At 58.4% G+C, this 228,593-nt stretch carries 222 protein-coding genes, 3 tRNA genes, 1 other RNA gene, 1 pseudogene and 1 riboswitch (1 of these 228 running past the window's edge); of the genes and pseudogenes, 128 read left to right on the top strand and 99 right to left on the bottom strand.

The window, feature by feature from the left end; translation table 11 throughout:
- Positions 1-176 carry the 5' end (the start) of a 16S rRNA (cytidine(1402)-2'-O)-methyltransferase gene (rsmI, locus tag AC1DCP_RS01135; RefSeq protein ID WP_065688389.1) on the bottom strand. Its footprint begins 766 nt before the window's first position, so the window shows 176 of its 942 coding nt (coding positions 1-176); the start codon lies at positions 174-176; its stop codon lies beyond the left edge, outside the window.
- Positions 177-443: 267 nt separating this feature from the next.
- Here rsmI and dnaN point away from each other — a divergent pair, with 267 nt between their 5' ends.
- From dnaN to AC1DCP_RS01105, 6 genes are all read left to right on the top strand, one after another.
- Complete coding sequence (gene dnaN, locus AC1DCP_RS01130; protein WP_003514704.1) at positions 444-1,562, top strand: DNA polymerase III subunit beta; 1,119 nt, start codon at positions 444-446, stop codon at positions 1,560-1,562.
- Positions 1,563-1,759: 197 nt separating this feature from the next.
- On the top strand, positions 1,760-2,353 hold the full coding sequence (gene pmtA / locus AC1DCP_RS01125) for a phospholipid N-methyltransferase PmtA (protein WP_003514702.1): 594 nt from the start codon (positions 1,760-1,762) through the stop codon (positions 2,351-2,353).
- A 95-nt stretch (positions 2,354-2,448) separates the two neighbouring features.
- Positions 2,449-3,045: a histidine phosphatase family protein gene (locus tag AC1DCP_RS01120; protein ID WP_476774112.1), complete on the top strand. Its 597-nt coding sequence runs from the start codon at positions 2,449-2,451 to the stop codon at positions 3,043-3,045.
- Between the two features lie 4 nt (positions 3,046-3,049).
- A complete protein-coding gene (gene pyrF, locus AC1DCP_RS01115; protein WP_065688391.1) occupies positions 3,050-3,757 on the top strand; it encodes an orotidine-5'-phosphate decarboxylase in 708 nt (235 codons plus the stop codon).
- A gap of 20 nt (positions 3,758-3,777) precedes the next feature.
- Positions 3,778-4,065, top strand: a complete 288-nt coding sequence (locus tag AC1DCP_RS01110; protein ID WP_003514697.1) for a DUF1330 domain-containing protein — start codon at positions 3,778-3,780, stop codon at positions 4,063-4,065.
- Between the two features lie 121 nt (positions 4,066-4,186).
- The gene (locus tag AC1DCP_RS01105) at positions 4,187-5,167 is read left to right on the top strand and encodes a complex I NDUFA9 subunit family protein (RefSeq protein WP_003514695.1); all 981 of its coding nucleotides are present in this window, start codon (positions 4,187-4,189) and stop codon (positions 5,165-5,167) included.
- A 605-nt stretch (positions 5,168-5,772) separates the two neighbouring features.
- Here the strand turns inward: AC1DCP_RS01105 and AC1DCP_RS01100 are convergent.
- Positions 5,773-6,579 carry an undecaprenyl-diphosphate phosphatase gene (locus AC1DCP_RS01100; RefSeq protein ID WP_065659806.1) on the bottom strand — a complete coding sequence of 269 codons (807 nt, stop codon included), beginning with the start codon at positions 6,577-6,579 and terminating at the stop codon, positions 5,773-5,775.
- A gap of 157 nt (positions 6,580-6,736) precedes the next feature.
- On the opposite strand from AC1DCP_RS01100, the gene AC1DCP_RS01095 reads away from it, so the two are divergent.
- The 14 genes from AC1DCP_RS01095 (at position 6,737) to AC1DCP_RS01030 (ending at position 21,060) form a co-directional block, all read left to right on the top strand.
- Positions 6,737-7,429: a glutathione S-transferase family protein gene (locus AC1DCP_RS01095; RefSeq protein ID WP_003514689.1), complete on the top strand. Its 693-nt coding sequence runs from the start codon at positions 6,737-6,739 to the stop codon at positions 7,427-7,429.
- Between the two features lie 79 nt (positions 7,430-7,508).
- Positions 7,509-8,660, top strand: coding sequence for a tRNA epoxyqueuosine(34) reductase QueG (gene queG / locus AC1DCP_RS01090; RefSeq protein WP_075807508.1), 1,152 nt, complete (start codon positions 7,509-7,511; stop codon positions 8,658-8,660).
- A 3-nt stretch (positions 8,661-8,663) separates the two neighbouring features.
- A complete protein-coding gene (locus AC1DCP_RS01085; protein WP_038489593.1) occupies positions 8,664-9,536 on the top strand; it encodes an SDR family oxidoreductase in 873 nt (290 codons plus the stop codon).
- Between the two features lie 427 nt (positions 9,537-9,963).
- Complete coding sequence (locus AC1DCP_RS01080; protein ID WP_013635343.1) at positions 9,964-10,332, top strand: septal ring lytic transglycosylase RlpA family protein; 369 nt, start codon at positions 9,964-9,966, stop codon at positions 10,330-10,332.
- Between the two features lie 61 nt (positions 10,333-10,393).
- Entirely contained in the window at positions 10,394-11,683 is a 1,290-nt protein-coding gene (locus AC1DCP_RS01075; protein ID WP_065688393.1) for an RsmB/NOP family class I SAM-dependent RNA methyltransferase, read from the top strand.
- A gap of 155 nt (positions 11,684-11,838) precedes the next feature.
- Positions 11,839-13,116 (top strand): imelysin family protein, encoded by a 1,278-nt coding sequence (locus tag AC1DCP_RS01070; RefSeq protein WP_003514680.1) that lies wholly within the window; start codon positions 11,839-11,841, stop codon positions 13,114-13,116.
- 41 nt (positions 13,117-13,157) lie between these two features.
- On the top strand, positions 13,158-14,690 hold the full coding sequence (locus tag AC1DCP_RS01065; protein WP_065688394.1) for a di-heme oxidoreductase family protein: 1,533 nt from the start codon (positions 13,158-13,160) through the stop codon (positions 14,688-14,690).
- Positions 14,690-15,811, top strand: a complete 1,122-nt coding sequence (locus AC1DCP_RS01060; protein ID WP_065688395.1) for an imelysin family protein — start codon at positions 14,690-14,692, stop codon at positions 15,809-15,811. Before AC1DCP_RS01065 ends, AC1DCP_RS01060 begins: the two co-directional genes overlap by 1 nt.
- Before the next feature lie 4 nt (positions 15,812-15,815).
- Entirely contained in the window at positions 15,816-16,910 is a 1,095-nt protein-coding gene (locus AC1DCP_RS01055; RefSeq protein WP_112682635.1) for a DUF1513 domain-containing protein, read from the top strand.
- 51 nt (positions 16,911-16,961) lie between these two features.
- Complete coding sequence (locus tag AC1DCP_RS01050) at positions 16,962-17,414, top strand: TspO/MBR family protein (protein ID WP_065688397.1); 453 nt, start codon at positions 16,962-16,964, stop codon at positions 17,412-17,414.
- Between the two features lie 80 nt (positions 17,415-17,494).
- On the top strand, positions 17,495-17,944 hold the full coding sequence (locus tag AC1DCP_RS01045) for a PaaI family thioesterase (protein WP_003514669.1): 450 nt from the start codon (positions 17,495-17,497) through the stop codon (positions 17,942-17,944).
- Complete coding sequence (locus AC1DCP_RS01040; protein ID WP_065688398.1) at positions 17,941-18,579, top strand: 5'-methylthioadenosine/S-adenosylhomocysteine nucleosidase; 639 nt, start codon at positions 17,941-17,943, stop codon at positions 18,577-18,579. Before AC1DCP_RS01045 ends, AC1DCP_RS01040 begins: the two co-directional genes overlap by 4 nt.
- A gap of 82 nt (positions 18,580-18,661) precedes the next feature.
- A complete protein-coding gene (gene guaA / locus AC1DCP_RS01035) occupies positions 18,662-20,239 on the top strand; it encodes a glutamine-hydrolyzing GMP synthase (protein ID WP_065661458.1) in 1,578 nt (525 codons plus the stop codon).
- A gap of 104 nt (positions 20,240-20,343) precedes the next feature.
- Complete coding sequence (locus tag AC1DCP_RS01030) at positions 20,344-21,060, top strand: 2'-5' RNA ligase family protein (RefSeq protein WP_065661459.1); 717 nt, start codon at positions 20,344-20,346, stop codon at positions 21,058-21,060.
- Positions 21,061-21,120: 60 nt separating this feature from the next.
- Here the strand turns inward: AC1DCP_RS01030 and AC1DCP_RS01025 are convergent, their stop codons facing one another.
- The gene (locus AC1DCP_RS01025) at positions 21,121-21,288 is read right to left on the bottom strand and encodes a hypothetical protein (RefSeq protein WP_003503889.1); all 168 of its coding nucleotides are present in this window, start codon (positions 21,286-21,288) and stop codon (positions 21,121-21,123) included.
- A 211-nt stretch (positions 21,289-21,499) separates the two neighbouring features.
- Between AC1DCP_RS01025 and AC1DCP_RS01020 the strand changes: the two genes are divergently transcribed.
- The 3 genes from AC1DCP_RS01020 to AC1DCP_RS01010 all read left to right on the top strand — a co-directional run bounded on the left by AC1DCP_RS01020 (position 21,500) and on the right by AC1DCP_RS01010 (position 23,662).
- Positions 21,500-21,847, top strand: a complete 348-nt coding sequence (locus AC1DCP_RS01020) for an ArsC family reductase (protein ID WP_065688469.1) — start codon at positions 21,500-21,502, stop codon at positions 21,845-21,847.
- Positions 21,848-21,859: 12 nt separating this feature from the next.
- The gene (ybaK, locus tag AC1DCP_RS01015) at positions 21,860-22,336 is read left to right on the top strand and encodes a Cys-tRNA(Pro) deacylase (RefSeq protein ID WP_065688399.1); all 477 of its coding nucleotides are present in this window, start codon (positions 21,860-21,862) and stop codon (positions 22,334-22,336) included.
- A gap of 87 nt (positions 22,337-22,423) precedes the next feature.
- Entirely contained in the window at positions 22,424-23,662 is a 1,239-nt protein-coding gene (locus tag AC1DCP_RS01010) for an aminopeptidase (RefSeq protein ID WP_065688400.1), read from the top strand.
- A gap of 1 nt (position 23,663) precedes the next feature.
- On the opposite strand, the gene pecM is transcribed toward AC1DCP_RS01010, so the two are convergent.
- Positions 23,664-24,530 (bottom strand): 4-hydroxybenzaldehyde efflux transporter PecM, encoded by an 867-nt coding sequence (gene pecM, locus AC1DCP_RS01005; protein WP_065688401.1) that lies wholly within the window; start codon positions 24,528-24,530, stop codon positions 23,664-23,666.
- Positions 24,531-24,611: 81 nt separating this feature from the next.
- Here pecM and AC1DCP_RS01000 point away from each other — a divergent pair, with 81 nt between their 5' ends.
- The 3 genes from AC1DCP_RS01000 (at position 24,612) to AC1DCP_RS00990 (ending at position 27,191) form a co-directional block, all read left to right on the top strand.
- Positions 24,612-25,112: a MarR family winged helix-turn-helix transcriptional regulator gene (locus AC1DCP_RS01000; RefSeq protein WP_065688402.1), complete on the top strand. Its 501-nt coding sequence runs from the start codon at positions 24,612-24,614 to the stop codon at positions 25,110-25,112.
- 114 nt (positions 25,113-25,226) lie between these two features.
- Positions 25,227-25,934 (top strand): FadR/GntR family transcriptional regulator, encoded by a 708-nt coding sequence (locus AC1DCP_RS00995; RefSeq protein WP_019564469.1) that lies wholly within the window; start codon positions 25,227-25,229, stop codon positions 25,932-25,934.
- Positions 25,935-25,988: 54 nt separating this feature from the next.
- A complete protein-coding gene (locus AC1DCP_RS00990; protein WP_003514648.1) occupies positions 25,989-27,191 on the top strand; it encodes a mandelate racemase/muconate lactonizing enzyme family protein in 1,203 nt (400 codons plus the stop codon).
- Here AC1DCP_RS00990 and xseA read toward each other — a convergent pair whose 3' ends face one another.
- Positions 27,192-28,796: an exodeoxyribonuclease VII large subunit gene (xseA, locus tag AC1DCP_RS00985; RefSeq protein ID WP_025592194.1), complete on the bottom strand. Its 1,605-nt coding sequence runs from the start codon at positions 28,794-28,796 to the stop codon at positions 27,192-27,194. It lies immediately after the preceding gene.
- Between the two features lie 190 nt (positions 28,797-28,986).
- On the opposite strand from xseA, the gene AC1DCP_RS00980 reads away from it, so the two are divergent.
- Together AC1DCP_RS00980 and AC1DCP_RS00975 are read left to right on the top strand one after the other, a co-directional pair.
- A complete protein-coding gene (locus AC1DCP_RS00980; RefSeq protein ID WP_003514644.1) occupies positions 28,987-29,229 on the top strand; it encodes a hypothetical protein in 243 nt (80 codons plus the stop codon).
- Between the two features lie 11 nt (positions 29,230-29,240).
- Positions 29,241-29,612, top strand: a complete 372-nt coding sequence (locus tag AC1DCP_RS00975; RefSeq protein ID WP_065688403.1) for a hypothetical protein — start codon at positions 29,241-29,243, stop codon at positions 29,610-29,612.
- Here the strand turns inward: AC1DCP_RS00975 and AC1DCP_RS00970 are convergent.
- A complete protein-coding gene (locus AC1DCP_RS00970) occupies positions 29,609-30,592 on the bottom strand; it encodes a Gfo/Idh/MocA family protein (protein ID WP_065688404.1) in 984 nt (327 codons plus the stop codon). The two genes, AC1DCP_RS00975 and AC1DCP_RS00970, sit on opposite strands and share 4 nt — an antisense overlap.
- Before the next feature lie 180 nt (positions 30,593-30,772).
- Here AC1DCP_RS00970 and AC1DCP_RS00965 point away from each other — a divergent pair, with 180 nt between their 5' ends.
- The 4 genes from AC1DCP_RS00965 (at position 30,773) to AC1DCP_RS00950 (ending at position 33,823) form a co-directional block, all read left to right on the top strand.
- On the top strand, positions 30,773-31,333 hold the full coding sequence (locus tag AC1DCP_RS00965) for an isochorismatase family protein (protein WP_025592191.1): 561 nt from the start codon (positions 30,773-30,775) through the stop codon (positions 31,331-31,333).
- Positions 31,333-32,316, top strand: a complete 984-nt coding sequence (locus AC1DCP_RS00960; RefSeq protein WP_065688405.1) for a GlxA family transcriptional regulator — start codon at positions 31,333-31,335, stop codon at positions 32,314-32,316. The genes AC1DCP_RS00965 and AC1DCP_RS00960 overlap by 1 nt, the downstream gene beginning before the upstream one ends.
- 111 nt (positions 32,317-32,427) lie before the next feature.
- Entirely contained in the window at positions 32,428-33,378 is a 951-nt protein-coding gene (locus AC1DCP_RS00955; RefSeq protein WP_003514634.1) for an aldo/keto reductase, read from the top strand.
- A 1-nt stretch (position 33,379) separates the two neighbouring features.
- Positions 33,380-33,823: a GNAT family N-acetyltransferase gene (locus tag AC1DCP_RS00950; protein ID WP_003514632.1), complete on the top strand. Its 444-nt coding sequence runs from the start codon at positions 33,380-33,382 to the stop codon at positions 33,821-33,823.
- Here the strand turns inward: AC1DCP_RS00950 and AC1DCP_RS00945 are convergent, their stop codons facing one another.
- Positions 33,824-34,714: a LysR family transcriptional regulator gene (locus AC1DCP_RS00945; RefSeq protein WP_065659798.1), complete on the bottom strand. Its 891-nt coding sequence runs from the start codon at positions 34,712-34,714 to the stop codon at positions 33,824-33,826.
- 117 nt (positions 34,715-34,831) lie between these two features.
- Between AC1DCP_RS00945 and AC1DCP_RS00940 the strand changes: the two genes are divergently transcribed.
- A complete protein-coding gene (locus AC1DCP_RS00940) occupies positions 34,832-35,833 on the top strand; it encodes an aldo/keto reductase (RefSeq protein WP_025592182.1) in 1,002 nt (333 codons plus the stop codon).
- Between the two features lie 55 nt (positions 35,834-35,888).
- Here AC1DCP_RS00940 and pheT read toward each other — a convergent pair whose 3' ends face one another.
- The 6 genes from pheT to infC form a co-directional block, all read right to left on the bottom strand.
- Entirely contained in the window at positions 35,889-38,312 is a 2,424-nt protein-coding gene (pheT, locus tag AC1DCP_RS00935) for a phenylalanine--tRNA ligase subunit beta (protein WP_003514627.1), read from the bottom strand.
- 24 nt (positions 38,313-38,336) lie between these two features.
- Positions 38,337-39,419, bottom strand: a complete 1,083-nt coding sequence (gene pheS / locus AC1DCP_RS00930) for a phenylalanine--tRNA ligase subunit alpha (protein WP_003514626.1) — start codon at positions 39,417-39,419, stop codon at positions 38,337-38,339.
- Entirely contained in the window at positions 39,412-40,290 is an 879-nt protein-coding gene (locus AC1DCP_RS00925; RefSeq protein WP_065688406.1) for a lipopolysaccharide kinase InaA family protein, read from the bottom strand. Before AC1DCP_RS00925 ends, pheS begins: the two co-directional genes overlap by 8 nt.
- Before the next feature lie 165 nt (positions 40,291-40,455).
- Entirely contained in the window at positions 40,456-40,860 is a 405-nt protein-coding gene (gene rplT, locus AC1DCP_RS00920) for a 50S ribosomal protein L20 (RefSeq protein ID WP_003514622.1), read from the bottom strand.
- 40 nt (positions 40,861-40,900) lie between these two features.
- The gene (gene rpmI, locus AC1DCP_RS00915; RefSeq protein ID WP_003493355.1) at positions 40,901-41,104 is read right to left on the bottom strand and encodes a 50S ribosomal protein L35; all 204 of its coding nucleotides are present in this window, start codon (positions 41,102-41,104) and stop codon (positions 40,901-40,903) included.
- A gap of 194 nt (positions 41,105-41,298) precedes the next feature.
- Complete coding sequence (infC, locus tag AC1DCP_RS00910) at positions 41,299-41,835, bottom strand: translation initiation factor IF-3 (protein WP_060641871.1); 537 nt, start codon at positions 41,833-41,835, stop codon at positions 41,299-41,301.
- A 187-nt stretch (positions 41,836-42,022) separates the two neighbouring features.
- On the opposite strand from infC, the gene AC1DCP_RS00905 reads away from it, so the two are divergent.
- On the top strand, positions 42,023-42,811 hold the full coding sequence (locus tag AC1DCP_RS00905) for an alpha/beta hydrolase (protein WP_065688407.1): 789 nt from the start codon (positions 42,023-42,025) through the stop codon (positions 42,809-42,811).
- A 118-nt stretch (positions 42,812-42,929) separates the two neighbouring features.
- A complete protein-coding gene (locus tag AC1DCP_RS00900; protein ID WP_065688408.1) occupies positions 42,930-43,544 on the top strand; it encodes a transglutaminase-like cysteine peptidase in 615 nt (204 codons plus the stop codon).
- 63 nt (positions 43,545-43,607) lie between these two features.
- Here AC1DCP_RS00900 and mbfA read toward each other — a convergent pair whose 3' ends face one another.
- Entirely contained in the window at positions 43,608-44,591 is a 984-nt protein-coding gene (gene mbfA, locus AC1DCP_RS00895) for an iron exporter MbfA (RefSeq protein WP_003514615.1), read from the bottom strand.
- Positions 44,592-44,730: 139 nt separating this feature from the next.
- Between mbfA and AC1DCP_RS00890 the strand changes: the two genes are divergently transcribed.
- Complete coding sequence (locus AC1DCP_RS00890; RefSeq protein WP_065688409.1) at positions 44,731-45,204, top strand: group III truncated hemoglobin; 474 nt, start codon at positions 44,731-44,733, stop codon at positions 45,202-45,204.
- 138 nt (positions 45,205-45,342) lie between these two features.
- Positions 45,343-46,446: a TRAP transporter substrate-binding protein gene (locus tag AC1DCP_RS00885; RefSeq protein WP_476774111.1), complete on the top strand. Its 1,104-nt coding sequence runs from the start codon at positions 45,343-45,345 to the stop codon at positions 46,444-46,446.
- 3 nt (positions 46,447-46,449) lie between these two features.
- On the opposite strand, the gene AC1DCP_RS00880 is transcribed toward AC1DCP_RS00885, so the two are convergent.
- Entirely contained in the window at positions 46,450-47,538 is a 1,089-nt protein-coding gene (locus tag AC1DCP_RS00880; protein ID WP_065688410.1) for a helix-turn-helix transcriptional regulator, read from the bottom strand.
- A 143-nt stretch (positions 47,539-47,681) separates the two neighbouring features.
- Between AC1DCP_RS00880 and AC1DCP_RS00875 the strand changes: the two are divergent.
- Positions 47,682-48,758: pseudogene (locus AC1DCP_RS00875) on the top strand (alpha/beta hydrolase family protein).
- 10 nt (positions 48,759-48,768) lie between these two features.
- Here the strand turns inward: AC1DCP_RS00875 and AC1DCP_RS00870 are convergent.
- The 3 genes from AC1DCP_RS00870 to AC1DCP_RS00860 all read right to left on the bottom strand — a co-directional run bounded on the left by AC1DCP_RS00870 (position 48,769) and on the right by AC1DCP_RS00860 (position 50,388).
- On the bottom strand, positions 48,769-49,287 hold the full coding sequence (locus tag AC1DCP_RS00870; protein ID WP_065659789.1) for a GNAT family N-acetyltransferase: 519 nt from the start codon (positions 49,285-49,287) through the stop codon (positions 48,769-48,771).
- A 22-nt stretch (positions 49,288-49,309) separates the two neighbouring features.
- Positions 49,310-49,891, bottom strand: a complete 582-nt coding sequence (locus AC1DCP_RS00865) for a helix-turn-helix domain-containing protein (RefSeq protein ID WP_065659788.1) — start codon at positions 49,889-49,891, stop codon at positions 49,310-49,312.
- Between the two features lie 95 nt (positions 49,892-49,986).
- The gene (locus tag AC1DCP_RS00860) at positions 49,987-50,388 is read right to left on the bottom strand and encodes a ketosteroid isomerase-related protein (protein ID WP_003514602.1); all 402 of its coding nucleotides are present in this window, start codon (positions 50,386-50,388) and stop codon (positions 49,987-49,989) included.
- A 73-nt stretch (positions 50,389-50,461) separates the two neighbouring features.
- Between AC1DCP_RS00860 and AC1DCP_RS00855 the strand changes: the two genes are divergently transcribed.
- The 3 genes from AC1DCP_RS00855 (at position 50,462) to lepA (ending at position 53,836) form a co-directional block, all read left to right on the top strand.
- Positions 50,462-51,070 carry an acetyltransferase gene (locus AC1DCP_RS00855; RefSeq protein ID WP_065659787.1) on the top strand — a complete coding sequence of 203 codons (609 nt, stop codon included), beginning with the start codon at positions 50,462-50,464 and terminating at the stop codon, positions 51,068-51,070.
- Positions 51,067-51,936 carry a carbon-nitrogen hydrolase family protein gene (locus AC1DCP_RS00850; protein ID WP_065688412.1) on the top strand — a complete coding sequence of 290 codons (870 nt, stop codon included), beginning with the start codon at positions 51,067-51,069 and terminating at the stop codon, positions 51,934-51,936. Before AC1DCP_RS00855 ends, AC1DCP_RS00850 begins: the two co-directional genes overlap by 4 nt.
- 61 nt (positions 51,937-51,997) lie before the next feature.
- Positions 51,998-53,836, top strand: coding sequence for a translation elongation factor 4 (gene lepA / locus AC1DCP_RS00845; RefSeq protein ID WP_025592156.1), 1,839 nt, complete (start codon positions 51,998-52,000; stop codon positions 53,834-53,836).
- 71 nt (positions 53,837-53,907) lie between these two features.
- Here lepA and AC1DCP_RS00840 read toward each other — a convergent pair whose 3' ends face one another.
- Positions 53,908-54,315 carry a DUF2000 family protein gene (locus tag AC1DCP_RS00840; RefSeq protein WP_003514594.1) on the bottom strand — a complete coding sequence of 136 codons (408 nt, stop codon included), beginning with the start codon at positions 54,313-54,315 and terminating at the stop codon, positions 53,908-53,910.
- Positions 54,316-54,409: 94 nt separating this feature from the next.
- Between AC1DCP_RS00840 and AC1DCP_RS00835 the strand changes: the two genes are divergently transcribed.
- On the top strand, positions 54,410-55,192 hold the full coding sequence (locus AC1DCP_RS00835; RefSeq protein ID WP_065688413.1) for an AraC family transcriptional regulator: 783 nt from the start codon (positions 54,410-54,412) through the stop codon (positions 55,190-55,192).
- Here AC1DCP_RS00835 and AC1DCP_RS00830 read toward each other — a convergent pair whose 3' ends face one another.
- Complete coding sequence (locus AC1DCP_RS00830; protein ID WP_065688414.1) at positions 55,193-56,080, bottom strand: NAD(P)/FAD-dependent oxidoreductase; 888 nt, start codon at positions 56,078-56,080, stop codon at positions 55,193-55,195.
- 150 nt (positions 56,081-56,230) lie between these two features.
- Between AC1DCP_RS00830 and AC1DCP_RS00825 the strand changes: the two genes are divergently transcribed.
- Positions 56,231-56,689: an Rrf2 family transcriptional regulator gene (locus AC1DCP_RS00825; protein WP_065688415.1), complete on the top strand. Its 459-nt coding sequence runs from the start codon at positions 56,231-56,233 to the stop codon at positions 56,687-56,689.
- 70 nt (positions 56,690-56,759) lie between these two features.
- On the opposite strand, the gene AC1DCP_RS00820 is transcribed toward AC1DCP_RS00825, so the two are convergent.
- Both AC1DCP_RS00820 and AC1DCP_RS00815 read right to left on the bottom strand, forming a co-directional pair.
- Positions 56,760-57,077, bottom strand: a complete 318-nt coding sequence (locus AC1DCP_RS00820) for a hypothetical protein (RefSeq protein ID WP_038489500.1) — start codon at positions 57,075-57,077, stop codon at positions 56,760-56,762.
- An 88-nt stretch (positions 57,078-57,165) separates the two neighbouring features.
- Positions 57,166-58,563 (bottom strand): aminotransferase-like domain-containing protein, encoded by a 1,398-nt coding sequence (locus tag AC1DCP_RS00815; protein WP_065688416.1) that lies wholly within the window; start codon positions 58,561-58,563, stop codon positions 57,166-57,168.
- Positions 58,564-58,679: 116 nt separating this feature from the next.
- On the opposite strand from AC1DCP_RS00815, the gene AC1DCP_RS00810 reads away from it, so the two are divergent.
- The gene (locus tag AC1DCP_RS00810; RefSeq protein WP_065688417.1) at positions 58,680-59,555 is read left to right on the top strand and encodes a DMT family transporter; all 876 of its coding nucleotides are present in this window, start codon (positions 58,680-58,682) and stop codon (positions 59,553-59,555) included.
- Positions 59,556-59,566: 11 nt separating this feature from the next.
- Here the strand turns inward: AC1DCP_RS00810 and AC1DCP_RS00805 are convergent, their stop codons facing one another.
- The 4 genes from AC1DCP_RS00805 to AC1DCP_RS00790 form a co-directional block, all read right to left on the bottom strand.
- Positions 59,567-60,652 carry a glycoside hydrolase family 25 protein gene (locus AC1DCP_RS00805; protein WP_035251997.1) on the bottom strand — a complete coding sequence of 362 codons (1,086 nt, stop codon included), beginning with the start codon at positions 60,650-60,652 and terminating at the stop codon, positions 59,567-59,569.
- Positions 60,653-60,829: 177 nt separating this feature from the next.
- The gene (locus tag AC1DCP_RS00800; protein WP_003514584.1) at positions 60,830-61,018 is read right to left on the bottom strand and encodes a YegP family protein; all 189 of its coding nucleotides are present in this window, start codon (positions 61,016-61,018) and stop codon (positions 60,830-60,832) included.
- Between the two features lie 86 nt (positions 61,019-61,104).
- Positions 61,105-61,803, bottom strand: a complete 699-nt coding sequence (locus AC1DCP_RS00795; protein ID WP_065688418.1) for a type 1 glutamine amidotransferase — start codon at positions 61,801-61,803, stop codon at positions 61,105-61,107.
- A gap of 138 nt (positions 61,804-61,941) precedes the next feature.
- Complete coding sequence (locus AC1DCP_RS00790; protein ID WP_003514571.1) at positions 61,942-62,391, bottom strand: DoxX family protein; 450 nt, start codon at positions 62,389-62,391, stop codon at positions 61,942-61,944.
- Positions 62,392-62,536: 145 nt separating this feature from the next.
- Here AC1DCP_RS00790 and AC1DCP_RS00785 point away from each other — a divergent pair, with 145 nt between their 5' ends.
- Positions 62,537-62,842: an Rdx family protein gene (locus AC1DCP_RS00785; protein ID WP_003514570.1), complete on the top strand. Its 306-nt coding sequence runs from the start codon at positions 62,537-62,539 to the stop codon at positions 62,840-62,842.
- Between the two features lie 120 nt (positions 62,843-62,962).
- Positions 62,963-63,049 (top strand) — tRNA-Leu (locus tag AC1DCP_RS00780).
- A gap of 240 nt (positions 63,050-63,289) precedes the next feature.
- Here AC1DCP_RS00780 and AC1DCP_RS00775 read toward each other — a convergent pair.
- Positions 63,290-63,673 carry a pilus assembly protein N-terminal domain-containing protein gene (locus tag AC1DCP_RS00775; protein WP_065688470.1) on the bottom strand — a complete coding sequence of 128 codons (384 nt, stop codon included), beginning with the start codon at positions 63,671-63,673 and terminating at the stop codon, positions 63,290-63,292.
- Positions 63,674-64,118: 445 nt separating this feature from the next.
- Here AC1DCP_RS00775 and AC1DCP_RS00770 point away from each other — a divergent pair, with 445 nt between their 5' ends.
- The 9 genes from AC1DCP_RS00770 to AC1DCP_RS00730 all read left to right on the top strand — a co-directional run bounded on the left by AC1DCP_RS00770 (position 64,119) and on the right by AC1DCP_RS00730 (position 73,131).
- On the top strand, positions 64,119-64,307 hold the full coding sequence (locus AC1DCP_RS00770) for a Flp family type IVb pilin (protein WP_038489495.1): 189 nt from the start codon (positions 64,119-64,121) through the stop codon (positions 64,305-64,307).
- Positions 64,308-64,410: 103 nt separating this feature from the next.
- The gene (locus tag AC1DCP_RS00765) at positions 64,411-64,923 is read left to right on the top strand and encodes an A24 family peptidase (protein ID WP_065688419.1); all 513 of its coding nucleotides are present in this window, start codon (positions 64,411-64,413) and stop codon (positions 64,921-64,923) included.
- A 125-nt stretch (positions 64,924-65,048) separates the two neighbouring features.
- Entirely contained in the window at positions 65,049-65,855 is an 807-nt protein-coding gene (gene cpaB, locus AC1DCP_RS00760) for a Flp pilus assembly protein CpaB (RefSeq protein ID WP_065688420.1), read from the top strand.
- The gene (locus tag AC1DCP_RS00755) at positions 65,852-67,435 is read left to right on the top strand and encodes a type II and III secretion system protein family protein (protein ID WP_065688421.1); all 1,584 of its coding nucleotides are present in this window, start codon (positions 65,852-65,854) and stop codon (positions 67,433-67,435) included. Before cpaB ends, AC1DCP_RS00755 begins: the two co-directional genes overlap by 4 nt.
- 56 nt (positions 67,436-67,491) lie before the next feature.
- On the top strand, positions 67,492-68,184 hold the full coding sequence (locus AC1DCP_RS00750) for a CpaD family pilus assembly protein (protein ID WP_065688422.1): 693 nt from the start codon (positions 67,492-67,494) through the stop codon (positions 68,182-68,184).
- A gap of 34 nt (positions 68,185-68,218) precedes the next feature.
- Positions 68,219-69,505: a CpaE/TadZ family protein gene (locus tag AC1DCP_RS00745; RefSeq protein WP_065688423.1), complete on the top strand. Its 1,287-nt coding sequence runs from the start codon at positions 68,219-68,221 to the stop codon at positions 69,503-69,505.
- A gap of 33 nt (positions 69,506-69,538) precedes the next feature.
- Entirely contained in the window at positions 69,539-71,011 is a 1,473-nt protein-coding gene (locus AC1DCP_RS00740; protein ID WP_003514561.1) for a TadA family conjugal transfer-associated ATPase, read from the top strand.
- Positions 71,012-71,129: 118 nt separating this feature from the next.
- Complete coding sequence (locus AC1DCP_RS00735; protein WP_013635295.1) at positions 71,130-72,134, top strand: type II secretion system F family protein; 1,005 nt, start codon at positions 71,130-71,132, stop codon at positions 72,132-72,134.
- A gap of 10 nt (positions 72,135-72,144) precedes the next feature.
- Complete coding sequence (locus AC1DCP_RS00730; protein ID WP_013635294.1) at positions 72,145-73,131, top strand: type II secretion system F family protein; 987 nt, start codon at positions 72,145-72,147, stop codon at positions 73,129-73,131.
- A gap of 99 nt (positions 73,132-73,230) precedes the next feature.
- On the opposite strand, the gene AC1DCP_RS00725 is transcribed toward AC1DCP_RS00730, so the two are convergent.
- Positions 73,231-74,055 carry a tetratricopeptide repeat protein gene (locus AC1DCP_RS00725; protein ID WP_065688424.1) on the bottom strand — a complete coding sequence of 275 codons (825 nt, stop codon included), beginning with the start codon at positions 74,053-74,055 and terminating at the stop codon, positions 73,231-73,233.
- 142 nt (positions 74,056-74,197) lie between these two features.
- Between AC1DCP_RS00725 and AC1DCP_RS00720 the strand changes: the two genes are divergently transcribed.
- On the top strand, positions 74,198-75,592 hold the full coding sequence (locus tag AC1DCP_RS00720; RefSeq protein WP_097172735.1) for a leucyl aminopeptidase family protein: 1,395 nt from the start codon (positions 74,198-74,200) through the stop codon (positions 75,590-75,592).
- 64 nt (positions 75,593-75,656) lie between these two features.
- Here the strand turns inward: AC1DCP_RS00720 and pncB are convergent, their stop codons facing one another.
- From pncB to AC1DCP_RS00680, 8 genes are all read right to left on the bottom strand, one after another.
- Positions 75,657-76,961: a nicotinate phosphoribosyltransferase gene (pncB, locus tag AC1DCP_RS00715; RefSeq protein WP_003514549.1), complete on the bottom strand. Its 1,305-nt coding sequence runs from the start codon at positions 76,959-76,961 to the stop codon at positions 75,657-75,659.
- 158 nt (positions 76,962-77,119) lie between these two features.
- The gene (locus tag AC1DCP_RS00710) at positions 77,120-77,479 is read right to left on the bottom strand and encodes a hypothetical protein (protein WP_035251992.1); all 360 of its coding nucleotides are present in this window, start codon (positions 77,477-77,479) and stop codon (positions 77,120-77,122) included.
- Positions 77,480-77,573: 94 nt separating this feature from the next.
- Positions 77,574-78,425, bottom strand: coding sequence for a C40 family peptidase (locus tag AC1DCP_RS00705; RefSeq protein WP_013635290.1), 852 nt, complete (start codon positions 78,423-78,425; stop codon positions 77,574-77,576).
- A 17-nt stretch (positions 78,426-78,442) separates the two neighbouring features.
- Positions 78,443-78,787 (bottom strand): MarR family winged helix-turn-helix transcriptional regulator, encoded by a 345-nt coding sequence (locus AC1DCP_RS00700; RefSeq protein WP_003514544.1) that lies wholly within the window; start codon positions 78,785-78,787, stop codon positions 78,443-78,445.
- Between the two features lie 368 nt (positions 78,788-79,155).
- Positions 79,156-80,262 carry a DUF475 domain-containing protein gene (locus AC1DCP_RS00695; RefSeq protein ID WP_065688425.1) on the bottom strand — a complete coding sequence of 369 codons (1,107 nt, stop codon included), beginning with the start codon at positions 80,260-80,262 and terminating at the stop codon, positions 79,156-79,158.
- A gap of 307 nt (positions 80,263-80,569) precedes the next feature.
- Complete coding sequence (locus tag AC1DCP_RS00690; protein WP_003514540.1) at positions 80,570-81,490, bottom strand: DMT family transporter; 921 nt, start codon at positions 81,488-81,490, stop codon at positions 80,570-80,572.
- 116 nt (positions 81,491-81,606) lie between these two features.
- Positions 81,607-82,488 (bottom strand): LysR family transcriptional regulator, encoded by an 882-nt coding sequence (locus AC1DCP_RS00685; RefSeq protein WP_065688426.1) that lies wholly within the window; start codon positions 82,486-82,488, stop codon positions 81,607-81,609.
- Positions 82,485-82,799 carry a putative quinol monooxygenase gene (locus AC1DCP_RS00680; RefSeq protein WP_065661492.1) on the bottom strand — a complete coding sequence of 105 codons (315 nt, stop codon included), beginning with the start codon at positions 82,797-82,799 and terminating at the stop codon, positions 82,485-82,487. The genes AC1DCP_RS00685 and AC1DCP_RS00680 overlap by 4 nt, the downstream gene beginning before the upstream one ends.
- Before the next feature lie 174 nt (positions 82,800-82,973).
- Here AC1DCP_RS00680 and AC1DCP_RS00675 point away from each other — a divergent pair, with 174 nt between their 5' ends.
- Positions 82,974-84,470, top strand: a complete 1,497-nt coding sequence (locus AC1DCP_RS00675) for a CoA-acylating methylmalonate-semialdehyde dehydrogenase (RefSeq protein ID WP_003514535.1) — start codon at positions 82,974-82,976, stop codon at positions 84,468-84,470.
- A gap of 78 nt (positions 84,471-84,548) precedes the next feature.
- Here AC1DCP_RS00675 and AC1DCP_RS00670 read toward each other — a convergent pair whose 3' ends face one another.
- Positions 84,549-85,598, bottom strand: a complete 1,050-nt coding sequence (locus tag AC1DCP_RS00670) for a Fe(3+) ABC transporter substrate-binding protein (protein ID WP_025592125.1) — start codon at positions 85,596-85,598, stop codon at positions 84,549-84,551.
- 173 nt (positions 85,599-85,771) lie between these two features.
- On the opposite strand from AC1DCP_RS00670, the gene rirA reads away from it, so the two are divergent.
- From rirA to AC1DCP_RS00635, 7 genes are all read left to right on the top strand, one after another.
- Positions 85,772-86,242, top strand: a complete 471-nt coding sequence (rirA, locus tag AC1DCP_RS00665) for an iron-responsive transcriptional regulator RirA (RefSeq protein WP_003514531.1) — start codon at positions 85,772-85,774, stop codon at positions 86,240-86,242.
- A gap of 170 nt (positions 86,243-86,412) precedes the next feature.
- The gene (locus AC1DCP_RS00660; protein WP_003514529.1) at positions 86,413-87,459 is read left to right on the top strand and encodes an AbrB family transcriptional regulator; all 1,047 of its coding nucleotides are present in this window, start codon (positions 86,413-86,415) and stop codon (positions 87,457-87,459) included.
- A gap of 141 nt (positions 87,460-87,600) precedes the next feature.
- Complete coding sequence (gene osmF, locus AC1DCP_RS00655) at positions 87,601-88,512, top strand: glycine betaine ABC transporter substrate-binding protein OsmF (RefSeq protein WP_013635286.1); 912 nt, start codon at positions 87,601-87,603, stop codon at positions 88,510-88,512.
- An 87-nt stretch (positions 88,513-88,599) separates the two neighbouring features.
- Complete coding sequence (locus AC1DCP_RS00650) at positions 88,600-89,766, top strand: ABC transporter permease (protein WP_013635285.1); 1,167 nt, start codon at positions 88,600-88,602, stop codon at positions 89,764-89,766.
- A complete protein-coding gene (locus AC1DCP_RS00645) occupies positions 89,763-90,701 on the top strand; it encodes an ABC transporter ATP-binding protein (protein WP_003514521.1) in 939 nt (312 codons plus the stop codon). Before AC1DCP_RS00650 ends, AC1DCP_RS00645 begins: the two co-directional genes overlap by 4 nt.
- Entirely contained in the window at positions 90,698-91,438 is a 741-nt protein-coding gene (locus AC1DCP_RS00640) for an ABC transporter permease (protein ID WP_003514520.1), read from the top strand. The genes AC1DCP_RS00645 and AC1DCP_RS00640 overlap by 4 nt, the downstream gene beginning before the upstream one ends.
- Positions 91,439-91,546: 108 nt before the next feature.
- Complete coding sequence (locus tag AC1DCP_RS00635) at positions 91,547-92,035, top strand: gluconokinase (protein WP_003514519.1); 489 nt, start codon at positions 91,547-91,549, stop codon at positions 92,033-92,035.
- Here the strand turns inward: AC1DCP_RS00635 and AC1DCP_RS00630 are convergent.
- The 7 genes from AC1DCP_RS00630 to AC1DCP_RS00600 form a co-directional block, all read right to left on the bottom strand.
- A complete protein-coding gene (locus AC1DCP_RS00630; RefSeq protein ID WP_003514518.1) occupies positions 92,032-93,333 on the bottom strand; it encodes an NAD(P)/FAD-dependent oxidoreductase in 1,302 nt (433 codons plus the stop codon). The genes AC1DCP_RS00635 and AC1DCP_RS00630 overlap by 4 nt on opposite strands.
- 1 nt (position 93,334) lies before the next feature.
- Complete coding sequence (locus AC1DCP_RS00625; RefSeq protein ID WP_003514517.1) at positions 93,335-94,696, bottom strand: glutamine synthetase family protein; 1,362 nt, start codon at positions 94,694-94,696, stop codon at positions 93,335-93,337.
- Between the two features lie 235 nt (positions 94,697-94,931).
- Positions 94,932-96,179, bottom strand: coding sequence for an NAD(P)/FAD-dependent oxidoreductase (locus AC1DCP_RS00620; protein ID WP_065688427.1), 1,248 nt, complete (start codon positions 96,177-96,179; stop codon positions 94,932-94,934).
- A 102-nt stretch (positions 96,180-96,281) separates the two neighbouring features.
- Positions 96,282-97,922 (bottom strand): ABC transporter ATP-binding protein, encoded by a 1,641-nt coding sequence (locus tag AC1DCP_RS00615; protein WP_034501848.1) that lies wholly within the window; start codon positions 97,920-97,922, stop codon positions 96,282-96,284.
- Positions 97,923-97,927: 5 nt separating this feature from the next.
- A complete protein-coding gene (locus tag AC1DCP_RS00610; RefSeq protein WP_003514514.1) occupies positions 97,928-99,073 on the bottom strand; it encodes an ABC transporter permease in 1,146 nt (381 codons plus the stop codon).
- On the bottom strand, positions 99,073-100,167 hold the full coding sequence (locus tag AC1DCP_RS00605; protein WP_003514512.1) for a microcin C ABC transporter permease YejB: 1,095 nt from the start codon (positions 100,165-100,167) through the stop codon (positions 99,073-99,075). Before AC1DCP_RS00605 ends, AC1DCP_RS00610 begins: the two co-directional genes overlap by 1 nt.
- A 142-nt stretch (positions 100,168-100,309) precedes the next feature.
- A complete protein-coding gene (locus tag AC1DCP_RS00600; protein ID WP_065688428.1) occupies positions 100,310-102,154 on the bottom strand; it encodes an extracellular solute-binding protein in 1,845 nt (614 codons plus the stop codon).
- A gap of 206 nt (positions 102,155-102,360) precedes the next feature.
- On the opposite strand from AC1DCP_RS00600, the gene mepA reads away from it, so the two are divergent.
- The 4 genes from mepA (at position 102,361) to dapB (ending at position 105,882) form a co-directional block, all read left to right on the top strand.
- On the top strand, positions 102,361-103,410 hold the full coding sequence (gene mepA, locus AC1DCP_RS00595) for a penicillin-insensitive murein endopeptidase (RefSeq protein WP_013635279.1): 1,050 nt from the start codon (positions 102,361-102,363) through the stop codon (positions 103,408-103,410).
- Between the two features lie 101 nt (positions 103,411-103,511).
- Positions 103,512-103,895: a methylglyoxal synthase gene (locus tag AC1DCP_RS00590; RefSeq protein ID WP_003514504.1), complete on the top strand. Its 384-nt coding sequence runs from the start codon at positions 103,512-103,514 to the stop codon at positions 103,893-103,895.
- 21 nt (positions 103,896-103,916) lie between these two features.
- Positions 103,917-104,939 (top strand): glucokinase, encoded by a 1,023-nt coding sequence (locus AC1DCP_RS00585; protein WP_003514502.1) that lies wholly within the window; start codon positions 103,917-103,919, stop codon positions 104,937-104,939.
- A gap of 115 nt (positions 104,940-105,054) precedes the next feature.
- Positions 105,055-105,882 (top strand): 4-hydroxy-tetrahydrodipicolinate reductase, encoded by an 828-nt coding sequence (gene dapB / locus AC1DCP_RS00580; protein ID WP_003514501.1) that lies wholly within the window; start codon positions 105,055-105,057, stop codon positions 105,880-105,882.
- Positions 105,883-105,904: 22 nt separating this feature from the next.
- On the opposite strand, the gene phnF is transcribed toward dapB, so the two are convergent.
- Positions 105,905-106,642, bottom strand: a complete 738-nt coding sequence (gene phnF / locus AC1DCP_RS00575; RefSeq protein ID WP_065688429.1) for a phosphonate metabolism transcriptional regulator PhnF — start codon at positions 106,640-106,642, stop codon at positions 105,905-105,907.
- Positions 106,643-106,724: 82 nt separating this feature from the next.
- Between phnF and phnG the strand changes: the two genes are divergently transcribed.
- From phnG to AC1DCP_RS00495, 16 genes are all read left to right on the top strand, one after another.
- Positions 106,725-107,186, top strand: coding sequence for a phosphonate C-P lyase system protein PhnG (gene phnG / locus AC1DCP_RS00570; protein WP_003514497.1), 462 nt, complete (start codon positions 106,725-106,727; stop codon positions 107,184-107,186).
- A complete protein-coding gene (gene phnH / locus AC1DCP_RS00565; protein ID WP_003514495.1) occupies positions 107,186-107,794 on the top strand; it encodes a phosphonate C-P lyase system protein PhnH in 609 nt (202 codons plus the stop codon). Before phnG ends, phnH begins: the two co-directional genes overlap by 1 nt.
- A gap of 1 nt (position 107,795) precedes the next feature.
- The gene (locus AC1DCP_RS00560) at positions 107,796-108,905 is read left to right on the top strand and encodes a carbon-phosphorus lyase complex subunit (RefSeq protein ID WP_065659762.1); all 1,110 of its coding nucleotides are present in this window, start codon (positions 107,796-107,798) and stop codon (positions 108,903-108,905) included.
- A 133-nt stretch (positions 108,906-109,038) separates the two neighbouring features.
- A complete protein-coding gene (locus tag AC1DCP_RS00555) occupies positions 109,039-109,941 on the top strand; it encodes an alpha-D-ribose 1-methylphosphonate 5-phosphate C-P-lyase PhnJ (RefSeq protein WP_003514490.1) in 903 nt (300 codons plus the stop codon).
- Positions 109,938-110,714 (top strand): phosphonate C-P lyase system protein PhnK, encoded by a 777-nt coding sequence (gene phnK / locus AC1DCP_RS00550; protein ID WP_003514488.1) that lies wholly within the window; start codon positions 109,938-109,940, stop codon positions 110,712-110,714. The genes AC1DCP_RS00555 and phnK overlap by 4 nt, the downstream gene beginning before the upstream one ends.
- A 4-nt stretch (positions 110,715-110,718) precedes the next feature.
- Entirely contained in the window at positions 110,719-111,426 is a 708-nt protein-coding gene (gene phnL / locus AC1DCP_RS00545; RefSeq protein ID WP_065659761.1) for a phosphonate C-P lyase system protein PhnL, read from the top strand.
- A complete protein-coding gene (locus tag AC1DCP_RS00540) occupies positions 111,423-112,040 on the top strand; it encodes a transferase hexapeptide repeat family protein (RefSeq protein WP_003514484.1) in 618 nt (205 codons plus the stop codon). Before phnL ends, AC1DCP_RS00540 begins: the two co-directional genes overlap by 4 nt.
- A 237-nt stretch (positions 112,041-112,277) precedes the next feature.
- Positions 112,278-113,138: a phosphonate ABC transporter ATP-binding protein gene (phnC, locus tag AC1DCP_RS00535; RefSeq protein WP_003514481.1), complete on the top strand. Its 861-nt coding sequence runs from the start codon at positions 112,278-112,280 to the stop codon at positions 113,136-113,138.
- An 85-nt stretch (positions 113,139-113,223) separates the two neighbouring features.
- On the top strand, positions 113,224-114,129 hold the full coding sequence (phnD, locus tag AC1DCP_RS00530; protein ID WP_003514479.1) for a phosphonate ABC transporter substrate-binding protein: 906 nt from the start codon (positions 113,224-113,226) through the stop codon (positions 114,127-114,129).
- A 69-nt stretch (positions 114,130-114,198) separates the two neighbouring features.
- Positions 114,199-115,185: a phosphonate ABC transporter, permease protein PhnE gene (gene phnE / locus AC1DCP_RS00525; RefSeq protein WP_046205506.1), complete on the top strand. Its 987-nt coding sequence runs from the start codon at positions 114,199-114,201 to the stop codon at positions 115,183-115,185.
- Positions 115,185-116,534, top strand: a complete 1,350-nt coding sequence (gene phnE, locus AC1DCP_RS00520; protein WP_038489427.1) for a phosphonate ABC transporter, permease protein PhnE — start codon at positions 115,185-115,187, stop codon at positions 116,532-116,534. The genes phnE (AC1DCP_RS00525) and phnE (AC1DCP_RS00520) overlap by 1 nt, the downstream gene beginning before the upstream one ends.
- Positions 116,535-116,800: 266 nt before the next feature.
- Positions 116,801-117,499, top strand: coding sequence for a DUF1045 domain-containing protein (locus tag AC1DCP_RS00515; protein ID WP_019564525.1), 699 nt, complete (start codon positions 116,801-116,803; stop codon positions 117,497-117,499).
- Positions 117,496-118,632: an alpha-D-ribose 1-methylphosphonate 5-triphosphate diphosphatase gene (locus tag AC1DCP_RS00510; RefSeq protein WP_003514474.1), complete on the top strand. Its 1,137-nt coding sequence runs from the start codon at positions 117,496-117,498 to the stop codon at positions 118,630-118,632. Before AC1DCP_RS00515 ends, AC1DCP_RS00510 begins: the two co-directional genes overlap by 4 nt.
- Complete coding sequence (gene phnN, locus AC1DCP_RS00505; protein ID WP_038489421.1) at positions 118,629-119,240, top strand: phosphonate metabolism protein/1,5-bisphosphokinase (PRPP-forming) PhnN; 612 nt, start codon at positions 118,629-118,631, stop codon at positions 119,238-119,240. Before AC1DCP_RS00510 ends, phnN begins: the two co-directional genes overlap by 4 nt.
- Positions 119,241-119,327: 87 nt before the next feature.
- A complete protein-coding gene (locus AC1DCP_RS00500; RefSeq protein ID WP_013635267.1) occupies positions 119,328-120,368 on the top strand; it encodes an AraC family transcriptional regulator in 1,041 nt (346 codons plus the stop codon).
- 383 nt (positions 120,369-120,751) lie between these two features.
- Positions 120,752-120,997, top strand: coding sequence for a helix-turn-helix domain-containing protein (locus AC1DCP_RS00495; RefSeq protein ID WP_003514469.1), 246 nt, complete (start codon positions 120,752-120,754; stop codon positions 120,995-120,997).
- A 223-nt stretch (positions 120,998-121,220) separates the two neighbouring features.
- Here the strand turns inward: AC1DCP_RS00495 and AC1DCP_RS00490 are convergent, their stop codons facing one another.
- From AC1DCP_RS00490 to AC1DCP_RS00455, 8 genes are all read right to left on the bottom strand, one after another.
- Positions 121,221-122,210 carry an Ldh family oxidoreductase gene (locus AC1DCP_RS00490; protein ID WP_019564530.1) on the bottom strand — a complete coding sequence of 330 codons (990 nt, stop codon included), beginning with the start codon at positions 122,208-122,210 and terminating at the stop codon, positions 121,221-121,223.
- Positions 122,211-122,396: 186 nt separating this feature from the next.
- Entirely contained in the window at positions 122,397-123,323 is a 927-nt protein-coding gene (locus AC1DCP_RS00485; protein ID WP_038489418.1) for a TonB family protein, read from the bottom strand.
- Positions 123,320-123,805: a TonB system transport protein ExbD gene (exbD, locus tag AC1DCP_RS00480; protein WP_038489415.1), complete on the bottom strand. Its 486-nt coding sequence runs from the start codon at positions 123,803-123,805 to the stop codon at positions 123,320-123,322. The genes AC1DCP_RS00485 and exbD overlap by 4 nt, the downstream gene beginning before the upstream one ends.
- A gap of 6 nt (positions 123,806-123,811) precedes the next feature.
- Positions 123,812-124,975 (bottom strand): tonB-system energizer ExbB, encoded by a 1,164-nt coding sequence (gene exbB, locus AC1DCP_RS00475; protein WP_038489411.1) that lies wholly within the window; start codon positions 124,973-124,975, stop codon positions 123,812-123,814.
- Between the two features lie 193 nt (positions 124,976-125,168).
- Positions 125,169-125,906, bottom strand: a complete 738-nt coding sequence (gene hutC, locus AC1DCP_RS00470) for a histidine utilization repressor (protein WP_019564534.1) — start codon at positions 125,904-125,906, stop codon at positions 125,169-125,171.
- Between the two features lie 35 nt (positions 125,907-125,941).
- Entirely contained in the window at positions 125,942-126,727 is a 786-nt protein-coding gene (locus tag AC1DCP_RS00465; protein ID WP_013635262.1) for an ABC transporter ATP-binding protein, read from the bottom strand.
- The gene (locus AC1DCP_RS00460) at positions 126,727-127,500 is read right to left on the bottom strand and encodes an ABC transporter permease (protein ID WP_003514452.1); all 774 of its coding nucleotides are present in this window, start codon (positions 127,498-127,500) and stop codon (positions 126,727-126,729) included. The genes AC1DCP_RS00465 and AC1DCP_RS00460 overlap by 1 nt, the downstream gene beginning before the upstream one ends.
- A gap of 141 nt (positions 127,501-127,641) precedes the next feature.
- Positions 127,642-128,583: an ABC transporter substrate-binding protein gene (locus tag AC1DCP_RS00455; RefSeq protein ID WP_065688438.1), complete on the bottom strand. Its 942-nt coding sequence runs from the start codon at positions 128,581-128,583 to the stop codon at positions 127,642-127,644.
- Positions 128,584-128,787: 204 nt separating this feature from the next.
- Between AC1DCP_RS00455 and AC1DCP_RS00450 the strand changes: the two genes are divergently transcribed.
- Positions 128,788-129,498, top strand: a complete 711-nt coding sequence (locus AC1DCP_RS00450; RefSeq protein WP_065688439.1) for a YoaK family protein — start codon at positions 128,788-128,790, stop codon at positions 129,496-129,498.
- Positions 129,499-129,510: 12 nt separating this feature from the next.
- Here the strand turns inward: AC1DCP_RS00450 and AC1DCP_RS00445 are convergent, their stop codons facing one another.
- Entirely contained in the window at positions 129,511-130,029 is a 519-nt protein-coding gene (locus AC1DCP_RS00445; RefSeq protein WP_065688440.1) for a hypothetical protein, read from the bottom strand.
- Positions 130,030-130,106: 77 nt separating this feature from the next.
- Here AC1DCP_RS00445 and AC1DCP_RS00440 point away from each other — a divergent pair, with 77 nt between their 5' ends.
- Positions 130,107-130,745: a trimeric intracellular cation channel family protein gene (locus AC1DCP_RS00440; protein WP_003514444.1), complete on the top strand. Its 639-nt coding sequence runs from the start codon at positions 130,107-130,109 to the stop codon at positions 130,743-130,745.
- Between the two features lie 622 nt (positions 130,746-131,367).
- Here the strand turns inward: AC1DCP_RS00440 and irrA are convergent.
- The gene (irrA, locus tag AC1DCP_RS00435; protein ID WP_003507276.1) at positions 131,368-131,787 is read right to left on the bottom strand and encodes an iron response transcriptional regulator IrrA; all 420 of its coding nucleotides are present in this window, start codon (positions 131,785-131,787) and stop codon (positions 131,368-131,370) included.
- Between the two features lie 316 nt (positions 131,788-132,103).
- Here irrA and fabA point away from each other — a divergent pair, with 316 nt between their 5' ends.
- From fabA to AC1DCP_RS00410, 5 genes are all read left to right on the top strand, one after another.
- Positions 132,104-132,619, top strand: a complete 516-nt coding sequence (fabA, locus tag AC1DCP_RS00430) for a 3-hydroxyacyl-[acyl-carrier-protein] dehydratase FabA (RefSeq protein ID WP_003514441.1) — start codon at positions 132,104-132,106, stop codon at positions 132,617-132,619.
- A gap of 75 nt (positions 132,620-132,694) precedes the next feature.
- The gene (gene fabB / locus AC1DCP_RS00425) at positions 132,695-133,918 is read left to right on the top strand and encodes a beta-ketoacyl-ACP synthase I (protein WP_003514438.1); all 1,224 of its coding nucleotides are present in this window, start codon (positions 132,695-132,697) and stop codon (positions 133,916-133,918) included.
- Positions 133,919-133,923: 5 nt separating this feature from the next.
- Positions 133,924-134,730 carry an enoyl-ACP reductase FabI gene (gene fabI / locus AC1DCP_RS00420; protein ID WP_003514436.1) on the top strand — a complete coding sequence of 269 codons (807 nt, stop codon included), beginning with the start codon at positions 133,924-133,926 and terminating at the stop codon, positions 134,728-134,730.
- 189 nt (positions 134,731-134,919) lie between these two features.
- A complete protein-coding gene (locus AC1DCP_RS00415; protein ID WP_065688441.1) occupies positions 134,920-135,516 on the top strand; it encodes a TadE/TadG family type IV pilus assembly protein in 597 nt (198 codons plus the stop codon).
- Positions 135,513-136,106 (top strand): TadE/TadG family type IV pilus assembly protein, encoded by a 594-nt coding sequence (locus tag AC1DCP_RS00410; protein WP_003514432.1) that lies wholly within the window; start codon positions 135,513-135,515, stop codon positions 136,104-136,106. Before AC1DCP_RS00415 ends, AC1DCP_RS00410 begins: the two co-directional genes overlap by 4 nt.
- A gap of 19 nt (positions 136,107-136,125) precedes the next feature.
- Here the strand turns inward: AC1DCP_RS00410 and AC1DCP_RS00405 are convergent, their stop codons facing one another.
- The 3 genes from AC1DCP_RS00405 to AC1DCP_RS00395 form a co-directional block, all read right to left on the bottom strand.
- A complete protein-coding gene (locus AC1DCP_RS00405) occupies positions 136,126-137,892 on the bottom strand; it encodes a sulfite reductase subunit alpha (protein ID WP_081308564.1) in 1,767 nt (588 codons plus the stop codon).
- Positions 137,889-143,393, bottom strand: coding sequence for a glutamate synthase-related protein (locus AC1DCP_RS00400; protein ID WP_111799214.1), 5,505 nt, complete (start codon positions 143,391-143,393; stop codon positions 137,889-137,891). The genes AC1DCP_RS00405 and AC1DCP_RS00400 overlap by 4 nt, the downstream gene beginning before the upstream one ends.
- 407 nt (positions 143,394-143,800) lie before the next feature.
- A complete protein-coding gene (locus tag AC1DCP_RS00395) occupies positions 143,801-145,129 on the bottom strand; it encodes an MFS transporter (RefSeq protein ID WP_476774110.1) in 1,329 nt (442 codons plus the stop codon).
- 306 nt (positions 145,130-145,435) lie between these two features.
- Between AC1DCP_RS00395 and cyoA the strand changes: the two genes are divergently transcribed.
- The 9 genes from cyoA (at position 145,436) to AC1DCP_RS00350 (ending at position 154,274) form a co-directional block, all read left to right on the top strand.
- The gene (cyoA, locus tag AC1DCP_RS00390; RefSeq protein ID WP_003514421.1) at positions 145,436-146,509 is read left to right on the top strand and encodes a ubiquinol oxidase subunit II; all 1,074 of its coding nucleotides are present in this window, start codon (positions 145,436-145,438) and stop codon (positions 146,507-146,509) included.
- Positions 146,510-146,585: 76 nt separating this feature from the next.
- On the top strand, positions 146,586-148,589 hold the full coding sequence (cyoB, locus tag AC1DCP_RS00385) for a cytochrome o ubiquinol oxidase subunit I (protein ID WP_003514419.1): 2,004 nt from the start codon (positions 146,586-146,588) through the stop codon (positions 148,587-148,589).
- 5 nt (positions 148,590-148,594) lie between these two features.
- Entirely contained in the window at positions 148,595-149,221 is a 627-nt protein-coding gene (cyoC, locus tag AC1DCP_RS00380; protein WP_003514417.1) for a cytochrome o ubiquinol oxidase subunit III, read from the top strand.
- Positions 149,221-149,616: a cytochrome o ubiquinol oxidase subunit IV gene (gene cyoD, locus AC1DCP_RS00375; protein WP_003514416.1), complete on the top strand. Its 396-nt coding sequence runs from the start codon at positions 149,221-149,223 to the stop codon at positions 149,614-149,616. The genes cyoC and cyoD overlap by 1 nt, the downstream gene beginning before the upstream one ends.
- A gap of 195 nt (positions 149,617-149,811) precedes the next feature.
- A complete protein-coding gene (locus AC1DCP_RS00370; RefSeq protein ID WP_065688472.1) occupies positions 149,812-150,582 on the top strand; it encodes an SURF1 family protein in 771 nt (256 codons plus the stop codon).
- Positions 150,583-150,696: 114 nt separating this feature from the next.
- Positions 150,697-151,917 carry a phosphopentomutase gene (locus AC1DCP_RS00365; protein WP_065659752.1) on the top strand — a complete coding sequence of 407 codons (1,221 nt, stop codon included), beginning with the start codon at positions 150,697-150,699 and terminating at the stop codon, positions 151,915-151,917.
- On the top strand, positions 151,914-152,891 hold the full coding sequence (locus AC1DCP_RS00360; RefSeq protein WP_065688443.1) for an adenosine deaminase: 978 nt from the start codon (positions 151,914-151,916) through the stop codon (positions 152,889-152,891). The genes AC1DCP_RS00365 and AC1DCP_RS00360 overlap by 4 nt, the downstream gene beginning before the upstream one ends.
- Positions 152,892-152,987: 96 nt before the next feature.
- Positions 152,988-153,617, top strand: a complete 630-nt coding sequence (gene upp / locus AC1DCP_RS00355) for a uracil phosphoribosyltransferase (RefSeq protein WP_003493096.1) — start codon at positions 152,988-152,990, stop codon at positions 153,615-153,617.
- A 135-nt stretch (positions 153,618-153,752) separates the two neighbouring features.
- Entirely contained in the window at positions 153,753-154,274 is a 522-nt protein-coding gene (locus tag AC1DCP_RS00350; protein ID WP_013635250.1) for a TIGR02281 family clan AA aspartic protease, read from the top strand.
- On the opposite strand, the gene deoA is transcribed toward AC1DCP_RS00350, so the two are convergent.
- The 10 genes from deoA to AC1DCP_RS00300 form a co-directional block, all read right to left on the bottom strand.
- Complete coding sequence (gene deoA, locus AC1DCP_RS00345; RefSeq protein ID WP_081308565.1) at positions 154,267-155,583, bottom strand: thymidine phosphorylase; 1,317 nt, start codon at positions 155,581-155,583, stop codon at positions 154,267-154,269. The genes AC1DCP_RS00350 and deoA overlap by 8 nt on opposite strands.
- Positions 155,580-156,353, bottom strand: coding sequence for a deoxyribose-phosphate aldolase (deoC, locus tag AC1DCP_RS00340; protein ID WP_003514408.1), 774 nt, complete (start codon positions 156,351-156,353; stop codon positions 155,580-155,582). Before deoC ends, deoA begins: the two co-directional genes overlap by 4 nt.
- Before the next feature lie 2 nt (positions 156,354-156,355).
- Positions 156,356-157,156: a purine-nucleoside phosphorylase gene (locus AC1DCP_RS00335; protein ID WP_003514406.1), complete on the bottom strand. Its 801-nt coding sequence runs from the start codon at positions 157,154-157,156 to the stop codon at positions 156,356-156,358.
- The gene (locus AC1DCP_RS00330; RefSeq protein ID WP_019564546.1) at positions 157,156-157,545 is read right to left on the bottom strand and encodes a cytidine deaminase; all 390 of its coding nucleotides are present in this window, start codon (positions 157,543-157,545) and stop codon (positions 157,156-157,158) included. Before AC1DCP_RS00330 ends, AC1DCP_RS00335 begins: the two co-directional genes overlap by 1 nt.
- A gap of 19 nt (positions 157,546-157,564) precedes the next feature.
- Positions 157,565-158,536 carry an ABC transporter permease gene (locus tag AC1DCP_RS00325; protein ID WP_003514401.1) on the bottom strand — a complete coding sequence of 324 codons (972 nt, stop codon included), beginning with the start codon at positions 158,534-158,536 and terminating at the stop codon, positions 157,565-157,567.
- A 6-nt stretch (positions 158,537-158,542) separates the two neighbouring features.
- Positions 158,543-159,646: an ABC transporter permease gene (locus tag AC1DCP_RS00320; protein WP_003514397.1), complete on the bottom strand. Its 1,104-nt coding sequence runs from the start codon at positions 159,644-159,646 to the stop codon at positions 158,543-158,545.
- Positions 159,647-159,653: 7 nt separating this feature from the next.
- A complete protein-coding gene (locus AC1DCP_RS00315; protein ID WP_003514394.1) occupies positions 159,654-161,159 on the bottom strand; it encodes an ABC transporter ATP-binding protein in 1,506 nt (501 codons plus the stop codon).
- Positions 161,160-161,242: 83 nt separating this feature from the next.
- A complete protein-coding gene (locus tag AC1DCP_RS00310) occupies positions 161,243-162,235 on the bottom strand; it encodes a BMP family lipoprotein (RefSeq protein WP_003514392.1) in 993 nt (330 codons plus the stop codon).
- A gap of 214 nt (positions 162,236-162,449) precedes the next feature.
- Positions 162,450-163,100 carry a peptide-methionine (S)-S-oxide reductase MsrA gene (gene msrA, locus AC1DCP_RS00305; protein WP_019564547.1) on the bottom strand — a complete coding sequence of 217 codons (651 nt, stop codon included), beginning with the start codon at positions 163,098-163,100 and terminating at the stop codon, positions 162,450-162,452.
- 77 nt (positions 163,101-163,177) lie between these two features.
- The gene (locus tag AC1DCP_RS00300) at positions 163,178-163,495 is read right to left on the bottom strand and encodes a hypothetical protein (RefSeq protein WP_065688473.1); all 318 of its coding nucleotides are present in this window, start codon (positions 163,493-163,495) and stop codon (positions 163,178-163,180) included.
- A 220-nt stretch (positions 163,496-163,715) separates the two neighbouring features.
- Here AC1DCP_RS00300 and AC1DCP_RS00295 point away from each other — a divergent pair.
- The 3 genes from AC1DCP_RS00295 (at position 163,716) to dnaJ (ending at position 167,218) form a co-directional block, all read left to right on the top strand.
- Positions 163,716-163,805 (top strand) — tRNA-Ser (locus AC1DCP_RS00295).
- Between the two features lie 287 nt (positions 163,806-164,092).
- The gene (gene dnaK, locus AC1DCP_RS00290) at positions 164,093-165,994 is read left to right on the top strand and encodes a molecular chaperone DnaK (RefSeq protein WP_003514373.1); all 1,902 of its coding nucleotides are present in this window, start codon (positions 164,093-164,095) and stop codon (positions 165,992-165,994) included.
- Between the two features lie 90 nt (positions 165,995-166,084).
- Entirely contained in the window at positions 166,085-167,218 is a 1,134-nt protein-coding gene (gene dnaJ, locus AC1DCP_RS00285; RefSeq protein ID WP_003514371.1) for a molecular chaperone DnaJ, read from the top strand.
- 67 nt (positions 167,219-167,285) lie between these two features.
- Here dnaJ and AC1DCP_RS00280 read toward each other — a convergent pair whose 3' ends face one another.
- From AC1DCP_RS00280 to polA, 10 genes are all read right to left on the bottom strand, one after another.
- Positions 167,286-167,837: a DUF924 family protein gene (locus AC1DCP_RS00280; protein ID WP_065688445.1), complete on the bottom strand. Its 552-nt coding sequence runs from the start codon at positions 167,835-167,837 to the stop codon at positions 167,286-167,288.
- Between the two features lie 13 nt (positions 167,838-167,850).
- Complete coding sequence (locus AC1DCP_RS00275) at positions 167,851-168,063, bottom strand: SlyX family protein (RefSeq protein ID WP_013635242.1); 213 nt, start codon at positions 168,061-168,063, stop codon at positions 167,851-167,853.
- Positions 168,064-168,216: 153 nt separating this feature from the next.
- Positions 168,217-169,722 (bottom strand): tripartite tricarboxylate transporter permease, encoded by a 1,506-nt coding sequence (locus AC1DCP_RS00270; RefSeq protein ID WP_013635241.1) that lies wholly within the window; start codon positions 169,720-169,722, stop codon positions 168,217-168,219.
- A 9-nt stretch (positions 169,723-169,731) separates the two neighbouring features.
- Positions 169,732-170,193, bottom strand: coding sequence for a tripartite tricarboxylate transporter TctB family protein (locus tag AC1DCP_RS00265; RefSeq protein WP_003514354.1), 462 nt, complete (start codon positions 170,191-170,193; stop codon positions 169,732-169,734).
- A 100-nt stretch (positions 170,194-170,293) separates the two neighbouring features.
- Entirely contained in the window at positions 170,294-171,277 is a 984-nt protein-coding gene (locus AC1DCP_RS00260; protein ID WP_026330668.1) for a tripartite tricarboxylate transporter substrate-binding protein, read from the bottom strand.
- 197 nt (positions 171,278-171,474) lie between these two features.
- Complete coding sequence (locus tag AC1DCP_RS00255; protein WP_019564551.1) at positions 171,475-172,821, bottom strand: sigma-54-dependent transcriptional regulator; 1,347 nt, start codon at positions 172,819-172,821, stop codon at positions 171,475-171,477.
- Positions 172,818-174,644: a sensor histidine kinase gene (locus AC1DCP_RS00250; RefSeq protein WP_065688446.1), complete on the bottom strand. Its 1,827-nt coding sequence runs from the start codon at positions 174,642-174,644 to the stop codon at positions 172,818-172,820. Before AC1DCP_RS00250 ends, AC1DCP_RS00255 begins: the two co-directional genes overlap by 4 nt.
- A 163-nt stretch (positions 174,645-174,807) precedes the next feature.
- On the bottom strand, positions 174,808-174,993 hold the full coding sequence (rpmF, locus tag AC1DCP_RS00245; protein WP_003514347.1) for a 50S ribosomal protein L32: 186 nt from the start codon (positions 174,991-174,993) through the stop codon (positions 174,808-174,810).
- 193 nt (positions 174,994-175,186) lie between these two features.
- Complete coding sequence (locus AC1DCP_RS00240) at positions 175,187-175,906, bottom strand: DUF1868 domain-containing protein (protein WP_112153158.1); 720 nt, start codon at positions 175,904-175,906, stop codon at positions 175,187-175,189.
- 85 nt (positions 175,907-175,991) lie between these two features.
- Positions 175,992-178,979, bottom strand: coding sequence for a DNA polymerase I (gene polA, locus AC1DCP_RS00235; protein ID WP_476774109.1), 2,988 nt, complete (start codon positions 178,977-178,979; stop codon positions 175,992-175,994).
- Between the two features lie 414 nt (positions 178,980-179,393).
- On the opposite strand from polA, the gene AC1DCP_RS00230 reads away from it, so the two are divergent.
- Together AC1DCP_RS00230 and AC1DCP_RS00225 are read left to right on the top strand one after the other, a co-directional pair.
- Complete coding sequence (locus AC1DCP_RS00230; protein ID WP_003514340.1) at positions 179,394-179,828, top strand: MarR family winged helix-turn-helix transcriptional regulator; 435 nt, start codon at positions 179,394-179,396, stop codon at positions 179,826-179,828.
- Positions 179,829-180,067: 239 nt separating this feature from the next.
- The gene (locus AC1DCP_RS00225) at positions 180,068-181,459 is read left to right on the top strand and encodes a dipeptidase (protein WP_065688449.1); all 1,392 of its coding nucleotides are present in this window, start codon (positions 180,068-180,070) and stop codon (positions 181,457-181,459) included.
- A 414-nt stretch (positions 181,460-181,873) separates the two neighbouring features.
- On the opposite strand, the gene AC1DCP_RS00220 is transcribed toward AC1DCP_RS00225, so the two are convergent.
- Complete coding sequence (locus AC1DCP_RS00220) at positions 181,874-182,083, bottom strand: cold-shock protein (protein ID WP_003514335.1); 210 nt, start codon at positions 182,081-182,083, stop codon at positions 181,874-181,876.
- Positions 182,084-182,563: 480 nt separating this feature from the next.
- On the opposite strand from AC1DCP_RS00220, the gene AC1DCP_RS00215 reads away from it, so the two are divergent.
- From AC1DCP_RS00215 to AC1DCP_RS00205, 3 genes are all read left to right on the top strand, one after another.
- Positions 182,564-183,022, top strand: coding sequence for a YbaK/EbsC family protein (locus tag AC1DCP_RS00215; RefSeq protein WP_019564557.1), 459 nt, complete (start codon positions 182,564-182,566; stop codon positions 183,020-183,022).
- 138 nt (positions 183,023-183,160) lie between these two features.
- Positions 183,161-185,464, top strand: coding sequence for a transglycosylase domain-containing protein (locus tag AC1DCP_RS00210; RefSeq protein ID WP_112153156.1), 2,304 nt, complete (start codon positions 183,161-183,163; stop codon positions 185,462-185,464).
- 302 nt (positions 185,465-185,766) lie between these two features.
- A complete protein-coding gene (locus tag AC1DCP_RS00205) occupies positions 185,767-186,495 on the top strand; it encodes a sugar transferase (RefSeq protein WP_003514330.1) in 729 nt (242 codons plus the stop codon).
- A 79-nt stretch (positions 186,496-186,574) separates the two neighbouring features.
- On the opposite strand, the gene AC1DCP_RS00200 is transcribed toward AC1DCP_RS00205, so the two are convergent.
- Positions 186,575-187,147 (bottom strand): c-type cytochrome, encoded by a 573-nt coding sequence (locus AC1DCP_RS00200; RefSeq protein ID WP_003514328.1) that lies wholly within the window; start codon positions 187,145-187,147, stop codon positions 186,575-186,577.
- 150 nt (positions 187,148-187,297) lie between these two features.
- On the opposite strand from AC1DCP_RS00200, the gene AC1DCP_RS00195 reads away from it, so the two are divergent.
- Positions 187,298-188,053, top strand: coding sequence for a 3-deoxy-manno-octulosonate cytidylyltransferase (locus tag AC1DCP_RS00195; protein WP_065688451.1), 756 nt, complete (start codon positions 187,298-187,300; stop codon positions 188,051-188,053).
- A gap of 11 nt (positions 188,054-188,064) precedes the next feature.
- On the top strand, positions 188,065-188,940 hold the full coding sequence (locus AC1DCP_RS00190) for a prephenate dehydratase (protein ID WP_065688474.1): 876 nt from the start codon (positions 188,065-188,067) through the stop codon (positions 188,938-188,940).
- Between the two features lie 15 nt (positions 188,941-188,955).
- Here AC1DCP_RS00190 and nudC read toward each other — a convergent pair whose 3' ends face one another.
- The gene (gene nudC / locus AC1DCP_RS00185; RefSeq protein ID WP_003514323.1) at positions 188,956-189,918 is read right to left on the bottom strand and encodes an NAD(+) diphosphatase; all 963 of its coding nucleotides are present in this window, start codon (positions 189,916-189,918) and stop codon (positions 188,956-188,958) included.
- Positions 189,918-190,346 (bottom strand): HIT domain-containing protein, encoded by a 429-nt coding sequence (locus AC1DCP_RS00180; protein WP_161986907.1) that lies wholly within the window; start codon positions 190,344-190,346, stop codon positions 189,918-189,920. The genes nudC and AC1DCP_RS00180 overlap by 1 nt, the downstream gene beginning before the upstream one ends.
- 65 nt (positions 190,347-190,411) lie before the next feature.
- Here AC1DCP_RS00180 and ffs point away from each other — a divergent pair.
- The 3 genes from ffs (at position 190,412) to AC1DCP_RS00165 (ending at position 192,899) form a co-directional block, all read left to right on the top strand.
- An RNA gene (gene ffs / locus AC1DCP_RS00175) (signal recognition particle sRNA small type) lies at positions 190,412-190,508 on the top strand.
- A gap of 162 nt (positions 190,509-190,670) precedes the next feature.
- Positions 190,671-192,548 (top strand): DNA polymerase III subunit gamma/tau, encoded by a 1,878-nt coding sequence (locus AC1DCP_RS00170; protein ID WP_065688452.1) that lies wholly within the window; start codon positions 190,671-190,673, stop codon positions 192,546-192,548.
- A 27-nt stretch (positions 192,549-192,575) separates the two neighbouring features.
- Entirely contained in the window at positions 192,576-192,899 is a 324-nt protein-coding gene (locus AC1DCP_RS00165) for a YbaB/EbfC family nucleoid-associated protein (RefSeq protein ID WP_003514318.1), read from the top strand.
- A 13-nt stretch (positions 192,900-192,912) separates the two neighbouring features.
- Here the strand turns inward: AC1DCP_RS00165 and AC1DCP_RS00160 are convergent, their stop codons facing one another.
- A complete protein-coding gene (locus tag AC1DCP_RS00160) occupies positions 192,913-193,548 on the bottom strand; it encodes an MOSC domain-containing protein (RefSeq protein WP_065688453.1) in 636 nt (211 codons plus the stop codon).
- 37 nt (positions 193,549-193,585) lie between these two features.
- On the opposite strand from AC1DCP_RS00160, the gene recR reads away from it, so the two are divergent.
- Together recR and AC1DCP_RS00150 are read left to right on the top strand one after the other, a co-directional pair.
- Positions 193,586-194,191, top strand: coding sequence for a recombination mediator RecR (recR, locus tag AC1DCP_RS00155; RefSeq protein WP_003514308.1), 606 nt, complete (start codon positions 193,586-193,588; stop codon positions 194,189-194,191).
- A 123-nt stretch (positions 194,192-194,314) separates the two neighbouring features.
- On the top strand, positions 194,315-195,553 hold the full coding sequence (locus tag AC1DCP_RS00150) for a lytic murein transglycosylase (protein ID WP_404944506.1): 1,239 nt from the start codon (positions 194,315-194,317) through the stop codon (positions 195,551-195,553).
- 90 nt (positions 195,554-195,643) lie between these two features.
- Here the strand turns inward: AC1DCP_RS00150 and AC1DCP_RS00145 are convergent, their stop codons facing one another.
- Positions 195,644-197,272 (bottom strand): MFS transporter, encoded by a 1,629-nt coding sequence (locus tag AC1DCP_RS00145; protein ID WP_076843882.1) that lies wholly within the window; start codon positions 197,270-197,272, stop codon positions 195,644-195,646.
- 287 nt (positions 197,273-197,559) lie between these two features.
- Here AC1DCP_RS00145 and rimP point away from each other — a divergent pair, with 287 nt between their 5' ends.
- The 9 genes from rimP to AC1DCP_RS00100 all read left to right on the top strand — a co-directional run bounded on the left by rimP (position 197,560) and on the right by AC1DCP_RS00100 (position 208,772).
- On the top strand, positions 197,560-198,156 hold the full coding sequence (gene rimP / locus AC1DCP_RS00140; protein ID WP_003514299.1) for a ribosome maturation factor RimP: 597 nt from the start codon (positions 197,560-197,562) through the stop codon (positions 198,154-198,156).
- A gap of 64 nt (positions 198,157-198,220) precedes the next feature.
- On the top strand, positions 198,221-199,837 hold the full coding sequence (nusA, locus tag AC1DCP_RS00135; RefSeq protein WP_003514298.1) for a transcription termination factor NusA: 1,617 nt from the start codon (positions 198,221-198,223) through the stop codon (positions 199,835-199,837).
- On the top strand, positions 199,834-200,535 hold the full coding sequence (locus AC1DCP_RS00130; RefSeq protein ID WP_003514297.1) for an RNA-binding protein: 702 nt from the start codon (positions 199,834-199,836) through the stop codon (positions 200,533-200,535). Before nusA ends, AC1DCP_RS00130 begins: the two co-directional genes overlap by 4 nt.
- Positions 200,536-200,637: 102 nt before the next feature.
- Positions 200,638-203,385 (top strand): translation initiation factor IF-2, encoded by a 2,748-nt coding sequence (infB, locus tag AC1DCP_RS00125; protein WP_065688455.1) that lies wholly within the window; start codon positions 200,638-200,640, stop codon positions 203,383-203,385.
- Between the two features lie 75 nt (positions 203,386-203,460).
- Positions 203,461-203,877 carry a 30S ribosome-binding factor RbfA gene (rbfA, locus tag AC1DCP_RS00120; RefSeq protein ID WP_065688456.1) on the top strand — a complete coding sequence of 139 codons (417 nt, stop codon included), beginning with the start codon at positions 203,461-203,463 and terminating at the stop codon, positions 203,875-203,877.
- Positions 203,878-203,880: 3 nt separating this feature from the next.
- Positions 203,881-204,828: a tRNA pseudouridine(55) synthase TruB gene (gene truB, locus AC1DCP_RS00115; RefSeq protein WP_003514295.1), complete on the top strand. Its 948-nt coding sequence runs from the start codon at positions 203,881-203,883 to the stop codon at positions 204,826-204,828.
- A 163-nt stretch (positions 204,829-204,991) separates the two neighbouring features.
- Positions 204,992-205,261, top strand: coding sequence for a 30S ribosomal protein S15 (rpsO, locus tag AC1DCP_RS00110; RefSeq protein WP_003514294.1), 270 nt, complete (start codon positions 204,992-204,994; stop codon positions 205,259-205,261).
- A 271-nt stretch (positions 205,262-205,532) separates the two neighbouring features.
- On the top strand, positions 205,533-207,680 hold the full coding sequence (gene pnp, locus AC1DCP_RS00105) for a polyribonucleotide nucleotidyltransferase (protein ID WP_476774108.1): 2,148 nt from the start codon (positions 205,533-205,535) through the stop codon (positions 207,678-207,680).
- A 75-nt stretch (positions 207,681-207,755) separates the two neighbouring features.
- Positions 207,756-208,772 (top strand): class I SAM-dependent methyltransferase, encoded by a 1,017-nt coding sequence (locus AC1DCP_RS00100; protein WP_003514275.1) that lies wholly within the window; start codon positions 207,756-207,758, stop codon positions 208,770-208,772.
- Between the two features lie 15 nt (positions 208,773-208,787).
- Here the strand turns inward: AC1DCP_RS00100 and AC1DCP_RS00095 are convergent, their stop codons facing one another.
- A complete protein-coding gene (locus AC1DCP_RS00095) occupies positions 208,788-209,732 on the bottom strand; it encodes an AEC family transporter (protein ID WP_476774107.1) in 945 nt (314 codons plus the stop codon).
- Between the two features lie 535 nt (positions 209,733-210,267).
- On the opposite strand from AC1DCP_RS00095, the gene AC1DCP_RS00090 reads away from it, so the two are divergent.
- A complete protein-coding gene (locus AC1DCP_RS00090) occupies positions 210,268-211,260 on the top strand; it encodes an adenosine kinase (protein ID WP_003514270.1) in 993 nt (330 codons plus the stop codon).
- Here AC1DCP_RS00090 and AC1DCP_RS00085 read toward each other — a convergent pair.
- Entirely contained in the window at positions 211,253-211,786 is a 534-nt protein-coding gene (locus AC1DCP_RS00085) for an SH3 domain-containing protein (RefSeq protein ID WP_003514268.1), read from the bottom strand. The two genes, AC1DCP_RS00090 and AC1DCP_RS00085, sit on opposite strands and share 8 nt — an antisense overlap.
- 180 nt (positions 211,787-211,966) lie before the next feature.
- Between AC1DCP_RS00085 and AC1DCP_RS00080 the strand changes: the two genes are divergently transcribed.
- Positions 211,967-212,971: a 2-hydroxyacid dehydrogenase gene (locus tag AC1DCP_RS00080; RefSeq protein WP_003514267.1), complete on the top strand. Its 1,005-nt coding sequence runs from the start codon at positions 211,967-211,969 to the stop codon at positions 212,969-212,971.
- A 79-nt stretch (positions 212,972-213,050) separates the two neighbouring features.
- On the opposite strand, the gene AC1DCP_RS00075 is transcribed toward AC1DCP_RS00080, so the two are convergent.
- From AC1DCP_RS00075 to recF, 3 genes are read right to left on the bottom strand one after another with little or no spacing between them, the layout of a single operon-like run.
- On the bottom strand, positions 213,051-213,527 hold the full coding sequence (locus AC1DCP_RS00075; RefSeq protein ID WP_065688457.1) for a GNAT family N-acetyltransferase: 477 nt from the start codon (positions 213,525-213,527) through the stop codon (positions 213,051-213,053).
- Complete coding sequence (locus AC1DCP_RS00070) at positions 213,524-214,291, bottom strand: molybdopterin-synthase adenylyltransferase MoeB (protein WP_038489312.1); 768 nt, start codon at positions 214,289-214,291, stop codon at positions 213,524-213,526. The genes AC1DCP_RS00075 and AC1DCP_RS00070 overlap by 4 nt, the downstream gene beginning before the upstream one ends.
- A gap of 22 nt (positions 214,292-214,313) precedes the next feature.
- Complete coding sequence (gene recF / locus AC1DCP_RS00065; RefSeq protein ID WP_025592007.1) at positions 214,314-215,441, bottom strand: DNA replication/repair protein RecF; 1,128 nt, start codon at positions 215,439-215,441, stop codon at positions 214,314-214,316.
- Between the two features lie 156 nt (positions 215,442-215,597).
- On the opposite strand from recF, the gene AC1DCP_RS00060 reads away from it, so the two are divergent.
- Positions 215,598-216,710 (top strand): alpha/beta hydrolase, encoded by a 1,113-nt coding sequence (locus tag AC1DCP_RS00060; RefSeq protein ID WP_038489306.1) that lies wholly within the window; start codon positions 215,598-215,600, stop codon positions 216,708-216,710.
- A gap of 28 nt (positions 216,711-216,738) precedes the next feature.
- Here the strand turns inward: AC1DCP_RS00060 and nrdF are convergent, their stop codons facing one another.
- From nrdF to AC1DCP_RS00020, 8 genes are all read right to left on the bottom strand, one after another.
- Entirely contained in the window at positions 216,739-217,713 is a 975-nt protein-coding gene (gene nrdF, locus AC1DCP_RS00055; protein WP_003514262.1) for a class 1b ribonucleoside-diphosphate reductase subunit beta, read from the bottom strand.
- A gap of 16 nt (positions 217,714-217,729) precedes the next feature.
- The gene (nrdE, locus tag AC1DCP_RS00050; RefSeq protein WP_081308567.1) at positions 217,730-219,919 is read right to left on the bottom strand and encodes a class 1b ribonucleoside-diphosphate reductase subunit alpha; all 2,190 of its coding nucleotides are present in this window, start codon (positions 219,917-219,919) and stop codon (positions 217,730-217,732) included.
- Positions 219,907-220,305, bottom strand: a complete 399-nt coding sequence (nrdI, locus tag AC1DCP_RS00045) for a class Ib ribonucleoside-diphosphate reductase assembly flavoprotein NrdI (RefSeq protein ID WP_003514252.1) — start codon at positions 220,303-220,305, stop codon at positions 219,907-219,909. Before nrdI ends, nrdE begins: the two co-directional genes overlap by 13 nt.
- 12 nt (positions 220,306-220,317) lie before the next feature.
- Positions 220,318-220,539: a glutaredoxin-like protein NrdH gene (nrdH, locus tag AC1DCP_RS00040; RefSeq protein ID WP_013635213.1), complete on the bottom strand. Its 222-nt coding sequence runs from the start codon at positions 220,537-220,539 to the stop codon at positions 220,318-220,320.
- A gap of 256 nt (positions 220,540-220,795) precedes the next feature.
- A riboswitch (cobalamin riboswitch) is annotated at positions 220,796-221,019 on the bottom strand.
- A gap of 131 nt (positions 221,020-221,150) precedes the next feature.
- Entirely contained in the window at positions 221,151-221,780 is a 630-nt protein-coding gene (locus tag AC1DCP_RS00035; protein ID WP_065659734.1) for a nucleoside triphosphate hydrolase, read from the bottom strand.
- Positions 221,777-222,559, bottom strand: a complete 783-nt coding sequence (locus AC1DCP_RS00030) for an ATP-binding cassette domain-containing protein (RefSeq protein WP_013635211.1) — start codon at positions 222,557-222,559, stop codon at positions 221,777-221,779. The genes AC1DCP_RS00035 and AC1DCP_RS00030 overlap by 4 nt, the downstream gene beginning before the upstream one ends.
- Positions 222,559-223,641 (bottom strand): ABC transporter permease, encoded by a 1,083-nt coding sequence (locus AC1DCP_RS00025; RefSeq protein WP_065688458.1) that lies wholly within the window; start codon positions 223,639-223,641, stop codon positions 222,559-222,561. The genes AC1DCP_RS00030 and AC1DCP_RS00025 overlap by 1 nt, the downstream gene beginning before the upstream one ends.
- 222 nt (positions 223,642-223,863) lie before the next feature.
- The gene (locus AC1DCP_RS00020; protein WP_003514241.1) at positions 223,864-224,886 is read right to left on the bottom strand and encodes a sugar ABC transporter substrate-binding protein; all 1,023 of its coding nucleotides are present in this window, start codon (positions 224,884-224,886) and stop codon (positions 223,864-223,866) included.
- Positions 224,887-225,152: 266 nt separating this feature from the next.
- On the opposite strand from AC1DCP_RS00020, the gene AC1DCP_RS00015 reads away from it, so the two are divergent.
- A complete protein-coding gene (locus AC1DCP_RS00015) occupies positions 225,153-226,385 on the top strand; it encodes an ROK family transcriptional regulator (protein WP_065688459.1) in 1,233 nt (410 codons plus the stop codon).
- Positions 226,386-226,439: 54 nt separating this feature from the next.
- Here the strand turns inward: AC1DCP_RS00015 and recQ are convergent, their stop codons facing one another.
- Positions 226,440-228,248, bottom strand: a complete 1,809-nt coding sequence (gene recQ / locus AC1DCP_RS00010) for a DNA helicase RecQ (protein ID WP_065688460.1) — start codon at positions 228,246-228,248, stop codon at positions 226,440-226,442.
- Positions 228,249-228,444: 196 nt separating this feature from the next.
- A tRNA-Met gene (locus tag AC1DCP_RS00005) sits at positions 228,445-228,521 on the bottom strand.
- Between the last annotated feature and the right edge of the window lie 72 nt (positions 228,522-228,593).

Here is a 228,593-nt window from a genome sequence, read left to right as displayed (position 1 = left end):
AGCGTTTCCAGCGCGCGGATGGTGATGTCGCCGAGATTGCCGATGGGGGTGGCCACGAGATAGAGCGCCGGCTCCAACGGCCGCGCCGGAATAGTGGCCGTGCCGATCCTGAAGCTCTTGGTCGCCTGTCCGGCGTCGCTGTTCGATATTTCTTCCGTCACACGGCTTCCAATCATTCTGGCCGATCATTCACGGCCGGTCGCTCCAGTTTTACCCCTTTATGGGCAATAGAAAACCGGTGAACAAGGTCCACGGGCGGTCACAGGCTGTGGATCATGCTGTATAGCAGCAAAATGACCGGCGGCAGATGCACTCGGCTCTTGCATTTTCTGCAATAACTCTGCCATTTTGCCCGTCCACATTATCCGGCGTTCCGGCCGGTCAAGACTCTTCTTACCGATCCGGCGGTGGCCGGGTCGCAACGGTTGAAAGCGGTAGCGTCCATGCGTATTACTCTTGAGCGGTCGAACCTTCTTAAATCGCTGAACCACGTCCACAGGGTCGTCGAGCGTCGTAACACGATCCCGATCCTGTCCAACGTTCTGCTTCGCGCATCCGGCGCCAATCTGGATATGAAGGCGACCGACCTCGACCTCGAAATCACCGAAGCGACGCCGGCCATGGTGGAGCAGGCGGGCGCGACCACCGTGCCGGCGCATCTGCTTTATGAAATCGTGCGCAAGCTGCCGGATGGTTCCGAAGTGCTTCTGGCCACCAATCCGGATGGCTCCACAATGACGGTTGCTTCCGGCCGTTCGAAATTCTCGCTGCAATGCCTTCCAGAAACCGATTTCCCGGATCTGACCGCCGGTACCTTCAGCCACACCTTCAAACTGAAGGCGACCGACCTGAAGATGCTGATCGACCGGACGCAATTTGCGATTTCGACCGAAGAGACACGCTATTATCTGAACGGCATCTTCTTCCACACCATCGAAAGCAACGGCGACCTCAAGCTGCGCGCAGTCGCGACGGACGGTCACCGCCTTGCGCGCGCCGATGTGGATGCGCCTTCCGGCTCCGAAGGCATGCCGGGCATCATCATTCCGCGCAAGACCGTCGGCGAATTGCAGAAGCTGATGGACAATCCCGAACTTGATGTCACTGTTGAGGTATCGGACGCGAAAATCCGCCTGACAATCGGCTCGGTCGTTTTGACCTCGAAGCTGATCGACGGCACCTTCCCGGATTACCAGCGCGTCATCCCCACCGGCAACGACAAGGAAATGCGCGTCGATTGCCAGACCTTCGCCCGTGCGGTCGATCGCGTGTCGACCATCTCTTCCGAGCGTGGCCGCGCCGTGAAGCTGGCGTTGACCAACGGCCAGCTGACGCTGACCGTCAACAATCCGGATTCCGGCAGTGCGACGGAAGAAGTGGCTGTCGGTTACGACAATGATTCGATGGAAATCGGCTTCAATGCCAAATATCTCCTCGACATCACCTCGCAGCTTTCCGGTGAAGACGCGATTTTCCTTCTGGCGGATGCGGGCTCGCCAACGCTCGTTCGCGACACCGCCGGCGACGATGCGCTTTATGTTCTGATGCCGATGCGCGTTTAAAGTGGACTTTTTGTCTTCAAATCAATCAAAAAACGCCGGTGGATCGCTCCACCGGCGTTTTTTGATTCGGCGCAGACAGATTTCTAACGCTAAACGAATTTTTCCAATTACGACATTTTGCCTTGTTTTAGCGCCAAATGAGATCAACAGTGCGTAACATTTTTTTGACAATGACCAAAATACATCCGAGGGGAATTATGGCACTCAACCTGAAGCAACGCTTTGAAAGAAAATTTGAGGAAGAAATCCGCTTTTTCAAAGGCATGGTCAGCCAGCCGAAAAAGGTCGGAGCCATCGTCCCGACATCCTCCATCACGGCAAGAAAAATGGCGAGTGTCATCGACCCGCATTCCGACCTGCCAGTTCTCGAACTCGGCCCCGGTACCGGTGTCATCACCAAGGCCATTCTGGCACGCGGCATCAAGCCGGAGCGCCTGACGGCCATCGAATATTCGACCGATTTCTACAATCAGCTTCTCAGAAGCTATCCGGGCGTCAACTTCATCAATGGCGATGCCTTCGATCTGAATGCGACACTTGGCGAGCACCAGGGCCAGATGTTCGACAGCGTCATTTCCGCCGTACCGATGCTGAATTTTCCGATGGCCGCCCGCATCAAGCTTCTCGACGAATTGCTGAAACGCGTGCCGCACGGCCGCCCCGTCATTCAGATATCCTACGGTCCGATTTCCCCGATCGTTGCGCAGCCGCATCTCTACCACATCCGCCATTTCGATTTCATCGTGCGCAACATTCCTCCGGCGCAATTGTGGACCTATACCCGGGCCTGATCACGCGGCAGAGTGGGCAAAGGCTGTCATTTCCCGGTCGTGACAGATGGTTAGGGTCCTGATTTGCCCTTCCATCGCCATTGAGGACCGTTCCCATGCATGCCCTCTACATTACCCATCCCCAGGTCCGGATCGATCCGGCGGTTCCGGTTCCGGAATGGGGACTTTCGGACTTGGGTGCACAGCGGGCGTTTGAGGCAAGCCGCCTGCCATGGGCACGCGCATTGCGCCGGATCGTGTCGAGCGCGGAAACCAAAGCCATCKAAACCGCACGAATCCTTGCTGAAACATCCCGCGCGGATATTGAGATCATCGAGGCGATGCATGAGAACGACCGGTCGGCAACAGGCTTCCTGACGCCGCCGGAATTCGAAAAGGCTGCCGACTGGTTTTTTGCTCATCCGCGAGAGAGCTTTCACGGCTGGGAACGGGCAATCGATGCGCAGGCGCGAATTGTTAACGCCGTCACGGCCGTTCTAGGCCGGCACGACCCGCAACAGCCGATTGCCTTTGTCGGCCATGGCGGCGTCGGCACGCTTTTGAAATGCCATATCGAAGGCGTCGGCATCAGTCGCAGCAAGGACCAGCCACCCGGCGGCGGCAATCTTTTCCGGTTCCCAATCGCCGAATTTTCACTTGCAGCTCAGCGCCCCACATGCGACTGGACGGCAATGGAAACATGGCAGGGATAAGACAATGACCGCGCGCGAAAAACTGATCGTCGGGCTCGATGTTCCGACTGTGCAACAAGCTGAAGACATCGTGTCGAAGATCGGCGATGAGGTTCTGTTCTACAAGATCGGCTATCAGCTGGTATTTGCCGGCGGTCTCGAATTCGCCCGCGACCTTGCCCAGAGCGGCAAGAAAGTCTTTCTCGACATGAAACTACTCGACATCGACAACACCGTCGCCTCTGGTGTCGAAAACATCGCCCGCATGGGCATGTCGATGCTGACCCTGCATGCCTACCCGAAAGCCATGCGCGCCGCAGTCAAGGCAGCCGAAGGCTCTGGCCTCTGCCTGCTTGGTGTCACCGTGCTAACCTCGATGGATGATGCCGATCTTGCGGAAGCCGGCTATGCATCGGATGCCCGTTCGCTGGTGCTGCGCCGTGCGGAACAGGCGCGCGAGGCGGGCATGGGCGGCATCGTCTGTTCGGCAGAGGAATCGACGGCGGTGCGTGAAATCCTTGGCCCCGACCTTGCCGTCGTCACCCCTGGTATTCGCCCGGCCGGTGCCGAGGCGGGAGACCAGAAGCGCGTCATGACGCCTTTTGACGCCATCAAAGCCGGTTCGAGCCATCTGGTTGTCGGCCGCCCCATCGTCAAAGCAGAGGATCCGAAAGCAGCAGCCCGCGCCATTCTTGACGACATGCTGCGCGCCAGCTTTCCGGCAAATCAATAAGGACCATCGGAGGAGACGAAATGGCAAAGGGTTACTGGATCGCGCGTGTCGATGTACGCGACAACGAACGCTACAAGGACTACGTTTCGACTGCGAAGCCCGCTTTCGAGCGGTTCGGCGCCAACTTTCTCGCCCGCGGCGGTGCGTTGACCGAACTTGAGGGCAAGGCACGCGCACGCAACGTCATCATCGAATTCCCCTCTGTGCAGCACGCGATCGATTGCTACAACTCGCCCGAATACCAGGCGGCGGCCAAAATCCGCCAGGAAGTCGCCGACGCGGAGATGATGATCGTCGAAGGAATTTGACGGTCGTCAACCGCATTTCCAAAACTAGTCCCGGGCCTTGTGACAACGTCTCTTCACGCGCGCACGGCTTTGGGCTAAGAGACTGAAAAACGCTTTATCGACAGCTTCTGAGGAGCCTCCCATGACCTTGGCCAACCTTCCACCCCTCGTCACCGTTTTCGGCGGTTCGGGTTTCGTCGGGCGGCATGTCGTGCGGATGCTCGCCAAGCGCGGTTACCGCATCCGCGTTGCCGTGCGCCGTCCCGATCTTGCTGGTTTCCTGCAGCCGCTCGGCAATGTCGGCCAGATCTCGTTTGCCCAGGCGAACCTGCGGTATCGCGACTCCATCGTCAAAGCCATCGAAGACGCCGACCACGTGGTCAATTGCGTTGGCATTCTGGCCGAAAGCGGCCGCAACACCTTTGACGCCGTGCAGGAATTCGGCGCGAAAGCCATTGCTGAAGCAGCCCGCAACGCCGGTGCAACGCTGACGCACATCTCCGCCATCGGTGCCGATGCCAATTCGTCGACCGGCTACGGCCGCACAAAGGGCCGCGCCGAGGCAGCAATCCATTCCGTTCTGCCCGGCGCCGTGATCCTGCGTCCTTCGATCATCTTTGGACCGGAAGACGACTTCTTCAATAAATTCGCCAAGATGGCCCGCAGCCTGCCGTTCCTGCCGCTGATCGGCGGCGGAAAAACCAAGTTCCAGCCGGTCTATGTCGAAGATGTAGCGGAGGCCGTTGCCCGCAGCGTGGATGGCAAGCTGAAGCCCGGCGCCATCTATGAACTGGGTGGCCAGGACGTCATGACGTTCCGCGACTGTCTTGAGGCGGTTCTTGCCGCAACCTACCGTCAGCGTCCTTTCGTCAACCTGCCTTTCGGCGTCGCCTCAATGATCGGCAAAATCGCTTCGCTGGTGCCGCTGATTACGCCGCCGCTGACTGTCGATCAGGTGACCATGCTGAAAAAGGATAATGTCGTTTCCGCTGACGCGGAAAAGAACGGCCTGACCCTGGAAGGCATCGGCATTACGCCCGTTCGCGTTGCTTCCGTCCTGCCGTCCTACATGGTGCACTATCGCCCGCACGGACAGTTCTCGAACGCCGGAAAAGCAGCATAAACCTACCGTCGCGCATTAACGATCTGAACGAAAGCGGGAGCCATTCCCGCTTTTTGTTTTTGCGCAATTCAATCGCAACCAAACCGCTATTGGCGCATTTCCCCCTCAACTGCAGGGGAGGTGCACCATCGACTGAAGCTGTTTTGAAAAGCCGGGTAAAAGTTAACGGCCAAGTGGGCTCCACAGCCAAGCGTGGCACAAGCGCAACTGTGGAAAAGACTTCGCATTAACCCGGTATTCAGCAAGCCGCTTTATTGATAATGGCCACATTCCTAACATATCCAGAACCCTCACTTCACACACGGCGGCGTAATCCGCGCGAACGAACGTCTGAAAGGCAATAATAAAATGGGCAGATCTATCGCACTCTTTTTTGCGTGTGCGGCTTTGGTGGTTCTGGCGGGTTCTTTCATGGCGCCGGGCACGGTTGCAGCGGGCAAGAGCGGTTGCGCTCCCGCCTACGGTGTTGACCCTTGCGCAACGGCTTCGATCAGCACGAACTGATCAGCTTTCACAAGTCTCAAATAAAAAGCGCCTCCGGATTCTCCGGGGCGCTTTTTATTTTGTCCGTGCATTGGAAACGAACGGCTATTTTAAAGCTCGGCTCAACGGTAGAGCAGAAGTGCCACCAGACCCAGCGAGCCGACGACGATGCGCCACCAGGCAAAGGGTGCAAAACCGCGTCGCGAGACGAAGTCCAGCAGCGAGCGCACGACGAAGAGGCCGGAGACGAAAGCCGCGATGAAGCCCACGGCAATCAGCGCACTGTCATCGAAGCTCAGGGCATCTCGGTTCTTGTAGAGATCGAGCACAAACGCGCCGAGCATGGTCGGCATCGCCAGGAAAAACGAGAATTCGGCGGCGGAGCGCTTGTCCGTGCCCATCAACAGCGCGCCGACAATGGTGGCGCCGGACCGGGAGGTGCCCGGAACCATCGCAAGGCACTGGAACAGACCGATCTTGAAGGCAAGCGACGGCGGATAATCCATGATGTCGGTATATCTGGGCTTCAGCGGCATCCGGTCAACGGCCAGCAATATGACGCCGCCGATAACCAGTACGATACAGATGAGGATCGGTGTTTCGAACAGCACCGTCTTGATGAAGTCATGCGCCAGAGCGCCGATCACCGCCGCCGGCAGGAAGGCGACAGCGACAGCCAGCACGAAGCGGCGCGCCTTGGCACTTGTTGGCATCGCCACGGCGATCGACACAAGCTTCTGAAAATAAACAAGAAGGATAGCAATGATCGCGCCGAGCTGAATGAGAACGGCAAAGGTGTTGCCCGGTGATTTGAAGCCGAGAAAATGCCCGGCCAGCAGCACATGCGCCGTTGAGGAAACGGGAATGAACTCCGTAAGACCCTCGATAATGCCCAGCAAAAGCGCGCTGATGATCGATTGGTCACCCATGAGGTATCCTTTTTTCAGGGGGAAGCGGGAATGGAAAGCAATTGCGTTAAACTTGTTTTAAAGTAGCCAAGCTCTTATAGCGTCTTGATGAAGCGAAACTGAAAAAGTTTTCCGGCAATTGTCGATCATGACAACCAATCGTAAAAATTGAGTACCGATGCCAACTCTCTATCACTCTCCCATGTCGACCGCATCCCGGTTCGTTCGTCTGATCCTTTCGGAATACGGGTTCCAGACCGATCTCGTAGAGGAGCAGCCGTGGGAAAGAAGGCGGGAGTTTCTGGCGCTGAATCCGGCGGGCACCCTGCCGGTCTATCTCGATGATAATATGCGCTCTCTCAGCGGTCCGTACGTGCTCGCCGAGTTTCTCGACGAAACGCACGGGGTTTTGAAGCGTGACCGGCGATTGCTGGCGGAAGACCCGTTTCAGCGGGCGGAAATCCGCCGCTTGACCGAGTGGTTCCTGCAGAAGATGGAAAACGATGTGACCCGACCGCTGGTGCGGGAGCGGGTTTATAAATTGCAGATGACGGCGGCGCAGGGTGGTGGCCCCCCGGATTCCAAGCTTCTGCGCACCGCGCGTAACAATGTTCGTCAGCACATCAAATATCTGGAATGGCTGGCGGGTTCGCGGACGTGGCTGGCGGGCGACCGGTTGAGTTATGCCGACCTTGCCGCCGCCGCCTCTGTCTCGGTGCTGGATTATCTCGGCGAAATCAACTGGCTTGAAGCGCCAATTGCCAAGGAGTGGTATCAGCGGCTGAAATCGCGCCCGTCCTTCCGGCCGTTCCTCAGCGAGCGCATTCCGCGCCTTGCCCCCTCCTCCCACTACGCCGATCTGGATTTCTAAGTTCCGGCCTCCCGGTTATTTGCTGCGGCGTGTAGCTACGCATATATATGTCGCAGAGTAACCCGCAGGAGAAACGACCATCGACGTTGCCAGCGACAAGCAGCGGATACGCGCTCGCAAACTGACGGACTTCGTTCGTCAGGAGGCGCTTTCGCTCGGCTTCGATCTCTGTCGTATCACCGCGCCGGACAGCATTCCGCTGGCACCAGGACGGCTGAGGCAGTTTCTGGATAAGGGCTATCATGGCACCATGGCGTGGATGGAGCAGACCGAGGCCCGTCGCGCCGAGCCGAAAACGCTGTGGGGCGACGTGCGCTCCATTGTCATGTTCGGGCTGAATTACGGGCCTGAGGAAGATCCTCGCGGCCTTCTTTCGAAATCCGACAAGGCAGCCATTTCGGTCTATGCCCGCAACCGCGACTATCACGACGTCATAAAAGGGCGACTGAAAGAAATCGCCACCCGTTTTGCCGCGCGCGCCGGCGAGGACGTGAAGGTCTTCGTTGACACTGCGCCGGTGATGGAAAAACCGCTTGCCGCAGCCGCGGGGCTCGGCTGGCAGGGCAAACACACCAATCTGGTCAGCCGCACCCATGGTTCCTGGCTGTTTCTCGGCAGCATGTTCACCACCGCCGAGCTTTTTCTTGATGAGGCCGAGAAGGACCATTGCGGCTCCTGTCGCGCCTGTCTCGATGCCTGTCCGACGGCCGCCTTCCCCGCCCCCTACCAGCTGGACGCCCGCCGCTGCATCTCCTACCTCACCATTGAGCACAAAGGCGTCATCCCGCACGAGTTCCGGCCGATGATAGGCAACCGCATCTATGGCTGCGACGATTGCCTTGCCGCCTGTCCCTGGAACAAATTCGCGGCCAGCGCCTCCGAGATGAAGCTGCAGGCGCGCGAGGATTTGAAGGAACCTTCCATCGCCTTCCTGCTGACGCTGGATGACGCTGCCTTCCGCAGCTTCTTCAGCGGCTCACCGGTCAAGCGCATCGGGCGTAACCGCTTCATCCGCAACGTTCTGATAGCTGCTGGAAACTCGCGCGACCGGCAATTCGTGCAGCAATGCAAGTCTCTCGCCGAAAAAGACCCGGCACCGGAGGTGCGCGGCATGGCCGCATGGGCTTTGTCGCAGCTTATGGACAGCGAGGAGTTCCGTGCATACTCTGCCGGCCGCGCCCCGGAGCCTGATCCGGAGGCTGAAATGGAATGGCAACTGGCAGAGGCGTGACCCATGCATGTGATGATTTTCGGCGCAGGATATTCGGGCAAGGCCATCGCAAACGCGCTGAAAACCGAAGCTGCAACGATATCGGGCACCACGCGCAGCACGGACAAGTTCGCAAGCCTTGCTGCAACTGGCATGACACCCTTCCTGTTCGACGGTGCCCATCTTAATGACGATCTCATCGCCACAATGACCAATGTCACCCATCTCGTGCAGTCCATCGCGCCGGGCAAGGATGGAGATCCACTGCTTGCGCTTTTGGGCGACGACCTGAAACGGCTTCTGCCCAAGCTTGAATGGATCGCTTATCTTTCCACCGTTGGCGTCTATGGCGACCATGACGGCGCATGGGTGGATGAGGAAACCCCGTGCCGCCCGGTGTCCGCCCGGTCCGTGGAACGCGTTGCTGCCGAAACCGCGTGGGCTGCGGCTGCTGAAAAAGCGGGCGTGCCGCTTGCCATCTTGCGCCTTTCGGGAATTTACGGCCCCGGACGCAATAGTTTCATGAATTTCGAAAAGGGAACGGCGCGCAGGCTGGTGAAGAAAGACCAGGTGTTCAACCGCATCCGGGTTGAGGATATTGGTGCGGCCCACGCCTTTCTGGCGCGGAGAAATGAACGCGGCCTCTTCAATGTGACGGATGATGAACCCGCCCCGCCGCAGGATGTGGTGAGCTTCGCCGCCACGTTGATGGGCGTTGAGCCGCCTCCCGAACAGGCATTCGAGACCGCCGATCTGACGCCGATGGCACGCTCCTTCTACGGCGAGAACAAGCGCGTTTCCAACGCCAGGATACGTGGCCTCGGTTTCGATTTCAGCTTCCCGGAGTACAAAATCTCCCTGACACAATTGTGGGAAAGCGGCCTCTGGCGGGGCTAAAAATCCCCCATTTAAAAGCGATGAAAAATCCTTCCAAACCCGTTTTTGAGGATGGTTTTGGTGGTTTTTCAGTCAATTAGGCTTTTATTAACCATGCAAAAATCGCTAAAATCATAGCCATTAGAAAAATATTTCACTCACATTTCGTGAACTGGATTCACGAAGGCGTGACTTGTAACAGCATTTCCATTGAGCATTGATTCTGCGTCATTTTTTCCACTTTTCAACAATAAGGCACCGACGACACCTTTCCGGCTAACGATCACGAATGTTACAGCCTGTAACACTTCGTGATTTGAGATCAGCTTTTTTTCGCCATTTTTCCCTCGCCCTACAATCTCGCATTCAAACGCGTTCAGGCCAGACAATGGCCGTTTAGCAAGGGCACAATCAATCGGCGCGGGGCCGATTTTCAGGGAAGCACAGTTTGTTGAATATCCGTCGTATAACTTTCACCGTCGCAACTATAGCCGCCTGTTCCATCATTGCGCCTCTTCAGGCGAATGCGGCAAATGGTTGTGGAGGGGCATCGTGGTATGCGTTGAGCTCCAAGACTGCTTCGGGCGAGCGTATGAACGCCGCCAACATGACCGCCGCTCACCGCTCGCTGCGGTTCGGCACCAAGGTCAAGGTTACCAATGCCCGTAACGGCAAGGCCGTTGTGGTGCGCATCAATGACCGCGGTCCGTTCATCAAGGGTCGCGTTCTCGATCTTTCCAAGGCCGCTGCCAAAAACATCGGCATGATCAGTTCCGGCACCGCCAAGGTCTGCTACGAGGTCGTCAGCGCCGATTGAGCCTTGCCCTTGCCGCCATTCGCGTCTACCAACCGGGCTAATCAGCAAAATGAGGTAGACAATGCGTTTGGGCGGGCGTTTGGCCGGAGCAATCGAAGTATTGGCGGATATTGAGGGACGCAGGCGTCCCGTTGCCGATGCTCTGAAGGACTGGGGACTTGCCCATCGTTTCGCAGGTTCGGGTGACAGGGCCGCGATCGGCAACATCGTCTATGACGCGCTGCGCATGAAACTGTCACACGCCTGGCTGATGGATGACGACAGCGCCGCCTCGCTTGGTTATGCAGTTCTGCTGCGCCAATGGGGCAAGAGCTTTTCGGAACTTGCGGCGGAATTCGACGGCGACAAATTTGCCCCTGCCGCGCCTGATGAAGAAAAGCAGAAAGCCTTTCTCTCCCGTTCTCTCGCCGATGCACCAGCCCATATTCAGGGCGACATTCCCGAATGGGTTCAAGCATCCTTCGAGACGGCGTTTGGAGCCAGCTGGCTTGCCGAGGCGCAGGCGCTGAACCAGCGCCCGACACTTGATCTGCGGGCCAACACGCTGAAGGCCACTCGCGACAAGGTGCTGAAGGCACTGGAAGAGAGCGGTGCGGAAGCAACGCATATAGCCCGTCAGGGTGTCCGCATCCCCGCCGGCGAAGGCCCTTCCCGCCTGCCGAATGTGACCGCCGAACTGTCCTTCCAGAAAGGCTGGTTCGAAGTTCAGGACGAGGGATCACAGATCGTTGCCGATCTTGCCGGCGCGCATGAAGGCGAACAGATACTCGATTATTGCGCCGGTGGCGGCGGCAAGACGCTGGCCATGGCCGCCAGCATGAACAACAAGGGTCAGGTTCACGCCTTCGACGCCGATCGCAAGCGGCTCGCGCCGATTATCGAGCGGCTGAAACGAGCCGGCACGCGCAATGTACAGGTTCATGACCGCGCAGCCGGACTTGTCCCGTTTCATGAAAAATTCGATCGCGTTCTGGTGGACGCCCCCTGCACTGGCACCGGAACGTGGCGCCGGCGGCCCGACACCAAATGGCGGCTGACGACACGCAATCTGGAAGAACGGGTACAGCAGCAGGGCGAGGCCCTTTCGCAGGCCAAGGGTTTTGTACGCCCCGGCGGCGAGCTGCTTTATGTCACCTGCTCGGTTCTGCCCGAGGAAAACGAGCAGCAGGTCACGCGCTTCTGCGAAGAAAATCCGCAATTCTATATCGGTTCGGCACTGGATCGCTGGCAGACGACTTTTGGCGGCAATGCGAACAAACCGCATTCCTCTGACGGCAAGACAGTGACGCTGACGCCTGCAACTACAGATACGGATGGTTTCTTCTTCTGCGTAATGAAACGCAAAGCCTGAAACAGGTTTTGCACGCGCTGATTTTACTTCGAAAAACACCGAGTAGCTTGTTTCAAAGCATTCTAAACTAGAATATTTGACACAAGTTTGCGATTGGGTCAGAACTCGCTTGCCGCAGCGTGAAGTTATTTCACGCCTGCCCAAGGAGAGGGATCATGATCCGCAAAACCATTCTCAGCGCGTCTTTCGCGCTTCTGGCCGCATCCGCGACCTTCACCGCGCTTCCCGCCCGCGCTGCGACCGACGCCGCCGCTGTCGTCAAGCATTACGCCGACGTCGCGCATGCGAAATACGAGGATTCGCTGACCACGGCGAAGGCGCTGGACAAGGCAATCGATGCGCTGATCGCAACACCGAGCGAAGGAACGCTGAAAGCTGCACGTGAAGCGTGGATCAAGGCGCGCGTTCCCTACCAGCAATCGGAAGTCTACCGGTTCGGCAACCCTGTGGTCGACGCCTGGGAAGGCAAGGTAAACGCCTGGCCGCTGGATGAAGGCCTGATCGACTATGTCGACGGTTCCTACGGCACCGAGAGCGACGAGAACGAGCTTTACGTCGCAAACATCATCGCCAATCCGAAGATCAAGATCAGTGGCGAAGATGTCGATACCTCGAAGATCACCCCCGAACTGATCGAAAGCCTGCACGAGGCGGGCGATGTCGAAGCCAATGTGACGACCGGTTACCACGCCATCGAATTCCTGCTCTGGGGCCAGGACCTGAACGGCACCGGACCGGGTGCGGGCAACCGCCCCTATACCGACTACGACAAGAAGAATTGCACGAACGGCAATTGCGACCGCCGCGCCGATTACCTGAAGTCCGCCTCCACCCTGCTGATCAAGGATCTTCAGGAAATGGTGGACGCCTGGGCGCCGGAAGGCGAAGCCACCAAGACAGTGGAAGCCGACCCGAAAGCCGGCCTGACCGCCATTCTCACCGGCATGGGCTCTCTTTCCTATGGCGAGCTGGCAGGGGAGCGCATGAAGCTCGGCCTTCTGCTGCACGATCCGGAAGAGGAGCATGATTGCTTCTCAGACAATACCTATAATTCGCATCTTAACGACGCCATCGGCATCGCATCTGCCTATACCGGCGAATATACCCGTGTGGATGGAACGAAGATGACCGGCGCCTCGCTGTCGGAGCTGGTCGGCGCCAAGGACAAGGCGCTGAACGACGAGATGACGGCGAAGCTGAACAAGACGCTCGACGCCATGCATGCCATGGAAAAGCGTGCCCAGACGGTCGAGGCCTACGACCAGATGATCGGCGAAGGCAACAAGGAAGGCAACGCCGTGGTTCAGGCTGCCATCGACGGCCTTCTCGACCAGACGAAAACCGTCGAACGCGTGATTGCGGCACTCGATCTCGGCAAGATCGAACTTGAGGGTTCCGCCAGCCTCGATAATCCGAACGCCGTCTTCAAATAAGAGCCAATGCGGGCCGCAGATCGCTGCGGCCCGCCATTCCCATGCTTTCCATGAAGTCATCGCTGCCGCGGATCCGCAAGCCGTTCTTCTTCGCCGGGGCAGCCTGCCTTGTGGCATCGATGGTGCTTGCCGCGCCGCTTCGTGACGATCTGACGGAAAAAGACCAAAGCCGCGTTCAGGCTGTCACCGCGCCGACGATGGATTTTACCATGCCGGAGCCCTTCGAGGCCATGTCCGGCGGGGCAACGACCAGCACCCATAAAGCCGATAGCGGCGCGTTTTCGCATCCATCCGCAACAATGCCGTTTGAGCGAAAACAGGATTTCAAGCTCGGCAATGCGCTGTTCCAGAAGCTCTGGGTGTCTTCCCCCTCCTCCACGCAAGCCTCAGACGGGTTGGGGCCGCTCTATAACGCCCGATCCTGCCAGGCCTGCCATGTGAAGGACGGCAGAGGCCGACCGCCACTTGCCGGCGAAGATGCCGTCTCCCTGTTTCTGCGGCTGGCCCGGCCTGCCCGCAACGAGGCTGAACGGGCAGCGATTGCGCGCCACGAGGTGTTGAATTTTCCCGACGAGACCTATGGCCGGCAGCTTCAGAACGTTGCCATTCCCGGCCTCGCTGCAGAGGGCAAACCTGTCGTCACCTATATCGAAAAGCCCGTGCGGCTGGCCGACGGCGAGGTGGTGATGCTGCGCAAGCCAGACTATGTCGTGGCAGGCCTGCACTATGGCCCCCTGGGCGTCGATACGACTTTGTCGGCGCGGATTGCAATGCCAACCCTTGGGCTTGGGCTGATCGAGGCCATTGCCGATGCCGATATTCTGGCCGGCGCCGATCCGGATGACAAAAATGGCGACGGCATTTCCGGGCGCCCTGCTTTTGTACGGGATCACCGGACCGGCGAAGTGAAGCTCGGCAGATTTGGCTGGAAAGCCCAGAACGCCAGCGTCCGCGACCAGAGCGCCAGCGCCTTCTCCCACGATATCGGCATTTCCACGCCGGATACACCGAACGCCTATGGCGATTGCACCGACGTTCAGAAAGACTGTCTTGCCATGCCGACCGGCGTGCAGCCACGGCTTGGGCCAGTGGAAGCGCCGGACCCCATCCTCGATCTCGTGTCCTTTTACACCGAAAACCTTGCAGTGCCGCAGCGCCGCGATGTGGGTGATCCCACCGTGTTGCGGGGAAAGCAGCTTTTTTACGCATCCGGCTGCACATCCTGCCATACACCGAAATTCGTCACCCGCCGTGACGCTGCCGACCCCATGCAGTCTTTCCAGCTGATCTGGCCCTATTCGGATTTTCTGCTGCACGACATGGGAGAGGAGCTTGCCGACGGCCAGCAGGTGGGCGAAGCAAGCGGGCAGGAATGGCGAACCCAGCCGCTCTGGGGTATCGGTCTGACGCAAAGCGTGAATGGCAACGGCTTTTACCTGCATGACGGGCGGGCGGGCAGCCTGACAGAAGCGATATTATGGCATGGCGGCGAAGCGCAAAAAGCGCGCGATGCCTTTGCCGACTTGCAAAAATCCGACCGGCAGGCTTTGCTGGCTTTTCTGGAGTCCCTTTGATGAAAAATGCCATGCGAAAAATACCCGGTCTCATCTCCGTGCTGCTGCTTTTGGGTATGCGGCCCGCAATGGCGCAGGATGTGGAGCTGATGCCGCCGCCACCGCTCGACCCCGTACAGGTGCGGGGCGTGATGGAAAAAGCAGTGAACGGTTTCATCCGCCCCGGCTATGACCACTTCCGGCAATCGGCAGAGAAGCTGGAAGGCAGCATGAAGGCGTTCTGCGCCGCCCCTTCCAAAACGACGGATGAGGCGGCCAAAGCGGCCTTTGCCGATACGGTCTCCAGCTGGTCAACCATCGAGATCGTTCGGGTCGGTCCGGTGATCGAGCACAACCGCTTCGAACGTGTGCTCTATTACCCAGACAAGAAGGGTCTTGGCCTGAAACAGGTACAGCGTTACCTTGCGGAAAAGGACGAAAGCGTCACCAGCGCCGAGAGCCTGAAGGGCAAGAGTGTCGCAGCGCAGGGCCTCGGCGCGCTGGAATTCGTGCTCTACGGCACCGATGCGGGTGATCTGTTCGACAAGAAGGGCGATTTCCGTTGCCGTTATGGCGCGGCGATTGCCGGCAACGTTGCCAATGTGGCGGCGGAGCTTTCTGACAGCTGGAACGCACCTAATGGAGCGCAGAAAAACTGGACGCAGCCCGGCGCGGATAATCCCGTTTTTCGCGATGAGCGTGAGGCGCTGGTTGCCCTGCTTGGCATTCTCGTGCACGGCGCCGAAGCAATCCGCGACCAGCGCATAGAGACGTTCTACAAGGGGCCGGACAAGGCGAAGTTTCCCCGCACGGCGATCTACTGGCGGTCCGGCCTGACGTGGAAAAGCATTGCCGCAAACATCAAGGCCGTTCAGAACCTCCTGCACACGGCCGATATGGTAGAACTCGTGCCATCCGACCAGCGCTCCATCGTCAACTCCATCGATTTCATCGCCAAATCGATGATCCGCATTGCCGGAACGATTGATACCAACGTGGAAAAGGCCCTTGATGACGACCAGCAACGCGCCAAGGTGGATTACCTGCTGCTGAACGGCAAAGACCTGATCTACCGCCTCAACGACCAGTATGGCGGCGCAATCGGTCTCAGCTCCGGCTTTTCCTTCGCCGACGGAGACTAAGGCGGTGATATCAGGCAAAAAGCCGACGCTCATAGACCGGCGCAGCTTCATCAAGGCGGCGGGCATTCCGTTCCTAGCGGCGCTCGCTCCCGGCTCGCTGCATGCGCTTGAACGCGCCGACGCTGTCTTCGCTTCCGCTTTTCGCGCCCATGACGGTTCCTACGGCATTGCGACTGTGAGCGAACGCGGCGAGATCATCGACCGTGTTGCGCTCCCAGCCCGCGCCCATGGAATGGCAACGAGCCATGCGACCGGCATGACAGTGGCCTTTGCGCGCCGGCCCGGCACCTTCTTCATGGCCTTTGACCCTGCGCGACGCCGCGAGCCTGTCGTGATGCACACGCCGGAAAACCGCCACTTCTACGGCCACGGACAATTTTCTCCCGACGGTGCGATCCTCTACGCCAGCGAAAACGACTTCGATGGCAATCGCGGTGTTATCGGGCTTTACGACGCCCGCAACGGATTTGCCCGCATCGGTGAATACGACGCCCACGGCATTGGCACCCATGACATGACCGTGAGCGACGATGGCAGGCTTATCGTGATCGCCAATGGCGGCATCGAGACCCACCCGGATTTCGGCCGAACCAAACTCAATGTCGGCAGCATGCAGCCGTCGCTCGTGCTTCTGGACGCCGCCAGCGGCCAGTTGATCCAGAAACATACGATGCCAGACCAGTTGCGACAGCTTTCCACCCGCCATGTCGATCTCGGCGATGACGGGCGTGTCTGGTTCGCCTGCCAATATGAGGGACCACGCAACGATCTTCCGCCGCTTGTTGGCCATTTCTCGAAGGGCGAGGACCTTGCCTTCGTCGATCTACCAGAGCAAACGACGGTGCGCCTTGCCAATTATGTCGGTGCCATCGCGGTCAACCGGCGCGATGGCCTGGTGGGCCTGACCTCACCCAATGGCAACGCGGCCGTGACGCTGGATGCGAAAACCGGGCGTGTTGTATCCGAGACGACCGTGCGGGAGGCTGCGGGCGTTGCCCCCGCCATAAAGGGCATTGCGGTTTCTTCCTATGACGGATTTTTCGAGGCTATTCGCAGCGACGTGGCGTGGGACCAGCATATCGTGCGTATTTCAGGCTAAAATACTGAAAATGCACCGGAACAAAAAAGACCAAAAAGCATTTGAGGCGTCATGAAAAACCTGTCCGTGTATATCATTTTCGTGGTTGTGGTTGTTGCGCTGGGTGCGCTCATCGGCATCAACAACGTGCCGGGCGAATGGTACCAGTCGCTTCAGAAGCCGCCCTTCAACCCGCCCAACTGGATATTCGGCCCCGTTTGGACGACGCTCTACGTGATGATCGGCATTACAGGCGCGCGAACATGGATCGTGAGACCGGCGGGCACGCGCATGCGTCTGTGGTTCACGCAGCTGGTGCTGAATTTCCTGTGGTCGCCCATCTTTTTCGGCATGCAAAGCCCGACAGGCGCGCTCGTCATCATCGTGCCTATGCTGATCTGCATTCTGGCTTTCATTGCGCTCACCTTTAGTCGCGACCGCATCTCCATGTGGCTTTTCGTGCCCTACGCCCTTTGGGTCGCCTTTGCCACGCTGCTGAATGCCAGCATCGCCGTGCTGAACTAATTACTCCTGCGGCACTTGCCTTGCCCGCCGCCACACGCCATGTCAGTTTGCGGTGAGGACAAAAGCAGGCAGGTAAGCCAATGGAGATCACGGATCCCGGCGATTTTCGTCAGCGGATAGAAAGAAGCTTTGCGCGGCAGGGTGTGGTGCAGGCAATCGGTGCGCAGATAAGCCGCATCGAACACCGTCTGGTGGAAATCGAGCTGCCGTTTCATGAAAAGCTGACACAGCAGCACGGCATATTGCATGCCGGTGTCATTGCCGCGGGCCTGGATACCGCCTGCACCTATGCCGCCTATACGATCATAGAGCCGGAAGCCTCGCTGCTGACAATCGAGTTCAAGGTCAACCTCATGTCGCCCGGGCGCGGCGAGCGGTTCCTGTTTCGTGGCGAAATCATCAAGCCGGGCAACAACCTGATCGTTGCCGATGGCCGCGCTTACGCCCTTTCCGACGGGCCGGCGAAGCTCATCGCCTCCATGACAGGCACGATGATGGTGGTGAAGGGCCGCGAGGATATTACCGGATGAGCTACCGGCTTTTGCATGTTGCAGACAAATCCATACTTTTCGTCATGGCGGCTTCCGCCGAATACGGCCCCCACCTGCAGGCGCGCATCGCGCCCTTGATGACCGGCGTCGGCCCGGTCGAGGCAGCGATTTCGGTCACGGCAATTCTTGCCGGCCTCGATGCGGCGGACCATCTGCCTGACCTTGTCGTTTCGCTCGGCTCCGCCGGCTCGCGGACGCTCGACCAGACTGGCATCTATCAGGCGATTTCTGTTGCCTATCGCGACATGGACGCCTCAGCCTTCGGTTTTGAAAAGGGTCGCACGCCTTTTCTCGATCTGCCGGCCGAGGTGGCCTTGCCCCTGCGCATACCCGATATTGCCGAGGCGCGGCTTTCCACGGGCGCCAACGTTGTCTCTGGTGCAGCCTATGGGTCGATCGATGCCGATATGGTGGAAATGGAAACCTATGCCGTGCTCCGGGCCTGCCAGCGCTTCGGCGTGCCGCTCATCGGCCTGCGCGGTATTTCCGATGGCAGGGAAGATGTGAACCATGTGGACGACTGGACGGAATACCTTGATATCATCGATGAAAAGCTCGCAGACGCCGTCGACAGGCTTTGCCGCGCTATCGAAGACGGTGCGATCACCCTTTGAACCTCGCGATTTTAGTAAATTTCCGCTGTTAGATGCCCGCTTCCGGGTTGCCTAAAGCCGCCATTTTCTTTAAAGGCTCGCCATGACCCAGATAGCCCATCCCGACAGCATTCTCATCATCGATTTCGGCAGCCAGGTGACGCAGCTGATTGCGCGCCGCATCCGCGAAGCCGGGGTCTATTGCGAAATCCACCCGTTTCAGAATGCCGCAGAGGCGTTTGAGAAGCTCCAGCCCAAGGGCGTGATCTTCTCCGGCGGCCCCGCATCTGTAACGGCGGAAGGCAGCCCGCGTGCGCCGCAGGCGGTGTTCGACAGCAAGGTTCCGATCCTCGGCATCTGCTACGGCCAGCAGACGCTCTGCACCCAGCTTGGCGGCGTTGTCGAGGGCGGTCACGCGGCGGAATTCGGGCGCGCCGATATCGACATCAAAAAGGCAAGCCCTCTGTTCGACGGTTTCTGGGAACAGGGCAAGAGCTATCCCGTCTGGATGAGCCACGGCGACCGCGTGACGAAACTGCCGGAGGGTTTCGAGGTTATCGCAACCTCTGAGAACGCACCCTTCGCCATAGCTGCCGACGAGACACGCCATTATTACACCACCATGTTCCACCCGGAAGTGGTGCATACGCCAGATGGTGGCAAGCTGCTCTCCAACTTCGTGCACAAGATCGTCGGTCTTAAATCCGATTGGACGATGGCAGCCTATCGCGCCGAGATGATCCGCAAGATCCGCGATCAGGTCGGCACCGGGCGCGTGCTCTGCGCACTCTCCGGCGGCGTCGATTCCTCGGTTGCGGCGATCCTCATCCATGAGGCGATCGGTGACCAGCTGACCTGCGTTTACGTTGATCATGGCCTGATGCGGCTTGGCGAAAGCGAGCAGGTCGTCGGCATGTTCCGCGATCATTACAATATTCCGCTGGTACATGTGGATGCCGCAGACATGTTCCTGGGCCAGCTTTCTGGCGTCTCCGACCCGGAAGTGAAGCGCAAGACTATCGGCCGTTTGTTCATCGAGGTCTTCGAGGCGGAAGCTGCCAAGATCGCAGCAGACGGCAAGGGTGCTCCGAATTTCCTCGCGCAGGGCACGCTTTACCCTGACGTCATCGAGAGCGTTTCTTTCTCCGGCGGTCCTTCCGTCACCATCAAGAGCCACCACAATGTCGGTGGCCTTCCCGAGCGCATGAACATGCAACTGGTGGAGCCGCTGCGCGAGCTCTTCAAGGACGAGGTGCGTGCGCTTGGCCGTGAACTTGGCCTGCCGGATAGCTTCATCGGGCGCCATCCCTTCCCCGGCCCGGGTCTGGCGATCCGTTGCCCCGGTGCGGTCACCCGCGAGAAGCTCGATATTCTGCGCAAGGCAGATGCGATCTATCTCGACGAAATCCGCAAGGCGGGTCTTTACGACACCATCTGGCAGGCCTTCGCAGTGCTCCTGCCGGTGCAGACCGTGGGCGTCATGGGTGACTACCGCACCTATGACTTCGTCTGTGCGCTCCGCGCTGTGACCTCCGTGGATGGCATGACGGCGGATTTCTACCCCTACGACATGAATTTCCTCGGCCGCGCCGCGACCCGCATCATCAACGAAGTCCGCGGCATCAACCGTGTCGTCTATGACGTGACGAGCAAGCCGCCCGGCACGATCGAGTGGGAATAAAACGAAGGCGGAGCAATTCCGCCTTTTGTTCCTCTTTTGTTCTTTATTTTATCACCGCGCAATGATAGGTTTCCGGCCTTGGTATAAGGCTGTGGAGCATCGTCATGGAGTGCGAGTTGGCGGACGAAAGAGCCTTAAGGCAGCTTTGTTTTGATGGGCTGGAGCCGCAGAAAATACGGCGCATCAATCCGCGCTTTCGAAACAAGCTCCTGCTACTGCTGAAGCCACCACGGCAATTGGCGGAAAGAATTTTTGTCGATGCGTCGCATCATGCCATGGGTCGGACAACCCGCGAGGCATATCCCGCCGAGCTTCTGCACATAACCCTGCTGTGTTTGGGATGTTTCGAGACAATCCCTCACGGACTGACAAGCAGGCTGAAGGCAGCAATGGGTGCTGTAAACGCGCGGCCTGTTCCGGTCACCCTGGACGGAAGCGCGCTTTTCGGCAGTCGCAATAGTCTGGTGCTGCGAAACGGTGGTGATCTGCCGGAGATCAACGCTCTGGTGAAGCTGCTGCAACGCGCGCTTCGACAAGCAAACCTTCCCTATATCGCGGCACCATCCTTCACGCCGCATATCACGATGATTTATGGCTGTGGGAAGATAGAGCCGATGCCGGCCGGAAAACCCTATAGCTGGCTTGCGGGTAATTTCGAGCTTGTTTTCAGCCATAATGGCGAAACGCGACATGAGTCCCTTGGACGCTTCGCACTCTCCGCAAAAGCAGATCGTTATGAGCCGCTCGAAAGCCAGCTGCATTTACCGGATAAACTGATCGGTCCGAGAAAACGGCCGAACCGAAAGCAGGCGGAACGCTAAGGCCCGCCAACATATACGCACGAGCGAGGCGATGTCGCCTCGCTGCAAACGATAATCAGCTTAGAGCTGAACCTTGTCGAAAGCCTTGCCGTCGATGCCAAGCGCTTCGAGGTCGGCGCGGGCCGGCTTGCGATGCGCGCGGACAGCGGCCGAAACCGAAAGTGCGGCACCAAGAACGGCGAAAGTTTCGCCAAAAAAGTTACGCGATGTCTTTGCAACCTGACGCATTTTTCTCTCCATCTTTGATGCCCAGATAATGGGCATTTTTGTCCTCTGCTACAACTCATGATGTAGCAGGGAAGCCATGCAGCTTTGCTCGCGCTCGTTTGGATGTCAGACACTGCATTTTTGCATGGCTCGAATTCCGTGCTTCAGGCTGCGGGTTGAATACGGCGCATTATTTGTTATGCCGGAAGTTCAAGACAAAGAGGCAGGCAACATGACGGTCACCATTTACGGCATCAAGAACTGCGACACGATGAAAAAGGCCAGAAGCTGGCTGGAGGCCAACGGTGTCGACTATTCTTTCCATGACTACAAGACGGCCGGCATCGACCAGGCCCATCTCGAAACATGGTGCGATGCCGCGGGCTGGGAAACGGTTCTGAACCGGGCCGGCACCACCTTCAAAAAACTGGACGATAGCCAGAAAGCCGATCTTACCCGCGAAAGGGCCATTGGCCTGATGCTGGAGCAGCCCTCCATGATCAAGCGACCGGTGCTGGAGGCCAAGGAGGCGATAACCGTCGGTTTCAAGCCGGAAACCTATCAGTCCCTCTTTGCGTGAGCGCAGGCCACCATGTCCAAGACAACCCGCGCTACCCAGATGCTGACCAAGGCCGGTGTGAACTTCACCACAGTTACCTATGACTACGACCCGAATGCCGACCGGATCGGCCTGCAGGCGGCCGAAGCTATCGGCGAACCGCCACATCTGGTTCTGAAAACACTGATGGCTGAGCTGGATGGCAAGCCGGTCTGCGTCGTCGTCCCGTCCGACCGGGAAGTGAGCATGAAGAAGCTCGCCGCCGCCTTCGGGGGGAAATCTGCCAGCATGATGAAGCCCGCCGATGCGGAGCGGGCAACCGGTTATCATGTGGGCGGCATCAGCCCTTTTGGACAGAAAAAACAGGTTCCGACCGCCATAGAGACTGGGGCCATGACCCATTCCTATGTCTACATGAATGGTGGCCAGCGCGGTTTGCAGGTAAGGCTTTCCCCCGGCGACGCGCAGGCGGCGCTGAAAGCCGTTGTCGCACCTTTGGTGGCCGATTGACATCTCGACACAGCTTTGAAAGCATTTGGCTTTCGAAGCGAATGGGCTATGGTCGGCGCCTCCGATTGAAATATACGAAGGCAGATCATGACTGTTTCCCCCATCGATCCCGTCAAACTCGAGAAACTGGCTGAAGTCGCCGTCAAGGTCGGCCTGCAATTGCAGAAGGATCAGGATCTGGTGATCACCGCTCCGCTGGCGGCGTTGCCGCTGGTGCGGTTTTTGACCAAACACGCCTATCTTGCCGGCGGCGGGCTGGTCACCACCTTCTATTCCGACGAAGAAACCACGCTTTCCCGCTACCGCCACGCCAGCGACGCCAATTTCGACCGGGCTTCCGGCTGGCTCTATGACGGCATGGCCAAGGCCTATGCCAATGGCGCGGCGCGGCTTGCGATTGCCGGCGACAACCCCATGCTGCTGGCCGAACAGGATCCCGCCAAGGTGGCGCGCGCCAACAAGGCCAATTCCACGGCCTATAAGCCGGCGCTTGAGAAGATTTCCAACTTCGATATCAACTGGAACATCATCTCCTATCCAAACCCGTCCTGGGCGAAACAGGTCTTTCCCGGTGTGACGGAAGACGAAGCGGTTCGCAAGCTCGCGGACGCCATCTTCGCCGCTTCGCGGGTAGATCTCGCCGATCCGGTCGCGGCATGGGCGGAGCATAACGCCAATCTCGCCAAGCGTTCGGCATGGCTGAACGGTGAACGTTTCTCGTCGCTGCATTTCACCGGTCCCGGCACGGACGTGAGAATCGGCCTGGCGGACGGCCACGAATGGCATGGGGGCGCCTCCACCGCCAAGAACGGTGTCACCTGCAACCCGAACATTCCGACGGAAGAAGTCTTCACCACACCGCATGCGCTGCGGGTGGATGGTTACGTGTCCAGCACCAAGCCGCTTTCACATCAGGGAACGCTGATCGACGATATCCAGGTGAAGTTCGAAGACGGCCGCATCGTGGAAGCCAAGGCTTCGAAGGGCGAAGCCGTGCTGAACAAGGTGCTCGATACCGACGAGGGTGCGCGGCGTCTGGGTGAAGTGGCGCTGGTGCCGCATTCCTCGCCGATTTCGGCAAGTGGCATCCTGTTCTACAACACGCTGTTCGACGAAAACGCCTCCTGCCACATTGCGCTCGGCCAATGCTATTCGAAATGCTTCGTTGATGGTGCTTCGTTGTCGCAGGATCAGATCAAGGCGCAAGGCGGCAATTCCAGCCTGATCCACATCGACTGGATGATCGGTTCCGATAAGGTGGATATCGATGGCGTGAAGCCGGATGGCTCCACAGTTCCGGTGATGCGCAAGGGCGAATGGGCCTGAGCTATTTCGGCAGCTGGCTCCGCTGACTGAGCCAGATGCTGAAAAGCACTGCAACGAAGCCGACGATTTGCACTGGCGTGAGGCTTTGGCCGAGCGCCAGCCAGCCGAGCAGGGTCGCAACGACGGGGCTTAGGAAACCGAGCGAGGCTGCAGCCGAGGGTTCGATGCGGGCGAGACCCCGGAACCACAGGAAATAGGTCAAGGCGGCACCAATAATGCCGAGATAGGCCATACCGAGAATATTGGCCGCGGTAGGTGCAGGCAGGGCCGGTTCCAGTAAATATGCGACCGGCAGAAGCAGAATGCCTCCAGCCGTCAATTGCCAGGCCGTAAAGGTGAGGTTCGACACCGGCGGTCGCCATTTGCGGGTGAGCACGGTTCCAAAGGCCATGGATACGGCGCCTGCAAGACCCGCAGCCACGCCGACGGCATCCAGCGCGGCAGCACCCGGCGCCAAAACCAGAAGTGCGACGCCGACAATACCCAGAAGACCAGCGACAATGGCCAGCGGCCGGACCGGCGCGGCGAGAAACAACCGCGAAAGGCCGATGACGATCAGGGGTTGGATCGCACCCACAGTCGCAGCTACACCACCCGGCAGCCGGTAGGCCGAAACGAAAAGCATCGCCCAGAAAAACGAGAAATTCAGCGCACCTAGAATAAGGCTGCGAGACCACCAGATGCCCTCCGGTAGTTTTCTGACCAGAAGCAACAGCAATATGCCGGCCGGCAAGGCGCGCAGCATCGCAACATGGAATGGATATCCATGCGGCAGGAATTCGGTGGTGACGAAGTAGGTCGTCCCCCAGATGGCGGGGGCAAGTGCCGTCACCAGCACATCGGCGGCATAGGTGTTGTTTTTCTTCATTTCAAGAATCTCTACATCAAGATAAATACAACTTAGCCAATTTTATCTTGACGTCAAGATATCAGTTGTTATGCCTTGGTGATGAACAAAGAACCGATTGATCACGTCGATCACATTCTGGCGCAATGGCGCAGGGAGAGGCCCGATCTCGATGTCGAGCCAATGGGGCTGCTTGGGCGCTTGAAACGGCTAACCACGCATCTCGGTCGCGAGGTGGAGGCGGTGCTGCTGAAACACGGCCTCTCCTCTTCCGCTTTTGATGTGCTGGCGACATTACGGCGCGCGGGCGCGCCCTACCGGCTTTCGCCCGGTGATCTGCTGGCCATGACAATGGTAAGCTCCGGCACAATGACCAACCGGATCGACCAACTGGAAAAAGCGGGTCTGGTGGAGCGCGTCCACAACCCGCAGGATCGGCGCAGCGTATTGATATCATTGACGGAACGGGGATTTGCCATCGTCGAGGACGCGGTTAGCGCCCATGTCGAGAACCAGCAACGGCTGGTCGCACAGCTCAGCGAAGAAGAGCGCAACGCGCTGAACAAGCTTGTGAAGCGGTTTCTACAGGGGTTTGAAGCTTAGGTTCCCTAAAAAGCGGACAGGAACCAGCAATCGCGCAGGTGATGGCGCTTGTTTTGGCGCCAAGAATCCTATAAGCAATTTTCCGTTAACCTGTCCTACAGGTTGGAGGAACGATTGTATAAGCCCATTTCGCAGGAAACCGATCTCGTCAGCAGCGCGATTGGCGCAATCACGCGTCACATTCGCGAAAACGAACTTGCCCCCGGAGCGAAGCTGCCCAGCGAGCTTTCGCTCTCGCAGCAGCTCGGTGTCTCGCGCACCGTGGTTCGCGAGGCTTTCCGGTCCTTGTCGGCCATGCGGCTGATCGATGTCAGCGTCGGCAAGCGCGCCACGGTGGCGACGCTGGATCATGGCGCGATGTCGCTGATGTTCGAACATGGCATTCACACCGAGCAGATCAACATCCAGCAAATTTATGACGTGCGCCGCACCATCGAAGTCAGAACCGTGACGTTGGCGGCGTTGCGGCGAACGGATGCGGAGGCGCTCACCATTCTCGACCACGCCAACAATATGGAGCGGGACTTTGGTAATAGTGACAGGGTCATGGAACACGACCTTGCCTTTCACCTTGCCGTTGCCAGAGCCTCCAAGAACCCGGTTTTCGAACTCATTCTCGGCGCCTTTCAGAATGTGACGCGCCAGACATGGCCGATCGGCTGGAAGAGCCGCAAATCCGACGCGCAGCGTCATGCCGCGACTGAACTTCATATCGCCATCGGACAGGCCATTGCCGCGGGCGACCCGCAAACGGCCTCGACACTTATGGCGCGGCATTTCGATGAAAGCGTGCATGCGCTTCTGGCCGCCGGCATCGCCTGATTTTTCAAACGCAGTTCCAGACCGAAAACTGCCTGCCTCTGGAGGAGACACTTCATGAAAATTACGAAACTCGAAACCGTCCGCGTGGCGGAACGGGCAAACCTGCTCTGGGTTCTGGTCCACACGGATGAGGGCATTACCGGACTTGGTGAAACCTTCTACGGCGCGGAGACGGTTGAAACCTATGTGCACGAATATATCGCACCCCGCGTGATCGGCCGCGATCCGCTGCAGATCGACCTTCTGGCACAGGACCTCGTCGGTTATCTCGGCTTCCGTTCATCGGGGGCGGAAGTACGCGGCAATTCGGCCTTCGATATCGCGCTTTGGGATATTTTCGGCAAGGCCACCAACCAGCCCATTGCGCAATTGCTTGGCGGCTTCAGCCGCAGGGAAATCCGCACCTACAATACCTGCGCGGGCACGGAATATATCAAGAAGGCGACCGGCCAGCAGACGGCGAATTACGGCCTGTCCGGCGGCAAGGATTATGACGACCTCAACGGCTTCCTGCACCGGGCCGACGAGCTTGCCCATTCGCTGCTGGAAGACGGCATCACGGCCATGAAGATCTGGCCTTTCGATGCGGCGGCGGAAAAGACGCGCGGCCAATATATCTCGATGCCTGACCTGAAAAGCGCGCTCGAGCCGTTCGAGAAAATTCGTAAGGCAGTCGGCGACAAGATGGATATCATGGTGGAGTTTCATTCCATGTGGCAGCTTCTGCCCGCCATGCAGATCGCCAAGGCGCTCACCCCTTACCAGACCTTCTGGCACGAAGATCCGATCAAGATGGACAGCCTTTCCAGCCTGACGCGTTATGCCGCCGTTTCACCCGCGCCGATTTCCGCATCGGAGACGCTCGGCTCACGCTGGGCTTTCCGAGATCTTCTGGAAACTGGCGCTGCCGGTGTGGTGATGCTTGACATCAGCTGGTGTGGTGGACTTTCCGAAGCGCGCAAGATCGCTTCCATGGCCGAAGCCTGGCATCTGCCGGTTGCGCCGCATGATTGCACCGGCCCGGTGGTACTCTGCGCCTCCACGCATCTGTCGCTCAACGCACCGAATGCGCTGGTTCAGGAAAGCGTGCGCGCCTTCTACAAGACCTGGTACCGCGATCTCGTTACCGCATTGCCGGAAGTTAAAAACGGCATGATCACCGTGCCGCCGGGTGCCGGCCTTGGCATGGAGCTGCATCCCGATATTGAAAAGACCTTCACCGTCAGCCGTCGTTTTTCAGATGCGGCGTCTATCTGATCAGAACAGACTGCCCTGATTTCCCGGGTCCGAAGAGGCCGGTTTCACCGGCTTCTTTTTGGGAGCGGCAGGCGTGGGAACGTCAGATGATGGAGTAGCCTCGCCTGTCGTCAGGGCGGCGACGCGACCGTCGGCGAACTCCATAGACACCACAGCGCCGGACGCGATGGCAGCAGCCCGGGTCAGGGGCCGGTTCTCCTCGTCGCGAATGACAGCATAACCGCGGTTCAACACATTCTTGTAGGACAGCGACTGCAGGATGCGGTCATGGGCAGCAAGGCCCGAGCGGTTCTGCGCCATGCGGTGAAGCACGGCGGTATCGGCTCGTCGCGTTGCGGTGACGACCCGTTCCTTCTGCCGCTCCAACTGGCCGAGCAAGCGGGCGGGCAGCGAACGCAGCGCGGAATCGGTCGAGGAAATTCTCGACTGCGCCTGCAACAGGCGGCGCTCCACAAGCGCCTCCGCCCTCTGCATGCGTTCCGTAACACGCTGGCGATGCTGCCGCAGGCCATTCAGCAGGATTTCCGGCCTCAGACCCGAAGCAGAGCGTTCGAACGCGCGGCGCTTGTTGAGCGTCGTCATTTCAAGCCCGCGACCCAAACCGCTTGCGGCCTCGTCGAAACGACGGCGCGGCAGAGCCAGAAGCTGGTCAAGCGATGGCAGCGCACGCACCAGAGCACGCACGCCCTGTCGGCGATTGTCCATTTGGCGTGATACCGAGCCGGAAAGGCGCGCTGCAAGGCCGGAGAGCTGCGCCTCCAGTTCCGCACGCACCGGCACGGCCATTTCGGCGGCACCCGTCGGTGTCGGCGCGCGCACGTCGGCGGCGTAGTCGATCAGAGTCGTATCCGTCTCATGCCCCACAGCGGAAATCAGCGGGATTTCGCTCTCTGCAGCGGCGCGCACGACGATTTCGTCGTTGAAGCTCCATAGATCTTCCAGACTGCCGCCACCACGGGCGACGATCAGCACATCGGGGCGTGCAATCTCACCGCCGGGCTGAAGCGCATTGAAACCGCGAATGGCGTTCGCCACTTCCTCACCCGAGCCTTCCCCCTGCACCTTGACCGGCCAGACGACGACATGGACCGGAAAACGATCCGAAATGCGGTGGAGGATATCGCGAATGACAGCGCCCGTGGGCGATGTGACAACGCCGATGACACGCGGCATGAACGGCAGGCGGCGTTTGCGTTCCGCATCGAACAGCCCTTCCGCCGCCAGACGCCGGCGGCGGTCCTCCAGCAAAGCCATCAGCGCGCCCGCGCCGGCCGGCTCCAGGCTTTCTATGACGATCTGATATTTCGAGGAGCCGGGAAAGGTGGTGACCTTGCCGGTGGCGATGACCTCCATGCCCTCTTCCGGGCGGAACTTCAGCCGCGAGAAAGTACCCTTCCAGATAACCGCATCGATGCGGGCGCGATCGTCCTTCAGGGAGAAATAGGCGTGACCCGAAGAATGCGGACCCCGGTAGCCGGAAATCTCGCCGCGCACCCTCACCTGATCGAAAGCCGTCTCCACCGTTCGCTTGATGGAACCCGACAGTTCGGAAACCGAGAACTCGGCAAGATTGCTCAATGCGGCATTGGAGAAAATATCGCTCATGCCCGTTTGTAACCAAAACCCGTCGATTCGGAAATGCCGGTACTGGCCGGGTCTATTTTAACGGCGGTGAAACCATATCCTCAACTAACGAGTTAGGAAAATGGGTGAGGGAGGAGAAAACAAGGGTTCGTTAGGGAAGAGGACGCTACGTCTTATCCCAGACCCGGCAACCAAAGAGGAGGCGGCATTCATGATTTTTCTTACCGCCACATTGCTCGGCGTAACCGCAGTTGCGTTGCGTTCGGTATTCAGCATCATTTTCATCTGCCTGATGGTTATCGGCGCCTATGGTGTCGCAATGGCGATTTCTGCAACCGCCGTGCCGCTGATGTCGCTGCTCCTGGCGCTTGCCGGTTATAATTTCGGCGTTGTGAGTGTGGTCATCGGCCTTCTCGTGCTGCAACGTCCGCGTTCCACCCAGCCGACGCTTTAAAGCACACGGCCTTGCGGCTTCGCCACTTCGCCCTGACCGAGGTTTACGGACTGGCTGTAGACCTTTCCATCTCTTTTCTGCTGATTTTTTATATCGGCATCGACCCGCTTGCCGCCCGTCTTCCGGGCGCTTTGGCAGGGCTTGCGACGAGTTGGAGGCTAAACCATTCGAATGGCGATGGCCCCAATGAGCTGAACGGCTTTCTGATGAACGCCGTCACGCTTATCTCCCGCATGGTTGGCGTCGGGCTGTTCGCCCTGCTGCAATGGCGCAATCCACTGGTGCAGCCGCTGGTCCCGCTCGCCTTTTCCGCACTCGCGGCACTGGTGCTGGCGCTTTACGGCTATAGGCGGCTTCAAAAGCAGCGTGCGGATCGGGATTAAACCGTCTCCCAACCGTCCTTTTCCGCCGCACGATAGATGGCATCGATGAAAAGCTGGTTCTTCCTCGAGCTTTCCAGGGTGACGACCTCGCCCTCACCTTTCACCGCGCGGGCAAAGGCCTCCGCCTCCAGCTTGTACTGGCGACTATCCTGAAACCGGAAGACTTGCGACTGGTTATGGCCCTGGTTGGTCAACTCGATTTCCTCCGCACCCCAGCGATTTGCATTGAAGGGAGATTTGATCTCGATGTACCCGTCCGTGCCATGGAAAACCATCAGCTGGCGGGCGGCAAGCTGGGTTGCCAGATAAAAGCTCAGTTCGAAGCCGCCGAAATCGGCCCTGACGCTGGAATAGATATCGGTGCCGAATTCCTTATCACGCTCGACGCTCGCCTGTACGCGCTTCGGCTCGGCACCCGTGGCAAAACGGGTGACGATGGTCGGGTAGACGCCGATATCCGGCAAGGCCCCGCCGCCCAGTTCGGGAATATTGCGCATATTGCCGGGATCGCGGTTGAAGTAGCTGAAAGCGCCCTGCACATGCTTCAGCGTTCCGATTGCACCTGATGCCAGCAATTCCTTCACCTTGACCCAAACAGGAGAATAGGTGACCATGAAAGCCTCCGACACGACAACGCCATTGTCGTCCCGCGCCGCGATGATGGCGTCGATCTCTTCAGCCTTGAGTGCGATCGGCTTTTCACACAGCACATGTTTGCCGGCATTGGCAGCTTTTATGGTCCATTCCACATGTTGCGAGGTGGGAAGCGGAATATAGACGGCATCGATCACATCGGACGCAAGCATTTCCTCATAGGAGCCGAAGGCATGCGGGACGGAAAAACGATCTGCAACCGCGCGCGCCTTGGCATGATCGCGGCTGGCGATGGCGCTCACCACACAGTTCCGCGCATCCTGTATCGCCGGAATGACGTGATCCTGAGCGATTTTCGCCGTTGAAATTATTCCGAAGCGCAGCATCTCATTCTCCCACTCTGTAATTCCGGGAAACTTACCATTGTCGCGACGCCTGGCAAGTCGCACGAAACGTAACTGCAAACGCTATGGCTGGATTCGTCCTTCCTTTGTCGGTTTCCATGCTTTTATCCAGCCTTTCAAAGGTGAATTATGCTATGCATGAACCCAATGGAGAATCATGAAATGTCCTCTTCTCACACAGCACTCCTTGTCATCGACGTTCAGGAATCCTTTCGGCACACCCCCTATTTCGAGGAAAGCGAACTTCCCGCCTATCTGGAAAAACAGCAGGCACTGATCGACGGCGCCAAGGCGTCGGGCATTCCAGTCGTGCAAATCTTTCATGTCGATGGCGACCGGGCCTTTGCAGAGGAGAGCGGCTATATTCGCGCGCTGGAAGGTGTGCGCATTACCCCTGACGTCACCTTTCGCAAGAACCGCCACTCTGCTTTCGCCGGCACCGGCCTCGATATCTGGCTGACGCAAAAGGGTATCAACCGGCTGATCGTATCCGGCATCCGCACCGAACAGTGCTGCGAAACGACCACACGGCATGCATCGGACCTCGGTTACACAGTCGATTACGTCACCGAGGCGACGCTTACCTTTCCAATGACGCACGCCTCGGGCACCGTGTTCAGCCCTGATGATATTCGCACCCGAACCGAGCTGGTGCTGGCCGGTCGCTTTGCGCGCATCGCAACCGTCGGCGACGTTCTCGAAACGGTACGAAAGGCCGCCTGATGGACAATGGCGGCACGCGGACCATTCCCTTTTATACGCTTGTGCCGCCACACGCGCTGTTGCTCGATATTGCCGGCCCGCTGGAGGTGATCCGTTATGCCAACGCGGAACAGCGGGACGTCCATTTCGACTGCCGTTACATCGCGGAACATGACCAGCAGCAATCCTCCATCGGCCTTGGGCTTTGCGGGCTGGAGGCCTTGCCCGAGAGCCTGCCGGACAATGCTTTCCTGCTGATTTCCGGCAGCATCTCCCGATTCGACAACGCGCCGGAGATGCGACGGGAGCGGCAGGCGCTGGTGGCATGGTTGCGCCGCGCGGTGCGCGCGGACACCACAGTCATTTCCATTTGCTCCGGCGCACTGCTGGCGGGCGAAGCAGGACTTTTCGACGGGCGGAGCTGTACGACACATGCGGATTGCATCGAAGCGCTGCGCCGCACCGCACCGCTGTCGCAGGTGGCCGAGAACCGTCTTTTCGTGGAGGATGGCAACCGCTTCTCCAGCGCCGGTATTTCCACCGGCACCGACCTCATGCTGCATGTCGTTTCCCGACTGACATCGCCTGCGGTCGCGGCGCGCATTGCCAAAAATATGGTCGTTTATCTCAGGCGCAGCGGCAATGATCCGCAAATCTCCCCCTGGCTTACCGGCCGCAACCACATTCACCCCGCCATTCACCGGGTGCAGGACCGGGTGATGACTGAGCCGGCTCAGGACTGGTCGCTGGAACGGCTGGCCGATATTGCCGCACTGAGCGAGAGGCACCTGTCCCGCCTGTTTCGCGAGCATACCGGCATCAGCGTCATCGACTACGTCAACCTGATGCGTGTCAATCTTGCCCGCGACATCCTTGCAAACAGCCGTCTGGATATGGAAGCCATTGCCGAGCGGGCGGGCTTTGCCTCCGCCCGGCATTTGCGGCGCGTGTGGCAACAGCACAATCACCTCCCGCCCAGCCACTATCGCGGCTTTCATGCCTGATCTCACCCGCTTTTGCCCGTTGCCTGATGAATGCCATCAAAGGAATTGAATGGTTATGCCGGCAAGCAGTTGATAACCTTGCCGCCAAAGACAGCAACAGGAGCATTCCCCGTGGAAAAACGAAGCCTTGGCCGCACCGGCCTCTCCATCGCCCCGATCGTCTTCGGCGGCAACGTGTTCGGCTGGACAGCGGACGAGAAGACTTCCTTTGCCCTGCTCGATTCATTTTTCGACGCCGGGTTCAACGCCATCGACACGGCAGACGTCTATTCCGCCTGGGTGGACGGGCATGAGGGCGGCGAGTCGGAAGCCATCATCGGAAAATGGCTGAAACAGTCGAGCGTCAAGCGTGAGGACGCGGTGATCGTTACCAAGGTCGGTTTCGACAATCGCGGTCAGAAGACAGGCCTCAGCGCCAAATGGATCGCAGAGGCTGTCGACGCCTCGCTGAAGCGGCTGCAAACCGACTATATCGATCTCTACCTCGCCCATAAGCCGGACGCGGATGTGCCGCTGGAGGAAACGCTTGCAGCCTTTGCAAAGCTGAAGGAACAGGGAAAGATACGCGCCATCGGCTGCTCCAACTATTCGGCGAGCCAGCTTCAGGAAGCGCTGGACACGGCCGCGAAGAACGATCTGCCCCGTTACGATGTGCTGCAGCCGGAATATAATCTCTACAACCGTGCGGATTTCGAAGGCCCGCTTGCCGATCTTTGCGTCGCCCAGGAAATTGGTGTCATCAATTATTATAGCCTCGCGGCCGGGTTCCTCACCGGGAAATATCGCGCCAAGGCGGATACCGAAGGCGTCGCCCGCAGCTACCGGGTGGGTGAATATGTCAACGCCCGCGGCCTTGCCGTTCTGGGCGCCATGGATGCGGTTGCCGTGGAAACCGGAGCCAAGCTTGCCGATATCGCGCTGGCGTGGCTATTGCGGAAGAAGGCCGTGACGGCACCGATTGCCAGCGCCACCAGCCTGTCGCAACTCGAAAGCTTCAAACGCGCCGTCAATCTCAAGCTGACGGATGAGATGATGACGCTGCTCGACAAGGCGGGCGCGTGACATGGATCTTGTAATTCGCGACGCGGAGCCGGAAGACCGGGCAGAATGGCTGCGCCTGTGGAACGACTATCTCGCCTTCTATAACGTACACCTTGCCGAGGAAGTTACGGACCATACATGGGCGCGTATCCTCGATCCGGCATCACGCGTTTCCATGCGCGTGGCTCTTCTGGGCGACAGGATGGCCGGTTTCGCCATCCATCACTTCCATGATTCCACCTGGGTGAAAACGCCCGACTGCTATCTGGAAGACCTGTTCGTTGACGGCGCGATCCGTGGCAAGGGAACAGGCCGGGCGCTGATGGATGACCTCATTGCCATATGCAAGGAAAAGGGCTGGTCCCGGCTTTACTGGAACACGGACGAGCACAATCACCGTGCCCAGAAGCTTTACGACAGCTACGTCAAAAGCGACGGCCATATCCGCTATCGCATCAAGTTCTGATTACCCTCTGAAGCGGAAGAAATCCACGAAAGCCCTTAGCGCCGGGCGCATCTGCCGGCGCGAGGGGTAATAGATATAAAAACCATCAAAGGGCGCGCACCAGTCCTCCAGCACCCGGACCAGCCTGCCTTCCTTGATGTCGTCTTCTACGCGCTGTTCGAAAACGAAAGCCAGACCCGCGCCGTCAATCGCCGCCCGGCGAATAAGGCTCTGGTCCGACAGGATGAGCGGCCCCTGCACATCGACCACCAAAGGTCTGCCGTCCTTTTCCAGCTCCCAGCGGTAGAGCAGACCGCTGGAGAAGCGACGGAGAATACAGCGATGCCGCATCAAATCCCTCGGCTCACGGGGCGGGGGATTTTCTTCGAAATAGGTGGGCGCGCCGACAATCGCGCCACGCCATGGGCCGCTCGCCTTCACGGCAATCATATCCGCTTCAAGATTCTCGCCGAGCCGCAGGCCGGCATCAAAACCTTTCGCGACAATATCCTCGAAGCGGTCATCGGTCGAAATCTCCAGCGAGATATCTGGATATAGCCGCAGGAACTCGCCAAGCCGGGGCATGATCAAGTCCTCCGCCGCAAGTCTCGGCAGGGTTATCCGCAACGGTCCGGCCGGCCTTCCGCCATGCTCGGCAAGCGTATCGATGACGGCATCGATTTCAGCAAGGGCCGGCCCAAGCGTCTCGAGAAGCCGCCTGCCCTCCTCTGTCGGCGAAACGCTGCGGGTGGTACGATGCAGCAGGCGCAGGCCAAGGCTCGCTTCGAGCGACGATACTGCATGGCTGACGGCGGAAGGCGCAATGGCAAGTTCGGCGGCAGCTTTACGAAAGCTGCGGCCCTCGGCAACGGCAGCGAGGACAGCGAGTTGAGAGAGTTGCACACGGTTCATTGTTCTAAATAATAGAACAACCCGCAACGATTTGCAGCGATTATTTTTGCCGTCTTAGGGCGCTATCTTCTCATCACGCCCCTGACAACGGGCGGTTCCTCATGGAAGGACGAACAGATGAAAAAAAGAACTCTCGGAAACAACCTTTCCGTTTCGGCGCTTGGCCTCGGCTGCATGGGCATGACCCATGCCTATAGCCCGACCGGCGACGAAAATAGTGCAATAGCGACGCTGCACCGCGCCGTCGAACTCGGTGTCACTTTTTTTGACACGGCAGAGGTCTATGGGCCCTACAACAACGAAATCCTCGTCGGCAAGGGTTTGAAGCCCTATCGCGACAAGGTGGTCATTGCTACCAAGTTCGGTTTCAAAATCGACGCCAGCAAACCCGCAGGCCAGATGATGGTGGGCACCGACAGCCGCCCGGAAAATGTGCGCGCCGTCGCCGAAGCCTCTCTCAAACGCCTAGGCGTCGACACCATCGACTTGTTCTATCAGCATCGCGTCGATCCGGATGTTCCAATCGAAGATACGGTCGGCGCCATGGCGGAACTGGTCCGGCAGGGCAAGGTGAAACATCTGGGCCTTTCGGAAGCGAGTGCCGAAACACTTCGCAAGGCGCATTCCACTCACCCGATCGCTGCCATACAGAGCGAATATTCGTTGTGGACCCGCGATGTGGAGGAAAACGGCGTGCTGGAAACCTGCCGGGAACTCGGTATCGGTTTCGTCCCCTTCAGCCCGCTCGGGCGCGGTGCCCTGACGGGCGCGCTGAAATCGCTCGACGGACTTGCATCCGACGATTTCCGCCGCGGCCTGCCGCGCTTCCAAAGTGAAAACTTCGATGCCAATCTGGCGCTCATCAAGCTTCTGGAAGATATGGCTGCCGAAAAGGGTGTTACCGCCGGGCAACTGGCGCTGGCCTGGGTTCTGGCGCAGGGTGACTTTATCGTTCCGATCCCCGGTACGACAAAAATCGCCAATCTTGAGAAAAACGTGGCGGCAGCGGATGTATCGCTGACGGCAGAAGAAGTCGCCAGCCTTGGCGCGTTGCTTTCTCCAGCAAAGGTTGCCGGCCAACGATATCCCGAGCGTATGTCCCAGATGGCGAACCGCTAAAAACAAAAAAGCCGAGGCGACTGCCTCGGCTTTTTCAATTCATAGAAACAGAGCTTTACGCTCTCAGCACGCCGCCCGTCGATTTCTCGACATTACCGACGATCTTTGCGGTCAGCGCCTCGAAATCCTCGTCCGTCAGCGTCTTGTCGACCGGCTGGATCTGAACTTCAATGGCGATGGACTTGCGGCTTTCGCCAAGCGATGCACCTTCGAAGACGTCAAACACATTGACGCCGGTGATCAGCTTGCGATCAGCGCTTGTTGCAGCCTTGATGATGGCGCCCGCCTCGACCGACTTGTCGACCACGAAGGCGAAGTCGCGCTTGACCGCCTGGAAGGGCGAAAGCTCAAGGGCCGGCTTTGTGCGGGTCGCCTTCTTCTTCGGCTCCGGCATGGCGTCGAGATAGATCTCGAAACCGCTATAGACACCGGAAACATCAAGCTCTGACAGAGTCTTCGGGTGGAATTCACCGAAATAGCCGAGCACGACCTTCGGACCCATCTTGATGGTGCCGGAGCGGCCAGGGTGATACCAGCCGGGAGCACCGGCCTCGATCTGCACATTGGCCATCGGCAGGCCACAGGCTTCGAGCACCGAAAGCGCATCGGCCTTGGCGTCATAGACATCCACCGGCTTGCCGCCGCCCTTTGTGGCATTGGACCACATGCGGCCGCTGCCTGCGAGCGAGGCCGTGCCACGGCGTACACCGCCGGCAACACGGCGCTGGGTGTCCGGCGTGTCACCCTCATAGGTGCCGGAGACCTCGAAGATTGCCACATCGCCGTGGCCCTTGTCGGCATTGCGCTGTGCTGCGGTCAGAAGGCCCGGCAGAAGCGAAGGACGCATATCCGACATATCGGCCGCGATGGGGTTGGCCAGTTTCAGAGCGGGCGAACCGCCACCGAAAAGCTTCGCGTGAGCTTCCGGGATGAAGGACCACGTGACGGCCTCCAGCATGCCACGGCTGGCAAGCGCACGGCGCGCGGTGCGGGTGCGCACCTGCAGCGTCGTCAAGATGCGGCCGTTGACGGCACCGAAGCTCTCCAGCGGTTCCGGCTTGATGTTGTCGACGCCATGAATGCGCATGACCTCTTCCACCAGATCGGCCTTGCCGTCGACATCCGGGCGCCAGGACGGCACGGTGACGGAAACACGCTCGCCCGTTCCCTCGATGCCGAAACCGAGACCCTTGAGAATGGCCAGGCTTTCTTCCGCCGAAACTTCTAGACCGGTCAGACGCTTCACTTCCGAGAGCGGAAAATCAACGACCTTGGGCTGATGCCCCTTGTAACCGACGACCTTGGCTTCGCCGGCAACGCCGCCGCAGAGTTCCAGAACCAGTTCGGTGGTGCGTTCCAGACCCGGAACCATATATTCCGGATCGACGCCGCGCTCGAAGCGATAACGCGCATCGGTAATGATGCCGAGCGAGCGACCGGTCTTGGCAATGTTAATCGGATCCCAGAGAGCGGATTCGATCAGCACATCGACCGTGTTTTCGTCGCAGCCGGAATGTTCGCCACCCATGACGCCACCGATCGACTCAAGGCCTTTTTCATCGGCGATGACGACATTGTTCGGGCCGAGCTTGTATTCACGCTGATCAAGCGCGAGGATCGTCTCACCCTCCTTCGCACGGCGGACCGTCAGATCGCCTTTGACCTTGGCGGCATCGAAGACGTGCATCGGCCGGCCCTGATCGAAGGTCATGTAGTTGGTGATGTCCACGAGCGCATTGATGGGACGCAGGCCGATCGCCATCAGACGCTGCTGCATCCACTTCGGGCTCGGGCCGTTCTTCACACCGCGCACGATGCGCAGCGAAAAGCCGGGGCAGAGCGCCGCGTCATCCAGCTCCAGCTTCACGTCGACCGGGGTTGAGCCTTCGACCTTGAAGGACGGCGCTGGCTTGGTCTTGAGCTTGCCGAGACCGGAAGCGGCGAGATCGCGGGCGATGCCATAGATCGAGGTGCAATCCGGCCGGTTTGGCGTCAGATTGATCTCGATGACCGGATCGTCAAGTCCGGCATAGGTCGCGAAAGAAGTGCCGACCGGCGCGTCTTCCGGCAGATCGATGATGCCGTCGTGATCGTCGGAAATGTTCAGCTCTTTTTCGGAGCACATCATGCCGTGGCTTTCGACACCGCGTATCTTGCCGACGGCAAGCGTGACATCGATGCCCGGCACGTAAACGCCAGGACGCGCCAGCGCACCGACAAGGCCGGCGCGCGCATTCGGTGCGCCGCAGACGATCTGCACCGGCTTGCCGTCACCGGCATCCACCATCAACACCTTGAGGCGGTCGGCCTCGGGATGTTTTTCGGCGGAGACGACCTTGGCAATGACGAAAGGCTTATAGGCCGCCTTGTCGTCGACGTCCTCGACCTCGAGCCCGATTGCCGTCAACCGTTCGCAAATCTCGTCCAGCGTCGCATCCGTTTCTAGATGCTCTTTCAGCCAGGAAAGAGTGAATTTCATGTCTTTGCTCCTTGGCTAACCGGATTAAACGCTCAAACCGCCGAACAGCGTCGGCATGTCGAGCGGGCGGAAGCCGTAGTGGTTCATCCAGCGGACATCGGCGTTGAAGAAATCACGCAGGTCCGGCATGCCGTATTTCAGCATGGCGATGCGGTCGAGGCCCATGCCCCAGGCAAAGCCCTGATATTCATCCGGGTCCAGACCGCCGGCGCGCAGCACATTGGGGTGCACCATGCCGCAGCCAAGGATTTCCATCCAGTCGTTGCCTTCGCCGAACTTGACGATCGGGCCGGAGCGGTCGCACTGAATATCCACCTCGAAGCTCGGCTCCGTGAAGGGGAAGAACGACGGACGGAAGCGCATGACAACGCTATCCACCTCAAAGAAGGTCTTGCAGAACTCTTCAAGTACCCAGCGCAGATTGCCAACATGCGCCTTCTTGTCGATCACCAGACCTTCGACCTGATGGAACATCGGCGAATGGGTGGCATCGGAATCCTGACGATAGGTCTTGCCCGGAATGACGATGCGGATCGGCGGCTTCTGGCTTTCCATGGTGCGGATCTGCACCGGCGAGGTGTGCGTGCGCAGCACCTTGCGCTCGCCGTTTTCATCCGGCTGGAAGAAGAAGGTGTCATGCATTTCGCGGGCCGGATGGCCTTCAGGGAAATTCAGCGCCGTGAAGTTGTAATAGTCCGTTTCGATATCCGGACCTTCGGCGATCGAGAAGCCCATATCCGCAAAGATCGCGGTGATTTCATCGACGATCTGGCTGATCGGATGAATGCGGCCGCGCTCGGTCGGAGACTGGCGGACCGGCAGGCTGACATCTAGCGTTTCCGCCTTCAGGCGGGCGGCAATCGCGGCATCTTTCAGGCCACTCTTGCGTTCACCGATCAGGTCGGTGATTTCAGTCTTGAGCTGGTTGATGGCAGCGCCTCGGGTCTGGCGCTCTTCCGGCGTCATCGACCCCAGCGTCTTCAGAAGCTCCGAAACCGAGCCCTTCTTGCCAAGCGCGGAGACGCGCACGGCTTCGATAGCCGGCTCATCGGCGGCGGCGGCGATCTCCGACATCAGTTGCGATTTCAAGGTATCAAGTTCAGTCATCTTTTCCTGCCTTGCCGGTATTTTTAACAGCGGCTTCGGGGTTCACAGCATTCATCAGATAGTCGGTCGCCATGATAAAGCGTCGCAGATCACTACCCATCCGCACGCGCCCGATCAACCGGGCAAGCGGTAAAAATCGCCCCAGAATGCCGATCAGACGGCACAATTCTTCAAGCGCCCGCGGCGGGGCGTTTTCACGCCAGCGGGCAAAGGCGGCGTCGCAGGTTTTCGGCGCATCGCAGGCGCGGGTTGCAACCTGCAAAAACAGCAGCCAGATATCGCGCGCCTGCGCCGTCTCCAGCGGCATGACCTCCTGCGGGCGCTCCTCGAAATCCATGAAACCGATACGGTCGTCTTTTAAAAAGAAGTCACGCACATGCGGGCGGCCGTGGCAGAGGCCCGCCGCATGCAGCTCGCCAAGCGCTTCTGCGGATTTCACAAGCAAGGCGTCATGTTGCACCGGATCGGACTCCTTTAGCGCATCCATCCGCTCCATGAGCGTCGGGCCGACATCTCCCAACACCATTGCTGTGCGCGACGAGTAGATCAGCGGCGGAACCGGGAAACCGCCTTGCTGGAACTGCTGCAACGTTTCCAACTCTCGCTGCATGAGGCCGGCGCCGTCCAGCGGTTCAGAAGGGCGAAGAAAAGCATAAGGCAGAAGTTTTGACAGCAGCTTCTGCATTTTCATCCACCAGGTCACACGTTCCGTGCCCTGCCGTTTGATCCACACCGTCAATTGCGAGAGCTCGACCTTTTGAATGCGCCGGTCACTTTTCAAGAGGACGCGCATCAGGGTTGCGATGTCGTCATCGTCGAGATGAACGCGAAAGCCCTCTGCTTCCACAACCTGAATTTTATTGACCAGCATTTCCGTCCACCAAGGATTTCGCTTCAAACGGCGTGAATACTCCAACTATTATAAATTTCTAAATTAAAAAACGCCGATAGAGCTGTATCAGAAACTGAGAACGAAAAACCCGCGCCGGAGGACCGGCGCGGGTTTCAAATGAACAACAGATTGTCCGCGCCGTAATTACTTTACAGCGGTTTCAAACTCGTTGGTCGTACCAGCTTCCTTGAGGTACTCAAGAGCCTTCTTCGCGGTCTCGACGAGCACGCCGAATGCTGCCGGCTCATGGATAGCCATGTCGGACAGAACCTTGCGGTCAACTTCGATGCCAGCCTTGTTCAGGCCGTCGATGAAGCGGCCGTAGGTCAGGCCGAATTCGCGAACAGCAGCGTTGATACGCTGGATCCACAGAGCGCGGAAGTTGCGCTTGTTGACCTTGCGGTCGCGGTAAGCGTACTGCTTGGAACGATCCACAGCAGCCTTTGCTGCGCGGATGGTGTTCTTGCGGCGGCCGTAGAAGCCCTTGGCTGCCTTGAGTGTCTTGGTGTGCTTGGCGCGGGAAGTTACGCCACGTTTTACGCGTGCCATGTCATGATCTCCTTAAAGTGTCCAAAAGTGCGGAAAAGTCTCAGAGACCGTTCGGCAGGTAGTTCTTGACGACTTTTTTGCCGTCAGCTTCGGCGAGAACCATGGTTCCACGCGCGTCGCGAATGAACTTGTTGGTACGCTTGATCATGCCGTGGCGCTTACCGGCGGCGGCTGCAACAACCTTGCCGGTGGCGGTGATCTTGAACCGCTTTTTTGCAGCGGACTTCGTCTTCATCTTGGGCATTTTGCTACTCCGTGTTTTTGTATCGAAACAGGCAGACGAGGCCTATTTCAAGCTATTCAGGAACGGCCTCGGCATGCCCTGCCGGACCGTTCGGACGCGCGCTTATAACCGCAGTCGGTTAAAAGCGCAACGGGGAATACGAACTTCCCCTTGCGGTGGTGCTTCATGCCGCCCGGGCGGCGTGCGCGAAAGAGTTATTTCGGCGCGAGAACCATCATCATCTGACGGCCTTCCAGCTTCGGCTCGGCTTCAACCTTGGCAATCGCCTGGGTATCTTCCTTCACCTGGAGGAGAAGCTTCATGCCGAGTTCCTGGTGGGCCATTTCGCGGCCGCGGAACTTCAGCGTCACCTTCACCTTGTCACCTTCGTCAAAGAAACGGTTCATCGCCTTCATCTTCACGTCATAGTCATGCGTGTCGATGTTGGGGCGCATCTTGATTTCCTTGACCTCGACGATCTTCTGTTTCTTGCGCGCTTCAGCGGCTTTTTTCTGGGTCGAGTATTTAAGCTTGCCGAGATCGAGGATCTTGCATACCGGCGGTTCAGCGTTCGGCGAAATCTCAACGAGATCGAGACCGGCATCCTCCGCCATTTTCAAAGCCTGGTCCGTCGGCATGCTACCGAGGTTCTGGCCCTCTTCATCAATAAGCTGAACTCTGGGAACCCGGATTTCCCGGTTGGAGCGCGGGCCCTCCTTGACGGGGGCATCGGCTTTGAAAGGTCTGCGAATGGTCGTATTCTCCTGATCTGTTTCTGGATCACATCGGCAAAAAACAGCTTGTTTGGTACAAGCGGCGGAAATGTCGTTATTGCCGTGGCGAAGTCAATAGCATATCTGCCCGAAAAGATCACCTGTTGTCACGGTTTTTGCAAATACGCCGCCTTTGTTGCGCGAAATTCAGGAGAATTGCATATACATGACTGAACAAGCCGCTGAATTCCTGCGTGTAGGCATGGGCGACGACGCCCGCGACATCGCCGTCCTTCATCGCCCGGCAACTTCACGAGAAGATGCATCCACGCTCGTCTGGCTCGGCGGTTACCGTTCCGACATGACGGGAACCAAGGCGGTGGAACTCGACCGCTTTGCGGCGGAAAACGGCATTGCGTGCCTGCGGCTCGATTATTCCGGGCACGGCGCTTCCGGCGGTGACTTCAAAAAGGGCACGATTTCAAGATGGCTGGAAGAGGCACTTGCCGTCGTGCGCGAAAAGGCGCCATCGCGCGTCGTCCTTATCGGTTCGTCGATGGGTGGATGGATCGCGCTGCGCATGGTCGAGGAACTGCGCAAGGCTGGCGGCACGCCGTCCGTCGCTGGTCTGGTCCTCATTGCGCCAGCCCCCGATTTCACGGCGGACCTGATAGAGCCGAGCCTCACGGATGCGGAAAAACGGTCGCTTGAAGACAAGGGTTATTTCGAGGAACATTCGGAATACAGCGCCGAGCCGAATATCTTTACGCGCGCGCTGATGGAAGACGGGCAGCAGAACCGCGTCCTCACCGGCATCATCACCACGGGCTGCCCGGTTCACATCCTGCAGGGAATGCGCGATCCCGATGTTCCCTATCAGCATGCGCTGAAGCTCCTCGAACATCTTCCTGCTGACGACGTCGTCTTGACGCTGATCCGCGATGGCGACCACCGGCTGTCCCGGCCGCAGGATATCGACAGGATGCTGGCTGCCGTCAAAGCCCTTGCAACATAGGCATTTGCGCAACGATCTTAACCATATTTAACGAGTCTTGCGCGCCGCCGATGGCTAGTGATTGACTCCTGCCCCCCAACCCTCTTAACTTTTCGTTAAGAATTAAGGGACGGGTTTCATGATGAACGCACCGCTGGCGCGTGCGCTGCTGTTTGCAGTTGCCGCCGGGCTATTGACTGCTGCATCCGCCGTGGCGGAAACCAAGGGAAGCCCTTCCATGGTGACGGGCGGGATCACATCCCAGCCGATCGGCCATTATGAGTTCTGTCAGAAATACGCGAGCGAGTGCGACATTCGAAGCAAGCTGACGCCGCCACCACGCGTCACCGAGTATGGCTGGGGTGTGGTTCGCGAGATCAACACATCCGTCAACACCTCGATCGTCGCCATGACCGACATGGAAATCTATGGCAAGGAAGAAGTCTGGGAATATCCCACGACCGCTGGCGATTGTGAGGACTTCGTGCTGCTGAAGCGCAAGAAGCTGATCGAGCGTGGGTTTTCCGTTGCTGACCTACTGATCACCGTCGTGCGCAAGCCTGATGGCGAGGGCCATGCCGTGCTGACGCTCCGCACCACCGATGGCGATTACATTCTCGACAATCTCACAGACGACGTGAAGCTCTGGACCGACACCAACTACACTTATCTGAAGCGGCAGGCGTCATTCAATTCGGGCCGCTGGGTTTCCATCGAGGATGGGCGCGACGTTCTGGTCGGCGCATTGCGCTGATCGACAGATATTATAGGCTCAATGCAGAAAGCCCGCAGCAAACGCTGCGGGCTTTCTTATTCACTAGGCGTTGCCGATGATGATACCGGCGGCCAGCACCAGCGAACCGCCGAGCACTACCTGAAACACTGCCCGCAGGAACGGCGTTTCCATGAAGCGGTTCTGAATAAAGGCGATGGCCCAGAGTTCCACGAAGACGACGACCGCGGCGATGGCCGTTGCTGTCCAGAAATGCGGAATGAGATAGGGCAGCGCATGGCCAAGGCCACCAACGGCCGTCATGATGCCTGAGGCGAGACCGCGCTTTACCGGAGAGCCACGACCGGAAAGCTTGCCATCATCATGGGCCGCCTCGGTGAAGCCCATGGAAATACCCGCGCCAACGGAGGCCGAAAGGCCGATCAGGAAGGTTTGCCACGTATCCTGCGTGGCGAAGGCGGCTGCGAAGATCGGCGCCAGCGTCGATACGGAACCATCCATCAGTCCCGCAAGACCCGGCTGCACGAAGGTCAGAAGAAATTGCCGCTTTGCGGTTTCCGCCTCTTCTGTCTTGCCGTTTTCGTCGAGATGTTTCTCTTCCAGCATCTGCGCGATGTCTTCGTGACCACGCTCCGCCTCGGCCAGATCGCCGAGCAGCTTGCGGGTCGAGGCATCGCTGGTTCGCTTGACAGCCTCATCGTAAAAACGGATCGCCTGGGCCTCCATCAATTCCGCCTGCGCACGAATTTTGTCGAGCGACAGGTTCTTCACCAGCCAGTCCGGCGTGCGCTCGTAAAAGCCACGCACATGCTCACGGCGGATCAGGGGGATCGTTTCCCCAAATCGCCTGCGGTGCATGTCGATCAGCACGTTTCGATGCTGCTGCTCCACCTCGGCCATATCATCGAAGATTTTTGCGGATTGCGGATATTGCGCGCGCAGATGATCGGCATAGGAGCGGTAGATGCGGGAATCGTCTTCTTCGGACGAGATAGCAAGTGCGAGGATTTCCTGTTCGCCAAGCGAGGAGAACGGGCGTTTGGACAGGGAAAAAAGACTGCGGAACATGGCTGGAACCTCTTTAGAATAATTCTAAATACATCCTGATCACATCACAATCAAGCCTTTTAGAATTATTCTAATATGCCAAAGGGTCGCATTGCGGAGTGTCGAAGAGCCACGTAGGTTCTGCCGCAAAGGAAGCACAATGCAGGACCAGACCGCGGCAAAGGCCGCCCACAACGCGGAAATTCAGAACAGGGCGGAAAAGGCCATGGCGGCTATCGGCATCGACGCCGGTTTCGTCGACCTGCTGGTCGAGACATTTTACGGCCGCGTTCTAGAACATCCCACGCTGGGCCCTGTCTTCGATGCGCGGCTTTCCGGGCGCTGGCCGGAGCATATGGCCAGGATGAAACAGTTCTGGGCCGCCGTCGCCTTCAAGAATGGCGGCTACGGCGGCAAGCCGGTGCAGGCGCATCTTGGCGTAAAAGGCATGTCGGCGGAACTGTTCCCGCAATGGCTGGCGCTTTTTTCGGCTACCCTTGACGATATCGCGCCGAGCCCACAAGCCCATAGCTGGTTCATGGAAACTGCGGAACGCATCGCAAAAAGCCTGACGCTTTCGCTGTTTTATAATCCTGCAATGGATGATCCGGCGTTAAAACGCATGCATCCTTAGCCCCATCCGGGCGATGATAGCAGGCCCGGCAAGTTCAAATATTCCCCTTGATGGCCGCGAGGATAAATGTTTAGTAGCCGGTGGGAGGCGTACCGTACGGTTCGCCTGTAATATGCAGACATATCAGGGCTTATCGACATGGATCGCAGATCATTTATTCGCAAGGCGGGCGCTGTTGGTGCCGGTGTTACCGCAACCGTGCTGGCCGCTCCGGCCATTGCGCAGGAAAACCCCAAAATCACCTGGCGCATGACGTCGTCATTCACCAAGGGCCTCGACATTCTATTCGGTGCCGGCCAGATCGTCGCCGATCATGTCAAGGAAGCATCCGGCGGCAACTTCGTCATCCAGCATTTCGCCGGTGGCGAAATCGTGCCGGCGCTGCAGGCAGCGGATGCGGTGACGGCCGGAACCGTCGAAATGGCGCATACCTGCTCATACTATTATGTCGGCAAGGACCCGACCTTCGCGCTCGGGACCTCGGTTCCCTTCGGTCTCAATGCACGCCAGACGAATGCATGGTTCAACCAGGCGGGCGGCAACGAGTTGCTCAATGAGTTTCTTGCCCAGCACAATATCTACTCGATCCTGCTCGGCAATACCGGCGCCCAGATGGGCGGCTGGTTCCGCAAGGAAATCAACACCATCGATGACCTGAAGGGCTTGAAAATGCGCATTGCCGGCCTGACCGGCCAGGTGATGCAGAAGGTTGGCGTGACACCGCAGCAGATCGCCGGCGGCGATGTTTACGCCGCTCTCGAAAAGGGCACCATCGATGCAACCGAATTTGTCGGTCCCTATGACGACCAGAAGCTCGGCTTCTACAAGGTTGCGAAATATTACTACTACCCCGCATGGTGGGAAGGTGGCCCAGCCGTTCATGCTTTCGTGAACCTGCAGAAGTTCAACGAGTTGCCGGAGAACTACAAGCGTATTCTGAAAGACGCCTGCGCCGCCGGCAGCGCCAGCATGCTGGAGCGTTATGACGCGCGCAATCCGAAGGCTCTGAAGGAACTCGTGGCGCAGGGCGCCATCTTGCGGCCGTTCAGCCAGGAAATCCTCGACGTCTGCCACAAGGCGGCTCAGGACACCTATGCGAAGATTTCGGCCAAGAACGAAAGCTTCAAGAAGATCTACGATAGCCAGCAGGCGTTCAAGAAGGACGCCTATCTCTGGGCACAGATCGCCGAATATACCTATGACACCTATATGATGATCCAGCAGCGCAACGGCACGCTCTGATCCTCATTTCAGTATCTTCAAACGGCCATCCGGCATCTGCCGGGTGGCCGTTTTTGTATTCGATACCAGCTTCCACACCTCGCGTTCACGCCAGTCCACCGGGCTCATGCCGGTGACGCGGCGAAATTCCCGGTTGAAGTTGGATTTGGTCTGAAAGCCGGAAGACAGCATGATCGCAGTGACCGACTGATCCGTCTCCTCCAGCAGCCGGCAGGCTTCGCGGATGCGCAGCTGGTTGACATATTGCGAGACGTTAACGCCGAGCGAGCGATTGATCGCGCCCGAGATTTGCCGGCTCGGCAGACCGAGACGTTTTGCGAGCCGTGACAGGTTTAGGTTCTCATCGCGGTAGAGCGTGTGGGTCTCCATCAAGCGATCAAGCCTTTCGACAACATCCCTGTCCTGTTGTGAAGGCGCCGGTGACGACAACTCCGCAGCAGGCTGGGCAGCCGTTTGCGGCGCTTTGCTTTTGCCGGCAAGTGCAGCCATGAGACCGATCAGCAGAAGCCCGAGAAGATTGGCATTGCTGACAAGTGCGGCAACATTTTCTCCATGCGCCCACTCGAAATCGAAAAACACCAGAAGATCGAAGAACGCGGAAACGCAGAGAGCGACCGCGGCGACAATAAGCGCCTTGTGTGCAGATGCGACGCTGGCAAATTGTGCCTCGTCCAGCCCATCCGGCCCTTTTCTTGCCAAGAGAAGCAAGGCAATGGCGTGCCCGACAAAAATCACGATCAGCGCAAAATCGATCGCAACGGGAAGGACGAACTCCAGAAAGACGACGAAGAAAGGTGAGAGCAGAAGACTGGCAAACATCGCCCTCTTGCTTTCAACTCCAACGCCCATCAGTCCGCGAAAGGCGATGTAGACGAGAGGCGGCAGGCAGGCAGCCAGAACAGGCAAAACATAACGCGCTTCGCTCACACCATATCCCCAGCGCAAGCCGACAAGAACGGACTGCACGGCGCAAAGCGCGATGAGCGCCAGAAACGCCCGGTTGGTTCGCATATCCTCTGCGCCTCGAAAGAAGACGATGAACATGACGACCAGCAGAAGTGCGACGACAAAAGGCAATGGAATGAAAAGCACGGATAACGATCCCGAAGCGATGAATTACCACCCATTCATGGACCAGATCGCGTTTCGGCACGACCTTTAACGCGATCAAGGACGCATTTATTCACCCTAGAAGAAAAACGGGAGCATCCACCTTGTCAAACGGAGAGGCTCTCATGACACTGAAAAACACCCTTGTCGCACTTCTGATGTGCGCGGCTTTTTCCCCGCAGGCATTTGCCGCAGAGGATGTCGGGCTTACCAGCATCCCAGTTTCTTCCAAGGCTCGCGACACAAACCTTGACGTTACGATCTGGTATCCGGCCAAAGGCGGAGACGGCACACCGGCGCTTTCCTCCGAGAACCGTATCTTTCAGGGATGAGCGGTTCGGAAGGACGCGACCATCAAAGACGGCCATTTCCCCCTCGTGTTGATTTCGCACGGGTCCGGCTCGCGCGCTGAAGGCATGGCCTGGATCGCCGCGAAACTCGCCAGCGAAGGTTTCATCGTCGCCGGAACCAATCATCCCGGCACGACCAGTGGTGACTCGACGCCTGCCGATACGCCGAAAATCTGGGAACGGACGAACGATCTATCCACAATCGTCACGGCCTTGACGACGGACGGCACGTGGTCGGGTGCAATCGATGCGCAACGCATCGGTGTTCTCGGCTTTTCGCTGGGCGGTAGCGCAGCGATGGAGATTGCAGGTGCACGCGCCGATCTTGACGCCTATGTGCGCTATTGTGAAGAGAATGCAGCAATGATGGATTGCCAGTGGTTTGCCGGCGGCCGGGCCTATGTCAATAACGAGCCGGTCAGCGTACCGAAGCTCGATCTCAGAACCATCGACAAGGCCCGTTTCGAGCAGCAGAACCGCGATCCACGCATCCGTTCCGCCGTGTTGGTCGATCCGGGTCTGGCACTGGCTTTCCAGCCGGACAGCCTGAGACAAATCGATATTCCGCTGACCTTCATCAATCTTGGCAGCGAAGGTAAAATACCGCCCGCTGTCCTTGCCGACGAGCTTGCAGCACAAGTGCCTGCCTCTACTTACCGACAGGTCGACGAGGCCAACCATTTTAGCTTCCTGCCCCTTTGCAAGCCGGATGCCGATGCGTTTCTCAAATCCGTTGGCGAGCGCGATCCGATCTGCGAACCGGCCGGGCCCCGCGACCGTAAGGATATTCATGCACAGCTGGAAACGATGATCGTCAACGCCTTCAACCGCACGCTGAAGCCGGGTCAATAACCAGAAGAACCTAGCCGATCCTTTTGTAAAACAGGGTCGTGCCGCAATAACGCCCGTCAGGAAAAAGCGCATAGTCGGGGATGACGCCGACGCGTTCCCAACCAAGACGGGGATAAATTGCCTCCGCATCGCTACCCGTGGCCGTATCCAGCACCAAAAGGGTACGGCCACGTTTTGTCGCTTCCTGCTCCACCTTTTCCATGAGCTTCCGTGCAAGTCCCAGCCCGCGTGCCGACCGATGCACAAGAAGCTTCATCAGATCACCGCGATGTGGCTGGTTGGGCTTGGAGGCCAGACCGACCTGCACCGTGCCCACCACTTTATCGTTTACTTCCGCCACCACATGAATGGTGCCGCCTGCTTCCACGGCATCGGCTACCTCCCGCCAGAACGGCTCGGCATCTTTTGGGGAGAAAGGCAGCATGAAACCGACAGACGCGCCGCCATTAACGCAGTCGGCGATAACGTCACAAAGTTCGGGCAAGGCATTGATCGTCTCTGCCCGGTTCAATACGCGGATGGTGGCCATTAATAACTCCTGTCGGGGAAAATCAGCGCTGTCTTTGATCCAGCACGACGGCATAACGGGCAGGTTTTTCTGAGGGATTGTGGAAGACATGTCCCTCACCCACCGGCATGAAAAGGCAATCGCCGGGTTCCAGCCGGTGCACGTCTCCACCACTCGTCATCTCCAGCACACCGTCAAAAAGCCAGACATATTGCGTCATTCCGCGGCTTGCCGCATGCGGCGGGAAACCGACAAGTGCGCCCGCCGGGAACTCGACCTCGACAATATCGACATCGGAACCGACGCGTGGCGGAGAGATGGCACGGCGCACATAACCGGTCTCCGGGTCTTTCCAGAGCTGCTGGTCACGCTTTTTCACCAGCGGTGAAACAGCCTCTTCGTCTTCGGCGAAAAAGCCGGAGAGCGACAGGCCTAGCGCTGCGCAGATGCGGGCAAGAAGCGAGGCCGTGGGGCTCGCCTCGCCACGTTCGATGCGGGAAATCATGGCGCGGCTGACGCCGGATTCGGCGGCGAGCCGGTCCAGGGTCAAACCATTTTCAGCGCGCAACGTCTTGATGCGGTCGCCGATAGAGCGTTCGAGAATATGATCTTCGTTTTCCATCATGCGAGAATACATTCTCACATGATGGAGTCAATATCTACCATAATGGAAATTACGATCGCTTTTTTACCGCGGGTTCGGCGCGCGGCAAAGATGCATCAGGCACCGACCTGGGCGATCCAATCGTTCAGATTATAGTAGTTCGTTACTCGACTAACTTTTCCATCCTTCAGGTCAAAGAATGCACCAGCCGGCAGGACGTATGTCTGGCCATCGGCTTCCGGCAGGCCTTCATCGGTTGCGAGATATTCGCCGTTCACGATGAATTCCGCAGAGGCGCGCTTACCGTCCTCGCTCGCCATGATGACCATGTCGGTGAGGTTTTCCTTATAGCAGCGGTTCATGTGCTGCATGAAGGACGCAAAAGCCGGCTTTCCGGTCTGACGCTCGCCCTGATTGATGTCATGTACCACCTCGTCGTGAAGAAGCGCCAGAAAGGCATCCATGTCCTGACGGTTGAAGGCATCGTAGTAGGCGCGGATGGTCTCAGTGGCGGTCATCGTCTTCTCCGTTCAATGCTTGCGCAGGGTTTCCATGACGGTATAACCAGTGCAACCGAAAGTGAAAATGCCCATGACCGTCGAAATCAAGTCTCTTTCCGGCATCGAGGCCGCGCCCTATTTCGATGACCTTGCGCGCCTGCGGATCGAAGTGTTTCGCGCCTTTCCCTATCTCTATGACGGATCGCTGGATTACGAGCGCAAATATCTCGCCACCTATGCCGACACGAAAGGCGCGGTTTTCGTGCTGGCGCTGGATGGCGCACACGTGGTGGGCATGTCCACCGGCATGCCGATGGCGGCCGAGACCGACGAGGTGAAGGCGCCCTTCCTGAAGGCGGGTTACGATCTGGACCGGATATTTTACTTCGGCGAAAGCGTGCTTCTGCCCAGCTATCGCGGGCATGGCATCGGGGTGCGGTTCTTTGTGGAGCGGGAGGCGCATGCGAGCAAGCTCGGCTTCAACTGCTGCACCTTCTGCGCGGTCGAGCGCCCCGCCGACCACCCGCGCCGGCCATTGGATTACGTGCCGCTGAATACCTTCTGGGAAAAACGCGGCTATCGCCATCACCCGGAATTGCACACCAGCTTCACCTGGCGGGATCTAGACGAGAGCACCGAAAGCCCAAAGCCCCTGTCGTTCTGGATGAAGACCATTGCTGCCGAAGAGGAAAACAGATGACGAAACTCGCCGCCAGCCAATATGCCATCGAACTCATCGAGACATGGGAAGGCTATGCCGCCCATCTTTCCGCCATCGTGCGCGAGGCGAAAGAAAAAGGCGCCGAGCTGCTGCTGTTGCCGGAATATTCGGCCATGACGCTAACCGGGCAGTTGCCGCCCGATGCGCGCTCGGACCTGCACCGCTCCATCGAAGAGATACAGCCGCTCATCCCCTCATGGGTCGAGCTTTGCGAAGAGCTGGCGCGGCAACATCAAATCCTGTTTCAGCCGGGCAGCGCGCCAGTGAAAGACAAGGACGGCAAGTTCCGCAACCGCGCATGGCTGTTCGGCCCCAACGGACTGATCGGGTATCAGGACAAGCAGATCATGACGCGCTTCGAGCGGGAGCAATGGAACATCCATGCCGGCATCGAGGGCCTGAAAGCCTTCGAGACGCCGATCGGCAGGCTCGGCATCCTCATCTGTTACGACAACGAGTTCCCGATGCTTGGCCGGAAGCTGGCCGAGCTTGGCGTCGAACTGGTTCTCGCTCCCAGTTGCACCGATACGCTGGCCGGCGCCTACCGGGTGCGCATCGGCGCGCAGGCGCGGGCGTTGGAAAACCAATATGCAGTTCTCTCCTCCCCCACGGCGGGTGAGGCTCCATGGTCTCCCGCCGTCGATGAAAATCGTGGCCGCGCAGCACTTTACGTGCCATCCGACTATGGCATGCCGGCATCGGGTATCGTCGCGGAAAGCGAAAGCGATGCGGTGACACGCAGCACGTTGCTGATCGCCGATATCGACCTTGCTGCCGTGGCCAAGCTTAGAACCGAAGGACAAGTCGCCACCCGCCGCGACTGGCCGGAGCAGTTTGCGATCTGAAAAGCCCATTTTAAAGGGCTTTTAACCAAATTCCCGCTTTGCGGCATGAGAAGCCCCTGCTATAGCGCGGGGCATGAGCACAAATTCGACCCGCACACCCCTGGACCATATCCGCAACTTCTCGATCGTTGCCCACATCGATCACGGCAAATCGACGCTGGCCGACCGGTTGATCCAGTCGACAGGCGGCCTTGCCGAGCGCGATATGTCGGAACAGGTTCTCGATTCGATGGATATCGAACGCGAGCGCGGCATCACCATCAAGGCCCAGACCGTGCGCCTGCACTACAAGGCGAATAACGGCGAAACCTATGTGCTGAACCTCATCGACACGCCCGGTCACGTCGACTTTGCCTATGAAGTGTCCCGCTCGCTTTCGGCCTGCGAAGGTTCGCTACTGGTGGTGGACGCATCTCAGGGTGTGGAAGCCCAGACGCTGGCCAACGTTTATCAGGCGATCGACAACAATCACGAGCTGGTGACGGTCTTGAACAAGATCGACCTGCCGGCTGCGGAGCCCGACCGCATCAAGGAACAGATCGAGGAAGTAATCGGCATCGACGCTTCCGAAGCTGTGTTGATTTCGGCCAAGACCGGGCTTGGCATTCCCGATGTTCTCGAAGCCATCGTCAACCGCCTGCCACCGCCGAAGAGCGAAGTCGGCGAGAACGGGCCGCTCAAGGCACTGCTCGTCGACAGCTGGTACGACACCTATTTGGGCGTCATGGTTCTCGTGCGCGTCATCGACGGCGTGCTGACCAAGGGCCAGCAGATCCGCATGATGGGTTCCGGCGCGAAATACGGCGTCGAGCGCGTTGGCGTACTTACCCCGAAGATGGTCAATGTCGACAGCCTCGGCCCCGGCGAGATCGGTTTCATCACCGCCTCGATCAAGGAAGTCGCCGATACGCGTGTTGGCGATACCATTACCGACGACAAGCGCCCGACGGCGCAGGCCCTGCCCGGCTTCAAGCCAGCGCAGCCCGTGGTTTTCTGCGGCCTCTTCCCTGTCGATGCAGCCGACTTCGAAGATCTGCGCGCGGCGGTGGGCAAGCTTCGCCTCAACGACGCCTCCTTCTCCTTCGAAATGGAATCGTCTGCCGCTCTCGGCTTTGGTTTCCGTTGCGGCTTCCTCGGTCTGCTGCATCTTGAAATCATTCAGGAACGCCTCGAGCGCGAGTTCAATCTCGATCTCGTCGCCACAGCACCTTCGGTCGTCTATGAAATGACGCTGACAGATGGCACCGAGAAAGAGCTGCACAACCCGGCGGATATGCCTGATGTCGTGAAGATCAAGGAAATCCGCGAACCGTGGATCAAGGCGACGATCCTGACGCCCGACGAATATCTCGGTGGTATTCTGAAACTCTGTCAGGACCGGCGCGGCCTGCAGACGGAGCTGACCTATGTCGGCAACCGCGCGATGATCACCTATGAATTGCCGCTCAACGAAGTGGTGTTCGATTTCTACGACCGCCTGAAATCCATCTCGAAGGGTTACGCCTCGTTCGACTACAACATCATCGACTATCGCGAAGGCGATCTCGTCAAGATGTCGATCCTCGTGAACGGCGACCCGGTGGACGCACTCTCCATGCTGGTCCACCGCTCGGCGGCTGACCGGCGCGGACGCGGCATGTGCGAAAAGCTGAAGGAACTCATTCCGCCGCACATGTTCCAGATCCCGATCCAGGCGGCCATTGGCGGCAAGGTCATCGCCCGCGAAACCGTGCGCGCGTTGCGCAAGGACGTGACGGCGAAGTGCTACGGTGGCGATGCGACGCGTAAACGCAAACTTCTGGACAAGCAGAAGGAAGGCAAAAAGCGCATGCGCCAGTTCGGCAAGGTGGAGATTCCGCAGGAAGCTTTCATCGCTGCGCTGAAGATGAACGACGAATAAGCGGCCGCTAAATCGTCGCTGATTTGACAAGGGAGGCTTACGGCCTCCCTTTTTACATTCACGGCAGCTGCTCAGGCATGCAGCTTCGCGCCCTTGGTAATCTTGTCGACGATTTTCTTGTCCGCCCTAAGCGCCATGCCGACGACCTTTGCATTGTCGGGAGAAAATTCCGAAAACACCTGGCGGTTGGCAACATCATGACCGGTTGCGAACATTTCCTCGATATAGAGCGATGTCGTGACCTCGCGTTCCAGGGATCGCTGATGGATTTTGCGCAGCGCCTCCTGATCCGTGGCCATGACGACTATCGGCTGGACGGACAGGGGATTGTAGACGTTACCCGCCCCGTCGCGGTATGGTTCCCCGATGATCTCTCTGGTCTGGGCGACGATACCGGACATTAGAAATGCGGTGACATTCAGTTTTTGCCACACGGCAAGGTCATCACGAAGGATGACGGCGATCTTGGTATCAAACATGCGAACTCAATCTGGCTCTGGTTACGAAAGAGAAGCGACCCTAGCCCCTCAGGGCACGAGCGATCTTGAACGTTCGTGCAAATTCGAAGGGATCGTGCAGGCCCCTTCCAGCGAAGGGATCGAGCGCATCGAAGCGCGCTTTCACGGCAACGCCTATGCACCCCATCGCCATGACACCTATGCTCTGGGTGTGACGCTTTCTGGCGTCCAGACCTTTTCCTATCGTGGCACATCGCATTTCAGCACGCCCGGAAAGGTTATCGTGCTGCATCCGGACGAAGTTCACGATGGTGGTGCCGGCACCGACGAAGGCCTGCGCTACCGTATGCTCTATCTTCCGCCGGAAAAAACCATGCAGGTGGCGACCGGATTTCACGCGCTGCCATTTGCAAAAAATCCCGTCATCGAAGACGATGAGTTCCGGCAATGCCTGATAGAGGCTCTCGGCAATCTCGAAGGCGAGCCGGACAATCTGCTCCTGACCGACTGGCAATCGAGACTTTCGGATCTGCTCTGGAAGCATTCGAACGGAAACCAGAGAACAATCAAGCGGCTTGACCGGATCGCCGTTTTCCGTTGCCGGGATTACCTGCTGGAGAACAGCGCGCTTGCCGTCAGCTCAGAGAAGCTGGAGCAAATAAGCGGGTTAGATCGCTTCACGCTCTTTCGGCACTTCCGCTCCCTGTTTGGCACGAGCCCGCACCGTTATCTCATCATGCGGCGTCTGCAAAAATGCAAGGACATGATGCGGGCTGGTGCGGGTCTTGCGGAAACGGCGTTTGCCTGCGGCTTTGCGGATCAGGCGCATTTTACCCGCCACTTCAAGAATGCCTTCGGAATGCCTCCGGGGCGCTGGCTAAGCCTTGTTTCGCACTGATCATTCCGGAAACATGATCGACCTGTGCGCCGCAGTCCCTACCATGGCGCCATCGCCCACGGAAAGAGCGACCGAGCCGGCGGGCCTTGCCACATCACCGCAGGCGAAGATTCCGCGCACTGTCGTCTGTTTCACGGCATCTGTCACGATGCTTGAACCCATCGGCCCCTCTTCCACGGTGCAACCGAGCTTTTCGATCCAATCCGAGGCAATCCGCAATTTCGGTTGCGTGAAAAGACCGGCCAAAGCAATGCTGCGCCCATCCGCAAGAACGACATCCGCATGCCCTGCGATCTCTCTGATACGCTCTTTTTCCACCCGAACGCCCCGGGCTGACAAAAGCGCATTCTGTTCGGCATCTGGAACGAATATACCATTGGTAAAAAAGGTCGTTTCACCCCAGTCCGGAAGCATCAGTGCATGGTGGATGGCCAGCGGCGAGGCCGCGATGACGCCGATCCTGCGCTGATCCAGTTCGTATCCGTGGCAATAGGGGCAATGGAAGACGGCGCTGCCCCAGCGTTCCTTCAGCCCGGCTATATCAGGCAGTTCATCCGTAACGCCTGTGGCAAGGATTAGTCTGGCCGCCCTTTCGCGGCGATTGCCATCGATCTCGATGACGAAGTCATCGAATGATCCTTCGGCATTCGTTACCCTGCCCTTTGCCCAGTGTATCGTCGGGTAGCGCTCGATCTGGCGGCGTGCCTCGGCGATGATGTCGCCCGGCGCCTTGCCGTCCTGTCCGAGAAAACCGTGGGAATGGCTGGCGAAGCGATTTCTCCGCTCACCCGCATCCACCACCAGGATGTTTTTTCTCGCGCGCCCGAGCTGCAGGGCGGCGGACAGGCCCGCATAGCTGCCGCCGATGATGATGACGTCGTATTTCATGATGCACCTATCGTTCACCGAGCCGGAAGCGCCCGTTCGTTTCACGATACTTATATTGTTACATGAATTTTAGAGTCAATAGTCACGCAACTTATATTGTTACATCATAGGCTAACTGGTAATGTCGCGAAAAACAGGCGGATTTCACCGATGAGACACGACACGCGCCTTTCACGGCTGCTGCATATTTTGATCCATATGGAGAAACACGAGGGTGCGGCGACCTCGGAAAGCATCGCGGCGATGTTGCAGACGAACCCGGTGGTGGTGCGCAGAACCATGGCGGGCTTGCGGGAGCACGGTTACGTGTCGTCGGAAAAAGGCCATGGCGGTGGCTGGGTTCTGGCGCGACCGCTCAGCGAAATCACGCTGCTCGATATTTACCGGGCGCTTGGCGCGCCGGAATTGTTCTCGATTGGGCTGGCAGGAGATAATCCTAACTGCGTCATAGAGCAGGCCGTCAATGCTGCCCTTTTCGACGCCATGAACGAGGCGGAGACCATTCTCCTGTCCCGCTTCGGAAACATTACGCTTTCCGCGCTGGCGGAGGAATCGATGAGCCGCTGGTCCAGATTGTCCAACCATCCCTCCGCGATGGATCAGCTCTAACGCCGCAGAGTTGGCGCAATAAAAAACCGCCTGCCGAAAGGCAGGCGGTTTTGTCAGATGATCTAACCCATTACGGCTGCGTCTGCGTGCCGCCGGTATTCGGGCTTGCCGGTGCTGCATTGTTGGCAGGCGGTGTTGCCGGTACGGTCGGAGTCGCGGGCGCCGGTGCCTGTTGCGTTGCCGCAGGCGGCATGGTCGAGGATGTCGTGGCCGGATCAGTGTTCGGGCCGCTCATCTGCGACCAGGCGAAAACGCCCACCAATGCGACAACGAGAATCGCCAGCCATGGCATCCAGGACGGAGACTTGCGGGCAAGCGGTTCATTGCTGATATTCAGTTCCGGACGAAGATCGCGGTCCGGGCGCGGATTGTTTGGATCGAATGTCATGGTATTTCCTCCTCTTCATTCTGAGAAGAAAACGGCGTTCACGGGATTTTGTTCCGATTCTCCTCAGCCAGCACACTATGGGCGACAATCACGCGCTCTGCCTGAGGGCATCTGCCAGCACCGCCATGACCTGAGGAGCGGCCATTTGCGACACATTGAAACGCATGAAAGCGGATGCGTTCTGCGCGGAGCTGAAAACATTGCCGGGTGCCAGCACCACCTTTTGCACCAGTGCCCGGCGTGCAACATCGGCGGCGTCGACCCCCTCCGGCAGGCGGCACCATAAGAACATGCCCGCCTGCGGTTCGATCCACGGCACACATCCAAGCGCTTTCAAACGCGCCGCCGCCTCGGGCACCGCCGCCGCGAGACGCTGTCGAAGAGCCTCGACATGCTTGCGATAACTACCGTCAGTCAAAAGCGACAGGATCAATGCAGCCGAAAAATTTGCTCCACCAAAAGCAGTGGCAATCTTGAGATCGGTCAGGGCTTCCACCCATGCCGGAGGCGCTGCGATGAAACCGCACCGAACGGAAGCAGACAGGGTTTTAGAAAAACTGCCGATCTGGACGACCCGGTTCAGACCATCGAAAGCAGCCAGCCGTGGTGCCGCCTGCGTTTCAAAATCGGCAAAAATATCATCCTCGATGATGGTGAGGCCCGCCTGTTCGGCCAGCATCAGCAGGCGATGGGCGGAAACGGCGGAAAGCCTTGCGCCTGTCGGATTATGGATCGCGGAATTGGTGATATAAAGGCGCGGCTGATGCTCTTTCAGTGCCTGCTCGAAAAGCGGCAGGTCCGGTCCAGCCGGCGTATAGGGCACACCAACGATTTTCACCCGATGCGCCCGCAAGAGAGCGCGGAAGTTAAAATAGCAGGGATCATCGACAATAACCGTATCCCCTGGCTGCAGCAGGAAACGACACAGGAGATCGATCGCCTGCGTGCCGGAATCGGTGAGCATGATCTGGCTGGCGCCCGCCTGGACGCCATGTTCGGCAAGTCTGCGGGACAAAAGCTGGCGTAGCGGCAACAGCCCCATTGGGCTCGCATAATCCGTCAGCAAGGAAGCATCCGCACGGGCAAGCGCCCTCATCGCCCGCCTTAGCGCTTGCTCCGGCATCCATGACGCTGGAAGCCAGCCGCAGCCGGGCTTGGCAAGCGCCGCCCCCTCGTCCAGCGCCTGGCGCGACACCCAGAGCGGATCCACAGCCCTGTCCAGCCGAGGCTCGATATCGGCCAGAGACAGGGGCGCTAGCGGACCCGCCACATAAAATCCCGAACCCGGTCGCGAACTTATGGTGCCATCGGCAACCAGCCGGTCATAGGCCTCGACGACGGTTGAAGTGGAGACCTGCATGGCCTTCGCAAGCGCTCGAACGGATGGCAATCTGGCGCCGGGAACGAGGCTTCGCGAAGCGATGCGTTGCCGCATGCTGGCCATCACCTGTTCTATGCGCGTTCCCGTCGCGAGGTGTCCGTCCACATTTCTCTCCAACCGTACCACCCAAACAACCATAACAGTTTCTTGAAATTGTATATGATTGTCGCTGTTTTCACCAGCCGTTCCGGATCAAGTAAGGGAAATTGCAGGAGACGGTCATGGACAAGACGACAAGCGGTTGGCTGAGCGGCCTTATCGGCGTGGTGATATTCAGCGGCTCGCTGCCCGCCACGCGGGTTGCGGTAACGGGTTTCGATCCGGTGTTCCTGACCCTCGCCCGCGCCAGCATAGCCGGCCTTCTGGCGCTCGCTTTGCTTTTTGTGTTCCGGCAAAAACGCCCAGCGCGCGATGATATGGCATCCCTTTTCATCGTGTCCTTCGGCGTGGTGGTCGGCTTCCCGCTGTTGACTGCCCTCGCCTTGCGGCACATCACCTCGGCCCACTCCATCGTCTTTGTCGGGCTTTTGCCGCTCGCAACCGCGGTTTTTGCCGTGCTGCGTGGGGGAGAACGCCCGCGGCCCGCCTTCTGGTTCTTTTCCTGCCTGGGCAGCGTCCTCGTTGCCGGCTTTTCATTGTCGAATTCGCTGGCCTCCGGGCTCGGAGTCTCACTTGCCGGCGATCTCTTGATGCTGGGCGCGATTATCGTCTGTGGGCTGGGATATGCCGAGGGTGCTGCCCTTTCCCGCAAACTGGGGGGCTGGCAGGTCATCTCATGGGCATTGGTCCTCTCCCTGCCTCTGATGCTGCCGCTTGCCTTTTTCACAGGGCCGCAAACCCTCGCAGGCATCAACCCGCAGGCCTGGGGCGGCCTCGCCTATGTCTCGCTGTTCAGCATGCTGATCGGCTTCATCTTCTGGTATCGCGGGCTGGCGCTTGGCGGCATTGCCGCAGTGGGCCAGCTGCAATTGCTGCAGCCGTTCTTCGGGCTGGTGCTTGCAGCAACCCTGCTTCACGAGGAGGTCAGCCCTGCGATGATCGCCATCACGCTCGTGGTGGTGCTCTGCGTTGCCGGCGCGCGAAAATTTTCGCGCTGACGCCCGCCCCGTCAACTCGAGCGGCGGTCTACCCAGCGATGCCAGGCATCCTCGCTGCCGTTGAAGACATTGAGATCGATGCGGCCATCGACACCATGCGACAGGCCCGAGCCTGAATATTGCCAGAACAACCACTTGCGGCCGGGATAGACCACGGACGGATGCTGGGCAACGGCGCGCAGCCAGAAGGGATAGTCCTGGAACTCGCCGGTCAGATTGTCCTTATAAAAATCGGGCGCCGTATAGATAATCGGACGCTGGCCGTAATGGCGCTCCAGCTTGTCCATGAACACGCGCATCTTTTCCAGAATACGCTCACGGGAATGGCGCATCTTGCAGCTCGATTCGCCGTTATATTCCACGTCGATCACCGGCGGCAGCGCATCCGGATCGCGCGGTACGTTGCGAATGAACCAATCCGCCTGCTCGCCGGCCGACCGGCACCAGTAGAAGAAATGGTAGGCGCCACGACGGATGCCCGCTTCCTTCGCACGCTGCCAGTTGGTGCGGAACATCGGGTCAAGATGATCGCCGCCATCCGTCGCCTTGATGAAGGCGAAGTTGGCGCCGCGTGTGCGCAGCTGCGGCCAGTCTATATTGGCCTGCCAGCGCGAGACATCCACCCCGTGGACCTGAAAATGGCGCGGCTGGACCCTGCCGAAATTGATGGGTTTGGCATCGCTGAAGCTGGAGCGGAAAATGCGCGAACGGATCTGCGCACCGGCACTGGCCGCCGGGGCTGCAGCCATGGCCAATTGTACCGGACGCTCTGCCGGTCGTACCATTCCAGCCTGTGACGGTGACGGCAAACGGGTTTCAAGCGCGTTCTGCGGCACGGGCGCTCGTGGGGTAACGGCTGAAAAGGCCTTTGGCTCTTCGGGCACCGGCCCGCCCCATGCCAAAACTTCCTGTCGCGGCTGGGCCGTGATGGGTTGGCTGCCCACGCTTGCCTGCGGCACCGGCGCGGATGGCGTAACCGAACTCGTGGTTTCCTTCGACGGCAGGCCGGCCATCAGGCTTTCCGGCCCGGAACTGGACGTACAGCCACCAAGCAGAAGGCAACCGAAGAGAAGTGCTGGCACAGCCGATGAACGCATGAGAACCCGTACGCAAAACAATCCAGGGGCACTCTGACGCCGCCCGGGAACCTCGAAATACAATTGCTAACGGAAGATTATCAAAAAAGACTGAATCTTATCTTTACGCCGACACCTTCCAACGCGCCCGTCATTTCTGGCAGGAGAATGCCTCGAGGTTTCGCGAAACGGAGAGCTTCAGGCGGTCATCGTGCTCAGATCGACCGTATCGGCGCCGGGGGAATTTTTCTTGATCGATTCGATGGCGTGGATGGCCGATGCCTTGGCCTTGTATCCTTCGGACGAAAACATCGTTTCCCCGTTGGATGCTTTGAAGCGGAAGCGATATTCCCCGGCCCTGTCCTGATAGATTTCGAATTTATACATGATCTTGGTGCCTCCTTGGCAAACGTCGGTGAAACACACTCAATTCTGAGCGGCCTTGGCCATATTCGCAACCGATAATTGCCAGATCAGACAAGCCGTACCCAGGCACGGGCAATTTCCAGACCGGTCGCATCGGCCACATCTGCACGCCCGCCACGGTGATCGCGGTAATTGTTCATCCAGCCGGGCGCCATTTTTTCGACGGAAGCCGGGAATGCCTCACACCATCCGTCGACCACGGCCGTGGATGCCTCAAAATGAAATTGCGTGCCATAGGCAGCGCGGCCAACGCGAAAAGCCTGATTTCGCGTTGCACGATTGGTCGCAAGTCTCGTTGCCGCGGGCGGAAGCGTGAATGTGTCGCAATGCCACTGAAAAATGGGAAATGTCTTGTCGAGCCCCGCCAATAGCGGATCGGACACGCCCTCTTCCGTGAGGGATACGTCTTCCCAGCCGAATTCGGGCGGGCCGGCCAGAATATTCTCTCCGCCATAGGCGCGCGCCAGCAACTGGCTGCCGAGACAGACGCCCATCACGGCCTTGTCCGCATCGCCAAACGCTTTCATCAAAAGTGCGAGGTCTGGAAGATAGGGATAAAGCACGTCGTCAAGAGCGTTCTGCTCCCCGCCCAAAACGACGAGCGCATCGTGTGCAGCTGCATCGAGAGGAAGAGGCTCACCCGCATAGGCGCGGATGACATGCACGTCAGCCCCTGCCTCTTCCAGAGCGACGCCGATCTGTCCATGCGGCGTGCCCGCCATGTTTTCGATAATTGCAACGCGCATGGGGCCTCTTGCCGACAACGGGGAATTCGATCGGCCGGTATCGCCGATCGAATTCAGCTTCACCACGAGAAAAACGGATTTTCAAGAGGCGCAATATCGTCAGCAAGGCAATAAGCGGACAAGCCGGCCTGTGGCATCTTAAAATTCCCGCGACAGCTTCGCGTCGACGGAATGCCGGTTGCCGCCGCGGACAGCGAAGAACAGGAAAATGGCTGCCCAGAGAACTGATTTTTCCGCGCCACCCAGACCTTCCGCCTTTACGATACCGTGAAAATAGACCGTTACTAAAAGCACGATCATTGCGGCAAAGGATGCCGGCCGCGTGAACAGCCCAATGGCCACGAGAATTCCACCGAAAAATTCGGTGGCGGCCAGGAGAGGTGACCAGAATACACCCGGATAAAAGCCGAGGCTCTCCACCATGCCGACAGCCCCGAACGGATTGGCGATCTTGCCGAAGCCGTGGGTGACAAGAAGAAGCCCGGCCACGACGCGCAGAACGGTCTCCACCAGATCATGTGTCGAATTATAAAGAGGTGCGACCGCCGGAACGAAAAGACGCTGACGATTATTGTCGAACTGGGCCATGGGATCTCCGCGTTTTAGCCTTCGATGGCTTATCTGTTCGCAAAGCAGCATGATAAGAACAAGCATGCCGCAGGTAAAAACATGAGTATTATAGTTGACATTATCGTGAGCATTATTGTCACCGGGCGCTGAAGGAGACGTGATCATGGCCGAGACCAAGCCCCGCATAACCATCCGCTACTGCACACAATGCAACTGGCTGCTTCGTGCGGGATGGATGGCGCAGGAGATTTTGCAAACCTTCGCTTCTGATATAGGCGAAGTCAGCCTCATTCCCTCAACGGGTGGCCTGTTCGAGATCACCGTAGATGGTGAAACCATATGGGAGCGTAAGCGCGATGGCGGTTTCCCCGGTCCAAAAGAGCTCAAACAGAGAATCCGCGATGTCATCGACCCGGAACGTGACCTCGGTCATGTCGACAGGACGAAGCATGAAGGGCTCGACAATTGACGCGGCAACATGTTTCAACAGCGTCTAACCAAGTTTTTTACCTTTAAAATCAATGATCGTCATAAAAGTTCAAAAAGTCTGTTGACACCGGGCGGCTGCCCTCGTACATCGCTCTCCGTCGCCCAGATGGCGGAATTGGTAGACGCGCCAGCTTCAGGTGCTGGTACTCGCAAGGGTGTGGAGGTTCGAGTCCTCTTCTGGGCACCATTCCATTTTTGATCTTAGCCAGATCAAACACTTAGACGAAAAAACAGCAACATTCAGTCCTCCTGCAAAACGCAGGGGAACATGTTGCGATTTTTCGTTTTGCTGGCGATCAACCCCGATTTTTCCCATAAAAATACTGCCCAGGACGAGCACTAAGCCTTTGTCACTTTGACAAAATGCCAGCCATTCCCGCGCGCGGAATTCCGATATATTCAGACCTGATATTGGGTTGCAGTTCGCTTAAGGCTGGGCGTCTTTGTCGCCACTGTTTTGCGAATGCTGTTCGCAATTCGGCGTACAGGAAAGCACGGTCCGTTCCGTTTGTCGAAAAACGCGAACCGTATTGCCTTCATCGATGGAGACGAGAATGCGCTCATCGACGATTGGATTGCCCTCGGCATCGAGAAGAACAAGATTCGTCGTGCCGAAACTGCGCCCGGTCAGCACAATCGTGGTGGCATCGGCCACCGTCGCATCGGCGACTTTCGAGTTGCCGACAATAACCTTGCTTACGGGGCGGTCGAGGCGAAGGACACGGGCGTGGTTCATCGAAACGCGCAATATGTCTTCCTGAGCAAAAATGGGCTGTAACGAACCCGATAGGATGACGGACAAGCCGACCACGATTTTCGCCAGTTTTCCGGATGACACGCGTTTCGCCCCTGCTCACTACCCGCACTTACTGTGCAGCAGAATGCGTGTTTTTAGTGAATGAAGCGTTAAATGATAGAGGCCCCTAATGTGAACGGTAACCATGCCTGACATGGCAACATTTTCGAGGCTCTCGCTGTCCCGCACCAAAACTGAACATCTATGTCTCACCGGAAGGACACTTTGCCGGAAATAAGAAACTGACAGTCTCTGGAATATATTTGTTTATCAGCAACTATAAAAATAGAGACAATACTTTTTTGTTTTGTTTACCAAGAGAAACTCATCCTGTCGTTTACTTTGGATTAATCCTCTTCTTTAAGCGCTTGGAAATCGCTCACCTGTAATTTGAACGCAACCGAACAACGGAAAACAGTTGTCGGCGTGCTGAACACAACACAAGAGTTAGGAGAGACCCATGACCAAGATTTTCGCTCGTTTCCTGAAAGATGAGTCCGGCGCCACGGCAATTGAATACGGCCTGATTGCTGCGCTTATTTCTGTCGCTATCGTTGGCGGCGCTACAACCGTTGGCAGCAAAATCGGTACACTGTTCACAAACATTGGCACGAAGATGACGGCAGCTTCCACCGCATCGGGTCTGTGATAACTACAGACCTTTTGGATGGCCGCCCCGAAAACGGGCGGCCATCTTGGTATTTTTTGGGATCCACCCGTATTGGTTGCCATTCATATGTGGAATTGATCCAATGGTCGTAGCAGCAATTTTTCTGACTTTGCCTCTATGTCTCGCTTTTGCTGCGCTGAACGATCTCTTCAGCATGACCATACCCAACAGAATACCGCTTATATTGCTGCTTTCCTTCATTGTGGTTGCGCCCTTTACGGGTATGGAGTGGCAAACCTTCGCAATGAGCATTGCAGCCGCCGCAGCCGTTTTTTTTGCCTGTTTTGCGCTCTTCGCTGCCAATGTCATGGGCGGTGGGGATGCCAAACTTCTCACAGCTGCCGCAGTCTGGTACGGTTTCAATGCCTCCCTAATAGAGTTTCTACTTGCGGTCACCTTCATCGGCGGTGTTCTAACGCTTGGAATCCTGCTTCTGCGATCGCGCTCGCAGGAAATCATGGCGGCCGGCATTCCCATTCCGGATTCCCTGCTGGTTGCGAAGAAAATCCCCTATGGCATAGGCATCGCTATTGCCGGGCTTTTGACCTATGGCGAAACACCGCTTGTAAAAGCCGCCATCGCAAGTCTTTCCTGAGAAATCTGCGTTCGCTGCAGGTTAAAGGCCTGTTAACCAGAAATCCAAGCATAATATTAACCATAATTATACCAATGACCGGCCATCCTGACGGGAGAAGAATCTGATTCCCTCAAGGATCGAGCATGAAACCGTCGCGTATCGTCATTCTGTCCGTTGCCCTGGTCGCCGCCGGTCTTGCCGGCATCGTTGCCATGCAGATTTCCGGCGCGAAGCAGGTCATCGAAAAAGCGGAAACGATCATAGAGAAGGAACCGACGGTTAACGTTCTAGTTTCCTCGGTCAACCTACCCGTCGGCAGCCGCCTGAACGATAGTTCGGTACACTGGACGCCCTGGCCCACTGGTAACGTCATCGACAGCTTCATAACGGAAGCGAAAAACCCGAACGCCATAACCGAACTATCCGGCGCTGTCGTGCGGCTGCCTTTGTTTCAGGGCGAGCCGGTACGGCCTGAAAAAGTGGTCGATTCCAGCACCCGCATCATGTCCTCGCTTTTGCCGGCCGGCAAGCGCGCCGTCGCCACGGAAATTTCCGTCTCGACAGGTGCTGGCGGTTTCGTGCTGCCGAATGACCGAGTCGATGTCATCATGGTCCGCAAGGGCGATTCAGGTCATTTTTTAACTGAAAATGTTTTGAACAATGTCCGTGTTCTGGCGATCGACCAGCAGATCAAGGAAGGCGAGGACGGCACCTCAGCCGTCGTGGGTGCAACCGCAACGCTCGAACTCACACCCGAACAGGCCAAAATCATCACCGTGGCGCAACAGATGGCGGATCGCCTTACGCTTGCTTTGCGCTCAGTCGCCGATGCGCAGGAAAACGACACGTTTTCAGCAGGTTACCTTCTCAACGGCGGCTCCGGGCAGCCGGAGATTCAGGTGATCAAATCCGGTTCGATCGTCAAAGCCGGACAGGGAGCATCGCAATGACCGGGGGTTCCATGGCAAAGCGCATTAAACAACACCTGCATTCCTCAATGGCGGGCAGCCTTGCATTTTGCCTGGCTTTTTCAGGTATTCCGGGTCAGCACTCACCCGCGTTTTTGCGTATCAGCGAAGCCGAGGCTCAAAGCGCGAGCATCGTGCGGATCACCGAGAGCGGTACTGGCATTCGCAAGCGCCTGAAGCTCGGTCTCAACAAGGCACTGGTCATCGATCTGCCGGAGGATGCCCATGATATTCTCGTCGCCGATCCGAGCCTTGCCGATGCCGTAACCCGTACGTCCAAGCGCATCTATCTGTTCGGAAAAACGGTGGGCCAGACCAATATCTTCATTTTCGGAGATGGCGGGCGCGAAATCGTCAGTCTTGATCTTGAGGTCGAGCGCGATATCTCCGGGCTTGAAGCCAATATCCGCCGTTTCATTCCCGAATCGGACATCAAGGTAGAGATCGTTTCGGACAACATCGTTCTCACTGGATCAGTGCGCACGCCGCAGGATTCTGCACGCGCCGTCCAGCTTGCCGAAGCATTTCTGAAAGGCGGCGAAGCCACCACCCGCAACATATCGCTGACGGGCGGTAACAATGGCGGTGACGCGGCGATATTTGCCGAAAACCGCCAGACATCGCAGATCGTCAATATGCTGACGATTGAGGGCGAAGATCAGGTGACGCTGAAAGTCACCGTTGCTGAAGTTAGCCGGCAGGTGCTGAAACAGCTTGGCTTCAATGGTTCCATCAGCAGCTCGACAAGCAATAACGGTTTCGAATTTTCAAATCCGTCCAATCTCGGAAATGCAATTAGCGGTGCGTCGCGAATAGCCAGTGGCGCGATTGGCTCCGGCTCGCTCAACTTTGCTTCCTATCTCAACGCCATGGAACAGGCGGGTGTCGTGCGCACTCTGGCCGAACCGAGTCTTACCGCCATCTCCGGCGAACAGGCCAAGTTCTACGTGGGGGGCGATTTCCGTCTGCCTGCAGAGCAGGAAGTTACCATCGACAAGGAAACGGGCCAGCCAACCATAACGCGTACCACCAACACGGTCGACTACGGCATCACGTTGAACTTCAGGCCCGTCGTGCTTTCACCGGGACGGATCAGCCTTAAAATCGAGACCAATGTTTCCGAGCCGACATATGAAGGCAACGTTGTAACCGGAAATGCGGGCCGCACCATCCCAGGTTCTACCTACATGTCGATCCGCAAACGCGAGACATCGACAACAGTCGAACTTCCGTCCGGCGGCTCGATTGTGATCGCAGGTCTGGTCCAGGACAATATTCGCCAGGCCATGTCAGGACTTCCCGGCATTTCCAAAGTCCCGATCTTCGGCACGCTTTTCCGCAGCAAGGATTTCATCCGCAACGAGACGGAGCTTGTCATCATAGCAACGCCCTATCTGGTACGTCCCGTTGCGCGCAACCAGATCGCCCGGCCGGATGACAACTTCAACCCGGAAAACGATGCCGCCATGTATTTCATGAACCGTGTCAACAAGGTCTATGGCCGCAAGGACCAGGTTCAGGCGGCTCCCTATCAGGGATCAGTGGGGTTCATCTACAAATGATGACACACGCACGAAATCTCGCCCTCAGAGCAAGCCCGGTCCGGGCAGGAAACGTCATGCAGGAAAACCCTTCTTCCTTTTCCTCAAGCCTGCCGGGCAGACGGGCAGGTCTCGTCGCCATGGTCGCGCTTGCCGCCGGCCTGTTGCAGGGTTGCGCACGCGACCCGATGACGACCAACGCCATTCCTGACGACTACCGCACGCGCCATCCGATCACCCTGTCGGAAGCCGAGCATTCGCTGGATATTCCGGTATCAGCAGGCGATAGCCGGCTGACCACGGCAATGGCGGATAATGTCCGTGGTTTCGCCCAGAATTACGCCTCGATGTCGACCGGTATCGTCAATATCCAGATGCCATCGGGATCAGCCAACTCGGCAGCGGCTTTAAAAATGGCGAGACAAATCCGCTCCGCGCTTTCCGGCGCTGGTGTGCCTTCTGGCAAGATCATGGAAACACGTTACGCTGCATCCCCGAATGGCGACGCCGCCCCCATTCGACTGAGTTATGTGGCCGTTACCGCCATGACCGGGCAATGCGGCCAATGGCCCGAAGACCTTTCCGACAATACCTTTGCCAACAAGAACTGGTACAATTTCGGATGTGCCTCCCAGAGCAATCTCGCGGCACAGGTTGCCAACCCCATGGATCTGGTTGGCCCGCGTGGCATGAGTCCGATCGACGCGGAGCGCCGAGCGGTGGTGATTGACGCCTATCGCAGCGGCAAAAACACGGCGACGCCAAATTGACGCGGTTCCAACAATTGTCAGGGCAGGAAAGACAATGAGCGCTGTAGAATACGATATCAAGTCAAGCGGCGACGCGGAAGCCGAACAGCCGGCGCCGCGTGCCTCGGATATGGATCGCCTGCGGCCCCTGCCCCGCATATCCGTCCATGCCTTCTGCGTCAGCGAAAACATGCAGCGCGTGATGGATGCCTTGTCCAGTGACAGGCGGATGAGCAAGGTCACCCTGCGGGTAACCAAGGGCGACATCAACGCGGCGGCGACGATGTTTTCCGCCTCACCAACGCCCAACCTCATCGTTCTCGAAACAGCAAGCTCACCGTCTTCTCTGCTGGATGATCTCGCTCCTCTGGCGGAGGTCTGCGACCCCACCACCCGTGTCATCATCGTTGGCCGGCACAACGACATAACGCTTTATCGCGATCTCATCCGTAACGGCATTTCCGAATATCTCGTCGCACCGATCAACATGGCCGATCTATTGGCCTCGATCGCGACGATCTTCGTTGATCCGGAAGCGGAGCCGCTCGGTCGCAACATAGCATTTATCGGCGCCAAAGGCGGGGTGGGCTCGTCGACGATCGCGCATAATTGCGCCTTCGGCATCTCCACCCTCTTCTCCACCGAAACCATTCTGGCGGATATGGATCTTGCCTATGGCACGGCCAACATCGATTTCGATCAGGATCCCGCTCAGGGCATGGCGGAAGCGGTGTTTTCGCCGGAGCGGCTGGACGAGGTGTTCCTCGACCGTCTGCTGACGAAATGTTCCGACCACCTCTCACTTTTGGCCGCACCCTCTCTCCTCGACAGGACCTATGATTTCGATCGTCAGGCGTTTCTGCCGATTCTTGAGGTCCTGCAGCGCAGTGCGCCCGTCGCCGTTCTAGACCTTCCCCATCAATGGTGTGACTGGACGCGGGCGGTGCTTGCGGAAGCCGACGAGGTGGTCATTACGGCGGTTCCGGATCTCGCAAACCTGCGCAATACGAAGAACCTGTTCGACGCGCTGATAAAACTGAGACCCAACGACAAGTTACCGCATCTCGTTCTCAATCAGGTCGGCATGCCGAAACGCCCGGAGATCGCCCCTGCGGATTTTCTCGACCCACTGGAAATCGAGCCGGTCGCCATCATTCCGTTCGACGCCCAGCTGTTCGGAAATGCCGCCAACAGCGGTCGCATGATCAGCGAGATGGACGAAAAATCCCAGATCGCGGAAACGTTCTCGCAAATTGCCCATACCATTACAGGCCGTACCATTCTGCGCAAAAACAAGCGCGGCGGTCTGGACAAGCTCAAGAATATTCTCAAGCGCAAATAGGCTCCCTTTCTGGGCCTTTAGACGGAAACGCCGATGTTCGGAAAACGCGGGCCAGAAGGCCCAGCCAGAACCATAAAGCCAGATTTTGTCGCGCCTGCCATACAGCAGGTGAAGGCAACACCTGAGCCGCGATCTCTGGCGATCGACACTTTGGAGCCCGGCCAATCGCCTGCAACGCGGCAGGCACAATCTCCCATGCAATCGCCGCAGAAAAAGCGTGCCCGCACGGAAGATTATTACAATACCAAAGGCCAGGTCTTTTCCGCGCTCATCGATACGATCGACCTTTCGCAGCTCGCCAAGCTCGACGCGGAGAGCGCACGCGAGGAAATCCGTGATATCGTCAACGATATCATAACGATCAAGAATTTCGCCATGTCCATCGCCGAGCAGGAAGAGCTGCTCGAAGACATTTGCAACGACGTTCTTGGTTATGGGCCGCTGGAGCCGCTTCTCGCACGCGATGATATTGCCGATATCATGGTCAACGGTTCCGGCCAGACCTTCATCGAAGTCGGCGGCAAGACCATCGAATCCGACATACGGTTCCGTGACAATGGTCAATTGCTTTCCATCTGCCAGCGCATCGTCAGCCAGGTCGGCCGACGCGTGGACGAATCGAGCCCGATATGCGACGCCCGCTTACCCGATGGATCGCGTGTCAACGTCATCGCACCACCGCTCGCCATCGATGGTCCGGCGCTTACGATCCGAAAATTCAAGAAGGACAAGCTCACGCTAGACCAGCTGGTGCGTTTCGGCGCGATCACGCCTGAAGGCGCGACCCTGCTCAAGATCATCGGCCGCGTCCGCTGCAATGTCGTCATCTCTGGTGGTACCGGCTCGGGCAAGACCACGCTTCTCAATTGCCTGACGAGCTTCATCGACAAGGATGAACGCGTCATCACCTGTGAGGACACCGCCGAACTGCAACTGCAGCAACCGCATGTGGTGAGGCTGGAAACGCGCCCGCCGAATATCGAAGGTGAAGGCGAGATCACCATGCGTGATCTGATCAAGAACTGCCTTCGTATGCGGCCTGAACGTATCATCGTCGGCGAAGTGCGTGGACCGGAGGTTTTCGACCTTCTTCAGGCGATGAACACCGGCCATGACGGATCGATGGGAACGCTCCACGCCAATACGCCGCGGGAATGCCTCAGCCGTATCGAATCGATGATCGCCATGGGCGGGTTTACCCTGCCGGCAAAGACGGTACGCGAAATCATCTCGGGCTCTATCGATATCGTCATTCAGGCCCAGCGCCTTCGCGACGGCTCGCGCCGGATAACGCAGATCACCGAAGTGATCGGCATGGAAGGCGACGTCATCGTGACCCAGGATCTGATGCGATACGAAATTGACGGCGAAGACGCGCATGGCAAGCTGATCGGCAAGCATGTCTCCACGGGCATCAGCAAACCTCATTTCTGGGATCGCGCGCGCTACTATGGCGAGGAAAAACGCCTGGCCACCGCGCTCGACGAGATGGAAAAGACATCCTAGAGCAAGTCTTGTTTAAACGGAATCGTCTGACGTGCTCTAACTCTTTGTTTCTACGCATTTTCCGGACGGAAAACCACTACGCAATTTTACTGGAAATGCTCTAAGGAAGGCGACTGCCATGGACCCCACAATCCTGTTACTGGCCGCACTTGTCGCTATTTCGGCAGGGGCGCTTGCTTATGCCTTCCTCTTCCAGCAGATCGAGGTCGAGAAAAAGACCACCAGTCGCGTCAAGCGGGTCAAGGCCGCCGAAACGGATCACGCAAACATCAAGGCCGCGCGGGACCGGGTCCAGGAACTTGGCAAACGCCGCAAGTCCATGCAGGACAGCCTGCGGGAAATGGAAAAGAAACAAAGCGAAAAGGCAAAGAAAGCAAAGAATGTCGGTTTGCGCGAAAAGCTGGTTCAGGCGGGACTGCAACTTTCTGTCCGGCAGTTCCACCTTCTGAGCGCAGGCGCGGCTGCTTTCTCCGTCGTCATTGCGCTTCTTTATGGCCTGTCGTTGCTTATCGCTCTGCTCATAGGAGCCGTCGTGGCCTTGGGACTGCCGAGATGGGTATTGGGATTTATACTCAAGCGCCGGCAGAAAAAATTCCTCGAGGAATTCCCAAATGCGCTGGATGTCATGTGCCGGTCGATCAAATCCGGATTGCCGCTCAACGACGCCGTGCGACTGATCGCGTCGGACGGACAGGAACCGGTGAAGACGGAGTTCCAGCGCGTCGTCGATGCGCAGCAGGTCGGCATCGGCATTCCGCAGGGGATCGAGCGCATGATGCTGACCGTGCCGCTTTTCGAAGTTAGCTTCTTCAGCACCGTCATCAACATTCAGGCGCAGGCGGGCGGCAACCTTTCGGAGGCTCTTTCCAACCTTTCGAAAGTTCTGCGTGAACGCAGGAAAATGCGTGCCAAAGTCAACGCGTTATCGATGGAGGCGAAGGCCTCTGCAGTTATTATTGGCGCGCTGCCTTTCATCGTCATGCTGCTGGTGCATTTCACCTCGCCCGACTATCTGTCGGTGCTCTTCACCGACATGCGTGGGCACATCATTCTGGGGGTGTCGGGATTGTGGATGCTGATCGGGATTTTCATCATGCGCCAAATGATCAATTTCGACATATGAGGGCACGACCATGACAGGAAGCCTCTTTTCCAGCCTGACGGACCCGCAAACGATCATTGCCATTCTCGTCACCCTTGCGGTTTTCGCAACCCTCTATACGCTCATCATGCCGCTCTTTGAGCGAAAAGACTTCGCCAAGCGCATGAAAGCCGTGTCATCGGAGCGCGATCTCATTCGCAGCCGCGAGCGTGAGCGCCTGGCCGCCGCCACTAGGGACGGCAAGGCCTCCCTGCGTGGCAATAATAATAAATCGGCGCGCCGCATCGTCGAAAAATTCAACCTTCAGGAAGCGCTTGCCGACAAGAACACGATGAACAAGCTGCGCGCTGCGGGTTTTCGTTCACAGAATGCGCTCAACACATTTCTTGCCGCCCGGTTCGTGCTGCCATTCGTTTTTCTGGCCCTGGCCTTTACCTGGGTTTTCGTTCTCGGAAACCTCGCCGATAAGGCTTTCGTCGTCCGGCTGATGGCAGTGCTCATATTCGGCTATCTGGGTTTTTACGCACCCAATATTTATGTTTCGAACGCTATGAACAAGCGGCAGGCCTCGATCAGGCGCGCTTGGCCGGATGCGCTGGATCTGATGCTGATCTGCATCGAATCCGGTGTGTCCATGGAGGCCGCCATGCGTCGTGTTGCGGAAGAAATGGGTGAGCAGTCGCCCGAACTGGCGGAGGAAATGATGCTGACGACAGCGGAGCTTTCCTTCCTTCAGGACCGGCGCATCGCACTTGAGAATTTTGGCATGCGCACGCAGCTAGACGGCGTCAAAAGCGTGGTGCAAGCGCTTATCCAGGCGGAACGATACGGCACGCCATTGGCTCAGGCGTTGCGCGTTCTGGCCCAGGAAGGCCGCGACGAGCGGATGAACGAAGCCGAAAAGAAGGCCGCCGCCCTGCCGCCAAAGCTGACCGTGCCGATGATCATATTTTTCCTGCCGGTGCTCATCGCAGTCATTCTCGGACCAGCCGGCATTCGCGTCGCCGATACGTTCTGACACGCTAAACGCGACCGCACTGTAGGCGGTAGCGAGTGATGAGGCGGAGCTTTGAATATTATCTGCGATCTGGTGTTGATGGACGTGCCTGAACCCGCATCAGCCTGCTGGCTTGTTGTCCTTCTTCGCCAGTTGCTGCCAGGAATTCTGCTGCGACAGCATTGCACGCAGATAACCGAGATTTGCCTGTGCCTGCTGTGGCGAAAGTTCCTGAACCGCGATGCGCTCAGCCTCGGCAAACCGTCCCTGAAGACCCACCACGAGCGCGAGGTTTTGGCGAACGCGGCTGTCGGCGCCCGGCTGGGCGATGGCCGATTGCAGATATGTCTCGGCGGTACGGGGATCGCTCGACAGGACATAGGACATGCCAAGGTTCGAGAGCACGCTTGGATCGTTCGGTTTGAGATCGAGTGCCTGCCTGTATTTGGTGCGGGCCTCGTTCGACCTGCCAAGCTGGTCGAGCACGGCACCTTCGGCAGAATACAGCCGCCAGTCTGGACGATCAGGCGTCTGTGCTCTCTGGATGGTTGAAAGGGCCTGTTCGAGCTGGCCTGATGCTGCCTGCGCCTTGCCATAGGCGGCAAGCACCTCGCGGTCGGCCGGATTGGCGATGGCGATCTGCTGCATGACCGCGAGCGCCTGCGTGTTCTTGCCGGTCATCATCAGCACGTTGGCATAATTCATGCCGACTGACCTGTCCTTGGGGTTGCGTTCATAGGCCTTGCCGGCCGTCTCTTCCGCCTGCCGGAGCTGGTCCATGTTCATGTGGTCATAGGAGCGTGTGGTCGCAGGAATGGAGCCGGTGGACATGCGATCCGGCTTGTTGGTGCTCGCGCATCCGGAAACGGCGAAAACCAGCGCTGCGAGACATGCTCCCCGCAGTAAGCCTGTCCGACCTGTCTCGCTCAAAGAAAAAGCAGTCATGGCAGTGCTCCAGCCCAAGAATTATCGATCTTGCGCCCGACATACGACAGACTCACATGACGCAACTTTCGCTTAAGCAATAATCTGTTAACCCTAACAGAGCGTTAATCGCACCGATTCTCGACAGTTACGAAAGCAGACCATGGCGCCCTATCAGTTCATCGAACGCCCGACACCTTTCAGCTCCAAGGCTGGCAGCACCCTGCCGGTTTTCGCCGTGACGCCAGCCCATATCGAACAGGGTGCCATCGATCCTGTTGCTCTGGACTGGGCGAAAAAAGCGGGTTTCAAGGCCGAAGCAGGCGCCGTATTGCTTGTTCCCTCTTCCGATGGTTCGCTGGGTGGCGTTCTTCTCGGCCTTGGCGGCAATCCCTCCGAAATCCCGTTCATAACCGGAAAACTGGCCCGCGAGCTGCCCGAAGGCGAGTGGCATATTGAAACCGCGCCATTGACGGCCAATCGGCTGGCTCTCGGTTTCGGCCTCGGCAGCTACCGCTTCGACAAATACAAGACAACCAAAACCAGCGGGGCAAAGCTTCTCATTCCGCAGGATGCCGAAGATGGCGAAATCAAGCGCGTTCTGGCCGGCGTCTTCCTCGCCCGCGATCTCATCAATGTTCCGGCCAACGATATGGGACCGGACGAGCTTGAGATCGCCTTCCGCAGCCTTGCCGCACACTACAAGGCAAAGGTGGGCGTCATTACCGGCGACGATCTGCTGAAGGAAAACTTCCCGCTCATCCACGCCGTCGGCCGCGCCAGCGAAAGCGCACCGCGCCTTCTGGAAATGAACTGGGGCAAGAAGGGAAATCCCCGCCTGACCCTCGTTGGCAAGGGTGTCTGCTTCGATACTGGTGGTCTCGATATCAAGCCAGCCGCCTCCATGGCGCTGATGAAGAAGGACATGGGTGGTGCGGCCAATGTTCTCGGTCTCGCGCTGATGATCATGGACGCGAAACTGCCGATCAATCTTCGCGTCCTCGTGCCCGCCGTCGAAAACTCCATTTCCGCCAACGCCTTCCGTCCCGGTGACATCTACAGGAGCCGCAAGGGCCTGACGGTACAGATCGACAATACGGATGCGGAAGGCCGTCTCGTTCTGGCCGATGCGCTGGCCTATGCAGACGAGGATGCGCCGGACCTGATGATTGACATGGCAACGCTCACGGGTGCCGCCCGCGTTGCTCTCGGCCCGGATCTGCCGCCCTTCTATACCGATGACGACGATCTGGCCCACGATATAGCGGAAGCCAGCATCGATACCGACGATCCCCTTTGGCGCATGCCGCTCTACATGGGGTACGACAAGGATATCCGCTCACGCGCGGCCGATATCACCAACGCGCCATCAGGCGGCATGGCAGGATCGATCACCGCCGCTTTGTTCCTGAAGCGTTTCGTCACCAATACGAAAAAATGGGCACATTTCGATATTTACGGCTGGTCCTTGAGCGAAAGGCACCATTCATCGATCGGCGGCGAGGCTCAAGGGATCAGAGCACTCTTCCATTACATCACACACCAGTTTGCGAAGTAAATCGGTACCGCGGTTGATTTGACCGGCCCACGGGCGCTTCGTTAAGCGGAGCGCCCGGCCTTACTCAAACCAGAACCTTCTGTTCCTTGAGATCTTCCTCACCGAAGAACTTCAGATAACGCTCCACCTCGGATCGTTCGCCTGTCGCTTTTTGCGGATTATCGGAGAGTTTCACGGCTGGCCGACCATTGGCGTCGCTGACCTTGCAGACAATGGAAATCGGCTTCAGGCTGGCGATGGTCTTCGGCGCGCAACCGGCGAAATCATTGGTCAGATTGGTGCCCCAGCCGAAGCTCATGCGCACCCGACCTTCGAAATGCCTGTATGTATCGACGATGGCATCGACATCGAGCCCATCTGAGAAAATCAGCATCTTCTTGCGGGGGTCACGGCCCATCTTCTGCCACCACTCGATGATCTTTTCCCCGCCTTCGATCGGCGGCGCGCTGTCGGGACGGAAGCCCGTCCAGTCCGCCACCCATTCCGGCGCGTTGCGCAGAAAGGCCGCCGTGCCAAAAGCATCGGGCAGCACGATCAGCAGGTTGCCGCCGTAAAGCCGGTTCCAGTCCTTCAGAACCTGATAGGGTGCTGCGGCCAATTCCTCGTTGGTCTGCGCCAGCGCCGCAACCACCATCGGCAATTCATGCGCATTGGTGCCGACCGCCTCAAGGTCGGAATCCATGGCGAGAAGGACGTTGCTCGTGCCGGTGAAGGCAGGGCCAATGCCTTCCTTCAGCGCCTCGACGCACCAGCGCTGCCACAGAAAACTGTGGCGGCGGCGGGTGCCGAAATCGGAAATACGCAGGCCCGGCAGTTCCCGCAACCGTTCGACCTTTTCCCACATCTTGGCCTTTGCGCGGGCGTAGAGAACATCCAGCGTGAAATAACCAAGCGAGCGCATTGCGCTGCGCGAGCGTAGCTCATTGATGATCGCCAGCGCCGGGATTTCCCAGAGTGTCGTATCCATCCAGCGGCCGTGGAAATTCAGCTCATATTGCCCGTCTCGCTTGAAAAGCTCGTATTCCGGCAGCTGGTAGCTCGAAAGCCAGGAGAGGAATTCCGGCTCGAAGATTTGCGAGCGGCCGTAGAAGGTGTTACCCGCAAGCCAGATGTTCTCCTTCTTGGAGAGGCGCAGGGTACGCGCGTGATCGAGCTGCTCGCGCAGTTCCATCTCGTCGATCTCTTCCGCCAACCGCACCGTCTTCGTGCGGTTGATGAGCGAAAACGTCGCGTCGACTTCCGGATAGAGTTTCCAGATCATCTGCAACATCAGCAGCTTGTAGAAATCCGTATCGATCAGGCTGCGGACGATCGGATCGAGTTTCCAGGTGTGATTGTGGACACGGGTTGCTATATCGGTCTTCGTCATGCTTGCATTCCCCAGCATCGGCCCAGAACATCGGCAGGGCCGACGTCACCCCGCACCTCGGCAGGTATTATCAACCTGTCATGTCAAAGATTTATCTGAAAAAGCAACAACAAGTCCAGAGTGCGGGCGGCGCAAACGCCGCTTTAAGTCATATTACTTCAGAAGGTCGGGTCGACTGGATTGATGCCGGGATACCAGTCCTTGGAGATAGGATTTCTGCCACCGAAGCTGGAGATGCCGTTCTCATCAGTGCAGCGATAGCCCTGAACCGGCAGACCGCGGCTACCGAAAACATCCCGGTATGGGCCGCGGGCATATCCAGTTACACCAAGTTCGCTATGGCAATTGTAACGCACCTTGGGCTGTAGCGTTCGCGGGTCCTTGACACCCGGCAGGTTCGCATAGGCATCTGGAGCCGGAGCAAAACCATTCTGAAAAACGGTCTGCGCCTGCGCGGAAGCGCTCATTAAAACCGCTGCCAGGATCGCTGCCAATCGTGTTGCCATTTTTGTGTTCATCGATGCCGGTCCCGTACCATCATTCAACCGATGTAGGCTTTCGGCTGTAGTCGCACAAAGGGCGAGGCAGGCACAATTTCGTGAAGCCGCCGCCTCAGCCTTCCAGACGCCGGAAAGCCGTCGGCTTTTCGTAAAGCCAGCCGATGCGCTCGATGGCCTCATTGAGATTTTCGCGTGCAACATTCATCGTGTGGCCATTGGCATGCAGCAGCGTCTCTTCGTTTTCCATGAGCCCGACATGGCCCTTCCAGAAAACCAGATCGCCGCGGCGCAATTCATCGCGTTCTATTTCCACGCCGAGCGATTTCACCTGCATGTCTGTATCGCGCAGAACCCGTCGGCCCGTCATCGCCATAGACAATTGCACGAGGCCCGAGCAATCGATGCCGAAGCCGGAGCGGCCGCCCCAGAGATAAGGTGTCTCGATAAAGCGCAAGGCCACCGCAACATAGTCCTCTTCGAGAGCGGCATCGACTGGTCGGCAATGGGCAGCGATTATGCCTTCGCCTTTTTCGGTCAGCAGATAGCGGGTGCCGCGTGTCTCGGCCTCACCAACGATCCGGACCATGCTGCCCATGGAAATGGCTGCGACCGGCGGTTTGCGCAATTCGGCGGAAGGATAGAGGAAGGTGCGTGGCGCAACCACCTGGTGGGTAACGGCAACGACATCGCCGATTGCCGTCTCCGGCACGTAACCGGCATAACCGTCAGCATCCGCCTGCACCCAGGCCCAGCCATTCGCCCGGTCGAAAATGCGCACGGTTTCACCAAACAGCAGCTCCGTATCGATGCCGGCGGCAAGGTCAGGCGTTGGCCGCAGGCCAATAACCGGCACCGCGATCTGGGCGGGCGAACCGCTGACGAAACGCTCGGCCTGAACCACGCCTTGCAGTTTCTCATCGGCCAGATCGGAGCGGAAGACATTCAGGCGGCGGTCGAGCATCATGGTTTCACATCCAGAGGTTAGATCTTGCGTGCCTGATCAATAATCAGATCGCCGAATTTTTCCAGATAGAGCGCACCTGCCACGGTGCGTTTTATCACGACATTGCGCTTGTCCCGTTCGTCCCGCACCCTGTCAACCAGCCCGAGCGCCCCCAGACTGTCGAGTGCGCGGGTGATGACCGGTTTGGTCACGCCCAGCAAGGCGGCGAGGCCCCGGACTGTATGTGGCGGCGGCACGAGGTATATCTGCAGCAGGATTGTAGTCTGGCGCAAGGTCAAATCCGGCGCATCGGCCGTGACCTGCGCAGCAGATACGCGATGCCAAAGCCCCAAGGCCTCCGTAGGCGAAAGTTCTGCAGGCAAACCGGTAACCTTCCAGTCGTTATCCCACCGTTTTCATTCAACGGAGCGGAAAACTCAAGAAGCATACCGCACAAACAGAACCGCCGCGCCTTCACAGACCATAAAAGATCGCGCGGCGCGGCGGTGTTGTTTAAACCCGTTTGTCGGGCCTTTAATGTCCCCTCTGGACTTGCAAGATGAGATGCAGGAAGCGTGCCAGTTTTACTGCAGTGCACAAATACGAGTAAAAACAGGTGCTTGGGGTATAATTCCGATGTTATGTTCAAATTTTCCGCAAGGCGAAAATAGCAACAAAAACAGGCAATCAGCAATTCAGTGCTTAAAAACTGCCTTCCGCCGTAACAGCGGAAGGCTGGGATCGGGATGGATCAGATTTCCGCACCACGTGCGGCATCGGTCGCATCTGCATTGTGCCGCCGGTTATGTCGGATCGACGACCAGAGCGAAATGCCGATCAGGGTCGCGCCACCAAGGCCGGTAATGACCTCCGGAATGTGGAACATCGTCTGCACGTACATGATGACGGACAGGATGAGGATCGCGTAGAAAGCGCCGTGTTCCAGATAGCGGTATTCGGCAAGCGTTCCCTTTTCCACCAGCATGATCGTCATCGAGCGCACGTACATGGCGCCGATGCCGAGGCCGATGGCGATGATGAACAGGTTCTGCGTCAGCGCAAAAGCACCGATGACGCCATCGAAGGAGAAGCTTGCATCGAGCACTTCGAGATAGAGAAACGCACCGAAGCCGCCTTTTGCAGCGCCTTCGAGCACTTCCTGGCTACGATCGAGAATACCGCCGACGACTTCCACCAGCAGGAAGGTCAAAAGACCCCAGATTGCCGCATGGAAAAAGGTGTTGGCCGCAACCGGACCAAGCTCCGGATTGTCGCTGGCGCCGATGATACGAGAGAAGGCCAGCATGACGACCAGCACGACGGCGATCTCGATACCCTTGACGGAGGAATAGACCGCAGCCTTTTCCTCGATCCAGCGCACCCAGTGCACGTCCTTTTCATGGTCGAAGAAGAAGTTGAGACCGACCATCATCAGGAAGGTACCGCCGAAAGCAGCGATCGGCAGATGGGCGTCACGCATGATTTCTGCATAACGTTCCGGCTGCGTGGCCGCCATGACGAGCGCCGTCCAGGGGCCGACATTGGCGGCAACGACCACGATCAGTAGCGGGAAGACGATACGCATGCCGAAAACGGCAATCAGAATACCCCAGGTCAGGAAGCGATGCTGCCAGACTGGCGTCATCTCTTTCAGCTTGTTGGCATTGACGATGGCGTTGTCGAAGGAAAGCGAAATTTCCAGCACGGCAAGCACCGCACAAATGAAGAATATCGTCGCTGTTCCACTGACAGTTCCGGTCATTTCCCAGCCGAGATAGCCGCCAAGGATCAGACCGACGATGGTGACGATAAAAGCCCACTTGAAGTAGGAAAGTGTGGTTTTCTGGGCAGCGCTCATGTCCGGTTACCTCCGGTAACGAGAGCGATTGCGGAACGACGCAGGACGTCGGGCCGCACGCAGAAAGCACGCGCGCGAAGCACATTCAGGTTTTTCATAGTTTTTAATCCGCCGGCCAATTTTTGCAGGCGGTACCGACATCACGAGAGCGCCGTAAAACTCTCGCCAGAGGGGCCCGGCACCTTTGTTTCCTCTGCCCTTGCGAGACATATGATCGCAGGACCTTCTCTTACTCCTCGAAGATCACCTCTTCGTCAAGTCCCGTGACGATTTCGGCGGCAACATCACGGGTAAACAGAGGAAATGTCTAGTCCGCAGCCAGTATATCCACCTTTTCGCGACCGCGTTTGAGCGTATTTTCACGGAAGAAAATATAAAGGCCGGAAAGAACGATCAGGCCCGCACCGACAACGATACTGGTCTGCGGCACATCACCAAAGAACAGCCAGCCAAAGACCACCGCCCAGAGCAGCAATGTGTATTGCAGCGGCGCGACGGTCGCGGCGTCCGCGAGCTTCAGAGCGCGGTTGACCAGCACATGCGCTGCCATGGCGACCACCCCGAGCAGGCCGAGGAAAGCGAGATCGAAACCGGACTGGACCGGCAACCAGCCAGACGGCGTGACGAACACCGCAACGAGGCCCGCAAGCCCCGCACCGATGATCTGCCAGAAAGCGAGCACCGTATCGGGCGTGTTGCGTAGCTGGCGTCCGGACAACATCATGAAGGCGAAGGCGGCGCTGCCGAGAATGGAAAACAGTGCGGCCGAGGTGAGGCTTGCCGAGCTTGGCTGCAAGGCAATGAGAACACCGACGAAACCAATGGCGATGGCCGTCCAGCGACGCCAGCCGACCTTTTCTCCCAGGAGAAACGGCGATAGAGCCGCAACATAAATGGGGGCGGCGAGCCAATAGGTCATCACGTCTGCCAGCGGCAGAGCAGCGACTGCGAAATAGAAACAGAAAAGCTCGGCGGTGGAGAAGAATACGCGCGCCACCTGGAGAGACGGTCGCTCGATTTTCATGAGGCCGGAAAGACCGCCTTTCCACACGATCGGAACCAGAATGACAAGGGCAGCGACGCTGCGGATGAGGATCACCTGCCCCTGGCTGTAGGTCGAAACCAGCCATTTTCCCATAGCGTCGTTCAACGCGAAAAGCAGCATTCCAAGCAGCATGACGGCCACGCCGAGGCCAGTCGGCGAAAGCTTTCGTAATATATTCGGCATGTCAGGTTCCGTTCTCTCCCAATGGCTGCATTGGTCGTTCAGCCAGCCCTCGTTTGTCAAGCCCGAAGCGGGAGGAGTCGCGTATTAATAGTACTAATAAATTGGCAATTTCGATGTCACGCGAACATGCGCTTCTCTTCGGCAACGAGTTCCTGGAGAAAATCGACCACCGTGCGCACGCGGACCAACTGACGGGCGGATTCGTGATAGGCCGTCCAATAGGACCGACTTATGCTCATATGCGGCATGATCCGCAGAAGTTCGGGATATTGTCCGGCAATGTAATTGTGCAGGATGCCGATACCGGCGCCCGAGCGCACCGCCTCGGTCTGACCGGTGGCGCTGGATATTTCAAAGGCGGCGTCCCAGTCACGCATAATCTCGCCGGTATAGTTCAGAGAAGGCGAGAAGATCAGATCCTCGACGTAGCCGATGCGCCGATGGCGCTTGAGTGTTTCCACATCCGCCGGCGTTCCATATTCGGAGAGATAGGACTTCGATGCGTAAAGCCCCAGCGAATAGTCGGTGAGCTTGGAAAACATCAGCCTACCCTGTTCCGGCCGCTCTATGGTGATGGCGATATCGGCCTCGCGCTGCGACAGGGAAAAGGAGCGCGGCACCGGCACGAGCTGGATTTTCAGGTCGGGATAACGCGCGGTCAGCCGGCCAAGCCGTGGCGCAAGAAAAGAAACCCCGAGACCATCGGGCGCGCCGATGCGCACCGTTCCCGCCACTGCCGTATCGACACGACCGAGATTTGCCTGCGCATTCAGCATTTCGGTTTCCATGCGCTCGGCGGCGCCCAAAAACAGCTGACCGTCTTCGGTCAGTTCGCAACCGTTCGTCCGGCGGATAAATAATTGGGTCTTCAGTGCCTGCTCCAGCGACGTCAATCGTCGCGAAAGCGTTGCGTGGTTGAGGCCGAGCCGTTTCGATGCGGCAAGGATCTGCCCGGAGCGGGCAACGGCGAGGAAGATGCGGACGTCATCCCAATTCATGGTTTGCTGCGCAGCATTATGGGTTCGACGTCAAGCAAGGTCAGCGACGTCACCATTCCTGCCACACCCTCTTTGTATTTCAGAAAATGCGGCGTTTGCAGATGCGCTTCATATGCCGCCCGGTCCGCGTAGACTTCGAGGATGCGAATCTTTTCCGGGCTGCCTTTAATTGCCACCGCATTTAATGCAAGCACACCAATTTCCAGGCTGACCGAGGCTTCGATCTCTTCTGCAAGCAGTCTGCGATAGGCATCCAGCTGGGTTGGATCGATTTGGATTTCAGCCATCCGCACGACTGGTTCATCGCTCATCAAGCTTCTGACCTTCTGTTGACCGGCGAACGTGTGGGTGTCGGAAATCCGCCGCCACCCTCAAAATGCTCGCCTTGCTTCAATTTACGCACAACGGTTTCTTATCTGAGTTCATTGATTTGTACAAATTCAAGTGCAATGCTGAACCATCAAAAAATCTCGGAGGAAAGCCCCATGAGGGAAATCGGTCATTTCATCAACGGCAAGCATGTGTCTGGCACAAGTGGCCGCACATCTAACGTCTACAACCCGGCAACCGGCGAAGTGCAGGCGACTGTCGCGCTTGCCAGCGACGCCGAGTTGCGCGCTGCCGTGGAAAGCGCAAAAGCGGCGCAGCCGAAGTGGGCCGCCACCAACCCGCAGCGCCGCGCCCGCGTTTTCTTCAAGTTCGTCGAACTTCTGAACCGCGACATGAATGAGCTGGCGGTGCTGCTCTCCAGCGAGCACGGAAAGACCGTCGAAGATTCCAAGGGCGATATCGTGCGCGGCCTCGAAGTCTGCGAATTCGTCTGCGGCATTCCGCATCTGCAGAAGGGTGAGTTCACCGAGGGCGCAGGTCCCGCCATCGACATGTATTCGATCCGCCAGCCGGTCGGCATCGGTGCGGGCATCACGCCGTTCAACTTTCCGGGGATGATCCCAATGTGGATGTTTGCGCCGGCAATCGCCTGCGGCAACGCCTTTATCCTCAAGCCTTCCGAGCGCGATCCGTCCCTGCCGATCCGCCTTGCCGAACTGATGATCGAGGCAGGTCTTCCGGCTGGCATCCTCAACGTCGTCAATGGTGACAAGGGCGCTGTCGACGCCATCCTGACCGATCCGGATATCGGCGCGGTTTCCTTCGTCGGCTCGACGCCGATTGCCCGCTACGTCTACGGTACTGCCGCCATGAACGGCAAGCGCGCACAGTGCTTCGGCGGCGCGAAGAACCACATGATCATCATGCCTGATGCCGATCTCGATCAGGCCGTGAACGCCCTGATGGGCGCCGGTTACGGTTCGGCCGGCGAGCGCTGCATGGCCGTGTCGGTTGCGGTTCCGGTTGGCGAAGAAACGGCCAACCGTCTCGTTGAAAAGCTCATCCCGCAGATCGAAGCACTGAAGATCGGCCCCTACACCGACGACAAGGCGGATATGGGCCCGCTCGTTACCAAGGAAGCGCAGACGCGCGTCAAGGGTCTGATCGACAGCGGTGTCGAGCAGGGCGCGAAACTGCTGGTCGATGGCCGCGACTTCAAGCTCCAGGGTTATGAAGACGGCTATTTCGTCGGTGGCTGCCTGTTCGACCACGTCACCCCTGACATGGACATCTACAAGACGGAAATCTTCGGACCTGTTCTCTCCGTCGTTCGCGCCAAGAACTACGAAGACGCGCTGGAACTGCCGATGAAGCATGAATATGGCAACGGTGTTGCGATCTACACCCGTGACGGCGATGCTGCGCGTGACTTCGCCAGCCGCATCAATATCGGCATGATCGGCATCAACGTTCCGATCCCTGTTCCGCTCGCCTATCACTCCTTCGGCGGCTGGAAGGCCTCGAGCTTCGGTGATCTCAACCAGCATGGAACGGATTCGATCAAGTTCTGGACGAAGACCAAGACGATCACCTCGCGCTGGCCGTCCGGCATCAAATCGGGTGCCGAATTCGTCATGCCGACGATGAAGTAAGCAATGCGTCTCTAAACAATGAACCGGCGGGCGATTGACCCGCCGGTATCCTAACCGGTCACAGGCGTGTAAACGGCGTCAATTGGTCGGGCCGTCGTTGAAACCCACTTCGTCCACCAGCTCGGATGCCTGTTTGCGGTGGGCGGCAATATCCGTCAGTGGCAGCTTGTCCGGATTGATGGGGCCGAAGCCCTTCACGACATCGGAAGGCTCCGCGCCGGGCAGCACCGGGTATTCGAAGACCTGCTTGGCATAGATTTCCTGCGCCTCGCGCGATGCCAGGAATTCCATCAGCTTCAGCGCATTGTCCTTGTTGGGTGCGTATTTCGTCAGCGCCATGCCGGAAATATTCACATGCGTTCCGCGGTCGCCCGCATTGGGAAAGATCACCCGCACCGATCCCGCCCAGACCTTTTCCTCCGGCTCGCGGTCGTTGGTCAGCATCAGGCCGACATAATAGGTATTGCCGAGCGCGATATCGCATTCGCCGGAAAAGATCGATTTGGCCTGGCTGCGGTCTGTTCCATCAGGCTTGCGGGCAAGATTGTTCTTAAGGCCGGTCAGCCATGTTCGGGTATAATCGACGCCATGATGGGCGATCATCGAGGCGATCAGCGCGATATTGTAGGAATGCTGGCCGTCGCGAATGCAGATCTTGCCCTTCCATTTCGGATCGGCAAGCTCTTCATAGGTGATGTCTTTCTGGGTGACCCGCTCCTTTGAGGCATATACCACGCGGCCACGCGTCGTCAGGCCGAACCATTCGCCTTGCGGATCGCGCAGATTGGCCGGGATATCCTTTTCAATAACGGGATCGTTCAGCACCGGCTGTGTAACGCCGCCTTCTTTCGCCTCGACAAGCCGGGCGATATCGACCGTCAACAGCACGTCGGCCGGCGAATTGACGCCTTCTGCCTGAATGCGCTCCACCAGACCCTTGTCGAGGAAGAGAACGTTCGCCTCTATGCCCGTTTCTTTCGTGAAGGCATCGAGCAGCGGCTGGATCAACTCGGGCTGCCGGTAGGAATAGACGTTTACCTCGCCGTCCGCAAAAGCAGCGGGCGCGGCCGAGAGGATCGTCAGACCCGAAAAAACGGCAGCGGAAAAACACGATTTCAAGCTTGCCATTAAGAATGCCTCCATTACATTCAGATTCTTGACTTGTTTGTTCATGAATCATCAAAGCGGTCAACAAGGCTGTCCGAGAAATATCGGATGGCTGCCAGTTTTTTCAGTTTCTGGAATTGTTCTAAACTGAAAAAGAGACTATATAACTCCACATTGAGAGTTAGGAGACCAGCATGCGTTTGACCAAACAGACCAACTATGCCGTTCGCATGTTGATGTATTGCGCCGCAAATGAAGGCAAGTTGAGCCGCATTCCGGAGATCGCCAGGGCTTATGGCGTATCTGAGCTGTTCCTTTTCAAAATTCTGCAGCCGCTCAACAAGGCCGGTCTGGTGGAAACCGTGCGCGGCCGTAACGGCGGCGTGCGTCTTGGCAAACCCGCTGAGAAAATCAGCCTGTTTGACGTGGTGAAGGTGACCGAAGACAGTTTTGCCATGGCGGAATGTTTCGAGGACGGTGCTGTCGAATGTCCGCTTGTGGATAGCTGCGGCCTCAACTCGGCGCTTCGCAAGGCGCTCAATGCCTTCTTCGATGTGCTGGCGGAATATTCCATCGACGATCTCGTCAAGGCGCGGCCGCAGATCAACTTCCTGCTCGGCATCGACACGGAAATGCCGAAGATCGCCGCCTTGCCGGCCGCCTGATCATCCCATTGCCCAAGCAACAATTGCGCTAGCCCGTGTCCGCAGGTCACGGGCTTTTCTTTTATAGAATACTTCGGAAATGCAATATTTTTGGTCGAGCGTGTTGACGCCAGGAGACGAAGCGGCGCATTTGGTCGCGAGCTTTTTTGAAGCAATCAGCCAGCGTCGCAATGATCATCAAGCCTGAATTCCATACATTTGCACTTACCGCGCTCGTCGGCAGCATGGGTGCGCTGCTTGCCAGTCTCCTTAACGTTCCAGCGCCGTTTCTGTCCGGTCCGGCGCTCGCCGTGACGATTACGGGACTGGCGGGCGTGAAGCTTGGGATTCCCGCCTTCATCCGCAATGCCTGTTTCGTTGTGGTCGGCATTTCGATGGGAACGAGCGTAACGCCGTCGGTGATCGATGCCGCGAAGACATGGCCACTGAGCTTCGTCATCGTGCTCGTTGCAGTCGTCATCATGCTGTATGTCGCCTATTGGATCCTGCATTACGGCTTCGGATACGACAGGACGACGGCAATGCTGGGCGCTTCGCCCGGGCACCTCAGCTATATCATCAGCCTCGGCGCCGAGACGAAAAGCGACCTTGCGACCGTCAGCATCGTGCAAAGCGTGCGAGTGCTGGCGCTGACGCTTTCCGTGCCGCTGATTGTTGAATATTTCGATCTCGTCAGCACGGAACCGCTCATCGCCAATCCACCAATGGGCCTGTTCACACTGGCCCTGACCATTGGCGCGTCGCTTGCGATGGGATGGCTGTTCCTTCGCTGGAGATTTCCCGCAGCCCTGCTGCTGGGCGGCGTCGCGGTTTCCATCGGCACCCATATTACCGGCCTTACCGAGGGCGGCGTTCCGAGCTGGCTCAGCCTGCCGGTCTATGTGCTGATCGGCTGTCTCATCGGCACGCGCTTTTCGAATGTGTCGCTGATGGATGTGCGAAAAGGCTTTCTGGCAGGTTTCGTCGTCACCATCGCCGTGATGGTGATCGCCGGAAGTATCGCATGGATGATTTCCAACATTACAGGCGTTCCGCTCAATGCGGTGATGATCGCCTATTCGCCGGGCGGTCTTGAAACCATGGCGGCGATGGCCGTGATGATGCATGCCGATACCGCCTATGTCGGGTCACATCACGTCTTACGGCTCCTGTTCCTGTCGGTTCTCATGCCGCTCGTCATGGGCAAGGATGCACGCAAGCGGGACGGCGAAATCTAAGCCGGGCCAGCGCCCTCGCCATTCAGGTAAAAAACGCCAATGGCGTTGCAACCATTTGTTCCTCTGGCCGTTCATGTTTCTCCGCAATTGCGGCGGCGATTTTTCGCGTGTTCGACAGGCTGACCCACCGGAGGACTATTCATGAACCGCTTGATGATGTTGACAGGCGCCGGATTTGCGCTTGCCCTTTCTGTTTCCTTCGCTCAGGCGCAGGTGGTGGTGTCGTCTAAGATCGACACGGAGGGTGGCGTTCTCGGCAACATCATCCTCGCCGTGCTGAACAAGAACAATATCGAGACGACGGATCGCATCCAGCTCGGCGCTACCCCGGTCGTCAGAAAAGCGATCACTGCTGGCGAGATCGACATTTATCCGGAATACACAGGCAACGCCGCCTTCTTCTTCTCCAAGGCGGACGACCCGCTCTGGAAAGATGCCGCCAAGGCTTATCAGGAAGCCAAGACACTCGACTATGACGCCAACAAGATCGTCTGGCTGACACCATCGCCCGCAAACAACACCTGGGCGATTGCGCTGCGCAAGGATGTTGCCGACAAGAACAATCTGAAGACGCTTTCGGATTTCGGCAAATACATTGCCGGTGGCGGTGAGGTGGTTCTTGCCGCCTCCTCGGAATTCGTCAATTCCGCAGCCGCCCTGCCGGCATTTCAGACCACCTACGGCTTTACCATGAAGCCGGATCAGTTGATCACGCTTTCCGGTGGCGACACGGCTGCCACTATCGCTGCCGCCGCAAACCAGACGAACAATGCCAATGCGGCTATGGTCTATGGCACCGATGGTGGCATAGCGCCGTCCGGTCTTGTCGTGCTTGAGGACGACAAGCATGTGCAGCCCGTTTACCAGCCTGCGCCGATCATTCGCGAGGAAGTTCTGAAAAAGAACCCCAATATCGAGACATTGCTGAAACCCGTTTTCGAAAAGCTGGATCTGGCAACCTTGCAGGAGCTGAACGCCCGCGTGCAGGTGGGGGGCGAACAGGCCAAGGCAGTTGCGACCGACTTCCTGACGAAGAACGGTTTCCTCAAGTAATTGCCATAGAACCGTTGGGGCGGGATATCGGAAACCATGTGAGGTTTTCACCATCCCGTCCGAACCTATGATCCGGGGGAGCGGAATTTGACGAAATGGCCTGACAAGGTAGGCGTGCTGATTTCGTGCCTGCTTCTCTACGCGCTTGCCGCGTCCCCCTTCATGACATTCCGAGCTAACCGGATCATTCAGGGTGAAACGCGAACGATCTTCGAAGCGCTTCCGGTTGCTGTTGCTACCCTCCTCGTCGCCATCATTATTGTCGCCGCCTTCATCGCCTTTTTCCGGTTTCCAGCGCACCTGAAACTCGCCGCTGCGCTGGTCGGTCTCGCGGCACTGGCGATCTTCGTCGGGCAGGCGGCGTCTGCGCTGACACCTGAGGGCAACAGTTTTGCCCGCGTTTCGCCCGCCAGCGGTTTCTGGTTGATGTTTGCAGGGCTTGCATTGCTTGCCGCCGATTGCATTGCACGTCTCCAGCCGAAACCCACTTTGCGGATTTTGCTGTTGCTGGTGGCAACCGGGACGCTTGCGGCGGTCCTGACAAGCGGCCTCTGGGACGATCTCTCCATCATCAAGGAATATACCGGCCGGGCAGATATCTTCTGGACCGAAGCACTGCGGCATGTGGAACTTGCCATCGGGTCGCTGGTTGCAGCCACCCTCGCCGGTATCCCGCTCGGCATTCTCTGTTACAAGATCGAGCGTTTGCGCTCCGGTCTACTGAACGCTCTCAATATCGTCCAGACCATTCCCTCCATCGCGCTTTTCGGCCTTTTGATCGCGCCACTCGGATGGATGGCAGCCAATGTGCCGGGTGCGGCGAAGATCGGCATCGCCGGCATCGGCATGGCGCCGGCCTTCGTGGCGCTATTTCTCTATTCGCTGCTGCCCGTTGTCTCCAATACGGTGGTCGGCCTGTCCGGCGTTTCGCAGGCAGTGCGGGAAGCCGCGCGCGGGCTTGGTATGACGCCACCGCAAAGGCTGCTGCGGGTGGAGTTTCCGCTAGCCATGCCCGTCATCCTCACCGGCATCCGTATCGTACTGGTGCAGAATATCGGTCTTGCGACCATCGCAGCTCTGATCGGCGGCGGTGGATTTGGCGTTTTCGTGTTTCAGGGCATAGGGCAGACCGCGATGGACCTCGTACTGCTCGGCACCGTGCCGACCGTTCTGCTCGGCTTCGCCGCCGCGATTACGCTCGACGCCCTCATCGACAGCAATCTCTTCAGCGCAGGCGGAAGGCAAAAGGCATGATCGAGATCGACACCATCACGAAACGATATGGCGATACGGTCGTGGTCGACCAGGTCTCCCTGACTGTGGCGCCGCGCACCGTCACCGTCATCGTCGGCACTTCCGGGTCGGGAAAAACCACGCTGCTGCGCATGATAAACCGGCTAGTGGAGCCGACCTCCGGCACTATCCGCATCGACGGAGACGATGTGAGCACCATGCCCGGCTACAAGCTGCGCCGTCAGATCGGCTATGCCATTCAGGGCCATGGGTTGTTTCCGCATCGCACCGTGGCGGAGAATATCGCGACGGTTCCGCAGCTCATCGGCTGGGACCGCAAGCGCATCGATGCGAAAATCGACGCGCTGATGCAGCTCTTCCAGCTGGATCCGGCGCTTTATGCCAACCGCTTTCCGCATGAGCTTTCAGGCGGCCAGCAACAGCGTGTCGGCGTGGCGCGCGCGCTTGCAGCAGAACCGAACATTCTCCTGATGGACGAACCTTTCGGTGCACTGGACCCGGTTATCCGCGCAAAGGCCCAGAACGATCTTCTCGATATCCAGAAGAAGCTCGGTGTCACCATCGTTCTTGTCACGCATGATATGGACGAGGCCTTTCACCTGGCGGATCGTATTGCCGTTATGGACAAGGGCCGTATCGTTCAGGACTGCCCGCCGGCCGAGCTGGTGCTGAAACCGGCAACAAATTTCGTCCGCACCATGATCGGCGAAAACGAGCGCGCCCTGAAACTTCTATCCGTCCTGTCGGTTGCAGACGTCGTGGAGCCGGGAAGCGCTGAAGGCGAACCTTTGAATGAACATACCAGCCAGCGCGACGCCCTGTCTGCAATGTTGTGGGCGGGCTGCGATACCTTGCCGGTGCTGAAAGACGATGGCAAACCCGCAGGTATCGTACGGCGCGATGTTCTCCTCCAGCGGGCTGCCGGAACCCCATGAAAAATGCCGCTTCGTTTTTCGCCCCCGGGCTTCTGGTGCTGGCGCTGATGGCCTTTCTCGCGGCGCCGCAGGTTTTCGCACCGATATTCCGCCCTCTTGTGCAGACCAATGCGCCGGCGATCTACACGCAGGCCAATCTGCTTTCCCTGACACTGTCGCATCTGACCATTGTCGCAATCGCAACGGGGCTCGCCACGCTGGTGGCGGGAGCCCTTGCGGTTCTCGTCACCCGCCCTTTCGGCGCGGATTTTCTGCCGCTATCGCGCAGCATCGTCAATATCGGCCAGACCTTTCCGCCGGTGGCGGTGCTGGCGCTTGCCGTGCCGATGATCGGTTTTGGCGAGAAACCGACGCTCATTGCGCTGTTTCTCTATGCGCTTCTACCGGTTTTCGAAAATACGCTGACAGGGCTGACCACGCTGCCGCCAACCGTCATGGATGCCGCAAAGGGCGCCGGCATGACCGGCTGGCAAAGACTTGTCAAAGTGGAGCTGCCACTTGCCCTTCCGGCGATCCTCGCAGGCATCAGGCTTTCGGCGGTGATCAGCCTTTCAACAGCAACCATCGGTTCCACGGTCGCGGCCCGCACGCTCGGAGAGGTGATCATCGCCGGTCTGCAATCCAACAATCTCGCCTTCATCCTTCAGGGCGGATTGATCGTCGCTGTGCTGGCAATCCTGATCCACGCCAGCTTTTCTGCACTGGAAAAGGCAGCGGCCCGCAAAACCGGGCACTGACAAATGCAAGCTCCTCATTTTTATGTTCCCGACATCCGCCGCGCATGTTAGGGGCTGACCGTCGAAACAGAAACATTCGAGGTTCGGGTGACAAAGGCAATCGTCGTGATGGGAGTGAGCGGCTCTGGCAAGTCCACGGTCGCAGAAGAACTGGCGGAAAAACTGGGCATTGCCTTTATTGAGGGCGACAAGCTTCACCCGAAATCCAATGTCGACAAAATGTCAGAGGGCATTCCGCTGACCGACGAAGATCGCTGGCCCTGGCTCGATCTGATTGGCGCAGAACTGCGCAAGGGAAACGAAAATAACGGTGTCGTCGTTTCCTGCTCGGCGCTGAAGAAAATCTATCGTGACCGCCTTCGCGAGGCTACCGGTGGCCCGCTCGCTTTCGTCTATCTGGACGGCAGCCTGGAACTTCTCAGCAGGCGTATGGGCGAACGCAAGGGCCACTTCATGCCGCTCTCGCTGCTCCAGACCCAGCTTGCCACGCTGGAAGTGCCGACGGGCGAACCCGGCGTCGTAACCGTCAGCATTGACGCCACGCCGGAGGAAATTACCGCAAACGCACTTTCGGGCCTGAAAGCGGTGATTTTTTAAAATCCGAGCCTGTCGCGCAGGCCGTACCACCATGCACCAAGCACGGTCAGCGGCACGCGGAACGTCTTACCGCCTGGGAACGGATAATTCGGCAGGGAACTCCAGACATCGAAACGCTCGGCGTGGCCTGCAACGGCCTCGCCCAATATCTTGCCGAGCAGATGCGTGGTGGTGACACCGTGGCCGCTGTCGCCATGCGAAAAATATACATTGTCCGACAGTTTGCCCATATGCGGGATGCGCGTCAGCGTCAGCGCGAAATTGCCGCTCCAGGCAAAATCGATCTTCGTTTTTTCCAGTTGCGGGAAAGTCTTCAGCATATTCGGACGGATCACCCCGGTCAGATCCGCCGGATCGCTGCCGCCATAACCGATACCACCGCCATAAAGCAGGCGGTTGTCGGAGGTGCGGCGATAATAATCGAGAATATAATTGGCATCCTCGACGCAATAATTGGCTGGCAGGAGTTGCTCGATCAGATCGGCATCAAGCGGCTCTGTCGCCATGACCTGGCTTGAGACCGGCATCATCCGGTCGCCGATTTCCGGCAGCAGCTTGCCGAGATAGGCATTGCCGCAGACGAGAACATATTTCGCCTTCACGCTGCCCGTCGCCGTGCGCACGACAGGGTTTACGCCCTGCTCCAGCGAAATGACCCTCGAATTTTCGAATATGCGCGCACCGAGACTTTCGGCCGCCGCGGCTTCCCCCTGCACCAGATTGAGCGGATGGATGTGGCCGCCGAAACGGTCGATCATGCCGCCGGCATAACGATCGGTCCGCACGTATTTTCCGACATCGGCTTTGGAGACCATCTCAAGCCCGCCATGGCCATGTTTTTCCCAATGGGCCTTGTGGGCCTCCATCTCGCGAATCTGTTTCGTCGTGAAGGCCGCAAAGAAACCGCCATCGACGAGATCGCAATCGATAGCGTATTTCGAAATGCGGCTGCGGATGATCTCCCCGCCTTCCAGCGACATTTCGCCGAGTTTCACCGCCTTGTCGTGGCCGTAACGACTGGCGATTGTTTCGAGGTCGCGGCTATAGCCATTGACGATCTGGCCGCCATTGCGCCCCGAGGCGCCGAAGCCGACCCGCACGCCTTCCAGCACGATAACGGAATAGCCGCGTTCGGAAAGTTCGAGTGCTGCGGAAATCCCGGTAAACCCGCCACCGATGACGCAGACATCCGCTTCCATTGCGCCTTCAAGCGTTGGCCGCACGGATTTGACATTGGCGGAGGCCGCATACCAGGAGGATGTGTGGCCGGGATTGGGAATAGTCGTCACCTCAGCCATCTCACACCGTCCTGATATAGGCGTCATATTCGACGTCGGTTACACGCAGGGAAAATTCGGAAAGTTCCTGCTGTTTGCAGGCAGAAAACAGCGTGCGATAACGCTGGCCAAGCGTCGCATAGGCGAAACTCGAACGCGTGAAACGCTGCAATGCATAATCCCAGTTGGTGGGCAAAGGTTCGTGATTGATGGCGTGGCTGTCGCCGGAAATCGCGCCGCCCGGCTGGCGTTTTTCCTTCATGCCGGCAAGGGCAGCACTCAGGATCATCGCCACAACAAGATAGGGATTGGTATCGGCACCGGCGACACGATGTTCGATGCGGGTTGCGGCCTTGCTGGCAGTGATAACGCGCACCGCCGCCGAGCGGTTGTCTATGCCCCAGGAGGCATAGGTGGGCGCATGTTCGCTGGGCGTCAGGCGGCGATAGGAATTGGCATGGGGAGCGAAGATCGCCATGCTCTCCCCCATGTTTTCCAGAAGGCCGCCGACGGAATGCATCAGCGCGTCCGATGGGCCATTTTCGCCGGCGTAGATATTCCTGCCGTCACTATCGAGAACAGAAAAATGCACATGCATGCCATTGCCGGCCTGTAACCCGTACGGCTTCGCCATGAAGGTGGCGTCGAGATCGTGCCGCCGCGCCACACCCTTGACGATACGTTTCAGGAAAACAGCGAAATCGGCGGCCCGCAACGCGTCCGGCACATGATTGAGGTTGATTTCATATTGGCCGGGGCCGTTTTCCCGCAGCGTCGTGTCGGCAAGAACACCCTGCGCCCTGCATGCGGTTGCGATATCATGGAAGACATCCTCGAAATCCTGCAATTCGGAAATCGACAGAACCTGTGTCTGGCCCGTGTGCCACCGGCCTTCGCGGCTGTGCGGCGGACGCACCGGATCGAGCGCAGAGCGAACCGGATCGATCAGGTAAAATTCAAGTTCGGTCGCCACGACCGGCGTGAGGCCGGCCTTTTTGTAGGCTTCCAGCACCCTTGCCAGAACATTGCGCGGATCGCCATAAAACCCGGTTCCATCAGGATTTTTCATCGCGAGCAGGACTTGCGCGGTCGGCCGGCCGAGCCATGTCACCCGAGACAGCGTGCCGGGAACAGGAAAGCAGAACCCGTCCGGATCGCCCGTCCCTTCGGCGAGGCCTGCGGCATGCACATCGCGGCCCCAAATATCCAGCGCATAGACCGAGCGTGGGATCGCCATTCCCTTTTCAAGGACATCGATCGCCCTTTCGCGCGGAATCCATTTGCCGCGCGGCACGCCGTTCGCATCTATGACGAAGGCTTCGAGAATTTCGATATCGGGGTTATCGTCGAAAAATTTCTTTGCTTTTTCAATATCATCCATCATGCACCAGCAGGCTGTTTCTCTTCTGTTTCGCGCGCAGAAGCGCTTCGCTAACGAAAATCGTCCTGCTGTTGATAGATGAGAAACCTCGCCGTCATGATGACGCTTGCCCCTTTTCCCTTTTTATAAGCCCATGTTACGTGGCCCGCCGCGGGAAGGCCAGCGGATTCGGCCATCAGAGCGGGATGGCGAAAAGTGTACACGGTTTTCGCCAGAGATGACTTCAGTTCATCAGGATCTAGGGATTGAACCTTTCGGGTCGATAGGCATCGATGGCGATGACCGGCGTTTCTCCCAGCATGGTTTCCGCCAGCACACGGCCAGTGATAGGCCCGAGTGTCAGGCCGTGATGGGCGTGACCGAACGAGAACCACAATGTCCTGTGGCGCGGCGCCTTGCCGATGATCGGCATCATATCCGGTGTGCAGGGACGCGCGCCCATCCAGGGTTCCGCATCCAGCCTGCCGCCCAGAGGAAAGACGGTGCGGGCCACCCGTTCCGCCCGCTCGATCTGCACGGGGGATCTCGGCGCATCGCGTTCGGCAAATTCCGCGCCGGTCGTCAGGCGGATGCCTTTGCGCATTGGCGCGAGGAAATAACCGCGCTCGGCGTCGATCAACCAGTTGTTGAGCTTGGTGCCCTCCTGCGGCGCATAGTGCATGTGATAGCCGCGTTTCACACCGAGCGGAAAGCGGTAACCGAGCCGTTCCGTCACCGTATCCGCCCAGGGGCCTAGTGCGACAACGGCATGTTCAGCTTCCACTGCCCCGGTTTCGGTGCGTAACGTCCAACCACTTTTCGTCTGGCTGAGCGTGGATGCATCACCCCGGACAAAGGTTCCGCCAAGGCTCTCGAACAGTTTGACATAGGCGAGCGTCAGCGCATGTGGATCGCGCACCGACCATGGATCGTTCCATTTCAAACCGCCGACGAAATCCCGGCTGAGATGCGGCTCCGCCGCGGCGAGTTCCGCCCCATCGAGTTTCGTGTGGGAGATGCCGTGGTCGCGCGCCAGACGTTCGGCGAAAGCAAAGTCTGCATCCCGCCTTTCGGCGGTCCTGTAGGCCTCCATCCAACCGTTTTTCACGATTAGATCGCCAGCCTTGGCTTCATCGATCAGGATGCTGTGTTCGGAGACCGAGTGCTCGATCAGCGGCGCGTAGGCGCGGGCAATTGCTGCGTGGCGCGTGGCTGCGGAATTATACCAGTAGCGGCCAAGAAAAGGCGCGATCTTCGGCAGGGCCGAGAGATGATAACGGGCATCGATGCTGTTGTTCAGGGAATAGCGGAGAAGCCGGCTAACTTCCTGCGGGAAGGCGTAGGGAACGACACCCTCTCTCTGGATCAGTCCGGCATTGCCGAAGGAGGTTTCCTCACCCGGTCCCCGCCGGTCCACCAGCACCACCGATTTGCCCCTGCGGGCCAGTTGCAAAGCGACGGAGACCCCGATGATCCCCGCCCCCAAAACGATCACATCCGCTGCCATGGCATTCAATCCGTTTGCGTATCTCGTCCCCTCAACATGGGTCTGCATTTTGCGCAAAGCAACAGAAAAATCATCGTCTTAATAGAAACAGCAATGCGCCTGCTACTGGCTCACCGCTTTAGTTTCGACTGCCTCGATATTGAAAGCAGCAGCCAGCAGGGCCTTGGTATATTCCTGTTGCGGATCGGCGAATATCTCCGCTGCCGGGCCGCTCTCCACCACCTTGCCGTTGCGCATGACGATTACGTCGTTGGCAAGCGCTTTAACTACCTTCAGGTCATGACTGATGAAGAGATAGGCGAGTTCGTGGCGGGCCTGAAGATCGCGCAAGAGATCGACCACCTGTGCCTGCACGCTCATGTCGAGCGCCGATGTGGGCTCGTCCAACATGACGAAGCGAGGTTTCAACACCATGGCGCGGGCAATGGCGATACGCTGACGCTGACCACCGGAAAATTCATGCGGATAGCGCCAGCGCGTCGCCGGGTCGAGCCCGACTTCTTCCAGCGCCTGGGCGACACGGGTATCCCGCTCATCGGCGGAAAGCTGTCGCTCGTGCACCTTCAGACCCTCGGCAACGATTTCGCCCACCGACATGCGTGGGCTGAGCGAACCGTAAGGATCCTGAAACACCACCTGAAGCCGATTTCTGAGCGGCTTCATCATTTCATAGGAATAGCTGTCGATCGACTGACCGATAAAACTGATACGCCCCTCAGACGCTATAAGACGCGATAGGGCGAGACCGAGTGTCGTTTTGCCGGAGCCGGATTCGCCCACGACGCCAACCGTCTGTCCTGCGCGCAGGGTAATATCGATACCGTCAACCGCCTTCACGTGGTCGACCACCTTGCGCATCAGCCCCGCCTTGATCGGGAACCAGACTTTTATGTCGTCGCCCTGCATGACGACAGGTTTGCTGGCATCGGAAAGCGGCGGCTCGCCCTTGGGTTCGGCAGCCAGAAGATGGCGGGTATAGGCATGCTGCGGATCGGTAAACACCTGCTCCACCGTGCCGGTCTCGACGATCTTTCCCTTGGTCATCACGCAGACACGATCGGCAAACTTACGGACAATGCCGAGATCGTGGGTGATGAACAGCATGGACATGCCGTGCCGGTTTTTGAGGTCGCTCAGCAGTTCAAGGATCTGCGCCTGAACGGTTACATCGAGTGCGGTCGTGGGTTCATCTGCGATCAGCAGTTTCGGCCGGTTGGCAAGCGCCATGGCGATCATCACGCGCTGCCGCTGGCCGCCGGACAATTCATGCGGATAGGCCTTCAGGCGCTTTTCCGGCTCGCGGATACCCACCTGCAATAACAGTTCCAGCGTGCGCGCCCGCGCTTCAGCGCCGGTGATTGCCTGATGCAGCTCCAGAATCTCGCCGATCTGCCGCTCGATGGTGTGGAGCGGGTTGAGCGAGGTCATCGGCTCCTGGAAAATCATGGTGATGTCGTTGCCGCGAACAGCGCGCAACGCGCGTTCCGGCAGGGTCAGCATATCCTTGCCGTCGAACAGGATTTTGCCCGAAGGATGGCTCGCCGCCGGATAGGGCAGCAATTTGAGAATGGAGTTCGCCGTGACCGATTTTCCGGAGCCGGATTCCCCTACCAGGGCGACAACTTCGCCCGGCATCAGGTCGAAGGAAACATGATCTACGGCGATGCTGGTCGCTCCACCCTGATGAAAGGCAACGGAGAGATCACGGACGGAGAGAAGCGGCTGGGTCTTTGTTTCCATCATGGCGATCACCGGAACGTCTTGCGTGGGTCGAAGGCGTCTCGCACCGCCTCACCGACGAAGATCAGCAGCGACAGCATGATGGACATGGTGAAGAAGGCCGTGAGGCCAAGCCAGGGCGCCTGAAGATTGTTCTTGCCCTGCGCGATCATCTCGCCCAGCGACGGCGATCCCGGCGGCATGCCGAAGCCGAGGAAATCGAGCGAGGTCAAAGTGGTGATCGAGCCGGAGAGGATGAACGGCAGGAAGGTCAGTGTTGCCACCATGGCGTTTGGCAGAAGATGCCGGAACATGATTGTCCAGTTGCCGACGCCAAGGGCGCGGGCGGCGCGGACATATTCGAAGTTTCTGGCACGCAGGAATTCCGCCCGCACGATGCCGACGAAGCCGACCCATGAAAACAGCAGCATGATGCCAAGCAGCACGAAGAAACCCGGCGGCAGAATGGCTGCGATGATCAGCAGGATGTAAAGCACTGGCATGGATGACCAGATTTCAATGAAACGCTGCAACAGCAGGTCCGTCCAGCCGCCGAAATAACCCTGGATGGCGCCGGCAGTCACCCCAACGAGGGCGGAAGCGATCGTCAGCGTCAGGCCGAAAAGCACGGAAATACGGAAGCCATAGATCATCCGCGCCGTGACGTCGCGCGCTTGATTGTCGGTTCCGAGCCAATTGAGATTGCCGAGCGTACAGCCGGGATCGGCATTGCCCTGCGGATAGGCCGAGCAGCGGTCCTTTTCATCCATCAGCCAGAAGGGTGCCGTGGGGGCGGAATGCGGAATGTTGGAATTGACCGTCTGATAGGAATAGCGGATCGGCGGCCAGATCATCCAGCCATTGGCGTTGATCTCGTCCTGAATGAAGGAGGATTTGTAGTCAGTCTGGGCAAGGAACCCGCCAAACTTTTCCTCCGGATAATCGACCATGACCGGCACCAGAAATTCGCCCTTGTAAGAAGCGAAAATGGGTTTGTCATTGGCGATGAATTCCGCAATCAGGCTCAGGAAAAACAGGATCAGGAACAGCCAGAAGGACCAGTAACCACGCCGGTTTGCCTTGAAATTCTGCCAGCGGCGCTTGGTGGTTGGTGAAAACCACGGGCGCTTCGGCTTTACCAATGTTTCCGTTGCGGCGGTATGGGCAAGCGTCATCACACGTCCCTCCGCTCGAAATCGATTCGCGGATCGATCCATGTGTAGATAAGGTCGGATAGGAGGCTGACCACGAGGCCCATCAGCGAAAAGATGAAGAGCGTGCCGAACACGATCGGGTAGTCGCGATTGACGACCGAGAGATAGCCGAGGCGGCCTAGGCCATCCAGCGAGAAGATATTCTCGATCAGCAGCGAACCGGTGAAGAATGCCGAGATGAAGGCGCCCGGAAAACCGGCGATCACGATCAGCATAGCATTGCGGAAGACGTGGCCATAAAGAACTTTGCGTTCGCTGAGCCCCTTGGCGCGGGCCGTCACGACATATTGCTTCTTGATCTCGTCGATGAAGGAATTCTTCGTCAGAAGCGTCGTCGTCGCGAAAGCCGAAAGCGATAGCGCGATCAGCGGCAGGGTCAGGTGCCAGAAATAGTCGATGATCTTCTGCCACCAGTTCAGCTGGTCAAAATTGTCCGATACCAGACCGCGCAGCGGGAACCAGTCGAAGAACGATCCGCCGGCGAAAAGCACGATGAGAAGAATGCCGAACAGGAAGCTTGGAACGGCATAACCGATGATGATGATGCCTGATGTCCAGATATCAAAGGTCGAGCCGTCGGAAACGGCTTTCTTGATGCCGAGTGGAATGGAGATCATGTAGGAGATGATCAGGATCCAGAAGCCGAGCGACATCGAGACCGGCAGCTTGTCGATGATGAGATCGATGACCGAGGAATTGCGGAAGAAGCTGTCGCCGAAATCGAAGCGTATGTAATTCCACATCATTTCGAGAAAACGGGTGAGCGGCGGCTTGTCGAAACCGAACTGTTTCTCAAGCTTGGCGATCAGCTCCGGATCAAGGCCCTGCGCACCGCGATATTTCGAGCCGCTTTCATCGAAACCGCCGGACTGGCCCATAAGATCGCCGCCGCCGGAGAGGCGGTCGGAGGCGCTGTCGCCCTGCCCAGTCAGTTGCGCGACGACCTGTTCCACCGGCCCGCCCGGCGCGAACTGGATGACAAGAAACGAAATGCCCATAATGCCGATAATGGTCGGGATCATCAGCGCCAGACGTCTGAGAATATAGGCGCCCATCAGCCTTTGCTCCCGGCTGATACGTCAGCGGTTTTCGTTTCTGTCAAACCCGGTCCTTTCCTGAAAGCGCTGCCTTGCGCGATCCAAGCGATTCGTCTCGCCCTATGTGAATCAAGCCTTCGGCGCGAAAGCAAGCGGGGCGTCAGTTCGCGGCCTGGCTGGACCACCATGCTTCCGGAAAACCGATGCCATATTGCGGCAGGTTTTCCGGACGGATGAGCGTGTTCCAGTAAGCGACGAACATCTCGCCGCGATAAAATTGCGGTATGACGTAGCTGTTTGCCAGAAGCACCCGGTCAAGCGCCCGCGCGGCGGCCACCTGCTCATCCCGGTTGGGCGCAAATATGACCTTCCTGACCAAAGCGTCGACGGCAGGGTTCTTGATGCCGGCGAGATTGTTGGAACCCTGCCGGTCGGCCGCCGCCGAACCCCAGAAATCCGCCTGTTCGTTTCCGGGATTTGCCGACGTCGCCCAGAGCTTGACCGCAACGTCGAAATCGAAGCTGCGGGTACGGTTGGTATATTGCGAGGCATCGACGGTGCGGATGGTCGCATTGACGCCGATCTTCTTCAGGTTCTGGACATAGGGCAGGATGGTTCTTTCCATGCCGGAGGAATCGATCAGAAACTCCATATCCAGCGGCTGCCCGCTCGCCGCGTTGACCATGCGGTTGCCGCGAAGCTCATAACCGGCCTCCTTCATCAGCTTTACCGCCTCGCGCAGATTGTCACGCTGTTTGGCGGGTTCACCCGCGACGGGATTGCTATATTCGGTGGTGAAGACCTCCGGCGGCACCTGATCCTTCAACTCCTGAAGAATTTCGAGTTCACGACCGGTCGGCAGGCCGGAAGAGGCGAGCTCGCTGCCCATGAAAAAGCTGTTGATGCGCTGAAACTGACCGTAAGCCAGCGTCCTGTTCAGCTCTTCGAAGTCGAAAGCATAGTTGAGCGCCTTGCGCAGTTTCGGGTTCTGGAACTTCTCCCGCCGCATGTTCGGCACGAAGGCCTGCATGATGCCGACGGCGCGATAGATGTTCGGCAATTCCTCCTTTGTGACGCGGCCTTCCTTGACGGCCGGAAAATCATAACCAGTGACCCAGCGGCTGGAAGAAGCTTCCTGCCGGAAATCGACTGTGCCTGATTTGAAAGCCTGGAACTCGACGTCCTGATCGGCAAAGAAGGTATAGGTGATTGTTTTGAAATTGTGCTGGCCGACATTCACATTGATGTCCTTGCCCCAATAGTCGTCACGTCGCTCATAGGTCATCGTCGATCCGGGAGACAGCGACGCTATTTTATACGGGCCAGACCCCATCACCGGCTCCAGCGTGCCACGCGATATGTCGCGCGGCTTGCCATCAGGACCAACGCCCTCCCACCAGTGTTTGGGAACAATCAGCAACTGCCCAACGATCTGCGGCAATTCGCGATTGTTCTTTTCATCGAAGGTAAAGGTGATGTCCCTTTCACCCGTCACCTCTGCCTTGGTGACATGGGTGTAATAGGTCGCAAGCTGCGGGCTGAGATCTTTGGCTTTTTCAAAACTGAAGACGACATCTTCCGGCGTCACCGGCTTGCCGTCGGCCCATTTCGCTTCTGCGCGCAGCCGGAAGGTGGCTTTGGAGATATCGTCGGGATAGCTCACGCCCTCTGCCAGGAGACCGTAGGAGGCCGAGAGTTCCTCTTCAGTCGATTTCATCAGAGTGTCGAAAACCAGTGAAAGACCTGTAGCCGCCTCACCCTTGGCGAGCAGCGGATTGAGCGTGTCGAAGGTTCCCGACGTCGACAGGCGTAGCGTGCCGCCTTTCGGCGCCTTGGTGTTCACATAGTCAAAATGATCAAAACCATCGGGATGTTTCAATTCACCGACCGTCGAGATTCCCTTTCGCCAGACATCCGCAGACTGTGCGGAGGCGGCCGCCGGCATCAGCATGGCGGAGGCCGCAAGAGCGACGAGGAGCCGGGATTTCAGCGGTGCCAATTTCATTCGGGACGTTCCCTGTTTTCGTGTTTGTTGAAGAGAGCATAAAACAAACATTGGCAAAAAACAGATGCTCCGGCTCACAAGCTCTTTATTGAGGCCTTTATTCGCATGCCTTGGTGCGGGCGGCTTGAAACATGGTTTCAACAAAATCCCGATCCAGTTTATCCTGAGGGGCGAGAGAATCATTTAGTCGGAACGGGCACGAATATATGACGGCGGGATCATCCAGAGTTTTCAAAGCGGCCATGCTGGCGATTTCGGTCGTTTCGGCGCTCCAGTTGCAGACGCAAATCGCATCGGCCGAGGACAGGCCCGCGAAAGAGGTATTCGGCCACATCGACCTGCCATCTGCGAATAGCTCCCAGCCGATCGGCTCCTATGCAAAGGGATGTCAGTCCGGCGCCATCGCCATGCCCGCAGATGGCCCGACGTGGCAAGCCATGCGCCTTTCCCGCAATCGCAACTGGGGCCAACCGCAGCTCATTTCCTTCCTCGAACGGTTTTCGCAGGATGCACAGAAAATCGGCTGGCCGGGCCTGTTGCTTGGCGATATCTCACAGCCGCGCGGTGGACCGATGCTGACAGGCCATGCCTCGCACCAGATCGGCCTCGATGTCGATGTGTGGTGGCGGCCCATGCCGAATCCGAGGCTGACGGTGCAGCAGCGCGAGACGCTGCCTTTCATTTCCATGCTTGATAAGTCCAAGTTCCTCACGGTCGATGACCGCAAATGGTCGCCGCTCAATGCACGGCTGGTAATGATGGCAGCGAGCTATCCGCAGGTGGAGCGGGTCTTCGTGAACCCGGCAATCAAGCAGAAACTCTGCCAGACATGGACCGGCGACCGCACCTTCATGGGCAAGATCAGGCCAATCTACGGTCACGACGAACATTTCCACATCCGGCTGGAATGCCCGCCCGGCGCGCCCAACTGCAAACCTCAGGCAGAAGTTGGCAAAGGTGATGGTTGCGACAAGTCGCTGGCCTGGTGGTTCACCAAGGAACCATGGGCGCCGCCGAAGAAAGACCCCAATGCCAAGCCGGTGAAACCCCGTCAGGTCATGGTCTCCGATCTGCCCGCAGCCTGTGCCGCCGTGGCCGCCGCCCCATCCGCCAATACGGAAGGTTTTGCTGCCCAGGCATATTCCCCGGCGCAGGCCGTGCGCCAGCAAGGCGTGGAACAGATCATCCAGAACGCTCCGGCCATTCAGCCACCTGCGGATATTCCGCTTCCGACCCAGCGCCCGACATTGAACTGAAACAGAAATGCGGCATTAAACAGCTTCCCTTTTCAAATGGGGACAAGCTGTTATAGAAGGCTTCAAATCGATTTAATTCTTTATGGGAACAGGCTGGGGACATGGCAGGACAACGCTGTATCGCACTCATCGCTCACGACGAGAAAAAAGACGATATGGCGGATTTTGCGCGTCATCACCAAAAGGTGCTTTCCGGCTTCAAGATCGTCGCCACCGGCACCACCGGCGGGCGCGTTCAGGAAGCATGCCCCGACCTCAGCGTCATTCGCCTCAAAAGCGGCCCGCTTGGCGGTGACCAGCAGATCGGTGCGATGATCGCCACCGGTGAGGTCGATATGCTTATCTTCTTCACCGACCCGCTGACGGCGATGCCGCATGATGTGGATGTGAAGGCGCTGACGCGGCTTGCCACGGTTTACGACATTCCCATGGCGCTCAATCGCGCCACCGCAGAAAACCTGATCGACTTCAACCTCGCCGAATGACGCGCCAACATGGAACAGGTAATGCCGAAGACGTCCGATACCGAATATCTTTCCTTTCCGATCCTTCTTGGCGACATCGGCGGCACCAATGCCCGCTTTTCCATTCTGATCGATTCCTTTGCGGAACCGGTGCACCTCACCACCGTGAAAACAGCGGAATATCCGACAATTGACGACGCCATCCAGCAGGCGGTTCTGGACAAGACCTCGCTTCAGCCCGTGTCGACCATCCTTGCTATCGCCGGCCCCATCGAAGGCGACGAAATTCCGCTGACCAACTGCCATTGGGTCGTTAAGCCGAAGGATATGCTGGCCAAACTCGGCCTGAAGGACGTCATCGTCATCAACGATTTCGAGGCGCAGGCACTGGCTATTGCCGCGCTCGACGACGACAACCGCGAGTCTATCGGCTCCGGCAAAAAAGACATGCTGGCATCGCGCGTCGTTCTCGGACCAGGCACAGGCCTTGGCGTTGCCGGTCTGGTTTACGCCCGACATATGTGGTTTCCTGTACCCGGCGAAGGCGGCCACATCGATATCGGCCCCAGAAGCGCGCGTGACTATGCGGTCTTTCCGCATATCGAGACCATCGAGGGCCGTGTCGCCGGCGAACAGATCCTTTGCGGGCGCGGGCTGGTCAATCTTTACCGGGCCATCTGCACCGCCGATGGCATCGAGCCGATCTTTTCCGATCCGGCCGACATAACCTCGCAGGGGCTTTCGGGCCAGAACCCGCAGGCGAAAGAGACGCTTTCGCTTTTCAGCACCTATCTCGGCCGTGTGGCGGGTGACCTTGCCCTGATCTTCATGGCCAAGGGCGGTGTCTATCTCGCAGGTGGCATTTCGCAGAAAATCGTTCCCGCGCTGAAAAGCCCTGAATTCCGTGCGGCGTTCGAAGACAAGGCGCCGCACAGTGCCCTGATGCGCAGCATTCCCACCTTCGTCGTTACCCATCCACAGGCGGCCCTTTCCGGTCTCGCCACCTACGCGCGCACCCCTTCGGATTTCGGCCTTTCACTCGACGGGCGGCGCTGGAGAGCCTGATCTGCGCTTGGGACAGGCTTGCGAAGCTGGCGGGCGGTCATTAACGTCGGTGAGGTATGGGTCAGTCAATTGAATGGCGACCTTGAACGGCAGGACGTGAAAAGTGAGTGAAGGCATGAGCGGCAGCGATATGAAACTGGTGGTGGTTGGTGCGGCGGGCCGCATGGGACAGGCGCTGATCCGCCTTATTCACCAGACACCGGGTGTAACGCTGCATGCCGCCGTGGCGCGCGAAGGGTCTGCTTTTGTTGGCCGCGATGCCGGCGAGATCGCCGGTCTCGGACCAATCGGCGTCGAGATCACCAGCGATCCCTTGCAGGCATTCCTGCATGCGGAAGGGGTGATCGACTTCACCTCGCCTGCAACCAGCGTCACTTTCGCCGGTCTCGCCGCGCAGGCCCGCATCGTACACGTCATCGGCACCACCGGTTGCTCACTGGGCGACGAGGAAAAATTCAAGGCAGCGTCACGCCATGCCCGCATCGTCAAATCAGGCAATATGAGCCTCGGCGTCAATCTGCTCAGCGTTTTGACGCAGCAGGCCGCCAAGGCACTGGATGCGCAGAACTGGGATATAGAAATCCTTGAAATGCACCACAAACACAAGGTGGACGCGCCCTCCGGAACAGCGCTGCTGCTCGGCGAAGCGGCGGCAGCGGGCCGCAAGGTCGATCTCGCCACCTCCTCCGTTCGCGTGCGTGACGGGCATACGGGTGCGCGCGAAGCGGGTACAATCGGTTTTGCGACGCTGCGCGGCGGCTCGGTGATCGGCGAACATTCGGTGATCTTCGCTGGCGAGGGAGAGCGCGTCGAGCTTTCCCACTACGCCGGCGACCGCTCCATCTTCGCACGCGGCGCGATTGCGGCGGCGGTCTGGGCCTTCGACAAGAAGCCGGGCTTCTATTCGATGCTGGATGTTCTCGGCCTTTCGCAGGCAGAATAACGCTTCAATCTATGTCTGCGCCTTAATTTTCCACGGTAAACTCAACCGTATCGGCCGAGAACCGGCTGATGGCATATTGCACGGGAATGCCGTCCATATCCGCGTTCAGCGCCTGGGTGACGAGCAGTATTGCGCCCGGCGACAATTCGAGATCGGCCAGATCCTGCGTATCAGCGTGGCTCGCGGAAATAACGGTAGAGATGCGCACATAATCCGCGACGCCCAGCATTTCGAAGGCGGCGGTGATCGACCCACTTTTTTGATAGGCTTCCCCTATCCCTGAAAAACGGTCCGCCGGAAACCACGTGGTCGAGCGGGAAACCGGCCGGCTGTCGGCCTTTCGCAGGGTTTCCAGACGCACAAGCGGCGCACCCGGCTGCAATTGCAGCCGTGCCGCCAGGTCGGCATTTGCCGGCTCGGTGGTGTGGGAAAGAAGCAGCGCCTGCATATCCTTCACCTGATCGCTGATACCGGCTGTGAACCGTGTGCGCAGTGAAATCGGAAAGCTCAGTCGTTCCTTGCGCGCAATCATCGTGCCGCGCCCCTGCCTCGCCTCGAGAATGCCTTCGCTTGCCAGCGCGGCAATGGCGCTCCTGACGGTATGGCGGTTGACACCGAATTTTTCGGCCAGCGTCATTTCTGGCGGCAACATGCCGGTTTCGTCGTGATCGCCCGCTGCGATCTCGCCCCTGATCCCGTCGGCGATCTGTCGCCAGAGCGCCACGCCGTTCTTTCTTTTCATCGCTGCCGAAGGGCTCATGTCACACGCTTGTCATTCATCGACGTTAATTGTAACTTATATTGTATAGTTGTCTATATCAATAGACATTAGAGGTCAAGCGATGAATAACGAAGCTGCGAATTCACATGCGGAAAGGAAACGGGTGGCAGCACTTCTTGCCCGCGCCACCGTTCAGGAACTTGAGGCCGTCTGGAGCCGGCAGGATGCCAGCCCGCAGACGGAAAACGTGCGGGGGCCTGAAACCGGCCTCGTGATGGTCAAAGGCCGTATCGGCGGCGGCGGTGCGCCCTTTAATCTGGGCGAAACCACCGTGACCCGGGCAACCGTGAAGCTCGCATCCGGCACCGTCGGCCATGCGCATGTGCTCGGCACCGGTCGCAAGAAGGCCTGGTACGCTGCGGTTTTCGATGCGCTCTGGCAGGAAAACCCGACACGCGGCTTCATCGAGACCGAGCTTCTTTCACCGGTCGAAAAAAGACTGGCCGAGGAGAAAGACCGGAAAACGAAAGAAACAGCCGCAACTCGTGTGGATTTCTTCACCATGGTTCGAGGAGAGGATTGATGGGCGTGAAAGCCGAAGCATTGACGGGCGGTTTTTCCGACGCCGTTTTCGATTCACAGCGAATCTTCAAGAAGCTCATGGACGGCATGGCCCGGCCAGGCACAGCGCAAACGATCGAAACAACAGTTGCCCCGCCGCTGCCGCTTGGTGCGGCCAGCGGCGCTGTTCTTCTTGCACTTTGCGACCATGACACGCCGGTCTGGCTGAGCGGCGCGCTACGCAAAACCACGGTGCCGGGATGGATCGGGTTTCACACCGGGGCGGTTACAACAGAGGAAAAAAGCGCGGCGCATTTCGCCGTCATTGAGGCGGGAAGCGCAATTGCCTCCTTCGGTCTCTTTGCCCAAGGCAGTCAGGAATACCCCGACCGTTCCACGACGGTCATCATTGAATTGCCCGATCTTGACGGCGGACGGGAACTGCTGCTGTCCGGCCCCGGCATCCGCCATATCAACATCATTAGCCCATCCGGCCTGCCGGACATATTCCCGAGGCTATGGGCGGAAAACAACGCCATCTTCCCGCGCGGCATCGACGTCATCCTGACGGCTGGCGACAAATTCGTCTGCCTGCCGCGCAGGACGCGCATTCAACCCGTGGAGGCATAAGATGTATGTTGCTGTCAAAGGCGGGGAAACCGCCATCGCCAACGCCCACCGGCTTCTGGCCGACAAGCGGCGCGGAGACCGCGACCTGCCCGCCATGACGGTGGCGCAGATCGTTTCGCAGCTTTCGCTCGCCGTTGACCGGGTCATGGCGGAGGCTTCGCTTTACGACCAGTCGCTGGCCGCCCTTGCCGTCAAGCAGTCTCGCGGCGACATGATAGAAGCGATTTTCCTGCTGCGCGCCTACCGCACGACCCTGCCCCGTTTCGGCTATTCTGTTCCCGTGGATACTGCGAAGATGACGGTCCAACGGCGCGTTTCGGCAACCTACAAGGATTTGCCGGGCGGGCAATTGCTGGGACCGACCTTCGATTACACCCACCGCCTGCTCGATCCCTCGCTGCTGGAGGACGGAGCTGTCGAGATCCCTGCCATCCGTGAAGGCGAGACAGAATACGTCATGCGCGTATCCGACATTCTCGCCGAAGAAGGCTTGATCGAAAGTGACGGCGACATGCCGGACGACCACGTTGCGGGCGATCTGACACGCGAACCAATAGAGTTTCCGATGGCGCGTGACCTGCGCCTTCAATCGCTTGCACGCGGCGACGAGGGCTTTCTTCTGGCGCTCGCCTATTCGACGCAGCGCGGTTACGGACGCACACACCCGTTCGTCGGTGAAATCCGCATCGGCGAGGTGGAGGTCGAACTGGATGTGCCGGAGCTCGGTTTTGCTGTCTCGGTCGGCGACATCAAGGTCACCGAATGCCAGATGGTCAACCAGTTCAAGGGTTCTGCCAAGGCACCTCCGCAATTCACCCGCGGTTACGGTCTGGTGTTCGGCCAGAGCGAGCGCAAGGCGATGGCCATGTCACTTGTGGACCGTGCGCTACGCGCCGCTGAATTCGGTGAGGATGTGGTTGCCCCGGCGCAGGACGAGGAATTCGTCATCTCGCACGCCGACAATGTGCAGGCGACGGGCTTTGTCGAACATCTGAAATTGCCGCACTACGTGGATTTTCAGGCCGAACTGGGCCTGGTGCGCAAAATGCGCGCAGATTTCGACGCGACCGACACCGATGCCGGGGAATGGATGAGCGATGCCGCCGAATAAATCAGCGACTGTGCTGCTCGCCGAACCAATAGGCGCAAAAGACGGTCAATGCTGCGAAAGCGGCAAAAAACACGGCTGCAAGAATTCCAATCTCCATGAGCTTGTACTCCTTTTTTCGCAAGGTTAACGCGCAATGCTTAAAGAAGTTTCATTCGACGACGGGCTGGCTGCCTACAACTTCGCCTATCTGGACGAACAGACCAAGCGGATGATCCGCCGGGCGATCCTGAAGGCAATTGCCATTCCCGGTTATCAGGTTCCCTTCGCTTCCCGTGAAATGCCCATGCCTTACGGCTGGGGCACCGGCGGCGTGCAGGTGACCGCCGCCATCCTCGGTCCAGACGATGTCCTGAAGGTTATCGACCAGGGCGCCGACGACACCACCAACGCCGTTTCCATCCGCGCCTTCTTCCAGAAGGTCGCTGATGTCGCCGTCACCACCCGCACCAAGGATGCAACCATCATCCAGACGCGGCACCGCATTCCCGAAGAAGAACTGCATTCGGGGCAGGTCCTTGTCTATCAGGTTCCCATTCCTGAACCCTTGCGGTTCCTCGAGCCGCGTGAGACCGAAACCCGCGTCATGCATGCGCTGGAGGAATACGGCCTGATGCACGTCAAGCTTTATGAGGACATCGCCCGCAACGGCCGTATCTCCACCACCTATGCCTATCCGGTGAAGGTTGCAGGGCGCTATGTGATGGACCCCTCGCCAACCCCGAAGTTCGACAATCCGAAAATGCACCTGTCGGACGCCCTGCAATTGTTCGGGGCCGGTCGCGAAAAGCGCATCTATGCCGTGCCACCCTACACGGATGTCGTCAGCCTGGATTTCGAGGACCATCCGTTTGAAATCCAGAGCTTCGACAAGCCATGCGCGCTGTGCGGCGGGGAGAATGTCTATCTGGACGAGGTGGTGCTGGACGACAAGGGCGGGCGGATGTTCGTCTGCTCCGATACCGACCATTGCGAAGACCGCCGCGCCCATGGCCACAAGGGCCATTTGCTGGCGGATGTGAAGGAGGCCGCAGAATGAGCGACGCACCGCTTCTGAAAGTCAGGGACGTTTCGAAATATTACGGCGACCGCGCCGGTTGCCGCAACGTCTCCTTCGAGCTTTATCCGGGCGAGGTTCTGGCAATCGTCGGTGAATCCGGCTCCGGCAAGACCACGCTTCTCAACTGCATTTCCACACGGCTCGTGCCGACGGCTGGCAGCGTGGAATATCGCATGCGCGATGGCTCGGTGCGAGACCTCTATCATATGGGCGAAGCCGAACGGCGTTTCCTGATGCGGACAGACTGGGGTTTCGTGCACCAGAACCCAGCGGATGGACTGCGCATGGCGGTTTCGGCGGGCGCCAATGTCGGCGAGCGGCTTATGGCTGTCGGTAACCGGCATTACGGCAATATCCGGCAATCGGCCAGCGAGTGGCTGGAACGGGTGGAAATCGGCACAGACCGCATTGACGACCAGCCACGCGCCTTTTCCGGCGGCATGCGTCAGCGTCTGCAGATTGCCCGCAACCTGGTGACCTCACCGCGCCTCGTCTTCATGGACGAACCGACCGGCGGCCTCGATGTCTCGGTGCAGGCACGCCTGCTCGATCTCGTGCGTGGTCTCGTCAACGATCTCGGCCTCGCCGTTATCGTCGTCACCCATGATCTGGCGGTCGCGCGGCTGCTTTCCCATCGCATGATGGTGATGAAGGGTGGTGACGTCATCGAACACGGTCTGACAGACCGGGTGCTGGATGATCCGCGCGAACCCTACACGCAATTGCTTGTTTCCTCCATTTTGCAGGTTTGACGCCATGCCGACACCCCTTATCGTTTCGGAAGTCTTCAAAAGCTTCACCATGCATCTTCGCGATGGCATCGAACTGCCTGTTGTCCGCGATGTCAGTTTCTCCGTGTCCGGCGGAGAATGTGTCGTGCTCGGCGGCCCGTCCGGCATCGGCAAAAGCTCGATCCTGAAAATGCTCTATGGCAATTATGCCATCGACAGCGGCCAGATCCTCATCCGCCACGAGGATCAGGTCATTGACATGGGCAGCGCCTCGCCGCGCACCATCCTCGATATTCGCCATCGCACCATCGGGTATGTCAGCCAGTTTCTGCGCACCGTGCCGCGCGTTCCGGCGATCGACGTCGTCGCCGAGCCGCTTTTTGCGCGCAAGGTTGCCGCGGAAGAGGCCCGCGAGCAGGCAGCCGTTCTGCTTTCGAAACTCAACCTGCCGCGGGAATTGTGGTCTCTGCCGCCAGCAACCTTTTCCGGCGGCGAGCAGCAGCGCGTCAACATCGCACGCGGTTTCATCACCGATCACGCGATCCTGCTTCTCGATGAACCGACCGCATCCCTGGATGCCGCCAACCGACGGGTGGTCGTGGAGATGATCGCGGAAAAGAAGCGCAAAGGGACGGCCTTGCTCGGTATTTTCCATGACGAGGAAGTGCGGGAAGCCGTGGCCGATCGCGTTCTGGATGTCTCGCAATTCTCCCCCCGGAAGGCAGCGGCATGAGTGTGAAGGTCGGTCTCGAACCTGTTGTCCACGAAAGTGCCCGTGTCACCAATTCATCGATCGGCCGCTATACCGAAATCTCGGAACGCTGCCGCATCGAGGAAGTGGAGATGGGCGACTATTCCTATGTCATGCAGGACGGTGCGATCTGGTGCGCCACCATCGGCAAATTCGTCAACATCGCCGCATCCGTCCGCATCAACGCGACCAATCATCCGATGTCGCGCGCCACACTTCACCATTTCACCTACCGTGCCCGCAATTATTGGGACGACGCCGATGATGAAAATGACTTCTTCGCCGCCCGCCGCGCCAAGCGCGTGGTGATCGGCCACGATGTCTGGATCGGCCATGGCGCGACCATCCTGCCTGGCGTCACAATCGGAAACGGTGCGGTAATCGGGGCCGGTGCGGTCGTGTCGAAAGACGTTGCGCCCTATACCATCGTCGGCGGCGTACCCGCCCGGCTGATCAGGAACCGCTTCCCGGCGGACCTTGGCCAGCGCATGGACGATCTCAAATGGTGGGACTGGGACCACGCAACGCTGCGCGGCGCACTGGACGATTTCCGCACCCTCGCCGCCGAGGATTTCGTGGCGAAATACGCCGGGTAAAATCGCCCCACACCGAAGAAACTGCAGATTCCGGGGGTCGTGCTCCGGGGTCTCCCTAACCATGTCTGCGAGACACCCGCCGGCCTCAATCCGGTGGCACGACTACTAAAAGGTTCGCAGGCGACCACGCGCACGCCTTATCTGCGCATTCTGTAATATTTTCTTCATCAAACTGACATTCACGCTTCACGCACCGCTGTTAGGTCGAACCCCATCAGAAGAAGATTGGACGGGGAAATGAGCTTTCACCTGAAGCAAGTCACGCGCCGTTTCGGCAACCACACTGCGGTCGATTCCGTGAATGTGGAAATTCCGCAAGGCCAGATGGTTGGCGTGATTGGACGTTCTGGCGCAGGAAAGTCAACGCTGCTGCGCATGATCAACCGCCTCGTCGATCCCTCCTCGGGTTCCATTCATTTCAACGACACGGAAGTCTCTTCGCTGAAGGGTGCCGCCCTGCGCAACTGGCAGCGCGACTGCGCGATGATCTTCCAGCAGTTCAATCTGGTGCCGCGTCTCGACGTGCTCACCAATGTCATGCTCGGCCGCCTGAACCACCGTTCGACCGTGCTCAGCCTGTTCAACATTTTCACGGATGAAGAGCGCCTGATGGCGATTGCCGCCCTCGAGCGGCTCGGCATCGAGCACGTAGCCATGCAGGCGGCGGGCACGCTTTCCGGCGGCCAGCAGCAGCGCGTCGCTATCGCCCGGGCACTAATGCAGTCTCCGAAGATGGTTCTCGCCGACGAGCCGATCGCCTCTCTCGATCCCCTGAACGCCAAGATCGTCATGGACGCCCTGCGCGACATCAACGAGCGTGAAGGCATCACCGTCATCACCAATCTGCATACGCTGGATACGGCGCGCAATTATTGCGAACGCATTATCGGCATGTCGCAGGGTCGAGTCGTTTTCGACGGAACACCCGCCGAACTAACGGCTGCGGCGGTCACGGAGATTTACGGCACGGATTCACACGGCGCCGGCATCGACGAGACCATGACCTCGACCAGCATCAATATTCCCGGCGCGCAGCTTGCCGCGCGTCCGGTTCAGCAATCTGCCGGTCCCGAACCGCTGGCTCTCGCCGGGCTCTGAGGAACCGCTCAGCATCGTTTGCGCCCGCGTCAAGGGCCGATACTTCACAACAAACTCCGGCTCGCCGGGAAACAGGAGAAAGTCCATGTTGAAGAAAATCCTTCTTTCGGCAGTCGCCCTTGGCGTTCTGGCCGGTTCGGCCATGGCTCAGGACGTCAAGGTCCTGCGTATCGGTCTCGACGGTTCGGAAAATGAAGCCGACCAGATCCGCAACACGAAGTGCGTTGCGGATGGCCTCAAGGCTGCAACCGGCGTTTCCGAAGTTCAGGTTTTCCCGTCGCCGGACTATAACGGCGTTATCCAGGGCCTGCTCGGCGGCACCATCGACATTGCATCCATGGGCGCTTCTTCCTACGCCAAGATCGCCATTGCCGATCCCAAGGCCGTCGATCCGATCCTGACCTATACCGGCTCTGACGGTTCCAGCGGCTACTACACGATCATGGTTGCCCGCAAGGACAGCGGCATCAAGTCTCTGGCTGACGCCAAGGGCAAGAAGATCGGCTTCGCCGACCCTGACTCCACCTCGGGCTTCCTCGTCCCGAACGTATCGATCCCGAAGGAAACCGGCGTTCCGGTCAAGGAATATTTCTCCGAAACCGGCTTCGGCGGCGGCCATGAGAACCTCGTTCTCGCCGTTCTCGACAAAAAGTTCGACGTCGGCACGACATTCGGTTCGGGCGTCGGCAAGTGGGAAGAAGGCTACTCCGGCGGCAACCTTCACCAGATGGTCAAGAAGGGCAACCTCGACATGGACGATATCGTTCAGGTCTGGAAATCCCCGCTGATCCCGAACGGTCCGCTTCTCGTTGCCAACAAGATCGGTGACAGCATGAAGCAGAAGGTCGAAGACTTCTTCATGGAACTGCCGAAGAAGGATCTCGCCTGCTTCCAGGGTTACACCCAGGGCAAGAACACTGCCTACATCAAGGTCGACCCGGCTTTCTACCAGACGATCATCGACGCCCGTAAGTCCGTTATCGGCGGCTGATCCTCAGATCATATCCGGAAGCGGCGGTGCCTTGCGGCATCGCCGCTTTTGCCAATAAAGGAAAGCGGCATGGCGACCACACTGCAACATGGTACCCTCACGCCTGAGGGATTGAGCACATCGTCCCGAACGGTGATGCGTCATTATCAACAGCAGCTTAGGACACGGCGGATTTATACCGTTATGTCGCTCGTTATCTTCCTCATCGTCCTTGCCGCCTCACTGAATTTCGCCAATGAGGCCAATTCGGGCAAGTTCTTCGAGCGCCTGCCATATTTTTTCGACTTCATGAAAACATTCGTGCCAGATAGCCCGCTCGAGGTCTTCCGGGCGATGTTCGACCTGCCGTCGCCCTATGACAACGGTTCGCTGAAATACAACTATGTCGCGGATCGCGTTTACATCACCAACGGTTTCTACATACCGCATTTCATCTATCAGCTGATCATCACGCTCAACATCGCGCTGGTCTCGACGATAATAGGCACGACCTTCGCATTTGTGCTGTGCTTCTTTGCCTCCACCAACCTTATCGGTGCCGGCCTCGTGCGCTGGGTGGTTCGCCGGGTAATGGAGATCCTGCGCGCTTTTCCGGAGATCGTCGTCGCGGGATTGCTGACTGCCATCTTATCGATCGGGCCGATCGCGGCGATCATCGCGATTTCCGTGCACACCATCGGGGCTCTGGGGAAGCTATTCTTCGAAGTCGTGGAAAATGCCGACATGAAGGCGGATGAAGGCCTGCGTGCCGCGGGTGCCAACTGGCTGGAGCGGGTTCGCTTTGCCATCGTGCCGCAGGTCCTGCCCAATTTCGTGTCCTATGCATTGCTGCGTGCCGAAATCAACGTACGCGCCTCGACCATCATCGGCGCCGTTGGTGGTGGCGGCATTGGCGAGGTCTTCCGGCTGTCGATCGGTAACGATCACGCCTCCAAGACCTATGCCATCATCATCCTGCTGCTGATCACCATCATCGCCGTAGACCAGTTTTCCAGCTGGTTGCGCCGCAGGCTGATTGGCCATCAATCCTTCGAATTCGGACGGGGAGCGGCCTGATGTCGTCCAGCTTCATTCTCAATACCGCAGACCGCGAGAGGCTGACGGCCGCACATCCCGCAATTTTCAATCGCGGCTTCATGCAGCGATACGGCTTGCTGACCGGTATTGTCGCCGTCCTCGTCTATCTCACCGCCTGCTTTTTCTTCTTCAATGTCGGCCCCGCTTTCATGCAGGGCCGATGGGATCGCGCTTCGAGCTACATTCAGGACTGGTATTCCTGGCGGGCCCAGCCACGCCTTCGTTTCGAAGACGGCAAGGTGAACCCGCAGTGGTCAAGCCGGATGCAATATCCCGCCGATGCGCCGATCGACTGGCTGCAACCCTTGCCGGATGGCGGCTACAGCGTCGTTTACGCGGGCACGCAAAACCGTCTGGACGTAACGCCGACCCGGGTGGACGTCTATGTGGACGGCAAGAACTATCCCGTCATCATCAATGGCGACAAGGCTCTGGCCCCTGAGGTCCTGCCGCAAGAGATCACGCAGGACGGCAACAAGGTTCTCGTGCATTACGGTTTTGCCGGACAGGCAGAAATCCGCACCAGCCAGGTTTACGTGCAGCGGCGGTTCCTCGGGTGGGCGAACTTCCTGTTCGATACCAAATCGGAATTCTGGGGCAAGAGCTACGGCGACCTTGCCGCACTGGCGCTGTGGGGGGAAAGGCTCGATCCCACGCGCTCAAACATCAGCCACATGGTCGATGATTTCCTCGACAATGGTGTCTGGCAGCACGCCGATATTCTTTCCAAGCTGATGCAGACGCTGGTGATGGCCTTTGTGGGCACGCTGTTCGGCACGCTCGTTGCCCTGCCGCTCGCCTTTCTAGCCGCACGCAATATCACCGCCAACAGGGCCGCCAACTGGGGCATGAAGCGTCTGTTCGACTTCCTGCGCTCGATCGACATGCTGATCTGGGCGCTGTTTTTCACCCGCAGCTTCGGTCCGGGGCCGATCCCCGGCATTGCCGCGATCTTCTTCACCGATACCGGCGCGCTCGGCAAGGTCTATGCCGAGGCGCTGGAGAATGTTGACGACAAGCAGCGCGAGGGCGTCAAATCGGTTGGCGCTTCCCCCATCGCCGTCAATCGTTTCGGCGTGCTTCCGCAGGTCCTGCCGGTCTTCATTTCCCAGTCGCTTTATTTCTGGGAAAGCAACACCCGTTCAGCCACGATCATCGGTGCGGTTGGCGCTGGCGGCATCGGTTTGAAACTGCTGGAAGCAATGGGTACCAATGCCGACTGGGACAAGGTCGCTTATATGGTGCTGCTCATTCTCTTCGTGGTTTTCCTGTTCGACCACATCTCGAATTCCCTGCGGTCGCGCCTGATCGGGAAAACCCAGCATTAATTCATAAAGCAGGAGCGGGGTTTGGCTATCCCGCTTCCCGAGACGTGCGCAAAACCGGAACCTCTTTGCAAAGTCAGATACATCCCCTCAATGCGCCAGCATCCGTCTTGCGGACATTCGAGAGACACGCGGCGTTTCAAGCGCTTTTTTTCCTGGGTCATCATCATTCTGTCACGGAAAGCGATTACCTCGCACTCCTGACCTTGCGGGAAGCGGGCGAGTCACGCCAAATAGCTTTTCATCCAGGTTTTCCATGACACCGAAGAGTGCTTGCCGTGCGCTACGCCATCTATTTTTCTCCGGCTAAAGATCATCCACTGACTGAAGCGGCGTCGCGCTGGCTGGGACGCAATGCCTTTTCCGGCGCGCAACATGATGACCATGCCGCTTATGCGGAGATGACTGAGGAGCCGCGCCGTTACGGTTTCCACGCGACGCTGAAAGCCCCCTTCGAGCTTTCCGAAAAATACAGCGAAGCGGATCTCGTCGCCGCCCTCGAACAGTTTGCGGCCAGCCAGTCCGTCTTCGATATTCCGCGTGTTGTCATCGGTGCACTCGGGCCGTTTTTCGCGCTCGTTCCGGATCGCACCTACCAGCCGCTGCAGGATTTTGCCGCTGAGATCGTCGACCATTTCGACCGGTTTCGCGCGCCCCTGTCCGAGACCGACATTGCCCGCCGCCGCCCGCAAAACCTGACCGAAAGCCAGCGGCAAAATCTGTCGCTCTGGGGTTATCCGCATGTCATGGACGACTTCCGCTTTCATATGACGCTGACGGGCCGCATCGACGAAAGCGACGCGCCCGCTATCCAGGATGTGCTTTCGACCAAGTTTTCCGAGTTCGTCGACCGGCCTCTCACCATTTCCGGCCTCGCTTTGTTCGTTGAGGAAACGCGCGGCGCACCATTTACCGTTCATCGCTGGCACCCGCTTGGCCAGCCGCCAAAGAAAGATGCTGACCCATGACCGAGCATGCCCTTTCCAACGCCCGTATCGTTCTGGAAGACGATATTATTCTGGGATCCGTTCTGATCCGTGACGGCAAGATCGCCGATATCAGCGAAGGCGCCTCCAAGACCGGCGAGGATCTCGAAGGCGATTTCCTCATCCCGGGTCTGGTGGAACTGCACACCGACCATCTGGAACAGCACTATTCGCCGCGTCCCGGGGTTATCTGGGATAAGATTGCCGCCATTCAGGCTCACGATGCGCAGGTCGCGTCATCAGGCATTACCACTGTTTTCGACTGCCTGCGGCTGGGCTCCGACGAAGATGGCGGGTTCAAGAAGGGCGAGATGCGGGAAATGGCGGATGCCATTGAAACCGCTGCCGATCAGAACCGCCTGCGGGCAGATCACCTGCTGCACCTGCGCTGTGAAGTCGCCTCCGCCGATGTGCTCGAGCATTTCGAAGATTTCGAGACCGATCCGCGTGTGCGGCTGATTTCGATGATGGACCACTCCCCGGGGCAGCGCCAGTTTCAGTCGATGGACCAATATATCTTCTATTACCAGAAGAAGCGCGGACTGAGCGACGAGGCTTTCGCCGAGTTCGTCAGACGCCGGCAGACGGCATCGGCGGAGTTTTCCGCCAAGCACCGGGATTACCTGGCGGCCCGTTGCGCCGAGCGCGGCATAACCGTTGCAAGCCATGACGACGCTACAGAAGCGCATGTGGGCGAAGCGATCGGGCACGGCGTGAAACTCGCGGAGTTCCCCACCAGCGTCGAGGCGGCAAAGGCTTCGCACAGCGCCGGCATGAGCGTACTGATGGGCGCACCGAACATCGTTCGCGGCAAGTCCCATTCCGGCAACATCGCCGCGCGTGATCTTGCCGAACTTGGCGTGCTGGATGTTCTCTCTTCCGACTATGTGCCGTTCAGCCTGCTTTACGCGCCGTTCCTGCTCGCCGACCAGGTGGAAGCCATCACTCTGCCGGAAGCGTTGCGCATGGTTACCTCCACGCCGGCACGAACGGTGGGCCTTCGCGATCGCGGCAGCATCGCAACGGGATTGCGGGCCGATCTGGTCCGAGTTCACCGCGAGGACGGCGTTCCCGTCGCCCGCTCGGTCTGGCGTCAGGGCAAACGTGTGGCATGACCGGCAACGGACAGGATAGCCGGCTTGACGGCCAGACGCTGGGTACGGTGCCCGGAACCATGATCGTAATTGTCGGCCCGAGTGGGGCCGGCAAGGACACGCTGATGGATTATGCCGCAGCGCAGCTGTCCGGGCGGCCGGGCTTTCATTTCACACGCCGGGTCATTACCCGCAGCGGCGATGCCGGCGGCGAAAATCACGATGCGGTTTCCATGCACGAGTTCAACCGGCTGGAAGACGAAGGTGCTTTTGCCGTTTCCTGGCAGGCGCACGGGCTGAAATATGGCATTCCGGCCGCCGTCTATCGTCATCTTAATGCGGGAGACGTGGTCATCGCCAACGGCTCCCGCTCAGCCCTGCCCCAGTTCGGCACCGCCTTTGCACGCCTCAAGGTCGTGAACATCGTTGCACGGCCGGACGTGCTGGCGAAGCGGCTGGAGCAGCGCGGGCGGGAAAGCCGGGAGGATATTCTCCGGCGGCTGGAACGCAGTTCGCTCACGGTCGTCGGGGATTTTGATGTGACGACCGTGGACAATAGCGGTGCCATGGAAGATGCGGGCAAAACCATCATGCAGGTGCTTGAGCAGAGCGGCCGTCGCCACATTTAAACTCCACAGGCCGAACTGCTCGACAAATGGCTTCCCAACGCTTACCATCAGGCGACAATTTCCAAACATGGTACGCCAAGGCGAGGGATGCCTGAAAAGAGGGTCAGCGACGAGATAACAGTGGTGGCCGGTCTGGCCGCCGGCGTCGCCAATTATGCACGGTCGCGGGGCATCGATATTGCCCCCATCTGCAAGGCTCTCGATATCGATCCCGCCACTTTCGGCAGCGTGACGGAGCGCATCAGCCTCGACCGATTTTGCCGCCTGCTCGAGACATGTGCGTTGATTTCCGGCGACGACGCCTTTGGTTTGCAATGCGCGTCCACCTTTCCCGCCGGCGCATCCGGCGCGTTCGGATATGGCCTGATGAGCGCGCCGACAGTGCGGGCTTTCCTGCGTTTTCTTCAGGATCACGTTTATTACGCGACCAATAACAGCAATTTCACCATGGTCACGGATGCCGCGCACGTAACCCTGTCGTGGTCCTTTGCGCCTGTCATCGCCAAACGCGATCAATATGTGGATTTGTCGCTGACAGCTCTGATCCAGCGCCTTCGCGATATTCTGGGGGAGCGCGTCAACCTGATCGAGATCGGTCTGGAACGGCCGAAACCGGTTAATATTCAGCTATTTAAAGAAAGAATGACCAAGCGCGTCAGCTTTTCGCAACCCATCCATACCATGCGTCTTCCCACATCGCTTCTGGACGTGGTCAACCCAAATGCAGATGAGCGGCTGTTCGAGCTGATGAACTTGCAATGCCGGATGCTGCGGCCGGAGACATCGGCAGACGCCACGCATTTCATCGATCAGGTGAAGCGTTACATGCAGGTGCGGCTGTCGGATGCCGAGCTTTCGCTGAGCGAGATCGCCCCCTATTTCAACCTGTCGGAACGCAGTTTTCAAAGACGGCTTGCCGAGCTTGGGACTAATCTCAACGAGATAAAGGACGCCATTCGCAAGAATGCCGGCTTCAAGCTCCTCGTGGAAAGCGATCTTCCGGTTTCCGATATCAGCTACAGGCTCGGCTATTCTACGCCGGGTGCGTTTTCGCGTTCCGTTTCCCGCTGGTTCGGGGCAACGCCCACGGACATTCGCAAGAAACACGCGCATCATTCCGCCGTATAGGGCCCATTCCCAGCATCAATATTCCATATATCCAAAATAAATTTGGGAAATATGTCGGCGTTCTTTGGATTATGTATCGAAACATAACAATAAAAACGCAAAACTTGGCGTGAGATGTTATTCTCTTGAGATGGCAGACCGCCTAATAGAACGCCGCAATATGCCTTCGGGCATGACGGAAAATATTCCAAAGCTTTGAATTTTACATTGTTCTGGACAAGAACCGATTTCGGGTTTTTGGGAAGGACGATGCAGTCATTCTTTCATCGCCGAGGATATGCCCATGCCGGGACCGGCTGGCTGCGAGATCAGCTGCTTATTGCCTGGTTCCTGAGGCCACATCCCGCTTTGGGAAGGTCAATCTCTTTTGAGGCTGAAAGACTATGTCGTCAAAAACGCAGCATGAACGTCACCAGGCGCGTGAAATCGTCCTTTCGGATCGTGAGCGGCAATATCTGGGGCTCGTTGCGCGGGGCCGACATCCTTCTCACATTGCCTTGATAACGGGAGCGGACGAAGCGGATGTTAAAGATACTCTGGAACGGGTCCGCCTAAGGCTAGGTGCGGCCAATCTGCTGAATGCCGTCAGCATCGCCCTGCTGCGTGGACTGATCGAACAGGATATTTAGAGCTTCCCTCTCGCTCCAAAAGCTTACGCGAAATCGTCCCCTTCCCGTAAGCCAAAACCGGATGTGTTGCTTTCTGCGCCAAAAACCCACCATTTTGATGGCGGGACGGCGGACCAAAAGGCGGGTCGGAAATGATTTCCGGCCTATCGGCGCAACTGCAAGGCAGCCATACACGGTTTACCCGGCGGACTTTCCGGTCCGCCGGGTTTTCATTTTCAGTTCCTCACAGCGACTGAATCTCGGCAAGAATATCGCTTTCGACGATGATACCGCTTTCCAGCGCCTGCCTTCGAATGCCCTGGCTTCGCCGACCGGGCAAACGCACGTTTTCCTGCTTCTCTATCTCTCCGGCGATAAGCGCCAGTCGCTCGGTAAAGGCCGCACCGCCCGACGATACGGGGTCTATGGCGATGATCGTGTGGCCGAGAGAGGGTGGCGCACCCTTGTCGTCCAGAAGGGAAGAGGCCTCGAAGGCGAAGCTTCCACCGGTGAGCGCGGCGGCCATGATCTCCACCATAAGCGCCAAGGCAGCCCCCTTGGCCTCGCCCGCAGGCACCATCGTTCCGGCTAGGGCTTCTTCGGGATCGGTCGTGGGCCGGCCATTCGTATCAAGCGCCCAGTCGCCCGGAATGGTTTCGCCCTTCTGGCGGGCTGCCATGATCTTTCCGCGCGCAACCTTGGAAAGCGCCAGATCGATCACCAGCGGATCTGCCTCGCCAACAGGGCTGGCGAACGCAATCGGATTGGTGCCATAGAGCGGTTTGGTGCCACCCCAAGGCGCCATGGATGCAGGAGCATTGGCGAACATCAGCGCCACGAGGCCCATTTCCGCGAAACGCTCGACTGTAAGTGCCATGACGCCTGCATGATGGGAGCGATGGATCGCGGCAAGCGCGATGCCCTGCTGCCGGGCCATGTCCGGCAACTCGTCTACGGCGCAGTCGATCGCGGGATAGGCGTAACCGTTGTTAGCGTCGATTGAAAGCACACCCGGTTTGACACGACTTGCCACCGGCCGCGCATTGCCATTGACCTTGCCAACCCGCGCCTGACGGACATAAACGGGGATACGCCGAAAACCGTGGCCGCCCTGGCCTGCAGCCTCGGATGCCACGAGCGCCTTCGCCACGGAGCGGGCGTTTTGCGGCAGAACGCCGTTACGCTCAAAGATAGAGGATACGAGATCCTCCGCCTCTGCGATTGAGAATTTCATTCCGGAATGCCTCTGCGTGTTAAGTCGACAAGACCTACACCATCGAAAACATTCGCGAAATGCAATTCAGGCCCAAATGGATATCTTATCGAGAATACCGGTCGGGCACGCATTCGCCCTTCGGCAGGGCGTCATGCCAGGCAAGAGCTTATTCCAGCAGAACCGCGACGTGGCCTTGGAATTGATCTAGCGGATGCTGATCGGCAAGGTGATTGTCTTATTTGCATCCGGTGGCGGCGCGGGCACGGGTGACGCGCTCTGGATCCAGGCCGCAATCTGCTGGTCGATGGAGGAATCACCAGTGGACTGCACCACACTGACACCGCTGATGGCGCCTGTATCGTTAACCCGGAACCGCACGGTCGCTGTCATCGCATCGCTGCGAAGCGAGCGGGGCTTACGCCTCTGGATATGCGAGCGAACCTTCGATCCCCATTTTGCCGGCGAGGCGGAGGATGAAGAGAAGAAACCGGCATTGTTGCGCGATGCCGCCGTCCGGTCGGATTGCTGTGTCTCGGCCTTGGCCGTTTCGCGCAGTTCCGATGCCTGTTGCGGTTTGGGGCGCTGGCGCTCGACCTTCTTCTTGTCGTCCGTTTCTTTCTTCTCCACCTTCTTTTCGACCGGCGGCGGCGGTGGCCGGATGACGGGCAAGGGAACCTCGACATTTTCGAGTTCCGCCATCATCTGTTCCTGCACGGGATCGATCGGCTCCACCGGTTCGGGAATTTCCTGCGGTTCGACGATCTCCTCGACCGGCGGTTCCGGCGGCTGCACGGGTTCCGGCGGCGGCGTTTCCACAACCGGCTCAGGCGGCGGCGGCTCCTCCGGGGTGACTTCCTCTACCGGCTGGCTGTTGTCGCTCTTTACCTCTTCGGCATCTTCAACGTCCTGCGCAGGCGTCGTTTCCTCGGTGTTGACGGCTTCCGGTATGGCCGCCATTTCGATCATGATTGCGGCAGGCGGCGGCCCGCCGGCATCCAGTTCCTCTGGTTCCTGCATCAGGTAATAGGCAAAACCCGCATGAACGCCCAGCATGAGCAGTGCTGCGGCGGACCACAACGCCGCTTCCCCTAGGCGGGAATGTCGGGACTGCGGGTAGCCGTTTTCAGTCATGGCGCGGTTCCTGGAACTGAAGGCGCGGCGGGCGGAACGGCACCGGCTGGCTGCGTTGCCGCAGCGGCATTTTCCAGCCCTACCAGAGCGATTTTCAGATATCCGGCATCGCGAAGCAGGTTCATGATTTCCATGAAGTGGCCATAGTCGACGGCTTTGTCGGCGCGCAGGAAAATTCGCGTATCTTTCTTGCCGCTCGTCTGCCGGTCGATCGCCGCTGCCAGGGCTTCGCGGGCAACCGCATCATTGCCGAGATTGAGCGACAGATCATCCTTGACGGTCAGATAAAGCGGCTCTTCCGGGCGCTCCGCCGGCTTGGCGGTGGATGCGGGCAGATCGACATTCACATCCACGGTCGCCAGCGGTGCAGCAACCATGAAGATGATGAGCAGAACCAACATCACGTCGATGAAAGGCGTGACGTTGATTTCGTGGTTTTCGGAGAGATCGTCTCCGCTATTTTCGCGAATACCGCCAGCCATGACCGATCACCGCCCAACCAACGACACTGCGGGCTTGCTGCTGCTGCCCGGCGGAATGCGGCGGAAATCGAGGTCACGGCTGACGAGGCGTTCCACGCCGGCTGCGGCATCCGCCAGCAAATGCCGGTATCCCGTGATCGAGCGGGCGAAGACGTTGTAGATCACCACCGCTGGAATAGCAGCAACAAGGCCKATTGCCGTGGCAAGCAGCGCCTCGGCAATGCCGGGTGCCACGACGGCGAGATTGGTGGTCTGCGATTCCGAGATGCTGATGAAGGAATTCATGATGCCCCAGACGGTACCGAACAGACCGACAAAGGGAGCGGTGGAGCCGATGGTCGCCAAGGCGCCCGTTCCGCGCGACATGCGGCGACCGGCGTGGGTTTCAATGCGTGACAGGGCCGAGGAGACACGCTCCTTGATCCCGCCGCCGTCGGTGTGTTCGACCACCGCGTCGGAAAGCTGCATTTCGTGAGTTGCCATGCGCAACATCAGCGCTGCCGGCCCGCCCTTCTTTTCGACGGCCTCAGTCGCCTCGTTCAGGGTTTTCGCCCTGCGAATAACCTTTAGTGTCGCACCGGCGCGCACCCGTGCACCGGCAAGCTCGATAGACTTCGCCACCCAGACCGTCCAGGTGACGAGCGATGCAAAAGCGAGACCGATCATCACGCCCTTCACGACCCAGTCTGCCGCCATGAACATGCCCCAGGGAGACAGGTTGTGCGGGATATCAGCACGATGTCCGGCACTTGCGGGTTCGGCGACTACCGGTTCAACCGGGGTGGAGACCTCGTTCGGCGCTGCCGTACCGTTCGTCGGAGCGGGTTGCTCCGTCTGTGTCGGCTGCGGTGAAACACCTTCGGCTGCCGGCGTGGGATTACTTGCGGCGGGCGCAGGCTGGGCCGGCGCGGGCTGTGTGGGCGCGGCAGCGGAAGGCGGCACAGGCTGGACTGCCGGAGCGCTCGGCGTCTCAGCCGGCGACTGCGCGGGCTGCATCGTTTCCGTTGCCGGTGCAGGTGCTGGTTGGATCTGGGTCTCGGATGCCGACTGAGCAAAAACCGCTCCGGCACTCAAGCCGGCCAGCAAAGTGACCGTCATGGCAAGTGAGATATGCCGTGTTTTGTTTGCTCTGGTGAAGCACGCGGAAGAAGTTGAGGTCTCAGCTGACATAATTTTTATCCCGGATTTCCGTCGATGAACTCATCCGCAGATTGACCGGTTCATTAAAACCGGGGCCATGAACGGATGCCGTCGTGAAAGCTTGACGTTCCGATAATAAACCTGAGTTCTTTTGACAACTATTATATTGCCAAAAGACGACCCGTAAACTCTTCTTTACAAAAAATTGACCGACCTGCGGTCTTCAGGTGTTTTGCGAAGGCGAAAACTGCGCCACCAGCGCGTGTCGGTCGCCGGGATAGGTGACCCGAACACTGGTGACATAATCCGCTCCGTGCCAGGTGCGGCGGTGGATGACCAGACACGCCGCACCGGAAGCAATGCCGAGCGCGGTCGCATTTTTGCGATCAGCGGAAACTGCGCTGATGCGATGTTCCGCGGCACTCCAGGGAACCATTTTCAGCAGCCAAGTGCCCGGCCCGATCTGTGAAAAATCCGCTGCCTCAGCCTCCGGAACGGCGGTGACATTGATGATGCGTTCCTCGAGGCAAAAGGGAACGCCGCCGGCAAAATGCGTGCAGGTGAGTTCCAGAACTGAGGCATCCGCGGCAAGCGCCATGGCCGCGCCGTCTTCTTCCCCCGCAGGGCGCAGTCGCCGTCTGTCGAGACGGTAACCGTAAACGAGGCCGAGGGCCTGCACCTCCCGCTCGATATCGTGGATTTCCAGCACGGCCGATTGCGCATGGGGCTGGCGAACGAAAGTGCCGAGACGCCGGCGGCGCTCGATAAGGCCGCGCTGCACCAGTTCGCCGAGCGCCTTGTTCACCGTCATGCGCGAGCAGGCATATTGCCGGGTCATCTCGTGTTCGTAGGGAATACGGTACCCCGGCGGCCACTCGCCCGACATGATGTGGCGCTCGACATCGTTGCGGATGCGCTCGTGCAGTGATTTTTCCTGAAGATCGGCGCCTGTACTCCTCATACCGATGCTTCCTTCCTCCCGGTTCTATGGATCAACTATCCATGGGCAGCGGCGGCAATCGCCTCGCTGCGAATTTCCTCCGTCAACTTGGCGCGTAGCTGCGAAAACTCCGGGCTGGCCTTGACGGTGTAGTGACGCGGATGCGGCAGGTCGACCGGCATGATCGACTTGATGCGCCCCGGCCGCGCTGACATCGTCACAACCCGCGACGCCATGAACACCGCCTCCTCGATGTCATGCGTCACAAAAATGACGGTCTTCTGCTCGCGCTCCCATATGCCGAGCAGCAATTCCTGCATCAGCCCGCGCGTCTGGTTGTCGAGTGCGCCGAAAGGCTCGTCGAGCAGCAGGATCTTCGGGCCGTTTGCCAGAGCGCGAGCGATGGCTGTTCTCTGCTGCATGCCGCCGGACAGCTGTTTCGGCCAATGGTTCTCGAAGCCGCGCAGGCCAACCTTGTCGATATAGCTGTCGACGATCTCCCATTTTTCCTTCTCGGCCACACCACGCTCGCGCAGACCGAAGGCGACATTTTCCCGGATCGTTAGCCACGGAAACAGCGTGTAGGACTGGAACACCATGCCGCGATCCGCCCCCGGCCCTGTCACTGCCCGGCCGGACAAAAGGACTTCACCCGTCGTTGGACGGTCAAGACCGGCGATGATGCGCAGCAAGGTCGACTTTCCGCATCCGGACGGGCCGAGAATGGTGACGAAATCGTTGCGGGAGATTTCCAGATCCGTGGGCTGCAAGGCCAGCGTTGGCTGGCCGCCCTGAACGCCGGGGAAAGTGCGGCTGACGCCTTTGATAACGAGTTCGCTCATCAGGCAAGCCTCCAGGCGAAAAGCTTCCGGTTCAGCGATTTGAACGCGAAGTCAGAAATAAGTCCGATGACACCGATGACGATGATGCCGAAGATGATCTGCCCGGTCGCCATCAGCGCCTGGCTGTTGATTATCATATAGCCGATGCCCGACGACGCGCCGATCAACTCGGCAACAATGACATAGGTCCAGGCCCAGCCGAGGACGAGACGGAGAATTTCCGCAATATCGGGCGCATTGGCGGGAATGAGAACGCGGCGGACCACGCCCCGGTCTTTTGCGCCAAGTGTATAGGCAGCCTCCACCAGATCGCGTCTTGTGCCGGCAACCGCCACGGCAACCATGAGAATGATCTGGAAAACTGCGCCGATGAAGATCACCAGCAGTTTCTGCATCTCGCCGATGCCGGCCCAGAGAATAAGCAGCGGCACGAAGGCGGAAGCCGGAAGATAGCGCGCGAAGGAGACGAAGGGTTCAAGCAGCGCCTCGACCGGCTTGTAAGCGCCCATGGCGATGCCGACCGGTACGGCAACGAGCGAGGCCAGCACGAAGCCGCCGACAACACGCCAGATCGTCATGCCGATATCGCTGGCAAATCCCTGATCGGTCAGCAGATAGATGCCGTCCTTCAGCATGGTGATCGGGTCAGCCAGAAAGGTCGGCGATACGAAACCGCCGAGCGTGGCAAAGCCCCAGGCGGAGAAAAAAAGCACGAAGAACAGAATGCCGAGAAAAATCCGCGTGCTGTTCTTTATGGGTTGAAGAGGTTGCATTCTGTCGCCTGTCCGGAAAACGGGCGCGGCACTCTATCGCCGCACCATCTAGGCGCCGTACGTCATCCGTGACGCACAGGCGCTGTAAGGCTTCTCACTGGCTGCAATAATCCCCGAAGGAAAAGCAGCAGTTTGCTTCTGTTACTTGATGAAGGACGTGTCCGCGAGTGTCGAAAGATCGGGTTTCGATTTTATCACGCCGATTTCCAGAAGCAGATCAGCCGATTTTTCGGAGAATGTCTTGAATTCACCGTCGAAGAACTTCTGGTTGGCGGCCTTGTCCTGCCATTCCAGGAATTTCGCCGAAGCTGCGAATGCCTCGCCCGTCTGTTTTACGTCCGCTCCCATGGTCTCATAGGATTTTGCAGGGTCCGTCTTGATGAGCTCGAGCGCCTGGAAATAGCTGTCCGCAAGGGCTTTTGCCGCCTGCGGATTGGCCTTCAAGAAATCCGGCGTGCAGCCGAACGTGTCCATGACGGCGGGATAATCCAGCGTCGTCGCAAGGATTTTCCCCTTGTCCGGTGCGGCGCGCACTGTGGACAGATAAGGCTCATAGGTCATGGCGGCTTCATTCTGGCCGGCGACGAATGCCTGCGCGGCCGGTCCCGGCTCAAGGTTGACGACCTTCACGTCCTTCAGGGTCAGGCCGTTTTCCTTCAGTATCCAGGCAAGGAAGAAATAGGGGGATGTGCCCGGTGCAGAAGCGGCAACCGTCTTGCCCTTCAGGTCCGACACCTTTGCAACATCACTGCGCACCGCAATGCCGTCGGCTCCGTGCGACTTGTCCATCTGGAAAATCTGGGTGGACTTCACGCCGTTGGCATTCCACGCGATCCATGTTTCGACCGTGGTGGCGGCGCACTGGATGTCACCGGAAGCAAGCGCCAGATGCCGGCTTGCCTGCGGAATCTTCTTGATATCGACCTTGAGGCCATTCTTTTCGAAAATGCCGGCCTGCTTGGCAAGCGTCAGTGGCGCAAAGCCGGTCCAGCCGGACATGCCTATTGTAACCGATGTTTCGGCATAGGCGGAAGCAGATGAAACAAGCGTCGCGATTGCGGCGACAACCCATGTTTTTTTCATGATCGGAACCCCTTTTGATTTATTTTTGTGCGATATTTTTTTCGCTTTATTTGAGGCATGCTAGGCAGGGATTTTACATTTGTCTAGACAAAATAGAGGCGCTCAAACGCTTCCAGAAAGATTGCAAACAAGCCGCCCGGCATTCTAGACATAGGATAGCACAGCCCGGCGCATCGGCCCGCTGTTTTCCATATCGAGCTTTCCATGACAAGACAGAGACGCCGTAACATCATCAGGGCAAGGCGCACCGGCACCGGCATTGCGCTCGTCGCCGCCATTTCATTCATCGCCGGAATGACAGATGCGGTGGGTCTTCATCTTTCCGGCGATTTCGTTTCCTTCATGACCGGCAACACCACCCGCGCGGCCATTTCGGTGGAAGCTGGCGTTTATTCCCATGCGGCGAAACTACTCTTCGCGATCATCGCTTTCGTGGCGGGCAACGCTGGCGGTATCGTGGTCGCGCATAAATTCGACCGGAGTATCTTTGCCGTTCTCATGGCCGTCGGGTCGCTGGTGGCGATTGCCGCATTGCTGCGCGGCGATGCTTCCGCCCTGGCGCAGTTTTATCTTGTCGTTTTCGCCATGGGGATGGTCAACGCTGCCGTCGAGCATATTGAGGGGCTGCCTATTGGCCTCACCTACGTGACCGGCGCCCTTTCCCGTTTTGGCCGTGGCATCGGTCGCTATCTTCTGGGGGAGCGAAGCCTCGATTGGGGCATCCAAATCGTGCCCTGGCTCGGTATGATCAGCGGCGCAATCTGCGGGGCGGTGTTGGGCGCCATGCTACAGTACGATGCCCTGTGGGTGGTTGCGGCAACCGTTTTTGCGGTCGCCATCGCCACACTCGTCATTCCGCGTTCGCTTCGCCACCGCTATAATCAAAGGGTCCGGATCAGGCGCATCGCGCCCTGACGGACTGCGTCGTCACTTGCGTGAGATGGTGACGAATTTCGTGCCGCGCACCCGCACCGTCATCAGGCAGGCTTCCTTGTCGGTTCGATCGCAATAACGCGAGTGCATCTTCAGTACGAAGACCATGTTGCCGAAACGTTTGATGAAATCGTAGCCGTAAATCCGGGCCGTCGCGATCATCAGATATCCGCCCTCTTTGACCTGGACGTAAAAATTGTAAGGGCAACCTTCGTCATCGCAGCTGCGGCCTTTTTCGCCATCGCAATCCAGCACGCCGTGATTAACGACGGCATCCATCAGGCCATCATTGTTGATATCCAGTCTGGTGATGAAATCATCGCCGAAGCCAGCCGTCTTGCACTCCTTGCGAAAATGATCCTTCTCATAGATCTCAGGATCGTTCACCAGCTGCTGCTGTGCCGCCAGCGCGACCGGAAACATCAAGAGGACCAGCGCCTGAAGAGCGGCAACGATAGCGATTCGCACGGCATTTTCCTTTGCATCCGTTTCGTTTATGGATGTTGCGATCATCCGGGCGGCCAGCCTAGAGTTCCGTGCTTGCGCGACACTGACGCAAACGCATCCAAATTTCCGGGGGGACCTTTTCCATGACACTGCTGGGTTTTCTCGATTATGCCGGCGTTGCCGTGTTTGCCGCAACCGGCGCATTGGCCGCCTCACGCAAGCAGCTCGACCTGATCGGCTTCCTGTTTTTCGCCGCCGCGACCGGGATCGGCGGCGGCACGGTGCGCGATCTCGTGCTGGGCAGGGCGCCCGTGTTCTGGGTGTTGAACCCGACCTATATTCTGGTCTGCGTATCGGTTGCGGTCCTGCTTTTCTTCACCGCCTACCTGTTCGAATCCCGGTATCGGGTGCTCATCTGGCTCGATGCCGTCGGCCTCTCAGCCTATTGCGTCATGGGAGCCGCCAAGGGTCTGGCTGCAAGCGGCTCCGCAACCGTGGCGATCGTGACAGGCGTTTTGACAGCGACGTTCGGCGGCGTATTGCGCGATGTTCTCGCGGGAGAACCGTCCGTGCTGCTGCGCCCGGAAATCTACATCACCTGCGCGCTTTTGGGGGCCTCCATCTTCACCGGCGCTTATTTCCTCGGCGCGCCGCTTTATGTCGCGTCGGGCATCGGCGTATTGACGGCTTTCGGTGTCCGGTCCGGAGCGTTGATCTTCGGATGGACCTTTCCGCCCTACAAGGGCAAGCCCGGCAGACGGCCTGAAGATATATTGAAGTAATATAACTTACGCCTATGGCGGTCGCGCCAACTCTTGCGGTGACCCTTTAAATTCTAGATAGGAAACAACTCCAGCGCTGATAATACCAAACCCATAAATTAAGCATCATTTTCCTCGTCTCTACAAGACAGCACATGACTACGGCGTGCGCTACCCAGTTCGTAGTTTACATCCCTATATTTGCATTGTATTATATTTATTCATCAGTATTATTTTTGTTTTTTTTAATGAAAAGCGACAATATTAAATTAATTCCATTAAAAACTCCTTTGATTTGATCTCCACCATTGAATAATTTATAGTAATTTGTTGTGTCTTTTTCTCTTTTTTCTAAAGTAGAATTTTTTTTGCTATTTTCATAAAATACAAATCCAAAAAATAAGCTATTAATAGAGAAAATTTCTTATAAAATACTTTGAAACTCAACACAACTACATAAGATAATTTACGGAAAAAATTGATCGCACGGGAACGTTGTGAACCGAAGAAGAATTAATACTTTCGGCGCGAAGTTCTGCCTCAGCCGAAAGCATAAGCCATCGAAACATTCCACAGAAATGAGCGCTGAAAACAGAAATGGCACCCGTGGGCGCCATTTACATTCCGTGATAGGGTAAAAGCTTCAACCGCGCTTGCGACGCAGGCGAATGACAACGTCCACATGGGCGATTTCCATGCCTTCGGGCGCCTCTGGCAGATTGTCGATCTGGAGATTGTTGACGGGAATGTCGAGAACCTCGTTCTCTCCTTCCACGAAGAAGTGATGGTGGTCGGACACGTTGGTGTCGAAATAGGTGCGCGCACCTTCGACGGCCAGAACGCGGATCAGGCCGGCTTCGGTAAACTGATGCAGCGTGTTGTATACCGTCGCGAGAGAAACGGGCACGCCGGCGGTCACCGCCTCGTCATGCAGCTCCTCGACCGTCAGGTGGCGATCACCCTTTGCAAAAAGAAGATCGCCCAAAGCAACGCGCTGGCGCGTGGGGCGCAGCCCCGAGCGCCGCAGCCTCGTCCCGATATCCAATGTGGCGTCAAATGCCATGCAATCCCATTCCAAACACAGGGGTGAAACCCATCAATTGCAATAGCATATATCTTTTGCGGTGAATGCTTTCAATAGTTTCAGCGTCGCCGAGTGTCGCAAATGGCTGCAAACCGGCCATTCTTGCAAATTTCCTCTGGTTCCTGCCGGATGGTTCCTGTATGCGGACGGCATATTGAGGTAATGACTTCTCTAAAGAAGGTTCGAAGACAAAGAATGGGGGCATAATGGCCTCTGCCCTTGCAGCGCTTCATTTTGAACCTAACTTGCTCTAGTGAAGTCGATAAACACCAGTGATTGAGGAAGTGAAAGCGGTATGGCAACGAGGCAATCAAGTTACAATTACGAGGAGATCCTTTCCTGCGGACGCGGCGAATTGTTCGGTCCGGGAAATGCCCAGCTTCCGTTGCCTCCCATGCTCATGGTTCACCGCATCACCGAAATTTCCGAAACCGGCGGCGCGTTCGACAAGGGTTTCATCCGCGCCGAATACGATGTCAGCCCAGACGACTGGTATTTCCCCTGCCATTTCCAGGGCAACCCGATCATGCCGGGTTGCCTCGGCCTTGACGGCATGTGGCAGCTGACCGGCTTCTTCCTCGGCTGGCTGGGCGAAGAAGGCCGCGGCATGGCGCTCTCCACCGGCGAAGTCAAGTTCAAGGGCATGGTTCGCCCGGAGACGAAGCTCCTCCAGTACGGCATAGACTTCAAGCGTGTGATGCGCGGACGTCTCGTTCTGGGTACCGCAGACGGATGGCTGAAGGCAGACGGCGAAACCATTTATCAAGCGACGGACCTTCGTGTGGGGCTGTCGAAGGAAAAGACCGCCTGAAGCGGACGGAATAGTCCTGGCAAACGCCGGGCGGCTTCGGTCGTCCAGCCGAAATCTTAAGAAAAGGTCCATTTCATGAGACGAGTTGTTGTCACCGGCCTCGGCATTGTTTCTTCCATCGGTGGTGATGCCGCCGAAGTCACCGCATCCCTGCGCGACGCCAAATCCGGCATTTCATTTTCACCGGATTTTGCTGAACACGGTTTCAAGTGCCAGGTATGGGGCAAGCCGTCTCTCGATCCGACCGAACTGGTCGACCGTCGCGCCATGCGCTTCCTTTCGCAGGGCGGCGCATGGAACCACGTTGCCATGAAGCAGGCGATTGCCGATTCCGGCCTCGAGGAAAGCGACATCAGCGGCAACGAGCGCACCGGCATCATCATGGGTTCGGGCGGTCCTTCCACCCGCACCATCGTCGAAGCCGCCGATATCACGCTGAAGAACAACAGCCCGAAGCGTATTGGCCCGTTTGCCGTGCCGAAGGCCATGTCCTCGACCGCATCGGCCACACTTGCGACCTGGTTCAAGATCCACGGCGTCAACTATTCGATCTCTTCGGCCTGCTCCACATCGGCGCATTGCATCGGCAACGCCGCCGAGATGATCCAGTGGGGCAAGCAGGACGTGATGTTTGCTGGCGGCCATGAAGACCTCGATTGGTCCATGTCCAACCTCTTCGACGCCATGGGCGCGATGTCGTCCAAATATAACGAGACGCCAAACCTCGCTTCCCGCGCCTATGACGTCAACCGCGACGGTTTCGTGATCGCCGGCGGTGCTGGCGTACTGGTTCTTGAAGAGCTTGAACATGCGAAGGCGCGCGGCGCGAAGATTTACGCCGAGATCGTCGGTTATGGCGCAACCTCGGATGGTTACGACATGGTGGCTCCTTCCGGCGAGGGCGCGATCCGCTGCATGCGTCAGGCCCTTTCCACCGTCAAGGGCGATATCGACTACATCAACACCCACGGCACCTCGACGCCGGTTGGCGACAGCAAGGAAATCGGCGCGATCCGGGAAGTCTTCGGCGACAAGATCCCGCATATCCAGTCGACCAAGTCCCTCACCGGCCACTCGCTGGGCGCAGCAGGCGTTCAGGAATCGATCTACGGCCTGTTGATGATGCAGGAACGCTTCATCGGCGAGAGCGCGCATATTTCCGAACTCGATCCGGAATTTGCGGGCGTCCCGATTGTTCGCAGCCGCATCGACAATGCCAAGATCGACACGATCCTTTCCAATTCCTTCGGCTTCGGCGGCACCAACGCCACGCTGGTCTTTCAGCGTCATAACGGATAATTGCCATGAACGGCATCATGCAGGGTAAACGCGGCCTCATCATGGGCGTCGCAAACAATCACTCTATCGCCTGGGGTATCTCCAAGGCTCTTGCGGCGCAGGGCGCAGAGCTCGCCTTCACCTATCAGGGTGAGGCGCTCGGCAAGCGGGTAAAGCCGCTCGCCGCCGAGCTCGGATCCGACTTTATCGTGCCTTGCGATGTCGAGGATATCGCCTCGGTTGACGCGCTTTTTGCGGCAATCCGCGAAAAATGGGGTACGCTGGATTTCGTCGTGCACGCGATCGGCTTTTCCGACAAGAACGAGCTGAAGGGTCTTTACGCGGATACGACCCGCGAGAATTTCAGCCGCACTATGGTCATCTCCTGTTTCTCGTTCACGGAAATCGCCAAGCGTGCCGCCGAACTGATGACGAATGGCGGATCCATGCTGACGCTGACCTATAACGGTTCGCAGCGGGTCATCCCCAACTACAACGTCATGGGCGTTGCCAAGGCAGCTCTCGAAGCGTCCGTGCGTTATCTCGCTGCCGACTATGGCCCGCGCGATATTCGCGTCAACGCCATCTCGGCCGGACCGGTCCGCACACTGGCGGGCGCCGGCATTTCCGATGCGCGCGCAATCTATGCGTGGAACCAGAAAAACGCACCGCTGCGGCGAACAGCGGATATCGACGATATCGGCGGATCGGCTCTTTATCTGCTGTCCAACATGTCGCGCGGCGTTACCGGCGAGTGCCACTACGTGGATTGCGGCTACAATATCACCTCCACACCCACCCTTGAGGTTCTCTCAAAAGCGGATGCGGAATAAGCTATCGTTTTTCCAGTAAGTAAAAGCCCGGCGATATGCCGGGCTTTTTGCGTTTATAGCCTGTGCCATTTTTGCGAACTGATAAAGTATAACTCGTCGGGGTAACTGAATTTAAACACCGGCTGGTTATGGTCCGCAACAAATTCAACGGTTGCGCTTGCCGCATATTCTAAAGATCGACACCGACATATGCGACTGGCCAAATTGAAGCCATTGCTGGAAAAATTCGGGCTCTCGCGTGACGGGACAGCAGCCATCGAATTCGCGATCCTGGCGCTTCCCTATTTCCTCGTCGTATTTGCGATCATCGAAACTTTCATCGCCTTGATTGCGGAGCAAGTGGTCGTCAATGCTACCGACACGATGGCGAGGCGTCTGCGCACCGGGCAGATCAGCAGTTCGATTTCCAAAGAGGATTTTCGCAAGAGTTTCTGCAACGAAGTTTCGGTGATTATCACCTGCTCGGCTGATGAGATCAAAAAAGAACAGAAGCTTTATATAGACCTTCGCTCCTTCACCGCCTTCAAGGATATTCCAACTACGATACCCTTGAAAGCTAACGGCGAATATTACGACCTCGACACGGCGCAATTCGGCTTCAAGCCGGGTGGGCCAGACACGATCAACATGCTGCGCGTCTATTATCGCTGGCGTGTAGTCGCAGATATCATCCGACCATATCTTACCAAAATACGCCCAGCCGACGGGTCGATGCCGTCGCATTTCCTCATTGTCGCGACCGACGCTTTCATGAATGAGAAATACACCACGAGCGGGGGTTCATGATGGCAGGGCTTGTTTCCACCATCACGAACGGCCGACTTCGTTTTATCGCGCTCGTTGCACGCTTCGCAAGGGATCGCCGTGGCGTGGGTGCGGTAGAATTTGCGATCGTCTTCCCGATATTGCTTGCGCTTTATCTGACGTCCTTCGAACTCACCATCGGCTATAATACCTACAAGCGGGCAAGCAGCGCCTCCGCAACGATCAACGACCTGATCTCCAAAACAAATTCCGTCGACAAGGCTTATCTGACAAGCATGCAGGACGTAACGGCTGCCGTCTTTGCGCCTTACAGCACCAAGGGTCTGCAGCTGAAGATCAGCGGCATCAAGATCGACAAGCAGAAACAGGCGACTATCGCCTGGTCCTGGAACGAGAAAAACGCGCGGCCCTATGTGGTGGGATCGCCAGTCTCCGTTCCCACACGTTTGCTTGTAGCGGACAGTTTCCTCATCCACGTCGAGCTTTCCGTGCCGCATGAGTTGTTGATGTTCATGCCAGATATTTCTTCGTCCGGCGTAAGATCGATCACGATCGCACGCGATTATTTCTTCAAGCAGCGCGACGCTGAGATAACCTGCTCCAATTGCTGATGCGCGTCAGCGCTTTGCTCTAATAAACATCGCGCAGATAACGTTTTTCGCGCTTCAGCCGGTTTACATAGTCGCTTGCCGCTTCCGCAGAGATGCCCGCCTCGTCAATAACGATCTGGTGCAGGGCATCGTCAACATCCTTCGCCATGCGGGTCGCGTCGCCGCAAACATAGAAATGGCCGCCCTCTTCGAGCCATTGATAGAGTGCCTTGCCGTTTTGGCGCATACGGGTCTGAACATAGATCTTTTCGGCCTGATCCCGCGAGAAAGCGAGATCGAGACGGGTCAGCACGCCATCGCGACTCATCTTTCCAAGTTCGTCTTCGTAGATGAAATCCGACTGCCGGTGCTGGTCGCCGAAAAACAGCCAGTTCCGGCCCTTTGCGCCCCGCGCCTGCCGTTCCTGCAAAAAAGCCCGGAATGGCGCAATGCCCGTGCCGGGTCCCACCATGATAACAGGTGCGTCATTGTCCTGAGGCACGCGAAACGCCTTGTTCGGAGAGACGAAAATCCCGGCACTCTGCCCCGCTTCTACCCGGTCCGCGAGATAGGTGGAGCACACGCCGCCACGCTCGCGACCTTCGGCGCGATAACGCACGCTGGCGACTGTCAGATGCACGCTGTTGTGCGCGGCCAGAGGGCTGGAAGAGATCGAATAGGCGCGATGCTGTAACGGCTTCAGGAAAGTCACGAATTCAGCAAGCTCGAATACGGGTTTTTCACCGAGACTAAGCAGGTCGAGAATATCCTTGCTCCAGAGAAAGGCGGCAAGCTGTTCCCTGTCTCCATTCGCAAGGATGTGGCTGAGTTCATCGTGCCCTGCGCGCTTGCCGATCTCGGCGACCAGTTCACGCGACGGTGTCGATATCTCGAACATATTGAGAAGCGCATCGCCGACCGGACGGTCGAGTCCGACGACTTCGCCATCCGCGCTCACTCCGAAGCGTTCGAGCAGCGCGCCCACTAGTTTCGGGTCGTTTAGGGGAACGACGCCCAGAGCATCCCCCGCCTCATAGTCGAGACCACTTTCGCCGAGATCAAATTCGTAGTGGCGAATTTCCTTGGACGAAGCAGGCCCGGAAAGAAGGCGATTGACGCTCACCTGCGCGGCATAGGGATTCTTGCGGCTCCAGCCCTGTTTTGCCCGCGCGGGCGCCTCGGCGATCGCCGGCACAACCGCCACCTTATTGCCACCATCGATGGCGAGCGCGAGTGGCAGGGTCTCGCCGATCCAGTTGGCGGCGACATCTTCGAAATCGATATCGCAATCGATACGCGTCTTCATCCGTTTGCCGCCAAGCTGCTCGAAGCGGGTATCGATGAGCTTGCCCGCCTGGCAGAAGCCATCGTAACCGGTGTCGCCAAGCGCAAGCACGGCAAAGTTCATCTCATCCAGCCGGGGTGCGGCCTCCTTGGAAAGGGCCTCCCAGAAAAGCTGGGCATTGTCAGGCATTTCACCTTCGCCGTAGGTGGAGGTGACGACAATGACGCGCTTCATGACGCCCAGACTATCCATGGAAACATCGTCCAAGGCTGTCACCACAGGCTGCATGCCCTGGGCGCGGGCGGCGTCGGCTATATCCATCGCCAGCGCCTCGGCATTGCCGGTCTGGGTGCCAAAGAGAATGTTCAGCACGCTGGCCGCCGCCTTGGGAGCGGCAGCGGCAACCGATGTGTCCATACCCATTGCTGCGCGGGAATGAAGCCCGGCCAGGAAGCCGGATAGCCAGGCGCGCTGGTCGCCATTGAAAGGGGCATCTTGAGGAATGTAAGGTATCTTCATCATGCTGCCCTGTTCTGGCTGGATGCGGTGGCAAGGTCGGGAATGGCACGCGCCGCGAATAGCTCCTCAAAGCCCGGCAGACGACCAATCTTCTCGATGTTTTTGCGGTTCTGCTGAATGATCCAGCCATAGGTGCCGGGGCTATCCACCGACCAGATGTTACGGCGCGCAAGCGCCTGCTTGTAATCGTCGAGCCGCTTGGCGGCGATCATCACCGCAAGCTGCTCGTCATCATGATCGGAAAGCGCCTCGCGCGCATATTTCAGCAGCCGCTGCATCAACGCATAGTCCTCCGTGAGGACGAGATTGCGCACGGCTTTTTCGATGGCGGGATCGGAAGGACCGGATGCCATCGGCAACCGTTGGAGAGCAATGGCCTGCGCCATACTCAAAACCGTGTAGTTGTTGATGAGCGCATACATGTCTTCCGTATCCGTCTCACCATAACCAGGAACGGTTCCGTTCAACACGGCCTTGCGGTCGCGATAGGCCAGCTTGAACTTCCGCACCTGATGGGCGGCAAGCGCGGATGCCAGTTCCTCCAGCAGCTCCTTGCGGGGCTTGGCTTTCAGAATTTCGTCGCTGTCCTGATAAAGCAGCAGGGCGCGCGGCATGCCGTAAACGAAATTGTGCTGTTCGCTTTCCCAGTTTTCCAGAATCCATGCGGCCTTGGCCGACCCTGTTTCGTCGACATGCCAGGTCAAAAGTTGGTGAACGGCCTGATTGTGGATAGATGCCTGTTCGTCCTCGCCGGTGATGGAGCCGAGCAGGATGGAATCATGGCTCACCTTCTTCGGCAGATCGCCGTAAGGGTCATATTGATAGACGAAGCCGCCGCTCATGCCGTTGCCGAAACCCTTGCCGAAACTGCCGAGGTTAAGCACAGCGCCATTGGTCATATATTCGCAGGCGAAGTCGCCCACACCTTCGACAACGGCTGTCGCACCAGAATTGCGCACCGCGAAACGGTCGCCCGCCTGCCCTTCCACGAAAGTGCGACCGCCGGTGGCGCCGAACAATGCAAAATTGCCGACCAGCACATTGCCATCAGCATCTTGCGAACCGCCACCGGGGGAGCGCACTACAATGGTGCCGCCGCAGGCGCTTTTGCCGACGCCATCATTGCAGGTACCGGTATGGACCATGACCATGCCGTCATTGCAGAAAGCGCCGAAGGACTGCCCGGCTGAACCTGATGTGTCGATGCGCACCGAACCCGCCTCCAGAAAACGGCGGCCACGGCTATCCCGCTTCACAGCCGGAAGCGCATCCGCCTCTTCGTCGGAAAGTTCGTGGTTCAGCATGCGCTCGATATCGACGGCGAGCTGGCCGCCAACACTCTTGTTGCAATTGTTGAGGAAGCGGTTGCCGCCAAGCTCGATGTTTTCCCGTCTGCTGTCGATCAGAGCCGAGCGCACCAGTTCAATGAAGGCATCGTCCAGCGCGAAGTCCTTTTCCATATAGACAGGGCTGTCGATCTTCACTTCCTCCACCACCGAAAGCATCGCCCGCAGGTCAAGCTGGCCGACGCTCGCCGGGTGATCGAGGAGGTGAAGAAGATCGGAGCGGCCCCGAGCTTCGCGCAGCGAGCGCAGCCCGAGTGCGGCCAAGATCTCGCGGGTTTCATGGGCGATGTTCATGAGATATTGCGCCAGCGCGCGTGGATCGCCGTTGAAGGCTTCCTGATTGGTGGTGAGGCCGGCGGGGCACTTGATGTTGCAGTTCTTCGCCATGACGCATTTCAGCATCATCAGCGCCGTGGTGCCGAACTCGAAGCTGTCGCCGCCGAGAAGGGCCGATTTCACCACGTCGCTCGCCGTCTGGTGCGCGCCGGAGCAGCGTAGCAGCACCTTGGCACGAAGGCCTGTGGCACAAAGCGCCTGATGCACCTCGGCGATGCCGATTTCCGCCGCGCGGCCGGTATATTTGAGGCTGGTGACAGCGGCCGCACCCGTGCCACCGGTATTGCCGGCAACATTGATGACGTCCGCACCCGCTTTCGCAACACCGACTGCAATCGTGCCGATGCCTTCCGACGAAACGAGCTTGACGATGACGCGCACGCGCGCCGCCTTGGCGTCGTGGATTAGCTGGGCCAGATCCTCGATCGAATAGGTATCATGGTGCGGCGGCGGCGAAACCAGCTCGACGCCTGGGGTGCCGCCACGGGCCGCGGCTATTTCCACCGTTACCTTGGGGGACGGCAATTGCCCGCCCTCGCCGGGCTTTGCACCCTGGCCGATCTTGATCTCTATTTCCTCCAGCATCGGGTCGGCAAGATAACCCGCCCAGACACCAAAACGGCCAGACGCGAACTGCTTGATGCGCGAGGCGCGGATGGTGCCGTAACGGGAAATATGCTCGCCGCCTTCCCCCGAATTCGACATGCCGCCAACCATATTGGTGCCATGCGCCACCGCCTCATGGGCGGCTGCGACCAGCGCGCCATGGCTCATCGCACCCGAAGCGAGGGTCTTGGTGATCGCACTCGCCTTTTGCACAGCGTCGAGCGCAATGCTGTCAGGTGCGGTGCGGATCAGCGACAGATAGGTGAATGCTTCACCCTTTGCCTGAACCAGAAGCGCGCCGCCCTCTAGCCAATGGCCGGCAATATCCTCACCGAAACGATCGAGCAGCGACTGTCCGAGTGCGGCAAGCCGGGAAAGCTCATGACCGTGCGGGCCGGTCAATTGCAGCCGGAACGCGCCTTCGCCCGCACCTTCGCAGAGCAATCCGCGCACCATGAAGCTGTTGTTGCCACGTCTGGAAAAGCGCCCCATCTCGCGGCGGAATTCTTCGGCCGAACCGGCAAAGGTCACATCAGCCGGCAATTCCAGAACATCACGCAGGGCTGCCGGACGGCGGGCCCTTTCTTCGGCCATCATGCGTGCGAAGGCGCGGTAACCCGGCGTTACCTCGAAAGCGTCGATTGCTTCGGGCGTCAGCCGGTCGAAGCTGTTGTGATAATAGGCCGCATCGTTGAGGCCGAAAGCATCCTCCAGCCGGTTGAGCGGCAGGAGACGTAGCGCCTCTTCGTTGTCGGTTCCCTTGTCGAAACCGATCTTTTCCTCCGTCATATCGACGAAACCGCGAACCGCCGTCGTGCCATAGGAATGGCCAGCACCTTCGGCGCGCTCCTTGAAGAGACCGAGCAGCGGAATGTCGTTTTCACCCTTTACCGACAGCGCCTTGCGATGCCAGTCCGACACCGCCTGCGCGATGACAGCGAAGGTAACGCCACCGACCGGGGTCTTAACATTGGGGAAATAACGCTTCAGCACAGGATCGTTGGTGTCGAGGAAGTTCGGTTCGAAGAACTCGCCGCCAATATAGCTTTCCGCCGTGCACAGCCCGACCTTGCCCATGGTCTTCATCAGCGACTTTTCAGCCGCCTTGGCAAAACGCTTGAAGGCCTTGTCAGCATCGGCACCAAATTTCTCCTCGGCACGGAACTGCACGCCGAGTGGGTAGACAGCCGAAGCCCCGAAACCAAGGCCCGCTGCGATGTGATGCGAGGAGGAAAATTGCCCACTTTCAACGATCAGGGACACGCGTAGCCGCAGCCCCTCCTCGATCAGCCGCTGGTTGATGGCGGAGACGACCATGATCATAGGCAACGCCGCACGACCTGCCGAAACGTGCCGGTCAGTGACGACGGCAATACCGCCCTCCTCAGCCGCGAAAGCCACAACCTCACCGCAGAGGCCATCTATCGCCTGACGCAAGGCCGCTTCGTTGGCAATCGCAGCATCAAAGATCGGCGTATAAAGCATCTCGAAACGACGAACTGGCGTCTCCGACTGCTCGCGAATGCGCAGCATGTCGAGATGGGTCAGGATCGGGGAGCGCACGACAATCTGCCGGGCCGCTTTCGCACCGCTATTCGGCTTTGCGCCGAGCGCCACGCGCAGCGTCATGCCATCGGCCTCACGAATGCTGTCGAGCGGGGGGTTGGTGACCTGCGCAAAGCGTTGCGAGAAATATTTGGCGACCCCGCCTTCCTGATCGGAGAGCGCGTTGATGGCATTGCCATAACCCATGGCCGAGATTTTTTCAGCACCCGACGCCAGCATCGGATCCATCAGGAACTTGAAGCTTTCCTGATTGTGCGAATAGGCGACATAACGCTGATGCCGTTCCAAATCGCCATTGTATCGAAGCGGCGATCCCTGCTTTTCGGCGGGCACCTCCGGCAAATCCGCAAGCATGACGCGCGCTTCAGACAATAGCGACGGGTAGTCCCTCCGCGCCGCCAGAAGCTCCAGCGCCTCGACGGTGGAAAAGGCGCGCCGTTCGGCGTGGTCGTAATAAAGCATGCCGCCGGCCTCGATGCGACCGCGACGAATGACGCTTTCGGCCGGAAAGGCGATCTGCCCCGCCTCCGACATGACGCAGAGATAATCGTCTGTCTCGACGGTCCGCAGCGGGCGCAGGCCGAGACGATCGAGCCGCGCGCCGATGATGGTGCCGTCGCCGAAAATCAGCGCAGCCGGGCCGTCATTCTTCTCCTCGTAGAGCGAGAAATATTCCAGCATCGCCTTGACGCCGGGCGAGAGCGTGTCGTCGTTTTCCCAGGCGGGCGGCATCATCGAGACGACGGCGGTGACGAGGTCGAGACCGTCTTCCATCACCCGCGCCTGCAATGTCTGGTCCAGACGGCAGCTATCAGACTGGCCCTTCGGCCGGATGATGCTTGCATTTTTCGCCAGCGCCACGGCCGCTTCCGACAGCCGGTTCTTCTTGTCAGTGTTGAGTTCGCCATTATGCGCCATCAGCCGAAAGGGCTGCGCCATGGAGGGGTGCGGATCCGTATTGGTGGAAAACCGCGTGTGGAAATACATCGTATGCACTTCATGGCGCGGATCGGTCAGGTCGCAGAAATAGGGCATGACCTCATGCGAGTTCAAACGCCCTTTCAGAACCTGCGTGCGTGCGCTGAGCGACAGCGGATAAAAACCGGCAAGTTCCGGCGCAGTATAGGCAAGCGCCTCGATAGCGAGCAGCGCCTTGTGAATACGCCAGTCGAACTCGGCAAGGGTTGCGCATTCCGCTGGGGCCGAAAAGACCCATTGCCGGATCGGCAATTGGTAGGAAATGGCGGCCGCGCGGATGGCCGCGTCATTCACCGGTACATTGCGGACGAGCAGGATCGAGAAGCCCTGTTCCTCCAGAGCACTGCCGATGATGCCGATCGCCTGGTCATGAAAAGCAGGGTTCTGCGGCAGGAAAAAATTGCCGACGCCGAACCGGCCGGCTTGCAAGGAATCGTTGTCCGTCAGCTTCCGGAAAAATGAGAGTGAAAGATCGAGCGACACGCCAGCACCATCACCCACGCCCTCCGCCGACATGCCGCCGCGATGCGGCACGGCACAGAGCGCCTCGTGACCGCGCTTCAGCACATCATGCGTCTGCACGCCGTCCTTGCGGGTGATGAAACCGACGCCACAGCTGCTTTTCTCAAAAGCCGCATCGTAAAGGCCGAATTTTTGCTCCGTCACGCTCAAGGTTCTCTCCTCTCGTTGCGCATTCCGCGCGGCATCGCCCTTTTCCCGAAACCCGGCGCGTCAGCCGGCACTCTGCGGGCGGAGCCGCAGGCGACCTGGCTGCTCCTCTTCTTTTCTGCTTATCGGCGTTTAATGGCGCGAACGGTCGTTTTGCGGCCGCCAAACGGCGTGGCGGCATTGGCCGCTTTCTCGCAAATAATGATCGTCATCGTTCGCATTGCGTTCCCTGATGGCCGGCAATTCCGGCAGTGAGACACATTGAATTACGTCAGTATTGCTTACATAATATTTCATGATTGGCCGAGTCAAGATTAAAATCGGTCCCACGMAATAAAAAAACAAAAACGCCGCGAAATCCGACAGGATTCCGCGGCGCGATGACTGCAGAGATGTTTATATTGCCCTGCTCACTCCGAGGGCATGTCCAGCGTTCGGCTGAACCACAGTGCGACCAGTGTACAGACTGCACCCGACATCAGGTAAATGCCGACCGCAAACAGTCCGAATTTGGACGAAAATCCGAGCGCCACGAGCGGTGCAAAACCAGCGCCGATCAGCCACGAAATATCCGAGGTGAGCGAAGCGCCGGTATAACGGTATTCGCGGCTGAAGCGGGAGGCGAGCGCACCGCCCGCCTGGCCGAAGGACAGACCAAGCAATGCAAAGCCGACCAAGACGAAAAGATAGCGCCCTATATCGCCCGAACTCAGCAGAAGCGGCGCCACGAGGCTGAAAAGACCGATCAGCACTGCGGCGAAAGCCAGCAGCTTCCGCCGGCCGATTTTGTCGGCGAGAATACCAGACACGACGATCATGCCGCCGGCGATGATGGCGCTGACGAATTGCACGAACAGAAAGTCCGAAACCCGCTGGGTGGTATTGAGGGAAACCCAGCTCAGCGGGAAGACCGTGACAAGATGGAAGAGCGCGAAGCTTGCCAACGGCACGAAAGCGCCCGTCAGCACGACCGGAAACTGCGAGCGCAGCATCTTGAACACGGGGCGCGGCTCCAGCTCATGCTGTGCAAGCATGGACTGGAATTCCGGCGTGACAATCATGCGCAGGCGGGCAAAGAGCGCGAGAACATTGAGCGCCAGTGCAACGAAGAACGGGAAACGCCAGCCCCAGGCCAAGAATTCCGCGCTGGAGAGCTGCGTCACGAACACGATGAAGAATGCGCTAGCAAGACCAAAGCCCATCGCCGCACCAATTTGCGGCATCATGGCGTACCAGCCGCGCTGCTTCGGCGGTGCATTCATGGCGAGGAGCGAGACAAGACCATCCCAGGCACCGCCAAGACCAAGTCCCTGACCGATACGGAATACCGCCAGAAGACAGGGGGCAAGCATGCCGGCTTCCGCATAGGACGGAAGAAAGCTGATCGCCATCGTGGAACCGCACAGCGTGAACAGGGCCGCCATCAGCTTGACGGCACGGCCGAACTTTCGGTCGATCTGGAGGAAGATCAATGAACCGATCGGCCTTGCGATGAAGGCCAGCGAGAAGACCGCGAAGGAATAAAGCGTAGCCGTCAGCGGATCGACGAAGGAAAAGAAGACATGCGGAAAAACGAGCGCGGAGGCGATGGCGTAGATGAAAAAGTCGAAAAACTCCGTCATTCTCGCAAGAATGACAGCAATTGTAATGCGATCCGGATCGACCTTGACCGGATCGGTCCCATGTCCCTTCGCTTCCGGCGCCTGCCAAAAAGATGGAGCAGCATCAGTATAACTCATAATATCCCTCCTGCGTCATGGACGAACCATTTCCTGTAACGCGCCGGCTCCTCTTCCTTAGCGTTACGATGCGACGGATTGTCACACGCACCCTACGTAACGTCAATTGAAGTTTGATAAGAAAGGCTTGCTCCGCAAGCTCCCTATGCGATAATGCAGCCGCTCCGCCTTCAAACGCGGCTCCGCTAAGCCTATGGTGCATCGCGAAGGTTTCGCTGCACCGCGACAATATACCTCATTTCAAAAATGATGTTCGGCAATTAATCGCGGCATAATCCAAACTGTACGAGTTCAAAGAACGTGCGCATGATCAAGAAAATCACATCTGCCCTTCTGGCAATCCCCGCACTGCTGCTGCTTAGCGGCTGTAACCTCGTGGTGATGAACCCTTCGGGCGACGTCGCCATCCAGCAGCGCGACCTCATCATCACGTCCACGGTTCTGATGCTGCTCATCATCGTCCCGGTTATCGCCCTGACGCTGTTCTTCGCATGGAAGTATCGCGAATCGGCGAAGGCCGAGGATTACGATCCCGAATGGCATCACTCGACGCGCCTTGAAATGGTGATCTGGTCCGCCCCGGTCGCCATCATCCTGATGCTAGGCACGGTGACCTGGATTTCCACCCACCGTCTCGACCCCTACCGCCCGCTGGAGCGTATCGACGAAAACCGTCAGGTTACCGCCGAAACCAAGCCGCTTACGGTGGAAGTGGTGGCCATGGACTGGAAGTGGCTGTTCTTCTACCCCGAGCTCGGCATTGGCAGCGTCAATGAATTCGCAGCTCCGGTCGATGTTCCGATCAACTTCAAGATCACCGGCACGACCGCGATGAATTCGTTCTTCGTTCCGGCACTCGCCGGCCAGATCTACGCCATGGGTGGCATGCAGACCAAGCTGCACGCGGTCATCAACAAGGAAGGCGTTTATGACGGCTTCTCGGCCAACTTCTCCGGCCCCGGCTTCTCGCATATGCGCTTCAAGTTCCATGGTCTCAGCCAGCAGGGCTTCGATCAGTGGGTTGCGAAGATCAAGGATGGCGGCAAAGGCTTCGGTCGCCAGGAATATCTCGACTTTGCCAAGCCTTCGGAACGTGAGCCGGTGCAATATTTCGCCTCCGTCGATCCGCAGCTTTACGATGCCATCCTCAACCGCTGTGTCGAGCCCAACAAGCTCTGCATGCGTGACATGATGCATATCGACGCCAAGGGCGGCGGCGGCAAGGAAGGCATCGATATCGCCAAGGCGCTGAACTCCGTCGTCTGCACACCGCTTTCACCTTACGGTGTCGCCAGCGGACCCCAATCCACTCCGGCTGCGATCGAAGGACAGACTTTCGAACCCGCGGCGCTGCCGGAAACGAAACAAGTCGCTGGCTGACGGATAAGTCCCGGCATTATGCGGCGCGGCCAATGGCTGCGCCGATCTTATGTCTTAGAATCGCAAGAGGCTAAAAATGATCGTCAATTCCGATCAAACGTCATTCCTGTTCGGGAAGCTGACATGGGAGTCCATCCCGCTTCACGAGCCCATTCTCGTCGCGACCTTCGCGGCAGTGGCTCTTGGCGGCATCGCCGTCGTCGGCGCCCTCACCTATTTCCGGCTGTGGGGTTATCTCTGGAATGAATGGTTCACGAGCATCGATCACAAGAAGATCGGTATCATGTACATCATTCTGGCACTCGTCATGCTGCTGCGCGGTTTCGCAGATGCCATCATGATGCGCGTCCAGCAGGCGATCGCCTCCGGTGGATCGGAAGGCTATCTTCCGCCGCACCATTACGACCAGATTTTCACGGCCCATGGCGTCATCATGATCTTCTTCATGGCCATGCCGATGATCACCGGTCTAATGAACTTCGTCGTGCCGCTGCAAATCGGCGCCCGCGACGTTTCGTTCCCCTTCCTCAACAACTTCTCATTCTGGATGACCACGGCCGGCGCCGTCATCACCATGATCTCGCTGTTCATCGGTGAATATGCGCAGACTGGCTGGCTTGCCTATCCGCCGCTTTCCGGCATTGATGGAAGTCCGGGCGTGGGTGTGGATTATTACATCTGGGGTCTGCAGATCGCCGGTGTGGGCACGACGCTCTCTGGTATCAACCTGATCGTCACGATCATCAAGATGCGCGCACCCGGCATGACCATGATGCGGCTGCCGATCTTCGTCTGGACGTCGCTGTGTTCGAACATCCTGATCGTGGCATCCTTCCCGATCCTGACCGGCACGCTCGCCCTTCTGACCCTTGACCGTTACGTTGGCACGAATTTCTTCACCAACGATCTCGGCGGCAACCCGATGATGTATGTCAACCTCATCTGGATTTGGGGCCATCCCGAAGTTTACATCCTGGTGCTGCCGGCCTTCGGCGTCTTCTCGGAAATCGTCTCGACCTTCTCCAACAAGCGTCTTTTCGGTTATGCCTCGATGGTCTATGCGACGGGTGTCATCACCATCCTCGCCTATATCGTGTGGCTGCACCACTTCTTCACCATGGGTTCCGGCGCAAGCGTCAACGCTTTCTTCGGCATCACCACGATGATCATATCGATCCCGACCGGTGCGAAGATCTTCAACTGGCTCTTCACCATGTACAAGGGCCGCATCAAGTTCGACGTTCCTATGCTGTGGACGATCGGTTTCATGATCACCTTCGTCATCGGCGGCATGACCGGCGTTCTTCTCGCTGTTCCGCCGGCGGACTTCGTGCTCCACAACTCGCTGTTCCTCATCGCCCACTTCCACAACACCATCATCGGTGGCGTGGTGTTCGGTGTGCTTGCGGGTATCGTTTACTGGTTCCCGAAGGCCTTCGGCTACCGCCTGGATCCGTTTTGGGGCAAGCTGTCCTTCTGGTTCTGGTTCATCGGCTTCTACTTCGCCTTCATGCCGCTCTACATTCTCGGCCTGATGGGTGTGACCCGCCGTATCAGCCAGTTCGAAGACAATTCGCTCCAGATCTGGTTCCTGATCGCAGCCTTCGGCGCCTTCCTGATCGCGCTCGGCATCGCTTCCTTCGTCATCCAGCTCATCGTCAGCTTCTTGAAGCGCGATCAGCTCCGTGACGTGACCGGCGATCCCTATCATGGGCGTACGCTGGAGTGGTCGACCTCGTCGCCTCCGCCTGCCTACAACTTCGCTTTCACGCCGGTTGTGCATGACGTCGACGCCTGGGCGGATATGAAGAAGCGCGGTTACGACCGTCCCAAGGAAGGCTTCATCCCGATCCATATGCCGAAGAACACCGGTGCGGGCGTAATCATCAGCGCCATCAGCGTCGTGCTTGGCTTTGCCTTGGTGTGGCACATCTGGTGGCTGGCGGCTCTGTCCATGCTCGCCATCATCGCGGTCTCGATCGCCCATACCTTCAACTACAACCGCGAATACTACATTCCTGCCTCCGATGTTTCGACAGTCGAGGCGGAACGTACGAAGCTGCTTGCGGAACAGGCGTAACGAATATGGCTCATACACCTGCACAAAGCGCCGCGGGCGCGGAAACACCGGTCTTCTACCTGAAAGAAGACCACCATCCGGAGAACGGCACCTCGCTGGGCTTCTGGCTCTATCTGATGAGCGACTGCCTCATCTTCGCAACGCTGTTTGCCACCTATGCCGTTGTCGGCCGCAACTACGCGGCCGGCCCTTCGGGCGCAGATCTGTTCGATCTGAAGCTTGTGGCGATCAACACCGCCTTCCTGCTTTTCTCTTCCATCACCTATGGCTTCGCCATGCTGGAAATGGAAAAGCAGAAGGTGAAGACGACGCTGATCTGGCTCGGCATCACCGGTCTCTTCGGTCTCGCCTTCCTCGCCGTGGAACTTTACGAGTTCCATCACCTGATCGAAGAAGGTGCAGGTCCACAGCGTTCAGCGTTCCTTTCCGCCTTCTTCGCGCTGGTTGGAACGCACGGTCTGCACGTCACCTTCGGCGTGATCTGGCTCGTCACACTGATGTTCCAAGTCGCAAAACATGGTCTGATCGCCGCAAACAAGCGTCGCCTGATGTGCCTGTCGATGTTCTGGCACTTCCTTGACGTCATCTGGATCGGCGTCTTCTCCTTCGTTTATCTCATGGGAGTTCTTTGATGAGTTCCGAAGCACACGCACACCACGACGCGCATGGCGACGACCATCATCACCATGATGGCGCCAGCCACGGCACGTTCAAAAGCTACATGATCGGCTTCGTCCTGTCGGTCATCCTGACGGCGATCCCGTTCTGGCTGGTCATGGGCGACGTTCTTGAAAACAAGACGCTGCTGGTCATCGCGATCATGGGTCTCGGCGTCATCCAGATCTTCGTGCACATGATCTACTTCCTGCACATGGACACCAAGTCCGAAGGCGGCTGGACCTTCATGGCGCTGATCTTCACCGTCGTGGTGCTGCTGATCACGCTCTCCGGCTCACTCTGGGTCATGTACAACATGAACAAGAACATGATGCCGCTGCACATCGAGGATGTGAAAAACCTGCCCTGAGCAGCCATAGATCAACGGCCTGCCGGATTTCCGGCGGGCCGCTTTCTGCGCCAGCACACTACCCCCGCAGCGCATAACCCCATGAATCGTCGGCGCGATTTATGGGGTTATTTGCTGGAAGACCCGGATGCCGACAGCCGACAGCCGACAGTGTTGCCGCAGCAAACCGCATGGCCTTGCAAGGACTGTGAAACCATGACCGATCCGTCGACAACCGCCCCGCACACGCGACGCATCCGCCCCGCAGCAATCGTCGTCCTGCTTCTGACTATTGTACTGACAGGCTTCCTGCTGGCGCTTGGAACATGGCAGGTTCAACGCCTCTTCTGGAAGCTCGATCTCATCGAACGCGTCGAAGCTCGCGCCCATGCCGCACCTGTGGATGCACCGGCAGCCCGCGAATGGCCGGCCCTTGCCGATCCCGCAGAGTATGAATATCGCCGCGTGAAACTGTCCGGCACCTTCCTCAACGACAAGGAGGTCCAGGTCTATACGGTCAGTGATCTCGGCCCCGGCTACTGGGTGATGACGCCGCTGAGACGCGATGACGGATCGAATATCATCGTCAATCGTGGCTTCGTGCCTTCCGACAAACGCGATCCATCCTCGCGCCGCGAAGGGGAACCAAGCGGGCAGGTCGAGATCGTCGGGCTGATGCGCGCGCCAGAAACCGGCGGGCTTTTCCTTCGAACCAACGATCCGGCAAATCGGCGCTGGTACTCCCGCAATATCCCGCAGATATCGCAGGCATCCGGCCTTTCCGGCGTGGCGCCCTTTTATGTCGATGCCGATGCGACGCCCAATCCGGGTGGCCTACCGGTCGGCGGCAAGACCATGCTCACCTTCCCCAACAACCACCTGTCCTACGCCATCACATGGTACATTCTTGCAGCCATGGTAATTGCCGCTGGATGGTACGTGCTGCGCAATCTCAACGCGCCGAAATCGAAACGGGAAGAGGATTGAACAGCCGGTTTTACCGGATGGTTCATAAAATCACTTCCTTCTTCACGTTTTGCTGATCTATAACGACAGTTCGGCCTGACATTGCCCGTCGGCGCATTTTCGTTTCGGTGAGTTATGGCAAGAGCATTTCTTCTCGTTCTGGATTCCTTCGGTGTCGGCGGTGCGCCTGACGCGGAGCATTATGGCGACCTCGGCGCCAATACGCTCGGTCATATCGCCGAATTCTGCGCCGCAGGTGCTGCCGACAGGCCGGGCCTTCGGGCGGGTCCGCTGAAGCTGCCCAACATGTCTTCGCTTGGTCTTCTGGAGATTGCACGACAATCAAGCGGCGACATTCCCGCCGGCATGGAACCGCCGGAGCGTATTTTCGGCCTGCATGGCTCTGCCAGCGAAATATCGAAGGGCAAGGATACGCCCTCAGGCCATTGGGAGATCGCGGGCACGCCCGTCACCTTCGACTGGGGCTACTTCCCGACAGAGGGCGACGCCTTTTCTCCCGAACTGGTGGAAGCCATCTGCACGCAAGCGGATATTCCAGGCATTCTCGGCAACTGCCACGCTTCCGGCACCGAGATCATCGCGAAGTTTGGCGAAGAGCATATCAGGAGCGGCAAGCCGATCTGCTACACCTCATCCGATTCCGTGTTCCAGATCGCCGCGCACGAGGCCCATTTCGGATTGCAGCGGCTCGTCACGCTCTGCGAGACGGTGCGCAAGCTGCTCGATCCGCTGAATATCGGCCGTGTCATTGCCCGTCCCTTCATCGGCGAGACGGTCGCAACCTTCGAACGCACCGGCAACCGCCGCGACTTCTCCGTTCCGCCGCCCGAACCGACGTTGCTCGACCGCCTTGTGGAGGCTGGCAGGAAAGTGCACGCGATCGGCAAGATCGGCGATATCTATGCCCACAAGGGTGTCTCGCGCATCATCAAGGCAAATGGCAACAGCGCCCTGATGGATGCAACGCTGCACGCTATTGACGAAGCCGAAAACGGCGATCTTGTCTTCACCAATTTCGTGGATTTCGACATGCTCTACGGCCATCGCCGCGATGTTGCCGGTTATGCGGCGGCGCTTGAAGCCTTCGATGCGCGCATTCCGGAAATCCATCGCAAAATGGCGCCGGGCGACATCGCCATTCTTACCGCTGACCATGGTTGCGATCCCACATGGCGGGGCACGGACCATACACGGGAAAGAGTGCCGATCATGGCATTCGGGCCGGGCATCCGCTCCCGCGATGTCGGCATTCGTTCAAGCTACGCCGACATCGGCGAAAGCATCGCCCACCATCTAGGAATCGAGGCCGGTTCGCACGGCAGGAGCTTCATTTGACATCGCATTTGCTGAAAGCGGAAATTCACTGCCACCTGGAAGGTGCGGCACCCCCTGCCCTCGTCGCACAACAGGCTGAGAAATACGGCATAGACACCAGTAGCTTTCTGCGCGACGGCCAGTACGTCTGGTCGGATTTTGCGCAATTCATCCAGTGCTACGATGCGGTGGCGCAGGTGTTCAAGACCGATGAGGACTATGCGGTTCTGACGCAAACCTATCTGACCGAACTTGCCGAGGCCAATACGATCTATAGCGAGCTCATCATCTCGCCCGATCATGGCGACCGCATCGGGCTCGGCGCTGACGCCTATCTCTCCGGTATCGCCGAGGGCATCCGGATCGCGAAAGAAAAGACCGGTATCGAAACCCGCATCATCGTGACCGGCGAGCGGCATTTCGGTCCTGAACGGGTCATCGCGGCGGCTGAATATGCAGCACGGACGAAACATCCGCTGGTGACCGGTTTCAACATGGCGGGCGAGGAGCGCATGGGCCGCGTCGCCGATTACGCACGCGCCTTCGACATTGCCCGCGATGCCGGCCTTGGGCTGACCATCCATGCGGGTGAGGTCTGCGGACCGGAAAGCGTCGTCGATGCGCTCGATCTCGTAAAGCCGTCGCGCATCGGCCATGGCGTGCGCGCCATCGAAGACGCCGCTCTCGTCGATCGGCTGGTTGAGGCGGGAACAGTGCTTGAGGTCTGCCCCGGATCAAATATCGCGCTCAACGTTTATCCCGATTTCGGCAGCCATCCGCTGAGGACGTTGCGCGATGCCGGGGTGCGCGTCTGCATCAGTTCCGACGATCCGCCATTCTTCTTTACCTCGCTTGCCCGGGAATATGCGCTGGCTGCGGATGCTTTCGGTTTCAGCGATGCCGAGATTAACCGCATGACCCGAACCGCACTGGAAAGCGCCTTTGTGGATGAAGTCACACGCGCCCGGCTGCTTGCGAAACTCGATAGCCACTAGGCATCGGTTGGCGGGGTAAAACCGCGAAGAAGGCTTGCGAAAAGCCTGCTTTCGGTGAATTACAGGGGCACAGGATAAAAAAGGAAGGCCAGTTTCATGGACGGCGTCACAGTCATCGAACATCCGCTGGTGCGGCACAAACTTACCATCATGCGCAAGAAGGAAACCTCGACAGCCGGCTTCCGCCGCCTGCTCAGGGAAATCTCGACGCTGCTCTGCTATGAAGTGACGCGCGACCTTGAAATGACGATGGAAACCATCGATACGCCGCTCGAAACCATCGAGGCTCCGGTGCTGGAGGGCAAGAAGCTGGTTTTCGCCTCCATCCTGCGTGCCGGCAACGGCCTTCTGGAAGGCATGCTCGAGCTCGTGCCTTCGGCGCGTGTTGCGCATATCGGCGTGTATCGCGATCACGATACGCTGGAGGCGGTCGAATATTACTTCAAGGCTCCCGAAAGCCTCGATGCCCGCCTGATCATCGTCGTCGATCCAATGCTGGCGACCGGCAATTCCTCCATCGCTGCGGTTGAAAAGCTGAAGGAGCGGGGCGCGAAGAACATCCGCTTCCTGTGTCTGCTGGCTGCACCCGAAGGCATCAAGAATTTCCGTGAAGCGCATCCCGATGTGCCGATCTATACTGCCGCAATCGACAAGCAGCTGAATGAAAAGGGTTATATCGTTCCCGGCCTCGGCGATGCCGGCGACCGCATGTACGGCACGAAGTAACACCGTTCATCATCGCTTAACCGTTTGAGCCATTCGCCGACCAACAAGCGGCGAATGGCTTTTTTCTTTTAAGATTTCAGCATGTTTTGCGTCTATTCTGCATAGGGATAACCCTGCTTTCTCAGGAGCGACGACTTGCTGGCGCGTACGATTTTTCTGCTTATCGGTCTTTCGGTCAGCGCCACGCAGATTCCGGCGCTGGTGGAAAAATTTCAGCCGCGCCCGGAAGCCAAGGTGGAAAAAGCCGAAGTCAAATCGGAAGCCGTCAAACCGGAACCCGTTTCGCTTGGTGGCGTCAATCTGAAAGCGGACGCACGCGGCCACTTCAACGCCGCCTTCCGTATCAACGGCAAATCTTTCGACGGGCTTGTCGATACCGGCGCCTCCATGGTTGCCATCAATGAGACGATCGCCCGGCGGCTCGGTTTCGGCGTCAACAGCCTCGATTTCAAATATCCGATCTCAACCGCCAACGGCCAGACCATGGCGGCCTATCTGAAGCTCGACCGGGTGGAAATCGGCACGATCCGCGTTCAGAATGTCGACGCCATGGTGCTGAAAGATAATGCGTTGAGCAACATGCTTGTTGGCATGAGCTTCCTGAAACAACTATCGTCATTCAAGGTATCGGGTGGCGAAATGAGGCTGGTCAGGTAATTCGCTCGAGGACCACAGTGCTGGTTTCCATCGCAGTGTCAGCAACCCCATAGCAGGCCGTAATCCTTTTGACGGCAAGTTCCGCTTCTTGCTTAGAGGCCGCATGGACGCAGGCGATTGGTTCGCCTTTTTCCACTTTTGTGCCGAGCGGCAGGATATCGGAGATCCCGACCGAGGGGTCGATCTTGTCTGACGGCATTCTTCTGCCGCCGCCAAGCTCGACAACGACCATGCCGAGATCGCGCGTCGCACAGGATGCCAGCCAGCCGCTGCGCTCAGCCGAAACCGGGAGAATAACCGGCGCCGATGGCAGGTAACGCGATGGATGATCGACAAAGTCCGCAGGCCCGCCAAGTGCTGCGACCATTTTCGCAAAGACTTCCATGGCACGCCCGGAGGAAAGGGCGGCCTCAGCCAGCGCCTCGCCTTCATCCAGAGTGGCCGCGCTGCCCGCTTGCACCAGCATTTCCGCAGCAAAGGCAAGAACCACCTTTTCGAGACGCGTTCCCGCCTTGCGGCCAGCCAGAAAGTCCAGGCAATTGACGATTTCGACCGCATTGCCTGCGGCATCGCCAAGCGGCTGGTTCATGTCGGTTATAAGAGCCGTCGTCGGCAGGCCTGCGCCATTTGCCACATCGACCAGCGCGACGGCGAGATTACGGGCATCCTCCACACTCTGCATGAAAGCGCCGTTGCCGACCTTCACATCCAGAACCAGCGTCTGAAGTCCGGCCGCAAGCTTCTTAGACAGAATGGAGGCGGTGATCAACGGGATGGAATCCACCGTTGCGGTCACGTCCCTGATAGCATAGAGGCGCTTGTCTGCGGGGGCGAGATCGCCCGTCTGGCCGATGATGGCACAGCCGACCGTCTTGACCGTCCGGCGGAACAGGGCTTCGTCCGGCATCACATCGTAACCGGGGATCGCTTCCAGCTTGTCGAGCGTGCCGCCGGTATGGCCAAGGCCCCTGCCGGAAATCATTGGCACGGCAAGACCGCAGGCGGCAACGATCGGGGCGAGCATCAGGGAGACGTTGTCGCCGACGCCGCCGGTCGAGTGCTTGTCCGCCACCGGCCTGCCAATATCGTTCCAGGAAAGGACATCGCCGCTGTCGCGCATGGCGAGTGTCAGCGCCACCATCTCGTCGCGGTTCATACCCCGGAAAAACACCGCCATGGCAAAGGCAGCGGCCTGGCCTTCCGATATGCCGTCCTTGGACAGCGCCTCGATAAAAGCGGCAATCTCCTGCGGCGCAAGAGACAGGCCATCACGTTTGCGGCGGATGATTTCCTGCGGGATCAAGCTCAATACCCGCTGGCGGCCTTGGCCGGTTCGCCGCCGGCCAGCACGTTCAGGACATCATCGAGAACGCCGGAAGCGCCGAAGCGGAACGTGGACGGCATGGCCCAGTCGGGCGCCATGATTGTTTCCGCCAGCCGCAGATAAAGCGTGGCGTCTTCCACCGTGCCGACACCGCCGGCAGGCTTGAAGCCCACCTTCTGCCTGCTGTCGCGGATCGCCTGCAACATGATATCGGCGGCTTCCAGCGTGGCGTTGATGGCGACCTTACCTGTTGAGGTCTTGATGAAATCGGCCCCTTCGGCAATGGCGAGTTCGGAAGCACGACGAATGAGAGCCTTGTCCTTCAGCTCGCCGGTTTCGAGAATGACCTTGAGAAGAACGGGTGCGACGCAGACCTTGCGTACGGCAGCCACCATCTCGGAAACAGCCGTTTCATCGCCTGCTATGAACTTACGATAGGGGATGACCAGATCGATTTCGTCGGCACCGTCGCGGATAGCCGCCTCGGTCTCCGCCACCACGGTCGCAACATCCAGATCGCCCGAAGGAAAATTGACGACCGTGGCGATACGGATCGCATGGTCTTTTCCGAAAGCGGCACGCGCCTGGGCGACGAAACGCGGCCAGATGCAGATCGCGGCGGTATTGCCGTATTCGGTATGAGCCCTCTGGCACAAAGCAGCAATCTGCTCGGGCGTGCAGTCTTCCTTGAGGTTGGTCAGGTCCAGCAAGGATAGTGTCAGGGCAGCCGCTTCGCGCGGACGCTGGAGTTCCATGGTCACGCTCCTCCTGCGATCATTTCTTTCAAGATGGCGGCAAGCCTCTTGCCGCCTACCGGAGCCATGTCCTTGGTTTCCTCATGGCTCAGTTCAGCGCCAGTCATGCCGGCACCGTAATTGGTAATAACCGATGCGGCGGCAACGCGCATCCCGAAAAAGCGGGCGAGGATGACTTCCGGCACGGTGGACATGCCGACGGCATCCGCACCCAGCAGCCGCGCCATGCGGATTTCCGCCGGCGTTTCGAAACTCGGGCCGGAAAACCACATATAGACGCCGCCGAACAAGGGCACCGTCGCGCGGATCGCGGCATTACGCATGGCGAGCATCAGGTCAGGATCATAAGCCGTGGTCATGCCGACGAAGCGGTTGTCGCTCTCTTCGCCAATCAGCGGGTTCATGCCGGAATAATTGATATGATCGGTGATCTGCATGACCGAGCCGGGCGGTATGTCCTGCCTGACCGAGCCTGCAGAATTGGTGAGGATGAGCGACTGCACGCCAAGACCGGCGAGCGCCTCAATGACCGCGCGCATGGCGGCCGGATCGCCTTTTTCGTAATAGTGCACCCGGCCGGACAGCATCATCACCGGCTCGCCACCGAGATATCCGGCCACCAACTCGCCCGCATGGCCAGAAACGCCGCTTGCAGGGAAACCGGGAAGTTCGGCATAGGGCACGCGGATCGCATCGCTGACCTCGTCCACAAGCGACCCCAGGCCTGAGCCCAGCACGATGGCGATGCGCGGCATCAGGCCATTCAGACGCTCCACCAGAATATCGATCAGCGTATCCGGCATCAGGGCAGCTCGGTCTTGAAGCTGAAGGGCAAAAGTTCATCCATGGTCATGACCTTCTGAACACCGGTTTCGTCACAGAGATAGACCTTGGTGTCTGGCGAGGCGAATTCGGCGATCTTCTGCCGGCAGCCGCCGCAGGGCGGGCAAAGAGCAAGCTTTTCCGCGATGACGGCGATCTCGCTTATCTTCTTTGCTCCACCCATGATCATGGCGCTGATGGCCGAAGGCTCGGCGCACCAGCCTTGAGGGAAGGAGAGGTTCTCGATATTGGCGCCCTTGTAGATCTTACCGTCTTCAGCGCGGATTGCCGCACCGACAGGGAATTTCGAATAGGGCGCATGGGCAAAGGCCATGGCCTCCACCGCTGCCTCGAACAACTGATGGGACATTGGTTCACGGGACATGGATTTAACGCTCCTTCGCATAGGCAACGCCACCGGCCTTGGGGGGCTTGGCGACGCCGATGAAACCGGCAAGCAGGATGCAGGTCAGAATATAGGGCATGGCCTGGAAAATCTGCACCGGCACTTCACCGATACCCGGCACGGATTTGCCCTGCATGAAGTTGGCGAAAGCATCCAGGAAACCGAAGAGCAGGCATGCGAACATGACCGGCACCGGCTTCCATTTCGCGAAGATCAGCGCGGCTAGTGCGATATAGCCCTTGCCGGCCGACATGTTGGCGATGAAGGCCGCCGATTGCGCAACGGCGAGATAGGCGCCCGAGAAACCGCAGAGGAAGCCGGCAACGATGACGGCGCGGTAACGCATCCATGTCACCGAAATGCCCGCCGTATCGACCGCGCCCGGATTTTCACCCACCGCGCGCAGGCGAAGGCCGAAACGGGTGCGGTAAAGCACCCACCAGGACAGCGGCACTGCCAGAAAGGCGAGATAGGTCAGGATATTGTTGCCGGAAATGACATTGGCGTAGAGCGGGCCGATGAAAGGCACTTCGCGCATCGCATCCGCACCAGGCAGGATGATCGGTGCGAAACGGCCTTCGCCCGGCAATTGCGGCGTGCGCCCGCCCTGCCCGAACCACGCCTGCCCCAGAACCACCGTCAGACCGGCGGCAATGAAGTTAAGCGCCACGCCCGAAACGATCTGGTTGCCGCGATTTGTGATGACGGCAAAGCCGTGGATCAGCGAAAACAGGATGGAGACGGCGATGCCCGCAAGCAGGCCTGCCCAGGGATTTGCGGTGAGATAGGCGACACAAGCCGAAGCAAAGGCTGCCGCCAGCATCTTGCCTTCAAGGCCGATATCGAACACGCCCGCGCGTTCGGAAAACAGCCCGGCAAGCGCCGTAAACAGAAGCGGGATGGTGAGACGGACGGTCGAGCCGAGAATGCTGACCAGCATATCGAAGAAATCCATATCAGCTCACCCCTTTGCCAAGCGCTGGTAGATGCGGACGATCGCCGGCCGGTACATGTATTCGAGCGCGCCGGCAAACAGGATAACCAGACCCTGGATGACGACGATCATCTCACGGGTAATATTCGGCATCTCGAAAGAGAGGTCTGCACCGCCCTGATAGAGAATGCCGAACAGCAGCGCCGAAAACAGAATGCCGAGCGGGTGGCTTCGCCCCATCAGCGAGACGGCGATGCCGACGAAACCCGCACCGCCGACAAATTCCACCTGCAAGCGGGCGGACGCGCCCATGACCGGGTTCAGCGCCATCATACCTGCCAGACCGCCGGAAATGAGCATGGCGATGATGACGGTGCGCGCATAGGGAATGCCGGCATAGACGGCGGCCGAGGGGCTGACGCCGAGCGTGCGCATCTCATAACCGAGCTTGGTGCGCCAGATCAGCACCCAGACGAGAAAACACATGACCAGTGCGATGATGAAGGAGACGTTGAACGGCGCCGGCCCGAGCTTCAGGCCGAACAGCGCCATCAGCCAGTCGAGCTTCGGCAATTGCCCACCTGGCAGAAAGGTGCGCGTTTCCGGCGCCATCTTGCCCGGCACGATCAGCACGTTCACCAGCAGATAGACCATCAACGCCGCAGCGATGAAGTTGAACATGATGGTGGTTATGACGACGTGGCTACCGCGTTTTGCCTGCAGCCATGCTGGAATAAACGCCCAGGCCGCGCCGAAAACCGCAGCGCCGATGATGGCGAAGGGCATCGTCACATACCAGGGCACATAACGGTCGAGCGCCAGCGCCACCAGCGCCGCGCCCAGTCCGCCAATATAGGCCTGGCCTTCAGAACCGATGTTGAACAGACCGGCATGGAAGGCGACCGCCACAGATAGGCCGGTGAAGATGAAACTCGTCGTATAAAACAGCGTGAAGCCGATGGCATCGCCACGACCTAGCGCACCTTCGATGAGCAGGCGAAGCGCCGCGAGCGGATTTTCACCGATCGACCAGACGACGAGGCCGGAAATCAGAAATGCGGTAACTACATTTAAAAACGGCAGGAGGCCGTAGGTGATCCAGTTTGGCAGGGGTACGGAAGCGGTGCTCATTCATGCCTCATGCGGCGATGCCGGCCATCATCAGGCCCAGCGTCTGTTCTTCGGCTTCCGCCGTTTTTTCTCCAACGACACGCCCGGCGAACATGACCATGATCCGGTCCGAAAGGGAACGGATTTCATCGAGTTCAACCGAAACCAGCAAGATCGCCTTGCCGGCATCGCGCATTTCGATGATGCGGCGATGGATGAATTCGATGGCGCCGATATCCACACCGCGGGTCGGCTGGCCGATGATCAGCATCTTGGGGTCACGCTCGATTTCGCGGGCAACGACGATCTTCTGCTGGTTGCCGCCGGAAAAATTGGCGGTCTTCAGCTGCGGGTTCGGCGGGCGGATATCGTATTTCTCGATCTTTTCGACTGCATCCTTGCGGATGGCCTCGGGGTTGAGGAAAGGGCCTTTGCCGTATCGCTCGTCATGGTGATAGCCGAGGATGGAATTTTCATATTCCTCGAATTTCAGCACCAGCCCCATATGGTGCCGGTCTTCCGGAATATGTGCGAGACCGAGTTCGCGCAGAATGGACGGATCGGGTCGGTCAACCTTCTGCCCGGCCACCCATATCTCTCCCGAGTAAGGCTTGCGGATGCCTGCGATCGCTTCGAGAAGTTCGGACTGGCCATTGCCGGCCACACCGGCGATGCCGACGATTTCGCCGGCGCGGACATCCAGCGAGACATCGTCCACCATGGTGACGCCCCGGCTGTCCTTGACGGTCAGATTACGGATGGAAAGGAGAACCTCGCCCGGCGTCGTCTCGCCTTTTTCCACCCGCAGCAGCACGCGACGGCCGACCATCAGTTCGGCCAGTTCCTCAACGCTGGTTTCGGAGGTTTTGCGGGTCGCCACCATTTCGCCGCGGCGCATGACGGAGACGGAATCCGTGATCGCCATGATCTCGCGCAGCTTGTGGGTGATGAGGATGACGGTTTTGCCCTGCTCACGCAGGACACCGAGGATCTTGAAAAGATGATCGGCTTCCGCAGGCGTGAGAACGCCGGTCGGCTCGTCGAGGATCAGGATTTCGGCGCCACGATACATGGCTTTCAGGATTTCGACGCGCTGTTGCAGGCCGACCGGCAGTTCTTCGATCACAGCATCCGGATCTACTTCCAGCCCGTAGTCGTCTTCAAGGCGCTTCAACTCCTTGCGCGCAGCCGCCCTGCCCTTGGCAAGCGATGCGCCGCCTTCCGCGCCCAGCATGACGTTTTCCAGCACGGTGAAATTTTCCACCAGCATGAAATGCTGATGCACCATGCCGATGCCCGCACTGATCGCAGCCTGGCTGTCGCGGATCGATACCGGCGCGCCGTTTACCCGGATTTCACCGGCATCAGCCTGGTAAAAACCGTAGAGGATCGACATCAGGGTCGATTTTCCGGCACCGTTTTCCCCGATGATGCCGTGGATCGTACCCTTGGCAACGGTCAGGTTGATATTCTTATTGGCGTGAACGGCACCGAATTTTTTATCGATGCCCACGAGTTCGATTGCTGGGTCCATACTCAAACCGAAACCTCTCCGAAGGCTGGATATGAAAAGGGCGCAAGGTGAAAAATCACCATGCGCCCCAGACACATATCATATCATTTCGGGCAGGAATTGTCCGCCATATAGTCATGAACCTTGATGGTGCCGGCAATGATGTCGGCCTTCGCCTTGTCCACGGCGGCGGTCATTTCCGGCGTGATCAGGGCCTTGTTGTTGTCGTCGAGAGCATAGGCAACGCCGTCTTCCTTGACGCCGAGAGCAACGATGCCGGGGGTGAACTTGTCGTCCTTGGCATCCTTGTAGGCGTTGTAGACGGCCAGATCGACGCGCTTGACCATCGAGGTCAGAACCGAGCCGGGGTGCAGGTGGTTCTGGTTGGAATCGACGCCGATCGAGAATTTCTTGTTGTCGGCAGCGGTCTGCAACACGCCGATACCGGTCGCACCGGCTGCCGCGTAGATCACGTCAGCGCCCTGGTCGATCTGGTTCTTGGTCAGTTCGCCACCGCGCACCGGATCATTCCAGGCCGCACCCGTGGTGCCGGTCATGTTCTGGAAGACTTCGATCTTGTCGTTGGCAGCCTTGGCGCCCTGCGCATAACCACAGGCGAATTTACGGATCAGCGGAATATCCATGCCGCCGATGAAGCCGACCTTACCGGTCTTGGAGGCCATGCCTGCCAGAAGACCGACGAGATAAGAGCCTTCGTGCTCCTTGTAGACGACCGAGCGGACATTCGGCAGCTCGACGACGGAGTCGACGATGACGAACTTGGTGTCAGGGAATTCGGCTGCAACCTTTTCCATGGCCGACGTCCAGGCGAAGGACACGGCAACAACCGGGTTAAAGCCCTTGCTGGCGAAGTTGCGGATAGCCTGCTCACCCTGCGTATCGCTGGTCGGTTCAAAATCGCGGAACTCGATGCCCGTTTCTGCCTTGAACTTTTCAGCGCCAGCCGCGGCGGCTTCGTTGAACGACTTGTCGAACTTGCCGCCCGTACCATAAACCAATGCCGGCTTGATATCGGCAGCAAGCGCGGAAGCCGACATGGCGGCGAGCGCAAAAAGCGTCAGAAGGGATTTTTTCATTGTGCAGCCCTGTTGTTGCAATTGATATTTTAAGGGTCCTCCCGCAAACCCGTTGACCGGGAATGTCTGCGGAACCGCCAGCCGTTATCCCGGCTGTGCTTGGCTCATATCCTTGCATGGCTCAATGAAAAATTCATCCGGTTTTTTTGACCCGGTGGAAAAACTTTATTCTGGCGTTTTTTTGGTCTTTCCACCTGGGCAACGTGCAAAAAATCTAGTCGATATTGCAGCTTACGCCGGTTCCCCTGAGCCCGCAGTAGCCGCCCGGATTCTTGGCAAGATATTGCTGGTGATAGTCTTCCGCGTAATAAAATGTTTCAAGCGGTCCAATTTCGGTGGTGATGGCGCGGCCATGCCCCGCCTCGTCCAAAGCCTGCTGAAAAGCGTCGTGCGCCTTCTGCGCCTGCTGCAACTGGCCTTCGGTATTGGCATAGATGGCGGAACGATAGGTCGTGCCGACGTCGTTGCCCTGCCGCATCCCTTGCGTCGGATCATGCTCCTCGAAGAATATCTTAAGCAGGCCTGACAGCGAGATGACGGCCGGATCGTAGACGACCTTGACCACTTCGGCGTGGCCCGTCTGGCCCGTCGTTGTCTCCTGATAGGTGGGATTGCGGGTAAAACCGCCGGCATAACCCACCGCCGTCACCCACACACCCGGCGTCTGCCAGAACAGGCGCTCCGCACCCCAGAAGCAACCCATACCCAGATAGATGATTTCCAAACCATCGGGATAAGGCCCCTTCAAGGGCCGGCCATTGACGAAATGGGTCTCGGGCACGGCAAGCGCCTCTTCACGGCCGGGCAAAGCCGTCTCTTCGGTCGGCATCGTCGTCTTTTTTGAAAGCGTATCGAACAGGAACATTCGGTCCTCCGTGCGGCCGATTATGCCGCTTCTCAGGGTTCACATCTGCGGGGCGCGCGCGCTGTCAGTTGATAAATTCAGACTGACGAACGCCTCATCACTTTGCGCTTCCTGTAACCGGCCATCCAGCAAAGCAGGGATAGCGCGAGGAAAAAAGCAAATGCCGGCAGTCCCGACAGGGCATTTTCAATGAAGCGCCACGCTTCAGGGTGAATATAGTGAGCCAAGGCCGTTTCCACCATGGTGCGCGAGGCAGGAAGAAGATAGTCCCAGACGGACAGGATGCCGGTGATATTGACCGAGGATGTGGAAACCGAGCGGATCGAATCGAGTACGCCAAGAAAAACAGCTGCAATGAGAAGAAGAAAGCTCAAAAACCGCAAAAAAGCTTTCATCAGGATACCTCGGTTGCGGCCCGTCGTTTCGACAGCCATGTTTTGAAAGATATATTGCATCGATAAAGGCGGGAAAACCGGTTTGCAATCGCATCGGAAGGCAGGAAATTGCCGACAATTCAAAAAACTGTCAGATTCGTGTTGATCCCAGCGAATTCATCGGTATATATCGCGCCGTTCCAGTGATTTGCATTCCTCAAAACATGCAGATTTGAAAAAAGGACAGGTGGCCGAGTGGTTTAAGGCGCACGCCTGGAACGCGTGTGTGCGTGAAAGCGTACCGTGGGTTCGAATCCCACCCTGTCCGCCATTTCACCTCACCTCAATGACTTTATAAACGCGCCTCCGCATCGCCATGACCGTGGCAGTCAAAGTCACGTTTTTGCCCTTCTGCATGCCTTGATGGCTATGCTTCTGCACTGACAGGGGTTTCATCCGCTTTTTTGCAGCGCTTCACCCTCTCTTGCGCCTTGCAGCAGGAAAAATCGCTCCTTATATACGCCGCATAACAGCAGCGAATACTGCAAATCCAAGTCAAGGAGTTGTCCATGGAATGCCTCACGGGGTTCCGACAGCTCGCTTCAAGGAGAGAAGAGCATGGCAAAAGTAATCGGTATCGACCTTGGCACAACCAATTCCTGCGTTGCAGTGATGGACGGCAAGGACACGAAAGTTATTGAAAACGCGGAAGGCGCGCGCACTACGCCATCCATGGTGGCATTTTCCGACGATGGCGAACGCCTTGTCGGCCAGCCGGCTAAGCGCCAGGCGGTCACCAACCCGACCAACACTCTGTTTGCGGTCAAGCGCCTCATCGGTCGCCGTTATGAAGACCCGACCGTCGAAAAGGACAAGGCTCTCGTTCCCTTTGAAATCGTCAAGGGCGATAATGGCGACGCATGGGTGAAGGCTCAGGACAAGAACTATTCCCCTTCGCAGATTTCCGCGATGATCCTTCAGAAGATGAAGGAAACGGCTGAATCCTACCTCGGCGAAAAGGTCGAGAAGGCCGTCATCACCGTTCCGGCATACTTCAACGACGCCCAGCGCCAGGCAACCAAGGATGCCGGCCGCATCGCCGGTCTGGACGTCCTGCGCATCATCAACGAGCCGACCGCGGCGGCCCTCGCTTACGGCCTCGACAAGAAGGACGGCAAGACCATCGCCGTTTACGACCTTGGCGGCGGCACCTTCGATATTTCCGTTCTGGAAATCGGCGACGGCGTTTTCGAAGTGAAGTCCACCAACGGCGACACCTTCCTCGGCGGTGAAGACTTCGACATGCGTCTGGTCGAATATCTGGCCGGCGAGTTCAAGAAGGATCAGGGCATCGACCTGAAGAACGACAAGCTCGCTCTGCAGCGCCTCAAGGAAGCTGCCGAAAAGGCCAAGATCGAACTTTCGTCCTCGCAGCAGACCGAAATCAACCTGCCGTTCATCACGGCTGACGCTTCCGGTCCGAAGCACCTGACGCTGAAGCTGACCCGCGCCAAGTTCGAAAGCCTGGTGGACGATCTGGTGCAGCGCACCGTCGCCCCTTGCAAGGCTGCCCTCAAGGATGCCGGCGTTACCGCTGCCGAGATCGATGAAGTCGTTCTCGTTGGTGGCATGAGCCGCATGCCGAAGGTACAGGAAGTCGTCAAGCAGCTGTTCGGCAAGGAGCCGCACAAGGGCGTGAACCCTGATGAAGTGGTTGCCATGGGCGCCGCCATTCAGGCCGGCGTTCTGCAGGGCGACGTCAAGGACGTTCTGCTTCTCGACGTGACCCCGCTGTCGCTCGGCATCGAAACGCTGGGTGGCGTCTTCACCCGTCTGATCGATCGCAACACGACGATCCCGACGAAGAAGAGCCAGACTTTCTCGACCGCCGAAGACAGCCAGTCGGCCGTGACGATCCGTGTCTCGCAGGGCGAGCGCGAAATGGCACAGGATAACAAGCTGCTCGGCCAGTTCGACCTCGTCGGCCTGCCGCCGGCACCCCGCGGCGTTCCGCAGATCGAAGTGACCTTCGATATCGACGCCAACGGCATCGTGCAGGTTTCGGCGAAAGACAAGGGCACCGGCAAGGAACAGCAGATCCGTATCCAGGCTTCCGGTGGTCTTTCCGACGCCGACATCGAGAAGATGGTCAAGGACGCTGAAGCCAATGCCGAAGCCGACAAGAAGCGTCGTGCGGGTGTCGAAGCCAAGAACCAAGCCGAAAGCCTCGTTCACTCCACCGAGAAATCGGTGAAGGAATATGGCGACAAGGTTTCCGAAACCGACCGCAAGGCCATCGAAGACGCCATTGCCAGCCTGAAGACGGCCGTTGAGGCTTCCGAACCGGATGCCGACGACATTCAGGCAAAGACCCAGACCCTCATGGAAGTTTCCATGAAGCTCGGTCAGGCCATCTACGAAGCGCAGCAGGCTGAAGCCGGCGCTAACGGAGAGGGCGGCAAGGACGACGTCGTCGACGCCGACTATGAGGAAATCAAGGACGACAAGAAGTCCGCATAATCGCGTGACTTCCCGTCTCCTGTCGATACATGCAAGACATCCGGCTGCCGAAGTGCAGCCGGAAATCCATTTGCGAGGCTTGTTATCTTAATGGCGAAAGCAGACTTTTACGAAACACTCGGCGTCAGCAAGACCGCGGACGAAAAAGAGCTGAAAAGCGCCTTCCGCAAACTCGCGATGAAATACCATCCGGACAAGAACCCGGATGATGCTGATTCCGAACGGAAGTTCAAGGAAATCAACGAAGCCTATGAAACGCTGAAGGACCCGCAAAAACGCGCGGCCTATGACCGTTTTGGCCACGCCGCCTTTGAAAATGGCGGCATGGGCGGCGGTGGTATGGGCGGCGGCGGTTTCGCCAATGGCGGCTTCTCGGATATCTTCGAAGACATCTTCGGCGAGATGATGGGCGGCGGACGCGCACGCCGCTCTTCCGGCGGTCGCGAGCGCGGCGCCGACCTTCGCTACAACATGGAAATCACGCTGGAAGAAGCCTTTGCCGGCAAGACGGCGCAGATCAGGGTTCCAACCTCGATAACCTGCGATGTCTGTTCCGGTTCCGGCGCAAAACCCGGCACGCAACCCAAAACCTGCGGCACCTGTCAGGGTTCCGGTCGCGTGCGCGCAGCCCAGGGCTTCTTCTCGGTAGAACGCACCTGCCCCACCTGCCACGGGCGTGGACAGACGATTTCCGATCCGTGCAGCAAGTGCCACGGCCAGGGCCGCGTGACGGAAGAGCGTTCGCTTTCGGTCAACATTCCCTCGGGTATCGAGGATGGCACCCGCATTCGCCTGCAGGGCGAAGGCGAAGCCGGCATGCGTGGCGGCCCGGCGGGCGATCTCTACATCTTCCTGTCCGTGCGTCCGCATGAGTTCTTCCAGCGCGACGGTGCCGATCTCTATTGCACCGTGCCGATCTCCATGACGACGGCCGCTCTTGGCGGCACCTTCGATGTGACGACGCTCGACGGCACGAAGTCTCGCGTCACGGTTCCGGAAGGCACCCAGCCAGGCAAGCAGTTCCGCCTGAAGGGCAAGGGCATGCCGGTGCTGCGTTCGGCGCAGACTGGCGATCTCTACATCCAGATCCAGATCGAGACACCGCAGAAGCTCAGCAAGCGCCAGCGCGAGCTGTTGCAGGAGTTCGAGCAACTCTCGTCCCAGGAGAATAATCCGGAATCGACCGGCTTCTTTGCCCGGATGAAGGAATTCTTCGACGGCTGATCTGCGGCCGTTACCCACTAAAAAAAGCGCCGCCGTCTTTCGGGACTGGCGGCGTTTTTCGTTGATATCAGCCAGTAAAACCGCCCGCATCAAGATATTGCCGTTCCTCCGGCGTCGTTTCCCGCAGCAATATGTCGTTGCGATGCGGAAAGCGGCCAAAACGTGCGACGATATCGCGATGCTCTTCGGCATGGTGGAGATAAAGCCCGCCAAGCGGCCGGTTGAGCGTGCAGGCACGCTCCTGATCCTCGATGCTTTCCGAATGGGAAAAGGGCAGATAGAAAAAGACCCGCAAATCCTCGGTCACCGCCTGATCGTGGCCGCGACGGATGGCCTCGCTGGCGAACATGCGTGCCAGCGGATCGGTCGCATACATATGCGCTGTGTCGCGAAAGCAGTTACGCGGGAACTGATCCAGCAGAAGCATCAGCGCGAGGCTGCTTTCCGCACCGTCCAGCCAGCCATCCAATTCGCGCCTTGCAGCAGCAAAATGGGCATCGCGGAAACGGTCATGAAAGTGATCGTCGAAGGCGGCGTCCTTGTCGAACCCCTTGTCCTGTCCTGCCTGCTTCCAGAAATCCACAATTTCGGCGGCAAGTGCGGCTGTATCGCTCCTCATCGGGTCTCCCTCATCAATAATGCGGCGGCCGGGTGATTGCGGGTGCGTCCAGCGACTGCTCCTCAAGGCTCAGGAACCTTTCCGTCAACCGGTCGAGCTTGGCGCGGGTCTGTTCCACCACCTTCCACTGTTCCGTCAGCTGGTCGGACAGTTCCTCTATAGTCTTGGCCTGATGCGCGATCGTTTCCTCAAGCGCAATGATCCGTTTTTCGGTTTCCGACGTCATATCGACCTCTCTTTCCCGCCCTTCCTTGGCCCTAAAAAGCTTCAAGTCAACCATATGCCGCTTCGGTGAACCGGATTCCTCACAGCGATCCCATCAACGCAGAAACGCCGGCGACATTTCCATCACCGGCGTTCCGAATATTTCGAGACCTGCTCAGTCTTCTTCTACGAAAACCTCTTCGCGCTTTTTCTTCACGCTGGGCAGGAAGACAATGATCAGCACGGCCAGAGCAATAAACAGCAGGGTAGCGCTGATCGGTCGGGTGACGAAGGTCGTCGGATCGCCACGTGACAGGATCATGGCGCGTCGCAGGTTTTCCTCCAGCAGCGGCCCAAGCACGAAGCCCAGCAGCAGCGGCGCCGGCTCGCAGCGCAGCTTCACGAGCACATAACCAATGAAGCCGAAGAAGGCGACGGCGTAGAGATCGAAGACGTTGGAATTGACGCTGTAAACCCCGATGGCGCAGAAGGCCATGATGATGGGGAAAAGCACGTAATAAGGCACCGTCAGCAGCTTCACCCAAAGCCCGATCAGGGGCAGGTTTAGGATGACGAGCATCAGATTGCCAATCCACATCGAGGCGATGATGCCCCAGAACAGCGCCGGCTGCTCGGTCGCAACGTTCGGACCGGGCACGATGCCCTGAATGATCATCGCACCGATCATCAGCGCCATCACCGGGTTTGCGGGAATGCCGAGCGTCAGAAGCGGGATGAACGAGGTCTGGGCACCGGCATTATTGGCGGATTCCGGACCGGCAACACCGGCGACCGCACCGTGTCCAAACTCCTCAGGATGCTTGGAGACGCGTTTTTCGACGGTGTAGGATGCGAAGGCAGCGAGAATTGCACCGCCGCCGGGCAGGATGCCTAGTGCCGAACCGATGACCGTACCGCGCAGCACCGGGCCGACCATCGCCTTGAAGTCTTCCTTCGACGGCATCAGGCTGCTGACCTTGGCGATCAGCACCGAGCGCGTGCGCTCGTTTTCGAGATTGCGCAGGATTTCGGCGATACCGAATACACCCACCGCCACCGCAACGAAATTCAGCCCATCGGCATATTCACGGATGCCGAGAGTGAAGCGCGGCGCGCCGCTGTAGATATCCGTACCGACCAGACCAAGCAGCAGGCCAAGCACGACCATGGCCAGCGCCTTGACGATGGAACCATGGGCAAGCGCGATGGATGAGACGAGGCCGACGACCATCAGCGAGAAATATTCCGCCGCGCCGAATTCCAGCGCAATCGCCGTCAAAGGCGGTGCAAAGACTGCCACGAGAAAGGTGGAAACCGTGCCGGCGAAAAACGAGCCGATGGCGGCAATCGCAAGTGCGGCACCCGCCTTGCCCTTGCGCGCCATCTGGTAGCCGTCAATGGCGGTAACGGCGGATGAGGATTCCCCCGGCATGTTGATGAGGATCGCCGTGGTGGAGCCGCCATATTGCGCGCCGTAATAGATGCCTGCGAGCATGATGAGCGATGAGACGGGCTCAAGCTGAAAGGTGATAGGCAACAGCATGGCGATGGTTGCGGTTGCGCCGATGCCCGGCAGCACGCCAATCAGCGTGCCGAGCAGCACGCCAATCAGGCAGAAAAACAGGTTTGCCAGCGACGTGGCCGTGACGAAACCGAGAGCAAGATTATCAAGCAATTCCATTACGGCACCTCAAAATTTAAGCCAGGGGCCGAAGCGCTGGAATGGCAGGCCGAGACCATAATTGAACACAGCAACGGAAAAGACCGTGATGGCGGCGGAAATAATGACGGCCATGAGCGGGCTCATCTTGTGCGAGGCGAAGGCTGCGATAAGGGCGCTGAAAAAAAGCGCCGGTACGAAACCAAGCCCCCGGACCGTGAAACCGAAAAAGATCGGCGCGGGCAGGATGAAAAAAATCCCCCGCCAGGCAATTGCACCGAGGGCATCGCCCTGCACGCGGGTGGCGCGAATGAATATTACTCCGCCAAGCAAAATCAGCACGATTGCCAGAACAAGCGGAAAATAACCCGGCCCCATGCGGAAGGCGGTTCCGATATCCAGCCCGAAAGACTGCAACGCGAAAAAAGCGCCAAAACCGATGAAAATTGCCCCACAGGCTGCCTCGGCAGGGTCAATGAAAAACGACTTCATGAAAGATGCCCCTCCACTGCGGCCGGCCACACACCGTTCCGCGCGTTAAATTGACGGCAAGAAGCCGGCGGCAGGGTGCCGCCGGCAATTGCTTCAACCATCAGTCGGCATATTGGCCGGCGCCCTCGATCACAGGCTTCCAGCGGGCGATTTCGCTTTCAAGCTTGGTCTTGAGCGCTGCGGGCGTCGCATCGGCTTCCGGGGAAGGCGTGGTGCCGAGTTCGGCAAAACGGGCCGCCACGTTCTTGTCCTTCAGCGCGACCTGCAGCGACTTGGAGAGCTTTTCGTTGATCTCAGCCGGTGTACCCTTCGGCGTGTAGATACCGTGCCAGATACCCACCTCAAGCTTCGGCAGGCCCGATTCGGCAACTGTCGGTACGTCCGGCAGCACGTCGAGCCGTTTGGCCGAGGTTACGGCATATGCTTTAACGGTCCCGCCCTGGATTTGCTTGGTGGTGTTGGTAGTCTGGTCGCACATGATATCGACCTGTCCGCCGAGCAGGTCAGTCATGGCCGGGCCTGTGCCCTTGTAGGGAACAGTGACCAGCGGTGTCTCGATCGCGCTCATGAACAACATGCCGCACAGATGCGAAGCAGCACCGATGCCGGCATTGGCAACGGTGACCTTGTCCTTGTTCGCCTTGGCGTAGTCGATCAGACCCTTGAGATCCTTGGTCTCGAGCGTCTTGCGCGACAGAATGGTCATCGGCACTTCCGTGACCAGACCGACATATTCGAAAGCGTTCAGGGTATCATACGCGAGCTTGCGATAAAGCGTGGCGCTCGTCGCCATGCCGATGTGATGCAGCAGAACGGTGTAACCGTCCGGATCCGACGCCGCCACGCGGCCAGCGCCCAGCGTGCCGCCAGCGCCGCCGACATTTTCGACGATGATCTGCTGGCCGAGATCCTTCGACATGGATTCAGCGACAAGACGCGCGACCGTATCTGTCGGGCCACCGGCCGCAAAGGGCACGACCATGGTGATGTTGCGCTCGGGGTAGTTCTGAGCGGATGCAGAAAGCGCAAAAAGGGAAACGGCAGCGGCGGCAGCAAGGCCGGTAACTGTCTTCAGTATTTTCATCGATTCCTCCCGGATGAAAATGTTCGCCACTTCAGCCGCGCATGCTCCTCCATGGCGACCGGGGTGAGCCATTTGCGATCCGGGATTGCCGTTCAGCAACGGCGGTCTTGCGGCAAGGCGCGCTTTTATCGCCATCATGGGCAGCAATGGGTGGATTTCTACCCATACGGGCTCATCCATGGGTGGAAATCCACCCATCACACCTCTGTCATGTGCCGGTGGAGCTCGTATTTCTGCATTTTTTCGTAAAGCGTTTTGCGTGAAATGCCGAGGCTCTCATAGACGGATTTCAGATTTCCGCCGTGGGCGGCGATCGCGCGCGCAATAAGGCTTTTTTCATAAGCGGCGACCCTTGCGGCAAGCGCCGCCTTGCCATCGCCCTCAAATGGCAGCGAGGTTTCGGAGACATCGCTTTCCAGACCGAGAACGAAACGGTCCGCCGCATTGCGCAATTCCCGGACATTGCCCGGCCACTCACGCAGGGAAATGACTGAGAGTAGATGCTGCGGAACGTCCGTATCTTCCCGACCGTAACGGGCAGCAGCCTCCCGCACCAGATGCAGGAAAAGCAGCGGTATGTCGGCACTGCGCTGCGAGAGGGACGGCACGAGAATCGTCGCCACGTTCAGGCGGTAAAGAAGATCGGCACGGAACCGCCCTGCCGCGACTTCCTGCTCCAGATCGACCTTGCTGGTGGCGATGAAGCGGACGTCGAGCTCGACTGTTTCATTGGAGCCAAGACGGGTGATCACCCGTTCCTGCAACACGCGCAGGAACCGGCCCTGCAATTCAAAGGGCATGGAGCCGATCTCGTCCAGCAATATGGTGCCGCCGCGGGCATGCTCGAACTTGCCGTAGCGCGGGCGCAGCGCGCCGGGAAAAGCGCCAGCCTCGTGGCCGAACAGCTCGCTTTCGATCAGCGTTTGCGGAAGGGCGGCACAATTGATGGCGACAAAGGGCCGGTTGGCTCTGGCGCTGATATCGTGAAGTGCGCGCGCCACCACTTCCTTGCCCGCACCGGTATCGCCGACAATGAGCGTATCGGCATCCGTCGCACCGATGGCGCGAATGCGGTAACGCAGATCGACCATGACCTGGGTTCTGCCGGGCAGACGCGTTTCGAGATCGTCATGCTTGCCCGCCACCGCCTTCAGGCGGCGGTTTTCCAGTACCAGTGCCCGCCGGTCGTTGGCTCTTTTTATGATGCCGGCGAGATATTGCGGGGTGAAGGGCTTTTCGATGAAGTCATAAGCACCGTTGCGCATGGCATTGACGGCAAGCTGCACATCGCCATGGCCCGTCATCAGGATGACAGGTATTTCCGGGTCAAGCTCCCGCACCTTCTGCAGCAGCGTCATGCCATCCATGCCGGGCATCCTGATATCGCTGACCACGACGCCATCGAAGCTGTAGCCGATGAGTTCGAGCGCATGTTCGGCGCTCGCCAGCATGGTGACCGCAAAACCTGAAAGTTCCAGCGCCTGCGCGGTGGAAAAGCGCAGTTCCTCCTCGTCATCAATCAACAGAACCCGCGACATGGTCATTCCGCCGCCACCTCCACACGATAGGCTGCTGCCGGTAATTCGATCTCGAATTCCGCGCCGCCGTCTTCATGGTTTCTGACACGCAGCTGGCCGCCAAAATCCTTGATGATGTTGTAGGTGATGGAAAGGCCGAGACCCAGGCCACGGCCCACGCCCTTGGTGGTGAAGAAGGGATCGAAGATGCGCTCCGAAATCGCCGGAGGAACGCCCGGACCTCGGTCACGAATGAAAATCGACACCGTCTGACCGTGCAGCACGGCTTTCAAAGCGATGCGACGATCCTCGCGCCCTTCCACCGCATCGGCGGCATTGGAGATGATGTTGACCAGCACCTGCTGCAGCCGCACCGGCCCGGCCTTCACCGCAAGCGGCACCGGACCAAGATCAACATCCAGCACCGCATCGGCGGCCTTCAGCCGTGCTCCAACAATTTCCAGCGTATCGCGAAGGACAGCATCGAGCGCGACCGCAGCCATTTTCTCATTGGGTTTGCGGGCAAAATTTCTCAGATGCCTGCTGATAGAAGCCATGCGATCGATAAGGCCCGAAATACGCCTGAGGTTTTCCGTCACCTCTTCCAGACGTCCACGTTCCACGAGAAGAGAGGCGTTTTCCGCATAATTCTTGGCGGCTGCGAGCGGCTGGTTGAACTCGTGCGAAAGTGCTGCCGACATTTGTCCGAGCGCTGCAAGCTTGCCCGCCTGAACCAGGTCATTCTGCATCTTGCGCAATTGTTTCTCCGTCTGGCGGCGCTCGGCGATTTCGTGTTCGATCTCACGGTTCACCCGCGCGAGATCGGCTGTGCGCTCCTCCACCCGCCGCTCCAGCTCCGCCTGAGCTTCGGCCTGGTGGGTCAGGCGTTCACGCAGGCGCCGCCGTCTTTGCAGCATGGCGGCGACCACGGCAGCGGCAAGACACAGGCAGAGGATGATCGCGATCATCGCCGTCTTGACCTGCGTCCTGAGTGAGCCGGTATCCATCAGCACGCTGACCGTCCAGCCCGCGTCGGGCATCGGCTGCGACAGGACGAGATATTCCCGGTCACCGTCGTTCTGGCTGATCGTCATCAACTGATGAGAGCCGAAATTGCCGTTTTTCAGCGGCAGTTCCTTCAGGTCGGCATTGGCGTAACGCCGGGATGCCGCCGTGCGCGCAAGCCTTTCCGGTGTCAGCGGCATCAGGCCGGAATAAAGCCACTGCGGCGTTCCGGTCATGAAGATGATGCCTTCCGGGTCCGATACGAGAATGCGGTTTTCACCATCGCCGAACGACGCCTCTATGCCTTCAATATCGACCTTGAAGACGATGACGCCCTTGATCTCCTCGTTGAAGAGAATAGGCGCGGAAAAATAATAACCGCGCTTGTGGGAGGTGGTGCCTAGCGCAAAGAAACGCGACGGGAAGCCCTTGACGGCATCCTGAAAATAGGGACGGTAGCTGAAATTCTCACCGACGAAGCTCGTGGGTCCATCATAGTTACTGGCGGCGATGGTCACTCCGTCCAGCGTGATGATGTAGATGTCGGAGGATTCCAGCAATGTATTGATGGATTTGAGATAGATATTGGCGCGCTGGCGCATCGCCTCATCCTGCGGATGCGCGACAAGCTCCTCAATGTCGTCGTGATCGGCGATCAGGGCGGGCAGCGGCTCGAAACGGCTCAAAAGCCCGCCAAGAGCCGAGACGGCCAGCCTGAGGGTGGTGCGGCCCTGATCGGAGACTTCGCCGAAATAGCTTTCCGCAATGATGCCGCTGCCCTTGGTCACGGCGCCGTAACCGAGGCCGAGGCTGAGCAGCGTCAATAAAATCCAGCGATATTTCACCGAAGCCCCCCTCCCCGTTGCAGGCACCAGACCTGCTCTCCCGAACAGAGTGTAGGAGGAGTGATCGGATTTTCCAAGTAACCGAAAAAAGCAGCTAAACGGCCTGAAAACAAAAAAAACCGGCCACGAGGGYCGGTTTTCCGTAAAGATTATTTCAGAAAGCTTATGCGCTTTCCTTCGGCGTCAGAACCTGACGACCGCGATACATACCGGTCTTCAGATCGATATGGTGCGGACGGCGCAGTTCGCCGGAGTTCTTGTCTTCAACGTAGGTCGAAGCCTTGAGACCGTCAGCCGAGCGGCGCATGCCGCGCTTGGACGGGCTTGTTTTTCTTTTTGGTACAGCCATTTTTGTTACTCCACTTTAGCGGCGAAACAACGTAACCGGCCATAACCAAAGGCCGAATGTCGGGTGTCTCGATATCGGAAATTTGGCGCGCTTATACATGCCCAAACGGGCTTTGACCAGCCCTGACGCGCATTTTTTCCGATTAAGCCGGTTTGCTGCGACGGGCGGGCGGCAGGCCTTTGCAAATCATGCTTCACTTCCTATCAAAAACCATAAGTTCCCTAAAGTGGTTCATGTCCCTGAATTCACAGAAAGCTGGCGCGCGCATCTCGATTATCGGCGCTGCCGCACGCAGTTTTTCCAGCTCTTCATCCAGCATCGCCTGCCATCGAGGCAGGCACTCCGGATCGAACCAGCGCGTGACATAAGCCAGCGTAATATGGAATTGGTAGGTGTTGTGATCGGGATGCCGATAACCGAAAGCTTCGGCAAAGGTATCCCGCCACAGCGCAATGATCCGGTCGTCTTCGGCGCTGGCACCCTTCAGCACCAGCCCCGTCGGCTTGAGACCAGTCACCTGCATATTGAAACCAGGCAGGCCCGGAAAATCCGCCAGACGATCGCAATAATACTCCGTCATCGTGTCGATCGGAGTATCGAGTGGCATATCTTCCGGCCAGTAGGGAAATGCACGGCGATATTCGATAATGCCCTGAAATACCGTCATATGCAGGCTGGAAACCGGCGTGAAGGCGAGCTGCGATGCCTCGGGCATATCCAGAAAACGCTGGCGTGTCCCGATGATTGCGCTTTCGGTTTTCGACCCTTCAACGAGATGGCAAACCACGGTATTGCCCGGCTCGAGCAGGAATTCACCATCCGTATTATAGCGGCGACCCAAATGGCGCGGCGGCTGATCGTGGCTGGCAGCGGAAAAAGATTCCAGATCTTTTGAAACGAGCGGGGCGTGCATGGGGAACTCCTTTTGAGACGTTTCCCCTAATCTGCGCACGCAACAAACCAATGACACCCATCGGTCAATGGCCGGTCAATTCCCGTCAATGCGCCTCGTCCCAGTTGTCGGCCGCGCGGGCATCCACCTTGAGCGGAACCCTCATGGAAATAGCCGGCATGGCTGCATTTTCCATCACCGAGACGACGATGGGCAGTGTCTTTTCGATTTCCCCTTCCTCGACTTCGAAGATGAGTTCGTCATGTACCTGCAGCAGCATGCGGGCGGAAAGCTTTTCCGCCTCCAGCACCGGCTCGATACGGACCATCGMACGGCGGATGATATCGGCTGCAGACCCCTGGATTGGTGCGTTGATGGCTGCACGCTCGTTGAAGGCCTTCATGGAAGGGTTGGAGGAGCGGATTTCCGGATAATGCGCGCGGCGGCCGAAAATCGTCTCGACATAGCCGTTCTCGCGGGCGAAAGCCTTGGTCGCTTCCATGTAATCGCGAATGCCAGGAAAACGCTCGAAATATTTCTTGATATATTCGCCCGCTTCGGAGCGCGCGATGCTGAGCTGGTTGGCGAGGCCGAAAGCGGAAATACCGTAGATGATGCCGAAGTTGATGGCCTTGGCACGTCGGCGCACTTCAGACGGCATGCCTTCCACCGGCACCCCGAACATTTCCGATGCGGTCATCGCATGAATGTCGATGCCGTTTTCGAATGCGCTGCGAAGCTGCGGAATGTCGGCGACATGGGCAAGCACACGTAGCTCGATCTGGCTGTAATCGGCGGAAAGAAGCTTGTGTCCGGGTGTGGAGATGAAGGCCGTGCGGATCTTGCGACCTTCCGCCGTGCGCACCGGAATGTTCTGAAGGTTCGGCTCCGAGGACGACAGGCGCCCCGTGGTGGTGGAGGCCAGCGCGTAGGACGTGTGCACCCGTTTCGTCTGCGGATGGACATATCCGGGAAGCGCATCCGTATAGGTCGATTTCAGCTTGGTCAGCTGCCGCCAGTCGACGATCTTTCGCGGTAATTCGGCACCTTCCGCCGCCAGATCTTCGAGAACCTGCGCCGATGTCGACCATTGGCCCGTCTTGGTCTTGGAGCCGCCAGGCAGGCCCATCCTGCCGAACAGGATATCGCCGAGCTGCTTTGGCGATCCGATGTTGAAACGCTCGCCTGCCAGTTGGTAGACTTCCTCTTCGAAAGCAGCCGCCTTCTGGGCGAGTTCACCGGAGAGACGCGACAGGATCTGTCGGTCCACGGTGATGCCACGCTCCTCCATATGCGCCAGTACAGGCACCAGAGGGCGCTCCAGCCGCTCATACACACTGGTCAGCCGCTCTGCGGCAAGCCGGGGCTTCAGCACCATCCACAGCCGCAGGGTGACATCCGCGTCTTCGGCGGCGTAAGCGGTCGCCTTGTCAATATCGACGAAATCGAAGGTGATGCTCGACTTGCCCGATCCCGCCACGTCCTTGTAGGCGATCGGCGTGTGGCCGAGCCAGCGTTCGGAAAGCGTATCCATGCCATGCGTGGTTTTTCCCGCCTCAAGAACGTAGGAAATCAGCATGGTATCGTCGAAACTCTGCATGACGACGCCGTGGCGCTTCATCAGCAGGTAGTCATATTTGAGGTTCTGCGCGATTTTCAGAACGGCTTCATCCTCAAGAAGATCCTTCAAACGTGCCAGCGCCTCGGCAAACGGCACCTGTCCTTCAGCAAGCCTGATGCCATCGCTGAAAAGATCGCCACCGGAGCCGGTCTTGTGCGTCAATGGCACATAGGCAGCGCGGATATCGGTGCCTGAGGCATCCTTGCCGTTATCGGCAATCGCCAGCGAGAAACCGACGAGTTCCGCCTGCATGGGGTCGAGCGAGGTCGTTTCCGTGTCGAAGGCGACGACACCTGTTTCGCGGGCAGCGGCAACCCAACGATCCAGCTCCGCCAGATCCCTGATCGTCGTATAGGCGGTCGTGTCGATCTTGGCAGCGGAGAAAACCGTCTGCCGTGCCGTGGCGAGATCGGTGGGCGCACTGCCCTCCCCTGTCACCTTCCGTGCCGGAGCGGTGGTTGACGCCGGCACAGCGGTCTTGTCATCAGCTGCGGCAACTGCAGGCGCGGCGTCGAGGTCTGGTCCATGGGCATCAGCGCCCCATTGCACCGGCACATTGGCGGCTTCGATGGCCGAGGCATCGCTATCGGTGGCTTCAGCTACCCGGCGCGTCAGCGTCGTGAACTCCATCGCCTTCAGGAAAGCGATGAGTTTCGGGCCGTTCTGCGGTTCGAGCACCAGTTCTTCCAGAGACTGCTCCAGCGGCACATCGGTTCTGAGCGCCACGAGCTGTCTGGAAAGGCGGGCAAGATCGGCATTGGCGATGATATTCTCGCGGCGTTTCTGCTGCTTGATTTCTCCTGCCCGCGCCAGCAGCGTGTCGAGATCTCCGTATTCTTCCAACAATTGCGCGGCCGTTTTCGGCCCGATACCAGGAATACCCGGAACATTATCGGTGGAATCGCCGGTCATCGCCTGAAGGTCGATCATCTTTTCCGGGGCTACACCCCATTTTTCGACGACATCGGGAACGCCGATCTGCTTGTCCTTCATGGCGTCGTACATATGCACATTGGCCGTGACGAGCTGCATCAGATCCTTGTCGGAAGAAATGATGGTGACATCGGCGCCAATCGCCTCCGCCTGACGGGCGTAAGTGGCGATGATGTCATCCGCCTCGAAGCCTTCCGTCTCAATGCAGGGAAGGTTGAAGGCCCGTGTCGCCTCGCGGATCAGGCCAAACTGCGGCACCAGATCTTCCGGCGGTGCGGTGCGGTTGGCCTTGTATAGATCGTACAGCTCGTTGCGGAAGGTTTTCGACGAATAGTCGAAAATCACGGCAAAATGCGTGGGCGTGACGCCGACATCAGTATTGCGCGCATCCTTCAGGAGCTTCCACAACATGTTGCAGAAGCCGGAAACGGCGTTGACCGGCAGCCCATCCGACTTGCGGTTCAGCGGGGGAATGGCATGGAACGCCCGGAAAATGAAACCGGAGCCGTCAACGAGGAAGAGATGATCGCCTTTTTTCATGGCGATATGGATAGCGCGGGGCCGTTTTGACGTCCACAGAAAGTTCAAACAACGCACCGCAAAGCGCACGGGGCTAAGCCGCTGGAGGCACCGGCAAAATTCGAGTGAACCTTACGAATTTGTAATAGATTTTCCCTTGAAAAGCCGCATTTGCACACACATTTCTTAGGGGACGGCGCCTGATCACGCCGTAGTCTGATTGTAGGCTCGTCCCCCGCCGCATCAGACCGGACAAAGGCCTTTCCCCCCTCTCCGGGCCTTTGTCCTCTTATATGACCGCCATGGCCGTCCCCTCCCGGCCATGGCGGTTTTTATTTGTGCCGGGTTTCTGACTGGCATAAACATATCATGCGATACATATCCCACTATCGAAATCGCGCGATTGCGCCGACCAGATGCCAGACGGATTGATGAATGGGTTTTTCCCGGGACGAATCGGCGATCTATCTCGCCGCAAAAATGGCGAGGGAATTCACCATGGCGCTCCAGAAGAGAGCCGCCGCGCTGGGGTTTTCTCCTGGACAATTCCCCATCCTCATCGAACTGTGGCATGAGGAGGGACTGACGCAACGGCAATTGCTGGATAGAATCGACGTGGAGCAGGCGACGCTTGCCAATACGCTGTCCCGCATGGAGCGCGACGGGCTGATCGTGCGCAAATCCCACCCAAGCGACCGCCGCGCGCAGATCATCGAACTTACCCAGCGCGGCAGGGATCTCGAGGCGAACGCCATTGCCGCTTCCGAAGCCACGGAAGATACGCTGCTGGCGGATTTCCGCCGTTTCGAAAAGCAGCTTCTGCTGGAATATATGCGCCGGGCGATCGACCGCGCCAAAAAAGCGAAATAGCATTTACAACTCGAAACGCTTTCTTTGCTCCTGGCCTTCTATCGCCTGCAGCCTCCAAGGTTTTGTTTCCGCGCAGTTTAGGCGGAAAACCACTTCGCACTTTTCCTGAACTGCTCTATCGTTCCGGCGGCTGCGCGCTTGCCGATTCAACGACACGTCAGCCCCTTGTTCCCACGCGATGCGCGATACCAGGATGTTTCGTCCATCGCCGGGTTGCGACAGACATGACAGGATCAGCGATGACAGACGTTTCCCCCATTCTTTCCACGGCCGACGACAACCTCACCTCCAGCCTCGAGCGATTGTTCGAACTGGTGCGCATCCCGTCCATTTCCACGGACCCCGCCTATAAGGCGGAGTGCCGCAAGGCGGCGGAATGGCTGGTCAGAACGCTTGAATCACTGGGCTTTGCGGCTTCCGTTCGCGACACGGCCGGTCATCCAATGGTGGTGGCGCATCACGACGCCGCGACAAAAGACGCGCCGCATGTGCTTTTCTACGGCCATTACGACGTGCAGCCGGTCGATCCGCTAAATCTTTGGGAAAACGATCCGTTCGAACCCGCCGTGAAAGATATCGGCGGCGGCCGGCAGGTGATCACCGGGCGTGGAACGGCTGATGACAAGGGTCAGCTGATGACCTTCGTGGAAGCCTGCCGGGCCTATAAGGCAGTCAATGGCAGTCTGCCCGTGCGCGTCACCATTCTTTTCGAGGGCGAGGAAGAATCCGGTTCGCCTTCGCTGAAGCCGTTCCTCGACGCCAATGCCGATGAGCTGAAGGCCGATTATGCACTGGTATGCGATACCAGCATGTGGGACCGCGATACGCCCGCCATCGCCGCCGCCCTTCGCGGCCTGGTCGGCGAGGAAATCACAATCACGGCGGCCGACCGCGACCTGCATTCGGGCCTTTTCGGTGGTGCGGCCGCAAATCCCATTCACATCCTGACCGATATTCTCGCCGGCCTGCATGATGAGACCGGCCGCGTGACACTTGCCGGCTTCTATGACGGCGTGGAAGAAACCCCCGCCAACATCAAGGCTTCCTGGGAGACGTTGGGCCGCACCGCCGAAGCCTTCCTCGGCGAAGTCGGCCTCTCGATTCCATCGGGCGAAAAGGGCCGCTCCGTGCTGGAGCAGACCTGGGCTCGTCCAACGGCGGAAGTCAACGGCATCATCGGCGGCTATACCGGCGACGGCTTCAAGACGGTTATCGCCGCAAAGGCCTCTGCTAAAGTGTCCTTCCGTCTCGTCGGAGAGCAAGACCCGAAAGCGGTCCGCGAGATCTTCCGGAACTATGTCCGCTCCAAAATTCCAGCCGATTGCTCGGTGGAATTTCACGAGCATGGTGCATCGCCGGCTATCCAGCTTTCCTATGATTCGCCAGTGCTGACGAAGGCGAAAAACGCGCTTTCGGAAGAGTGGCCCAAACCTGCCGTCGTGATCGGCATGGGGGGCTCGATCCCCATCGTCGGCGATTTCCAGAAGATGCTGGGCATGGATTCGCTGCTCGTCGGTTTCGGCCTTACCGATGACCGCATTCATTCGCCGAATGAAAAATATGACCTGCAGTCGTTCCACAAGGGCATCCGCTCTTGGATCCGCATTCTAGACGCCCTGGCCGCGAAGTAGTCAAAAAGAAAGGAGGCGCCGGTTACCCGATGCCTCCCCGTTCTCTTATATTTTGGTGGTTCAAAACAAAAAGGCCGGGCAAGCCCGACCTTTCCATCCGTTTTTCGTCAGTGCCAGTACATCCGTGGTCAAAGCGTTCAAACGGTCCGATGCTCCAGAGCGCGCCAACAAAGTCGACGCTGCTTTTCACGATCAGGATCGGCTGCTTTGGTTAATCTTTGGTTAACGCAACAACAGCGGCACTTTAAAAGCACCAGCCTGACAATTCCGTGCGGAGCACTGTGAACCCTATATTGGTATGCACTCCAGCTTTTTCAAGAGCGGCCGGACCCGGTACACCTTCCAAAAGAAAAAGGCCGGAAAAATCCGGCCTTTCATATTCATGCGAATGACCCGTTCAGGCCAAGCCGCTTATCAGGAAGCGACGAGCTCGCCTGCAGACATCTTGCCCGAGCGACGGTCCTGCGTCAGCTCGTAGGAGAGCTTCTGACCGTCGTTGAGGGAGGTCATACCAGCGCGCTCAACGGCGGAGATGTGAACGAATACGTCCTGCGAACCGTCGTCAGGCTGAATGAAGCCGTAGCCCTTGGTTGCGTTGAACCACTTTACTGTACCAGTCGCCATAACGATTTCCTTCCGTTGGCAAATTGTATTTGCACTGCGCGCAGTGCGGTCTTGGGTCGAATTTGAAGGAAAGATCGTCGTGTGCACCTAAAAAAGGCGCCGAAGCTCTGGTCGTCAAACAAATATCGATGCGCGAACACCTAGGTTGGAAGGGCCTGAAAGTCAAGTTTCTTTGAAAAAGCCCGGCGATTTTTGTGAAGCGTCGGCAAATGAAAGTCGCGGGAAACAAGGCCTTAAACAGCAAAAACCCGGCGCGGGAGGAGGTGCGCCGGGTTCTTGAAACTGACTGACAATTGGGAGGAGGAGTATTGTCAGTCCAATCGGGCGACGCTGGGAGGAGGAGTGCGTCGCTTCGATGATTTGAAGATACAGGATCTCCGCTCAAAAAACAGACGTTTCATCGCAGCGCAGCATTGCATAAAACGCATAGCTATTTCGCGACACCTTGAAGCCTCTTGGCATACCGCCTAATAAATACGCATGACCATCGAATCCGTCAGAGCGTTTTTCACCGAGAATTCCCCCGAAGTGACCGTTATCGAAACGGAAACGAGTTCGGCGACAGTCGCTTTGGCTGCCGAAGCGCACGGCGTCGATCCCGACCAGATTGCCAAAACGATCTGCCTGAAGGCGGGCGACACAATTCTTCTCGTCGTTGCCGCCGGCACGAAACGGCTCGACAATCGTAAATTCCGCGATCATTTCGGCGCCAAGCCGCGCATGCTCGGAGCGGAAGAAGTCGTTGCGGTTACCAGCCATCCCGTCGGCGGCGTGTGTCCTTTCGGATTGCCTTCGCCCCTTCCGGTGTTTTGCGACATATCCCTGAAAAACTATCCCGAGGTGGTTCCGGCAGCGGGTGCCACCAATGCGGCGGTGAGGATTTCGCCTGACATGATGGCACGACTGACGGGAGCGGAATGGGTCGACGTCTGCCAATGACGCCGATTTGATCCGGCGAGGACTTAACCCCGCCTTAAATTGCCGCATTTAAACTCTTCATCCTGGATTAAGGATCGCGCAGGCATAGAAGCCTGAAGTGCGAACGGTTTCGCGAATATAAGKAGCGACTTCGGCTGGATGGCAGGCAAGGGTAAATCACGCGATCGGGTAGAGCCTTCCTTCGGGGATTTCCACGAATCCGGTGACGATCTGCGTCTTGATGCCAGCGAGCGCATTGGCGGAACCGCAAAGCAGCCCGCCAGAAAACCGAAGTCCACATCCGGCCGCGCCAAACCGCAAAAAAAGGAAAAGCGCACACGCAGTTCCGGCGGTGGCGCAACAGGCTTTATCCGGTCCCTCGTTTACTGGTGCATCGTGCTCGGCATCTGGGGCGGTATCGGCGTTGCCGGTCTTGTCCTTTATTACGGCGCGCGCATGCCGAGTGCCAGCAGTTGGACCATTCCCGAACGCCCTCCGAATGTGAAGATCGTTTCGGTGAACGGCAGCGTGCTTGCCAATCGCGGCACCACGGGTGGCGAGGCTCTCGCGCTTGAAGACATGTCGCCCTACCTTCCACAAGCGGTCATGGCGATCGAAGACCGGCGGTTCTATTCCCATTTCGGTGTGGATCCGCTCGGCCTGGCCCGCGCCATCGTGACCAATGTGATGACGGGACGAACAGTGCAGGGCGGCTCGACGCTGACGCAGCAGCTGGCAAAAAACCTCTTCCTCTCACAGGACCGGACGCTGGAGCGCAAGGTGCAGGAAGTGCTGCTGGCCTTCTGGCTGGAGCATAAATACACCAAGGACCAGATCCTCGCGATGTATCTCAACCGCGTTTATTTCGGTTCCAACGCCTTTGGCGTCGAAGCCGCTTCCAGACGCTACTTCAACAAATCCGCGCGCGACGTCAATCTTGGCGAGGCGGCAACGCTTGCCGGACTTCTCAAGGCCCCCTCGCGCCTCTCACCGGCGCGCGACCCGCAGGCGGCGGAGGAGCGGGCGCAGGTCGTTCTGAGATCCATGCGCGATGTCGGGTTCATCACCGATGACGAGATCAAGACCGCGATGTCGCAGCCGCCGACCAAGGCCAAACGTTTCTGGTCCGGTGCCGAACATTACGCTGCCGATATGGTGATGGAGGAAGTTCGTGGCCTGATTGGCGACGTCAAGCAGGACATCGTCGTCGATACGACCATCGACCCCAATCTTGAACGCGACGCCGAAAAAGCACTGACCCATGTTCTCCAGGGTGATGGTAAAAAGCAGGGCGCTTCGCAAGCGGCTCTCGTTTCCATCGATGGCACAGGCGCAATCCGGGCCGTGGTCGGCGGGGCGGATTATGCCGAAAGCCAGTTCAACCGGGCTGCCAAGGCGAAACGGCAACCCGGATCGGCGTTCAAACCCTTCGTATACGTCGCCGCGCTCGAATCGGGTCTGACCCCCAGTACCATTCGCAATGACGGGCCGGTCCGCATCGGAAACTGGACACCGGAAAATTACGAGAAGAAATATCGTGGCGAAGTGACGCTTGCCACTGCGCTTGCCAATTCACTGAACACGATCGCCGCGCAGCTGGTGATGGAAGTCGGTCCTGAGCGGGTGACGCAGGTGGCGCATCGCATGGGCATAGAATCGGAGCTGCAGAACAACGCCTCCATCGCACTCGGCACCTCGGAAGTGTCGCTGATGGAGCTGACCGCCTCCTACGCTCCCTTCATGAATGGCGGCTACAAGGCGACGCCGCATATCGTCAAACGCATCTCCGATGCCGACGGCAAGGTGCTTTATGAAAACAGATACGACAACCCGCCCCGCGTGCTGAGCGAGGAGATCGCCGCGACGATGAACGGCATGTTGTCGCGCGTCATCACCGAAGGAACAGGGAAAGCCGCCCGCCTCCAGGGTTGGCAGGCAGCGGGAAAATCCGGCACGACACAGTCTTTCCGCGACGCGCTTTTTGTCGGCTACACAAGCAACCTGACAACGGGCGTCTGGTTCGGCAAAGACGACGGCACATCGATGAAAAAGGTCACCGGCGGCGGCTTGCCTGCAAAGGCCTGGAAAGATTTCATGACCGCCGCCCATTCCGGGCTCTCGCCATCGCCGCTCTTCGGTCTCGGCGCAGGCGGCGTGCCGCCGCTTGGCGAAATACAGCAACCGGCGCCCGAGAGCGCGCCCTCCTCCATCGGCGACATCATTTCCAATGCTCTCGGCGGCGGCGGAACGACAAACACTCGAGCCTATCCCGAAGCGCCCGTCTCGCCAAACGCTGGTCAGCCGGGCGTCCCCATGCCGCCTGGAAACATCCCTTCCCGCGATATCGAACCCGGCTATTCAGCCGACAATGGACCTGTGCCGCCAGCCGATATCGGCGGCCGGGCGCCGGCAACTTCCGGGCCGAAGCAGACGACCCTTCTTGATATTCTGATGGGAAATTAATTGCCTTTTGGGTAATCGGCTCGCCGGTTACCCGCCAAGCGATGGGCAGGCAACGATCCTGTCGCCTTTCCCGCAAATACTCAATTTTCCAAAGACTTGATTACACCGAATGGGCAACCAACGCAGCCAAGAGCGGAGACCGCACTTGTGTTTGCAACATATGCGTGCATCCACGTTAACCGTAGATTGCTATTTGCGCAAAAACGATTACATTTCGGATGACTTTTTACGGTAAATGAATTATTAATCGTTCATATAAATTAATTTTCTTGTTTCAAAATAACTTTTCAGGGCTTCATATTATGCTGGGTACTAAAAGCTCATCGCATGCCGTGTTTTACGGCGCCCCTTATCCTGCGGCTGTCACTTTCGACGCGGCGGAAACACAACCTTCCATTTCAGAAACCAACACATCGGTGTTCCTGCGCAGCCAGTTTGTGCTCAAAAGAACGATCGACATTGCAGGGGCGTCCATCGCCCTTGTCGCACTCGCGCCCGTATTGCTGACCGTCGCGGCGCTGGTCAAACTCGACAGCAAAGGGCCGGTCCTGTTCTCACAAGTCCGTTGGGGCATGAACGGGCGAAAGATCAGGGTCTATAAATTTCGCTCGATGCGGACCGAACTGGGCGATGCCACCGGCGTGGCGCAAACGGTAAAGAACGATCCGAGGATAACCCGGATCGGCGCCGTGCTTCGCCGCACAAATGTCGACGAGCTGCCACAGCTCATCAACGTCTTGAAAGGCGACATGTCGCTGGTGGGTCCGCGCTGCCATGCCATCGGCATGCTGGCCGCCGGCCGTCTTTATGAGGAACTTGTTCCCCACTACCACCTGCGGCACCGGATGCGACCAGGCATTACCGGTCTTGCCCAGATGCGGGGTTTGCGCGGCCCGACGGATCGCAGTGACAAGGCGCGTGCCCGCATCGTGTCCGATCTTTATTACGTCGACAATTTTTCCGTCTGGCTGGATATCAAGATCATGATCGGAACGGTCATTTCCGAATTGCGCGGCGGCAAGGGTTTCTGATCTTTCAGAAATCAGACAGATAGAATCAAAAAAGCCCGGCAGCGATGCCGGGCTTTTCTTATGAAATCACCATATTCCGTCAGTTTATCGGCACGGGAGCCGCAGCCGGATCCGGCAGCGGCGCCGGGTTTGCCGACAGCGTGCGCAGATAAGCGATGAGATCGGCGCGTTCCGTCTCCTTCTTCACACCCGCAAAGCCCATGGCCGTGCCGGGAACGTGTTTCTTGGGAGCTTCGATGAAGTAGCTGAGATGATCGTAATCCCAGTGCACGGAACCGCCCTTGGAGAAATCCTTCATTGCTGCGGAGTAGCTGAAACCCGCATGGCTGGCGATCGGCCGGTTGACGATATCGAAGAGATTGGGGCCGACCTTGTTTGCACCACCACTCTCTCCGGTATGACAGCTCGTACACTTCTTGAAGACCGCCTCACCCTTGGCAGCATCCGCGCTGGCGAGCAATTTCGCGATCGGGGTTGCCGCTGCAGCGGGTTCGCCTGCAGCCTCGCCGCCGCTCGCTTCCGCGACGATGGCGTAACCTTCCTTTTCCGGGGTGGGCGCATGAAAAATGCCCTCAGACGCAATTGACACCGACATCAGAACGAAAACCGTGCCCAGCAACGCCCCAACGCCCATATTTACATAAGAATTCATCTATATGCGCTCCCTCGCATCCGCTCCATATAACCGGGCATCTTGAAATTATTCAAAAGCTATGGCTTTTGCACAGCCTGCGCAACTTGAATAATATTCCCCACTCCGTGACGTTTTGACACTTTTCGGTTGGGATTTGAAGGGTGTCGGATGAAGAATCGGGAATTCGAGAAAGCTGTCGTCCTTATACCGGCGCGGATGGCATCGACACGGCTTCCGGGCAAGCCTCTCGCGGATATTGGCGGCAAACCGATGATTGTGCAGGTTGCACTCAGGGCGCGTGAAGCTGGCGCGACGCGCATCGTCGTTGCAGTCGATGACGAACAGGTATTTTCAGCCGTAAAAAATGCCGGTTTCGACGTAATGATGACGCGAGATGATCACCAATCCGGTTCGGACCGCATTTTCGAGGCGCTGCAGAAGGCCGACCCCTATGGCAACGCCGAATATGTCATCAATGTTCAGGGCGACCTTCCGACCATCGAAGCGGAAACGATCCGCGCCTCGTTGCGCCCGTTGGAAAATGCCGCCGTCGACATTGCCACACTGACGGTGGAGATCACCGACGAGGAAGAAAAGACCAATCCGAACGTGGTGAAAGTGGTTGGCAGCCCGCTTTCCGAGACGCGATTGCGCGCGCTTTATTTTACCCGCGCGACTGCGCCCTATGGCGACGGACCGCTTTATCATCACATCGGCCTTTATACCTATCGCCGCGCCGCCCTTGAAACGTTCGTGAGGCTTCGGCCTTCGCCACTCGAGAAGCGCGAAAGGCTGGAACAATTGCGCGCGCTGGAAGCGGGCATGCGTATTGATGCCGAAATCGTTCACTCCGTGCCGCTTGGCGTTGATACGCCGCACGATCTCGAAAAAGCCCGCACTATTCTCGCAAACCGAACCCTCTGATGGATAATTCCATGACCTTGAGCACAAACCGTATTGCCTTTCAGGGCGAATTTGGCGCGAATTCCGACATGGCATGCCGCGACATGTTCCCGGATATGGAGCCTTTGCCGTGCCCGACATTCGAGGATGCTTTCAATGCCGTCGAAAACGGCGAAGCCGATCTCGGCATGATCCCGATCGAGAACACGCTGGCCGGTCGCGTTGCAGATATCCATCATCTGCTGCCGGAATCACGCCTTCACATCATCGGTGAATATTTCATGCCGATCCGCTTCCAGCTGATGGTTATACCGGGCGTGAAGAAAGACGAGATCCGCACCGTTCACAGCCACATCCACGCGCTTGGCCAGTGCCGCAAGATCATCCGTTCCAACGGCTGGAAGCCCGTCGTTGCCGGCGATACGGCCGGAGCGGCGAAACTGGTTTCTGAAAAGGGTGATCGCAGCATGGCAGCGCTTGCACCGCGTCTTGCCGCCGGTCTCTACGGCCTTGATATCATGGCTGAAAATGTCGAGGATTCAGAAAACAACATCACCCGTTTCGTAATTCTTTCGCGCGATGAGAACTGGGCCAAACGCCAGTCCCAAGGCGAAGCACCAGATGAAACCATCGTCACGACCTTCGTGTTCAATGTCCGCAACATTCCGGCGGCGCTTTATAAGGCAATGGGCGGTTTCGCGACGAATGGCATCAACATGACGAAGCTGGAAAGCTACCAGCTCGGCGGAAGGTTCGTGGCAACGCAGTTCTATGCCGATATCGAAGGCCATCCGGATGACGAGCCGGTGCGGCACGCGCTGGACGAGCTGCGCTTCTTTTCCGAGAAGGTCCGAATTCTCGGCGTCTACAAGGGTCATGCGATGCGCGGCAAGCTCAACCAGAGCTGAGCCTGCCGCAAATCTTCATTTCGTCCATTCCACCCAGTCGCGCATCAGCCGGTGCGCGATGGCACCGCCCGGAGGCGCGGAAAAGCCCTCGCCCGCAGCAGCCTCCAGCATCGTGGCCACCTCCGCCCGCGTGAACCAGCGGCAATCCTCCAGCTCGATCTCATCGCGGGAAATATCGAACGAGAGAGCCTCGGCATAACAGCCGATCATCAGCGTGTGCGGCATCGGCCAGGGCTGGGAAGCGTGATAGCGCACGCGGCCGATTTCGACGCCGGATTCTTCATGCGTCTCGCGGCGCACGGCCTGCTCGATCGTTTCGCCCGGCTCCACGAAACCGGCGAGGCAGGAATACATGCCCGGCGCAAAATGCGCGCCGCGTCCGAGCAGGCAAAGATCGCGCTCGATATCGATCGTCATCATGATGACAACGGGATCGGTTCGGGGAAAAATGGTGTGATTGCAGGCGGCGCATATGCGCTTGTAGCCGCCGATACGCAATTCCATCGTGCCGCCGCACCGTCCGCAGAAGCGGTTGTCGGCATTCCAGTGCGTAAGGCTGACGGCCTGGGCAACCTCGCTCAGCAACTCCTCATCGAGAAGATGATCGCGATAAAGGGTGCGGGCATCGGCCAGCTTGTAGTGGCTCGCCAGCGTGTCTTCCGTGACGGCCACCGGCACCGCAATTCTCGGTTCGCCGGTTTCGCGGTATCCAAGCAGAACGGCATTGTCGAAATCCGGCTGCAATTCCGCCAGCTCATAGGCGGAAAACAGGGGATCTATGACCTGTTCGTCATGTTTCAGGACAAGCCGGTTGCCGGAGAAGGCAAAAATATGGGTGCCATCGACTTTCAGCGCATCGGCAACGCAGTCTTCCGTCCGCTTCTCGGCGAATCGGTTGAGGGCGTTCTTGGAAAAGGCTGTCAGCAGGCTTGCTTCGGGATGGGGAGCAGTGGTTTCGAAAATAGTCATTGATATCATCAGAGCGCGCCGGATATTTTTTTCATCAAGGATTCCTTTTCGCCCGGGCCATAGGGCACTGGCGTCCCGTGACCCCAGATTGGGCCGGGCCAGCAGGTGTCGCCTTCGTTGCGGGCGATAATATGGACGTGAAGTTGCCGAACGATATTGCCCAGCGCGCCGACATTGATCTTGGTGGCCCCGGTAACGTCCTTCAGCGCGGAGGCGACGAGATTGGTCTCGAACGTCAGCACGGCCTGATCGAGCGGAGTAAGATCGAACAGCTCGCTGGCGCCGCCTCTCTGTGGCACCAGCACCAGCCAGGGCCAGCGGCTGTCGTTCTGCAAACGCAGCTCGCATAGTCCCAAACGCATTACAAGCGCACTGTCGCGCGCCAGCCTGTCGTCCAGCCGGAATGTCTCCAAGGCGTCCTCCATGTTTGTTTTCATTGTGATAGCAGTTTTTTGAAGGCTTGGCTTGCATTTGCTTTCGATATTGCCGATATGTGGCCCCGGGAGGTTGGTGGTGGACGAGCCACTCGCCAACCGGGTCAGGTCCGGAAGGAAGCAGCCCTAACGAGCCAGGCACGGGTCGCCGTGCCAGCCTCCCACCCTTTTTAAATTCCGCTCAGCTTTCGCCGGGCCGGTTCAGCCTGAAAGCGGCCCCTGCGTATCGGCATGATGTGCAGACTTTAGAGGAATAGAGCGTGCCTGATGCGTCCAATGGGACGCACGGCGCTCTACGACAAACTGGCAAAATAAACTGGCGAGGCGATGAGCGACACCTTACCCACCACATCAAGCGAATCCCAGGGCGGGACCGGCTACCGGGTACTGGCACGCAAATATCGTCCGAAGGATTTTTCCGATCTGATGGTCGGCCAGGAGCCGATGGTCCGCACGCTGACGAATGCGTTCGAGACAGGCCGCATCGCGCAGGCCTATATGCTGACCGGTGTTCGCGGTGTGGGCAAGACGACCACCGCGCGTATTCTTGCCCGTGCGCTGAACTACAAGACCGACACCATCGACAAACCGACCATCGACCTGCGTATCCCCGGCGAACATTGTCAGGCGATCATGGAAGGCCGTCATGTCGACGTGATCGAGATGGACGCCGCCTCCCATACCGGTATTGACGACATTCGCGAGATCATCGAGCAGGTGCGTTACCGCCCGGTTTCGGCGCGCTATAAAGTCTATATCATCGACGAAGTGCACATGCTCTCGACGCAGGCCTTCAACGGTCTTCTTAAGACGTTGGAAGAGCCGCCGGAGCATGTGAAATTCATCTTCGCAACCACTGAAATCCGCAAGGTTCCGATCACCGTGCTGTCGCGGTGCCAGCGCTTCGACCTGCGCCGCATCAGCGCCGCCGATCTCGTCGGCCTGTTCACTGCCATTGCCGGCAAGGAAGGTTTCGAGGCCGAACCGCAGGCGCTCTCAATGATTGCACGCGCGGCTGAGGGTTCCGCCCGTGACGGTCTTTCCCTGCTCGATCAGGCGATCGCCCATGGCGGCGGACGCGTGGAAGCCGAGGCGGTGCGCGGCATGCTGGGTCTTGCCGACCGGGCGCGCATCGTCGATCTTTTCCAGCACATCATCAAAGGCGATGTCGCGGCGGCACTTTCGGAATTCAACGGTCAATACGAGGCAGGCGCCAACCCCGTCGTCGTGCTGAACGACCTTGCCGATTTCACTCACCTCGTCACCCGCATGAAATATGTGCCGGATGCGGCGGAAGATCCCTCGCTGTCCGAGATCGAACGCGTGCGTGGCGCGGAATTTGCCGAGACAATCGCCGTGACTGCGCTGTCGCGTATCTGGCAGATGCTGCTCAAGGGTATTCCGGAAACTGAAAATGCCTCACGTCCTGCGGGTGCGGCCGAAATGGTGTTGATCCGCCTTTCGCACGCCGCCAATCTTCCGGCACCGGAAGACGCGGCGCGACGCCTGCTCGAACTTTCCAACAGCGATGGCGGCTATTCCAATGGCGCGCCTTCGGGTGGCGGCAATGGCGGAGGTGCGCGGGCCTATTCCTCAGGACAGACAGTGGCCGCAGGAAGACCTGTGGAGCTTTCCGCCCAGAGGCCGGCAAGCTCGCAGCCTTCGACCATGCTGCGCGCCGTGCCTGACAGCCGCCCGCAGGAAATGCAGGTCGCGGCACCAAAAACCGAAGAACGGCCGGAGCCGAAGGTTCCCGTCAACTCTCTTCAGGACATTGCCGACCTGTGCCAGAAAAATCGCGATCCCGTCATGCGGGCGAAGGTTCGCAACTTCGTGCGGCTGGTGCGGCTGGAGCCGGGCCGGCTCGACATGCGCCTCGGCGATGGCGCACCCGGATCGCTCCCCGGCGAGCTTGGTGTGAAGCTGAAAGAGTGGACCGGTATCCACTGGATCGTCAGCCTTAGCAAGGAACAGGGTCAGCCGACGCTGGTTGAAGCAGAGGGCAGTGCGCGCGACGCCCGCCTCGTGGATGCGAGGCAGGACCCTGACGTTGCAGCCATTCTTCAACAGTTTCCAGGTGCTAAAATCACCGACGTGCGCATTCGCGTCACCCAGCAGGACGAGCCGGACGAGATCGCCCCGCCGCCTTCGGTTGCCGAATCGAGCGAGGGCGACATCCTTCCCGGCGACGACATCGAATTTTAATACATAACAAAAACAGGAGTTTGGCACATGCGCGACATCATGGGCATGATGGGCAAGGTCAAGGAAATGCAGGCCAAGATGGAAAAGATGCAGGCGGATATCGCCGCGCTTGAAGTCGAAGGCAAGTCCGGTGGCGGTCTCGTCACCGTGAAGCTGAATGGCAAGGGCAGCCTGCTGGGCCTGAAGATCGATCCGTCTCTCTTCAAGGAAGACGACGTCGAAATTCTCGAAGACCTGATCGTCGCCGCCCACAATGACGCCAAGGAGCGCGCCGAGGCCATCACCGCTGAAAAGACCAAGGAAATCACGGCTGGCCTGCCGATCCCGCCCGGCATGAAGCTGCCGTTCTGATATTCTTACGAATTCAGACTTCCAGCATGGCGCGGAACCGGCTCGCAAGCGGGGTGCCGAGATATGCGGCACGTTCGTCCCTGGTAAGCTGCATGGGGCGGAAGCGCTGGAGAATGACCGGTATGGGCAGTTTCGTTCCCTGATAGGGTTCGAAAGCAATGCCTTCACCGGCGCTGAGCATTCCACCTTTCAGAACCCGGCAATAAACGCCCGGCTGACCCGCCTGCCGAAAACGCGGCGCGAAGCCGGGATCGCCGAGCCGGGTTGACAGGGTGGCGCAGGGAATGCGGGCGGCGGTCACTTCCAGCACCACTTCCTCGGCTGAAAACCTGTCGCCGACATGCAGTTTTGCACTATCGACACCTTCCAGAACCAGATTTTCCCCAAAAAATCCGGGCTCAACCACAAAACCCAGCGTACGCGACCAGAAATCGAGATCGGCTGAGCCCATGGCGTAGATCGCCTGATCCGGCCCGCCGTGATGTTTACGATTGCAGACAGCGTCGCTGACGATGCCTTGCGCATCGACCATCACCGCGCCCTGCACGGCATGTTTGAAAATACCCGTCTTCGCCGTCTTTCCCGGCAAGGCTTTCGCCTCGCCCCGGCACACTGCCCGTATTTTCATGGACTGCCCTTCGCGCTTCATGATTCCCGTTTCCCGATTTATGCAGTAGAAAGCGCTCATGGCAAAACGAGTCACCGGTCCCGAAATCGAAAAACTGATCCAGCTGCTTGCAAAAGTGCCGGGGCTTGGGCCTCGCTCGGCGCGGCGGGCGGCGCTGCATCTCATCAAGAAGAAGGAACAGCTTCTTGGACCGCTGGGCCACGCGATGGGTGAAGCCTATGACAAGGTGAAGATCTGCTCGTGCTGCGGCAATGTCGATACCATCGATCCCTGCACGGTCTGCGCCGATGATAGACGTGACCAGTCGGTCATCATCGTGGTGGAAGACGTGTCGGATCTGTGGGCGCTGGAGCGAGCAGGCGCCATGAATACCGCCTATCATGTGCTTGGAGGCACGCTGTCGCCGCTCGATGGCGTCGGGCCGGAAGATCTGAACATCAAGGGACTGATCGATCGCGTCAGCGCCGGCGGTATTCGCGAGCTCATCATCGCCGTCAATGCGACGGTGGAGGGACAGGCAACAGCCCATTATATCACCGACCGCCTGGCCGATCTCGGCATCAAGATCACCCGGCTTGCGCATGGCGTGCCTGTTGGCGGCGAGCTGGACTATCTCGATGAGGGCACATTGACGGCGGCGCTGCGCGCTCGCACAACGATCTGACGCCTTCTTTCCCTGTCCGTCACTCGAAGAGGAGACCGAATGCGAAACCGATTTGATTCTTTGTTTTGGCGCATTTCCAGACGGAAAACCGGCCTCCACTTTTCCTGGAAAAGCCTCAAGGCATTGGCCGCCATTCTTTCCGTTTTTTCAGCAACGGACGCTCTGGCGCAATCCGCGCCGACAGGTGCCGCTGCTGCCCGGTACGATGCCGATTTCAATGCATGGCTGAAAAAGGAAATCTGGCCGGAAGCGCGCAAGGCGGGAATTTCGCAAAAGACGCTGGAGGCTGCGCTGAGCGGCCTTTCCATCAACTGGAGTCTGCCTGATCTCGTCATCCCCGGCCAGAAGCCGCCGAAGGAACAGAGCCAGAGCCAGGCCGAATTTTCATCGCCCGGCGCTTATTTCTCCGAAAAAAGATTGCAGGGGCTTGCCGCCACCGGCCGCTCTCTGGCCGCGACGCATGCCGCCACCCTTCGCCGGATCGAAGCCAAATATGGCGTGCCCGGCGATGTCGTCGTGGCGATCTGGGGCCGCGAATCCGGTTTCGGCCGTGCGAAACTGCCGCATTCGGTTGTCGATGTGCTGGCGACGAAAGCCTATATGTCGACCCGCAAGGAGATGTTCCGCACCGAGCTGATCGATGCGCTGAAGATCGTCGAAAGCGGCGATATTGCGGCCTCGCGCATGATGGGGTCCTGGGCAGGCGCGCTCGGTCAGCCGCAATTCATGCCGTCGAGCTATCTCAAATATGCCGTTGATTTCGATGGCGACGGCCACCGCGATATCTGGAACTCCGTGCCGGACGCATTGGCATCCATAGCGAACTATCTTTCGCATAGAGGCTGGCAAAGGGATCGCGACTGGGGCTTCGAAGTGTCTATACCCGGCAACGTCTCCTGCGCCCAGGAAGGCCCGGATCTTGCCCGGCCGGTGAGTGCGTGGGCGAAGATGGGGATCACCCGCATTTCCGGAAAGGCCTTTCCCTCCAATGACCTCTCCGCCGACGGCATGATGCTTGTGCCGGCCGGGAGGCACGGGCCGGAATTCGTGGTGACGCCGAATTTCTACGTCATCAAGGAATACAATAATTCCGATCTCTACGCGCTGTTCATCGGCAATCTCGCCGACCGCATCTCCCATGGGGCGGGGCCGTTCAAGGGCGAATGGGGCAATGTCGGATCGATGTTGCGCTCCGACGTTCTTGCCATGCAGAAGGCACTGGTCGCCAAGGGATATGATGTCGGCAAGGCGGACGGGCTGGCCGGCTTCAAGACACGCCGGTCACTGGGCGACTGGCAGGCGAAAAACGGTCTGTCACCGACCTGCTTTCCCGATGCTACGCTGAAAGCGAAGCTGAAATAGCAGCTTACTGGCGACGTGTGAAAACCTCTCCTCCGTCATGCGCGGGCTTGTCCCGAGCATGACATCGCCACTACTTAGCCCTATCGTCTCTCAATGCTGGTCCGTATGCGGCTTGTGGAAGATGTCATCTGTCGGCGGAATGGTTTGCCGCTCGATCATCCGGTGCACGCGGGGCCGTGTCTTGCCGCGATGAAGGGCCAGCAGCCGGTCCCAGGCTTCCGCATCCGCCTGGGTGCGGCGGTGGTTGTGGCGGACATATTCCACCCATGTCAGTACATGGTAGCTTTCCGTCCAGATATCTGGATTTTCCAGATCACGCATCAGGTTCCAGTTGCGCGCGCCGTCGCGCAGACGGATGCGGCGACGCTCGGCCATCAAAGGCAGGAATTCGCCAAGATCCTCGTCATGAATTTCATAGTCTATAAGAATGGCAATCGGCCCGCTGCGCGGCTTGATATCGAGCCTTAGCGGCGGTTCGACGAAACGGTTGAGCGGATCGAGATTGAGTGAAGCAAAAGCGGGCATGGCGAGTTTGAGGCCGACGACGACGCCCAGCAGCATCAGCACGCACGAACCGAGAAGCGAATAGGAAATACCGTAATCTTCCGCCAGCTCGCCCCACAGCCAACTGCCGACGGCAATGCCGCCGAAGGTCAGCGTCTGGTAAAGCGACAGCGCCCGGCCCACCACCCAGCGCGGGGCAGAAAGCTGGACGATGGTATTGAACAGGGAAAGCGCCAGAACCCAGCAGGCACCGGCAATAGTCAAAACAAGCGAGGTTACGATCGCGTTCGTGCTGACCGCCGTCACGCCGGAACTGAAGGCGAAGCCCAAAAAGGCGACACGCACGATCCATTCGCTGGACAAAACCTCGCGAAGTCTGGCGCTGACGAGCGCGCCGCCGATAGCGCCGACACCGAACGCACCGAGCATGACGCCGTAGGTCAGCGGGCCACCCTCGACCAGATCGCGGGCAACGATCGGCATCAGCGCCAGGATGGCGCTGGCGGAAAGGCCGAAGAGAAAGCCACGCACCAGAACCTTGCCGATATTCGGCGACATCGCCACATAACGCATCCCGGCCGATATGGCGGCAAGAAGCTGCTCGCGCGGCAAGGTCGAGGCATATTTGGGCGGCTGCCAGCGAACCAGCGCGTAGATGAGGGCAAAATAGCTGAGCGCGTTCACGAAAAACGCGGCCGCGGCGCCGGCGGCAGCGACGATGATGCCGCCGATGGCAGGACCGACGCTGCGGGTGATGTTGAAGCCCACGCTGTTCAGCGTCACGGCAGCGGGCAGATCCTCACGCGGCACCATTTCGCCGACGGACGCCTGCCAGGACGGATTGTTGAGCGCCGTGCCACAGCCGATCATGAAGGTGAAGAAGAGCAGCAACCACGGAGTGAGCCAGCCGGACCAGGCAAAAACCGTCAGCAGCACGGAAGCCGTCAGCATCAGGATCTGAGCGGAAATCATGATGCGGCGGCGGTCGAAACTATCGGCCAGTGCGCCTGAAATCAGCGAAAACATCATGATCGGCAGCGAGGTGGAGGCCTGTACCAGCGCGATCATGTTTTCGGAACTCGACAGCGAGGTCATCATCCACGCGGCGCCAACCGCCTGGATCAGACCGCCGAAATTCGAGGCAAGGCTCGCGATCCAGATTCGTCTGTAAGTCAAATGCCTTAAAGGCGCGAGTGGCGATTTACGGTCAGGCACGATCAGTCCACTTGATGCAACTGCGATTTGTCAAACGGCAACTATAGACAGTGCCGGAAATCATGCCACCCTTTCCGACACGGTGAAGGTGAAAATGTGGCCGCAGCCGTGACTGACGCGCCCTGCCCGCGAAAACCTTGCAATCCTGCCCTGATGGGTCTATATGACCTTTGAAATTCTTGATCGCTTGATGAAGAGTGGGGCCGCAAGGCTCCGCTCTTTTTCGTTAGGCGAACCGGAAACCACGGGCTGAGCGCCCGGTGAAAATCTAAAGACCGGAAGGCCAGATGGCAGACACCGTACATGAACCGCGACTGATAACCGAAACGGGAATCGACCAGCGCATCGCCGAAATCATCGAGCCTGTTTTGACGGGCATGGGATATCTTCTGGTGCGCGTGCGGCTCTCCAACCAGAACGGCATGACCCTGCAGGTGATGGCCGAGCGGGAAGATGGCACCATGACCGTCGAGGGCTGCGAAGCCGTGTCAATGGCGATTTCACCGGTTCTTGATGTGGAAGATCCGGTCGATAAGGCGTATCATCTCGAAGTTTCCTCGCCCGGCATTGACCGGCCGATGGTTCGCAAGTCGGATTTCACCCGTTGGCAGGGCCATCTGGTGAAGGCCGAAACCTCCATTCTGGTCGAAAACCGCAAGCGGTTTCGCGGCAAGATCGTCGAGGTGGATGCGGACGGCTTCAAGCTGGAACGCGACCAGATCGCCTATGGCGACGAACCGACAGTCACCATTCCGTTCAGCGCGCTTTCAGATGCGAAGCTCATTCTGACGGACGACCTTATTCGTGATGCGCTGCGGGCAGACAAGGCGGCAAAGGCCGCCGCCGCAAACCAGAACGACGAAAACGAAGCAGACGAAGACTAATTCCAACGTAAAAGCCCGGAAAACGGGTGATCCCCGCAATTATGCGACTTACGGAGACAAAAAAATGGCAGTGAGTGCTAACCGGCTTGAGCTTCTGCAGATCGCCGACGCTGTGGCGCGCGAAAAGGTCATCGACCGCGAAATCGTGCTTGCCGCAATGGCCGACGCTATCCAGAAAGCCGCCCGCTCGCGCTATGGTTCGGAAACCAACATTCGCGCCGACATCAACTCCAAGACCGGCGAAATCCGCCTGCAGCGTCTTCTGGAAGTGGTAGAGACGGCCGAAGACTATTCGACCCAGATTCCGCTCGAACTTGCCCGCGACCGCAACCCGGACGCCAAGCTCGGCGATTTCATCGCCGATCCGCTGCCGCCGATGGATTTCGGCCGTATCGCCGCACAGTCCGCCAAGCAGGTCATCGTTCAGAAGGTGCGCGAAGCAGAACGCGACCGTCAGTATGACGAGTTCAAGGATCGCATCGGCGAAATCGTCAACGGCACCGTCAAGCGCGTCGAGTACGGCAATGTCATCGTCGATCTGGGCCGTGGCGAAGGCATCATCCGTCGCGACGAGATGATTCCGCGGGAAAACATGCGTTATGGCGACCGTGTACGCGCTTACGTCTACGACGTTCGCCGCGAGCAGCGTGGCCCGCAGATTTTCCTGTCGCGTACACATCCGCAGTTCATGGTGAAGCTGTTCACCATGGAAGTTCCTGAAATCTACGACGGCATCATCCAGATCAAGTCGGTTGCCCGTGACCCCGGTTCGCGCGCCAAGATCGCCGTCATCTCGAACGACTCGTCGATCGATCCGGTCGGCGCCTGCGTCGGTATGCGCGGTTCGCGCGTTCAGGCCGTTGTCGGCGAATTGCAAGGCGAAAAGATCGACATCATTCCGTGGAGCCAGGAGCCGGCATCCTTCATCGTCAACGCTCTGCAGCCCGCTGAAGTGGCCAAGGTCGTTCTGGATGAAGAATCCGAACGCATCGAAGTTGTGGTTCCCGACGAGCAGCTTTCGCTCGCCATCGGCCGCCGCGGCCAGAACGTACGTCTGGCATCGCAGCTGACCGGCTGGGATATCGACATCATGACCGAGCAGGAAGAATCCGAGCGTCGCCAGAAGGAATTCAACGAGCGCACGGCACTCTTCATGGACGCCCTCGACGTTGACGAGATGGTTGGTCAGGTTCTGGCTTCCGAAGGCTTCGCGCAGGTTGAAGAACTTGCCTATGTCGATCTTGGCGAAATTTCCTCGATCGACGGCTTCGACGATGACACCGCCGATGAAATCCAGACCCGCGCCCGCGAATATCTGGAACGCCTGGAAGCCGAAATGGACGCCAAGCGCAAGGAACTCGGCGTTGCCGACGAGCTGCGCCAGATCGAAGGCCTGACCTCGCAGATGATGGTTGCCCTTGGTGAAGACGGTATCAAGACCATCGAGGACTTTGCCGGTTGCGCCGCAGACGATCTGGTCGGCTGGAGCGAACGCAAGGACGGCGAGACGAAGAAGTTCGAAGGCATCTTCTCCAAGCTCGACGTATCGCGCGTCGAAGCTGAGAACATGGTTGTGCAGGCCCGTCTTCTGGCAGGCTGGATCACGGCCGAGGATCTGGCTTCCGAAGAGGAAGTCGATGCGGAAGCTACTGAGGAGGCGGATACCGCCGAACAGGAATGACATCGCAGGTGCATGAGCCGGACGAGCTGCCCGAAACCGATGAGGACGGGCGGCTGGAAGGCAACGTCAATGGACGTATGTGCATTGTGACAAGGCAGAGCGGATCTCCAGACGAGTTGATCCGCTTCGTCGCAGGGCCGGACGGCAACGTCGTTCCGGACCTGAAACGCCAATTGCCGGGGCGCGGATGCTGGGTAAAGCCGGAGCGCGCCCTGATAGAGAAAGCCATCGCGAAGAAGATCTTCGCACGGGCACTCAAACGCGACGTCAAGGCCGGGCCGGAGCTTCTCGCTCTTCTCGACCGGCTGATGTCGCAGCAGCTTGCCGGAATGATGAACATGGCGCGCAAGGCGGGTCAGTTCATCAGCGGCGCGACGAAAGTCGATGCCGCCGTCCGTTCGGGGAATGCGATTGCCGTGTTCCACGCAACCGATGCCGCGGCAGACGGCGTGCGAAAACTGGACCAGGCCCGCAAGGCCTGGGAGCTCGGCAGCGATGCCGGCAATGAAATTCCGTCCTTCCGGCTCTTTAGCGAAGCCGAAATGGACGAGTTGATGGGCCAGAATGCTTTTATCCATGCTTGCGCGCTTGCGGGGCAGGCGGGTGAGGGTGTAGTGAAGCGCGCAAAGATGCTTAAGCAGTACCGCCTTGGCGGTCAGCCTGAGGCGGAACGCGACGCTGCCCGGACAGTACAATGACGCGGTTGCCAAACATGAACGGCCGCCGCGTTCCGATGCAGCAATTGAACGACGAGACCTGATGGATGTCATCCGGTTCTCGTCCGTAGGAACGGGAACGGAATGACCGACAACAACGACGACAAGACACTCAATGCGCCGGCCAAGAAGACTCTTACCCTGAAACCGGGCGGGATGAATCAGGGCACCGTGCGGCAGGACATGGGTCGAGGTCGCACCAACGCGGTTGTCGTGGAAACACGCAAGCGCCGCCCCCTGCGTCCCGAAGACGAGAAGCCGGTTCAGCCTGTCGTGGCGGCAGCTCCGGCGCCGAAGCCGGCAGCGCCTGCCCCTTCGGCACCGCGTCCGCAGGCCCCACAGCAACGCATTCAACAGCCGAGCAACCAACAGCAGCGTCCGGGTTCTTCCCATTCGCAGCAGCGCCCCGGCTCGTCCGCACCGCAGCAGCGTCAGCCTGACCGTCCGCGCGGCAACGTTCTGCACGACCTGTCCGCAGGCGAGATGGAAGCCCGCCGCCGTGCGCTGATAGAAGCGCAGGCTCGCGATGTTATCGAAGCCAAGCAGCGCGCCGAAGACGAAGCTCGCCGCAAGGTGGAAGAAGAACAACGCATCGCCGCTGAAAAAATCGAAGCCGAAAACCGCGCTGCCGAAGAGGCTGCTGCGGCAAAGATCGCTGCGAGCCAGCCTGTTACGGAAGCGAAATCCGATCTGTCCGGCGAAAAGCCGGCTGCGACCGCTGCGCCGGCGCCACGCGCTGACGCCCGTCCCCAGCCTGTTGCTCCCCGTTCCACTCCCGCCACGCCCGATGCCGCCGCTCCCCGCGGACGCCGCACCGGTGGTGACGACGAGGACGATCGCGGTGCAGTCCGTCGTGGCAGCAGCCTTCCGGCTCGTGGCAAGGTCGTGGCTCCGGTTCCGGCCAAGCCTGCAGCCCGCCTGAAGACCGAAGAAGAGCGCCGTCGTGGCAAGCTGACCGTGACCGCCGCCAATCTGGAAGAAGATGGTACGCCGCGTGGCCGCTCGATGGCATCCATGCGCCGCCGCCAGGAGAAATTCCGTCGCAGCCAGATGCAGGAAACCCGCGAAAAGGTTCTGCGCGAAGTCATCCTGCCGGAAACCATCACCATTCAGGAACTGTCGCAGCGCATGTCCGAGCGCGCCGTTGACGTCATCAAGTTCCTGATGAAGGAAGGCCAGATGCTGAAGCCGGGCGACGTGATCGACGCCGATCTGGCGGAACTGATCGCGGTCGAATTCGGCCATACGGTCAAGCGCGTTTCCGAATCCGACGTTGAAGAGGGTCTCTTCAACAAGGCTGACGATGAAGGCGAGATGGTTTCCCGTCCGCCGGTCGTGACCATCATGGGCCACGTCGACCACGGCAAGACCTCGCTGCTCGACGCTATCCGTCAGGCGAATGTTGTTGCTGGCGAGGCCGGTGGCATCACCCAGCATATCGGCGCCTATCAGGTCGAAAAGAACGGTCAGAAGATCACCTTCATCGACACCCCCGGCCACGCCGCCTTTACGGCAATGCGTGCCCGTGGTGCGCAGGCAACCGACATCGCCGTGCTGGTTGTTGCAGCCGACGACAGCGTGATGCCGCAGACGATCGAGTCGATCAACCATGCGAAGGCGGCCGGTGTTCCGATCGTCGTTGCGATCAACAAGATCGACAAGCACGAGGCAAACCCTGAAAAGGTTCGCCAGCAGCTGCTGCAGCACGAAGTGTTCGTGGAATCGATGGGTGGTGAAGTTCTTGATGTCGAAGTGTCGGCCAAGAACAAGCTCAACCTCGACAAGCTGCTCGAAGCGATCCTGCTTCAGGCGGAAATCCTCGATCTCAAGGCGGATCCAAGCCGCACTGCGGAAGGCACGGTCATCGAAGCCGAGCTGGACCGTGGACGTGGTGCCGTCGCGACCGTTCTCGTGCAGAAGGGTACACTGAAGCCCGGCCAGATCATCGTTGCCGGCGATCAGTGGGGCCGTGTGCGCGCGCTCGTCAACGACAAGGGCGACCATGTCAAGGAAGCCGGTCCGGCCATGCCGGTCGAAATCCTCGGCCTTTCCGGTACGCCGTCGGCCGGTGACCGTTTTGCGGTTGTCGAAAACGAAGGTCGTGCTCGCGAGATCTCCGAATACCGCCAGCGTCTGGCTCGCGACAAGGCTGTCGCCCGCCAGACCGGTCAGCGCGGCTCGCTGGAACAGATGATGAGCCAGTTGCAGACTTCGGGATTGAAGGAATTCCCGCTGGTCATCAAGGCGGACGTGCAAGGTTCGGTCGAAGCCATTATCGCTTCGCTCGACAAGCTCGGCACAGACGAAGTCCGCGCTCGTGTCGTTCACTCTGGTGCTGGTGCCATCACGGAATCGGATATCTCGCTTGCCGAGGCATCGAACGCCGCGATCATCGGCTTCAACGTTCGCGCCAACGCACAGGCACGTACGGCGTCCGAACGCGCCGGTATCGAAATCCGCTACTACAACATCATCTACGATCTGGTGGATGACGTGAAGGCGGCGATGTCGGGTCTGCTTTCGCCGGAACGTCGCGAGACCTTCCTCGGCAATGCCGAAATCCTCGAGGTGTTCAACATCACCAAGGTCGGTAAGGTCGCGGGTTGCCGCGTCGTCGAGGGCAAGGTGGAACGTGGTGCGGGTGTGCGTCTGGTGCGCGACAACGTCGTTATCCACGAAGGCAAGCTCAAGACCCTCAAGCGCTTCAAGGACGAAGTCAACGAGGTGCCTGTTGGTCAGGAGTGCGGTATGGCCTTCGAGAATTACGAAGACATTCGCGCCGGCGACACCATCGAGTGCTTCCGCGTCGAACACATCACGAGAACGCTCTAAGCGTCTCGCCGCAAAACAGGACTTTTCTGTCGGGCGCCGGCTTCACCGGCGCTCGCTCCGTTTGAGGCATTACCCATGGCAAAAGCAACATCATCGGTCCCTTCGCAACGCATGCTGCGTGTTGGCGAACAGGTGCGCGCCGCACTGACCCAAATTCTCCAGCGCGGTGAAGTCCGCGACGATCTGATCGAAGGCACCGTCATTTCCATCTCGGAAGTGCGCATGTCACCCGATCTCAAGATCGCGACCGCTTACGTGACGCCGCTTGGCGTTGCGGATCATACCGACATCATCACGGCGCTCAACCGCCATGCCAAGTTCATGCGCGGCCGCCTCGGCCCGCAGCTGCGGCAGATGAAGTACATGCCGGAACTGCGTTTCCGCGACGATACGAGTTTCGACAACTACCAGAAGATCGACGCACTCCTGCGGTCACCGGAGGTGCAGCGCGATCTGGGACCTTCGAACGAAAAAGACGACGAACAGAACTGAAGCATGTCCAAACCACGCAAACAGCAGAACCGCAAACCCAAGGGCCGCCCGATTTCGGGCTGGCTCATTCTCGACAAGCCGCTCGATTTCGGCTCAACCGAAGCCGTTTCCAAGATCAAATGGCTGTTTAACGCCCAGAAGGCAGGTCACGCCGGAACACTCGACCCCTTGGCGTCCGGCATGCTGCCGATTGCCCTCGGTGACGCCACCAAGACCGTTCCTTACGTCATGGACGGCCGGAAAATCTACGAGTTTACCGTCACCTGGGGTGAAGAACGCGCAACCGACGATCTGGAAGGCGAGGTTGTCAACTCCTCCGACCAGCGCCCGGACGAACAGGCGATCCGCGATATTCTGCCCAATTATACCGGCGTGATCATGCAGACGCCGCCGCAGTTTTCCGCCATCAAGATTGCCGGTGAGCGGGCCTATGATCTGGCGCGTGAAGGCGAAACGGTGGAGATTCCCGCGCGCGAGGTGGAAATTCACCGCCTGACGCTGCTCGCCTGCCCCGACGCTGACACCGCTCATTTCGAAGTGGAATGCGGCAAGGGTACCTATGTGCGGGCGCTTGCGCGCGACATGGGCCGGGATCTCGGCTGTTTCGGTCATATTTCGCAATTGCGCCGTACCATGGTCGCGCCATTCGGCGAGGACATGATGGTACCGCTCGAAACCTTGACGGCGCTCGAAGCCATCGAAGACCGCGACGAGCGGCTTGAAGCGCTCGATGCTTTTCTGATCGACACTGCGGAAGCGCTTTCATCCCTTCCCCACCTCATCATCAATGATGATCAGGCACACCGGCTGAAGATGGGCAATCCGATCCTGCTACGCGGGCGTGATGCGCCTGCCAATCACCCGGAGGCCTATGCCACTGCGCATGGCAAGCTCATTGCCATCGGCGAGATCGGCGAGGGCGAATTCCGGCCGAAGCGCGTTTTCGGTTGAGACGAGCCTTGAGGGGCGGCGTCAATCGCCTCTTTCAATTGTACCCGGAATAGTTTATAGGCAGCGCCAGCTTGGGCTTTGCCTATGCTGCCGAATGGCCAGAGCTGGACGACATCCCGGCTCTAGGCGTCCCATTTTTCCTTAAAATAGAAAGGATCGTCCGATGTCGATTACTGCAGAGCGCAAAGCCGCCCTCATCAAGGAATATGCAACGAACGAAGGCGACACCGGTTCTCCGGAAGTTCAGGTCGCTATTCTGACCGAGCGGATCAACAACCTGACCGGTCACTTCAAGGACCACAAGAAGGACAACCACTCCCGTCGTGGCCTTCTGACGCTGGTTTCGAGCCGCCGTTCGCTTCTCGACTATCTGAAGAAGAAGGACGAAGCCCGTTACAGCAAGCTGATCGGTGCTCTCGGCATTCGCCGCTAAAACCTTATCCGGCGGGTTTCGCAACGATACCCGCCGGTTTTTATATCTGGCCTTTTGAAGGTCATCTTCAATTTCCGGGCGTTCGCCATAGATGTGGCCCCCGGACGATAAGGCAGCCCCGGATGGGCCGGTGCAGCCTTTTCAACCGCAGACCTGTCATGGGGCAGGATTGCCGGATGCTTGCACCTTGAAAAGCCTCCGGCTGTCTTGCCCGTGATTGCGTCGTTCGTTGCCCCCTCGCAAGGCGGGCATACACAAACAAGGACAAGATATGTTCAATAAACACTCCGTGGAAATCGAATGGGCTGGCCGCCCGCTGAAGCTCGAGACAGGCAAGGTTGCCCGTCAGGCTGACGGCGCCGTCATCGCAACCTACGGCGAGACGATGGTTCTTGCGACGGTGGTTTCCGCAAAGTCTCCGAAGCCGGGACAGGACTTCTTCCCGCTCACCGTGAATTACCAGGAAAAGACCTACGCAGCCGGCAAGATCCCCGGCGGCTATTTCAAGCGCGAAGGCCGTCCGTCGGAAAAGGAAACGCTGGTTTCCCGCCTGATCGACCGCCCGATCCGCCCGCTGTTTCCTGAAGGCTACAAGAACGACACGCAGGTTGTCGTAACGGTCATTCAGCACGACCTCGAAAATGACCCGGACGTTCTGTCGATGGTTGCCGCATCCGCTGCGCTCACACTGTCTGGTATTCCTTTCATGGGCCCGGTCGGCGGCGCGCGCGTTGGCTATATCAACGGCGAATATGTTCTGAACCCGCATCTTGATGAGATGGATGAATCGGTTCTGGATCTGGTTGTTGCCGGCACGCAGGACGCCGTCCTGATGGTGGAGTCGGAAGCCAAGGAACTCAACGAAGACGTCATGCTCGGCGCCGTCATGTTCGGCCATCGCGGCTTCCAGCCGGTTATCGACGCGATCATCAAGCTCGCTGAAGTTGCCGCCAAGGAACCGCGCGAATTCGAACCGGAAGATTTCTCCGCGCTCGAAAACGAAATGCTCGGCCTTGCCGAAACCGAACTGCGCACCGCCTACAAGATCACCGAAAAGGCTGCCCGTTACGCTGCCGTCGACGCCGTAAAGGCGAAGGTCAAGGCTCACTTCCTGCCGGAAGAAGGCGAAGCGAAGTATAGCCCTGAAGAAATCGGCGCTGTCTTCAAGCACCTTCAGGCGAAGATCGTTCGCTGGAACGTTCTCGACACCAAGAGCCGCATCGATGGCCGCGACCTGTCGACCGTTCGTCCGATCGTTTCGGAAGTTGGCATCCTGCCGCGTACGCACGGCTCGGCGCTGTTCACCCGTGGTGAAACCCAGGCGATCGTTGTTGCGACGCTCGGCACCGGCGAAGACGAACAGTATGTCGACAGCCTGACCGGCATGTACAAGGAACGTTTCCTTCTGCATTACAACTTCCCGCCCTACTCGGTCGGTGAAACGGGCCGTATGGGCTCCCCGGGCCGTCGCGAAATCGGTCACGGCAAGCTCGCATGGCGCGCTATCCGTCCGATGCTGCCGACTGCGGAACAGTTCCCCTACACGCTGCGCGTCGTATCCGAAATCACCGAGTCCAACGGCTCTTCGTCGATGGCAACGGTTTGCGGCACCTCGCTTGCACTGATGGACGCTGGCGTACCGCTGGCCAAGCCAGTTGCCGGTATCGCCATGGGCCTTATCCTTGAAGGCGAGCGCTTTGCGGTTCTCTCCGACATTCTGGGTGACGAAGATCACCTCGGCGATATGGACTTCAAGGTTGCAGGTACTGCCGACGGCATCACCTCGCTGCAGATGGACATCAAGATCGCCGGTATCACTGAAGAGATCATGAAGATCGCTCTGGAGCAGGCACAGGGTGGCCGCAAGCACATCCTCGGCGAGATGGCGAATGCCATCACCGAGAGCCGCGGCCAGCTTGGCGAATTCGCACCGCGCATCGAAGTGATGAACATTCCGGTCGACAAGATCCGTKAAGTCATCGGTTCGGGCGGCAAGGTCATCCGCGAAATCGTCGAAAAGACCGGCGCCAAGATCAACATCGAAGACGACGGCACCGTCAAGATCGCTTCTGCTTCCGGCAAGGAAATCGAAGCGGCCCGCAAGTGGATCCATTCGATCGTTGCAGAACCGGAAGTCGGCCAGATCTACGAAGGTACGGTCGTCAAGACCGCTGACTTCGGCGCTTTCGTCAACTTCTTCGGCGCCCGCGACGGCCTCGTTCACATCTCGCAGCTCGCTTCCGAGCGTGTCGCCAAGACCTCCGACGTCGTCAAGGAAGGCGACAAGGTCTGGGTCAAGCTGATGGGCTTCGACGAGCGTGGCAAGGTTCGCCTGTCCATGAAGGTTGTCGACCAGGCAACCGGCAAGGAAGTTGCCGCAGACAAGAAGAAGGAAGATGGCGAAGCCGCTGCCGAGTAAGGCAGCCTCGCCAGACCCTATCGAGGCGCGGGTTTTGCCCGCGCCTTTTTTCTATTCCATCTTGAGGACGCTCCAATGAGCCGTGATGCTGTTAAAACCCTTTTCCATCCCTTTGCCGCAGAGATGCTCGACTTGCCGAAAGAGGGCGAGCGCGTTCTGTTTCTGGGAGCGGAAGCCGGCCCGCGGCTAGACGGTTTTAACGCTGACATCGTCTCGGTTCAGAATTTTCGACCGCTTTACCGGGCTCTTCAGGCGCAGAACGCAGAGGTCACGCCGGATATTTCCGGCGAGGACTACGATGCGGCGTTGCTGCTTTGCGGCAAACATCGCGGCGAGAACGAAAACCGCGTCGCTGAAGCGCTCTCTCGCGTCAAGGCGGGTGGGTTGATCGTGGCGGCGGGATCGAAAGAAGACGGCATTCTGACGCTGCGCAAGACGCTGGCAAAGCTTGGCATCGAGGCGGAATCGACGCCGAAGTACCACGGCGTCGCCCTCTGGTTCAAACGGCCGGAAGACGTTGCATCTGCCGTGTCGAAACTCGCGCAACATTCCGTTACGGTTGCTGGCCGTTTCACCGCCATGCCCGGGATGTTCTCGCATGACCGCGTGGACGATGGCTCGGAGCTGCTCGCCTCGCGCCTGCCGACCGACTTTGACGGCAACGCCGCCGATTTCGGCGCAGGCTGGGGTTATCTCTCGGTCATGCTGGCGGAAAAATCGCCGCGCACGGCGCGTATCGATCTTTTCGAAGCGGACTGGAACGCGCTCGAATTCGCCAAGACCAATCTTCTTGAAAACAATCCGCGACTGACGGCGCGCTTCTTCTGGCAGGACCTTGCAAACGAGCCGCCGAAAGAAAAATACGACCTCATCATCATGAACCCGCCTTTCCACGCGGCAGGACAGGCGGCAGAACCCGCTCTCGGTCAGGCCTTTATCAAGACGGCTGCCGGCGCGCTTCGCAACGGTGGAAAGCTGCTGATGGTCGCCAATCGCGGCATGCCCTATGAGCCGGTGCTGGCGGCGGAATTCCGCACCAGCGCCGAGGTATGCCGCAACGCGCGCTTCAAGATCCTGAGCGCCCAGAAGTAAGCAATTCGAGCATCATCAGCTCAACAGCCATGCCCACAGCGACACGGAGAGAACACCGGTCGCCGTGGAAATGCTGATGGTGGAGGCCGCAACGCTGTGGCCGATGCCGAAGCGGTTGGCGATCAGCCATGCATTCACCCCTGTCGGCACCGACGAGGTGAGCACGAGGGCAGCTGTCCATTCCCGGCTGAGACCGAGAGCATGGCCCATGGCCCACACGCAGGCGGGCAGAAGCAGCAGTTTGAAAACCGTCATGGTGACAGCAATCCCCAGATTACCGCGAATGGTGTATTTCGTCAGCGCCATGCCGAGCGAGATGAGCGCTGCCGGTCCCGCCATGGACGCGATCTGATCAACCACGGTCTTGAGGATGGGCGTGAGCGTCACGCCTGAAACATTGGTCGAAAGCCCGATGAAAAGTCCGATCACCAGCGGATTTGTGATGAGGTTGCGGCCGACCTGCCTGAAGACAGAAGCCATGCTGCGCTTTTCGCCGCCCACCGCCTTATGCGTGGCGTTCTCCATCAGGATGGTACCGGCAATCATCATGACCGGCAGATGGATGGCCAGCAGAATGGAGAGGGCGACCAGCCCCTCATCCCCGATGGACCGCCCGACGAGCGGCAGGCCGATGAAGATATTGTTGGCAAAGGCCGAGGATATGCCGGCTATGACGGCGATGCGACTATCCTGCTTGAAGATGTACCGCGTGACGATATGCCCAACCGTCCAGGTTACGGCCACGCCGGCGAAATAGGTCAGCCACAGCCGGAAGGGCGATGCGCCATGAAAATTCGCCTCCGCAAGAGTGCGGAAGATCAAAGTCGGCACGGCGATCTTGAATACAAAATCGCTGAGAATCTCACCGGTATCAGCCCTGAACAAGCCGGCCTTGACGGTGAGCCAGCCGATCAGGATAAGAATGAAAATCGGAGCGACGTTCGCGGCAACGGCAGACATGGAGGGAGAGCTTTCGCGGCTTTTGCGGGAGATACTCCGCTTTAGAGCCTTTTCCAAGGGAATGGAATCGCGAAAACGCTGCACCCGGATGTTTCATTCAATACGCGACGTAGCTCCGTCAGGTATTTTTGCAGAAAGCCCCTCAAAACCGGTCACTGGATCAAGTGGCGCTGCGGTCGGTCTTTCGAGTACCGTCTATAATGAAAACCCGCTTGCGGCACTCTAGAAAGGGGCGCACCAAAGGTGGACCAAAAGAAAAAGCGGGGTTTCCCCCGCCTTTTGTCATATCCGTTATACGCCGTCAGTACATCCGTGACGGAGATAACGGGTGAGCCAGAAGACCTCATGTCTTCTATTCTGGTCCGTATTCACGCACCGTTTGCTCTGATCGGAGTGATAGCTTAACCACATTACAGGCACATGACGCGTTTCTGTCTCTGGTGGAGAACCGCATATTTCCCCTTTGGGCTTTTCTTGCCGCCAGAATTGTTTAAGACCGTTCAAAAATGTGCACCCTGCAAACCGGATAGGGCCTATGACGAAATTCGACGTACTGACTGTCGGCAATGCCATCGTCGACATCATTTCCCGTTGTGATGATCGCTTCCTCAATGATAACGCCATCACCAAGGGCGCGATGAACCTCATCGACGCGGAGCGGGCCGAACTGCTCTATTCGCTGATGGGACCCGCGCTCGAGGCCTCCGGCGGAAGTGCGGGCAACACGGCGGCGGGCGTGGCGAATTTCGGTGGCAGGGCGGCTTATTTCGGCAAGGTGGCCGAAGATCAGCTCGGCGAAATCTTCCAGCACGATATCCGCGCGCAGGGCGTCTATTTCGAAACGAAGCCGGAAGGCACGTTTCCGCCGACTGCCCGCTCGATGATCTTCGTCACGGAAGACGGTGAGCGCTCGATGAACACCTATCTCGGCGCCTGCGTCGATCTCGGTCCGGAAGATGTAGAAGAAGACGTCGTGGCGAACACGAAGGTCACCTATTTCGAAGGTTACCTGTGGGATCCGCCGCGCGCCAAGGATGCCATTCGCGATTGCGCCCGCATTGCGCATGAGAACGGCCGTGAAGTGTCCATGACGCTTTCAGACAGTTTCTGCGTTGGCCGATACCGCGAAGAATTTCTCGACCTGATGCGTTCCGGCACCGTGGACATCGTTTTCGCCAACAAGCAGGAAGCTCTCTCGCTCTATGAAACCGACGATTTCGAGCTGGCGCTGACGAAAATCGCTGCCGATTGCAAGATCGCAGCGGTAACGATGAGCGAAGAAGGCGCCGTTATCCTGCGCGGCACGGAACGCGTGAAGGTAGAAGCCTATCCAGTGTATGACGTGGTCGACACAACGGGTGCCGGCGATCTTTTCGCCGCCGGCTTCCTGTTCGGTTACACGCAGGATCGGTCTCTGGAAGATTGCGGCAAACTCGGCTGCCTTGCTGCTGCCGCCGTCATTCAGCAGGTCGGGCCGCGTCCGATGTCATCGCTCAAGGCGCTGGGCGAGAAAAACGGCCTTATTTAAAGGCCTCGCCGGGATAAGCACCCCAGATTTCACCCTGCGACACCCAGCCTGAGGCCTGACCGGCCTCGGCGCGGCACCAGTCGCCGTTGCATTCACCGATCCTGAAGACGACACCCGGCTCCAGCCGGGCGATGACGGAGGCGCCCGACTGTGCGTCGCGGCGCATGTTCACGTAGACATCCTTGCCCTTGCCGCGCATCCACGGCGCGGCGACGGCCGTGCGCTCGCCGGAGAGCAGCGCCTGGTTAACCCAGCCTTCCGTGCCATCGGCATCGCGGATGCGCCGCCAGTTCTCATATTCCTGAATGATTTCAACCGGCATTCCCGATTTCATATACATCCAGGAAACGGCATAATCCGTGCTGGGTCCGATGCGCATGTTGACGCGCTTGGATTTCAGGCTGACAAAACGCGGCAAAGGCAGGCCGCTTGCGCCTTTGGCAGCGCCTTGCGCCATGGCCTCGTTCGCCACACCAAAGAGGCCCAGAGACAATGCAATGCAAACCATAGAAACCACACTGCGCATGCCCATTTCCGTTTCCTGCCTTCTGCAAACCGGATTAAATTCGAGGAGGCTCGTTTCCACACGCCTCAAGCTTCGGCGAGTTTTATTTGTCTTCGCCGGTGGGTCTGGTAGAAACGCCCTGATTGAAAGAAATTATCGCTCTTTCTGGTTAATGACTTCTGAACAAGGCAGCGGCAAACGATGACCCACAAGAAGAGACCGACAGTCTATATCACCCGCAAATTGCCTGACGTCGTCGAAACCAGAATGCGGGAACTCTTCGATGCCGAACTGAATATCGACGATACGCAGCGCCGCGAGGAAGAGCTTGTGGCCGCCATGCAGCGGGTCGACGTTCTGGTGCCGACGGTAACGGACCGCATCACCGCCGCCATGATCGAGAAAGCAGGGCCGCAACTGAAGCTGATCGCAAGCTTCTCCAACGGCATAGACCATGTGGATGTGGACGCGGCCGCCCGAAAGGGCATCACAGTGACCAACACGCCCAATGTGCTGACCGAAGACAGCGCCGATATCACCATGGCGCTGGTGCTGGCCGTGCCGCGCCGCCTGATCGAAGGCACGCGCGTGCTTGCCAATGGCGCCGACGAATGGCTGGGCTGGTCGCCGACCTGGATGCTGGGACGGCGCATTTCCGGCAAACGCATCGGCATTGTCGGCATGGGCCGCATCGGTACGGCAGTTGCGCGGCGCGCCAAGGCTTTCGGCCTCTCCATACACTATCACAACCGCAAGCGCGTCAACCCGGCGACGGAAGCGGAGCTTGAGGCAACCTATTGGGACAGCCTCGACCAGATGCTGGCGCGGGTGGATATTGTTTCCGTCAATTGCCCCTCCACACCTGCGACCTATCACCTGATCTCGGCACGACGGCTCGCGCTGATGCAGCCGACAAGCTACATCGTCAACACGGCGCGCGGCGATATCATCGATGAGGCGGCAATGATCCAGTGCCTGCGCGACGGAAAGATCGCCGGAGCCGGTCTTGATGTCTACGAGAACGAACCCGCAATCAATCCCAAGCTCATCAAGCTCGCGAGAGAAGGGAAGGTCGTGCTGCTTCCCCATATGGGCTCGGCAACGATCGAGGGACGCATCGAGATGGGTGACAAGGTCATCATCAACATCCGCACGCTTTTCGACGGACACCGACCGCCGAACCGGGTGCTGCCGGGGCGGAACTGAACCGGTTTACACAAGCCGTGTCTGCTCGTGACGCGGAAGGGAGAAGCAGGCTTTTAAGCGGATCAAAAATTGAGCCGTCTCAGCCGAGGAATTTCGTCATTTCAATCGAAGTCGTGCGGTCGTAACCCGGATGGGCGTTTTCAGCGGTTTTGATGAAACCCCAGGCGGCGAATTTCGCGTGATTGCCGACAAGCTCGATGCGCGTTTCCAGCCGCAGCGCCGGTAACGCCAATTCGCGGGCCAATGCTTCGGCCCGTTCCAGAAGCATTTTGCCGATGCCTTTGCCCTGCGCTTTCAGGGAGACGCACAGCTTGCCGACGTAAAGGCAGTTCGGTGGTTCCTGCCGGCAAAACAGGCAGCCAACAATCTCATCACCATCCAGCGCCACGAAAGCGGTCTCCGCCCTCGCCTTCTCCGCGAGATTTTCGAGCGTCAAACGGTGAGCGGACGATGGTGGGTCGATGACGCCGTCCATATAGGCGAAGGACGACATGATAAGCGCAAGCAGCTCCTGCCAGCGCTCGAATTCTTCGCCAATCCTTGTGATCTCGGTCATGTTTTTTTTCCAGCATGGCGGCGCTTGTAACGCACGGTTTCGAAGCGGGCCGACAGGGCGTCATAGAGAAGCAGGCGGCCGACCAATGGCTCGCCGGCAGCGGTGATCACCTTGATGGCCTCCATGGCCATGATCGTGCCGATCACGCCGGTCAAAGCGCCGACGATGCCCGTTTCCGCGCAATTCGGAATAAGCCCCTGCGGCGGTGGCTCGGGAAACAGATCGCGATACCCCGGCAGCAGATTACCATCGGCACCCGCCTCATAGGGTTTCAGCACCGTTACCGAACCATCGAAACGGCCGACAGCGCCCGTTACCAGCGGCCTTTTAGCAGCCTCTGCGGCATCGGCTGCGGCATAACGTGTGTCGAAATTATCAGAGCCGTCGATAAGGAGATCGAAGGATGGCAGATGGGTGTGCGCCCAGACCTGCGAAAAACGCTCCTCAAAAACAAGGGTACGCACATGCGGGTTGAGCCGGGCGATGGCTGCGCGGGCGCTTGCCGTTTTCAGCTCACCGATCGTGCCGGTATCGTGGATCACCTGCCGCTGGAGATTGGACAGGGAGACCACGTCGTCATCGATCAGGCCAAGCGTGCCGACACCGGCCGCAGCGAGATAATGAAGGACAGGCGCGCCGAGGCCACCAGCCCCGATTACCAGCACCCGCGCGGCCTTCAGACGCTGCTGCCCGGCACCGCCGATTTCCGGCAAGAGAATATGGCGCTTGTAGCGTTCGATTTCGTCCGGGCTCAGCGGGTCCATGTCGCACTCCATTTTTTCGCTGTCATGCCGTGATGCCCCCGTGGGAAACATTGAAGAATTGCGCCCTGTTGCCAAGGGCGGAGAACATTGCCGCATCCGTTCCGGTCATGAAACTCTGACCACCGAGCGCGTGAATGAGATCGAACAGAGCCGCCCGCCTGCCCTCATCCAGATGCGCAGCAATTTCGTCGAGCAGCAGAACCGGCGCATGGCCGGTCATATTGGCGGTGAGCTGGGCATGCGCAAGCACCAATCCCACCAGCAGCGCCTTCTGTTCTCCGGTCGAGCAACGCTCTGCCTCCATGTTCTTTTCCGCATGGCGCACGAACAGATCGACACGGTGCGGTCCATCAAGCGTGCGGCCCGCCGCCGCGTCTCGATACCGGCCTTCGCGCAGCATAAGCCTATACTCGTCTTCCAGATCGACAGCCGGCCGGTTGAGCGTGTCGTCCATGAAACCCGAGAGCGCCAGCGCTGCAGAGGGGAAGGCAGCATTGCCGGAACGGCCTTCGATGAGGCTCTTCAAAAGACCCAACATTTCATAGCGCGCGAGCGCCATGGAAATGCCGAGTTCCGCCATCTGCTTCTCGATACCGTCCAGCCAGACCGGATCGAAACGGCCTTCCGAAAGCAGACGGTTGCGGCCGCGCATGGCCTTTTCGAAGTCGCTTGCCCGCCGTCCATGCGCGGGATCGAGCGAGAGCACCAACCGATCGAGAAAACGCCGGCGATCCGAGGATGAACCGGTAAAAAGCCCATCCATGGCAGGCGTCAGCCACAGCACCCGCAGATGATCCGTCAATTCATCGACCGACTTCACCGATGTCCCGTTCAGCCTCAGGCGGCGCGACACTACCTCGCCGTCGCCTTCGATCCCGGTTCCGATGGCGACCTCGCCGTCCATGCCGTCGACATCCGCAAAAATCGAAAAACCGGCGGCCTCCGCCCCCACCCGCGTCACATCGGACAGGGTGGCGCGGCGCAGGCCCCTTCCGGGCGACAAAAACGAAACGGCCTCCAGGAGATTGGTCTTGCCGGAACCGTTGTCACCCGTCAGCACCACGTGGCGGTCATCCAGCGCGAGCGACGCCGCCGCATAGTTGCGGAAGTCCGTGAGTTTCAGCCGTAAAAGCGACACCTTATTCGTCATCTGTACGGCCTAAAACGAACATAGCTGGATAGCAAGGTGGGGAATGCGTCGTCCGCATTGAACATAATGCAACCACACCGCAATCCAGTCTCCAGTAGCAACTTTTTGAGCGGCCGGTTATTTATGCGTGGTCCCTCATTATCGGTAACCCCATCCATGCGCCTGATTTTTTCGCTCCTCCTCGCTTTCAGCCTTCTTTCATCCTGCGCGGGCAGGCCGGGGGCGGATGTGTTGCAGGCCATAAACACCAAGACCACCGATACGAAAATCGTGACAGCCTATGTGGCTAGCACGCGGGAGAAAAACAACGAGGCCAAAAAGGGCTTTAGCGCTGGGCGGGCGGCTGAGCTGAATTATGCGCGCTTCGACATTTCCATTCCTCCCAGCCATAAAAGCGGAAATATCGAATGGTCCAAAGGTAAGCCGAACCCGAGCAAGGATTTTGTCGTCACCAAAGCCGATATGCTGACGAAAACGCGTTTCAATTCCGATCTTGGCGACGTCACCCGCTCCGGCAAGCAGATCGCCCTTTTTGTGCATGGCTATAATTACAGCTATCAGGAAGCCTTGTTCCGTGCGGCACAAATGGCAGCCGATGCCAATATGGATGGTGTGCCACTGGTCTTTTCATGGCCGTCTCAGGCGAGCGTCACCGGTTACGTGGCCGACAAGGAATCAGCGACCTATTCGCGAGACGCGCTGGCCACGGTGCTGACCGACCTTACCAGGCAAACACCGAAAAAAAGCATTGTCGTGTTCGGTCACAGCATGGGCGGCTGGCTGGTCATGGAAGCGCTGCGACAATTGCGCTTCGAAGGCAGGAACGATGTGCTCTCCAAACTACAGGTAGTACTGGCCGCGCCGGATATCGACGCCGATGTTTTCCGCAAGCAGATCGAGGTGGTGGGAAGGCTCAATCCGCCGCTCACCATTCTCGTCTCCAAGGACGACCGCGCCCTGAAGGCTTCCTCCATCCTCGGGGCGGACGTCACCCGCATAGGCGCGCTGGATGTGACCGATCCTCAAGTGCAGGAAGCCGCCCTGAAAGAGGGCGTTCAGTTCGTTGACATCTCCAAGCTCAAGGCATCGGATCCGCTCAACCACGACCGATATGCGGCACTCGCGTCGCTGGTGCCACAACTGGAGGCGAGCCGGAACGGCAACGGCGAAAACGGCATAGGCCGCGCGGGTGCCTTTGTGTTCGATGCTATCGGGGCAACAGTATCCAGCCCCTTCCGGCTTGCGAGCCAGGTCGTGAACCCGCAATAACTTTTGCGGGTTCTTGGCGACAACCGGTTCAGAAATCCCAGTCTTCGTCTTCTGTGGCGACCGCCTTGCCGATGACATAGGAAGAGCCGGAGCCGGAGAAGAAGTCGTGGTTCTCGTCGGCATTGGGAGACAGCGCCGAGAGGATCGCAGGATTGACCCGGCAGGCCTCGGGCGGAAACAGCGCCTCGTAACCCAGATTCATCAAGGCCTTGTTGGCGTTGTAATGCAGGAACTGCTTGACGTCCTCCGTCAGGCCAACGCCGTCATAGAGGTCTTGGGTATATTTGGCCTCGTTGTCGTAAAGCTCGAGCAAAAGATCGAAGGCGAAATCCTTGATCTCCTGTTTTTCCGCTTCGCCCAGACGTTCGAGCGCGCGCTGGAACTTGTAGCCGATGTAATAGCCATGCACGGCCTCATCGCGAATGATGAGACGGATCAAATCGGCCGTGTTGGTAAGCTTGGCGCGACTTGACCAGAACATTGGCAGGTAGAAGCCGGAATAGAACAGGAAGCTCTCCAGAAACACGCTGGCGACCTTCATTTTCAACGGATTTCCGCTATCATATTCGCGCATGATGAGCGCGGATTTGCGTTGCAGGAATTCGTTCTCCTCCGACCAGCGATAGGCGTCATCGACGTCAGGCGTGGAGCAGAGCGTCGAGAAGATCGAGGAATAGGAGCGGGCGTGGACCGCTTCCATGAAGGAGATGTTGGAAAGCACCGCCTCCTCGTGCGGCGTCGCCGAATCCGCCATCAGGCGCACGGAACCGACGCCGTTCTGGATCGTGTCCAGCAATGTCAGCCCGGTGAAGACGCGGATCGTCAGGGTCTGCTCTTCCGGCTTCAACGTTCCCCAGGACGGGATATCGTTGGAGAGCGGCACCTTTTCCGGTAGCCAGAAATTCGATGTCAGGCGATTCCAGACTTCGAGATCCTTGTCATCCTCGATGCGGTTCCAGTTGACCGCGCGAATACGGGACGCGGGTTTTACGGCAATGTTCATTGTCTTGTCCCTCAATTCAGAGCGTGCAGGATACGCAGCCCTGAACCTGCGTGCCTTCCAGCGCCATCTGGCGCAAACGGATGTAGTAGATGGTCTTGATGCCTTTTTTCCAGGCGTAGATCTGCGCCCGGTTGATATCGCGCGTCGTTGACGTATCGCGGAAGAACAGTGTCAGCGACAGGCCCTGATCGACATGCTGGGTGGCCGCCGCATAGGTATCTATGATCTTTTCCGGACCGATTTCGTAAGCATCCTGATAATATTCGAGATTGTCGTTCGAAAGGTAGGAAGCCGGATAATAAACACGGCCGATCTTGCCTTCCTTGCGAATCTCAATCTTCGAGACGATGGGATGGATCGAGGAGGTCGAGTGGTTGATATAGGAGATCGAGCCTGTGGGCGGCACGGCCTGAAGGTTCTGGTTATAGAGGCCGGCCTCCATGACGGCCTGCTTCAACGCTTTCCAGTCCTCCTGTGTCGGAATGGAAATGCCGGCTTTCTCAAAAAGGTCGCGGACCTTATCCGTCGCGGGCAGCCATTCCCGGTCGGTATATTTATCGAAGTAGTCGCCCGAGGCATATTTGGAGTTTTCAAAGCCCTTGAAGCTCTGGCCCCTTTCCGTGGCAAGGCGATTGCTGGCGCGGATGGCGTGATAGGTCACCGTGTAGAAATAGATATTGGTGAAATCGATGCCCTCTTCGGAGCCGTAGAAGATGCGCTCGCGCGCCAGATAGCCATGCAGGTTCATCTGACCAAGCCCGATGGCGTGGCTCGCATCGTTGCCCTTTTCCACGGAGGGGACAGACGAGATGTGGCTCATGTCAGAAACGGCCGTCAGCGCCCGGATGGAGGTTTCGATCGTCTTGCCGAAATCAGCCGAATCCATTGCTGAAGCAATGTTGAGCGAGCCGAGATTGCAGGAAATATCCTTGCCCATATGGCTGTAAGAGAGATCGTCGTTGAACTCGCTCGCCTCGCTGACCTGTAGGATTTCCGAGCAGAGATTGCTCATGCTGATACGGCCGGCGATCGGATTGGCGCGGTTAACCGTATCCTCGAACATGATATAGGGATAACCGCTTTCGAACTGAATTTCTGCGATGACTTGGAAGAACTCGCGTGCCTTGATCTTCTTCTTGCGGATGCGGCTGTCGGCGACCATTTCCTGATATTTTTCGCTGACGGAAATCTCGGTAAACGGCACGCCATAAACCCGCTCAACATCATAGGGTGAGAACAGGTACATATCCTCGTTGTTTCTCGCGAGTTCGAAGGTGATATCAGGGATCACCACGCCGAGCGAAAGGGTTTTGATGCGGATTTTTTCGTCGGCGTTTTCGCGCTTGGTATCGAGGAAACGCATGATATCGGGGTGGTGGGCATGCAGATAGACCGCGCCAGCGCCTTGGCGCGCGCCAAGCTGGTTGGCGTAGGAGAACGAATCTTCCAGCAGCTTCATGACAGGAATGACGCCGGAGGACTGGTTTTCGATCTGTTTGATCGGCGCGCCGGCTTCGCGAATATTGGTCAGGGACAGTGCTACGCCACCGCCACGCTTGGAAAGCTGCAATGCTGAATTGATGGACCGGCCGATGCTTTCCATATTGTCTTCCACACGCAGCAGAAAACACGAAACCAGCTCACCGCGGCTTTTCTTGCCAGCGTTGAGAAAGGTCGGGGTTGCCGGCTGGAAGCGGCCGGAAATGATTTCATCCATCAGATCGCGGGCAAGCTGCTCGTCGCCACGCGCCAGAGCCAGCGCCACCATACAGACGCGGTCCTCGTAACGCTCCAGGTAACGCTTTCCGTCGAAGGTCTTCAGCGTATAGGACGTATAATATTTGAAGGCGCCGAGAAATGTCGGAAAACGGAACTTTCTGGCATAGGCCTCGTCGTAGAGGTCACGGACGAAATTGAAGGAATACTGGTCCAGCACCTCCTGTTCGTAATATCCCTCGGTCACGAGATAATCGAGCTTTTCCCTGAGATTATGGAAAAACACCGTGTTCTGATTGACGTGCTGAAGGAAATATTGCCGTGCCGCAAGGCGGTCCTTGTCGAGCTGGATCTTCCCGTTTTCATCGTAGAGGTTCAGCATCGCGTTCAGCGCGTGATAGTCCAGTCCCGCGTCCAGGTGTTTCTGCGCAGCGGTTACTTGTTGTTTGGCATCCGTGTTGCGCACCGCGCTCGAGGTCAGCGTGTCCAAAATCGTTCCAATCCATGATTGACGTTGGCGACATCTTCCTCCGTGCCGAGAAGCTCGAAGCGGTAGAGAAACGGCACCGCGCATTTGCGCGACACGATATCTCCGGCGGATGCGAAAGCTGCGCCAAAATTCGTATTTCCCGCCGCGATGACGCCGCGAATGAGATTTCGGTTTGAGGGCTCGTTCAAAAACCGGATAACCGGTTTCGGTACCGCTCCTTTCATGCCGCCGCCCCCATAGGTGGGGGTGACGAGAACATAGGGCTCCGACACGTGAGGAACGTCTTCCTCGGCGCCGAGCGGCAGGCGAAGCAATCGTCGCCCCAGTTTCTGAAGGAAGCGATGAGTGTTCTCAGACCGGCTGGAATAATAGACGATCAGCCCCATCGCATCGCCTCCTCAGCTGATCGAGCCAATCATGTCCGGACGGAAACCAGCCCAATGGCGTTCGCCGGCAACGACCACGGGAACCTGCATGTAACCAAGGCCGCGAACGCGATCGAGGGCATCCGCATCTTCGGAGATATCGACGATCTCGTAGCTGACACCGATGCGGTCAAGCGCACGATAGGTGGCAGTGCACTGGACGCAGGCGGGTTTGCTGTAAACGGTGACGGTCATTGTTTCCTCTTTCGAAGCCGCTTTTACGCACGGCTCAACATTGCCCGCCTGCAATCGCAAGCGGGTGGCGATGGTTCTGTCATTCTGGCGAGGCGCGCGGGTGAGGCCGCGTAAGATCGCTGTCTACGCCGACGAGCGTAGAAACTCATAAAAATGCACTGGCATGACTTCACCCCGAAGCTTGTTCTGGAGGGGGCAGAAAAGGGCGCACGCAATTCATTTGCGTCATACACCTTCCTTCCGGACACCCCGCCCGTGGACGTTTTCGCTCAAGGCAGGTCTCCTGACTTGCGGGTCAAAACATCCATTCCCACCTTCCCGGAGCTTTTAGCGCCAGTGGCTCAAATCGGAACGATGCTCACCGCTTACAGTTGCGGGGGCAGTTTCGGCATTGCTTCACCATAATGGTGTTGCGCACCGAATTCCCGTCTTAGCTCCCGACGCTTGCGAATCGAAAGAACCTTGAACACCACATATAGTATATGAGGAATTTTTTTCGTCAATAATTAGACATGCGAAAGCCCCACCCTGTGGATCAAAAAGATTCAACACATGGTCAACAAAGGCTTAACGGTGAATGCTCGATGCCGCCTACGGACGGAAGCGGCGGGTTATTCCCAGATATCGATGCGAATGTCGGCGGGGCGGGAGTTCTCAATCACCCGCTTTCCGTTGGGAAGATCATTTTCGAACAGTTTGGCGTGAATCTCGGTCGCATCGAGACCATAGCCCTGCCATCTATCCCGCAAGCGTTCCTCGAGCACCGCAACGGATGGGCCTACGAAGACGGTAAGATCGAAGCTGCCGGAAAGCTTCGTCCACGGCGCCTCGTTCAACAGCAGATAGTTGCCTTCGGCAAGAATGAAGCGTGTTTCTGGCGCGATGGCGCGAGCGGAGGCAATGGCAATTTCGCGGGAGCGGTCAAAAACCGGGACAAGAACTTCCTGCCCGCCCTGACGAACTGCGGAGACGATATCAAGAAAGCCGCGCACGTCGAAGGTCTCCGGTGCGCCTTTTCGCGGCAAGAGCCCCCGTTCTTCGAGAATACCGTTATCCATATGGAAGCCGTCCATGGGCAGGACAGCCGCAGCCTCGCCGCGCGCCACGAGGGCACCGCACAGGGCATCCGCCAGCGTGGATTTGCCGGCCCCAGGGGGACCGGCAATGGCAATGATAAAACGAGATTTATCCTCAGCCCGCCGAAGAACGTCTTCGACGATCGTTTCAAGCTTCAACGTCATGCGGCCAGCGTTTCCTTTGGCGCTTCCTTGGCGCCCGTCATGAAGGCGACGGCGTCGGACATGGTATAGTCCTTCGGATTGATGACGCACAAACGCTTGCCCAGCCGATGAATATGAATCCGGTCAGCAACCTCGAAAACATGCGGCATGTTGTGCGAGATGAGAACGATCGGTAGCCCTCGCGCGCGTACATCCAGAATAAGCTCGAGAACGCGGCGGCTTTCCTTGACGCCGAGCGCCGCTGTCGGTTCGTCAAGGATGACGACCTTGGAGCCGAAGGCGGCTGCACGCGCCACCGCAACACCCTGGCGCTGGCCGCCGGAGAGGGTTTCCACCGCCTGATTGATGTTCTGGATCGTCATCAGGCCGAGTTCAGAGAGTTTCTCGCGGGCAAACTTTTCCATCGCCGGACGGTCCAGTGCCCTGAACAGGCTTCCCTGAATACCGGGTTTGCGGATTTCACGGCCGAGAAACATATTGTCGGCTATGGACAATGCGGGAGACAGCGCAAGGTTCTGATAAACGGTTTCGATACCAGCCTTGCGCGCCTCGATCGGCGAGCGGAACTGTACCGGCTTGCCTTCCAGCCTGATCTCCCCTTCATCGGGTGTCACCGCACCGGAAATCGCCTTGATGAGAGAGGATTTTCCAGCACCGTTATCACCAATGACGGCGAGGATTTCGCCCGGATAAAGGTCAAAATCGGCATTGTCGAGCGCAGTCACACGACCGTAGCGTTTAACGAGATTGCGTGCTGTGAGGATAGGTTCTTTTGCCATCAGCCTGCTACCTTTCTGATCCACTGGTCGATTGCGACAGCCAAGATGATAAGGACGCCGATCAACAGATAGGTCCATTGTGGGTCTGTTCCGATAAGTCGCAGGCCGAGAGAGAAGACACCGACGATCAGCGCGCCGAAGATCATGCCCATGATTGAGCCGCGTCCGCCAAACAGCGATATGCCGCCGATGACCACTGCGGTGATGGATTCGATGTTGGCGAACTGACCGGCGGTCGGCGATACCGAACCGATGCGGCCGATGAGAGCCCAGCCCGCGAAGGCGCAGATTAGCCCGGAAAGTGTGTAGACGGTCGTCAGCATGCGCTTGACGTTAACGCCGGCAAGTTCGGCTGCGTCAGGATCATCACCCACTGCATAGAGATGTCGACCCCAGGCGGTGCGGTTCAGCACATACCAGAGCAGGGCAACCAGCAGAACCATCGCAATGACGCCATAGGTGAAGACGGCGCTGCCGATGCGGACATTGTTGCCGAAAAACTGGAGAATGGGCGCCTGTTGGACGATATCCTGTGAGCGGATCGTTTCGTTGGCCGAATAGAGGAAATTGGTGGCCAACACGATCTGCCACATGCCCAGTGTAACGATGAAGGGCGGAAGCCGCATGCGCGAAACCAGCACGCCATTGATAAAGCCACAAAATGCGCCAACTGCGAGACCGCAGATAATCGAGACTTCGGCAGGCAAACCATAGCGGAACGTAAACTGTCCCATGACGACGGAGGACAGGACCATGATCGCACCGACCGAAAGATCGATACCTGCTGTCAGAATGACCAGCGACTGTGCCGCGCCGACGATGCCGACGATTGCCACCTGCTGAAGGATAAGGGTCAGCGAAAACGCCGAGAAAAACTTGCCGCCCAGGGTCATGCCGAAGACAGCCAGCGACAACACCAGAACGATCAGCGGTACGGCCGCCGGGCTGGAATGCAGAAAGTGCTGGAATTTTTCAAGCAAACTCTTGTTGTGCGTATCGAAAGCAGCGACCTGGGTCGAACTTCCCGACAGCACTTTTTCAAATTCATTATGCGGTTGAGCCCGCACTGGCTGATCGCTCATGGATTTTCCTCCCGATCGCTCCATCGCATCAGCCCCGAACTCGGGATTATTTTCCAGAGGGGACAATGCGTAGATTCAAACTGTTGAGAAGCGTGCCTCAGTTACGTCCACGGACGCCGGGCGCGCTCGTTTGTTCCTGTCCGATCACCCAGATCGTTCTTTTAACCATTCCGGTTCAAGGGCGGGGGCAAATTGCCCCCCGCCGATTTCAATGGTGAAGTATCAGCCCCAGCACTTCTTCAGGCCTTCCTTGGTGTCGATCGAATCGAGACCCTTGACCGGCTTGTCGGTTACCAGCGTTACGCCGGTGTCGAAGAAGTTCTTGCCTGCCGTCGGCTTCGGCTTTTCACCGGTATCGGCAAACTTCTTGACGGCTTCCACGCCGAGTGCCGCCATCAGCAGCGGGTATTGCTGAGACGTTGCGCCGATCACGCCTTCCGCAACGTTCTTGACACCAGGGCAACCGCCATCGACGGAAACGATCAGAACATCCTTTTCGCGGCCGACGGCTTTCAGCGCTTCATAAGCACCGGCAGCTGCAGGTTCGTTGATGGTGTGAACGACGTTGATGGTCGGATCCTTCTGCAGCAGATTTTCCATCGCAGAGCGGCCGCCTTCTTCGTTACCGTTGGTAACATCATGACCAACGATACGCTTGTCATCTTCATCACCAATCTTGTTGATGTCCTTCACGTCGATGCCGAAGCCCTTCATGAAGCCCTGGTTGCGCAAAACATCAACGGTTGGCTGGGAAGGCGTGAGGTTGAGGAAGGCGATTTTCGCGTCCTTGGCCTTGTCGCCGAGGGTGCCGGCAGCCCATTTGCCGATCAGCTCGCCGGCCAGAAGATTGTCGGTAGCGAAAGTGGAGTCAGCGGCATCAACGGGTTCGAGAGGTGTATCGAGGGCGATGACCAGAAGACCGGCATCGCGCGCCTTCTGCACGGCCGGAACGATGCCCTTGGTGTCCGATGCGGTAATCAGGATACCCTTGGAGCCATCGGCAATGCATGTCTCGATCGCGGCAACCTGGCTTTCGGAATCGCCATCGATCTTGCCGGCATAGGACTTCAGCGTCACGCCAAGTTCTTTAGCCTTGGCGGTGGCGCCTTCCTTCATCTTGACGAAAAAGGGATTGGTGTCGGTTTTGGTAATCAGGCAAACCGAAGTATCGGCGGCGGACGCGACGGACGCGAAAGAAACGCCTAGCGCAAGCGCGCCCAGAAGAGCGGAAACAGTCGTCTTCATTGTAATCCTCCCATTGAATGTTTGAGTACCGTGACGGTTACCCGACGATCTCGTCTCCTCCGAGAACAGCGACCGTTGACACAGATGGAACCACCAAAGGAAACGGCTGTCAATAAATAAATCCGATTGAATTATTAATTCCGTATGGCATTCTAACAAGCGGCAGGGAGGAATATCGCCGCGTCGTTTAACGTTGCGATAGCAAGATTGCCATAAAGCCTGCATGTATCGGTCGCGGCGGATATGGCGGGCGGGAGGATGAAACTATGAGACAATCTGTCGAGACGGCGCCGCCCGCGCCGTCCACCAACATGGATATGAGCGGCGGCGCCAACCAGATCGGGGTGCGTGCCTATAACGAGCGGCTTGTGCTGTCGCTGGTTCGCCGCCACGGCGGCTTGTCGAAAGCCGAAATATCCAGGCTTTGCGGTCTCTCGGCGCAGACCGTCTCGGTCATCATGCGCTCGCTCGAAAGTGACGGTCTTCTTATTCGTGGCGAAAGACTGCGCGGCAAAGTCGGGCAGCCTTCGACGCCGATGCGCCTCAATCCCGATGCCGTCTTCTCGTTTGGCGTAAAAATCGGCCGTCGCAGCGTCGATCTGGTGCTGATGGATTTCGTCGGCCGGATCAAGCTGAAGCTCCGCAGAACTTACCCCTATCCTATGCCGGAATGGATTTTGCCATTCGTCATCGAGGGTATCACGGAACTCGAGTCCAAGCTCTCTCCGGTCGAACGGCAAAAAATTGCCGGTGTCGGCATTGCCGCGCCGTTCGAATTGTGGAACTGGGCGCAGGAGGTGGGCGCCCCGCAGAATGAGATGGAGCGCTGGCGCGACGTCGATATCCGTTCCGAAATTGCGGATGGCGTCAGCTATCCGGTTTTCCTGCAGAACGATGCGACCAGTGCCTGCGGTGCAGAACTGGTTTTTGGTGCAGGCCAAAACTACCCCGATTTTCTCTATATCTTCATCGGATCCTTCATCGGTGGCGGTGTCGTTTTAAATTCCGCACTGTTTTCCGGAAAGACGGGCACCGCCGGTGCAATCGGGCCCCTTCCGGTTCAGGGGCAAGACGGCAACACGGTCCAGCTTCTGAAAATCGCCTCCATCTTCGTTCTGGAAAACATGTTGCGCGAACGGGGTATCGATCCACGTCCCCTGTGGTTCTCGCCGGATGAATGGATCGATTTCGGAGAGCCGCTGGAAAGCTGGATCGGAAAAACGGCCGCGGCCCTTGCGCAGGCCGTCATCGCTGCAGCCTCCATCATCGATTTTTCCAGCGTCATCATCGATGGCGGTTTTCCGGATTGGGTCAGAGCAAGAATAGTCTCCGCCACCCGTCTTGCCCTCAAATATCACGATCTTCAGGGTGTTACGCTGCCGGAGATCATCGAGGGAGCGGTCGGCAGCCAGGCCCGGGCTATCGGTGGAGCGAGCCTGCCCCTGTTTTCCCGTTATCTCATCGACCAGAATGTTCTGTTCAAGGACACGACAGGCTGAGGTTTCAGGCCCTGCCGAAATTTCCTGGCGGGACTCTTTGCCGGATTCAAATGGTCACTCGCTGGCGGCATGTTCCATGATCGCCGCCAGAAAAGCTGGGCCGTATCGTTCCAGCTTTGTGTCTCCCACTCCAGGTATCTGCGCCATTTCCCCCACAGAGGCCGGTCTTGATGCCGCAAGCTCAATGAGTGTCTTGTCGTGAAAAATCACATAGGGCGGAACGTTCTGTGCGCGGGCAATTTCCATGCGCTTCGCACGCAGCGCCTCGAAGAGATTGCGATCGGCATCCGGTAGAACAATGGCGGTGGGCTTGCGATTCGTCTGTTGTCGCGCCGAACGGGGAGCGGTCGGTATCCTCAACATCAGGGACGGCTTTTCGCGCAGGAACCGCCTCCCTTCTTCGGAAATGGACAATCCCCCGTGACCGGCCAGATCAACCTCGATCAGGCGCAGCGCAACCATCTGGCGCAGGATGGCTCGCCAGGTGCGATTGTCGTGCTCTTTGCCGATGCCGTAGGTCGTGATCCGATCGTGACCAAAGCTCGATATCCGTTCATCTTCCATGCCCAGCAATACGCGGATGACATAGGCCTGGCCGAAACGTTCTCCCGTGCGGTAAATGCAGGACAGCAACTTCTGCGCGGCAATGGCACCATCAAACAGGTCCGGCGGTTCCGCACAGGTGTCGCAATTGCCGCAGGGCTCGCAATGGTCGCCGAAATAAGACAAAAGCACCCGCCGACGGCAACCGGCTGTTTCCGCGAGGCCAAGCAACGCATCGAGCTTCCGGCGCTCCATGTTTTTGCGCTGGTCGCCCGCATCCGACTCTTCGATGAAGCGGTTGCGCAATGCGATGTCTTCATAACCGTAAAGCATAAGCACGTCGGACGGCAGACCATCACGGCCGGCACGGCCGGTTTCCTGATAATAGGCTTCGATGCTGCTGGGCAGATCGATATGCACGACGAAGCGCACATCCGGTTTGTCGATGCCCATGCCGAAAGCCACGGTTGCAACCATGATGACAGCTTCACCATGCTGGAAGTGGGTCTGGTTCGCCTCGCGGGCGGCCTTGTCCATGCCGGCGTGATAGGGCAGCGCATCGCGCCCCTCCTCACGCAGCCAGGCTGCCGTCTCATCGACCTTGCGTTTGGAAAGGCAATAGACGATGCCGCTTTCGTCCTCGCGACCCGTCAGGAAGCGCTTCAGCTGCGTACGTGGATTATCCTTTTCCATGATCGCATAGCGGATATTTGGCCGGTCGAATCCGGCTATAAAGGCGTCGCTTCCGTTGATCCCGAGATGACCCAGAATTTCGGCGCGGGTTGGCTCGTCCGCAGTCGCCGTCAGCGCCATGCGTGGCGTATCCGGAAAGCGCTCGATCAACGTGTCTAGCTGGCGGTACGGGGGACGGAAATCGTGCCCCCACTGCGATAGACAATGAGCTTCGTCGATCGCGATCAGCGACAGGCTGATAGGTTGAAGCGCATCCAGAACATCCGGCTTGAGAAGGGTCTCCGGCGCGGCATAGAGAATATCGACCTTGCCAGCCCGCATATCCTGCCAGAGTACCCGCCGCTCTTCTGGGGAAAGATCGGAGTTGAGAGCTTCTGCCCGCACACCTGCCTGACGCAAGGCGGCGACCTGATCGACCATCAGCGCGATCAGGGGCGAAACAACCAGCCCCATTCCCTGACGGGCGAGCGCCGGAATCTGGTAACAAAGCGACTTCCCGCCCCCTGTTGGCATCAACACAAAAGCATTGTTGCCTGCCATCACATGCCGGATGATTTCGGCCTGCTGTCCACGAAACGTATCGTAGCCATAGACGGTCTTGAGAATCTGCAAGGGGTCGGTGATCACGTTGGCTTTCTTATGAGCTGGGCAGTGTGTGCATCATGGCCAAATCAGGGGCTATCGCAACGCAGAAAGGCTGAATCAGTCCCATAAAAAAGAGCGCCAATTGTGGACGATGCGAACTTATATAGGTTTGGAGATTATTTGAGGTATTTCGCAAAAGGAAAACCCCGCAGCTTAAGCTACGGGGTTTTTGTGAAGATGGTTGCGGGGGCAGGATTTGAACCTGCGGCCTTCAGGTTATGAGCCTGACGAGCTACCGGGCTGCTCCACCCCGCGTTACCAGCGTAAATCCCTATGGGATTTATCGCGACCAGCGTAAATCCCTATTGGATTTATCGCGACTGCATC

This window comes from Agrobacterium sp. 10T429, from assembly GCF_056393925.1.
The sequence above is the reverse complement of the archived record's forward strand: the minus strand, read 5'-3'. Positions and strand labels throughout refer to the sequence as shown.

Coding starts and splice junctions, on each gene's coding strand:
- AC1DCP_RS00810 (WP_065688417.1), top strand. CDS start 58,680: ATGGACAAGACGACAAGCGGTTGGCTGAGCGGCCTTATCGGCGTGGTG.
- AC1DCP_RS00785 (WP_003514570.1), top strand. CDS start 62,537: ATGGCCGAGACCAAGCCCCGCATAACCATCCGCTACTGCACACAATGC.
- AC1DCP_RS00460 (WP_003514452.1), bottom strand. CDS start 127,500: ATGCAACCTCTTCAACCCATAAAGAACAGCACGCGGATTTTTCTCGGC.
- AC1DCP_RS00740 (WP_003514561.1), top strand. CDS start 69,539: ATGTTCGGAAAACGCGGGCCAGAAGGCCCAGCCAGAACCATAAAGCCA.
- AC1DCP_RS00410 (WP_003514432.1), top strand. CDS start 135,513: ATGATGGCAGGGCTTGTTTCCACCATCACGAACGGCCGACTTCGTTTT.
- AC1DCP_RS00825 (WP_065688415.1), top strand. CDS start 56,231: ATGAGACACGACACGCGCCTTTCACGGCTGCTGCATATTTTGATCCAT.
- AC1DCP_RS00620 (WP_065688427.1), bottom strand. CDS start 96,179: ATGGCAGCGGATGTGATCGTTTTGGGGGCGGGGATCATCGGGGTCTCC.
- mepA (WP_013635279.1), top strand. CDS start 102,361: ATGACGGCGGGATCATCCAGAGTTTTCAAAGCGGCCATGCTGGCGATT.
- fabA (WP_003514441.1), top strand. CDS start 132,104: ATGGCAACGAGGCAATCAAGTTACAATTACGAGGAGATCCTTTCCTGC.
- AC1DCP_RS00670 (WP_025592125.1), bottom strand. CDS start 85,598: ATGGCAAGCTTGAAATCGTGTTTTTCCGCTGCCGTTTTTTCGGGTCTG.
- AC1DCP_RS01045 (WP_003514669.1), top strand. CDS start 17,495: ATGGAGATCACGGATCCCGGCGATTTTCGTCAGCGGATAGAAAGAAGC.
- AC1DCP_RS00625 (WP_003514517.1), bottom strand. CDS start 94,696: ATGATGGATGATATTGAAAAAGCAAAGAAATTTTTCGACGATAACCCC.
- AC1DCP_RS00280 (WP_065688445.1), bottom strand. CDS start 167,837: ATGAGGAGCGATACAGCCGCACTTGCCGCCGAAATTGTGGATTTCTGG.
- AC1DCP_RS00725 (WP_065688424.1), bottom strand. CDS start 74,055: ATGACTGCTTTTTCTTTGAGCGAGACAGGTCGGACAGGCTTACTGCGG.
- AC1DCP_RS00680 (WP_065661492.1), bottom strand. CDS start 82,799: ATGAGCGATGAACCAGTCGTGCGGATGGCTGAAATCCAAATCGATCCA.
- guaA (WP_065661458.1), top strand. CDS start 18,662: ATGACCCAGATAGCCCATCCCGACAGCATTCTCATCATCGATTTCGGC.
- AC1DCP_RS00485 (WP_038489418.1), bottom strand. CDS start 123,323: ATGACTGAAAACGGCTACCCGCAGTCCCGACATTCCCGCCTAGGGGAA.
- AC1DCP_RS00225 (WP_065688449.1), top strand. CDS start 180,068: ATGACAGACGTTTCCCCCATTCTTTCCACGGCCGACGACAACCTCACC.
- fabB (WP_003514438.1), top strand. CDS start 132,695: ATGAGACGAGTTGTTGTCACCGGCCTCGGCATTGTTTCTTCCATCGGT.
- AC1DCP_RS01085 (WP_038489593.1), top strand. CDS start 8,664: ATGCATGTGATGATTTTCGGCGCAGGATATTCGGGCAAGGCCATCGCA.
- AC1DCP_RS00610 (WP_003514514.1), bottom strand. CDS start 99,073: ATGACGCTTGCCCATACCGCCGCAACGGAAACATTGGTAAAGCCGAAG.
- rpmI (WP_003493355.1), bottom strand. CDS start 41,104: ATGCCCAAGATGAAGACGAAGTCCGCTGCAAAAAAGCGGTTCAAGATC.
- phnK (WP_003514488.1), top strand. CDS start 109,938: ATGAGCGACGCACCGCTTCTGAAAGTCAGGGACGTTTCGAAATATTAC.
- upp (WP_003493096.1), top strand. CDS start 152,988: ATGGACGGCGTCACAGTCATCGAACATCCGCTGGTGCGGCACAAACTT.
- AC1DCP_RS00890 (WP_065688409.1), top strand. CDS start 44,731: ATGCAGGACCAGACCGCGGCAAAGGCCGCCCACAACGCGGAAATTCAG.
- AC1DCP_RS01020 (WP_065688469.1), top strand. CDS start 21,500: ATGACGGTCACCATTTACGGCATCAAGAACTGCGACACGATGAAAAAG.
- cpaB (WP_065688420.1), top strand. CDS start 65,049: ATGAAACCGTCGCGTATCGTCATTCTGTCCGTTGCCCTGGTCGCCGCC.
- AC1DCP_RS00635 (WP_003514519.1), top strand. CDS start 91,547: ATGGGAGTGAGCGGCTCTGGCAAGTCCACGGTCGCAGAAGAACTGGCG.
- AC1DCP_RS00450 (WP_065688439.1), top strand. CDS start 128,788: ATGACAAGACAGAGACGCCGTAACATCATCAGGGCAAGGCGCACCGGC.
- AC1DCP_RS00855 (WP_065659787.1), top strand. CDS start 50,462: ATGACCGTCGAAATCAAGTCTCTTTCCGGCATCGAGGCCGCGCCCTAT.
- AC1DCP_RS00720 (WP_097172735.1), top strand. CDS start 74,198: ATGGCGCCCTATCAGTTCATCGAACGCCCGACACCTTTCAGCTCCAAG.
- AC1DCP_RS00645 (WP_003514521.1), top strand. CDS start 89,763: ATGATCGAGATCGACACCATCACGAAACGATATGGCGATACGGTCGTG.
- AC1DCP_RS00335 (WP_003514406.1), bottom strand. CDS start 157,156: ATGCCGGATACGCTGATCGATATTCTGGTGGAGCGTCTGAATGGCCTG.
- AC1DCP_RS00500 (WP_013635267.1), top strand. CDS start 119,328: ATGCCTGAAAAGAGGGTCAGCGACGAGATAACAGTGGTGGCCGGTCTG.
- nusA (WP_003514298.1), top strand. CDS start 198,221: ATGGCAGTGAGTGCTAACCGGCTTGAGCTTCTGCAGATCGCCGACGCT.
- AC1DCP_RS01065 (WP_065688394.1), top strand. CDS start 13,158: ATGCTTTCCATGAAGTCATCGCTGCCGCGGATCCGCAAGCCGTTCTTC.
- AC1DCP_RS00765 (WP_065688419.1), top strand. CDS start 64,411: ATGGTCGTAGCAGCAATTTTTCTGACTTTGCCTCTATGTCTCGCTTTT.
- AC1DCP_RS01030 (WP_065661459.1), top strand. CDS start 20,344: ATGGAGTGCGAGTTGGCGGACGAAAGAGCCTTAAGGCAGCTTTGTTTT.
- hutC (WP_019564534.1), bottom strand. CDS start 125,906: ATGAGGAGTACAGGCGCCGATCTTCAGGAAAAATCACTGCACGAGCGC.
- pheT (WP_003514627.1), bottom strand. CDS start 38,312: ATGAAATTCACTCTTTCCTGGCTGAAAGAGCATCTAGAAACGGATGCG.
- pncB (WP_003514549.1), bottom strand. CDS start 76,961: ATGACGAAGACCGATATAGCAACCCGTGTCCACAATCACACCTGGAAA.
- phnC (WP_003514481.1), top strand. CDS start 112,278: ATGAGCTTTCACCTGAAGCAAGTCACGCGCCGTTTCGGCAACCACACT.
- AC1DCP_RS01100 (WP_065659806.1), bottom strand. CDS start 6,579: ATGGGTGACCAATCGATCATCAGCGCGCTTTTGCTGGGCATTATCGAG.
- AC1DCP_RS00200 (WP_003514328.1), bottom strand. CDS start 187,147: ATGAATTCTTATGTAAATATGGGCGTTGGGGCGTTGCTGGGCACGGTT.
- AC1DCP_RS00790 (WP_003514571.1), bottom strand. CDS start 62,391: ATGGCCCAGTTCGACAATAATCGTCAGCGTCTTTTCGTTCCGGCGGTC.
- xseA (WP_025592194.1), bottom strand. CDS start 28,796: ATGAGCGATATTTTCTCCAATGCCGCATTGAGCAATCTTGCCGAGTTC.
- AC1DCP_RS00300 (WP_065688473.1), bottom strand. CDS start 163,495: ATGAAAGCTTTTTTGCGGTTTTTGAGCTTTCTTCTTCTCATTGCAGCT.
- AC1DCP_RS00215 (WP_019564557.1), top strand. CDS start 182,564: ATGACCATCGAATCCGTCAGAGCGTTTTTCACCGAGAATTCCCCCGAA.
- AC1DCP_RS00605 (WP_003514512.1), bottom strand. CDS start 100,167: ATGGGCGCCTATATTCTCAGACGTCTGGCGCTGATGATCCCGACCATT.
- AC1DCP_RS00965 (WP_025592191.1), top strand. CDS start 30,773: ATGTCCTCTTCTCACACAGCACTCCTTGTCATCGACGTTCAGGAATCC.
- AC1DCP_RS00900 (WP_065688408.1), top strand. CDS start 42,930: ATGATGAACGCACCGCTGGCGCGTGCGCTGCTGTTTGCAGTTGCCGCC.
- AC1DCP_RS01105 (WP_003514695.1), top strand. CDS start 4,187: ATGACCTTGGCCAACCTTCCACCCCTCGTCACCGTTTTCGGCGGTTCG.
- irrA (WP_003507276.1), bottom strand. CDS start 131,787: ATGGCATTTGACGCCACATTGGATATCGGGACGAGGCTGCGGCGCTCG.
- AC1DCP_RS00885 (WP_476774111.1), top strand. CDS start 45,343: ATGGATCGCAGATCATTTATTCGCAAGGCGGGCGCTGTTGGTGCCGGT.
- AC1DCP_RS00990 (WP_003514648.1), top strand. CDS start 25,989: ATGAAAATTACGAAACTCGAAACCGTCCGCGTGGCGGAACGGGCAAAC.
- AC1DCP_RS00455 (WP_065688438.1), bottom strand. CDS start 128,583: ATGAAAAAAACATGGGTTGTCGCCGCAATCGCGACGCTTGTTTCATCT.
- msrA (WP_019564547.1), bottom strand. CDS start 163,100: ATGTTCCTGTTCGATACGCTTTCAAAAAAGACGACGATGCCGACCGAA.
- AC1DCP_RS01025 (WP_003503889.1), bottom strand. CDS start 21,288: ATGCGTCAGGTTGCAAAGACATCGCGTAACTTTTTTGGCGAAACTTTC.
- AC1DCP_RS00060 (WP_038489306.1), top strand. CDS start 215,598: ATGCGCCTGATTTTTTCGCTCCTCCTCGCTTTCAGCCTTCTTTCATCC.
- exbD (WP_038489415.1), bottom strand. CDS start 123,805: ATGGCTGGCGGTATTCGCGAAAATAGCGGAGACGATCTCTCCGAAAAC.
- AC1DCP_RS01075 (WP_065688393.1), top strand. CDS start 10,394: ATGCGTTTGGGCGGGCGTTTGGCCGGAGCAATCGAAGTATTGGCGGAT.
- AC1DCP_RS00170 (WP_065688452.1), top strand. CDS start 190,671: ATGAGCGACACCTTACCCACCACATCAAGCGAATCCCAGGGCGGGACC.
- AC1DCP_RS00085 (WP_003514268.1), bottom strand. CDS start 211,786: ATGCGCAGTGTGGTTTCTATGGTTTGCATTGCATTGTCTCTGGGCCTC.
- AC1DCP_RS00600 (WP_065688428.1), bottom strand. CDS start 102,154: ATGAAATTGGCACCGCTGAAATCCCGGCTCCTCGTCGCTCTTGCGGCC.
- AC1DCP_RS00370 (WP_065688472.1), top strand. CDS start 149,812: ATGACCGATCCGTCGACAACCGCCCCGCACACGCGACGCATCCGCCCC.
- AC1DCP_RS00020 (WP_003514241.1), bottom strand. CDS start 224,886: ATGAAGACGACTGTTTCCGCTCTTCTGGGCGCGCTTGCGCTAGGCGTT.
- nrdH (WP_013635213.1), bottom strand. CDS start 220,539: ATGACCGTCACCGTTTACAGCAAACCCGCCTGCGTCCAGTGCACTGCC.
- AC1DCP_RS00940 (WP_025592182.1), top strand. CDS start 34,832: ATGAAAAAAAGAACTCTCGGAAACAACCTTTCCGTTTCGGCGCTTGGC.
- AC1DCP_RS00440 (WP_003514444.1), top strand. CDS start 130,107: ATGACACTGCTGGGTTTTCTCGATTATGCCGGCGTTGCCGTGTTTGCC.
- AC1DCP_RS00800 (WP_003514584.1), bottom strand. CDS start 61,018: ATGTATAAATTCGAAATCTATCAGGACAGGGCCGGGGAATATCGCTTC.
- AC1DCP_RS00615 (WP_034501848.1), bottom strand. CDS start 97,922: ATGATGGAAACAAAGACCCAGCCGCTTCTCTCCGTCCGTGATCTCTCC.
- AC1DCP_RS00070 (WP_038489312.1), bottom strand. CDS start 214,291: ATGGACCCGCTGAGCCCGGACGAAATCGAACGCTACAAGCGCCATATT.
- AC1DCP_RS00555 (WP_003514490.1), top strand. CDS start 109,039: ATGCTTAAAGAAGTTTCATTCGACGACGGGCTGGCTGCCTACAACTTC.
- AC1DCP_RS00640 (WP_003514520.1), top strand. CDS start 90,698: ATGAAAAATGCCGCTTCGTTTTTCGCCCCCGGGCTTCTGGTGCTGGCG.
- AC1DCP_RS01010 (WP_065688400.1), top strand. CDS start 22,424: ATGACTGTTTCCCCCATCGATCCCGTCAAACTCGAGAAACTGGCTGAA.
- dnaJ (WP_003514371.1), top strand. CDS start 166,085: ATGGCGAAAGCAGACTTTTACGAAACACTCGGCGTCAGCAAGACCGCG.
- AC1DCP_RS00705 (WP_013635290.1), bottom strand. CDS start 78,425: ATGATGCTCGACCGCCGCCTGAATGTCTTCCGCTCCGATCTGGCCGAT.
- AC1DCP_RS01110 (WP_003514697.1), top strand. CDS start 3,778: ATGGCAAAGGGTTACTGGATCGCGCGTGTCGATGTACGCGACAACGAA.
- AC1DCP_RS00180 (WP_161986907.1), bottom strand. CDS start 190,346: ATGAAAACAAACATGGAGGACGCCTTGGAGACATTCCGGCTGGACGAC.
- AC1DCP_RS00325 (WP_003514401.1), bottom strand. CDS start 158,536: ATGGATTTCTTCGATATGCTGGTCAGCATTCTCGGCTCGACCGTCCGT.
- AC1DCP_RS00850 (WP_065688412.1), top strand. CDS start 51,067: ATGACGAAACTCGCCGCCAGCCAATATGCCATCGAACTCATCGAGACA.
- AC1DCP_RS00405 (WP_081308564.1), bottom strand. CDS start 137,892: ATGATGAAGATACCTTACATTCCTCAAGATGCCCCTTTCAATGGCGAC.
- AC1DCP_RS00755 (WP_065688421.1), top strand. CDS start 65,852: ATGACCGGGGGTTCCATGGCAAAGCGCATTAAACAACACCTGCATTCC.
- AC1DCP_RS00035 (WP_065659734.1), bottom strand. CDS start 221,780: ATGACGTTGAAGCTTGAAACGATCGTCGAAGACGTTCTTCGGCGGGCT.
- AC1DCP_RS00230 (WP_003514340.1), top strand. CDS start 179,394: ATGGGTTTTTCCCGGGACGAATCGGCGATCTATCTCGCCGCAAAAATG.
- AC1DCP_RS00540 (WP_003514484.1), top strand. CDS start 111,423: ATGAGTGTGAAGGTCGGTCTCGAACCTGTTGTCCACGAAAGTGCCCGT.
- AC1DCP_RS00630 (WP_003514518.1), bottom strand. CDS start 93,333: ATGGCTGAGGTGACGACTATTCCCAATCCCGGCCACACATCCTCCTGG.
- AC1DCP_RS01060 (WP_065688395.1), top strand. CDS start 14,690: ATGAAAAATGCCATGCGAAAAATACCCGGTCTCATCTCCGTGCTGCTG.
- AC1DCP_RS00660 (WP_003514529.1), top strand. CDS start 86,413: ATGATCATCAAGCCTGAATTCCATACATTTGCACTTACCGCGCTCGTC.
- AC1DCP_RS00675 (WP_003514535.1), top strand. CDS start 82,974: ATGAGGGAAATCGGTCATTTCATCAACGGCAAGCATGTGTCTGGCACA.
- AC1DCP_RS00870 (WP_065659789.1), bottom strand. CDS start 49,287: ATGGCCACCATCCGCGTATTGAACCGGGCAGAGACGATCAATGCCTTG.
- AC1DCP_RS00905 (WP_065688407.1), top strand. CDS start 42,023: ATGACTGAACAAGCCGCTGAATTCCTGCGTGTAGGCATGGGCGACGAC.
- AC1DCP_RS00190 (WP_065688474.1), top strand. CDS start 188,065: ATGACCTTGAGCACAAACCGTATTGCCTTTCAGGGCGAATTTGGCGCG.
- phnD (WP_003514479.1), top strand. CDS start 113,224: ATGTTGAAGAAAATCCTTCTTTCGGCAGTCGCCCTTGGCGTTCTGGCC.
- AC1DCP_RS00415 (WP_065688441.1), top strand. CDS start 134,920: ATGCGACTGGCCAAATTGAAGCCATTGCTGGAAAAATTCGGGCTCTCG.
- AC1DCP_RS00590 (WP_003514504.1), top strand. CDS start 103,512: ATGGCAGGACAACGCTGTATCGCACTCATCGCTCACGACGAGAAAAAA.
- AC1DCP_RS00205 (WP_003514330.1), top strand. CDS start 185,767: ATGCTGGGTACTAAAAGCTCATCGCATGCCGTGTTTTACGGCGCCCCT.
- AC1DCP_RS00805 (WP_035251997.1), bottom strand. CDS start 60,652: ATGCGTTCATCGGCTGTGCCAGCACTTCTCTTCGGTTGCCTTCTGCTT.
- AC1DCP_RS00075 (WP_065688457.1), bottom strand. CDS start 213,527: ATGACCGAGATCACAAGGATTGGCGAAGAATTCGAGCGCTGGCAGGAG.
- dnaK (WP_003514373.1), top strand. CDS start 164,093: ATGGCAAAAGTAATCGGTATCGACCTTGGCACAACCAATTCCTGCGTT.
- AC1DCP_RS01070 (WP_003514680.1), top strand. CDS start 11,839: ATGATCCGCAAAACCATTCTCAGCGCGTCTTTCGCGCTTCTGGCCGCA.
- pmtA (WP_003514702.1), top strand. CDS start 1,760: ATGGCACTCAACCTGAAGCAACGCTTTGAAAGAAAATTTGAGGAAGAA.
- AC1DCP_RS00130 (WP_003514297.1), top strand. CDS start 199,834: ATGACATCGCAGGTGCATGAGCCGGACGAGCTGCCCGAAACCGATGAG.
- AC1DCP_RS00445 (WP_065688440.1), bottom strand. CDS start 130,029: ATGATCGCAACATCCATAAACGAAACGGATGCAAAGGAAAATGCCGTG.
- AC1DCP_RS00315 (WP_003514394.1), bottom strand. CDS start 161,159: ATGGACCCAGCAATCGAACTCGTGGGCATCGATAAAAAATTCGGTGCC.
- cyoB (WP_003514419.1), top strand. CDS start 146,586: ATGATCGTCAATTCCGATCAAACGTCATTCCTGTTCGGGAAGCTGACA.
- rpmF (WP_003514347.1), bottom strand. CDS start 174,993: ATGGCTGTACCAAAAAGAAAAACAAGCCCGTCCAAGCGCGGCATGCGC.
- phnG (WP_003514497.1), top strand. CDS start 106,725: ATGAATAACGAAGCTGCGAATTCACATGCGGAAAGGAAACGGGTGGCA.
- AC1DCP_RS00490 (WP_019564530.1), bottom strand. CDS start 122,210: ATGAAATTCTCAATCGCAGAGGCGGAGGATCTCGTATCCTCTATCTTT.
- AC1DCP_RS00095 (WP_476774107.1), bottom strand. CDS start 209,732: ATGTCTGCCGTTGCCGCGAACGTCGCTCCGATTTTCATTCTTATCCTG.
- phnH (WP_003514495.1), top strand. CDS start 107,186: ATGGGCGTGAAAGCCGAAGCATTGACGGGCGGTTTTTCCGACGCCGTT.
- AC1DCP_RS01040 (WP_065688398.1), top strand. CDS start 17,941: ATGAGCTACCGGCTTTTGCATGTTGCAGACAAATCCATACTTTTCGTC.
- nrdF (WP_003514262.1), bottom strand. CDS start 217,713: ATGAACATTGCCGTAAAACCCGCGTCCCGTATTCGCGCGGTCAACTGG.
- truB (WP_003514295.1), top strand. CDS start 203,881: ATGTCCAAACCACGCAAACAGCAGAACCGCAAACCCAAGGGCCGCCCG.
- rpsO (WP_003514294.1), top strand. CDS start 204,992: ATGTCGATTACTGCAGAGCGCAAAGCCGCCCTCATCAAGGAATATGCA.
- AC1DCP_RS00560 (WP_065659762.1), top strand. CDS start 107,796: ATGTATGTTGCTGTCAAAGGCGGGGAAACCGCCATCGCCAACGCCCAC.
- AC1DCP_RS00495 (WP_003514469.1), top strand. CDS start 120,752: ATGTCGTCAAAAACGCAGCATGAACGTCACCAGGCGCGTGAAATCGTC.
- AC1DCP_RS00820 (WP_038489500.1), bottom strand. CDS start 57,077: ATGACATTCGATCCAAACAATCCGCGCCCGGACCGCGATCTTCGTCCG.
- AC1DCP_RS00745 (WP_065688423.1), top strand. CDS start 68,219: ATGAGCGCTGTAGAATACGATATCAAGTCAAGCGGCGACGCGGAAGCC.
- recF (WP_025592007.1), bottom strand. CDS start 215,441: ATGACGAATAAGGTGTCGCTTTTACGGCTGAAACTCACGGACTTCCGC.
- AC1DCP_RS00685 (WP_065688426.1), bottom strand. CDS start 82,488: ATGAATTGGGATGACGTCCGCATCTTCCTCGCCGTTGCCCGCTCCGGG.
- AC1DCP_RS00710 (WP_035251992.1), bottom strand. CDS start 77,479: ATGAACACAAAAATGGCAACACGATTGGCAGCGATCCTGGCAGCGGTT.
- pecM (WP_065688401.1), bottom strand. CDS start 24,530: ATGAAGAAAAACAACACCTATGCCGCCGATGTGCTGGTGACGGCACTT.
- rimP (WP_003514299.1), top strand. CDS start 197,560: ATGGCAGACACCGTACATGAACCGCGACTGATAACCGAAACGGGAATC.
- rplT (WP_003514622.1), bottom strand. CDS start 40,860: ATGGCACGCGTAAAACGTGGCGTAACTTCCCGCGCCAAGCACACCAAG.
- AC1DCP_RS00275 (WP_013635242.1), bottom strand. CDS start 168,063: ATGACGTCGGAAACCGAAAAACGGATCATTGCGCTTGAGGAAACGATC.
- AC1DCP_RS00585 (WP_003514502.1), top strand. CDS start 103,917: ATGCCGAAGACGTCCGATACCGAATATCTTTCCTTTCCGATCCTTCTT.
- AC1DCP_RS00270 (WP_013635241.1), bottom strand. CDS start 169,722: ATGGAATTGCTTGATAATCTTGCTCTCGGTTTCGTCACGGCCACGTCG.
- infB (WP_065688455.1), top strand. CDS start 200,638: ATGACCGACAACAACGACGACAAGACACTCAATGCGCCGGCCAAGAAG.
- AC1DCP_RS00830 (WP_065688414.1), bottom strand. CDS start 56,080: ATGAAATACGACGTCATCATCATCGGCGGCAGCTATGCGGGCCTGTCC.
- AC1DCP_RS00950 (WP_003514632.1), top strand. CDS start 33,380: ATGGATCTTGTAATTCGCGACGCGGAGCCGGAAGACCGGGCAGAATGG.
- dnaN (WP_003514704.1), top strand. CDS start 444: ATGCGTATTACTCTTGAGCGGTCGAACCTTCTTAAATCGCTGAACCAC.
- AC1DCP_RS00165 (WP_003514318.1), top strand. CDS start 192,576: ATGCGCGACATCATGGGCATGATGGGCAAGGTCAAGGAAATGCAGGCC.
- AC1DCP_RS00255 (WP_019564551.1), bottom strand. CDS start 172,821: ATGACCATGTCGCGGGTTCTGTTGATTGATGACGAGGAGGAACTGCGC.
- recR (WP_003514308.1), top strand. CDS start 193,586: ATGGCAAAACGAGTCACCGGTCCCGAAATCGAAAAACTGATCCAGCTG.
- rirA (WP_003514531.1), top strand. CDS start 85,772: ATGCGTTTGACCAAACAGACCAACTATGCCGTTCGCATGTTGATGTAT.
- osmF (WP_013635286.1), top strand. CDS start 87,601: ATGAACCGCTTGATGATGTTGACAGGCGCCGGATTTGCGCTTGCCCTT.
- AC1DCP_RS00735 (WP_013635295.1), top strand. CDS start 71,130: ATGGACCCCACAATCCTGTTACTGGCCGCACTTGTCGCTATTTCGGCA.
- AC1DCP_RS00750 (WP_065688422.1), top strand. CDS start 67,492: ATGCAGGAAAACCCTTCTTCCTTTTCCTCAAGCCTGCCGGGCAGACGG.
- phnN (WP_038489421.1), top strand. CDS start 118,629: ATGACCGGCAACGGACAGGATAGCCGGCTTGACGGCCAGACGCTGGGT.
- AC1DCP_RS00395 (WP_476774110.1), bottom strand. CDS start 145,129: ATGAGTTATACTGATGCTGCTCCATCTTTTTGGCAGGCGCCGGAAGCG.
- AC1DCP_RS00080 (WP_003514267.1), top strand. CDS start 211,967: ATGACCCACAAGAAGAGACCGACAGTCTATATCACCCGCAAATTGCCT.
- cyoC (WP_003514417.1), top strand. CDS start 148,595: ATGGCTCATACACCTGCACAAAGCGCCGCGGGCGCGGAAACACCGGTC.
- rbfA (WP_065688456.1), top strand. CDS start 203,461: ATGGCAAAAGCAACATCATCGGTCCCTTCGCAACGCATGCTGCGTGTT.
- cyoA (WP_003514421.1), top strand. CDS start 145,436: ATGATCAAGAAAATCACATCTGCCCTTCTGGCAATCCCCGCACTGCTG.
- AC1DCP_RS00220 (WP_003514335.1), bottom strand. CDS start 182,083: ATGGCGACTGGTACAGTAAAGTGGTTCAACGCAACCAAGGGCTACGGC.
- AC1DCP_RS00865 (WP_065659788.1), bottom strand. CDS start 49,891: ATGATGGAAAACGAAGATCATATTCTCGAACGCTCTATCGGCGACCGC.
- AC1DCP_RS00365 (WP_065659752.1), top strand. CDS start 150,697: ATGGCAAGAGCATTTCTTCTCGTTCTGGATTCCTTCGGTGTCGGCGGT.
- AC1DCP_RS00090 (WP_003514270.1), top strand. CDS start 210,268: ATGACGAAATTCGACGTACTGACTGTCGGCAATGCCATCGTCGACATC.
- AC1DCP_RS00925 (WP_065688406.1), bottom strand. CDS start 40,290: ATGCTGGTCAATAAAATTCAGGTTGTGGAAGCAGAGGGCTTTCGCGTT.
- nudC (WP_003514323.1), bottom strand. CDS start 189,918: ATGATATCAATGACTATTTTCGAAACCACTGCTCCCCATCCCGAAGCA.
- AC1DCP_RS00770 (WP_038489495.1), top strand. CDS start 64,119: ATGACCAAGATTTTCGCTCGTTTCCTGAAAGATGAGTCCGGCGCCACG.
- AC1DCP_RS00015 (WP_065688459.1), top strand. CDS start 225,153: ATGAGACAATCTGTCGAGACGGCGCCGCCCGCGCCGTCCACCAACATG.
- AC1DCP_RS00510 (WP_003514474.1), top strand. CDS start 117,496: ATGACCGAGCATGCCCTTTCCAACGCCCGTATCGTTCTGGAAGACGAT.
- AC1DCP_RS00100 (WP_003514275.1), top strand. CDS start 207,756: ATGAGCCGTGATGCTGTTAAAACCCTTTTCCATCCCTTTGCCGCAGAG.
- pyrF (WP_065688391.1), top strand. CDS start 3,050: ATGACCGCGCGCGAAAAACTGATCGTCGGGCTCGATGTTCCGACTGTG.
- AC1DCP_RS00730 (WP_013635294.1), top strand. CDS start 72,145: ATGACAGGAAGCCTCTTTTCCAGCCTGACGGACCCGCAAACGATCATT.
- AC1DCP_RS00960 (WP_065688405.1), top strand. CDS start 31,333: ATGGACAATGGCGGCACGCGGACCATTCCCTTTTATACGCTTGTGCCG.
- AC1DCP_RS00025 (WP_065688458.1), bottom strand. CDS start 223,641: ATGAGCGATCAGCCAGTGCGGGCTCAACCGCATAATGAATTTGAAAAA.
- AC1DCP_RS01095 (WP_003514689.1), top strand. CDS start 6,737: ATGCCAACTCTCTATCACTCTCCCATGTCGACCGCATCCCGGTTCGTT.
- AC1DCP_RS01000 (WP_065688402.1), top strand. CDS start 24,612: ATGAACAAAGAACCGATTGATCACGTCGATCACATTCTGGCGCAATGG.
- deoC (WP_003514408.1), bottom strand. CDS start 156,353: ATGGAACTCCAGCGTCCGCGCGAAGCGGCTGCCCTGACACTATCCTTG.
- AC1DCP_RS00860 (WP_003514602.1), bottom strand. CDS start 50,388: ATGACCGCCACTGAGACCATCCGCGCCTACTACGATGCCTTCAACCGT.
- phnF (WP_065688429.1), bottom strand. CDS start 106,642: ATGAGCCCTTCGGCAGCGATGAAAAGAAAGAACGGCGTGGCGCTCTGG.
- mbfA (WP_003514615.1), bottom strand. CDS start 44,591: ATGTTCCGCAGTCTTTTTTCCCTGTCCAAACGCCCGTTCTCCTCGCTT.
- AC1DCP_RS00970 (WP_065688404.1), bottom strand. CDS start 30,592: ATGCTGCGCTTCGGAATAATTTCAACGGCGAAAATCGCTCAGGATCAC.
- AC1DCP_RS00030 (WP_013635211.1), bottom strand. CDS start 222,559: ATGGCAAAAGAACCTATCCTCACAGCACGCAATCTCGTTAAACGCTAC.
- ybaK (WP_065688399.1), top strand. CDS start 21,860: ATGTCCAAGACAACCCGCGCTACCCAGATGCTGACCAAGGCCGGTGTG.
- AC1DCP_RS00795 (WP_065688418.1), bottom strand. CDS start 61,803: ATGCGCGTTGCAATTATCGAAAACATGGCGGGCACGCCGCATGGACAG.
- dapB (WP_003514501.1), top strand. CDS start 105,055: ATGAGCGGCAGCGATATGAAACTGGTGGTGGTTGGTGCGGCGGGCCGC.
- AC1DCP_RS00195 (WP_065688451.1), top strand. CDS start 187,298: ATGAAGAATCGGGAATTCGAGAAAGCTGTCGTCCTTATACCGGCGCGG.
- nrdI (WP_003514252.1), bottom strand. CDS start 220,305: ATGGGGCTGATCGTCTATTATTCCAGCCGGTCTGAGAACACTCATCGC.
- pheS (WP_003514626.1), bottom strand. CDS start 39,419: ATGACTGAACTTGATACCTTGAAATCGCAACTGATGTCGGAGATCGCC.
- AC1DCP_RS00160 (WP_065688453.1), bottom strand. CDS start 193,548: ATGAAGCGCGAAGGGCAGTCCATGAAAATACGGGCAGTGTGCCGGGGC.
- AC1DCP_RS00320 (WP_003514397.1), bottom strand. CDS start 159,646: ATGAGCACCGCTTCCGTACCCCTGCCAAACTGGATCACCTACGGCCTC.
- AC1DCP_RS00465 (WP_013635262.1), bottom strand. CDS start 126,727: ATGAGCGAACTCGTTATCAAAGGCGTCAGCCGCACTTTCCCCGGCGTT.
- AC1DCP_RS00210 (WP_112153156.1), top strand. CDS start 183,161: ATGGCAGGCAAGGGTAAATCACGCGATCGGGTAGAGCCTTCCTTCGGG.
- AC1DCP_RS00840 (WP_003514594.1), bottom strand. CDS start 54,315: ATGTTTGATACCAAGATCGCCGTCATCCTTCGTGATGACCTTGCCGTG.
- AC1DCP_RS00310 (WP_003514392.1), bottom strand. CDS start 162,235: ATGAAAAAATCCCTTCTGACGCTTTTTGCGCTCGCCGCCATGTCGGCT.
- AC1DCP_RS00690 (WP_003514540.1), bottom strand. CDS start 81,490: ATGCCGAATATATTACGAAAGCTTTCGCCGACTGGCCTCGGCGTGGCC.
- AC1DCP_RS00260 (WP_026330668.1), bottom strand. CDS start 171,277: ATGAAAATACTGAAGACAGTTACCGGCCTTGCTGCCGCCGCTGCCGTT.
- AC1DCP_RS00330 (WP_019564546.1), bottom strand. CDS start 157,545: ATGTCCCATCAGTTGTTCGAGGCAGCGGTGGAGGCCATGGCCTTTGCC.
- fabI (WP_003514436.1), top strand. CDS start 133,924: ATGAACGGCATCATGCAGGGTAAACGCGGCCTCATCATGGGCGTCGCA.
- AC1DCP_RS01050 (WP_065688397.1), top strand. CDS start 16,962: ATGAAAAACCTGTCCGTGTATATCATTTTCGTGGTTGTGGTTGTTGCG.
- cyoD (WP_003514416.1), top strand. CDS start 149,221: ATGAGTTCCGAAGCACACGCACACCACGACGCGCATGGCGACGACCAT.
- AC1DCP_RS00695 (WP_065688425.1), bottom strand. CDS start 80,262: ATGAGCGCTGCCCAGAAAACCACACTTTCCTACTTCAAGTGGGCTTTT.
- AC1DCP_RS00945 (WP_065659798.1), bottom strand. CDS start 34,714: ATGAACCGTGTGCAACTCTCTCAACTCGCTGTCCTCGCTGCCGTTGCC.
- AC1DCP_RS00265 (WP_003514354.1), bottom strand. CDS start 170,193: ATGAAGTCGTTTTTCATTGACCCTGCCGAGGCAGCCTGTGGGGCAATT.
- phnE (WP_038489427.1), top strand. CDS start 115,185: ATGTCGTCCAGCTTCATTCTCAATACCGCAGACCGCGAGAGGCTGACG.
- AC1DCP_RS00980 (WP_003514644.1), top strand. CDS start 28,987: ATGATTTTTCTTACCGCCACATTGCTCGGCGTAACCGCAGTTGCGTTG.
- phnL (WP_065659761.1), top strand. CDS start 110,719: ATGCCGACACCCCTTATCGTTTCGGAAGTCTTCAAAAGCTTCACCATG.
- phnE (WP_046205506.1), top strand. CDS start 114,199: ATGGCGACCACACTGCAACATGGTACCCTCACGCCTGAGGGATTGAGC.
- AC1DCP_RS00240 (WP_112153158.1), bottom strand. CDS start 175,906: ATGCACGCCCCGCTCGTTTCAAAAGATCTGGAATCTTTTTCCGCTGCC.